At 42.3% G+C, this 230686-nt stretch carries 184 protein-coding genes and 2 tRNA genes; 77 read left to right on the top strand and 109 right to left on the bottom strand.

All coding sequences use genetic code 11. The features are described 5' to 3' along the window. Window positions 1-434: 434 nt before the first annotated feature. The 7 genes from rpiA to M2273_RS21350 form a co-directional block, all read right to left on the bottom strand. On the bottom strand, window positions 435-1142 hold the full coding sequence (gene rpiA, locus M2273_RS21380) for a ribose 5-phosphate isomerase A (RefSeq protein WP_429399807.1): 708 nt from the start codon (window positions 1140-1142) through the stop codon (window positions 435-437). 111 nt (window positions 1143-1253) lie between these two features. Then, entirely contained in the window at window positions 1254-3257 is a 2004-nt protein-coding gene (gene tkt / locus M2273_RS21375) for a transketolase (RefSeq protein WP_429399806.1), read from the bottom strand. Window positions 3258-3303: 46 nt separating this feature from the next. Continuing rightward, window positions 3304-4065 (bottom strand): ROK family protein, encoded by a 762-nt coding sequence (locus M2273_RS21370; RefSeq protein ID WP_429399805.1) that lies wholly within the window; start codon window positions 4063-4065, stop codon window positions 3304-3306. 1113 nt (window positions 4066-5178) lie between these two features. Next, window positions 5179-5928: a 3-keto-disaccharide hydrolase gene (locus tag M2273_RS21365; protein WP_429399804.1), complete on the bottom strand. Its 750-nt coding sequence runs from the start codon at window positions 5926-5928 to the stop codon at window positions 5179-5181. Between the two features lie 27 nt (window positions 5929-5955). Further along, on the bottom strand, window positions 5956-7677 hold the full coding sequence (locus M2273_RS21360; RefSeq protein ID WP_429399803.1) for a GMC oxidoreductase: 1722 nt from the start codon (window positions 7675-7677) through the stop codon (window positions 5956-5958). Window positions 7678-7751: 74 nt separating this feature from the next. After that, window positions 7752-8483: a 6-phosphogluconolactonase gene (locus tag M2273_RS21355; RefSeq protein WP_429399802.1), complete on the bottom strand. Its 732-nt coding sequence runs from the start codon at window positions 8481-8483 to the stop codon at window positions 7752-7754. A gap of 6 nt (window positions 8484-8489) precedes the next feature. Then, window positions 8490-9575, bottom strand: coding sequence for a Gfo/Idh/MocA family protein (locus M2273_RS21350; protein ID WP_429399801.1), 1086 nt, complete (start codon window positions 9573-9575; stop codon window positions 8490-8492). Between the two features lie 359 nt (window positions 9576-9934). Here M2273_RS21350 and M2273_RS21345 point away from each other — a divergent pair, with 359 nt between their 5' ends. The 3 genes from M2273_RS21345 to M2273_RS21335 all read left to right on the top strand — a co-directional run bounded on the left by M2273_RS21345 (window position 9935) and on the right by M2273_RS21335 (window position 16451). Next, on the top strand, window positions 9935-12319 hold the full coding sequence (locus M2273_RS21345) for a glycoside hydrolase family 3 C-terminal domain-containing protein (protein WP_429399800.1): 2385 nt from the start codon (window positions 9935-9937) through the stop codon (window positions 12317-12319). A gap of 219 nt (window positions 12320-12538) precedes the next feature. Then, window positions 12539-14878, top strand: a complete 2340-nt coding sequence (locus tag M2273_RS21340) for a glycoside hydrolase family 3 N-terminal domain-containing protein (protein ID WP_429399799.1) — start codon at window positions 12539-12541, stop codon at window positions 14876-14878. Window positions 14879-14909: 31 nt separating this feature from the next. After that, window positions 14910-16451 carry a carboxylesterase/lipase family protein gene (locus M2273_RS21335; RefSeq protein ID WP_429399798.1) on the top strand — a complete coding sequence of 514 codons (1542 nt, stop codon included), beginning with the start codon at window positions 14910-14912 and terminating at the stop codon, window positions 16449-16451. A gap of 117 nt (window positions 16452-16568) precedes the next feature. Here the strand turns inward: M2273_RS21335 and M2273_RS21330 are convergent, their stop codons facing one another. From M2273_RS21330 to M2273_RS21320, 3 genes are all read right to left on the bottom strand, one after another. Continuing rightward, window positions 16569-16847: a hypothetical protein gene (locus M2273_RS21330; RefSeq protein ID WP_429399797.1), complete on the bottom strand. Its 279-nt coding sequence runs from the start codon at window positions 16845-16847 to the stop codon at window positions 16569-16571. Window positions 16848-16937: 90 nt separating this feature from the next. Continuing rightward, window positions 16938-17240: a winged helix-turn-helix domain-containing protein gene (locus M2273_RS21325; RefSeq protein WP_429399796.1), complete on the bottom strand. Its 303-nt coding sequence runs from the start codon at window positions 17238-17240 to the stop codon at window positions 16938-16940. Then, the gene (locus M2273_RS21320) at window positions 17237-17845 is read right to left on the bottom strand and encodes a hypothetical protein (RefSeq protein ID WP_429399795.1); all 609 of its coding nucleotides are present in this window, start codon (window positions 17843-17845) and stop codon (window positions 17237-17239) included. Before M2273_RS21320 ends, M2273_RS21325 begins: the two co-directional genes overlap by 4 nt. Before the next feature lie 603 nt (window positions 17846-18448). Here M2273_RS21320 and M2273_RS21315 point away from each other — a divergent pair. Then, window positions 18449-19273: a DUF393 domain-containing protein gene (locus M2273_RS21315; RefSeq protein ID WP_429399794.1), complete on the top strand. Its 825-nt coding sequence runs from the start codon at window positions 18449-18451 to the stop codon at window positions 19271-19273. Then, the gene (locus tag M2273_RS21310; protein ID WP_429399793.1) at window positions 19273-20202 is read left to right on the top strand and encodes a TIGR01777 family oxidoreductase; all 930 of its coding nucleotides are present in this window, start codon (window positions 19273-19275) and stop codon (window positions 20200-20202) included. Before M2273_RS21315 ends, M2273_RS21310 begins: the two co-directional genes overlap by 1 nt. Window positions 20203-20819: 617 nt before the next feature. Here the strand turns inward: M2273_RS21310 and M2273_RS21305 are convergent. The 5 genes from M2273_RS21305 to M2273_RS21285 form a co-directional block, all read right to left on the bottom strand. After that, window positions 20820-21134: a hypothetical protein gene (locus M2273_RS21305; protein WP_429399792.1), complete on the bottom strand. Its 315-nt coding sequence runs from the start codon at window positions 21132-21134 to the stop codon at window positions 20820-20822. Between the two features lie 183 nt (window positions 21135-21317). Next, the gene (locus M2273_RS21300; RefSeq protein ID WP_429399791.1) at window positions 21318-21803 is read right to left on the bottom strand and encodes a hypothetical protein; all 486 of its coding nucleotides are present in this window, start codon (window positions 21801-21803) and stop codon (window positions 21318-21320) included. A 108-nt stretch (window positions 21804-21911) separates the two neighbouring features. Next, window positions 21912-23153 (bottom strand): DUF3999 family protein, encoded by a 1242-nt coding sequence (locus M2273_RS21295; protein ID WP_429399790.1) that lies wholly within the window; start codon window positions 23151-23153, stop codon window positions 21912-21914. Beyond that, the gene (locus M2273_RS21290) at window positions 23125-25524 is read right to left on the bottom strand and encodes a DUF2339 domain-containing protein (RefSeq protein WP_429399789.1); all 2400 of its coding nucleotides are present in this window, start codon (window positions 25522-25524) and stop codon (window positions 23125-23127) included. The genes M2273_RS21295 and M2273_RS21290 overlap by 29 nt, the downstream gene beginning before the upstream one ends. 74 nt (window positions 25525-25598) lie before the next feature. Next, a complete protein-coding gene (locus tag M2273_RS21285; RefSeq protein WP_429399788.1) occupies window positions 25599-25871 on the bottom strand; it encodes a hypothetical protein in 273 nt (90 codons plus the stop codon). Between the two features lie 160 nt (window positions 25872-26031). Here M2273_RS21285 and M2273_RS21280 point away from each other — a divergent pair, with 160 nt between their 5' ends. Together M2273_RS21280 and M2273_RS21275 are read left to right on the top strand one after the other, a co-directional pair. Continuing rightward, window positions 26032-28416, top strand: a complete 2385-nt coding sequence (locus M2273_RS21280) for an alpha-L-rhamnosidase C-terminal domain-containing protein (RefSeq protein WP_429399787.1) — start codon at window positions 26032-26034, stop codon at window positions 28414-28416. Window positions 28417-28505: 89 nt separating this feature from the next. Then, complete coding sequence (locus tag M2273_RS21275) at window positions 28506-28895, top strand: cytochrome P460 family protein (RefSeq protein WP_429399786.1); 390 nt, start codon at window positions 28506-28508, stop codon at window positions 28893-28895. Window positions 28896-29022: 127 nt separating this feature from the next. On the opposite strand, the gene M2273_RS21270 is transcribed toward M2273_RS21275, so the two are convergent. The 10 genes from M2273_RS21270 to M2273_RS21225 form a co-directional block, all read right to left on the bottom strand. Beyond that, window positions 29023-29493: a phosphatidylglycerophosphatase A family protein gene (locus M2273_RS21270; protein WP_429399785.1), complete on the bottom strand. Its 471-nt coding sequence runs from the start codon at window positions 29491-29493 to the stop codon at window positions 29023-29025. A gap of 118 nt (window positions 29494-29611) precedes the next feature. After that, the gene (locus M2273_RS21265; RefSeq protein WP_429399784.1) at window positions 29612-30433 is read right to left on the bottom strand and encodes a TerC family protein; all 822 of its coding nucleotides are present in this window, start codon (window positions 30431-30433) and stop codon (window positions 29612-29614) included. A gap of 36 nt (window positions 30434-30469) precedes the next feature. Next, window positions 30470-31390: a hypothetical protein gene (locus tag M2273_RS21260; protein ID WP_429399783.1), complete on the bottom strand. Its 921-nt coding sequence runs from the start codon at window positions 31388-31390 to the stop codon at window positions 30470-30472. A gap of 275 nt (window positions 31391-31665) precedes the next feature. Beyond that, window positions 31666-32808 carry a toxic anion resistance protein gene (locus M2273_RS21255; protein ID WP_429399782.1) on the bottom strand — a complete coding sequence of 381 codons (1143 nt, stop codon included), beginning with the start codon at window positions 32806-32808 and terminating at the stop codon, window positions 31666-31668. A gap of 76 nt (window positions 32809-32884) precedes the next feature. Continuing rightward, entirely contained in the window at window positions 32885-33499 is a 615-nt protein-coding gene (locus M2273_RS21250) for a TerD family protein (protein WP_429399781.1), read from the bottom strand. 4 nt (window positions 33500-33503) lie between these two features. Next, window positions 33504-34058, bottom strand: a complete 555-nt coding sequence (locus tag M2273_RS21245) for a TerD family protein (RefSeq protein WP_429399780.1) — start codon at window positions 34056-34058, stop codon at window positions 33504-33506. Continuing rightward, window positions 34048-34893: a phosphoribosyltransferase family protein gene (locus tag M2273_RS21240; RefSeq protein WP_429399779.1), complete on the bottom strand. Its 846-nt coding sequence runs from the start codon at window positions 34891-34893 to the stop codon at window positions 34048-34050. The genes M2273_RS21245 and M2273_RS21240 overlap by 11 nt, the downstream gene beginning before the upstream one ends. Then, a complete protein-coding gene (locus M2273_RS21235; RefSeq protein WP_429399778.1) occupies window positions 34893-35651 on the bottom strand; it encodes an HAD family hydrolase in 759 nt (252 codons plus the stop codon). Before M2273_RS21235 ends, M2273_RS21240 begins: the two co-directional genes overlap by 1 nt. Window positions 35652-35695: 44 nt before the next feature. Continuing rightward, window positions 35696-36364 (bottom strand): TerD family protein, encoded by a 669-nt coding sequence (locus M2273_RS21230; RefSeq protein ID WP_429399777.1) that lies wholly within the window; start codon window positions 36362-36364, stop codon window positions 35696-35698. A 99-nt stretch (window positions 36365-36463) separates the two neighbouring features. Next, window positions 36464-37039 (bottom strand): TerD family protein, encoded by a 576-nt coding sequence (locus tag M2273_RS21225; RefSeq protein ID WP_429399776.1) that lies wholly within the window; start codon window positions 37037-37039, stop codon window positions 36464-36466. Between the two features lie 348 nt (window positions 37040-37387). On the opposite strand from M2273_RS21225, the gene M2273_RS21220 reads away from it, so the two are divergent. Further along, the gene (locus tag M2273_RS21220; protein WP_429399775.1) at window positions 37388-37798 is read left to right on the top strand and encodes a DUF1801 domain-containing protein; all 411 of its coding nucleotides are present in this window, start codon (window positions 37388-37390) and stop codon (window positions 37796-37798) included. 4 nt (window positions 37799-37802) lie between these two features. Here the strand turns inward: M2273_RS21220 and M2273_RS21215 are convergent, their stop codons facing one another. The 3 genes from M2273_RS21215 to M2273_RS21205 form a co-directional block, all read right to left on the bottom strand. Then, window positions 37803-38279 carry a DUF1801 domain-containing protein gene (locus M2273_RS21215; protein ID WP_429399774.1) on the bottom strand — a complete coding sequence of 159 codons (477 nt, stop codon included), beginning with the start codon at window positions 38277-38279 and terminating at the stop codon, window positions 37803-37805. Window positions 38280-38397: 118 nt separating this feature from the next. Then, window positions 38398-38880 carry a hypothetical protein gene (locus M2273_RS21210; RefSeq protein WP_429399773.1) on the bottom strand — a complete coding sequence of 161 codons (483 nt, stop codon included), beginning with the start codon at window positions 38878-38880 and terminating at the stop codon, window positions 38398-38400. A gap of 101 nt (window positions 38881-38981) precedes the next feature. Then, on the bottom strand, window positions 38982-39389 hold the full coding sequence (locus tag M2273_RS21205; RefSeq protein WP_429399772.1) for a hypothetical protein: 408 nt from the start codon (window positions 39387-39389) through the stop codon (window positions 38982-38984). 117 nt (window positions 39390-39506) lie between these two features. Here M2273_RS21205 and M2273_RS21200 point away from each other — a divergent pair, with 117 nt between their 5' ends. Beyond that, on the top strand, window positions 39507-40499 hold the full coding sequence (locus M2273_RS21200) for a hypothetical protein (RefSeq protein ID WP_429399771.1): 993 nt from the start codon (window positions 39507-39509) through the stop codon (window positions 40497-40499). A gap of 215 nt (window positions 40500-40714) precedes the next feature. Here the strand turns inward: M2273_RS21200 and M2273_RS21195 are convergent, their stop codons facing one another. Beyond that, window positions 40715-42277: a M20/M25/M40 family metallo-hydrolase gene (locus M2273_RS21195; RefSeq protein WP_429399770.1), complete on the bottom strand. Its 1563-nt coding sequence runs from the start codon at window positions 42275-42277 to the stop codon at window positions 40715-40717. Window positions 42278-42476: 199 nt separating this feature from the next. Between M2273_RS21195 and M2273_RS21190 the strand changes: the two genes are divergently transcribed. After that, entirely contained in the window at window positions 42477-43238 is a 762-nt protein-coding gene (locus M2273_RS21190) for a hypothetical protein (protein ID WP_429399769.1), read from the top strand. 13 nt (window positions 43239-43251) lie between these two features. Here M2273_RS21190 and M2273_RS21185 read toward each other — a convergent pair whose 3' ends face one another. From M2273_RS21185 to M2273_RS21175, 3 genes are all read right to left on the bottom strand, one after another. Next, window positions 43252-43824 (bottom strand): cytochrome b/b6 domain-containing protein, encoded by a 573-nt coding sequence (locus M2273_RS21185; protein WP_429399768.1) that lies wholly within the window; start codon window positions 43822-43824, stop codon window positions 43252-43254. 163 nt (window positions 43825-43987) lie between these two features. After that, window positions 43988-45790: a cytochrome-c peroxidase gene (locus M2273_RS21180; protein ID WP_429399767.1), complete on the bottom strand. Its 1803-nt coding sequence runs from the start codon at window positions 45788-45790 to the stop codon at window positions 43988-43990. 136 nt (window positions 45791-45926) lie between these two features. After that, the gene (locus tag M2273_RS21175; RefSeq protein WP_429399766.1) at window positions 45927-47300 is read right to left on the bottom strand and encodes an alkaline phosphatase family protein; all 1374 of its coding nucleotides are present in this window, start codon (window positions 47298-47300) and stop codon (window positions 45927-45929) included. A 658-nt stretch (window positions 47301-47958) separates the two neighbouring features. Between M2273_RS21175 and M2273_RS21170 the strand changes: the two genes are divergently transcribed. The 6 genes from M2273_RS21170 to M2273_RS21145 are packed head-to-tail and all read left to right on the top strand — an operon-like array spanning window position 47959 to window position 57241. Beyond that, window positions 47959-51099 carry a SusC/RagA family TonB-linked outer membrane protein gene (locus M2273_RS21170; protein WP_429399765.1) on the top strand — a complete coding sequence of 1047 codons (3141 nt, stop codon included), beginning with the start codon at window positions 47959-47961 and terminating at the stop codon, window positions 51097-51099. An 11-nt stretch (window positions 51100-51110) separates the two neighbouring features. After that, on the top strand, window positions 51111-52967 hold the full coding sequence (locus M2273_RS21165) for a RagB/SusD family nutrient uptake outer membrane protein (protein ID WP_429399764.1): 1857 nt from the start codon (window positions 51111-51113) through the stop codon (window positions 52965-52967). Between the two features lie 18 nt (window positions 52968-52985). Beyond that, entirely contained in the window at window positions 52986-53690 is a 705-nt protein-coding gene (locus tag M2273_RS21160) for a DUF3823 domain-containing protein (RefSeq protein WP_429399763.1), read from the top strand. Between the two features lie 20 nt (window positions 53691-53710). After that, window positions 53711-54856 (top strand): hypothetical protein, encoded by a 1146-nt coding sequence (locus M2273_RS21155; RefSeq protein WP_429399762.1) that lies wholly within the window; start codon window positions 53711-53713, stop codon window positions 54854-54856. A gap of 60 nt (window positions 54857-54916) precedes the next feature. Further along, window positions 54917-55900, top strand: coding sequence for a family 43 glycosylhydrolase (locus M2273_RS21150; protein WP_429399761.1), 984 nt, complete (start codon window positions 54917-54919; stop codon window positions 55898-55900). Between the two features lie 42 nt (window positions 55901-55942). Further along, a complete protein-coding gene (locus M2273_RS21145; RefSeq protein WP_429399760.1) occupies window positions 55943-57241 on the top strand; it encodes a glycoside hydrolase family 71/99-like protein in 1299 nt (432 codons plus the stop codon). A gap of 616 nt (window positions 57242-57857) precedes the next feature. Here the strand turns inward: M2273_RS21145 and M2273_RS21140 are convergent. The 8 genes from M2273_RS21140 to M2273_RS21105 form a co-directional block, all read right to left on the bottom strand. Beyond that, window positions 57858-60119: a glycoside hydrolase family 3 N-terminal domain-containing protein gene (locus tag M2273_RS21140; RefSeq protein WP_429399759.1), complete on the bottom strand. Its 2262-nt coding sequence runs from the start codon at window positions 60117-60119 to the stop codon at window positions 57858-57860. Between the two features lie 200 nt (window positions 60120-60319). Beyond that, window positions 60320-61642 carry a glycoside hydrolase family 71/99-like protein gene (locus M2273_RS21135; protein ID WP_429399758.1) on the bottom strand — a complete coding sequence of 441 codons (1323 nt, stop codon included), beginning with the start codon at window positions 61640-61642 and terminating at the stop codon, window positions 60320-60322. 119 nt (window positions 61643-61761) lie between these two features. Next, a complete protein-coding gene (locus tag M2273_RS21130) occupies window positions 61762-62877 on the bottom strand; it encodes an acyltransferase family protein (RefSeq protein ID WP_429399757.1) in 1116 nt (371 codons plus the stop codon). Window positions 62878-63076: 199 nt separating this feature from the next. Beyond that, window positions 63077-63733 carry an NAD(P)-dependent oxidoreductase gene (locus M2273_RS21125; RefSeq protein WP_429399756.1) on the bottom strand — a complete coding sequence of 219 codons (657 nt, stop codon included), beginning with the start codon at window positions 63731-63733 and terminating at the stop codon, window positions 63077-63079. Window positions 63734-63869: 136 nt separating this feature from the next. Continuing rightward, on the bottom strand, window positions 63870-66434 hold the full coding sequence (locus M2273_RS21120) for a galactose oxidase (protein ID WP_429399755.1): 2565 nt from the start codon (window positions 66432-66434) through the stop codon (window positions 63870-63872). Between the two features lie 267 nt (window positions 66435-66701). Then, entirely contained in the window at window positions 66702-68096 is a 1395-nt protein-coding gene (locus M2273_RS21115) for a GDSL-type esterase/lipase family protein (protein WP_429399754.1), read from the bottom strand. Window positions 68097-68103: 7 nt separating this feature from the next. Beyond that, window positions 68104-70275, bottom strand: coding sequence for a DUF5703 domain-containing protein (locus tag M2273_RS21110; protein ID WP_429399753.1), 2172 nt, complete (start codon window positions 70273-70275; stop codon window positions 68104-68106). 231 nt (window positions 70276-70506) lie between these two features. Next, the gene (locus tag M2273_RS21105) at window positions 70507-70980 is read right to left on the bottom strand and encodes a hypothetical protein (protein ID WP_429399752.1); all 474 of its coding nucleotides are present in this window, start codon (window positions 70978-70980) and stop codon (window positions 70507-70509) included. A gap of 388 nt (window positions 70981-71368) precedes the next feature. Here M2273_RS21105 and M2273_RS21100 point away from each other — a divergent pair, with 388 nt between their 5' ends. From M2273_RS21100 to M2273_RS21090, 3 genes are all read left to right on the top strand, one after another. After that, the gene (locus M2273_RS21100) at window positions 71369-72253 is read left to right on the top strand and encodes an oxidoreductase (RefSeq protein ID WP_429399751.1); all 885 of its coding nucleotides are present in this window, start codon (window positions 71369-71371) and stop codon (window positions 72251-72253) included. A 285-nt stretch (window positions 72254-72538) separates the two neighbouring features. Further along, the gene (locus M2273_RS21095) at window positions 72539-73345 is read left to right on the top strand and encodes a helix-turn-helix domain-containing protein (protein WP_429399750.1); all 807 of its coding nucleotides are present in this window, start codon (window positions 72539-72541) and stop codon (window positions 73343-73345) included. 106 nt (window positions 73346-73451) lie between these two features. Continuing rightward, the gene (locus M2273_RS21090) at window positions 73452-73862 is read left to right on the top strand and encodes a DUF1348 family protein (RefSeq protein WP_429399749.1); all 411 of its coding nucleotides are present in this window, start codon (window positions 73452-73454) and stop codon (window positions 73860-73862) included. 3 nt (window positions 73863-73865) lie between these two features. Here the strand turns inward: M2273_RS21090 and M2273_RS21085 are convergent, their stop codons facing one another. Then, the gene (locus M2273_RS21085) at window positions 73866-74111 is read right to left on the bottom strand and encodes a hypothetical protein (RefSeq protein ID WP_429399748.1); all 246 of its coding nucleotides are present in this window, start codon (window positions 74109-74111) and stop codon (window positions 73866-73868) included. Between the two features lie 299 nt (window positions 74112-74410). Here M2273_RS21085 and M2273_RS21080 point away from each other — a divergent pair, with 299 nt between their 5' ends. Next, window positions 74411-75814 (top strand): serine hydrolase, encoded by a 1404-nt coding sequence (locus M2273_RS21080; protein WP_429399747.1) that lies wholly within the window; start codon window positions 74411-74413, stop codon window positions 75812-75814. Here M2273_RS21080 and M2273_RS21075 read toward each other — a convergent pair. Further along, window positions 75803-76492 (bottom strand): ArsR/SmtB family transcription factor, encoded by a 690-nt coding sequence (locus tag M2273_RS21075; RefSeq protein WP_429399746.1) that lies wholly within the window; start codon window positions 76490-76492, stop codon window positions 75803-75805. The genes M2273_RS21080 and M2273_RS21075 overlap by 12 nt on opposite strands. A 10-nt stretch (window positions 76493-76502) precedes the next feature. Further along, window positions 76503-76973 (bottom strand): DinB family protein, encoded by a 471-nt coding sequence (locus M2273_RS21070; RefSeq protein WP_429399745.1) that lies wholly within the window; start codon window positions 76971-76973, stop codon window positions 76503-76505. A gap of 166 nt (window positions 76974-77139) precedes the next feature. Here M2273_RS21070 and M2273_RS21065 point away from each other — a divergent pair, with 166 nt between their 5' ends. Then, a complete protein-coding gene (locus M2273_RS21065) occupies window positions 77140-78033 on the top strand; it encodes a helix-turn-helix domain-containing protein (RefSeq protein ID WP_429399744.1) in 894 nt (297 codons plus the stop codon). Window positions 78034-78100: 67 nt separating this feature from the next. Beyond that, window positions 78101-78511, top strand: coding sequence for an ester cyclase (locus M2273_RS21060; RefSeq protein WP_429399743.1), 411 nt, complete (start codon window positions 78101-78103; stop codon window positions 78509-78511). Here M2273_RS21060 and M2273_RS21055 read toward each other — a convergent pair. From M2273_RS21055 to M2273_RS20970, 18 genes are all read right to left on the bottom strand, one after another. After that, on the bottom strand, window positions 78508-78993 hold the full coding sequence (locus tag M2273_RS21055) for a peptide deformylase (protein ID WP_429399742.1): 486 nt from the start codon (window positions 78991-78993) through the stop codon (window positions 78508-78510). The two genes, M2273_RS21060 and M2273_RS21055, sit on opposite strands and share 4 nt — an antisense overlap. A 240-nt stretch (window positions 78994-79233) precedes the next feature. Then, the gene (locus tag M2273_RS21050) at window positions 79234-80556 is read right to left on the bottom strand and encodes a vanadium-dependent haloperoxidase (RefSeq protein WP_429399741.1); all 1323 of its coding nucleotides are present in this window, start codon (window positions 80554-80556) and stop codon (window positions 79234-79236) included. 256 nt (window positions 80557-80812) lie between these two features. Next, a complete protein-coding gene (locus tag M2273_RS21045; protein ID WP_429399740.1) occupies window positions 80813-82846 on the bottom strand; it encodes a glycosyl hydrolase family 95 catalytic domain-containing protein in 2034 nt (677 codons plus the stop codon). Window position 82847: 1 nt separating this feature from the next. Beyond that, window positions 82848-86144: a VCBS repeat-containing protein gene (locus tag M2273_RS21040; protein ID WP_429399739.1), complete on the bottom strand. Its 3297-nt coding sequence runs from the start codon at window positions 86142-86144 to the stop codon at window positions 82848-82850. A 1-nt stretch (window position 86145) separates the two neighbouring features. Then, window positions 86146-87069: a GyrI-like domain-containing protein gene (locus tag M2273_RS21035; protein ID WP_429399738.1), complete on the bottom strand. Its 924-nt coding sequence runs from the start codon at window positions 87067-87069 to the stop codon at window positions 86146-86148. Between the two features lie 126 nt (window positions 87070-87195). Next, window positions 87196-88722, bottom strand: a complete 1527-nt coding sequence (locus M2273_RS21030; RefSeq protein WP_429399737.1) for a RagB/SusD family nutrient uptake outer membrane protein — start codon at window positions 88720-88722, stop codon at window positions 87196-87198. Window positions 88723-88748: 26 nt separating this feature from the next. After that, window positions 88749-91703, bottom strand: coding sequence for a SusC/RagA family TonB-linked outer membrane protein (locus M2273_RS21025; RefSeq protein ID WP_429399736.1), 2955 nt, complete (start codon window positions 91701-91703; stop codon window positions 88749-88751). Window positions 91704-92297: 594 nt separating this feature from the next. Beyond that, a complete protein-coding gene (locus M2273_RS21020) occupies window positions 92298-93920 on the bottom strand; it encodes a DUF6377 domain-containing protein (RefSeq protein ID WP_429399735.1) in 1623 nt (540 codons plus the stop codon). Window positions 93921-94034: 114 nt separating this feature from the next. Continuing rightward, a complete protein-coding gene (gene treF, locus M2273_RS21015) occupies window positions 94035-95600 on the bottom strand; it encodes an alpha,alpha-trehalase TreF (RefSeq protein WP_429399734.1) in 1566 nt (521 codons plus the stop codon). Window positions 95601-96051: 451 nt separating this feature from the next. Next, the gene (locus M2273_RS21010) at window positions 96052-97137 is read right to left on the bottom strand and encodes a bile acid:sodium symporter family protein (RefSeq protein ID WP_429399733.1); all 1086 of its coding nucleotides are present in this window, start codon (window positions 97135-97137) and stop codon (window positions 96052-96054) included. 25 nt (window positions 97138-97162) lie between these two features. After that, complete coding sequence (locus M2273_RS21005; protein ID WP_429399732.1) at window positions 97163-98083, bottom strand: RraA family protein; 921 nt, start codon at window positions 98081-98083, stop codon at window positions 97163-97165. 23 nt (window positions 98084-98106) lie between these two features. After that, window positions 98107-99384: an amidohydrolase/deacetylase family metallohydrolase gene (locus M2273_RS21000; RefSeq protein WP_429399731.1), complete on the bottom strand. Its 1278-nt coding sequence runs from the start codon at window positions 99382-99384 to the stop codon at window positions 98107-98109. A gap of 105 nt (window positions 99385-99489) precedes the next feature. Continuing rightward, window positions 99490-100698 (bottom strand): aminotransferase class V-fold PLP-dependent enzyme, encoded by a 1209-nt coding sequence (locus M2273_RS20995; RefSeq protein ID WP_429399730.1) that lies wholly within the window; start codon window positions 100696-100698, stop codon window positions 99490-99492. 29 nt (window positions 100699-100727) lie between these two features. Beyond that, window positions 100728-101183 (bottom strand): RidA family protein, encoded by a 456-nt coding sequence (locus M2273_RS20990; protein ID WP_429399729.1) that lies wholly within the window; start codon window positions 101181-101183, stop codon window positions 100728-100730. Window positions 101184-101314: 131 nt separating this feature from the next. Then, window positions 101315-102844: a SusD/RagB family nutrient-binding outer membrane lipoprotein gene (locus tag M2273_RS20985; RefSeq protein WP_429399728.1), complete on the bottom strand. Its 1530-nt coding sequence runs from the start codon at window positions 102842-102844 to the stop codon at window positions 101315-101317. A 19-nt stretch (window positions 102845-102863) separates the two neighbouring features. Continuing rightward, window positions 102864-106265 (bottom strand): SusC/RagA family TonB-linked outer membrane protein, encoded by a 3402-nt coding sequence (locus M2273_RS20980; protein ID WP_429399727.1) that lies wholly within the window; start codon window positions 106263-106265, stop codon window positions 102864-102866. A gap of 172 nt (window positions 106266-106437) precedes the next feature. Then, window positions 106438-107403, bottom strand: coding sequence for a FecR family protein (locus tag M2273_RS20975; RefSeq protein ID WP_429399726.1), 966 nt, complete (start codon window positions 107401-107403; stop codon window positions 106438-106440). Window positions 107404-107621: 218 nt separating this feature from the next. Next, window positions 107622-108200 (bottom strand): RNA polymerase sigma factor, encoded by a 579-nt coding sequence (locus M2273_RS20970; protein WP_429399725.1) that lies wholly within the window; start codon window positions 108198-108200, stop codon window positions 107622-107624. 446 nt (window positions 108201-108646) lie between these two features. On the opposite strand from M2273_RS20970, the gene M2273_RS20965 reads away from it, so the two are divergent. After that, the gene (locus M2273_RS20965; protein ID WP_429399724.1) at window positions 108647-115096 is read left to right on the top strand and encodes an alpha-2-macroglobulin family protein; all 6450 of its coding nucleotides are present in this window, start codon (window positions 108647-108649) and stop codon (window positions 115094-115096) included. Window positions 115097-116157: 1061 nt separating this feature from the next. Here the strand turns inward: M2273_RS20965 and M2273_RS20960 are convergent. Then, window positions 116158-117741 carry a TROVE domain-containing protein gene (locus tag M2273_RS20960; RefSeq protein WP_429399723.1) on the bottom strand — a complete coding sequence of 528 codons (1584 nt, stop codon included), beginning with the start codon at window positions 117739-117741 and terminating at the stop codon, window positions 116158-116160. 106 nt (window positions 117742-117847) lie between these two features. Here M2273_RS20960 and M2273_RS20955 point away from each other — a divergent pair, with 106 nt between their 5' ends. Continuing rightward, complete coding sequence (locus tag M2273_RS20955) at window positions 117848-118201, top strand: hypothetical protein (protein ID WP_429399722.1); 354 nt, start codon at window positions 117848-117850, stop codon at window positions 118199-118201. Between the two features lie 40 nt (window positions 118202-118241). Beyond that, a complete protein-coding gene (locus M2273_RS20950; protein ID WP_429399721.1) occupies window positions 118242-118763 on the top strand; it encodes a hypothetical protein in 522 nt (173 codons plus the stop codon). Between the two features lie 47 nt (window positions 118764-118810). Here the strand turns inward: M2273_RS20950 and M2273_RS20945 are convergent, their stop codons facing one another. The 7 genes from M2273_RS20945 to M2273_RS20915 form a co-directional block, all read right to left on the bottom strand. Next, entirely contained in the window at window positions 118811-119968 is a 1158-nt protein-coding gene (locus M2273_RS20945; protein WP_429399720.1) for a DUF1624 domain-containing protein, read from the bottom strand. A 178-nt stretch (window positions 119969-120146) separates the two neighbouring features. Beyond that, entirely contained in the window at window positions 120147-121229 is a 1083-nt protein-coding gene (locus tag M2273_RS20940) for an SBBP repeat-containing protein (protein WP_429399719.1), read from the bottom strand. Between the two features lie 195 nt (window positions 121230-121424). Further along, window positions 121425-121949 (bottom strand): hypothetical protein, encoded by a 525-nt coding sequence (locus M2273_RS20935; protein ID WP_429399718.1) that lies wholly within the window; start codon window positions 121947-121949, stop codon window positions 121425-121427. A gap of 214 nt (window positions 121950-122163) precedes the next feature. Continuing rightward, a complete protein-coding gene (locus M2273_RS20930) occupies window positions 122164-122529 on the bottom strand; it encodes a hypothetical protein (RefSeq protein WP_429399717.1) in 366 nt (121 codons plus the stop codon). Further along, window positions 122529-123428: a hypothetical protein gene (locus M2273_RS20925; RefSeq protein WP_429399716.1), complete on the bottom strand. Its 900-nt coding sequence runs from the start codon at window positions 123426-123428 to the stop codon at window positions 122529-122531. Before M2273_RS20925 ends, M2273_RS20930 begins: the two co-directional genes overlap by 1 nt. Window positions 123429-123559: 131 nt before the next feature. Continuing rightward, window positions 123560-124321: a hypothetical protein gene (locus M2273_RS20920; RefSeq protein ID WP_429399715.1), complete on the bottom strand. Its 762-nt coding sequence runs from the start codon at window positions 124319-124321 to the stop codon at window positions 123560-123562. 360 nt (window positions 124322-124681) lie between these two features. Beyond that, complete coding sequence (locus M2273_RS20915) at window positions 124682-126184, bottom strand: RtcB family protein (protein ID WP_429399714.1); 1503 nt, start codon at window positions 126182-126184, stop codon at window positions 124682-124684. A gap of 111 nt (window positions 126185-126295) precedes the next feature. Between M2273_RS20915 and M2273_RS20910 the strand changes: the two genes are divergently transcribed. Further along, on the top strand, window positions 126296-127900 hold the full coding sequence (locus tag M2273_RS20910) for an RNA 2'-phosphotransferase (protein ID WP_429399713.1): 1605 nt from the start codon (window positions 126296-126298) through the stop codon (window positions 127898-127900). A gap of 212 nt (window positions 127901-128112) precedes the next feature. Further along, the gene (locus tag M2273_RS20905) at window positions 128113-131787 is read left to right on the top strand and encodes an ABC transporter permease (RefSeq protein WP_429399712.1); all 3675 of its coding nucleotides are present in this window, start codon (window positions 128113-128115) and stop codon (window positions 131785-131787) included. A 306-nt stretch (window positions 131788-132093) separates the two neighbouring features. Here the strand turns inward: M2273_RS20905 and M2273_RS20900 are convergent, their stop codons facing one another. Next, window positions 132094-132333, bottom strand: a complete 240-nt coding sequence (locus tag M2273_RS20900; RefSeq protein WP_429399711.1) for a hypothetical protein — start codon at window positions 132331-132333, stop codon at window positions 132094-132096. Between the two features lie 82 nt (window positions 132334-132415). Continuing rightward, window positions 132416-132808 carry a response regulator transcription factor gene (locus tag M2273_RS20895; RefSeq protein WP_429399710.1) on the bottom strand — a complete coding sequence of 131 codons (393 nt, stop codon included), beginning with the start codon at window positions 132806-132808 and terminating at the stop codon, window positions 132416-132418. Between M2273_RS20895 and M2273_RS20890 the strand changes: the two genes are divergently transcribed. The 8 genes from M2273_RS20890 (at window position 132792) to M2273_RS20855 (ending at window position 143733) form a co-directional block, all read left to right on the top strand. Beyond that, window positions 132792-133181 carry a hypothetical protein gene (locus M2273_RS20890; protein WP_429399709.1) on the top strand — a complete coding sequence of 130 codons (390 nt, stop codon included), beginning with the start codon at window positions 132792-132794 and terminating at the stop codon, window positions 133179-133181. The genes M2273_RS20895 and M2273_RS20890 overlap by 17 nt on opposite strands. 390 nt (window positions 133182-133571) lie before the next feature. Further along, window positions 133572-135314: a hypothetical protein gene (locus tag M2273_RS20885; RefSeq protein ID WP_429399708.1), complete on the top strand. Its 1743-nt coding sequence runs from the start codon at window positions 133572-133574 to the stop codon at window positions 135312-135314. 705 nt (window positions 135315-136019) lie between these two features. After that, window positions 136020-136214: a hypothetical protein gene (locus M2273_RS20880; RefSeq protein ID WP_429399707.1), complete on the top strand. Its 195-nt coding sequence runs from the start codon at window positions 136020-136022 to the stop codon at window positions 136212-136214. Between the two features lie 46 nt (window positions 136215-136260). Continuing rightward, window positions 136261-137202: a trypsin-like serine peptidase gene (locus M2273_RS20875; RefSeq protein WP_429399706.1), complete on the top strand. Its 942-nt coding sequence runs from the start codon at window positions 136261-136263 to the stop codon at window positions 137200-137202. Between the two features lie 12 nt (window positions 137203-137214). Further along, window positions 137215-138735: a phospholipase D-like domain-containing protein gene (locus M2273_RS20870; protein WP_429399705.1), complete on the top strand. Its 1521-nt coding sequence runs from the start codon at window positions 137215-137217 to the stop codon at window positions 138733-138735. 5 nt (window positions 138736-138740) lie between these two features. Then, window positions 138741-139922, top strand: a complete 1182-nt coding sequence (locus M2273_RS20865; protein WP_429399704.1) for a hypothetical protein — start codon at window positions 138741-138743, stop codon at window positions 139920-139922. An 11-nt stretch (window positions 139923-139933) separates the two neighbouring features. Beyond that, window positions 139934-142615 carry a hypothetical protein gene (locus M2273_RS20860; RefSeq protein ID WP_429399703.1) on the top strand — a complete coding sequence of 894 codons (2682 nt, stop codon included), beginning with the start codon at window positions 139934-139936 and terminating at the stop codon, window positions 142613-142615. Further along, a complete protein-coding gene (locus tag M2273_RS20855; RefSeq protein ID WP_429399702.1) occupies window positions 142615-143733 on the top strand; it encodes a trypsin-like peptidase domain-containing protein in 1119 nt (372 codons plus the stop codon). Before M2273_RS20860 ends, M2273_RS20855 begins: the two co-directional genes overlap by 1 nt. A gap of 49 nt (window positions 143734-143782) precedes the next feature. On the opposite strand, the gene M2273_RS20850 is transcribed toward M2273_RS20855, so the two are convergent. The 8 genes from M2273_RS20850 to M2273_RS20815 all read right to left on the bottom strand — a co-directional run bounded on the left by M2273_RS20850 (window position 143783) and on the right by M2273_RS20815 (window position 154040). Beyond that, window positions 143783-144091, bottom strand: coding sequence for an RteC domain-containing protein (locus M2273_RS20850; protein ID WP_429399877.1), 309 nt, complete (start codon window positions 144089-144091; stop codon window positions 143783-143785). A gap of 66 nt (window positions 144092-144157) precedes the next feature. Then, window positions 144158-144231: transfer RNA gene (locus M2273_RS20845), tRNA-Asp, on the bottom strand. A gap of 197 nt (window positions 144232-144428) precedes the next feature. Continuing rightward, window positions 144429-146804: a hypothetical protein gene (locus tag M2273_RS20840; protein ID WP_429399701.1), complete on the bottom strand. Its 2376-nt coding sequence runs from the start codon at window positions 146802-146804 to the stop codon at window positions 144429-144431. A gap of 65 nt (window positions 146805-146869) precedes the next feature. Then, window positions 146870-148048 carry a DUF4249 domain-containing protein gene (locus M2273_RS20835; RefSeq protein WP_429399700.1) on the bottom strand — a complete coding sequence of 393 codons (1179 nt, stop codon included), beginning with the start codon at window positions 148046-148048 and terminating at the stop codon, window positions 146870-146872. A 5-nt stretch (window positions 148049-148053) separates the two neighbouring features. Next, the gene (locus tag M2273_RS20830) at window positions 148054-149196 is read right to left on the bottom strand and encodes a DUF4249 domain-containing protein (RefSeq protein ID WP_429399699.1); all 1143 of its coding nucleotides are present in this window, start codon (window positions 149194-149196) and stop codon (window positions 148054-148056) included. A gap of 36 nt (window positions 149197-149232) precedes the next feature. After that, on the bottom strand, window positions 149233-150405 hold the full coding sequence (locus M2273_RS20825; protein WP_429399698.1) for a DUF4249 domain-containing protein: 1173 nt from the start codon (window positions 150403-150405) through the stop codon (window positions 149233-149235). Window positions 150406-150409: 4 nt separating this feature from the next. Further along, window positions 150410-153190, bottom strand: coding sequence for a carboxypeptidase-like regulatory domain-containing protein (locus M2273_RS20820; protein WP_429399697.1), 2781 nt, complete (start codon window positions 153188-153190; stop codon window positions 150410-150412). Between the two features lie 106 nt (window positions 153191-153296). Next, the gene (locus tag M2273_RS20815; protein ID WP_429399696.1) at window positions 153297-154040 is read right to left on the bottom strand and encodes a hypothetical protein; all 744 of its coding nucleotides are present in this window, start codon (window positions 154038-154040) and stop codon (window positions 153297-153299) included. Window positions 154041-154464: 424 nt separating this feature from the next. Here M2273_RS20815 and M2273_RS20810 point away from each other — a divergent pair, with 424 nt between their 5' ends. Further along, window positions 154465-154602, top strand: a complete 138-nt coding sequence (locus M2273_RS20810) for a hypothetical protein (RefSeq protein ID WP_429399695.1) — start codon at window positions 154465-154467, stop codon at window positions 154600-154602. Window positions 154603-154660: 58 nt separating this feature from the next. On the opposite strand, the gene infB is transcribed toward M2273_RS20810, so the two are convergent. The 4 genes from infB to M2273_RS20790 all read right to left on the bottom strand — a co-directional run bounded on the left by infB (window position 154661) and on the right by M2273_RS20790 (window position 160033). Beyond that, window positions 154661-157720 carry a translation initiation factor IF-2 gene (gene infB / locus M2273_RS20805; RefSeq protein ID WP_429399694.1) on the bottom strand — a complete coding sequence of 1020 codons (3060 nt, stop codon included), beginning with the start codon at window positions 157718-157720 and terminating at the stop codon, window positions 154661-154663. A 59-nt stretch (window positions 157721-157779) separates the two neighbouring features. Continuing rightward, entirely contained in the window at window positions 157780-159015 is a 1236-nt protein-coding gene (gene nusA / locus M2273_RS20800; protein ID WP_429399693.1) for a transcription termination factor NusA, read from the bottom strand. A 3-nt stretch (window positions 159016-159018) separates the two neighbouring features. Next, on the bottom strand, window positions 159019-159483 hold the full coding sequence (rimP, locus tag M2273_RS20795; RefSeq protein ID WP_429399692.1) for a ribosome assembly cofactor RimP: 465 nt from the start codon (window positions 159481-159483) through the stop codon (window positions 159019-159021). A 130-nt stretch (window positions 159484-159613) separates the two neighbouring features. Continuing rightward, window positions 159614-160033, bottom strand: coding sequence for a hypothetical protein (locus M2273_RS20790; RefSeq protein ID WP_429399691.1), 420 nt, complete (start codon window positions 160031-160033; stop codon window positions 159614-159616). Between the two features lie 228 nt (window positions 160034-160261). Here M2273_RS20790 and M2273_RS20785 point away from each other — a divergent pair, with 228 nt between their 5' ends. Next, window positions 160262-160717: a hypothetical protein gene (locus M2273_RS20785; protein ID WP_429399690.1), complete on the top strand. Its 456-nt coding sequence runs from the start codon at window positions 160262-160264 to the stop codon at window positions 160715-160717. Between the two features lie 197 nt (window positions 160718-160914). On the opposite strand, the gene M2273_RS20780 is transcribed toward M2273_RS20785, so the two are convergent. Next, window positions 160915-163284: a prolyl oligopeptidase family serine peptidase gene (locus M2273_RS20780; RefSeq protein WP_429399689.1), complete on the bottom strand. Its 2370-nt coding sequence runs from the start codon at window positions 163282-163284 to the stop codon at window positions 160915-160917. Window positions 163285-163374: 90 nt separating this feature from the next. On the opposite strand from M2273_RS20780, the gene M2273_RS20775 reads away from it, so the two are divergent. Further along, window positions 163375-163893, top strand: coding sequence for a GNAT family N-acetyltransferase (locus M2273_RS20775; protein WP_429399688.1), 519 nt, complete (start codon window positions 163375-163377; stop codon window positions 163891-163893). A gap of 110 nt (window positions 163894-164003) precedes the next feature. On the opposite strand, the gene M2273_RS20770 is transcribed toward M2273_RS20775, so the two are convergent. Next, window positions 164004-165830, bottom strand: a complete 1827-nt coding sequence (locus M2273_RS20770) for an FAD-dependent oxidoreductase (RefSeq protein WP_429399687.1) — start codon at window positions 165828-165830, stop codon at window positions 164004-164006. A gap of 87 nt (window positions 165831-165917) precedes the next feature. Between M2273_RS20770 and M2273_RS20765 the strand changes: the two genes are divergently transcribed. Then, the gene (locus M2273_RS20765; RefSeq protein ID WP_429399686.1) at window positions 165918-166454 is read left to right on the top strand and encodes a YfiT family bacillithiol transferase; all 537 of its coding nucleotides are present in this window, start codon (window positions 165918-165920) and stop codon (window positions 166452-166454) included. Window positions 166455-166621: 167 nt separating this feature from the next. On the opposite strand, the gene M2273_RS20760 is transcribed toward M2273_RS20765, so the two are convergent. The 4 genes from M2273_RS20760 to M2273_RS20745 form a co-directional block, all read right to left on the bottom strand. After that, complete coding sequence (locus M2273_RS20760) at window positions 166622-170353, bottom strand: ATP-binding protein (protein ID WP_429399685.1); 3732 nt, start codon at window positions 170351-170353, stop codon at window positions 166622-166624. A gap of 66 nt (window positions 170354-170419) precedes the next feature. After that, window positions 170420-171307: an ACP S-malonyltransferase gene (fabD, locus tag M2273_RS20755; protein WP_429399684.1), complete on the bottom strand. Its 888-nt coding sequence runs from the start codon at window positions 171305-171307 to the stop codon at window positions 170420-170422. A 93-nt stretch (window positions 171308-171400) separates the two neighbouring features. Further along, on the bottom strand, window positions 171401-172045 hold the full coding sequence (gene folE, locus M2273_RS20750) for a GTP cyclohydrolase I FolE (protein WP_429399683.1): 645 nt from the start codon (window positions 172043-172045) through the stop codon (window positions 171401-171403). A 9-nt stretch (window positions 172046-172054) separates the two neighbouring features. Beyond that, window positions 172055-172471 (bottom strand): 6-pyruvoyl trahydropterin synthase family protein, encoded by a 417-nt coding sequence (locus tag M2273_RS20745; RefSeq protein WP_429399876.1) that lies wholly within the window; start codon window positions 172469-172471, stop codon window positions 172055-172057. A gap of 228 nt (window positions 172472-172699) precedes the next feature. Here M2273_RS20745 and mqnB point away from each other — a divergent pair, with 228 nt between their 5' ends. From mqnB to M2273_RS20715, 6 genes are all read left to right on the top strand, one after another. Then, the gene (mqnB, locus tag M2273_RS20740; protein WP_429399682.1) at window positions 172700-173320 is read left to right on the top strand and encodes a futalosine hydrolase; all 621 of its coding nucleotides are present in this window, start codon (window positions 172700-172702) and stop codon (window positions 173318-173320) included. 102 nt (window positions 173321-173422) lie between these two features. Next, window positions 173423-174283 carry a menaquinone biosynthesis family protein gene (locus tag M2273_RS20735; RefSeq protein WP_429399681.1) on the top strand — a complete coding sequence of 287 codons (861 nt, stop codon included), beginning with the start codon at window positions 173423-173425 and terminating at the stop codon, window positions 174281-174283. A gap of 354 nt (window positions 174284-174637) precedes the next feature. Further along, complete coding sequence (locus M2273_RS20730) at window positions 174638-174967, top strand: ArsR/SmtB family transcription factor (protein ID WP_429399680.1); 330 nt, start codon at window positions 174638-174640, stop codon at window positions 174965-174967. A gap of 54 nt (window positions 174968-175021) precedes the next feature. Further along, complete coding sequence (locus M2273_RS20725; RefSeq protein ID WP_429399679.1) at window positions 175022-175429, top strand: VOC family protein; 408 nt, start codon at window positions 175022-175024, stop codon at window positions 175427-175429. A gap of 11 nt (window positions 175430-175440) precedes the next feature. Continuing rightward, window positions 175441-175935 (top strand): SRPBCC family protein, encoded by a 495-nt coding sequence (locus M2273_RS20720; protein ID WP_429399678.1) that lies wholly within the window; start codon window positions 175441-175443, stop codon window positions 175933-175935. 195 nt (window positions 175936-176130) lie between these two features. Next, window positions 176131-177030, top strand: coding sequence for an alpha/beta fold hydrolase (locus M2273_RS20715; RefSeq protein ID WP_429399677.1), 900 nt, complete (start codon window positions 176131-176133; stop codon window positions 177028-177030). Between the two features lie 132 nt (window positions 177031-177162). Here M2273_RS20715 and hflX read toward each other — a convergent pair whose 3' ends face one another. Continuing rightward, window positions 177163-178347 (bottom strand): GTPase HflX, encoded by a 1185-nt coding sequence (gene hflX, locus M2273_RS20710; protein WP_429399676.1) that lies wholly within the window; start codon window positions 178345-178347, stop codon window positions 177163-177165. 261 nt (window positions 178348-178608) lie between these two features. Between hflX and aat the strand changes: the two genes are divergently transcribed. Further along, window positions 178609-179250 (top strand): leucyl/phenylalanyl-tRNA--protein transferase, encoded by a 642-nt coding sequence (aat, locus tag M2273_RS20705; protein ID WP_429399675.1) that lies wholly within the window; start codon window positions 178609-178611, stop codon window positions 179248-179250. A gap of 79 nt (window positions 179251-179329) precedes the next feature. After that, on the top strand, window positions 179330-179911 hold the full coding sequence (gene ruvC, locus M2273_RS20700) for a crossover junction endodeoxyribonuclease RuvC (protein ID WP_429399674.1): 582 nt from the start codon (window positions 179330-179332) through the stop codon (window positions 179909-179911). A gap of 79 nt (window positions 179912-179990) precedes the next feature. Here ruvC and M2273_RS20695 read toward each other — a convergent pair whose 3' ends face one another. The 4 genes from M2273_RS20695 to M2273_RS20680 form a co-directional block, all read right to left on the bottom strand. Continuing rightward, the gene (locus M2273_RS20695) at window positions 179991-180557 is read right to left on the bottom strand and encodes a hypothetical protein (RefSeq protein WP_429399673.1); all 567 of its coding nucleotides are present in this window, start codon (window positions 180555-180557) and stop codon (window positions 179991-179993) included. A 7-nt stretch (window positions 180558-180564) separates the two neighbouring features. Further along, on the bottom strand, window positions 180565-180960 hold the full coding sequence (locus M2273_RS20690; RefSeq protein WP_429399672.1) for an HIT family protein: 396 nt from the start codon (window positions 180958-180960) through the stop codon (window positions 180565-180567). 139 nt (window positions 180961-181099) lie between these two features. Continuing rightward, window positions 181100-181573 (bottom strand): transcription elongation factor GreA, encoded by a 474-nt coding sequence (greA, locus tag M2273_RS20685; RefSeq protein WP_429399671.1) that lies wholly within the window; start codon window positions 181571-181573, stop codon window positions 181100-181102. 414 nt (window positions 181574-181987) lie between these two features. Continuing rightward, complete coding sequence (locus M2273_RS20680) at window positions 181988-182914, bottom strand: NAD(P)-dependent oxidoreductase (RefSeq protein ID WP_429399670.1); 927 nt, start codon at window positions 182912-182914, stop codon at window positions 181988-181990. 186 nt (window positions 182915-183100) lie between these two features. Here M2273_RS20680 and M2273_RS20675 point away from each other — a divergent pair, with 186 nt between their 5' ends. Then, on the top strand, window positions 183101-183661 hold the full coding sequence (locus M2273_RS20675; protein ID WP_429399669.1) for a hypothetical protein: 561 nt from the start codon (window positions 183101-183103) through the stop codon (window positions 183659-183661). Between the two features lie 150 nt (window positions 183662-183811). On the opposite strand, the gene rsmA is transcribed toward M2273_RS20675, so the two are convergent. After that, a complete protein-coding gene (rsmA, locus tag M2273_RS20670) occupies window positions 183812-184591 on the bottom strand; it encodes a 16S rRNA (adenine(1518)-N(6)/adenine(1519)-N(6))-dimethyltransferase RsmA (protein ID WP_429399668.1) in 780 nt (259 codons plus the stop codon). Window positions 184592-184811: 220 nt separating this feature from the next. On the opposite strand from rsmA, the gene pdxA reads away from it, so the two are divergent. From pdxA to M2273_RS20585, 17 genes are all read left to right on the top strand, one after another. Then, the gene (gene pdxA / locus M2273_RS20665) at window positions 184812-185867 is read left to right on the top strand and encodes a 4-hydroxythreonine-4-phosphate dehydrogenase PdxA (RefSeq protein WP_429399667.1); all 1056 of its coding nucleotides are present in this window, start codon (window positions 184812-184814) and stop codon (window positions 185865-185867) included. Window positions 185868-185950: 83 nt separating this feature from the next. Continuing rightward, complete coding sequence (locus M2273_RS20660; protein WP_429399666.1) at window positions 185951-187135, top strand: DUF5009 domain-containing protein; 1185 nt, start codon at window positions 185951-185953, stop codon at window positions 187133-187135. Window positions 187136-187218: 83 nt separating this feature from the next. Beyond that, window positions 187219-188103: a hypothetical protein gene (locus M2273_RS20655; RefSeq protein ID WP_429399665.1), complete on the top strand. Its 885-nt coding sequence runs from the start codon at window positions 187219-187221 to the stop codon at window positions 188101-188103. A gap of 211 nt (window positions 188104-188314) precedes the next feature. After that, entirely contained in the window at window positions 188315-188839 is a 525-nt protein-coding gene (locus tag M2273_RS20650) for a YceD family protein (protein WP_429399664.1), read from the top strand. A gap of 18 nt (window positions 188840-188857) precedes the next feature. Then, a complete protein-coding gene (gene rpmF, locus M2273_RS20645) occupies window positions 188858-189049 on the top strand; it encodes a 50S ribosomal protein L32 (RefSeq protein WP_183568123.1) in 192 nt (63 codons plus the stop codon). Between the two features lie 16 nt (window positions 189050-189065). Further along, window positions 189066-190004, top strand: a complete 939-nt coding sequence (gene plsX, locus M2273_RS20640; RefSeq protein WP_429399663.1) for a phosphate acyltransferase PlsX — start codon at window positions 189066-189068, stop codon at window positions 190002-190004. 11 nt (window positions 190005-190015) lie between these two features. Continuing rightward, complete coding sequence (locus M2273_RS20635; protein WP_429399662.1) at window positions 190016-191005, top strand: beta-ketoacyl-ACP synthase III; 990 nt, start codon at window positions 190016-190018, stop codon at window positions 191003-191005. A 266-nt stretch (window positions 191006-191271) separates the two neighbouring features. Further along, window positions 191272-191742, top strand: a complete 471-nt coding sequence (gene accB, locus M2273_RS20630; protein WP_429399661.1) for an acetyl-CoA carboxylase biotin carboxyl carrier protein — start codon at window positions 191272-191274, stop codon at window positions 191740-191742. Between the two features lie 139 nt (window positions 191743-191881). Continuing rightward, window positions 191882-193216, top strand: coding sequence for an acetyl-CoA carboxylase biotin carboxylase subunit (accC, locus tag M2273_RS20625; RefSeq protein ID WP_429399660.1), 1335 nt, complete (start codon window positions 191882-191884; stop codon window positions 193214-193216). A 76-nt stretch (window positions 193217-193292) separates the two neighbouring features. Next, complete coding sequence (gene tatC, locus M2273_RS20620) at window positions 193293-194159, top strand: twin-arginine translocase subunit TatC (RefSeq protein WP_429399659.1); 867 nt, start codon at window positions 193293-193295, stop codon at window positions 194157-194159. Between the two features lie 297 nt (window positions 194160-194456). Next, entirely contained in the window at window positions 194457-194891 is a 435-nt protein-coding gene (rpiB, locus tag M2273_RS20615) for a ribose 5-phosphate isomerase B (RefSeq protein ID WP_429399658.1), read from the top strand. A 79-nt stretch (window positions 194892-194970) separates the two neighbouring features. After that, a complete protein-coding gene (locus M2273_RS20610; RefSeq protein WP_429399657.1) occupies window positions 194971-196533 on the top strand; it encodes a M28 family peptidase in 1563 nt (520 codons plus the stop codon). A 116-nt stretch (window positions 196534-196649) separates the two neighbouring features. Continuing rightward, a complete protein-coding gene (locus M2273_RS20605) occupies window positions 196650-198038 on the top strand; it encodes a LutB/LldF family L-lactate oxidation iron-sulfur protein (RefSeq protein WP_429399656.1) in 1389 nt (462 codons plus the stop codon). A gap of 26 nt (window positions 198039-198064) precedes the next feature. After that, window positions 198065-198607, top strand: coding sequence for a dihydrofolate reductase family protein (locus M2273_RS20600; RefSeq protein ID WP_429399655.1), 543 nt, complete (start codon window positions 198065-198067; stop codon window positions 198605-198607). 430 nt (window positions 198608-199037) lie between these two features. Further along, window positions 199038-200021 (top strand): pyruvate dehydrogenase complex E1 component subunit beta, encoded by a 984-nt coding sequence (locus M2273_RS20595; protein ID WP_429399654.1) that lies wholly within the window; start codon window positions 199038-199040, stop codon window positions 200019-200021. Between the two features lie 80 nt (window positions 200022-200101). Further along, window positions 200102-200320 carry a zinc ribbon domain-containing protein YjdM gene (locus M2273_RS20590; protein ID WP_429399653.1) on the top strand — a complete coding sequence of 73 codons (219 nt, stop codon included), beginning with the start codon at window positions 200102-200104 and terminating at the stop codon, window positions 200318-200320. Window positions 200321-200429: 109 nt separating this feature from the next. Further along, on the top strand, window positions 200430-200927 hold the full coding sequence (locus tag M2273_RS20585) for a hypothetical protein (RefSeq protein WP_429399652.1): 498 nt from the start codon (window positions 200430-200432) through the stop codon (window positions 200925-200927). A 156-nt stretch (window positions 200928-201083) separates the two neighbouring features. Here M2273_RS20585 and M2273_RS20580 read toward each other — a convergent pair whose 3' ends face one another. The 3 genes from M2273_RS20580 to M2273_RS20570 form a co-directional block, all read right to left on the bottom strand. After that, window positions 201084-201473 (bottom strand): FUSC family protein, encoded by a 390-nt coding sequence (locus M2273_RS20580; RefSeq protein WP_429399651.1) that lies wholly within the window; start codon window positions 201471-201473, stop codon window positions 201084-201086. 3 nt (window positions 201474-201476) lie between these two features. After that, window positions 201477-202172, bottom strand: coding sequence for a molybdopterin-dependent oxidoreductase (locus M2273_RS20575; protein WP_429399650.1), 696 nt, complete (start codon window positions 202170-202172; stop codon window positions 201477-201479). Between the two features lie 280 nt (window positions 202173-202452). Continuing rightward, the gene (locus M2273_RS20570; protein ID WP_429399649.1) at window positions 202453-203106 is read right to left on the bottom strand and encodes a metal-dependent transcriptional regulator; all 654 of its coding nucleotides are present in this window, start codon (window positions 203104-203106) and stop codon (window positions 202453-202455) included. Between the two features lie 124 nt (window positions 203107-203230). Between M2273_RS20570 and M2273_RS20565 the strand changes: the two genes are divergently transcribed. Continuing rightward, window positions 203231-205696: a TonB-dependent receptor gene (locus M2273_RS20565; RefSeq protein ID WP_429399648.1), complete on the top strand. Its 2466-nt coding sequence runs from the start codon at window positions 203231-203233 to the stop codon at window positions 205694-205696. Window positions 205697-206007: 311 nt separating this feature from the next. On the opposite strand, the gene M2273_RS20560 is transcribed toward M2273_RS20565, so the two are convergent. The 4 genes from M2273_RS20560 to M2273_RS20545 form a co-directional block, all read right to left on the bottom strand. Beyond that, window positions 206008-206676: a hypothetical protein gene (locus tag M2273_RS20560; protein WP_429399647.1), complete on the bottom strand. Its 669-nt coding sequence runs from the start codon at window positions 206674-206676 to the stop codon at window positions 206008-206010. Window positions 206677-206894: 218 nt separating this feature from the next. After that, window positions 206895-207428 carry a hypothetical protein gene (locus tag M2273_RS20555; protein WP_429399646.1) on the bottom strand — a complete coding sequence of 178 codons (534 nt, stop codon included), beginning with the start codon at window positions 207426-207428 and terminating at the stop codon, window positions 206895-206897. A gap of 122 nt (window positions 207429-207550) precedes the next feature. After that, on the bottom strand, window positions 207551-209290 hold the full coding sequence (locus tag M2273_RS20550) for a S41 family peptidase (protein WP_429399645.1): 1740 nt from the start codon (window positions 209288-209290) through the stop codon (window positions 207551-207553). Window positions 209291-209359: 69 nt separating this feature from the next. Further along, window positions 209360-209575, bottom strand: coding sequence for a hypothetical protein (locus M2273_RS20545; protein ID WP_429399644.1), 216 nt, complete (start codon window positions 209573-209575; stop codon window positions 209360-209362). A 275-nt stretch (window positions 209576-209850) separates the two neighbouring features. Here M2273_RS20545 and M2273_RS20540 point away from each other — a divergent pair, with 275 nt between their 5' ends. Next, window positions 209851-210423, top strand: a complete 573-nt coding sequence (locus tag M2273_RS20540; RefSeq protein WP_429399643.1) for a porin family protein — start codon at window positions 209851-209853, stop codon at window positions 210421-210423. A 115-nt stretch (window positions 210424-210538) separates the two neighbouring features. Here M2273_RS20540 and M2273_RS20535 read toward each other — a convergent pair whose 3' ends face one another. Next, window positions 210539-213964 (bottom strand): ThuA domain-containing protein, encoded by a 3426-nt coding sequence (locus tag M2273_RS20535; RefSeq protein WP_429399642.1) that lies wholly within the window; start codon window positions 213962-213964, stop codon window positions 210539-210541. 530 nt (window positions 213965-214494) lie between these two features. Next, window positions 214495-214606: transfer RNA gene (locus M2273_RS20530), tRNA-Asp, on the bottom strand. 152 nt (window positions 214607-214758) lie between these two features. Here M2273_RS20530 and M2273_RS20525 point away from each other — a divergent pair. After that, entirely contained in the window at window positions 214759-215235 is a 477-nt protein-coding gene (locus M2273_RS20525; protein ID WP_076373882.1) for an Lrp/AsnC ligand binding domain-containing protein, read from the top strand. Between the two features lie 68 nt (window positions 215236-215303). On the opposite strand, the gene M2273_RS20520 is transcribed toward M2273_RS20525, so the two are convergent. From M2273_RS20520 to M2273_RS20510, 3 genes are all read right to left on the bottom strand, one after another. Next, the gene (locus M2273_RS20520; protein ID WP_429399641.1) at window positions 215304-217568 is read right to left on the bottom strand and encodes a Tex family protein; all 2265 of its coding nucleotides are present in this window, start codon (window positions 217566-217568) and stop codon (window positions 215304-215306) included. 210 nt (window positions 217569-217778) lie between these two features. Next, window positions 217779-218552, bottom strand: a complete 774-nt coding sequence (locus tag M2273_RS20515; protein WP_429399640.1) for a GDSL-type esterase/lipase family protein — start codon at window positions 218550-218552, stop codon at window positions 217779-217781. Between the two features lie 159 nt (window positions 218553-218711). After that, a complete protein-coding gene (locus tag M2273_RS20510) occupies window positions 218712-220832 on the bottom strand; it encodes a prolyl oligopeptidase family serine peptidase (RefSeq protein ID WP_429399639.1) in 2121 nt (706 codons plus the stop codon). 346 nt (window positions 220833-221178) lie between these two features. Here M2273_RS20510 and M2273_RS20505 point away from each other — a divergent pair, with 346 nt between their 5' ends. Then, a complete protein-coding gene (locus M2273_RS20505) occupies window positions 221179-221931 on the top strand; it encodes a hypothetical protein (protein WP_429399638.1) in 753 nt (250 codons plus the stop codon). 76 nt (window positions 221932-222007) lie between these two features. On the opposite strand, the gene M2273_RS20500 is transcribed toward M2273_RS20505, so the two are convergent. Together M2273_RS20500 and M2273_RS20495 are read right to left on the bottom strand one after the other, a co-directional pair. Beyond that, on the bottom strand, window positions 222008-222352 hold the full coding sequence (locus tag M2273_RS20500; protein WP_429399637.1) for a hypothetical protein: 345 nt from the start codon (window positions 222350-222352) through the stop codon (window positions 222008-222010). 169 nt (window positions 222353-222521) lie between these two features. Continuing rightward, on the bottom strand, window positions 222522-222776 hold the full coding sequence (locus M2273_RS20495) for a hypothetical protein (protein WP_429399636.1): 255 nt from the start codon (window positions 222774-222776) through the stop codon (window positions 222522-222524). Between the two features lie 115 nt (window positions 222777-222891). Between M2273_RS20495 and M2273_RS20490 the strand changes: the two genes are divergently transcribed. The 8 genes from M2273_RS20490 (at window position 222892) to M2273_RS20455 (ending at window position 230560) form a co-directional block, all read left to right on the top strand. Next, window positions 222892-223647: a UDP-2,3-diacylglucosamine diphosphatase gene (locus M2273_RS20490; RefSeq protein ID WP_429399635.1), complete on the top strand. Its 756-nt coding sequence runs from the start codon at window positions 222892-222894 to the stop codon at window positions 223645-223647. Between the two features lie 206 nt (window positions 223648-223853). Then, window positions 223854-224927 carry a peptide chain release factor 1 gene (gene prfA, locus M2273_RS20485; protein ID WP_429399634.1) on the top strand — a complete coding sequence of 358 codons (1074 nt, stop codon included), beginning with the start codon at window positions 223854-223856 and terminating at the stop codon, window positions 224925-224927. 320 nt (window positions 224928-225247) lie between these two features. Next, complete coding sequence (locus M2273_RS20480) at window positions 225248-226195, top strand: FAD:protein FMN transferase (RefSeq protein WP_429399633.1); 948 nt, start codon at window positions 225248-225250, stop codon at window positions 226193-226195. A gap of 189 nt (window positions 226196-226384) precedes the next feature. Next, on the top strand, window positions 226385-226729 hold the full coding sequence (locus M2273_RS20475; RefSeq protein ID WP_429399632.1) for a hypothetical protein: 345 nt from the start codon (window positions 226385-226387) through the stop codon (window positions 226727-226729). A gap of 18 nt (window positions 226730-226747) precedes the next feature. After that, window positions 226748-227623, top strand: coding sequence for a hypothetical protein (locus M2273_RS20470; protein WP_429399631.1), 876 nt, complete (start codon window positions 226748-226750; stop codon window positions 227621-227623). Between the two features lie 8 nt (window positions 227624-227631). Next, a complete protein-coding gene (locus tag M2273_RS20465; RefSeq protein ID WP_429399630.1) occupies window positions 227632-228315 on the top strand; it encodes a response regulator transcription factor in 684 nt (227 codons plus the stop codon). Between the two features lie 3 nt (window positions 228316-228318). Further along, a complete protein-coding gene (locus tag M2273_RS20460) occupies window positions 228319-229653 on the top strand; it encodes a sensor histidine kinase (protein ID WP_429399629.1) in 1335 nt (444 codons plus the stop codon). A 226-nt stretch (window positions 229654-229879) separates the two neighbouring features. Beyond that, window positions 229880-230560, top strand: coding sequence for an OmpA family protein (locus tag M2273_RS20455; protein WP_429399628.1), 681 nt, complete (start codon window positions 229880-229882; stop codon window positions 230558-230560). The last annotated feature ends 126 nt before the right edge of the window (window positions 230561-230686 follow it).

Below are 230686 nucleotides of genomic sequence, written 5' to 3'. Positions count from 1 at the left end.
TAAGGTTGTTTTAAAGTTCAATTATTTAATTAACGAGGTAGATGTTTTTTGCAGATGGCGGTTTTACCTCCCAAATCGCCTGCATTTGTTTTGATAAGTTAAAGTTCCTAATTTATATTGTAAATTAGGTAACCTTAGTATCATTGTTTGAATAACTCAGTACCGGGAGACGCAATTTATGCGTCTCTGTATTGTGTTTATGCCTAAATTCCCTCCCAACACCGCCAGTTCAAGCGTCCTTCGCTTGAACTTATACAAAGGTTAGCGTCCACGCTAACACAACAAATAACTATTTAAAGTAAGCGTGGACGCTTACTTTAGGATATTATTCAAGCGTAGACGCTTGAATAGGCGCAGGGAAGGAATCGCACACACCCGCTGCTTTTTTACTCTCTTATGCCGGCGCTCTTCCTGTAACCTTGATCTTTTTATCCCTAATTGTTCGAGGCCATTAAAATGCTCGGATTGTAGCCTATAAAAAGCCCGCTCTCAATCACTCCGGTAATTGCCTTGATGTCCTTTTCCATAGTAATGCCTATTTCCTCAAATTTGCAATCAAGTATCAGGTTACCGTTCTCTGAAATTATTGATCCGTCTTTACCTTTAGCCGGGCGCAAAACAATGCTGGTAGCTCCCAGTTTCTTCAACTCCCTTTCAACGTATAGCAGCGATTGCGGGAACACCTCAATAGGCACCGGGAAATTAGTACCTAATTTGGCTACCATTTTTGATTCATCAACAATAATATACCTCACCGCGCTTGAACTGAGCAATAGCTTTTCTTTGAACATAGCCCCGCCCCTGCCTTTAATTAAACTGTTGTTAGGATCAACCTCATCGGCGCCATCAAAAAGCCAATCGGGTTTATTTTCATACAGGGTAGTTAAAGGAACGCCAAGCTTGCTGCAAAACATAGATAATTCCAGCGAAGTTGGGATAGCTTTTACATTTAGGTTTTCGGCTTTTATACGGTTGGCTATAGCAATTAAAGCCAGGTAAGATGTTGACCCCGAGCCTACGCCCAGTATATCGCCATCTTTTAATTTCGCGGCAATTTCGTCGGCTACCTTTTGCTTGCCGGTTATATTAATGATCTTATCAGACCACTCGAGGTTTTTTATTAAATTGCTTCCCCAGTTCATTTTTTAAGTATCAAGTAGTTAGTATCAAGTATCAAGACTTTGACCCTTTGGATAAGAGCGAGTATCAAATAAGCAAATGATATCTTGCTACCTGATACTCGCTACTTGATACTACAATAATGCTTTTGCTTTTTTAACTACATTATCCACTGTAAAGCCAAAAAACTTGTACAGGTCTTCTGCCGGAGCCGATTCACCAAAGGTGGTCATGCCTAACATATCGCCTTCGTCGGTAGTGTATTTATGCCAGCCCATTGGGGATGCCATTTCAACAGCCAAACGTTTCCTGCTTGCCTTAGGGAATACTTTTTCTTTATAAGCGGCATCCTGTTTCTCAAATAACTCCCATGATGGCATACTTACCACACGAGTTGAAATACCTTCTGCTTCTAATTTTGCCTGAGCCTCCATGATCAATGCCACTTCAGAACCGGTTGCTATCAGGATCAGATCCGGACCTTTGCTGCCTTCAGAAAGGATGTAGGCGCCTTTTTCAAGACCATCGGCTTTACCATATTTATCCTGATCAAGAATTGGCAGGCCCTGACGGGTGAACACCAATACAACCGGACCACCTTTATGCTCAAGCGCAACGCGCCATGCATGTGTGGTTTCGTTGGCATCAGCCGGGCGTATAACCGTAATATTTGGAATAGAACGCAGTGAAGCCAATTGCTCAACAGGCTGGTGGGTAGTACCATCCTCGCCTAAACCAATACTATCATGGGTATAAACAAAAATCGGGCTTATTTTCATAATGGCCGCCAAACGGATAGGCGGGCGCATATATTCTGAGAACATCAGGAAGGTAGCGCCAAAAGGAATAACGCCTTTTGTTAATGCCATACCATTCATTGCCGAACCCATGGCATGCTCACGGATACCAAAGTGGAAGTTACGGCCATTCCTGTTTTCAGAGGTGAATGAATCAAATTCTTTCAGGTTGGTTTCTGTTGATGGGGAAAGATCCGCCGCGCCACCTATCAGGTTGGGCAGGCTTGCTGCAACGGCGTTCAATACTTTACCTGATGCCTGGCGGGTAGCCATTTTAGGATCAGAGCCTTTAAATACCGGCAATTTGTCTTTCCAGCCTTCTGGTAATCCGCCACTGCTGGCCAGTTCGTATTCGGCTGCTAATTCAGGATATTTGGCTTTATAGTCGGCAAATAGTTTATTCCATTTTTCTTCTTTGCCTTCACCTTTCGCGCCTACTCCGTTGTAGTATTTTAATACTTCGGCAGGTACTTCGAATGATTTTTCAGGATCAAAGCCGAAGAATTTTTTAACCAGCTTAATTTCATCAGCACCAAGCGGCGAACCATGTGAACCGGCAGTACCAGATTTATTAGGGCTACCATAAGCTATAAGCGAACGAACACGGATCAGTGATGGTTTTTGAGTTTCGGATTTGGCATTTATTAAAGCCAATTCTAACGCGTGGGTATCGTTAACATCAGCTATTTCCTGTACCTGCCAGCCGTACGAGCGGAAACGCGCGCTTACATCTTCATTAAAAGCAATATCGGTGCTGCCTTCAATAGAAATATGGTTATCATCATACAGATAAATTAAATTACCCAGTTGTAAATGACCAGCCAGTGAAGCTGCTTCAGAAGTAACACCTTCCATCATATCACCATCGCTGGTAATAGCGTAAATATTATAATTGAAAAGCTCGAAACCTGGCTTGTTGTAACGTGCTGCCAAATGTTTTTGCGCAATGGCAAAACCTACACCGTTTGCAAAACCCTGACCCAACGGACCGGTAGTAACATCAATACCGGGAGCCAAACCATACTCAGGGTGACCTGCGGTTTTGCTATGTAACTGGCGGAATTGTTTGATATCATCTAAACTAAGATCATAGCCTGTTAAATACAAAAAGTTGTACTGCAATATACAAGCATGCCCTGCCGAAAGGATAAACCTGTCGCGGTTTACCCAATCAGGGTTTTTAGGGTTGTAGTTTAAAAACTTTGACCATAAAACGTGGCCCATAGGTGCAAGCGCCATCGCGGTGCCGGGGTGACCTGAGTTTGCCTTTTGAACTGCATCTGCCGATAATATCCTTACGGTATCTATTGCTAATTTTTCTATGTCCTGATTATTTTCCATTGTCGTGTCGGTGTTGTATAATTTTATTTAGTTGGTGTTAAATGATTTATTTGGCTGGCGTAGCTTTTGCTCTTTTGGTTTTGCTTTCACCCTCGTTAAGCCATAACCTTGCGCCACCTTTTATGCCGTCGGCATTGGTAACAATTTTCATGTTTTTATCCAGCTTAAAAGTAAGCAGGTCGGAGTTACCACCGCCAATGTATAAAGTATCGTAATTGAATACTGTTTTTAAAATTTTAAAAACTTTTTGCATGCGCTTGTTCCACCTTTCCTTACCATATTTTTCCAATGCCTTTTCGCCAATGTATTTATCATAAGTGGTGTCTGCATCTTTAACTGGATGGTGGGCCAGTTCCAAATGCGGTAGCAAATGACCATTCATTAACAGCGCGGTGCCAAAACCAGTACCCAGTGTAATAACCATTTCCAGGCCTTTGCCCTTTACTACACCCAGGCCCTGCATATCTGCATCATTAACCACCTGCGTTGGTTTGCCTAACGCTTCGGCCAATTTTTTGCTTAAATCAATACCAGCCCAAAGTTTGGTATCTAAATTGGGGGCGGTATCTATTATCCCGTTTTTCACATATCCCGGAAAACCTACAGATATATAATCATATGAAGGAAAATTCTTAACCAATGTTTTGATAGCTTTTATCAAATTTTCGGGACTTGCCGGCGCTGGGGTTACAATTTTATCGTAATCCATTTTGAGTTCGCCTTTTTTATTTAAAATGGTGGCCTTAATGTGTGAGCCGCCGATATCGATGGAAAGAATTTTTACTTGTGATGGCGTATTGTTTTTCATTCGTATAGATTTATACCGGATTTTAGGTGTAATCGGCAATCAATTTGATCACTTAATTTCCCCGGCACGTAAATATCACATTTTTAATAATATCTGATTGTTAAATATGCAATTAATACAAGTGTAACTATTACAATAAGCAATCATCCTTACAAAGGTAAAGTTAGTGTTGCTTTTTACTTTTCAAACAGAAAATCAAAGTTTTTTTACTCAAAAATTGCAAAAACGATGCAAAATGCTCTTTTATTAACACTTTTTCAATAAAACATGACTTTCATTATATTTTTTTACTGATTTATTAAACAATTACGTTGTTTTTATCTGAATTAATCACATAAATACTACCTTATCCAGATAAAAACCCCCGATGTGCTTTAGGCAGGGCAATCTCTATGCGTCATTTGCCTTCGCTACCGCAAGCGCTTGTGGTAAATTGGATAGTTGGGTTTATTTCAAATCATGGTAACCACAAGCGGGACGCTTGCGGCAGCAGGGTGTCATGGTGAGCAGGCCTCTCCTCTGCGTACAAGTCTTCGACAAGACTGACAGGCTTTGCTCTCTTAGCTCCTGTAATTACTAAAAATGAAATTATTTGCTTTTCGGGTATTATGACAGTTAAAGCATTGTTCTTTCGTTGGGTGCAGCGCCTTTGTGGTTACACTATCGCCCATATAAAAACTTCGTAAGTCTGCTTCTAATTTAAGAAAGCAGCGGATAGTGCGATTCCTTCCCTGGGGAAGGGGAGGTAGGGGTTTAGTAAACTTTGCGGTGTATATTGCATGTATAAACCCCCTCTCTGCCACTACACAGTCCTGTCGCACCCCTCCCGAGAGTAATAGCCCATCATATGACAGGGGGGTAGCCCACTACGGGGCACACCAAATTTTTACCATTATTTTCTACAAATATGTAGTCCCTACGGGACATAGAGCAACAATTTAAGCTGCAAATGTGGCTGTATTTCATGTCCCGTAGGGACTACATATTTGTAGGAATAGAACCAAAAGGTTTTTTGCCCCGTTAGGGGCTACACTTCTTGAATTAGTATGGATGCTGTCTTGTCATGGGCTATTACTCTCCGGAGGGAGGGAATTATATGCAGCATCACAACTCTTAAAGCTTCTTGATCTCCACATTCCTGAACCATACGTCGGCGCCATGATCCTGCAGGGCTATGCGGCCGGTTTTAAAAGTGCCAAAGGCTGGCCATTCCTTAAACTTGCTGCCTGCAACCAGTTTTTTCCAGCCATCGTCCCAAAGTGTGGTTGATAATACATGCTCATTATTCATATAAATATCAAGCTTGCCTTTATTAGCCACAATCTCTACCTGGTTCCATTCGCCTGCTGGTTTTACTACATCCTTTGATATCGACATCAGGTCATACAAATCACCTGCGCGGTGTTTGATCAGCTTGCCATCTTCATTTTCTTTATTATCAGCAACCTGACATTCCGGGCCGGTGTACCAGGCATATTGGTATTTAGCAGGATCTTCTTTTACATAAAACATAATACCGCTGTTGCCGGCTTTGGATATTTTCCATTCGGTTTTAAAATCAAAGTTTTCATACTCTTCGTTGCTTACAATATCGCCGCCGTTTTTGGTTTGCCAATCGCCTTTTTGTGAGGCATCCAGGTGCAAAACCCCGTCCTCGGCTTTCCATGCGCTGCCTGCAGTGTCTTTCCCGTAAGTATGCCAGCCCTTGGTGGTTTTGCCGTCAAACAAAGGCGCGAATGCATTGCTGCTGCTATCGGCTACTGTGGCTACGGTATCGACAGCAGTGTTATCTTTTTTTGCCGACGAATTGCAACTGCTTATGGCTGTCGCAACAATTAATAATAAAAATATCCTGTTCATCATGATGGTTTTAGTATTGGTTTACATGGATTATAGGTTCCCTTTTTTGATCTCACTTACGGCATAGGTAGCTGCCCTCGCCGTTAAAGCCATATATAATATGGAAGGACTTTGGTTGCCGGTGGTGGTCATACAGGCGCCATCGGTAACAAAAACATTTTTGCAAAGGTGCAGCTGGTTCCAGTTATTAAGCAGCGATGTTTTAGGGTCTTTACCCATACGCACCCCGCCCATTTCATGAATGTCAAGCCCTGGGGCTTGCTTGTTTTCATGTTTTTCGATGTTTTTACAGCCCGATTTTTCCAGCATTTCGGCGCTTTGCGTTAAAAAATCCTGTATCATACGCTCATCGTTATCATCATATTCAACAGAGGTGATCAATAGCGGGATACCCCATTGGTCCTTTTGGTCTTTACTCAGGCGCACATGATTTGCTTCTTTAGGTATGGTTTCGCCCTGCAGGTACATATATGCTTTCCAGCCACCGGGTTCAGTAAGCGAATCTTTATATGCTCCGCCAACTTGTCCACTCTCGGTCTCCGCCGGTCGCTCGCGATAAGCACCCATGAAGGTGGTGAAGCCGCCTTTATAATCGGTTTCCTGCTGGTGCAGGTTGCGGTAATTGGCCAGGATAAGCTCTGTAGGATTTCTACCGAAATAATACCTGTCCAAAAACCCATCCATGCTTGCAGTTACCGAGGCCCTGTAATTTTGAAAGGCGACGAATTTGCCCAACAAGCCATTGTCGTTACCCAAACCATTGGGGAAACGCGCCGAAGTTGAGTTAAGCAGGATAAGATTAGTGTTCAGTGCCGACGCGTTCATGAAGATGACCTTTGCCTTGTATTCTATCACCTCTTTGGTATTGGTATCAATCACTTTAACACCGGTTGCCTTGCCCAGTTTCTCGTCATAAATAATAGAATGTACTACCGAGAACGGTCTGATGGTAAGATTGCCAGTTTTTTTTGCCCAGGGTATGGTGGAACTTACCGAACTGAAATAACCACCAAACGGGCACCCGCGCATACACAAATTACGCGCCTGGCATTTGGCCCGCCCCTGGTCAAGATGAATTTGGTTGGGCTTGGTAATGTGGGCCCAGCGGGCATGTACCAGATGACGGTCTTTATAGTTTTCACTTATTTTTTTACTGATAACCTCTTGTACTGCGTTCATATCAAACGGAGGCAAAAACTCGCCATCGGGCATGGCTTCAATGCCGTCTTTATTACCGCATACGCCAATAAATTTCTCTACATGCGAGTACCAGGGCGCAACATCATCATAAGTTATGGGCCAGGCAATGCCATAGCCAAAGCGTTCGGGATTAATAAACTCATATTTGCTCCAGCGCTGACAGGCCCGCCCCCAGATCAATGATTTACCCCCAACCTGGTACCCTCGTATCCAGTCGAACGGTTTTTCCTGTATATAGGGGTGATCCTTATCCTTCACAAAAAAATGCGCGTTGTCTTCACCAAAACCAGCTGCTTTAGTAATCAACGGGTTCTCATCTAAAAAAGCTTTGGTCATGGCGCCCCGGTGTTTAAACTGCCAGGGATCAAGGGTAGCCGTAGGATAATCTTTATTATGCTCCACGTTTCTTCCCCGTTCCAAAACCAGGGTTTTTAAACCTTGCTCACACAACTCTTTAGCCGCCCAGCCACCACTGATGCCTGAGCCTATAACAATGGCATCATAGGTTAAATTATCTGCCGGGTGTGAGGCGTTTTTTGAAGGATCTGGCATCGTGTTTTATGATTATATGTAAAAACTATTCAATCTGTATTTTTATATAGATTTTAACTATTATTACTGCGCAGCTATTCGATAAATAGCTTATCTGCAGCATCATTATCTAAAAGTACCTGTGCATTTGGCAGGGTTTGAAAGATGGAAGCAGGTACATCAGTTGTAACCGGTCCTTTCAAAGCCTGTACTATGATGTCGGATTTTTTTATACCGCTCGCAATCAAAACCGGAACTTTTGATTCGGCAAGGTGACCCATACCAAGTGTAATGCCCTCAGTTAGTTGGGTTTGCTGCTTAAAATATTTTTGTGCTACATCTACCGTAACCGGGTCTAACGCCGAATGATGCGCATAGGCTTTAAAATCGGCGCCGGGTTCATTCAGGCCGATATGGCCGTTCATGCCAATGCCAACTATCATCATATCCAAACCGCCAAGTTTACTGATGTACTCATTCATCTTTTTACATTCCGCATCCAGGTCATCAGCAATGGCGTCAAAAAAACGTACCTGTGATGATGATAATTTTAATGGCGAAAAGAAATTGGTATTCAAAAAATAGCTGCAACTGCCCTCATTGTCTTTATCCATGCCTACCCACTCGTCCAACGCTACAAAATGCGTTTTGCTGAAATCAATACAACCTCCCTGAGCATATTGAACAAGGTACTTTAGCATATCCGTTGGCGACTCACCCGATGGGAAACAGATCAGGGAATCCGGTTTTTGCTGTACTTGCCGCACAACAAGCTTAGCCACTGCCTGCGACATTTCATCATAATTTTTATAGGTGTGTATGTTCATCGTCGTTTATTTATGATCCAACCAAAGGTCAATGGGTTTGGCCACCTTAGCCGAAAATGGTAACGTTATCTTTTTACCCGCGCCCGCCGAAGCGTAAGCCGCATATATGATCTCCAACACAGCCCTGCCATCTTCGCCGGTAACCAGCGGGGTTTCATCATTTCGCACACAGTCAATAAAGTGTTTCAGCTCATGCGGATAGCCCTGGTTAAAGGCTTCCTCAAAAATGGTAAAGCTCCAGCCCTTGCTGGTATCAGCCTTTTCCATAGCATAACCATATCCTTCGCGACTATAAGTAACAGCTGCGTTGCCCATGAACAGGTCGGCATAGATCACGCCTCCGGTACCGTATATTTCGCAGCGGTCGTCCATACCGCCATGTTTGGCCCAGCTGTTTTCGGCCACGGCGGTAACGCCATTTTCAAATTCCACTATAATAACCGAGTTGTCCTCGCCTTTTGTGCGATCTTTATGAAATACGGTGCTCATGGTAGCGTAAACATTGGCAACCTTCGTGTTATTGAGCATCCACCTGAACCAGCCTAAAGCATGGCAGCCCATATCCATAATAACACCGCCACCTGCCAGGTTAATATCATAAAACCAATCCGTATGCGGGCCCGAATGTTTCTCGCCCTGTTTCAGCATAAATACATCGCCAACCGCGCCATCTTTTACCAATTGCCTTGCCCGCTCATATTTAGGGGCGAAGCATAGTTCTTCGGCATACATGAGTTTTACGTTGTTGGCTTTGCAAACGGCTATCATTTCATCAGCCTCTTCCAGCGTTACGGCCAGCGGTTTTTCGATAATAATATGTTTGCCGGCTTTGGCCGCTTTGATGGTGGCTTGGGCATGCAGGTAATTGGGCAGGCATATATCCACCACTTCGCAGCCCGATTCGGCTATCAGCTTATCTATATCATCAAACCATTGTGGTACCTGGTATTTTTCGGCAAAAGCCTTTGCCTTATCATAATTGCGGGCATATACGGCAACCACTTCGGCCTCGGGTATAAAGCGATGATATGATTCTATGTGGATGTCGGTAATAAAACCTGCTCCGAGTATAGCCACTTTAGTTCTGTTCATACATTATATTTTACGTAAGCAGCAACAATTAATTACTGCATGTTTATTAGGTATAATTTAAGCGTTGCAATAATTGGAGCAACGTGCTATTGGTTCAAGGGGTATTCAGAAATACTAATTCAAGATTAACGATTTAAATGTTAAATCAAAAAACTAATTGAAGTTTTAAAAAAGGATTTAGCATGGGCTACGGATAATATTTGAACAGTTGGCAGCCGGTAATTGTTTATTTGAGACGTTTAACATTTGCAATTTCAAAAGATAATATATACTATTGTGTATTATTGACACAATGGTGTTGTTTGCTGTTAATAAGCCAGTTATAACCAACAGGATTTTATACCCCTTTAAAATTTAACATGAGAATAAGCTACAAATTAAGTGTTGCTATTGTACTGACGTGGGCCGTCAGCGGTTTTCAATCAACCGTGCAAGCCCAAAACAAGCAACAAGCCCCGCAATTGCGTGCAAACAATGTTAAGCAGATCATAGCTGCTATGACATTAGAAGAAAAATCAAAATTGTCTGTTGGCATGGGCTTTAAAATGCCCGGTATGCCGCCGCCCGAAAAAGGTAAAAAGCCCGAAGCTATTGACATTGGCGGCTTTAAATTACCCCCATCTGATCCTGATGCTTATAATATTCCCGAAAAAGTTCCCGGAGCCGCGGGTCGTACACATGGCATAGCACGTTTGGGTATCCCATCCATGACGGTATCTGACGGTCCTGCCGGGTTAAGGATCGAGCCGATCAGGAACGGCGATAAATCAAAAACATATTATGCCACGGCATTTCCGGTGGCCACCTTGCTGGCTTCAACCTGGGATACCGAACTGGTAAACCGGGTAGGTGTAGCCTTTGGTAACGAGGTACGCGAATATGGCGTGGATATATTGTTAGCGCCGGGTTTAAATATCCACCGCAACCCACTGGGCGGGCGTAATTTTGAATATTATTCAGAAGATCCGCTGGTTGCCGGGAGCATGACCGCGGCCATTGTGCGTGGTGTGGAATCAAACGGGGTGGGTACATCTATAAAACACTATGCCGCCAATAACCAGGAAACTAACCGGAATTCTATCAATACCATAGTAAGTGAACGGGCTATGCGCGAGTTGTATTTACGTGGATTTGAGATCGCCGTAAAAAAATCACAACCGTGGACAGTGATGTCATCCTATAACAAACTGAACGGAACTTTTACTTCGCAAAGGCATGATCTTTTATCAACCATCCTGAAAAAAGAATGGGGCTTTAAAGGCTTTGTGATGACCGACTGGTTTGGTGGTGTTGATGCGGTAGCGCAAATGAAGGCCGGTAATGACCTCATTATGCCGGGCAGCCCAAGCCAGTCAGAAGCTATAGTGGCCGCCGTTAAAAAAGGCACACTGAGCATAGCCCAGCTGAATGCCAATGTTGAGCGGATTTTGAACATCGTTGTTAAATCACCATCATTCACTAAATATAAATATTCTGATAGGCCCGATCTTGTCGCTCATGCCAAAGTTGCCCGTGAGGCAGCCGCGCAGGGTATGGTATTGCTTAAAAACGATGAGCACGCTTTGCCGCTTGCCGCAGCTAAAAGAATCGCGGTATTTGGTAATACATCCTATGATATTATTGCCGGGGGTACTGGTAGTGGCGATGTGAACAAGGCATACACCATATCGCTGATGCAGGGTTTGGGTAATGCCGGCTATAAATTACAGGAAAAACTGTCAAAAAGCTATGCCGATTACCTGGCCGATATGAAGCTAAAACAGCCAAAACCAAAAAACTTTTTTGACCACCCGGCCCCCATCCCCGAAATGGATGTAACCGCGTTATTAGCTGATGAAGCCAATGGCGCCGATGCCGCCCTGATCACCATAGGCAGGAACGCCGGTGAGGGTGCCGACAGGAAACTGGATAACGATTACTACTTATCTGCAGCCGAAAAAGGATTGATCAAGAGTATTGCCGATGCCTTCCATGCCAAAGGTAAAAAGGTAATAGTGGTATTAAACATAGGCGGTGTAATTGAAGTAGCCAGCTGGCGCGACGGAGTAGATGGTATACTGCTGGCCTGGCAGCCCGGTCTTGAAGCAGGCAACGCCATTGCCGATGTGCTGAGCGGCAAAGTAAATCCTTCGGGCAAACTGGCCACCACCTTCCCAATGGGTTATAAGGATGTGCCATCGGCCAATAATTTCCCGGGCACACCGGCCGAAAAACCCGAGCAGGTAGTTTACGAGGAAGGCATTTATGTGGGATACCGTTATTACGATGCGGCAAAAGTTAAACCGGCTTATGAATTTGGGTACGGTTTATCATACACCAATTTTAAATTCAGCAATCTGAAATTGAGCGCATCAAACTTTGTGAAAAGTATTACAGCAACCGTGACTGTTAAAAACACAGGTGATGTTGCCGGTAAAGAGGTAGTACAATTATACCTGGGTGCGCCTAAAAAAGATCTGGATAAACCCGAAGATGAGTTGAAAGCCTTTGGCAAAACCCGCTTGCTTGCTCCCGGCGAATCGCAAACATTAAGCTTTGTGATCAAAGCTGCCGACCTGGCATCGTTCTATACGAACAGGGAAGCCTGGGTAGCTGATGAAGGCAAATACGAGGTTAAAGTAGGTTCCTCATCAAGAACAATAGCCGAAACAGCATCGTTTAAACTGGCAAAAGATATTACCGTTGAAAAGGTGAACAAAGCCCTTGTGCCTCAACAAGCAATCAAGGAATTAAAACTAAAATAAAACAAATAAAATTCCCCTCTTGAGAGGGGGAGCGATGGAATCGAGGATGGCAGGGGTGTGTTTATACATGCGATGAAAAGAACATACCCCTACACCCCTCTCAAGAGGGGAATCGCACAGGCCCTATGCTTTTTAGAATTTGTCTGCCTTGCAATTATTTAAATGTGTTGCAAAGGCATTTATAAATGATCAACTTTATACTAACCAATTATGAACCTTATGGCTAATCGACTTAAAGTTATAGCATTGCTGTCCCTGCTGCCTGCTACTGTAGCTATGGCGCAAACTAAATGGACCGAAAAAAAATCGGGTGATATTGTTTTTGTGACAAATACAGGAGGGCAAAGCCTGGGCTATGCAAGCACATCGGGTGTAAAAATTTTAACCGTTGATGGCCTGGCTTTTAAAGACCTGAACAAAAATGGCAAGCTGGATAAATATGAAGACTGGCGCCTGCTGGTTGATGTAAGAGCAAAGGACCTGGCATCACAAATGAGCGTGGAGCAAATTGCCGGTTTAATGCTGTACAGTAAGCACCAGCCCATCCCCGCTGCACCGGCTGGCCCGTTTGCAGGTACTTATAATGGTAAAAAGTTTGCCGAAAGCGGGGCAAACCCTTATGATCTGTCTGATCAGCAAAAGCAATTTTTAGCTAAGGATAATGTACGGCATGTATTGATCACATCGGTACAAAGCCCGGAGATAGCGGCGCAATGGAATAACAACGCGCAGGCTTTTGTAGAGGGCCTGGGTTTGGGGATCCCGAACAATAACAGCTCCGATCCTCGACATGGCACCGTTGCCACCGCCGAATACAATGCCGGGGCTGGTGGCGCTATATCCATGTGGCCCGGTTCGCTGGGTTTTGCCGCTACTTTTGACCCTAAGGTAGTTGAAGGTTTTGGTCATATTGCAGCCTTAGAGTACAGGGCTTTGGGTATCGCCACCGCTTTATCGCCGCAGGTTGATATTGCAACGGAGCCCCGTTGGGCACGTGTAAGCGGTACTTTTGGCGAAGATCCGCAGCTATCTGCCGATATGGCCCGTGGTTATATTGATGGTTTTCAAACTTCGCAGGGCGATAAGGAAATTACCGGCGGCTGGGGTTATGGCAGCGTGAACGCCATGGTAAAACACTGGCCGGGTGGTGGTGCAGGTGAAGGTGGCCGTGACGCGCATTATGGTTATGGCAAGTACGCGGTTTATCCGGGGAATAATTTTAAACAGCATTTAATTCCGTTTACAGAGGGCGCTTTTAAGCTGAATGGCAAAACAGGTATGGCTGCATCGGTTATGCCGTATTACACCATATCCTTTAACCAGGATACTAAGAACAAGGAGAACGTGGCCAATAACTATAACTCCTATATCATCAATGACCTATTAAGAAAGAAATATAAATACGATGGCGTGGTATGTACCGACTGGCTGGTAACCGGTGATGAAACAGCGGTTGATCAGTTTTTGTCGGGCAAATCATGGGGAGTGGAAGGGCTTTCTATCGTGCAAAGGCATTACAAAGTATTGATGGCCGGGGTTGATCAGTTTGGCGGTAATAACGAGGTTGGCCCGGTAGTGGCAGCCTACCAGATTGGGGTTAAGGAACATGGCGAAGTCTTTATGCGGGCGCGGTTTGAGCAATCGGCAGTAAGGTTGTTGCGGAATATTTTCAGGACCGGTTTATTTGAAAATCCTTACCTGGATGCGACAGCGACAAAAGCGACAGTAGGTAGTCCGGAGTTTATGAACGCGGGATATCAGGCGCAGCTTAAATCTATCGTGATGTTGAAAAACAAGAAAAACATCCTGCCGCTCATCAAAAACAAAACCGTGTATGTGCCAAAGCAATTCACTCCCGCAGGCCGGAATTTCCTGGGAATGGAAACCCCCGAAAAACTGGAATACCCGGTTAACATGGAAACGGTAAAAAAATATTTTAAAGTGACGGAAAACCCTGATGAGGCCGATTATGCTTTGGTGTTCATCAACAGCCCTAACAGCGGAGGTGGTTACAACAGCGCGGATGCCAAAAACGGCGGAACGGGATATGTACCTATCAGTCTGCAATACGGAGCATACACCGCAACTGACGCGCGCGCTACAAGTATCGCCGGAGGTGATCCGTTGGAGAAATTTACCAACCGTACTTATAAAGGTAAATCGGCAACAGCTATCAATGTAACCGACCTGGGTATGGTTACGGATACCTATGCCAAAATGAAAGGCAAACCGGTAATTGTTTCGGTTAATATGGCCAACCCTATGGTGTTCTCTGAATTGGAAAAGGATGCAGATGCCATATTGGTTGATTTTGGTGTACAGGGACAAGCTACTTTGGATATCCTGACCGGCAACAGCGAGCCATCGGCATTGTTACCGCTGCAAATGCCCATCAATATGAAAACCGTGGAAGAGCAGTTTGAAGACGTACCCCATGATATGAAATGTTATGTAGATGAACAAGGCAATACTTACGATTTTGGTTTCGGGCTTAACTGGAAAGGGCTGATCAATGACGCTCGTACCGCTAAATATAAAAAAGGGAGTGTAAAACCATAAATTAGCTCATGGTAAACCTTGAAATTTAAAAATGAGAAACTATTTGTTATTATCTGTAGTGTTGTTGTACTGCACTGTGGTCTGTGCTCAAAATAATGACCTGGCTGTAGTTAAAACCGATGCAGGGCTCGTTTCGGGCAGTACCAATATTACAGGCGAGGTACATATATTTAAGGGGATCCCTTTTGCGGCGCCGCCGGTTGGCGATCTGCGGTGGAAGGAGCCACAGCCGGTAAAACCCTGGGATGGGGTAAAACAGTGTACCGCGTTTTCGTCCAGCCCCATGCAGGGTAAACCCGATGAGTTTGGTGTTTATACTCGTGAATTTTTAATTCCTTACGAACCCATCAGCGAGGATTGCCTTTACCTGAATGTGTGGACAGGCGCCAAATCATCCGCAGAAAAACAACCTGTTTTGGTTTATATATACGGCGGAGGGTTTGGGAGTGGGGGCGCGGCTGTGCCTATTTATGACGGTGAAGCCACCGCCAAAAAAGGAGTTATATTCGTGGTGATCAATTACCGGGTGGGCATATTCGGTTTCTTCGCGCACCCCGAGCTAACCAAAGAATCGGGCCATAACGCTTCGGGTAATTATGGGTTGATGGATCAGTTGGCGGCCTTAAAATGGGTAAAGCAAAATATAGCTGCCTTTGGCGGTGACCCTGATAATGTTACCATCGCAGGGCAATCGGCAGGCTCTATGAGTGTGAATTGCCTGGTAGCTTCGCCGCTTGGGAAAGGGCTGTTTCAAAAAGCCATTGCCGAAAGCGGGGCAAGTTTTATTACCGGCCAATACGGTGGTACAACCTTACAACAGGCCGAGCAGGAAGGAGAAAGGGAGGCCAAAGTTTTAGGGACAAATTCTATTGCCGAAATGAGAAGCAAGCCGGCATCAGAGCTGGTTAACAAATCGCACAGCCGGCCTATTATTGATGGTTATGTATTGCCCAAATCTATAGCACAAATTTTTGACGAAGGAAAAGAGAATGATGTGCCTTTACTTACCGGCTGGAACGAGGATGACGCTTTTGTTGGCAAACTTAAAAACGCAGCAGATTACAAACAGCAAATACTTGCACAATACGGAATTAAAGCCAATACGTTCCTACAACTTTACCCGGCCAGCACAGACGCCGAGGCGGCAACATCACAGATCAGGATAAACCGCGACCAGATATTTGGCGTGCAAAATTATACCTGGGCCAATATCCAAAGTGAAAAAGGACACTCCAAAGTTTATGTTTACCGCTTTACCCACCGCCTGCCAGCCACAGTCGATTTTGTAAAGTACGGCGCATTCCATACCGGTGAGGTAGCCTATGCCTATGATAACCTGAAATTTCTGAACCGCCCCTGGCAACCGGTTGATCATGAGCTGGCCACAACGATATCAACCTACTGGACAAATTTTGCCAAAACAGGTAACCCCAATGGCAAAGGTCTGCCCACATGGCCCGCCTATGATACTCATGATAACCAGATCATGATATTGGGCGAAAAACCAATGGCAAAGCCCCTGCCTGATAAGGCCGCTTTAGATTTTATGTTTGGTGAAATGAGCAGGAAGTAGTGTATTGGGTATTAGTTTTTATGTTCTCACAGAGGGCTCTCACAGAGGACCCTGTGAGGGGCGTGAGTTGGCTGATTGCCCTGTGATCCTACAGAGACAGCATATAATTCTTTATTGTTATGCATCATTTATAGCATAATTATATAACCTTTTTGCTATTTCATTGTGATCTGGAGCATATGTTAATGTCTCAACCCAATCTTCAATAAATTCTTTAGCCAGAAATATTTCAATCAAATAATAATACTTTTTAGTATCTACAACTTTTATACCCCCGTCACCTTCATCTCCGGTTGATAAAATAATATCTGAATTAAAATCTTCCATGTTTTCTTGAAAGATTATTTGTTCTTCATTTATACTTTCTATAATTTTTATAACATCAACTAATTTCATAGCTATAAGTATAATTTATTTGTCACCGCTGTTTGAAATCTCTGACTTTAGAGAGCGGTTGCAAAGGCATTTATTTTATAAAAAGTGCGATTACTTCTTCTGCTGTTTGATCAGGTTTTCAAGCGCCTGCAGGTGCCGTTTAAAGGCGGCCCTGCCTTTTTCGGTTACGGAGTAGCGGGTATTGGGTTTGCGGCCGATAAAGCTTTTTTGAACCTGCATGTACTCCTCTTTTTCGAGGGCTTTTAAATGAGATGCCAGGTTGCCATCGGTCAAATCAAGCAACTCTTTAAGCGAATTAAAGTCGTAGCTTTCATTGGCAACCAGTACGCTCATGATCTGCAGGCGTATGCGGTTTTCAAATGCTTTATCAAACTGGTCTAAAGAAATTTTCACGAATCGTATTTAAAGTGCATCACGGTACCATAAATAATGTGCAGCAGCCCAAAACCTACCGACCAAAAAATTAGTCCGTAGCCTGGTACCAATGCGGCCAGCAAACCTAATAAAATCTCCATAATACCCAAGCCCTTTACATCAGAATAGGTATAATGACTGGCGGCTATCAGCGAAAGTCCATAAAATATAAGCGTTGATGACGCCACAATACCGTAGTGACCGTGAAATATCAGGATAAATGTAAATAAGCCCCCGCTTACCAGTGGGATGGCCATATTAACCACCAACCTTTTACTGATGGATCCCCAAAAGGGCTGCCCGTTTTTTTTTGATTTTTTAAAGGATAACCAGATGGCGGTGCCAATGGAAAGAAAAAGCACGGCAAATGCCACCACAAATAGTTCGGTTATAAGCGTAGTATCATTACTGGTAACGATGCCCCCGTTGGCTTGTTGAAGTAGCTTATAGCCTAAACCTGCGCCAATAAGCGCGTAAATGCCCGCCATGATACCCGAAAGCCCGCTAAGCGAAATGAACTTGGCCGAACGCTCCATCAGATCGCGGATAGAGCTGATCTCGGCGTGAATGTCTTTTTCTTTCATTAAAAGTACTTTGTTTACCAAAGTTATTAAGATAGTTGGAGATTGCAAGGGGAGGGGTGAAAAAAGTTTACGATCAATCGGCGAAGACTCACCCCGACATCGCTGCGCTTGTCACCCCTCTCTTCGCCTGCGGCGGAAAGAGGGTAAAAAATGAGTTTGTCATGCTGAATGCAGTGAAGTGTCTATTATCCGATATGTATGTTGTAGAATAGATCCTTCGTTCCCTACCTATCGGCTACCCATGACGTATTCGATTTTCAAGGTGTAATAGCCTATCAGTCAGCCTGTCGAAGACTCGCGCGTAGGGGGCCTTTACCCACTATGCTTCGACAGGCTCAGCATGACAGCCCTTTTAGCCACGTCATTTCCCCCTCAAAGTCCCCGGATTTTCAGGACGAGAGGAAATAAAAGCCTTGCAAACTCCCTCTTTCCGCCGCAGGCGAAGAGAGGGATGTCGAGCGCAGCGATGACAGGGTGAGTCAATTCTACGGAAGACTAATCAAACCGAAGTTTTAATAAAAACTATATTTTCAGTATTTATTGAAAATATAATATAAACTGTATATTTGTATTGTGCAATCACAAAACACAAATCAAAATACAATGAAAACGTTAAAAGATCATGTGGTGCTTTTCGATGCGGAATGCCCCATGTGCAGTGTGTACACCAAAGCCTTTGTTAAAACCGGAATGCTGGATAACGATGGTCGCTCAGCCTATCAGCATGCTGCTGAAAATACCTGCCCGGTATATGACCGCCAGCGGGCCGTTAACGAAATTGCCCTGATAAACCTTAAAAGTGGCGAGGTAACCTACGGCATAAAAAGTTTGTTTAAAATAATTGGTAATGCATTCCCACTATTTACACCACTGTTTGCATTTAAACCATTTATATGGCTCATGAGCAAAGTTTATGCCTTTATATCATACAACAGGCGGGTTATTATTCCGCCAACAAAAGGGGAGGCCAACTTTACTTACCAGCCTACATTTAAAAGGCATTACCGGATGGCATACCTGCTGTTCACCTGGTTTTTCACAGGGTTTATACTAACCGCTTATGCCCATTTACTTACCGGCTTGGTACCCTTAGGCAATGCCTACCGCGAATACATGATATGCGGCGGACAGATCATTTTTCAGGGAGCAGTGATGAGCTTTTGGGAGCGCCGCCAAACCTGGACCTACCTGGGTAATATGATGACCATTTCTTTCGCTGGCAGCTTGCTGCTTTTAATTCCGCTGGCAATAAACCATTGGTTTAAATTAGGGTCTGAGGTATATGCTTTGTGTTTTATGGGTGTTGCCGGGTTAATGTTCCTGGAGCATATCCGCCGTACTCAACTGTTAAACCTGGGTTGGGTACCTACTATTACATGGGTTGCATATCGTATTATTTTATTGGCATTGATCTTAAACCTGCACTAATGAAAACCTATAAAAAAATTGTACTTGCCGGCGGCAATGGCTACCTGGGCACTGTACTGGCAAAATATTATAAAGACATAGCCGATGAAGTCATCATTCTGGCCCGCAAACAAGCCAAACCTGTTGATAATATACGAACTGTAGTTTGGGATGGTAAAACCGAAAACGGCTGGACGGTACAGCTCACAGGTGCCGATATGCTGATAAACCTTTGCGGTAAAAATGTAAACTGCCGCTATACAGAAAAAAACAAAGCCGAAATTATTACCTCACGCGTTTTACCTACCGAGCTGCTGGGCCATGTGATCCATAAAATGACCAACCCGCCAAAGCTTTGGATCAATGTAACCTCTGCTACCATATACCGCCATGCCGAAGACCATCCGCAGGATGAAGAGACCGGTGAAATTGGCTATGGTTTTTCTATAGATGTATGCAATATATGGGAAACCGTTTTTCTGAACTGCGAAACACCGCGCACCCGTAAAGTAGCCCTGCGCATGGGGATAGTACTTGGCCGCAGCGATAGTGTTTTTCCGCGCCTGCTTAACCTGGTGCGACTGGGCATGGGTGGCAAACAAGGTACCGGACAACAATATATGGCCTGGGTGCATGAGCACGATGTGGCCCGCAGTACCCAATGGCTGCTTGATCACCCGGACATGCAGGGCATATTTAATTGCACCGCGCCCATGGGTGTTAAAAATATCGACATGATGGATACCATACGTAAAAGTTATGGTATGCCGTTTGGATTGTCTGCACCTGAGTGGCTGCTTGATATTGGTGCCGTGGTTATTGGTACCGAACCTGAACTGATATTAAAAAGCCGCTGGGTAAAACCCAAACGACTATTGGATTCCGGCTTTGTATTTCAGTATGAAAATGCCGAACACGCAGTGCATGATATATTGAGTATTAAGGGGTAAATGTCAAGTCCTCAAATTTGTTCGGAAGAATAGAAAAGAAAACGGAGGGAATGTGCGATTCCTTCCTTAGGGAAGGGGAGGTAGGGGTTTTGTAAACACTTGCGAGTCCGGATCGCACGTAGAAACCCCTCCCTGCCATCGCCCTCTACCTACCGCACCCCTCCCAGGGGAGGGAATGTTTATATGAAACGTTATGTACTAACTGCCGCAAGCGGCACGCGTGCGCCAGCGAAGGCAATCCCTTTTACCTTTCGATTACAAAGGCCTTACCCGCAATTGTCTGCTCATTTAAGCCAATCTTCCTGGCAAATTTCATATTCAGTCTTGATGGCCCTGCGGAGCTATGCATTTTTATTTTAGGGTTTGGGCTAATAACAATTTTTCTTAGATCGATATTTATTGTTTTAGATTGATGAGGTTTTAGAAGTATAAATATTTGAGTATCAGAAAGAGGGTGATTTATGTCCAAAATAGAAGTAAACCGCCAGTTTAAGCGTCCTTCGCTTGAACTTATATTCAATGTAAGCGTCCACGCTTACGCAAAGAGTTATTAAAAAAGGTAAGCGTGGACGCTTACTTTAGCAATTATTCAAGCGTAGACGCTTGAATAGGCGGATTCATAATTCAACGTTCTTGTTACGGCGACGTATTATCAATCCAATTAATATAAATGCATTGATGTAGCAAAAAAGCATAAGTATTAATAGATCAAGACTTGCATGTCCAAATTCGATATTCATAATCTTGTTGTTTCTTAAATATTGATGCAACTTGTTAACAGTTTCAAAATAGTAATATAAACCGATCAAATATATTATTAATGAAATAGCCACTACCCATGCTTGCTTCTTTGTAATCAGCACCTTGTATAAACCCCATGATATCAAAGCAAATATTAAATATGCTATTGCCAAAGCTAATTCTTCACTCATGTTTTATAGTTTAGTTTTATTCTGTTCACTTTAATGTTCCTCCATTTGGAATATCCCCCCACTGGCGCAAGTATGCAGCGTTGAATTGTGAGTTGAGTACTTGTGACTTTAACATATTTTTATTGCTTAGGAATCATAAGTACTCCCGGCTCCGGTCATCGCTGCATACTTGCGCCGGCTGGGTTATTCAGTTTCCAGTTGGAGTATCACATTCCTCTCGCCATTATCATAATAGCCAATCCTTACATACAAATTTGATCTAATAACTCCTCCATGTGATGCTGCATTGTTGTACCCACCAATGCCCAGTTGGGCATAATCTGAAAAAGCAAACTTAACACCATTAACTTTAAATGTCTCGTGGGCGTGTCCTTGATACGGCATGGGATGATAGTTCATAACTCTCCCTTCAACGAACAAAAGTTTTTTACTATTGTATATTTCACGGTTCCATACATAGCTTTTTACCGATATCCATAGTATCAGACAAAAAATGCCCCCTGTAAAGACGGTTAAAATAATTACAACGCCTCCATCCTTTCCCTTTTGAAAGAAAATATAGTAAAAAAGAAAAGCAGCAAAAACTCCTCCGAGCAAAACCAACATTAATAAGTTCGGAATCATATCTGTAACACGATAAACCAAATGCAATTGAGTGATCTTTTCCAAATTCATAACTACTTTATATTGCCACTTTTGTTGAAATATAGCTGCCACGCTGTCCAATTCTCTGACTTCGCACTATTATGCCCGTAGTCTTCAGAACTACCTAAAACGCTAATCTTTTTCCTTACCCGCCTTTTTACTCACCTCTTTGGTCATTTTTAAAGTCAAAAAAAGCAACAACCCAAGGGCAACTATTATAGCGATCCAGATAAACACAGTATAATCACGGCCTGCCTTTTTCTGTTTGGTTTGGTAAGCGGTGTTTTTTTGAACTGCCTCATGACTTATCTGCGGGATATCATCGCGAATGCTATCTGCAAAAAATTTGAGATCATATTCGGGTGCTTGTACCGACGCATCGCCTGCAAGGAGCTTGTAGGTTTGTTTACCATCCAGATAGCTGATCAATGATTCGTCGGACTGATATGCTTCGATACCCTTGATAGTTAAAGGCAAATTATCACCATTGCTTATTTGCAGTAACAATTGACCGGCCTTGGCAGCTATGAGCAGATCAGTAGGTTTTGCGGAGTTCAATTCGGCTTCGCCGAGCAGCTGTTTGTCGCGCCCTGTGATCTGATAAACCATCACATCGCGCTTAAAATATTTAGGCGCTGTAATATCGATATGCAACTTGTTTACCTGGTAGTTATCATTCAGTTTTATAGTGACATAGGTGGTTTTATTACTGTCGGTCCGGCTTATTTGCACGGGTGTAATCGGCATATAGGTCAGCGAGGCTGCATATTCTGTATATACCCCGGCCTGTAAAAACTTTATGGGTGCTTTATTTTTATCGTTCACCAAAATTTTAAGGTAACGGTAATTGCTGGTTGGGAAGGCTAATGATTGCATATAAGTTCCCTCGCTGTTTACCACAGCCTCTTGCAGCGGCACATCCTCCTGTATAGCAAACCATTGTTTCAGGTCATCGCTCCCAACTAAATTCACCTTGCGCTGTACGGCTGTGTTTTGCAGTTTTATCCACAGGCGATCCAAAGCCAGGCCGGTTTTATTTTCAACAATAAAAGTGGTTCCGGTATCGGTGCTTAAGCGGGCATCAACCTGGTTAAAAACAACAAAACTCTTCTGGTCTTTTTGAGGCAGGCTTCCCGCTTGTATATAAGGTATGAAATTCCCTTTAGCATCAATGACCCTAATGTCTGACAGATCGGCCTTGGCTTTTGCCACCAAAGCAGGCTGCAGGCTAATGCGGTAAAATCCGGTACTATTGATCTTTTGCAGGGCTGCCTGGTATTTAAAGTTTTTTTGTGCCGATGCAGATAGCATCAACCCACAAAATAATAGGGTAAGGCAAGCTATTTTATTCATCCTTGGCTTTAGTCTTGTCATCAACAATAATTTTTTTAACCTTTTGATACATAAACGATATAATAAGCAGCAGGATCCCCAGGCAAAAGAACGCCGCGATTTTACCCGCCACAGGTATATTAACAATATCGAACAAAAATAATTTAAGCAGCGTTAACGAAAACAGGCTTAATGATACAATACGCATCACCCGGAGCTTATAACGCATCCCCAGCCACATGAGCGCGAAGGATAACAGGCCCCATAATATGGGCAGTCCGGTTTTAACATAAACTGTTTCTATCCTGTCGATAGAATGTATTTTGCTATAGAACAACAGGTTGCTTAACAGGCTTATTTCTAAACTTAAAAACAATACTATAGCCGCGCTGATGAGCCAGGTGAACATGATCTTCATCCCTTCATCCAACGTTTTTTGGCACAGGCGGGTAATACGGTAAAACAACAGTCCGATAAAAATTGCCCCTATCCAGTGCGCGGTGAAATGACTGGTTGAAAGTTTTTGCTGCATGAGCATAATCCGTTGCAGATCGAAGAAAGTGGGGGTTAACGCCAGGTAAACCGTAACGCAAACCATCAAAATGCCCAGCCTTATTTTTTCATTGAAATTAAGGGCCGGTACTTTTAACGAAACCAGGTAATACAGATAAACAAATGCCGGGGTATACAGCATCATGTACAATATATTTAGGGAAGTATTAGGGTAATGATTTAAAAACTGGTGATTGATCTCCAGCAAGCCACTTAAAAACAGGAGGGCGAGTGCCGCGATACTGAAAACACGCCTGTCAACAGCTATACCACGTAAATGGGGATCTGCTTCCCGGCTCACCAAAACTGATAACAGGTATGAACTTATAGCGGCTACCAATGTGGTAATAAAACCTTTATTAGCTATAATAGTTAGGCTTGTTTCGTGATAGGTATATATCTGGTACCAGTCCATAAACAGGCTAAGCAGCATGGCCATCCACAATATTAACGAAGTAAGTTTCATTAACTGGATAGATGATTTTTGGTACAGCCAGTACAACAGCACCGTTTCTGACGCCCAAAAAATAGTGATGCTGTTACCATGCAGCTGGATAGGCGCGGCCAGCGAAATAAATGTAAGTGTAATACCGATGAGCAGGTACAATATATTGGTATCAACCTTACGGTTGCGGAACAATATGAAAGATAACACCAGGTTTACAACGGCCAAACTCACGCAAAACAAACCCCTGTATTCTTCATCTTTCATCACGGTAAGCAGGTATAAGCCGGCGGCAAAATAAAGCGCGGTGTTACTGAGCAATATGGTAAAATCAGAAGCGATGAATTTTTTATTCTCCTTAACATTGTTTGCCACATTGATAATAAAATACAGCACGTAAAAAATGCTGGCATAAACAAAACCAATGTGGTAGGTAGGCGCGGTAAGCGTATATAAAACCGATGCGAAAACAATAACCGTAAAGGCAAATGATACAATATTGAGCACCCGCCAGGCTTTAAAATAAGCGATGATAAGCAGGCCGGTATTGAGTATGAGCAGGTATATAAATAAAGCATCATAATTAGTGGTGCCGGTGCTTACCATAAACGGGCTTGCAAAACCACCAACCAGCGCAATCACGGCCAGTTCCTGCTTGTCATATAACAGCGAAAGCACCACCGCGAAAATGGTGATCACGATAAGGATAATGAACGATGCCATTTGGCTAAACAGGTGAAACTGGTGAAAAGCCAGTGTAATGGTAAAATAAAACACGGCTAAACCACCGCCAACCAGTACCGAACTAAAGGCCTTATAACTGTTGCGTAACCGGTGGGCTATGGCTATTAAAATACCCCCGCAGGCTATGCCTATGCCAACGCGGCCTATTGGGCCAACCCAATCGTTATCAATGGCGAATTTTACAAAGTAGCCAATGGCCAGCACCAGTATGGCGATACCTATTTTATTGATCAGGTTTTCGCCGATGAATTTCTCCAGATCAGGGTGGCGCTCAAAGAAGGATGGTTGAGGTTCTTTTGGTTTGGGCGGATACAGATCCGATGTTTTAACCGGTCGCCTGATGTTGGATAAGCTATCGCTAATCACTTCCCGTTGTTTTTCAACCTGAACAGGTTCATGCTCAGGCTTTATTTCGACAGGAGCAGGCGGTCTTTGCGGACTAACGGGTTCTTCCGGCGGTTTTACCGGCTGGGTTTCGCTAACGGCAGGTTGGGGGGGATCTGTTTTCTTCACCGGTTCTTCAACTGGCCGGGATACCCGTAAATGGTCAATTACCCGCTTTAGCTCCAGTATTTTTAGCTCCAGATCGGCAATTTTATGGTTAATACTGGTCTTATTGTTTATGATCAAAACAACAATTACCAGCAACATAATAATGGTAAAAAATTCCATAACCTTAGGTTTAGCAAAACCTAAAGATAGATGATTTATGAAATAATACGCATTTGTGTATAAATAATGGGTACCTAAGCCTCATCCCAACCCTTCTCCAAAGGAGAAGGGCTAAAAAATAATAAATAATTATTTGCAAGGTAAAGTCCTCTCCTCTGGAGAGGATTAGGTGAGGCCAAACAGAGCGGACTTGCGCCAATCAAGCGAATTTGGCTAAAGCCTTTTCCTTTTTTGCTTTTATCCGCCCCATAAATGGGACGGCAATGAATAGTCTGCTTTTTATGAAGTTTTTCATTGCCGTTGGCTTTAGCCAACGGATACAGAGTAAGCAAATGGGCTTTAGCCAAATTCTTTGTTGCTATGATCTAAGTATAGCGCCGCCTATTTGAATACAAATCAAACTACAATTTGATTTGCATTTTAAAATAACGCATAAGCTAAAGCAATTAATTAACTTAGCTTCATTCATAAATCCCTGCTGCTAACCACAGTACACAAAGCCTAATAATGAAGAAACTTTTTAAGCCTGCCTTATTGATAGCCTGTTTATTAATTATAAAAACGGGCAATTCCCAAACCGTTTCCCCATCACTTTTAAGAGGTCACTGGCACGCTTCCTGGATCACCGTGCCTGATGAACCCACAAAAGATTATGGTGTTTACCATTTCAGGAAAAATATTCAGCTAAATGCTAAACCAACCTCCTTTATAGTACATGTATCGGCCGATAACCGGTATAAGTTATATGTTAACCAAACCCTAATATCATTGGGGCCCGCCCGTGGCGATACCTATTATTGGAACTATGAAACGGTTGATCTGGCGCCTTATTTAAAAGCGGGCAATAACACCATTGCTGCTTTGGTGTGGAACGAAGGCGATTACCGTCCCGAGGCTCAGATCTCCATCCGCACTGCATTTATCATGCAGGGTAACACGGCTAATGAAGAAGTGATCAATACCAATAAAACCTGGAAAGGTATTCGCGATAAAGCTTATCGGCCCCTTACCGGCATTGGTTATCATCCTTATTATGTGGCTGGTCCGGGCGAGTTGGTTGATATGAATGCCTCTGTTAAAGGATGGGATGCTGTTGACTTTGACGACAGCGCCTGGAAAAATGCCATTAGGATTGATGCGGGCAACCCCAAAGGAACTGTAAATGCTTTCGACTGGATGTTGGTGCCATCGCCACTCCCGCAAATGGAATTAAAGTACCAGCGCATAACTTCACTCCGCAAGGCTGATGGCGTTAGCGTTCCTAAATCTTTTCCGGCGGTAAAAGCGGCTGTAACTATACCGGCCAACACAACGGCTACTTTACTGCTCGATCAAACTTATTTAACCAATGCTTTTGTAACGCTCAATTTTAGCAAGGGCAAAAACGCGGCCATAAAACTAACTTATGCCGAAGCCATGTTCACCAGTTTAACCGGACGGGAGGGTACAGTTAAAGGAAACCGTAACGATGTGGAAGGGAAATTATTTGCCGGTCGCAGGGATAGTATTATTGCTGATGGCTCTCCCAATCAAACATTTACAACCCTGGCCTGGCGCACTTACCGCTATATCCAGTTAAAAATTAAAACCGGGAATGAGCCCTTGGTTATTGATGATATCTATGGCACGTTTACCGGCTATCCATTTCAGCTGAATGCCAAACTGGAAACAAGCAATCCCGAAATGCAAAAGATCCTGGATATAGGCTGGCGAACCGCCCGGCTTTGCGCAGGTGAAACGTATACCGACTGCCCATATTATGAGCAACTACAATACGTGGGCGATACCCGCATACAGGCCCTGGTATCTTTTTATAACAGTGGCGACGACCGGCTGGTACGCAACGCCATCGATCAGATGGATCATTCGCGCATAGCCGAAGGGTTGACGCTGAGCCGCCATCCTTCATTTTCGCCTCAAATTATTTCCACCTTTTCTTTATGGTACATCGGCATGCTGCATGATTACTGGATGTACCGGCCCGATAGCGCGTTTATAAAGGATAAGCTATCAGGAGCAAGGGATGTGCTGGCATTTTTCGGCAAATACCAACAGACCGATGGCTCACTAAAAGATACACCCTACTGGACATTTGTTGACTGGGTAAATGATAAAGGCTGGGATTTTGGTCAGGCACCTAAAAGTACCGGTGGAAATTCGGCCATATTGGATATACAACTGATGTGGGCCTATAACCAGGCTGCCGAAATGGAGGCTAAAATGGGTTTGCCTGTTTTTGCCGCACTATATCAGGAAAAGGCAGCGCAATTAAAAGCCACTATTCAAAAAAGATATTGGGATGCAGGCAGGCAATTGTATGCTGATACCGAGGATAAACAACTGTTTTCGCAGCATACCAATACACTGGCGGTTTTAACCGGTATGGTTGCAGATGCTGATGCAACCGCGTTATGCAAAAAATTATTAACCGATACTACGCTTACACAATGTACCATCTACTTTAAATACTACCTGCACCAGGCTTTAATAAAAGGAGGTTTTGGAGATGATTACCCGAAATGGCTTGATATATGGCGGAAAAACATCAACATGGGCCTTACCACCTGGGCCGAGATCTCAGACCTGGAACATAACCGCTCAGATTGCCATGCCTGGGGCGCAAGCCCTAATATTGAGTTTTACAGAACCATATTGGGGATTGACAGTTATGCCCCCGGTTTTAGTAAAATAAAAATAGAGCCACATTTAGGCGATATGAAAAATGTAAGCGGCGAAATACCGCACCCTAATGGAAAGCTATCGGTAAAATACCAGATGGAGAAAAGTAAGTGGATGATGTGGATCAACCTGCCGCCAAATACATCGGGTGTGCTGGTATGGAAGGGTAAAAGTTATTCTATAAAAGCCGGGGAGAATAAATTAAGCATTTGAAAAAACAACCTTTCTACACAGGGTGAAAATTCCAAAATGTTTATTATCAAATATTTGTAGATTTGATAGAGCCAATTAAACCCAAACCAATGAAAAAAATAATTATAGTGAGCTTGCTAAGCCTAATGGTGATCATGATGTATTCATTTAGCCGGGCCGAAAAGAAACAGCCCGAAGGTATTTTAATTCCGGAAGGTTATCGGAATTGGACGCATGTGAAAACGGCTGTCAACAATCCCACTTTTGCATCACATTCAGGGTTTCATCATATATATGCCAATCCAAAAGCTATGGAAGGCTATAAAACGGGTCAGTTTGCCGATGGCGCTATCATCGTGTTTGACGTATTGGAATCCCTCCCTCAAAAAAACGGGGATATTTATGAAGGTAAAAGAAAGCTAATAGATGTAATGGTTAAAAATAGTTCCCAGTTTAACGAAACGGGCGGTTGGGGATATGAGGAGTTTATTTACAGTTAAATCCAACCCGTCATGCTGAACTTTTTTCAGCATCCCACATGTATTAAACACCATACATTATGGGTCATTTTGCCTGTGAGATCCCGAAATAAATTCGGGATGACTTCTTAATTTAGTAAGATTGTTCTTAGTTTTTTACCTTCCAAACTTCCCACACTAAATATCCTACCTGTAATAAAACATTGGAGTAAAAACCGGCCAGTACATCATCCATCATTACACCGGTACCGCTGGGCAGGGCCTCCATTTTACGGATACCCAGGGGTTTTACAATATCAAAAAAACGAAACAGCATCAGGCCTGCCAGTAAAAGATAAATATTGATTGGTACAAACACCATGGCTATCAACATACCCGCAACCTCGTCTATCACCACGCGTGAGCTGTCTTCGCCCCAGTCGGGTTCAACTTTGTTGCTCACATGTACACCCAGCAGGGTTATCACTATAGTAATTGCAAATAAATACCAGGGACTCTGTAATGCGGGATTTTGCCACAACAACCAGATAAATCCGCAGGTTACTATGGCAGCGTATGTACCACCGCCTTTTAAAAACCCTATACCAAATATGGAGGCTATTATTTTATTAAAGTTCATTAGTTTAATAGTTCATTGGAGCTGGTCCTGTTTTATAAACACACCCCTCCACCCCTCTCAACAGGGGAATCGCACGGGCCTGGTTTTACCTTTCGCCTTTTACCTTTCAGTTTTAACCTTATTGTTTATCCAATACATCTTCCGCAGCTTCGGCTACTTCGGGGTTGATGGTGTGCCTTTTGGGAAAGTTAAACAACCAGGAAGTTAATACCGGAATAATGAATAAGGACACCGTAAATATAGAGGTAACTATATCAGTCTTCTCACTCTCCAGCATTTTGGAAACAGGTGCCTCCGGGTAAAAATGCACATATATTGAAGACGATAATTTAATACCTAAAACACCGATCACTACAAAAGCAACAGTCTCTAAAAAGGTAAATTTTTCCATCAGCCTAACAAAGGTCTGGGCTACAAAACGCATGGCCAGTATGCCTATAAATACACCTATGTAAATTAAAACGATATGATCAGTAAAAGCTACTGCCGCGAATACGTTATCGATAGAAAAGGCCAGGTCCATCAGTTCCACCAAAGCAACGGTAGACCAAAAAACACCGAATACCCCTACTGTAGAGCGATAAAGCCAGTTTTTATTCTTGTCAACCGATTCCTCTCCTCCATCGCCATTAGCAGCCTGAATTTTACCTTTAAAATAGTCGAAAGCAAGGTATAGCAGGTATAAGCCCCCAATAGGTTTTAGCCACCATATTTTTACCAGCCAGGCTGCTAAAAACAAACAGACACCACGTAATACATAAGCGCCGATGATACCGTACCTGAGGGCTTTTTTACGTTGATGCGGAGGCAAGTCAAGCACCATGGTGGCCAGCACCGCGGCATTATCAACTGACAATAAACTCTCAATCACTATTAAATTTAAAATAATGAGCACGCCCGCTTTTAAATCGGGCCCTAAAATTGTGTGTAAGAAATCCATATTAACAGGTAAGGAATTAATGTCGGGTTAAATAAACTAAATTAAATCGGTATTGAGCATGCTTTTTAAAATATTGGCTTGCACATCTATATTACTGATATTCTCCAGGAAATTAATGTCAGATATTTTTTTATAATCGTCGGCCAGCAGGTTTTTAATTTCGGGCGGCATAAATGATTTCATGGCCGCGGCATTGCCTTCCAGCTTATCATTCTTATCTTTTAGCTCATGCATCAGCTTTTCCTTTTTCGACAAATTAGTTGAAAAATCGATGTTCGCAATTTTAGCTACATCCAAAAATACAAACAGACTGTCTGATGGAGAGTAAAGAAAATACCGGTCGGCATTCATAAACTTATACACTTCAATAATTTGATTGCCCGATTTTAATCCGCAATAAAACTCGGCTTTAAAATCATATTTACACAGCACGCCCATCAGTTTTCGCTGAATGGTAGCATACTCGTCAGTATAAACATCTTTGTTATTATAAGCGGTGAGTTCGTCCAGCAGCTCCGGTGTTATGGTATAAAAAAAGTCGGCAGCAAACCTGGAGCTAAAAGCGTTGATATTTTTTGAAAGCGGGTTATCCGTTAAATTATCAGATAGTACCTGGAACAATTTACGTAACGAAAGATTGACCTTTAGCGCCTGCCTTTGTTTTTCGAGGTTAAAATTGGCCTCGGTGTAAAATGGGTCATTCAGCTTATCAATCAGTTCCTTATTGATCTGTATTTCATCAAACACCAGGCTAATATTACTCTCGTTGTTCTTTTTAATTTTCCGGAGCAGGTCAATAAGGCTTTGGGTGAACTGCAGGTGAAACAGATCGAGCTTATTTACATCGAGCTCAGGATTTGTTTCAAACAACTTATGGATAACCTGGCTGCGCAGATATATTTTATAAATAACATCGTCGCCAAAAAAAACAGAAAGCAATTGCAGCTTACTGAGCATTCGGTTTGACTGATTTAAAATATTTAACCGGTTTTCATCCATCAACGGGCGACCTCGACTTTTTGATTAAATGCAAATTTACAAAATTATAGGTGATAAATAACAAAGGGGGCTTACCGCCAAGAGCTTGTTGAGGTATGACAGTCTTATTATATGACAACCATATTAAATATGTCATTGCGGAGCACGAAGCCCCCTCTAAATCTCCCCCAAAGGGGGAGACTTTTAAAAAGTGCTTTAAAGCCCTCTCCTTTGGAGAGGGTTGGGTGAGGCCCTTACCCGTTTGTTACCGTCTTTTTCAATTCCACTTCCAGGTTTTGCAGCTCGGTGTTGAGGGTTTTGCGGTTGGCAGTACCTTCATCATGGATGCGTTTTACCTCGGTAAGGGTTTCGATAAGGGATGCGGTTGTTTTTTTCAGGGTATCTAATGATACTACAGTTTTCTCATTTTCGCGAGCAACGTCAATACTGTTTTGTTTCAGCAGCTCGGCGTTCTTTTGCAAAATGGTGTTGGTAGTATCTGATATCTTTTTCTGCATCTCCACATTTTCCTTTTGCCTGTTTAGGGCAACGGCTATGGTCAGCTGGTTTTTCCAAACCGGGATGGTGGTTGATACAATAGACTGCGCTTTTTCGGCAATGGTGGTATTGTTGCTTTGCACTATGCGTATTTGCGCAAGCGACTGCATCATGATAAAACGTACCACTTTTAAATCGGCAAGGCGTTTATCCAGGCGGTTCACAAAATCGCGCAGATCGGCAATTTCATAATCGTTATAAGCTGTTGGGTTGGCATCCATTTGTGCCAGCTGCTCATTAAGCTCATTATATTTTAACTGGCCCGATATGATCAGCTCTTCCATCTGGTGAATGTAGCTTACATTGCTATCAAACATGGTTTGCAATGAGCTGTTATCTTTAAGCGAGTTAACCCGACCGGCCTTTATCTTATTGGTAATTTTATCAATGTTGTTAATTACCGTGTCATACTTTTGAAACAGTTTTTTAGTATCAAATACCAACTTTTTAACAAAAGGTATATGCGATATAAATGAAGTGAACGCGCTTTGGTTCAACTCATCCACATCAATATAATTCAGTTCGGTAAGCAGATCATTGATGAGCAAACCAACCTCGCCAGAGTTGTAAGTACGTACCGATGTCAGGAAATTATTACTGTACTTCTCCATGGAAGCCTGTACATCGGTACCATAGTTCAGGATGGAGTTAACATCCTTAGGGTCGAGGGCCTTAGCTGTTTCGCTGTATTTTTGTACCTCGGCCGATGAAATGTTTGTAAGGTCTACATTGCCTTCCTTGTCCAGCAGTTTTGCCGGAGTATTGGTAGAAGGAGCCGGATTAATATCCAGATTAACCGGTGTTATATTTAGCTCGTTATTGCCTGGTGCGCTTTCCATAATTCAATTATTGAAATACAATTATTATTTTAATGGGCACCGGATAACCATATCCATATCCCGGTGCCTGTTATTATTATAAATAGTTTTGAGTAACAGTTTTAACTGTTTCTTCTAATTTTCTGTCTTTAGTGGGCTCGCCAATGGCATTAAATTTCCATTCGCCATTCTTTTTATAAAATACGCCCATCACCATAGATACATGGCCCGCAAAACCGCTGCTGTTTGCAATATCATAGGTAGCAAATACTTCATTCACCTGTTTAGGCGAGCCCTCATAAATACGAATAGACGCAAACGGGATAGATGCAAAATCCTGCCCGCGGAAGCTGTTAAGCACAAAGGCCACATAACTTATGTTACTTCCAAGACCCGCAAAATCAACCGTGATCACTTCATTATCCAACCCGTCGTCACCAGCCATGTCGCCGGTTAAGTCGTCGCCGCTATGTTTAACAGCACCATCTTTTGATTTCAGGTGACCGAAGTAAACCACATCAATCAGCTGCTTATTATCATCATATAAGGCGCAGCTGGCATCAAGGTCAACAGCTTCTTTAGTAGCGCCAAAACCAAACAGGCCCTTCTTTTCAATAGCGCCCCAGTTTATACCTACGCAAACACTTTGTAATTTACTGCCATTACTTTTTTCGAGACTTATACGTTGTCCCTTTTGAAGATTGATTGCCATAGTTTTATTGGTATTTGGTTAAATAATCCTGCAGGCCGCCTTTCATGCCTACGCCTACTGCTTCAAACTTCCAATTGTTATCTTTTTTGTAGATCCGGCCAAACTCAACAGCCGTTTCTATCGAAAAATCCTCTTCCAGCTCGTATTTTAAAATATCGGTATTGGTAGCCGCATCAAATATCCTGATAAAGGAATTGCGTACCTGGCCAAAATTTTGTTTGCGGGCCTCCGCTTCGTGAATAGTTACCACGATGCATATTTCTGACACCTTTGCATCGGCCTTTGACAAGTCGACTTTTATTTGCTCATCATCGCCATCACCGGCGCCGGTTAGGTTATCGCCGGTATGTTCAACCGCGCCATCAGGCGATTTCAGGTTGTTGTAAAAAACAAAGTTCTCGTCAGATACTAATTTTTTATTATCGCCCAGTATAAAAACAGACGCGTCCAGGTCAAATGCACTGCCTGTTGAAGATGTATTGGTATCCCATCCCAGGCCGATGGTAAATTTAGGAGCATTAATGTTTTCCCGCTGACCTTTTTGCAAGTTAATTGCCATGTTGAATTAATTTATGATTGTTTAAAAATAGGTTTTCTTTTATAAAATTTAGGTTTTGGGTATAAGCCTCAATAGTATGATAACCGTTACCCAGGGCCATATCGTATAACAGGTTGATAAAATCATACGTTTGATCCTGTATAAAAATACAAAAACTATCAAAATCGTAATTTAAAATATACTTTACTATACGTGTATTGATAATAAAGCTACCGCTTTTTATAATGCCATCCAGATCAAAAATTGATTTTACCTGGTGATAATTTAAGTGGTTCTCGATATTTGGATGGATACTTTTATTGGTAAGCTCGGCAAAGTAAAGCATAAATATATCATTACCTAAACCATAGGCATTCACCATTTTCATGATCATACGTTCATGGCTGCCGGTAATTTTTATATCATCCAAAAACACCAGCGTTTTGTTTTGCAGAAAATCCTTATCAATATGAAACGAGTCGTTACCAATCAGATTTATCCTTTGTTCGGCATCCAGTTCGCCATAATCTTCTTTATAGGTTATGGTGCGGTGTACCTTTGTTTCCTGTACAACGGGATAGCTATGCTGGGCCAGCCAGCGGTTAAGCCGGCAAACAAACCAGGTTTTCATGGCAAAGGTAGCCGTAGGGATAAACGAATACGGGCTTGATATCACCACAATTTGCTGTTCAACAGGATTTACACACAAATGTTGATGAATAAAACCATCTGCCAGTTGGGTACCAAATTGTTTTGCAACAGCATCATCGCCAAACTTAAAGCGGCTATAATCATCGGGGTTAAACCCAAATGCCTGCGCGTTATTAATATGATGTAATGACCAGGTAGCGTTCATTAGCTTAATAATGTAAAAATGGATTGGTTGTTTGAGTTGATAAGCAAACTTTTTATGCCTGCCGCGTTTGCACCTTCCACATCAGCCTTAGGGTTATCGCCTATATGAATAATGCTGCTTAAAGTTATATCTTTTTCTTTATTGATCTGTTTAATATATTGAAGCATCAGGTTAAACAAGGCCGGGTTTGGTTTTGACATTCCCACCTCATCAGAGTACAGCTGAAAATCAAAGTATTTTTCCATCTTTAATTCCGCCAGTATCTTTTTTAATGTTGCTCCTTTAATAAAGCCGGTGTTGCTTAATATACTAAACGTACTGCCGCCTTTTTGTTTTAGACGGTCCAGCACCTCAATTGTTACAGGCGAGTATACTACCGGCAGGTAGTTAAACACCAGCGCCTCCATATCTGCATAAAGTTTACCCGCATCAATATCATTCAAATTCAGCTGATTATCATTGATCAAACTGACCACCATCAGGTACATCTCGTCCGCATCGATGTTTTTCCCGGTACTTTCATTAACCGCGTTACACATGAGGTCAACCAGCCTGAAAGCCTTTGCCACCTCCTCTATACTTTTATGAGCGGGATTAAAATCCCGGTGAAATATCCGGGTACGTTCCGCTTTAAAACCCGGGTTAGATTTTATCAGTGTAAGCCAAAGATCAAAGGAATAGTGCAGGTAGGACATGGTTCGTGGTGCGGGTTGCGAGGTTCGAGTTGTGTGGTGCGAGGGTCGGGTTGCGGGGGACATAAAGGCATACCATTTAAGCCCCGCAACCCGCACCACGCCACTACTTAATACTGTTTAAGTATTTCTAAAAAATTATCGGTTGTGTGCGGTTCGCCAAGAGCGCGAAATTTCCAGGTACCCTCTTTTCGGTATACTTCGGCAAATGTCATGGAACACATACCGTTGTAAGTTGAATCGCCCGAAAGACTGAACTTCGCTATTTCCTTGCCCCGGTTATCAACCGCACGGATGAATGCGTTTTCGACCATACCAAAATGCTGGCCATTTTTGCGGCCCTGGTATATTGCAACAATGAAAAGTATCCGGTCGAATTTTGGGTCGAGCGAGTCCAGCTTCACGATGATCTGCTCGTCGTCGCCATCTCCTGCTCCGGTGCGGTTATCGCCGGTAAGCCATATGTGGCCCGACGGGTGTTTCATAGAGTTGAAGTAGATCACATCGCCCTCATATAGACTTACCTTATTGCCATTGGGTTTTTCAAATGTACGCCCCCTATCGGCCACGCGGCCATTTTTATCTAACAAAAAAGCTATGGCATCAAGGTCATACTCAACCTCATCGCCACCGCTAAATAGCTTGCCTAAAAAACCGCCGCCGCCATTTTGTTTTACATCCCAGCCTAAACCAATGGTAACAGACGACAGATCGAAGCTTTCGCCCTGGTCGTTTTTACGAAGGTCAATAGTTTGACCTTTTACTAAATTTATTGCCATTATATTATTATTTAATAAGCCCCCTCTAAACCTCCGCCTGTAGGGGAGACTTTTTTTAAAAGCCCTCCCTTCCGGGGAGGGTTTGGGTGGGGCTTTTGATTATTTAATGATCTGTCCTTTAAAATATTTACTTAAAAAGAAGGCAAGGTCTTCCTTATATCCTACACCCGAAGCCTCAAACTTCCAGGCACCGCTGCGCCTGTATAAACGGCCAAACTCAATAGCGGTTTCAATAGAGAAATCTTCGCCCAATTCATATTTGCACACTTCGCTGCCGGTAAGGTCATCAATAATACGGATGTAAGAATCACGCACCTGGCCAAAGTTTTGCCTGCGCGGCTGTGCCTCATGTATGGTAACTACAAACAGGATCTCCTGAATTTTAGGGTCAACTTTGGTCAAATCAATATTAATGGATTCATCATCACCGCCATCGCTGTTGCCGCCTGAAGGATCATCGCCGGTATGGTGTACCGCGGTATCAGGCGAATCAACATTGTTATAAAAAACGAAGAACTCGTCTTCGGGTACAAACCGGTTGGCATCAATCATGATAGCCGATACATCCAGGTCAAAATCATAACCTGTGCCTTCGTTTGGGTTCCAGCCCAAACCAACTGTCATTTTAGACAGTCCGATATCTATTTTTTGTCCTTTTTGAAGATTAATAGCCATGTTAAAAATGTTTATATAAAGACATGCAAACCGCTATAATGTTACGGAAATACATGTGTATTTGCCTTAATTGCGGCCCGAAATATTAAACTAAGATATATGTTTTTTGATTGCGATATATGAAATAAAAATGAAGGAAGAGCCCCCTCTAAATCTCCCCCAGTAGGGGAGACTTTTTGATTGCTGTTAAGCCTCTCCCTTCCGGCTATCGTATTTACCCGTTTTTTGGATATAAAAGTGTTCTTTACATCTAAATAAAATATGTAGCTTCCGAAGAAGGATTTGGGTAGGACCGCTTTTATTATTACCTGATATTCAACACATTTGTATAAAACCTGCAAATAAATTATGGCAAAGCAATTACCTCAGTCAAATGCCGAACTGGTTACCGGGTACATTCAAAACCTGGATGCCCCGGTTGCCGGAATTGTTGAAGCCATCAGACAGATCATACTGAGCACCGATCCTGAAATTGGCGAGGAAATAAAATGGAACGCGCCAAGCTTTCTGTATACCGGCGAAATGAAACCCTTTAACCCTAAAGAGTACAAAAGGCACATCATTGTGATGAACCTGCACAAACGCATCCTACTGGTTTTCCCGAGCGGCGCTAAGGTTAATGACACGTCGGGCTTATTGGAGGGTGATTATGCAGACGGCCGCCGGCTTATATATATAAAAAGTATGGATGACCTGAAAAGCAAGGGGGCCGGGATAAGGAAGGTTATAAAGGATTGGCTGGCGCTGGTAGAAAAATAAAGCTTTATGCACCTTTTGGTTTCTTTTCCCGTTTTACAGCCGAAACAGATTTGGTAATAGTTTTACCCTGCACAATTTGCCGGGGATCTTTAACCTTTTTAAGGGAGTTGATCCAAGCTTCCTGTACAAGTTGGGTGATATATGCTTTGGGGAAATCGGCTGTATTGTGTACCAGGATATACCTGTACTGGTTACCGTTGCCTATCAGCAATTTTTCGGGATCAGCGAGCTCGGCACCCCAGTAAAACCCGAAATGTACATTGTTACTCGTACGGCCAACGGCAATGGAACAAAAGATATGACCTACTTTTTCTGTAGGCGACCAGCCAAAAGCAACAGCGTTATAATTATCGTAAATGAGCTCATTGGCTTGCGGATACTGATCCCACACAAAATCACGCAGCCATAATGCCATTTCCTGCACATCTGCAGCAAATGGAGCCAGAAATTTTAAAAGATCGGCTTTTTCTTCCTTTGGCATATGAGTACTAAAATTACCAATTTAATATGCGCACAACAAATATCAGGAAGTTAATGTACCAAACTTTATGCAAAACGCTATTGTCGCACATTTCAGAACATCAGGTGGCGGTAAATGGTTACAACTGTACTATTGTTTCGAGCATTGCCCCTAAGGAAGCCAAAATAGATTTGACTACGGTTTTTCCATTCACAATCTGTTTGTAATCATTAACCTTTCTCAGCGAATTGATCCACGCATCTTTTAAAAGCTGGGTGATATAGGCTTTGGGAAAATCATTTATATCCTCAATCTGGATATACCTGTACCGCTTACCATTACCTGTCAACAATTTTTCGGGATCGGCAAGCGCGGCTCCGTCATAAAACCCAAAGTATATGTTGTTATTCGTTCTGTCTAACGCGATGACACAAGAAGCATGCCCTACCTTTTCTGTAGGCGACCATCCTAAAATAATGTTATCATGATTATCAAAGATAAGCTCGTTAGCTTGAGGGTACTGGCTCCATACAAAATCACGCAACCACAGCGCCTTGTTCTGTACTTCGTCAGAAAATGGGGAAATAAGTTTTAACAGGTCCACTCGATCTTCTTTTGCCATACCTATCTGGGTTTAGAATGTGCATAAAGAGGGGAATGTAAACATTTAAAGAAAATAATACTACTAAAAGTTAATAATGTATACTTAAACGGTAAATTATTTCATAGTTTTATCCGCTCATAGTAATATTCCGGCCCGTCTGCTGCAAGGGGTATCGATCCAAAAAGCGTCAGTTTTGAGGAATCGATCCTGAAATATACAATGCCCGATGTGGTATCACCATCATAAATAATGCGGCTTGCAATTTGTTTGTTTGCTGCCGTAGCCTTTATAATAGTATAAGTACCGCTTTTTTCCAATACGCCTTTGGTATAGCGCTTATAGTCACTATTTGTAAAACTTAAAATATTCCCGTTACCTGGTTTGTTGGCACTGGTGTCGGCTGCTGCCACGCAATAGCAGGCGGCGCCCCTATACTCCCAGCTACCATTAAGACCAGCGTTGTTTTCGGCATCTTTTTTACAGCCTATCAAAACGGCCAAAATACTTATGAGTAATAGCTTTTTCATGAACATTAAGGTTTATAAAAATGATACGTTGGTAACTATACAAATGCTACAATATTTTTTTTGCAGAATGCCAGCAAATTGTTATCATCGTACCCACCTAATACTTTAACGCTAACGATGAAATATAACCCATCCGTAACAAAACTGCTTGGCCTTTTACTGGTCATTTTTACTTTACCAAGCTGCGAGCCTGAACAACCGGGGAGCTGGAAGAATGAAAACATAGCCAAAAGCGATCGGGAAAAATTCCACCGGCTTAACGATGAACTGTTTAAACAACTGAAAGTTAATAATGAAAAACAGTTGGAATACATCATGTCGAAAGAGTTTATTGATGAACCAGGCAAAGGGAGGAAAGTTGAACTGGTAAGCAACAGGGTTAAAGCCGCCAGCTATAGCCTGCTTGATGAGTATTATGTAATAAACCGTTATAAAAATAATGATACCATAAAAACAGGCACCAAAGGCATTAACAGCTATACATTAAATTATATCGGTACAACCCACCAAATGTACATGGCATTTTTTATTCCGAAGGAAGGTGCCAATAAAGATATGATCACCGCTATTTACTGCAAATATGATTATGGATGGAAGCTTAGTAACCTTGAGGTAAGCCGATACACTATAAATGGCAAAACCGGTCCTGAACTTCTCGAGCAAGCTAAGGCGTATTATGATAAAGGCTATTTGATAGATGCATTAAACACGGTTGAATCGGCTATATACTGTAACCGCCCAAGCGATGTATGGATCTATGATCATCTCGGTGCGACAAGGGATTTATATGACAAGCTATTGAAGTCAACCATTGAACATTACAAATTCCCGTTAGTTATTACACAGGTTGCCACTCATCCACGCATTATCAGGATATCTAATCAAACCACTCCTGAGGGAGATTTCCCAATGATCTATTACCTGTCGTCCATAAAATTAAAAGATACTACAGCCATAAAGCACGAAAACGAGGCGATCAAAAAAGTAATAGATAAAACTTTGCCGGGAATAGATAAAGACAAAAAATACGTACTATACTCCGCTTTTAACGAAGCCCCAAACGGTATAAAAACAGTTGAACATTTTGATATGACAGCAAAGTTGAAGTAGGGGCCAGTTCAGGTTTCTGCCTGTTCAAGCGTCCTCCGCTTGAATAATTGTTGATGTAAGCGTCCACGCTTACCTTTTTTAATAATTATTTGTGTAAGCGTGGACGCTTACACTGGTATAAGTTCAAGCGAAGGACGCTTGAACTGGCGGTTAGCTAAACGATAAAGCACCTGTAGATGTACAGGGGCTTTATCGTTTATTTAACCGCTCGTTATCTACAACCCATCAAAGGCAAATGTTTCTTTAACCAATGGTTTCCTTGGCAAAAGATCGGGCCTTATGCTTGTTTGATATACAAACGATGCTACAATAATCGCGGCCTGTTTAAGGTCGTCAATTTGCAGGTGGTCATAGCTATCCATATTGCTGTGGTGCGTTCTGGTTTCATAATCAATAGGATCCTGTATGAACTGAAAGCCGGGTATCCCCGCCCAATCAAACGACAGATGATCTGTAGAACCTGTGTTTTTCAGTGTAACCGTACTGGCTCCCAGATCATGGAACGGCGCAAACCATTGCTCAAATATGGGTTTCATGGCTGTATTGTTTTGTGCAAATATCCCCCTGATCTTACCCGTACCGTTATCTAAATTAAAATAAGCCGATACTTTGGCCTGCTCCGCTTTCACGGTACCTTTTTCGGCATCCATAAAATGGTTTTTTGCATAATTGTATGAACCGTAAACACCCTGCTCTTCGCCGCTCCATAAGGCAATGCGTATGGTACGTTTTGGTTTTAAACCCAATGAATCAAGCAAGCGAACTGCTTCCATCATCACAATACAACCTGCAGCGTTGTCGGTAGCGCCGGTAGCGGCCGACCATGAATCCAAATGTCCGCCCAACATTACCAGCTGCGATTTTAATTTACGGTCAGTCCCGGGTATCTCGGCAACAACATTATAGCCTTTGTTATCTTCGGTAGAAAGCTTTCCGTTGATGTTTAGCGCTATCTCTACCGGGTGGCCCGATTCTATCAGTCTTTTTATTTTTAAAGCATCCTCCAATGCCATACTTACCGAAGGCACACTTTCGGGGTTAGTAAGCTTATAACCCGAACGCGCCTGTACAAAAACAGTTCCGTTAATATTGGCCCTGCCCGTATTTATGATCCCGATAGCACCAGACTGTTTAAACAATATACTCACCTTGTTTAACATTTTAAAGGACGCCAAAAATTGCACTATCAGGTCATGGTTAACCATATAAGTGTCCTTCATATCGGCAAGTTCAGCATCTGTGAGGCGTTTGGCCGAGGGTTTAAAGTTGTCGGCAGTGTTTATTGGCCCTCCTGCTACTAAAATAAATTTGCCCTTAAAATCATTCAAATGCTGGCTTATGTAGGTAGTATCCCTTGATTGCGCCTGTGTAAGTAATATCACCGGGGCTTGCTGCAGGCCATTGGTATTGGAACTCCATGGGTCGGGGTAAGCCATTACGGGTTGCGCGTATGGCACTTTCATCATCACGCTAAAATCCTGTATCTCCCAGTTTTTACCAAACTGGCCCCAGGGCTCCAGAGTGGCATTAACCAGTCCCCATTTTTTCATGGTTTCAACCGCCCACTCAGCGGCCCTTTTAAAACCCGGCGAACCGGTAAGTCGTGGCCCCGAAACATCCGTAAGATAATGCGCGATATGGGGTATGTGCGAATCTTTCAGTTCCGCGTTCCTGATCCTGCTGAAAACAGCAGTATCAACAACCTCCTGCTGTGCAAACAGGCTTGTACTGCTTAACATGCACACGGCAAATAATGATTTTAAGGTAAGGTGCTTCATAGTGGTTTAATTAATGCAACAATATTTTTAAAGCTAAATTATTGTTGTGGTAATTACAAGTAATGTTTGGGCTGATGACTATATGGGCCTATTGCAAAACCACAGTAAGCGGGATGTTTGCAGCGCGGAAGGGGCTAATAATAGTTATAGATTATGCTGCTTTCTTGATATATTTAATTATTAATCATTTCCTGCGCCTATGTCATCTTTTATTTTCTACCTTATTGTTTACCCTATATTGCTGTTCAGCAGTATGTTTATAGGCCGACGAACAGCTATCCGGTCGCTGAAAAAGAAGCATCAATGGAAACCTACCGGGCTCGAAAGCGGGCTAATGGGGTTTTATGCGCTATTGATATCCTTTACGCTGGTACAATCGGGCAATCATGCCAGTGAAAGAAATGCCATGATCCATACCATTGCCGACGATATGTCTGAAGTGTTGCGGATATCCACTACCTACGAACCGGGGCTTCATGCAAGGGTTAAGGCACATTATGCCGACCTTTATAAGATCATCAAAACACCGTTTGGATACAGCAGTATAGAGGTTAGTAACAGGATAAGGAAAATAGATAAACTTGACGACTCGCTTGACCGGGAGATGTATCAATACATAGCGCAAAAACCGCAAGCCAGGGAAAGCATCATCAAATTACTGGCCAAAACCGACAGAATGGAGTCCATTTATTATCGCCTGATGCACTCTTATAACGAAACCATACCCCAAATGATCCTGCTGATACTGGTGCTATTCTCCATGTTTATTGGTTTTCTGATAGGCTTTGTCGAAAAGTTTTATGACAACCATGTGCACATTATTCCCATAACCTTTGTAGTGATCAGCGTGATCATCCTTAACGTGATCCATGATCTGGATAACCCCAACATTGGCTTTATAAAACCCAATTTTAATGATATTACAGAAGTGATGCAGAGTTTTAAAATTGAAACTAATTAGATGCTGATTACTGTCAGCTTTTATCGCCGCTTATTATTTTAGAAATAATTCCTCTTTCCGCGCCGGCATCAGCAATCAGCACCCCGCCTATATGTAATATAATGAAGATCACCACATAATAAATCGATTGTACGTGAACAGCGGCCATATTATGTTTCAGGTTTTCAGGACCGTTTTGTACCATAAAACCGGTAAGCAGCGATACGGCAAGCAGCGTATAGAAAACAATATATACCCAACCTTTAAATTTATCTTTAGGGGATGTTTGCTTAGAGAAAGGGTTTTTATAAGCCACACCCTGTATGGCAAGAAGCACTATCCGGAGCACATAGAGGCCAATCATGGTATAACCGGCCCAAACGTGCCAGCGCCACATGGGTTTCCTTACCGCTTTACCTATAAGCGCGGCGTCTTTAGTATTTATCTGGGTACCCGACTTATTTAAGTTTTGCTGGATAATTTCGCCCATATGATCCTTGTTCATCCATCCTATCCGTAAAAAAACAGTAAGCAATATAAATAATACGGTAAATGCAATTGCCCAGTGAATGAGCCGGTGAGCGAGATTGAACCTTTTTTCTCTCATGATTAAATAAAATGTTATTGTGTCTTATCAGCAGGGCCTCTACACCTGATTATCTGTAGATATGACGCTTATTTCATGGTAACCGTTGCCTATCAGATAATATTTTAAAAAAGTGGATTAGTTAGCTGTTTACTGTAAAAGCCCGATACAAGCATAATGATGTTTACTTGCTATCCAAACTTTTGATGAATGCCACAATATCATGACTTTCTTTCGCGGTAAGGTTAAGCTTATCAAAAGGCAGCGTTTGATTCTCCATCTTTATACCCAGGCCAGTACCACCGCCTTTGTTGTAAAAATCCATCACCTGTTCAAGGGTTGTAAACACGCCGTTGTGCATATATGGCGCCGTACGCGAGGCGTTACGAACCGTGGTAACTTTAAAGGCATTTTTAAATGATGGTGTTTGCACAATATCATACCGGCCCCGGTCATCATCAATTACATGTGCCTTTGCATAGGGTGGTACACCTATCACTTCGCTTTCCATTTTAATAAAACGAGGCGGCAAGGTTCCGTTAAACAGGGGCATATAGTGGCAGGTTCCGCATTTGGCCTTCCCCATAAACAGGTTAAACCCGTTCACTTCATCGCGGTTCATGGCCAGCTTATTACCCCGCATATAAGCATCAAACCGGCTGTTTAATGCGGTCAAACTGCGCACGTAAGAACCAAGGGCGTTTCTTACTTCAAGCGTATCAATAGCGGTCCGGTTTTTTGCAGCATAAGCAGCAGCAAATAGTTGTCGGTAGGTTTCATTTTGCCACAATCGTTTGGCGGCATCGGCCAGCGAGCCGTGCATTTCGTCTTTATTTTGCACTACAGTACTTACCTGGTCTTCCAGCGTATTTGCCCTAAGATCATAAAACTGCGAGGGTTGCAGGGCCGCGTTCAATAAGGTAGGGGTATTACGCCTAAGCAGTTGTTTACTGCCGATAATGGTATTTTTGATAAGCCCGTCGGTAAAAGCTTTTTCGGGCTGATGGCAGGAACGGCAGCTCCTTGTACCGGTACCGGACAGCACCGGATCTGAGAACAGCATTTTGCCCAGTTCAATTTTTTTAGGTGTAACGGCGGATGCGGCATCGGGCGTATAGGCATTTACATCAAAAGCATCAGGGTCAAAAAGGGTTTCGGCATCCTGGCGTAATAAGCGGTTATACCTGATCACGTGGATCTTTAAACGCTGCTCCAGTTGGGTAATGCTCCTGGTTATGGGGTTGCCAAACCGGGTGATAAATTCGGCCCGGTTAAAAGCATTAAAACCTGTATTTTTTTTCAGATAACCAATAGCCGCATCCAGTTGCAGCGCCAGGTCCGTTGCCCGGTGGTCATCAGCGCCATAGTGACCCATTACAATTTTAAGGCTTTCCAGGCTCACGGCGCTTTCGGCCATGCTCTTTTGCGTAAGCGGATCATCAAAACCCGCTATACCAAGTGTTAATATCCTGAACACTTCCAGCTTGGCGGCATCAAACACCTGCCAGTCAAAAATATCAATATTGCTAAAATAGGTTTTGTACCTGTTACAACCGTTTTGCAGTATCCTGAGCTGCTGCAACACATCTTTTTTGTGGCCGGCATCATATTTAGGGAACAGGTAGCCTTCTATTACCTGCAAACCCGCGGGTTCAAACACCTGCCTGCTGCCCATTTCTACCTCGGGTACCGGGGCGCCGTTTACCGCCCTTGTGGTTGCCGGATCAAAATACTCGGCCGCCCATTCCAGCTTTTTATAGCGGAGGCGTGCCTGTAAAAACAATTGCTGCAGTTGCTTTTCGTTAGGTTTGCTACTTTCCACAGCCGGCTGTAGCTTATTATTTAAAAACGCCGAAAAATCATTTACCTGTACCAATAAGGTTTGTGCTATCACTTTTTCAGGAGTTTGCCTTTCCTGCCCGTTTGAAAATAACGTGTAACCGGCAATAGATATTAATACGATCAATATAAAAGCAACTTTCCTCATTCAAAATACAGAGGCCTTTTACAAATACAAGGCCGGATAAAAAATACAGGGACAGCTCATAAAAGCTGTCCCTTTGTTTTATATTTTATGGGCAATTATTCCCGCCGGGAACAATGCTGTTTTATTTACTGTAAGCTTAAAAGGCAAACGCGTTCAGCATCGGGTTGGCGTTTTTGTCGCGATCGGTAAGTGGTTGCAGACTCCATCTTTTTTCGATAAACGACAGGATGCTCAGGGTTTCATACTGGGTATGATCAACATATCCCTTTTTAGCAAACGGCGAAATAATAATGGCTGGTACACGTGTGCCCGGACCCCATTTTTTATCAATTACCGGCGGTGCAACATGATCCCAGAAACCACCGTTTTCATCGTAAGTAATAATGATTACAGCATCCTTGCCATTTGGCCCGTTAAGCACATCGTTTATCAGTTCAACCGTATGGCTTTCACCGGTTACCACATCTGAATAACCCGGGTGCTCATTATTGATACCCAGCGGTTTTACAAACGACACACTTGGCAGCGTACCATTTTTGGCGGCCTCTACAAAACTTGTCTCATCTTTTAAGTGATCTTTTTTGGCCTGGGTACCATCGGCATATTTGGCAAAATAAGCAAACGGCTGGTGATGGAACTGGAAGGTTGCTGCAGGGTGCCCGGCAAGGGCATCGTCCCAACCGCCCGAGTACCAGGCCCATGATATGCTTTTATCGCTCAGCCTGTCGCCAATGGTAGGCATGGTTTGGTTAGGTATCAGTGTTGCCGCATCGGCACTTGCGGGGTGCGGCGCGTTAACTGTATAGCTGGTATTTACCACATAGCCATCGGGGGTAACCGCGCCATCGGTAATTACATTGCCAGAGCCATCTAACTTGGCAACCATAGCGGCCGGTGCATTTGGAAACACAGGACTGGCCGCCGCGATAAGCCATTGATGATTTAAAAAAGAACCGCCAAAGGCGCTGTGGAAAAAGTTATCGCACAGGGTATATTTTTGAGCCATAGTTAACAGCAGCAATAAACTGGTTTTATAATAGCCCATAGCCAAACCTTGTGAGGTATTGTATGCGGCAAATTTATCCATCTTGCCACCGTCAATCTGTATCTGCTCCTGGTAATAGCGGTGCAGCACATCAGGGGTTTCATGATCTGAGGGGATATACTGATCTATATTAAAATAATTGTTAGGCAGGTTAGTAGGAAAGGCAGAAGTGCCCGAAATTGCGGGCAAGGTGGCGTAAGTTGTTCCGTTTACATCAACCTGGGTTGTATTGGCAGCGGTAGCGGCCGATAATCCCGCGGCCCCGACAAACTGGCCATACAAATTATCAAAGCTGTGATTTTCCAGATAAATAACCACCACGTGGCCCACCTTATTTATATCACCCTCAGCTACAGGTGTATTTTTATTTTTGCAGCCGATATAGGCAGTGCATAAAAGCAGGATACCCGCAGCGGGTGCCAGTAATACACACGTTTTAAACAAGCGCGATTTGCTTTTTGTCATGATAAAAAGGTTTTTGTTTTTGTGTAGATTTTAACCACAAAAAACAACCTTTGGCATTAATAGGATATTAGATTACGATAATCATTGTGTTAAGGGGGTGGTAAATTGCTTGTCCCCGGTTTCTGTAGTCTCCGCCTGTTCAAGCGTCTACGCTTGAATAATAACTTGGGTAAGCGTCTACGCTTACATTTGCCTAAACCCTAACATAAGCGTGGACGCTTATATTAATATAAGTTCAAGCGTGGACGCTTGAACTGGCGGGGTTATTAATTCCCGGGCTCATTGCAATCGTTCAACTAAGTCCTTCAAATACATGCCTACCCCCGCTAAACTTAATCACCTGATAATGAATTTATTTTCGCCCAACGGCAATAAAAAGCAATCGATTGCGAAAAAGTTTGTGTTTTGACCTTCTTAATGCCTCAAATTAATCAATTATTTATCTTTTATTAATTCTCCGCTATTGTTTTGTATTCAATTATAAACCGATACACTATCTCTTTTCCGCCCATTGGCATTGGTTAGTGTACCAAATCAACCGAGCAAAACCATGTACCATTATCACCCTTACCCTCCGTAGGTATGCTGCTGCAACGCACCTACTATTTACCTAACCAGGTAACCAACTAATTAAACTTAATCATTAAAGAGAAACAGTATGAAAAAACTTAGATACTTACTTATAATAATTTTTCTTTTCCCGCTCAGTTTGCTCGCCCAGCAAACCACCATCGGCGGAAAAGTTATAGACTTAACTGATGGGTCTACACTTCCGGGGGTAAGTGTAAAAATTAAAGGAACCACCACCGGCGCCATTACCGATGTGGCCGGAAAGTTCCAGCTTACCGTACCCGGCCCCAATGCCATTTTACAACTATCATACATTGGCTATGTAACCCAGGAAATTGCCGTTAAAGACATTAAAGATGGTACGATAGCTTTAAAAACCACCAATAAAAGCCTTGATGAGGTAGTGGTTGTAGGTTATGGTGTACAAAAAAGGGCAACCATAACCGGTTCTATATCAACACTTCAAAGTAAGGAAATCACCACAACAAAAAATGAAAGTGTTGTGAACATGCTAACCGGTAAAATACCAGGCGTACGTATAGTTCAAACAACCGCCGAACCGGGATCATACGCTAATAATTTAAATATCAGGGGGTATCAGGGCTCGCCATTAATTGTAATTGATGGTGTAATTGGCGGCGACCAGTCGACCATAGGCCGTATGGACCCGAATGAAATTGAAAGCATTTCAGTGCTGAAAGACGCTGCCGCATCCATATATGGTATGAGGGCCGCCGGTGGTGCTATTTTGATCACCACTAAAAAAGGATCAAAAAACGGAAAGATCAACATCAATTATTCGGTAAACGATGCCATCCAAACTTTTTTAGGGATGCCCCAGGGTGTAAACGCTGTAGATTTTATGATGTTAACAAACGAGAAAGTTAAACGCGATTTCGCCAATAATTTTGTGAACAATATAACCCCGCAGTTTTCATACGCCGATATGAAACCCTGGATTGATGGCACTTACAAATCGGCCGACTGGTCAAGTCTGGTTTTCAAGAAAACAGCAACCCAGATACAGCACAATTTAAATATTGATGGGGGGACTGAGAAAATAAGCTATTTCTTCAACTTTGGTTATCAAAAGCAGGACGGTGTTTTTAAAACCGGAGATTTAAATTATAACAAATATAATTTCCGCTCAAATGTTACTGCTAACATAACAAAAGGATTAAGGGCACAGGTATTAACATCGGCCTGGATGGATGAGAAAAACCAGCCTTTTACCGATGAATGGACCGTTTATAAGTATACCTGGAACCAGATACCTACAAAACAGATATATGCTAATGACAATCCATTATACCCTGCTGTAATGGATGATAACATGAACCCTTCTATCGTAACCGATGCCGACAAAGTAGGCTTCAAGAGGTACAGGAATAAAAACATTACCAGCCAGTTAAATTTACAGTATGATATACCCGGCGTAACGGGATTGAGTGCCAAGGCTTTGTTTAACATTGATTATGGCGTTACCGACAATAACCAGATAAAAAGATCATATACCTTATATACTTACAAGGCCGATGACGATTCGTATATACCAAGTGTGGTAAATTTACCCTCGGGCATAACACGTCAATACTATACCCACTTAAATACCTTAAGCCAGTTAACATTAAATTATGCGCATACATTTTTAGAGAACCATAATATAACGGCTATGGTTACCTATGAGCAAAGCCATGAAACTGCCGATAATTTTAATGCTTACCGGGATACTGAGATTCCTGTAGATTATTTATTCGGGGGCTTGCAAAACTCAAATATGGCGGGCGGTATGGACGCCGGTGCTTTGCAGGATCGTGCGCACAGAAGCATCATAGGCAGGTTCAATTACGATTTTAAAGGCAAATACCTTGCGGAGTTCAGCTTCCGTCGCGACGGTAATAACCTGTATCAGCCGGGGCCCGATCAATGGGGCTTTTTCCCGGGCGGATCAGTAGGCTGGGTTATATCTAAAGAAAGCTTTTTCCGCAACCTGATCTCCGAAAACATCGTGTCTAACTTAAAGCTGAGGGCCTCTTACGGACAAACAGGTGATGAGGCAAATGCACCTGCATTCAATTATGTTAACGGTTATACCTACCCTATAAACAGCTATATTTTTGGCGCCGGAGCGGTAAACGGATCGGCCCCCAAATTGGGTAACCCGGGTTTAACATGGTCTGTAAATACCATCAAGAACATAGCTATGGATTTTAGCTTATTTGGCGGAAAAGTAGATGGTACTATAGAAGTTTTCAGAAACGACAGAACAGGATTACCAGCCCAACCTTCGGTAGCCCTACCTGGAACTGTGGGTGCAGCCGTACCGCAGATCAATTATAACAGCGACAGGGTGCAGGGTTTGGATTTTAGCTTATCGTACAGAAACACCTTTGGCCAGGTTGGTTTAAACCTTACCGGTAACATAGGTACTACCCGCTTAAAAAATCTAAATGTACTTCGCGGCACATCAGGCAACGAATATTCAAACTGGAAAGAGAACCAAACCAACAGGTATCAGAATGTTTGGTGGGGCCCCGAATATGCCGGACAGTTCACCAACTATAACCAGATATACAATTATGGTGTTAACACAGGCGGCGGCAATAACAATGTGGTGCCTGGCGACTATTATTACAAGGACTGGAACAATGACGGTGTTATTGATGGCAAGGATGATCACCCTATCGCGACTACCGATATTCCCTTATACAACTATGGCTTAACTATTGGCTTAAGTTATAAAGGGTTTGATATGAACATGCTTTTACAGGGCGCTGCCGGTGTTTATGTACAATACGGCGAGCAATTTGCAGAACCGCTAATGTATAACAGAAGCGCGTTAACCCGCTTCCTTGACAGCTGGCATACAGCCGATCCTTATGCCAACGTTTTTGACCCCAACACCCAATGGGTACCGGGATTTTACCCTGCCATGGGTTCGCCGATAGCAAAGGGTACAAAAGCTATACAAAATGCGAGCTACCTGCGTGTAAAAACCCTTGAATTAGGTTACACCTTATCTCCGTCAGTTTTGAAAAGCATCGGCGTTAAAAAACTCAGGGTATATGTAAACAGCTACAATCTGTTAACATTCACGGGATTAAAGAATTACGATCCAGAGCACCAGGGCCCTAACCCAAGAGATAACGGTGATTTCGGCAGAGCTTTAGGCGGATACACCTATCCAATGAACAGGACTTTTAATCTGGGAGCTAACGTTTCCTTTTAATCTATTGACAAATGAAAAGTATACATAAATTAATTATAGCGATATCTATAGGTGTAGGGGCCTCGGTAACTTCCTGCCAGAAGTTAAATATTCCTCCAACCAATATAGTTACCCCCGAAGTGATATACAGCAGCGAGGCTGGTGTCAGGTCATTTTTAGCAACCATATACAGAAATTTACCTATCGAGGATTTTAAGTACAGGCCAGATGGCGGTGAGGATGTAAACGTAAATGGTGTTGTTTATAATCACCCAGGTTTTAACCCCGGTAACCCCTGGATGAATTTTTATACCTCGGCCTCTGTTATCGGCGAAGAAGTAGGCCCCTTCGGTGGCATGGATATTGGTAACGGCTTTGGTTACTGGCCTTATGGCGATATCAGGAATGTAAATACGCTGATAGCCGAATTACCTAAGCACGTTGCAGCACTCACCCAGCCAACCGTAAACGCGCTTTTGGGCGAAGCCCATTTTTTAAGGGCATACTATTATTTTGGTTTGGCCAAGCGTTATGGCGGCGTTCCTCTCGTAACCGTTCCGCAAGATCCCGGCGCACCGCTGTCAACACTCCAGGTACACCGCGATAAAGAAGAGGCTACATGGGATTTTATTGGAGCAGAGCTTGATCTGGGTTTCCAAATGATGCCAGAGTCAGGTGATGCCGGCAGGGCTAACAAATACGCTGCAGCCGCTTTAAAATCAAGAGCATTGCTGTATGCAGCGTGTGTTGCTAAATACGGCTCAGTAAACTTTGTTGACGGGCAGGCACGTTCATTAGGTTTAGTAGGTATCCCGGCCAGCAAGGCGGCTACCTATTTCAAGGCTGCATATGATGCCGCCAAATTATTGGAAGGTCATTATTCGCTTTACAATGCCAACTCAGACAAGGTACAGAACTATGCCGACCTGTTTTTAAAGGCCGGAAGCCCTGAAAATATTTTCATCAAACAGTATTCCATTGCTAATAATACCGCCCATAGCTGGGATGCAACCATGTCGCCACGCTACATGACAGCCAATGCGCTCTCACGTGCATACCCAACGCTGGATCTGGTACAACTATGGGGAAATTTGCCTATAACCAATGATGACGGTACGCCAAAACGTTTCAATAACCGCGCAGAAATAATGCAGGGACTTGAACCCAGGCTGCTGGCTACAGTTTATTTCCCCGGTGCAACTTTAAGAGGGCTCACCTTTGATATGCAAAGAGGTATCTATCCTTCTTTTAGCGGCACGGCTGCTGCAGAGGTTGCCAAACAACCAAACTCACGCTCCTACATACTTGCAGGCGATACAAAAACTTTGTACCAGGGCAAACAGGTGATAGGCTTTACAGGTCCATGGACCGGCGGCGACGAGTTAACCCGCACCGGTTTTTATGTACGCAAATATGTCGACTACAATAAACCCCAGGCAAGTGTTGACCTGTACAGAAGCGAGCAGCCATGGATAGATATGCGTTATGGTGAAATATTATTGAACCGTGCAGAAGCTGCTATGGAATTAGGTAACCCGTCTGACGCATTAACTTCCATTAACCAGATCAGGACAAGGGCTGGCGCAACACCTTACGCTTCTATTGATCTGGATAAAGTTCGAAAAGAAAGGCGCATGGAGCTTGCATTTGAAAACCAGTACTACTGGGATTTAAAAAGATGGCGCATTGCTGATGTAGTGTTGGATCGCGCGCATTTTAAAGGGCTGATGCCGTATTACGTGTTTAATGAAAATAAATACATTTTCCTTGCCGAAACCGAGCTGTTTAACAGGGAATATACTTTCCAGAAGCAATTTTATTATGAGGGAATTCCAGGTGGCGAAATTGGAAAGAACCCTAACCTGCTCCCTAATAATCCTAATTATTAAGAATTTAAAATTTAAGTTATGAAAAAATTGATCGGCAGAATTTTGGTGGGCGTAGTTATACTGGCCAGTTCTGCATGCACAAAAACAGACAATTATGACGGACCGAATGCCTCTCTGCAAGGCAATATAATTTCCTCTGAGGGTGGCAATTTACCAACCTCTGGCAATAGCACCCAGATTAGGCTTCAGCAAATAGGCTGGACCGCTCCGCAAACTATCCCAAGTAAATTTGACGGCACATTTGAGGATACCAAGCTGTTTAAAGGGGGCTATAAGGTTGTACCTACGGGAGGCGCTTTTTGGCCTGTTACAGATACGGTAGTGGTAAATATTGATCAGGACAGTAAACATGATTTTACCGTTACACCTTATATCGTCATTAAAAACTTCACCTCAAGTTTAACCGGCACTACCTTAACCTTAAAGTTTGATATTACCGCGCCTGTTGCCGCCGGTTTGCCAACTATTAAGGATGTACAGCCCTATGTAAACACAACCAAACTGGTAGGTACCGGAGCGTCAATAAGAGACTTTTCGGACCTAAATTTAATAGCTATCAATAAACAGTTTACAGACATGACAGCTGCCGAAAAAACGATAACCTTAACTATTCCTAACCTTATTCCCGGCCGCACATTTTTTGTACGAGCCGGAGTACGTTTAAGCGATAGTTTCAACAGTTCCAATTTTTCGGAAATAATACAGGTAGATATTCCTAAATAATTAACCTAATCAAAAGGAAAATGAAATTCATTAAAACAATGATGGTATGTTCCATCTTCATGATAGGCCTGGCAATAACTGCCTGTAAAAAACAAGTATATACCTCACGTGATACTTCGGGCCTTAAACCGCCGCCTGTTGACACTGTTGCCCCGCCGGCTGTTGACCCCACGCTTGTAGTGTTTGACAATGCCGACGCAAAGGATGGATGGCAAACCGTAGGCGATCCTAATATTGCTACAACCGGCCAGAAAGAAGGAACCGGCTATCTCAAAAACACGATAGCTAATGGTTCCGATTTTATGCAGTTCATTAAGGATTTGCCAACACCACTTGATACAAAACTTAATGAAACTAATGGACAGTTTAAGTTCTGGTGGTATATATCGGATGTGTCCCTGCTTAAAGCTGATGGCTCTATCGAGATCACAAGTTCAGGAAAGTCGGATGCCTTTGAGTCGGCCTGGGATGTAGCGCCGTTAATACCAACCTTAAAAAATGGCTGGAACGAGGTATCGCTTAATTTTAGCACAGCCATAAAAACAGGAGATGGCGGGGCAGATTATTCGGCCATAAACCACTTCCGTTTATTTTTCTTTACCAAAACTAAAGATCATGCCGATCTGGTGACCGGAGTAGACGACTTTGTATTCAGGGCCGCACCTGCGCCACCACCGGTTGAGTTTGACAATGCCGACGCAAAGGATGGGTGGCAAACCGTAGGGGATCCTAACATTGCTACAACCGGCCAAAAAGAAGGCGCAGGTTATCTCAAAAACACCATTACAAACGGCAACGATTTTATGCAGTTTATAAAAGATGTGGCTGCACCGGTTAATACATCCTTTACCGAAACTACCGGCAGGTTCCAGTTCTGGTGGTATGTATCGGATGTTTCACAACTTAAAAATGATGGATCTATTGAGATCACCAGCTCTGGAAAATCAGATGATCACGAATCGGCCTGGGATGTGGCCCCGCTTATACCATCCTTGAAAAATGGATGGAATCTGATAACGCTCGATTTTGACAAAGCCAACAAAACAGGCGATGGAGGAGCCGATTATGCAGCGATCAATCACTTCCGCATCTTCTTCTTCACAACCGGGAAAGATCACGCCGATCTTATTACCGGCATTGACGACCTGAAGTTTATATCAAAATAATAACCTTTAATATAATACCGGCGGAGAGAAACACCGCCGGTATTTAAAAACAAATAGTATATGACCATAAAAAAAATGTTAAAAGTATTTGCAGGTAAAGCAGTGCTGGCCGGTTTATTCGCATTGCATATAAGTTGCTCTAAAGCCCAGGAAAAAACTACTGAAAGCCCCGCTCCCGGTAACCCGTTCATCACTTCCATGTACACTGCCGACCCGTCGGCACACGTATGGGCCGATGGCCGGTTGTACGTGTATGCATCGCATGATATTGCCCCCGCACGCGGATGCGACCTGATGGACCAGTACCATGTTTTTTCGACCGATGATATGGTGCACTGGAAAGATCATGGCGAGATACTGCGTGCCAGCCAGGTTTCATGGGGCAGGCCCGAAGGCGGCTTTATGTGGGCGCCTGATTGTGCCTATAAAAACGGCACTTATTACTTTTACTTCCCTCACCCCAGCGATACCAAGTGGAACAGCAGCTGGAAAATTGGCGTGGCCACCAGCAAAAGCCCTGCAAGCGGTTTTACATCACAGGGCTATATAAAAGGCCTGGAACCAATGATTGATCCCTGCGTTTTTGTTGACGATGACGGACAGGCTTATTTTTATTATGGCGGGGGCGGCACCTGCAAAGGCGGTAAGCTTAAAGATAATATGGTGGAAATTGATGGTGAAATGAAACCTATGGAAGGGCTTAAAGACTTTCACGAAGCCAGCTGGGTACACAAAAGGAACGGTATCTATTACCTGTCATATTCAGACAATCATGACGTTGCCGGTAAACATAACCAAATGAATTATGCTACCAGCAAAAGTCCGCTGGGACCGTGGACCTACCAGGGCATTTATATGGACCCAACCGACAGCTTTACCAACCACGGTTCTATTGTGCAGTTTAAAGGCCAATGGTACTCGTTTTATCATACCAGTGCACTTTCGCACGAGGATTGGCTCAGATCAGTTTGTGTGGATAAACTGTATTATAATGCCGATGGCACCATTAAAAAAGTGATACCAACAGAGCGTATTAAAAAGTAAGCAACTCACCATGTTATTATACCCCACATTAAAACCTAAACGATGAGCAAAAATAAATTCGGAGCCTTAAGTTTAATAACCTTATTGGCTATTGTAAGCAGTTGCTCTATAAGCAGCTGCTCAAAAAAGTCGGCAGATAATAATCCTCCCCCACCGGTGGTCGTCCCCCCGCCTAAAAACCCTATTGATATTACCCCTTCGCCCCCGGGCGATGTGGTGGGTAAGGTAGTTGTTGGTTACCAGGGCTGGTTTGCGGCCATAGGCGACGGCTCGCCGATAGACAGGTTTTGGCATTGGTCAAACATATGGGAAAAACCACCTTCACCAACCAATACGGCTATATATGCATGGCCTGATGTACGTGATTATACCACCACCTTTAAAACCGACTATCCTAATCTTAACAATGGTAGTGAAGCGCGGGTATTTTCGTCATATACTGATCAAACAGTTGATGTACAGTTTAAGTGGATGAAGGATTATGGTATTGATGGGGCTGCTTTACAGCGTTTTAATCCCAGCGGTCTGGAAGGTCCCGTGCGCGATGCTATGGCAGCCAAGGTAAAGATCGCCGCCGAAAAAAATGGCGTGAAATTTTACATTATGTATGATGTAAGCGGCTGGACAAACATGGCGACAGAAATGGAGGCCGACTGGACCAACAAGATGTCGGCGCTTACTGCGTCACCTGTTTATGCCAAACAAAACGGCAAACCTGTAGTGTGTATCTGGGGTTTTGGTTTTAATGATGATAACCACAATTTTTCGGCAGCAGCTTGCCTTGATGTGATCAATTGGTTTAAAAGCAAGGGATGTTATGTTATAGGCGGCGTGCCTACCCATTGGCGCAAAGAAGAAAGCGATTCCAGGGCAGGCTTCCTAAACACCTATAAAGCTTTTGATATGCTATCGCCCTGGATGGTAGGCCGTATAGGTAACGTCATCGAATCGGACAATTTTTACAACACCATCAACGTGCCTGATCAGGCTTTTTGTAATGCTAATGGTATTGATTACCAGCCCTGTGTTTTGCCTGGCGATTTAGGTGCACACCAAAGAGCTCATGGCGATTTCATGTGGAGGCAATTTTACAATATGAAAAGGGTTGGTGCACAAGGCATTTATATCTCCATGTTTGATGAATATAATGAAAGCAACCAGATTGCCAAGACTGCGGAAACTCAAGCCTTTGTTCCGGCAGGATCTAACTTTAAATCGCTGGATGAGGATGGCACAGCCTGCTCTGCCGATTATTACCTGAGGTTAACCGGCGACGGGGGCAAGATGTTTAAAGGAACAATCGCCCTCACAACGGTACGTCCAACTGTACCCAAACCTTAATCGCAGCCCTGCTATACCTTGAATTACACAGGCCCCGGATGATTGATCCGGGGCTTTGTGGCTATGTGACTGTTACTTGCACTTGTCGGCAGAGGACAGATGTTGGAATGATTATAATCTCAGCACTAATTCCCCCCCTCGGGCTACCTTGTTTACATATTTTTTTTAATGTCATTTCGATTGAGCCAGAGAAGGGAATGAGGGAGGCGCGAAAGAGAAATCTTCTACACCATACAAGTTCGCATGAAAAGTCGTACAAGATTTCTCACTATCGTTCGAAATGACATGCCGTTTTTGTTCTACAACCGATTGAAATACACTTATAGCGTATAAACCCCTACCTCCCCTTCCCCAAGGAAGGAATCGCACACCCTCCGCTTTCCTTTTTATTTATAAACACCTGTGACAAGCGCAAGATTAATTTAATATAAAATAATGTGCCCGGCTCTCACCCCGGGCACATCGGTTACCATCAGGTAACATCAACTAAATCCCGGATAACGTTTAATTACTCCAGAATATCTTATGTCTGAACCTTGTTTACCTGATTAAAGGATCACAGGATTCGAAACTTCACTCATCTGCACATCTGAAATCTGCACACCTGCACATCTACTTATTTCACCCAAAAACTTCCTCTTTGCCTGATATCTTCAGACGAGCTGCCAACCATCACCTTAAATTCACCGGGCTCAACAACCTGCTTCATTTGCCGATTCCAAAGCATCAGTTCTTCATGATTTAGTTTAAACCGCACTTTGCCGCTTTCGCCGGGTTTCAGGCTGATGCGGTTAAAGCCTTTTAATGATTTTACCGGTGTGGTAACACTGGCTATTACATCACGTATATATAACTGCACCACCTCGGTACCATCCACCTTGCCTGTATTTTTTACGGTAACGCTGACATTAACCGAGCCATTGAGCGGGATGCGCGCGGGTGTAATAGTTAAATTTGAATACTGGAAACTGGTATAGCTTAACCCATGCCCAAAAGGGAACAGTGCCGAGGTATCTTGGTCAACATACACGTGCCTGGAGGTGGGTTTATGATCATAATAATAAGGCAGCTGCCCAACAGATCGCGGGAAGGTGATGGGTAATTTGCCCGAAGGGTTAACTTTGCCCAGCAAAACATCGGCAATGGCCAGTCCGCCGGTTTCACCTAAAAACCATGACTCTACAATAGCGGGGATCTTTTTGGCCACCCAATTTATACATAACGGGCGACCGTTAAAAAGCACAACTACAATGGGCTTGCCTGTTTTTTGAACAGCCTCAATCAACCGCGTTTGTTTTTGATTAAGTTCCAGATCTGATCTGTCCTTACCTTCACCTACCTCTTTAATATCTTCGCCCAGCACTACCACCGCCACATCTGATTGGTTAACCAGGCTTACCGCTTTTTGTAATTCGTCATTTTGTTTTGCTGCCGATGTATCAGCCGAATAGCCGGTTTCATAAGCTATTTTCATATCGTTTCCTGCTTTTTGCCGTAACGCGTCAACAATGGCTACACCTTTACCTTCACTATTGGCATATCCTCCCAAATAAGTACTGGCAGCCAGCGGACCAACAACCGCTACCGAGTGCACACCCGGACCAAGCGGCAACAACGAGTTTTCGTTTTTTAACAGGCTTATCCCCTCCTGTGCGGCTTTAAGGGCAACCTGCCGGCTCTCCTCCGTATGAAATACCTTTTTAAGCAATGATTGATCAATATAAGGATGATCAAACAGTCCCAGCATAAATTTAACCCGTAGTATGTTAGCTACGGCCCGGTCAAGTTCGCTCATGGGCAATTGCTTGCTTTTGAGCGCCTGGGTAATGGCATTCAAAAACACATCATGCGGAAAGTCATAAAACTGCATATCCAATCCGGCGGTAAGCGTTTGTGCCAGCGCATCGGCCGGGTTGGCCGCAACCTTATGTGTTGTTAACGACATCTTTATCGCCCCCAGATCAGACAGTACAAAACCTTTAAAACCCCATTCTTTACGCAGCACATCCTTCAGCAACCATTTATTATCAACACAAGGTATACCATCAAGCTCGCTATAGGCGGCCATCATACCCAGTGCGCCACCCTCTTTAATCGCTTTTTCAAACACGTATAAAAATGAGGAACGCGCTTCCCGCTCGCCCATGTTTACCGGGGCCATATTACTCCCGGCTTCGGGTATACCATGAACGGCAAAGTGTTTAGGTTCGGCCAACACAGCATCAGGGTTGCTTAGTTTGCTGCCCTGCAAACCTTTTACCATGGCAACACCATTTGCGGCAGCCAGGTAAGGGTCTTCGCCATAGGTTTCTTCCACACGGCCCCAGCGTGGGTCGCGGGGGAGGCAAAGCACAGGGCCTAACACCATGGCGACCCCATGCGCCCGCATTTCGGTGGCTATGATACGCCCGGTTTTATGCACCATCGCGGTATCCCAGGCACCAGCCAAAGCCAATGGTATAGGGAACGTAGTGCTGCCAAACCCGGAGTATCCGTGCAGCCCCTCCTCAATAAATAATACGGGTATGCCCAGCCGGGTATGCTCTACGGCATACCGTTGTATCTGGTTACTGATATCAGCTGTTAAAGGGTACAGGTCATGTACCGAACCAATGCCTTCGGTACCGATGCTTATCCTGGCACTGTCTGAATATGACGCTGCCTCATGCCCCTTCATATTGGCCACTTCATGACCACTGTACATATCCAGCTGCCTTATTTTTTCGGCAGTGGTCATACGGCTTAAAAGATCGGCAACGCGCTTTTCAACGGATAGTGAAGCATTCTGATAAGGATATTTGACAGCGGGCTTAGACGATTCAAAAGAGCAAAAAGCAGTTATTAAAATAGCCAGCGCACCGGCGTACTTTTTCTTCATAAAATACGGTATTATTAGGTTTTAAAAATTTCACATCACTTATTTGATGTTAAAGACGAAACTATGCCCGGCAAATAATAAGAAATTAATAAAACATTAACAGCCATGTATAATGATGATAAGTTGCTCAATTTTTTACTAAAATCGTTTTACCAACCGGATTGGCCAGGGCGTTATCAGGGCACAAGATGCCTATCTTTTTATTTTTTGCTGATACGAACAGGCAACGGCACATACTGCTGCAACGGTATTTGTTTTTTGAGCATCCTGGCGGCATAACCTGTTAAATACAAGTAATAATCATTGGGGATATCGTCCTCAAACTTCACAAAATTGCTTAGCCCTACCGGTGGATTTTTGGAGGCCTTAAGTATGGCGGTTCCTTCATCAACCTCATCAAACATGGCTACGTACAGCATTTCGGCACCGCTGTTTATGGCTCCGTACAGTTGTTTCCAGTAAAACTGCCCCCGGTTACGCGGAATTTGATTTTGCGTGCTCCGTGGGTTCATGTTATGCCAGCTAAAGCCCGGAAAAACTACCGGCACATAATCAAGTTTGTTGGCTTTGCACCAGGCAATGTCATCGGCTATACGGTGTTGAAACTGAGGGTACGATGTTTCATTATACCGGCCCACAAACCAGGGATGTATAATATCAGCCTTGCGCAGTACATCATGCAGGTGCGGGTCTTTTTCGGTATCATTCCCAAAATCGCGCCAGTAGGTGGGTACGCCCAGCAAAATGGAACAGCCGCCATAAACAGGATCGTTCTTTAAAAAATCAATGATCTTTTCTGCTTCGTTTAAGCCGTATTTGCGGTTGTCATTAAAACCCACACCCCATATGGCTACAAGGGGTTTACCGTTATGGTATAAATACGTTTGCTTGTTACCCTGGTTTGTTAATTTCAAACTGTCAACCAAATGCTTCCAGTCTTTTATTACCACCGAATCGCCACCGGCCCTCATGCCCGACAGGTCATACATCAGCGCAACAGCCCGGTGATACTTTTGCGATGACCTTAGCACATTACCCAAAACCACATCGTTGTGGGCACGACCGCGCCCTCTTTGCACATCGGCTATAAAACGTTGTACAAATACACCGTCAATACCATATTGCTGCATCCATTTAAAGTGCGTATCGGTTGATGAAGCATCATGCGAACTGTACACGTAGGCATAGCTGCTGTCGGCATGTTTAAAGGTGGTTTTATAGATTTTTTCATATTCGCTTACATCGGGCCACACATCAATATTGGTGCTGCCCGGCTCAAACTTTCCATGCGAATTATAGTGGTTCCAACCCCGGCTGGCGCCATCATCTGGCGCGTTGAACCAGCCCTGGTAACCGGCCATTACCAACCCCTTATAACTTTTAAATACCGACGTTTTACTATGCAGTGATTGGCCATAGCTCACGGCGCATAGCAGGAGCAATAGTAAGGTTAACAGGTGTTTTTGTTTACAATCTCGGCTATAGTGATATGGCCCCGTGGATAACATTAAATTTTCGGACATGGATTTATAATAAATGGTTATAAAATCCAAATTTGCTGCCGGCGCTTAATTAATTCTTAACAAATCATTAATTCAGTAACGTGTTTGGTGATTGAATAAAAAATCAATCAAAAACCATGTCATTTCAACGAGTCATGAGGGATAGATCGTAACACTTGTTTCCTTTTATTGGTTAAATACCTTCGGACAGGAATATCATAAATAACCATGATCAAATAAGCAAAGCCAATCAAAAGAATTACTGACAATATGATAATAAAAGATAGCTGGACTGTTCCGGGTTTGTGACTATTGTAATAATTGGCAAACATCCATATTACTGCATAATGGGTCATATATAATGGATAGGATATCTTCCCGGAAAACACACAAAGTTTTTTAAACCCGGCTGTTAATGTAGCGCCTGCCCCCAATGCAATGAGCAATGGAAAATATACTATTATAACCAGCGGCTCGGTAAGCCAGTTCCATTTTGAAAAGGGCATTATAAATGATAATGCCAGCAATACCGCCAGGCCGATAAAACCCAGCCTTGTTTTAATGATCCAGTTTGAACGATAAATAAGCAATCCTGCTAAAAATGAAAAGGAAATACGGACACTGCCATCCCAAAAGCTATCTCCGCCCCATCCGCCCATTAAATTCCCGGCACGATAGCCAACAAAGCAAAGCGCTGCTGCTGAAAGTATGGTTAATAAAAGCAAATAGCGGCGGCTAATTTTGTACAGAATAAAAGCATATACAATATTGGCAACATACTCCCAGAATAACGACCACGCAGGGGCGTTAAAACTGAACAAATTAAAATAACGCTCTGTCATGGCCGGGTAGGGAATAAGCAGAATGGAGCTCAGAAATATTAAAATAATCTTGCCGGCCCCTAATAATTCCGGGTGACCGCCAAAGGGATCAAAAAGAAAAGTTAATAAGCCTAATACCGAACCCAAAATAACCAATGGATGCAGTCTGATCATCCTTGATTTAAAAAACTCTGCAATCCCCATTTTTCCGATACGGTCGTCATAAGCGTATCCGATAACAAATCCGGATAAGCAGAAGAAAAAGTCGACCGCTAAAAAACCATGCCCGATGAAATCTTTGCTATAATCTGTGTAAGCCACTTCCATGAAATGAAAAACTACGACCGCCAAAGCCGCTACCCCCCTCAATCCATCAAGAATTTCAAAATGCTGTTTAGTTTTTAGAATATCGGGGCTTAGTTTGTTCGTGTTCATGGGTTTCTATTTTATCAGGCTAAAGCTGATAGTACAATAATACGTTGGGGCTACGCACAGCTTCAAGATTACCGAATAATAATAAATCCACCAAATTTTTAAACACATTTGGGTTTTACAAATGCCCGATTAGTGGGAAGCCACGGTAGCAGCCAGGAATGGTTGTTGGAACAAAAGCAGAAGGTTTTGTGTTAAGAAATTAAAGTTCAGAAATAGTTGGCCTTTTGTTGTAATACATTTGGTTATGTATGATGCTAACAATAAATTGCGCAACACCTTGCCTGCTTATAAATAACCCGGGTTTAGGAAATTTATCATAACTAACGGCTACCGGTTTGTCCTTTTTAGAATTGGTTAAGATTGTCGGCCTTACTGCGGTCCAGTTTAAATCTGAACTTTTTAAAAGCTCCTCCTGTGCCTCATGCTCTATATATGCCGGTGATATATTACTATGGTCAATTAGCCATTTGAACCAAAATGGAAGCTCCTTTTTTGTTTCGTAAACTCCCCAGGCTGAAATGGCAATTATGCGGTTAATACTTTGCAGTTGAGCAACAGCAATAATATTTTCCATACTTTCAGACAGTAAGTTATTTGGTGTTCTCAATTTTGCCCAGGGAAAATCGGAGGTCCTGGAAATGTTTAGTGCACTTATAATCGCATGGCAGCCCAGCATTGCTGCTGCTAAATCATCCTGCTTAGTGGGTAATCCTTCAAAAACCGAAATTAATTTTGAATTGAAAGAATGCTTATGCTTATTCCGTAACAACACATGAATATCATAGCCCCGGGCTAATGCCTCCTTAACCACAAGGCAGCCTGTTCTCCCTGTTCCCCCTAAAATAAGTAATTTCATGGTTCTTATTCTTAACAAATCATTAATTCAGCAGCAAATGTTTTCAGTGACTGATATTATTGTACGGCTCTATAATATTCCTTTTAGCCTGCTTATTGTATTTGAAAAATAGACACCAATTATCCTGAATCGCCCACTACTCCAAAATCGAATGAAAATCGCGCTCAAAACCTTCGCCGTAAATCACCTTGTACTCTTTGCTAAAGCTTTCAAAAGTATTTTTGGCCAGGGAGTGCTTACCCAGGTATGAAAGAGCCTTACATTTCAGGATCATGGCATCCTCATTAACAGGGTCAAAGTAAAAAATATCATTGGCCAGTTTTATTAAAAACTCGGCATCATCGGCTACGGCAATGGACCCCGCAAATTGTATATAGGAGTCAATTATTTCGTTGGATACTTCCGACTTAAAAGCATCAAGCCATTCATATTCAATATTTGATAAAAAATTACCCCTTTGTGTAATATGCGTAAGCTGTATTATTTTTTGTTTGTTGAGCTTGCTTTTGTTTGATACAATGTTGAGGTAAGTATGATAATCAACCATGATCTCGTTGTAGTCAATTTCAATTTTCCAATAGCCCGTATCCTTTGATAATTGGCAGTGCCCCATTTTATCAAGCAACGATTTGAGCTTGGCTATATTTACCGAGCGGTTGTTACGGGCGCTCTTTTCTGACTTATCAAACCAAAGTATCTCGTTCAATTTTTCGGAGCTTACTCCCCTGCCCAATTTTACCGAGTAAAGCAAAATAACCAGGAACAACTCTTTTAGCAATGGTGTAAAATACTTGGTGATCTCGTGTCCTTCGGGTGTAAAAAGCTGCAGATCGCCGAATAAAAATATAGCGTTCTTATTGTGATTAACCCGGTTGTCATGATCTGCTTCAACCGGTAGCTCAACTTGCTCCGCATGATCGTTCATAACAGGTTCCGCAGCAGATTTATGCTTATAGGGCTGATGATGCACCGCGTTTTTACGGCGATAAACAATCACTCCCCCTCCTATGCCCAAAGCAACCACAAAGAACCCGCTTATCCATAAAATATAATTAATGTTTTTATCCGATAGCAATTGTGTATCTAAAGGCTCAGGCGGACCTAACAGCGAGTATATTTTAACCTTTGTTTGCTCGTTCTCCTTAAAAAGGGTAACTGTTAAAAACTTGCGGCTGTGCGGGCAATAATATACATCGGCGTAAGCATTTACATCATGAAATAAGTAAGGGATAGTATCTCCTACCAATTGGTAAGCCGGTTTTTCAAGTGAGCCGCGTATCAGTTGCAGGCTGGAGTTAAATTTATGCTGCGGAAAAATAAGGCCATAATACGTTTTGGTCTTTTCATTGATGATAAGTGAGTTGGCAAATACAAAATCTTCGCTTTTAACATCAATAGTAAACAGTTTCTTAAACGTTTTAGTTTTAACGGTAAAACGCATCATATCATACAGGTTCCTGGGGTTCACGATCTGCTGGCCCGAAGCGCTGCCATAACCACCAACTACATAGGCGGTATCGCCGGTTACGTTGGTACCCAGCCCGGCCAAATAGCGTGGGGTAAATGTATCACCTTTACCTTTTATGTTTTGCCAGGTATTAGTATTTACATTAAACCGCTTTATACTGTCTTTATAAATTAACTGCCCATAACCTCCAATGGTATATATGGATGTATCTGTTTTGCAGAAGAATTTATTCAGATGCCCGTTATTGGTTTCGGCAGGCATGTTTTTAACGGTCTTATCCCACTTTTGATCTTTAATGTTATAAGTGGCCATAACTTTTTGGTCGATAAAAAGGTAATACAGTTTATCCTTATTAAACAATGCCTGGTCGCCGGGAATCAGTTGTTGCTTACCTGAACTGTACACGTTACTCTTTAGCTGCGTTGTTCTGCTTAAGGAGTAGGATATTAATGAATCGGCAGTGATGATATAAACAGTTTCGGTAGCCGGATCAAAGGCCAGGCTGGCGGTACCTGCAACCTTAAGCTCCTTTTCCATTTGCCAGTTACGGTGGCGCGATTTTATCCACAACGGGTTGGTAACCGAGCCGTTGTTTTGATTTACCGTTTCGTGAACCACATCGCCCTGGTATTCATTAAGCGGCCACCAGGATAGCAGCTTGTCATTTTGCACCACTTTTACATCGCGCAGCTTAAATGGCGGCAGGTCTGTAGTTTGGTACTGGCGATAAGCATTTGCCCCAAAAAGCAATTTGTAATTTGTGCTTTGCTTTAAATGCACACCCGATTCGCTGTACGCCGTTTTGCCCGCAAATACAGTAAGCTTGTCATTCTTAAAATCAATCAATATCCGGAGCCTGCTCCAGTTATCAAACAATGCTTTATCATCAATATTAAATGAAATTTTGGAAAGCTTTTCGCCAATAATGATCTTAAAATGCTTGGTATTGGCCTGGTTATCATACACCAGGTCGATATTTTGCTTATCATCGCCAACAAGCCTCAGTATATAGCCAAAATATATTTGTTGGTTGGGGATAAAGGAAAGATCAAAGGAAAGGTCAAGATTGTCTTTAGGGGCAACATTATTTACACTCAGATTTAATGTGGTGCGTTTATCCTGTACTACCTCATGGCTATAAAACCCCACTCCATACGATTGCGCATGAACAAGTGGTATCAATAGTATATTTATAAAAATAACCGCAATTATTCCCGATACAAAAAATCTCATGATGATCAGTACACATTAAGTATTAGAACTTAAGTACCCGTGCTGTAATTATAATTTAGGTCAAAAAAATATTAACTTATTCTGATGACGGCAATGGCTAAATTACAATAAAAACAATTTACATTCAAAGACTATGTGATTATATTGAGTATAATTAACACCAGATGATCATGAGGTGATACTACCGCCCGGGTTCAGTTAAAAAACAAACATGATACTTTTTTAACACTATCTGATCAATAAGCATCATGTGTTAATTTTATAGCTTTATTGGCTTGCAATAATTTCATAACCGGTGGCCTTTAAAATAAAATCGACAATAGGTGCCGGATTGGGCATACTATGCGGGTGGTGTTTAAAACCAGGCTTGTGAATAACCGTGATGGAACCCTTTAGCGCCTTTACCTTTTGCTCAAATAAAAGCGTGTTTTTTGAAGGATCAAGGGCTTCGTCATCATCGGCCGAAAGGTGCAGCATCGGGTAACCGCCGCTTACAATTTGAGCTACCTTATCAAGCGGACTTGCTTTTAACGCACCCAACTGGTGTACACTGGTTAAATTGAAATCTTTTTTAAGCAGCGTTGAATCAGACCAGAATTGCAGATCGAGCAGGGCGTTATCGGCATATACACAGGCTACTTTAGTAGGATTTACCGCGGCCCAGTTATAAATATAAATACCGCCGCGGCTCATGCCTTCCAGTACCGCTTTTTGACCCAGACCGCCATTATGCAGTATTTTATAAAAATTGTTCCAGCGGGTAATGGCCTCATCATTACCCAACAGCTCGGCTACATCGCTGTATACCACATGAAAGCCGCGCTCCAACAGGGCAATATCGGTTTGTGGTTCGTGCCCCCAAAAGCGGGCCCGCCATATCCAGGGGTGATCTTTTGCTGCCCATTTGGGTTTTACAACTTTGCGCTCCCTGCCATCAACTGTAAAGGTGGCGCAGGGATAACCGTAAAATGAATCGGTTTTATAGGGTTCTTTAATTGCTTTAAAAATATCAAACCCGGTATCGCGCGGCTGCACTACAACATCATACAACTTTTTGGCGGCAATGGCCGAGCCCTGCACATTGGGGTGTATTTTATCAGGCGTCCAGTCTTCATGGTTTATCAATGGCGAATGCATATCAAGCACTTCCAGCTTTTCATCATAAGCCACCTGCCTGATGCGCGGATTGATCTGGTTAACGATCACCGGATCATAAATGCCTGTAGTGTCTTTTTCGAACGAGGGCATGGCCAGTAGCAACACGATCCGCGGGTGCGATGGCAACTGCCTGAACGAGCTGATGAGCGCGTGATAATCACTTTCAAACTCGTCGTAATGCGCCCGGTTAATGAGCTTACTGTCGTTACCGCCCAGGTCAATAAACACTATATCGGGGTTGCTTTTCAACGCCTGCTGATAAGCCGGGGTATCCCAATAAGGTGAATTACCTTTACGCAGCAGTGTAGTACCGCTCACACCAAAATTACTAACCTGATAGTTTTTGCCCAGCAGTTTTTGCAGCTGGCCCGGGAACGACTGGCTCGCCGGATCAGGCAGGGTAGCGCCATGCGTAATGCTTGCCCCTATGCAGGTAATACGGGTTATGGCCTTTGCCGATGCAGCAATGCACAAGCTTATCAACAGGATAAAAATATTTTTCATCGCTTTTTTATTTTTTGCTCATATCAACCACATCGGCCATACGGCTGGCGGGGGTAACTTTAAGATTAAGGAGTTTACCTTTTACCACTTTACCTTCAACAGTGGTATTATAAGGAGCGTTTAGCTTAAAATCAGCATCCCAGTCGCCGGGCCAGGCGGGTAGCAGGGTGATCTTTTTGCCATCCACCTGCATCAGCATTTGCTGCAGACCGTTCTCGCCATTACCGCCATTATCCTCATCGGGGTGATAATCGTTCCCGCTGGCCCAGAAAGCAGGGAATTTCAAGTCGGGCGATTTGCGGGTAAAGGCAAAACTCACATAATCCTTAGCCACATTGGGCAGGCCAACCATGGCAGCCTGTATGGGATCCTGCACCCAGCAGCCTTTAGCGCGTTGTTTGCGGGCGTTAAAGGTATTTAACGCGAGTTCCAGATCGGGCTTGCCTATACCGTACAGCCTGAATGGATAAATAGCATACAACTCCGGGTTTTCGCTGTTAAATGATTTGGCCGTTTGCGGGCCTGTATAGGGCAAAAGCACCTTTTTATCATAGGCTACCGGCAGTGGCGGCAGCTCGTTGTATAGTTTTTGCCATTGCTGCCGTGTTTTATCATCAACCAAAGCGGCTGGCAATTTGATCATGCGGCTGAGCACCGCATGTAGCCCGGCAATATCAGGCGCAGGGTTATGTACCTTCCAAAACATCTCGATGGAATTGTCGGGGTCGAGCAATAGCTTGCCGGTACTGTCGCGGCCAAAATGCTGATCAAAAAACTGCAACCCGGCGGTGGCCACGGGCAGCAGGGTTTGTTTGGCAAATTGAGTATCGCCGGTATATTCATAATAGTCAAGCATCATCATGCTCAACTCCAATATGGGCGTAAAATAATGGTTGGTATAGTTGGCCTTCACATCAGGCCCCATAAAATCAAGGCCGCCCCAAAAGGGCGCTGTCTCCGCAAAGTATGCGCCGCCATGATTGTAGAACTTTTTCACCTGCGCCTCGTTGGCCGGCAGGATCTTCGCATACATATTAAACAGGGGCAGCATCATATCAAAATCGCCGGCCATGAGCCTGGGCCAGTACATGGCGCGGGTATTTTGAAACCAGTATTGCCCGCCCCAGGCCCTGAAATCGGCATTTTGAGGGTCGGGTTTGCCATCATGTTTCCAATTGGGGTTATCTACCACAAAAATAGACCCATTGAATTTAATAGGACCAGTGCCGCGGCCCGCGCAGGCGGTAACAAAACGCTGTAAAATATAGCCCTGAGTAACCTGGTTAGCCTGTTCATCGCCCTTTAAAAATATATGGCTGCGGTTCCAAAACTGCTGCCACCATTTTTGATGCGCCGTACGGGTTTGCTCCAAAGCCAGCTTTTCTATACCGACCGATTGTTTTTCGAGCTTAGAAAGCCACTCCTTACCATTGCCGGCAACCGCTGTTAGCGGGTAAATGGAGATGAGTTGTGCGGTAACTTTACCCGACTGCAGCGTTGACGCATCCTTACTCACCAAACCTTTACCTTTAACAATAGCGCCAAAAGTAAGGTTAGCCAAATGCGGGTTAGTGGTAGCTGAGTTATGGTGATACCAGGCTATCCGGTTTTTTTGATCAGCAAGAACCGTATCGGTTTGGCCGGCTCGCCAGTTATCCAGTTTTACATTCACGGTTACCGGGCTGCCGCTTTGCGCCTCTACCCTGATCACTGGGTGATTAGCATCAACCCAAACACGCAGCTTAACGGCAGCCTTCCCCTCGCCTTCCTGTACCCAGATCTCGCCGTTATGCAGTTTTAATATTTGTTTAAAGGGGGTGCTTTTTGCCAGCGGGTTAGGGCTTACGGAAACATGTATGGCGCCCAGTTTCATGAGTACTCCACCCTGCTTCATCCAGGGGTCTTTTTGCGCATCGAGCTTACCGCCCCAGGCATCGGTTTTACTGATGTAAAATGCCAGGTCGCCATTTTGCTCCACCCATACATTAAGGCCGATATCGCCATTGCCAAGCGGCATGGATTGTGCCGACGTCGGACCCGGAGTGTCCCACTGTACATTATAGGCATCCAACAGGGTATCAATACCAAATTTAGCTACGGGTTTGGCAAACCCTGCCGACGCCATGATCAGGGCCAGCAAAACAGTGCATGTACAGGTTAAAATTTTGTTCTTCATCATTAATTTATTTTGCGAATAATTGGCTTTTCGCTTGATACAATAGGTTTAGCAAGATAGGTTTTATTGGCTGTAGAACTATCCCATCAAAGCAATGCTTTATAGTTCTGCCATCACCCCCTCTAATTATTATTGCACAAATAAATTACGCCGGCTTAATAAAACATTAAAAAAGCATTAACTCGTAATACCTAATGTTAACAGGCATATTTATGTTACAAAAAGATATGGTGTTCATGAAGTAGTTTCTGTTTTATTGATAGTGCCACGCAGGTAAATCATAAAAACGAGGAGCAATAACGCGATGATATTGATGGCGACATCAACATGATTACCCCCAGTGCTGATAGAAATTTGCCAGGAAGGCCGCCAGCTAAAACTAATATACATTTTTGGCGAATTTGCCGGGTTAAACCCGGCCAGAAATACCAGGCCAGCTATATATTGATACCCATAACCACCAATAGCAAAGCTAATAACCTGTAAAGCATGGTTCATAACAGAAAGATTTAAACCCGCACGATATTTATTTTTAAGCAACAACACACCACAATAAACAGAAAACCCGTGCAACGCCACGGCAGCAAGCATAATGAAAGTAGCCAGGCTAAGAGGCGCCGTGCGAATCAGGAGCAGGACCACTACGAGCATGAGCCCAATTCCAACTAAGCCGCCTGCTATTTGATACCAGGCAATTATGCGAAGCATTAATTTAGATTTCCGGTTTAAAAAAGACTCCATTTTATAGTGTATGACCGGGTCAAAATACTTATTACTTTATAAAAACAAAAATTTGTCAATGTTCGTGAGTGTCCGAACACTACCTCGCCTGCTCAAGCGTCTACGCTTGAATAATGTCCTGGTGTAAGCGTCCATGCTTACTTTTAATTGTTGTTTATGTAAGCGTGGACGCTTACACTTATATAAGTTCAAGCGAAGGACGCTTGAACTGGCGACCGGTTTTTCATCTCACAAAAAACCGAACACCCGAACGCAAAAACAAATGAACGTTTTAACAAAGCAACTTGAGCGTTTTAACAAAGCTGCCGGCTTAAATACTACCGACCTTTGTTATACAAAATTAAAACATAAGACAATGACAAAAATTTGGTTTATAACAGGCAGTTCCCGCGGATTGGGACGCAGCCTTACAGAAGCAGTGCTTGCCAAAGGCGATAAAGTAGCCGCGACAGCACGCAACCCCGAACAATTAAAAGACCTTGCCGATAAATATCCTGATCAGTTATACCCTGTACAATTGGATGTGACCAATAAAGAGCAGATCATAGCAGCAGTTGAAAATACCGTTAAGCATTTTGGCCGTATTGATGTACTGGTGAACAATGCCGGCTTTGGCGTTATTGGCGCTGCCGAAGCTTTTACGGATGAACAGGTACGCAGTCAGCTGGAAACCAACCTGTATGCACCTATTGAAATAACCCGCGTAGTTTTGCCATACATGCGTAAACAGCGTTCAGGCTATATCCTGCAGATCAGTTCGGTAGGCGGTCGTGTTGGCAACCCGGGGTTAAGCATGTACCAGGCGGCCAAATTTGGTTTGGGTGGTTTTACGGAGGCCTTGGCAAAAGAAGTAGCCGATTTAGGCATCCACGTAACAGCTGTGGAACCCGGCGGCTTCCGCACCGATTGGGCCGGCGACTCTATGAGCTATGCCCCATCTGTAGCAGGTTATGAATCTACCGTAGATGCCCGTACAGCGTTTTTTAAAAGTGGAAAATTTGTACCCATGGGCGATCCTGAAAAGGCGGCTAAAGTAATGGTAGATCTGGTTGATGATCCCGAACCTCCCATGCACCTGGTATTAGGTAGCGAAGCCATTGGCTTACTGAAAAATGCCGATGCAGCACGCACTGCCGAAATGGAAAAATGGCTGCCCGTAAGCCTCTCAACCGACCATGACGAAGCCGTAAACTTCCTGGACACCGAGATTGGTAAATCCTTCGTAAACGAGAAAAAGTAATTAGGTGCATTTATTATCCCCACAGGTGTTCGGAAGAATAAAAGAAAGCCTGGGCTTAGTGCGATTCCTTCCTGGGGGAAGGGGGAGGTAGGGGTTTATGGAGCATTACAGGTTTAATCGCACGTATAAACCCCTCCCTGCCACTGCACAATCCACTGCACCCCTCCCGTGGGGAGGGAATATAAACTGGATTACAATCCTCCAAACACTTGTCCTGTTACCCCTAACAGCATTGTTGTACAACCCGTATGGCAATGCTGTTCTAATTTTTTAAATTTGATCAATATGCTTTCAGAAAATCAAATCAGCCCTCAATCAGAAATTCACTATTCCTGCTATTATACCAGGAGTCGCGGGGGTGAGCAGTTTATTCCGGAGCATGCGTTCAGCTACCAGATATCGGGCGATCTTACACTTACCGGTATTGATAAGGTTTATACCTCCGGGCCTGGCGAGTTCCGGTTAAGCAGGCGCAATCAGCTGGTAAAGTTCCTGAAACAGCCGCCTCCCGGCGGTGAGTTCAAATCTGTATCTGTTTTTCTGGACCAGGCAACACTCCGCAATTTTAGCATGGAGTATGGCTATAAGGCTGAAAAGAAACAGGAGGGCGATAGCATCATTAACCTTAAGCCCAACCCGCTGTACAAAAGTTATATGGATTCGCTGCAGCCCTACGAACATATGCAGCAACCCGGCGATAAAAACCTGCTGACCCTGAAACTACGGGAAGCTATCCTGATCTTACTGCAAGGCAACCCGGAGCTTAAAGATGTTTTGTTTGATTTTAGCGAGCCGGGAAAAATTGACCTGGAAGGTTTTATGAACAAAAACTTTCACTTCAATGTGCAGTTAAAAAGATTTGCTTATTTAACCGGGCGCAGTCTGGCTACGTTTAAACGCGATTTTGAAAAGATCTTTCACATAACTCCAAGCCGCTGGTTGCAGCAAAAAAGATTGCAGGAAGCGCATTATCAAATTAAGGAACAAGGCAAAGCCCCATCAGATGTTTACCTTGAACTGGGTTTTGAGGACCTGTCGCATTTTTCGTTTGCCTTTAAGAAAACTTTTGGGGTAGCACCTTCCAGGATCTGATCTTTATAAATCACCATTGCAAGCACAAACATTCAACGATTTATACCATACAATCATTGAATGTTACCATTGATCTTTCAGCAAACCTATCTACCTTTATTCCATCATGGAACAGAAACTACCCTTACCGCCGTTTACCTTCGAAACGGCCACGCAGAAAGTTCAACTGGCAGAAGATGCCTGGAACAGCCAGGATCCCGAAAGAGTATCTTTGGCTTATACTGTTGACAGCGAATGGCGCAACCGCTCCACATTTCTCAATGGCAGGCCCGAGATCGTTAAATTCCTGACCGCCAAGTGGCAACGGGAGCTCGACTATAAATTAAAAAAAGAGCTTTGGGCTTTTACGGATAACAGGATAGCTGTACGTTTTGAATACGAATACCATGACGCCGGCGGACAATGGTACCGGGCATACGGCAATGAGAACTGGGAGTTTGATGAAAACGGTTTAATGCAAAGGCGATTTGCCAGCATTAACGATTTGCCAATAAACGAGGAAGATCGCCGGTTGTAAACCTTAAGATTGGGAATATAATATTGACAACAGTTGCAGGTATACTTGCTGCCATTGCTTAAATTCTTGCCAGGCTTTTTCCGTGTCGATCCCGCTTTCAATTTTTAGCAACTTGCTGATATCCCATATCAGTTTAAAATGTGTAAAATATTTAAGGTTGTGCTCACTGGCAATTATCCATTGATCAATAACCTGCATGTCGGCGAGCTTTGCCTCTCCCTGCATATATTTTACCAATAATTTATCCATCGCCTCCATCCCTAAATACCTTTATAAACTCTGGCTCATCAAACAGATGATGGTTGGTAAATAATCAACCAGCTTAAGCCACAGTGTAATTAATGTTTTATCCATTCATGCCTCCATTTTTGTGGAAATATCCAGGTGATCTGCCATTTCCTATATTTCATTTCCACTAAAACACGCCCCGGTGGATTTACCCTTACCCATGATTGAAATTTATTTAATGAATTGATGTAATATTGAATTCATCTGCAACGAAATGAAAACTGAAGCGTCTGCTATTCAAACCCTTTATTAATCATTACATGAAAAAAATAAGCTGCGCTGTTATTTTACTCCTGGCTTTTATCTCCGCGTTTTCGCAGGAGCAAAAGTTGAAAAAACTCATCGGTGATGAAGGCATTCAGGGGATACAATTGGTTTATGCTAAAAAGGATAAGATAACGGATTACAATATTGGTATGGTGAGCAAAGGCTCTGATAAAAAGGTTACCTCCAATACCATTTTCGAGGCCGCCTCGCTAAGCAAATCTGTTTTTGCATACGCGGCACTTCGCTTGTATGACAGGGGCGTATTTAGCCTGGATACCCCGCTGCTGCATTATATGGGTGGCAGCTATGAACGGTTTGATCCAAAAGATACCCGATACGCGAAAATAACCGCGAGAATGGTATTAAGACATACAACCGGCTTACCAAACTGGGGAGACGACAAAGGCGCTAAACTGCTCTTTACACCCGACAGTTGCTTTTCCTACTCAGGCGAAGGGTATGTGTTTTTTCAAAGAGTGCTTGAAAAGCTAACGAATAAACCATTGAACGATATTATGCGGGAAGAGGTATTTGTGCCGCTTAAAATGACCGGCAGTAGTTATGTGTGGGAAGATAAGTTTGATACTTTGGCCGCCTTTGGTAATAGCACCGAGGCCATAAACCGGCATAAGAACGCGAATGCTGCCTACAGCTTGCTAACCAGCGCACATGACTATACTATTTTTTTGCAGGCACTATTGGCCGGCCAGGGATTAAAACCGGCTACCCGCCAAATGATGTTTGAAAAATCAAGCTCCGGGAATTGGTTTGGTCATCCGGTAACGGAGGCTAACCAGCATATTGACTGGGGGCTTGGCGTGGGCTTGCAGCAAAATGAATTGGGAAAATCAATATGGCATTGGGGCGATAACGGCGATTTTAAAGGATTCTGTATTTCCTTTCCCGATAAACAAGAGATCCTGGTTTACTTTACCCATAATCGCTATGGGTTAAATATTACCCCCGATATACTGACCGAATTTTTTGGCAAACAAACCTGGTGGCAGGCCCAATGGCTGGGGTATGGATTTAAATCGCCTAAAGAAATTAAAGCGCTGCGCACCAAACTGACGAAGGATGGCTACGGTCAGGCTATTGAAATAGTTAAAAAAGAAAAGCAGAAAAATCCGGCTTACCAGTTACCTGAAAATGATTTGAATGAACTGGGATATATGCTGATGTATGAGGACAGAAAAAAAGAAGCTGCCGAAATATTTAAACTCAATGTAAGCTTATATCCAAACAGCGCCAATACTTATGACAGCCTGGCCGAAGCGTATGAAGGTTTGGGAGCAAATGAACTCGCCATTAAAAACTACAAACGTTCGTTTGAACTAAACCCTCAAAATAACAATGCCGCAGAGCATATTAAAAAGCTTGAACTACTACCCCTTTAAATCAATATTTAACCTTTGTTTCAATTCCATTTCACCTTTTGAGGTGATTTGCAGGTTGCGTTTTTGATAAACTCGTCTGAACCATCCTTCCTTCAGAAAGTATTGTAACAGTGCCGCGCCGAGACTGCCGGCCAGGTGCGGTCTTTTCTCTGTCCAGTCGATACATTTTAGCGCCAGCGGTCTTTTGGCTGTTTTAAGCTGTTCTGTATTTATTCCAAGCTCCCCGAACCAGCTTGCACCCTCATGGGTAACAGCAAATTCTTTGATATGATCTGGATGATCCTCCATAAACCCCTTTTTTAGAAGGGCTTCCGTCACGAATACGCCGGCTACCCCGGCCAAATGATCATAACAGCTTCTGGCAGCCCTAACCTCCCGCTGCTCACGGTTAAGTTCTTTAGGAATAGCAAAAACATTCCCCAACGTTTCTACTGCCATTGCTATTTCGGGTTTCGCATACACAAAGTATTTATGTTTCCCTTGTTTGTGTACGGCAAGGATCCCGGCTTGTACCAACTTTTTAAGGTGACTGCTGGCAGATTGTGGGGTAATATTAGCCGCAATTGCCAGTTCGCCGGCTGTAACCGGTTTCCCTTCAAACAGTTCCCATATCATTGCCGCTCTTGCAGGTTCGCCAAACAGGGCAGCCGCTTGTTTAAAACTATCCAGGGTTGTCATTTTCTATCAATTAATCCCATATTTCGGGACGGTTAATATCCATTGTTCTTAAATAGGATAACAGTTGGCCGGTATGTATAGCTTCGTGATAAGCAATTCTAAGCAGGTAATCGCCAAGCTTTCGTTTTTGGTTTAATTGGGGTCTTACTATCTCTATTTCTTCCAGCTGGCTTTCTGAAAAATCATGAACCATTGCCATAAAAGCTGATTGATATGGCAGACTAAACGCTATTTCCTGCTGAATACTCTTATAAGGCTTATCCTGCCAGGGCGTAATAAGTTCCGCAGGGTCACCCCGGTTAATAATGATCTGCTGATAAATATATTGGCTTTCGAGCACATGCCTAACCATTTCCATACAGGTCATGGCACCAGCATCGGGTTTCCAGTAATACTTGTCTTCGGGGATTCCGAGCCATACTTTTATACTCCGGCGTCTTATTTCATTAAAATTTAAACTAATGGTTTCGAGGCTATTCATACCGCATTATTTATACAATAATACGGTTGAAAAATCACTAACACTTCGGTTTCTGTTTAACTATGCTATTATGTTATGCCACAGGTATATTTAACATTTGAACTGACACGCATGTAATGCGTCTCCTAGGCTTTTATTTAATCACGGCTATTGATTAATTTGCATCATGTCGTTATCTGTAAAAGACCATATCATCCCGCAATATTCGTTTCAGGAAATGTTTCCAACCGGCAATAGCATGTTTGAGCTGGTAGAAGCCAAAGGGCAATTCAGCCGGCACAAATCTATGTTCCTTACGCCTCACCGCCGCAACTACTATCAGCTGGCTTTGGTTAATGAGGGCAACAGCCGGCACTGGGTTGATGCCACATTATATAACCTCAGCCCTGATTCTTTTTACTTTTCTACACCCCAGCAGGTACATATCAAAGAACAGGCAAAGCCATTTCTGGGAATAAACATTTGTTTTACACAAGATTTTCTTGACCTGGAAAATAACCCCCTGTTAAAGAACCTACCCATCATCACCAATCCGCATAATGGCCATGAGTTGAAACTGCAGGCGGCTGATCGTGATTTTATAACCCAGATCATTAACCTGATGCTGAAGGAAAAGCATCAACATCAAAACTGGAAAAATGCTGCTTTGCATGCTTATCTGCATAATTTGCTCATCTACCTCAGTCGCTTGTATGAGCAGCAGTTTGCAGCAATTGAGCAAAACAATGACCACCTGCTACTCAGAAAATTCACAGAACTGATCAATGATCATTACCTGCGGCTACATGAAGTAGCGGCTTACGCCCGGTTGCTTCATATTTCGGCCGGGCATTTAACCGCGGTTGTTAAAGCGCAAAGCGGAAAAACACCTATCAGGCATATTCATGAACGGCTGGTGGTTGAAGCCAAGCGACTACTTTTTCATACAGAACTATCAATAAAAGAAATTACTTACGAGCTGGGATTTGAAGACGATGCCTACTTTAACCGATTTTTTAAACGTTTTGAAAAATCAACCCCTACGGCGTATCGTCAAGCTATCCGTGAAATTTACCGTTAATGCTTTGTTTTGTACCGTTTACTTAAAATAATGGCAGATACTTTTGCCAGCACTTAAAGTATTAAAAATGACAGAACAGGAATTAAACAAAACAATAGTAAGGCGCTTTAATCATGAGGTTTTAGAACAGGAAAGCTTTACTGCTTTTCAGGAAATTGTAAGCCGCGGTTTTATTAACCATACGGCACCAGCTGGTGTGGACAATGGGTTTCAGGCTACTTTTGATTTTATTGGACAGGTGATGAAAAAGGCATTTCCAGATCTTAAAGTTGAGATAAAAGATATGGTAGCCGAGGGCAACAAGGTATTTACCTATAAGCTATTCCATGCTACCCATACAGGTGACTTTATGGGAATAAAAGGCAGCGGCAAACAGGTGGTTATGCCGGTAATGGATATAATTTATTTAAAAGGCGGGATGTATACCGACCATTGGAGCATCAGGGATATTCAGGATGTATTGAAAAAGGCGCTTTAAGGTCGCCATTTAAATGACTTATCATCAATTGCCCTGCTGGTACAAAGTATGCCCTCCAAATGATCATATTCATGCTGCAATAGTTCAGACAGATCATTCTCCATGTGCCATTCACGGGGTTGCCAGTTTTCGTCCAGGTATTTGATGGTTAGCTTTTTATGGCGTTTTACTTTTACCAGCAGGTTTGGGAAACTCATGCAGTCGTCCCAAAGCTCAAATAGCTCATCGCTTAAATAAGTAAATTCAGGATTAATGAAAACCTTTGGCTTATCAATGTTCATATAGATAAGCCTTTTCATGATCCCCAATTGCGGTGCAGCTATTGCCCGGCCGAAATTATATTTAGCCCTGATCTCCTTCATCACGTTATCCAGATCAGCAACCCACCCTGCTACCAACGGAAGCTCATCCGGTAAAACCGGCTCGCATTTTTCATACAGCAGGGGGTTACCTAAAAGTAAGAGGTCTTCTAATTTTTTCATTTTATGTTACAACAAATATAATGGTTAAGGGTCATTTGAACCGCCAGGGCCAACCGGGGCTGTGTGGCAGTTTCATTGCCCCGATCCTTTAGGTCGAGGTTAGCTATCAAATCTATTAGTAGCTTTAGCCAAACGTAGCAGTAAAGTTTGTTTAGGCTAAAGCCCGAAGTAAAAACAGCCCTTAACCCCGACCTAAGGATCGGGGTAATGAATTTGAGAATTAATACAGAACCTAATAATCTACCTCTTCATTACCAGCTTTATAGCAACAGAATCGCCTACTATTTTACCATAATGATTTGATACGATGCATGAATTATGGAAGTGGATACCGCCATAAAAACGCGCCCAAACATTTTCATTTGCAGCCGCACGGAATGATTTGTACGACCGGCTTTTTATGCCAAACTCCAACTCGGAGGTATCGGTATAGGCAACGTTATCGCCCAGGGCGCTGGTCAGCGCTTCGGCAGCAGCGGCAGATATGGTACAATGCCCGCAGGTATATTCTGGGAATGGTGGCGTTTGCAAATGCGGGCGCCAACCAGCATCAATATATTTGTTGATCACCGTTTCGGGGCGGGCGGTGTTGTAGGTGTATTTAGCCGTCCATGATTCAATAAACGCGTCAAACAGCGCGATGGCCGTTTTTGCATAAGCATACACCGTTTTATTAAAATCGGCATTTACCTGTTTTGCACCAATGCCGGTTATACTTAACCAATGACCCGGTGGCGAAAACTTTTTGGTAACAAACATCACATGACCCGTTACATTGAGCTTACCGGGATTATCATCCCAAAAATCGGCCATGTGGGCCTGATCATGCGTCAGGCTATCAACCGCGCCTTTTATATACATCACTTCCTGGTAATATTTGCTGTTTTTGTCGGTCACATTAAACTGGGGCGGTTGCGGTACGCTGTATTCTTTGGCATTGTGCATTACCATGGTCCTGATCTCGCCCCAGTGCGGTTCAACCGCTTCGCCATATAGCGGCGGGGTAGGTATCCACCGGCCCGGCGAATCATTAATGGCAAACTTTGTTGCACTGCGGGTTTTAAGGTAATTGTCTTTTTTGCTCCAGGCCATAATAGAGGCTGCCACAGCTTTGGCATAAGCCTCGGAGTTGCTGATCTCGGTTGATGGCATACCATGTTTAACGGCTATATTGTGCAGGCTATCGGTATAGTATTTTAAACTTCCTTCCGGAAAAGTTACAGCCTCACCTACCTTGCAAAAAGCCAGTAGCGCGGCGTATTCATAATCAATAGTTAGGTTTGTTGGTGGTTTGGCGACCGTTTTCAGGCCGTTTAACTGCCCAGCCAGTGAGCGGTATTGCTGTGGATAACCGGCCGCGATAACCTCGTAAGCAGCTACTGTAGCATAAGCATAATTGCGGGAGGCTACTACGGGCGAAAAATTATTGCCCATTACCACCCTGTTTAATTCATGCACCGTGCGGCTGTACAAAGCCGGATCATGTAAAATGCTTTTATAATCTGATTTTTTGCAGGAAGTAAAAAACAGGGCAGCGGCTATAAAAATCAGCAATGGTTTCATATTATATGGTTTGTTCGGCGATTAGAAATTCATCTCCCTTATTTACTTGATATATACTATAAACCATGTCATTTCGACGAACCCTAAGGGCATTGAGCGTTGCGTAAGGAGAAATCTTATATGATATGATTTGCCCGTTTGCTATTTCGCTTGTATAAGATTTCTCCTCGCCCCTGTGCCAGACCCTGCCAGGCTCGTCGAAATGACATGGTTTTTTTTGATTCTTTTATTCAATCACTAAACATATTAGCAGATATCACTTAACAACATATGTTTTTTTATCAGGCCCTATACCGGTTATGGTTAATGATTTCCAGTTTTTGGGCAGCTTGCTTTTGAGCTGTGTTATACCATCGGGGGTTATATCCAAACCACCAAAGCCCATGAGCAGGCTTTGAACAATGCCACCGGCACCGGTTGCAAAATAGGGATTGGTACCACCCTTGGTTTCGGCAATAACACGGAATGGCGGCAATAGATTAGGTTCAAAGGCATCCTTAAAAAAGTGATAAGCCTTATCACCATTACCCAAACGGGCATACAACAGGGTGAATATGCCCTGCGTCATGGCAGGCGTACCTTCATTAGGCACGCGGGTTTCATAATACTCCAGATCTTTTTTGATCTGCGCGGGGTCGGTTATGGTTTTCAGCGGATAGGCCAATAAGTTTACATCGGCCTGTTTAATGCCTTCGCCTTTATAGCTTGCAAACTCTTTGGTAACGCCATCAGGAAATTTCAGGATAGGTATATTTTGTTCCACCTGCTGCCAGTCGGGATCGGCAGTCAGGCCTAATATTTTCGCGGTGGCGATGGCACTTTGCAAATTTGCTTTCGCGGCGGCATTGGTAAAGGCATTATTATCCACATTCTCGGCCCATTCATCGGCTGCTACCACATTCTTAATATCATAGTGGCCATCGCCATTGCGCTCTACCCTGCTTGCCCAAAAATCAGCCGTGGCTGATAGTATAGGCCAACCCTTTTCCAGCAGCCATTGTTTATCCTGGGTAACACAATAGTAGTTCCAGGCAGCTAAGGCCACATCGGCGGTTATATGGTGCTCAAACGGGCCGCTCAAAGCCCAAACCGGAGTTTCTTCTACCCCACTATCGGCACTTTCCCAGGGGAACATGGCGCCTTTGTAGCCGTGCGAAAATGCATTTTGCTTAGCCGCAACCAATCGCTGAAAACGATACTCTACCAGGGATTTCGCAATTTCGGGGTGCAGTACCAGCAAAGCCGGGTACATCCACAAGTCGGCATCCCAAAAAACGTGACCATTATAGCCTAAGCCTGATAAACCCATGGGCGATGGTGAGTAAGCCGTGCCCGCCCTGGAGAACGAATATAAATGATACAGCATACTATGCACATCCTGCTGATCCTGCGCGTCGCCCTCAATTTTAATATCGCTTTTCCATAGCTCGTCCCAGGCTTTTTTATGGAATTGTATCAGGCGATCACGACCTTCGAGCTTGGCAAACATGGTGAGCCGCTCGGCCTGGTTCAGCGGGTCGGCATCATGGGCCGAGGTAATGGATGAGCCGGCAAGCGCGTACTGATAAGTTTGCCCGGCAGCAATGGTTTTGCTGAATTTCATGAGGTGCATGTTATTGTCCCACATTTCGTGGATCACCCGTGGTTCCCGGCCGTGCGCCTCGTTAAACAAAAAGGTGTTGGAGGCGCAAAGCTGCAATTTACCTGTAGGGCTTTTCGCGGTAGAGGTAAGCAGGCTGATGGTTACATGCGGCCTGTCAATCTCATTATAATAATTCTGAACTTCCTTTAAAGCATCCGGCGCTTCCATCACACTCGCGGCGGTAATATTGATGCTTTTTTTAGCCGTTATACTAATATCCATCAATACCGTAAAAGGCAATTGCCTTAGGGAGTAATAAGTATATTTAACCGTGGCGGCATCGCCATAATCAAAGGTGGTAGTAAATGCGGCATGCTGCATATCCAGCTCCTGTTTAAAGTTGCTGATGTTTTTGGCGTCAATGCGCTTGCCGTTTATTTCCATGTACATGTTGAGCAAGTTAAAGCTGTTCAGGAAATTGCTTACCCGGCCGCGGCCATACAGATCATAAGCACCGGCAAGCACTACATTTTTGACCTTAAACGGCTCTGGCGATGATACAATGCCTATCATGCCATTTGCTACCGTGATGCCGTAATAGTTGGCGGGGTCTATCTTATCTGCTTTTATGAGCCATGAATTTTGGGCGCGCAATTTATTGCCGGCCAATAAACACAGGCCAATCAACAACACATGTACTTTATTCATATCAGTTATTTAACTTAAAAAACCTAATTGGTTTGTTATTGAAAGCAACGGCATAAATTATACCTGTCGCGGTTTTAATTGTTTTAATATCCCTTACCTGGCCCCGAAGCAAAAATCCGGATGATAGCGGCGAAATATTTTCAACGTCGCGGTTACCGTCAATAAATAGTACATCGCCGTAGTCTCCATCGTACTTGCCCTCATAGGGTAATACCCCGCTGAAATTGCCACCGGCTAATATCCCTTTCCCATTGCCTGCAGAAAATGCGCTGAGTCCAAAAAGCGGTGAAATTTGTGCCGATGACGGAAATGCTTTGAACTCAAAATTACCCTTCCCTTTATTATAAAAAACACCTGATTGAAAAGATGCGGCCTTTAATGGTTTATTATCATTTAATGAGTCGCCAAATAACTGTTCAACCGTTTTACCGGCAAAATCATGAAAGTATAAAAACTTCTTTTTAATTAAAGGCACCTGTCTTTCAATCTCTCCCTTGCCTAAAAATGTATAATATTTTTGATCAATACCATAAGCCACTATCGGATCAATAGTGCCATTCTTATCCAGGTCGGCCAGGTACAGTTTCAATGGTTCATCAATGGTTGGTTTCAGCTTGGAGTTGCTGCCGTAATTACCAGCCAATATATCAATTTTTCCATCGCCATCAGCATCCGCCAATACCACCTTTTGCCACCAGCCCGATAATTTGTCTATACCGGTTTGATGTTGTTGCGTCAATTTTCCTTTTTTATTGAGGTAAATTTTTACAGGCATCCATTCGCCGGCCGCTACCAGATCTGGCCAGCCATCATTATCCAGATCGGCAAAGGCAGCCGAACGCAGCATACCGGCATGTTTTAATTCATCAGGAATGGCTGCCTGGTGATATACGCCATGGCCATCATTCATTAATAAATACGACTCAGGAATTTTGCCAAACCCAAAGCTATCCGGCGCACCGCCTACAAAAATATCGGGGTAGCCATCATGGTTCACATCGGCAACCGCTACTGCCGATTTATTTAATTTTATTGATGGAATATTTGCCGAACGTATAAAATTACCTTTGCCATCGTTCATATACAGCCGGTCGGCCAGTTCAGGGGCTCCATTGCGTAATTCATTTCCCCCGCTTGCTACATACAGATCGGGAAAGCCATCATGATTGGCATCCAGGAAAACTGCATCCACATCCTCACTTGCCGAATCTGTTACGAAAGCGGGTTGTGGCGATGGTTTAAAATCGCCGTTAGCGGTTTGAATAAACAACGCGCCGGGCTGGTTTCGTGCGCCGCAAACATAAAAATCTTCCAAACCATCATGGTTCACATCGGCAACGGCCATCCGCGGCCCTTCGACCGAAAGCATATGCGGGATAAGGGGTTGCTGGTTAAAATCTACAAAATCATCTTCCTTGTGTTTCCAGTTAACATGGATCGTATTGGTTATTTCTTTAAAAACAGGTTGCTGCGGCGGGAAAAACCGGTTATAATTAAATTTGCCGCTTGCATCTCGCTGATCAATGGTTACCTGCTGATTGGCCTTTATATTTTTCAATAGCTGGCAGGTTTGATTTGGCCAAACAATTAAAATACTATCCGCGCTTTGCTTTTTACCCAAACCAAAATGCAGCCGCGGCTCAACCGACGATTGAAACCCGCGCGTAAGCATCAATTGCTCGTATTGCATTTGCCCCTTGCAAAAAACATAAGCTTTTACACCTATACCAAACTTATTATCCTGCCGCCCGGTAAACCGGAGCGTTAAATACGTTGTTTTGGTTGATGTGTTTTTGTAAATGCCCGCTTCGTGGTTTACGTTATTGGTTATCAGTTCAAGCCGGCCATCATTGTTCAGATCGGCATAGGCCGCGCCGTTGGCCAAACCAGGCTCGCGCATGCCCCAGTCCTGACTTTTATCTTCAAATTTTTCGTTTAAATTCCCTTTAAATAGATAGCTGTGCACTGCTCCCACCGGCATTTTATCCAACACCAGGCTATCATAGCCACGTGTACTTAACATACCCTGAACCTGGTCATTAGAAACATATACTACATAATCCATATCCAGTGCCCGGCGCTTTATACCATTGGCAATAAACAGATCTTTGATGCCATCATTATCAAAATCGGCCAGTAAGGGGCTCCAGCTCCAATCGGTAGCGGCTACACCGTCCATTAATGCAACCTCGCTAAAGGCTTCGCCGTTGCCCATATTTTTCTGAAGCGCGTTACGTGAGTACTGATCCTGAAAACCATTGAGGGTGATCTTTAATTTGTACTGATCATATGACTCATCTGCACCATAGCTTTTAAGTACCGATTCTTCGGCGGGCAGCATATCGGCTGTTATTATATCAAGCTGGCCATCATTATTAAAATCGGCCATATCGTTACCCATGCTAAAACGACTGTAATGGTTAAAATGTTTGGCACCTGATTCTGTAAAAGTGCCATTGTGGTTGTTAACGTAGTAATAATCATTTTCATGAAAATCATTGCCTACGTATATATCCTCCCAGCCATCATTGTTTAAATCGCCAACGGCTACACCAAGTCCATACCCCAGCGCGCTATTATAAATACCCGCCTTTTTAGTTGCATCAGTAAAATGATTATTTATATTGAGGTAGAGTTTGCTGCCAGCCAGTTTATTCTCCGTTTTTCGTGATGAAGTATCGCCATAAACAGCAACAGAATGATCTGACTGATTGAGCAGGAAACAATCGAGCTTGCCATCATGGTTGTAATCAAAAAAAACAGCCTGTGTGGAGTAGCCCGAAAAATCAAGCCCATATTCGGCAGCTCTTTCTGTAAATGTGCCATCGTGATTGTTTATATAAAGTGTATTGTGTCCCTTTAAATTCAACTTACCAGCTACAGCGCACACATAAATATCCAGGTAACCATCATTGTTCACATCGGCCATGGTTACCCCTGTGTTCCAGTCGGCAGTACCGGCAACACCAGCCTTTTGGGTAATGTCTTCAAATTTATAGTTGCCTTTGTTTAAATATAGTTTGTTACCCCCCTTTTGATTGGCGGTAAAAAACAAGTCGGGCAGGCCATCATTATTAATATCGCCAACGGCAACACCCCCACCATTGTAGTAGTACAGGTAATCTAAAATACCGGGACGGTCATTATCGCTGATGCGATTTACAAAATGAATATTGGTTTGTGATGATGGCAACTGCTCAAAAAGAGGCGGTAAGGCCGGTTTCTGTTTGCATGACATCATGCCCAAAACAAGCAGCCATAAAAAAGGAAGGATCCTGTAACGTATAATTTGAGCCATATTAAAGCACCGGATAATTAACCTGCATATTAACCATATCATTGTCGCCTACGGGAACCTTATTATTTAAATATCTTTCAAATGGCAGCACCTGCTTTTTTAAATCATGATCTTGTATATATTTTTCCATAGCTGTATAAAGCTTTTGTCTTTCGCTGTATTTGCCATAATAATCGCCTACTACTACTTTACCACCCGGCATATGCATAAAGGTAATTGCACTCGTTGAATTTACCTGTTTATTTACTGGTATACCTATTAATATTTGCAAAGAATCAGACTGATGTGGATAATAAGATCCTGATAATGAAGATACTGCTTTGATATTGCTTTGGGCAATAAAGCTATTGATATCATTTGCCGCTTTATTAATTTCAGGATATTTATTTTTAGTCAGGATGGTTTCCTTTTTAACGGCGAGGTAAGTTTCGGCTACATTTTTTTCATTAATGGTAAAGCCGTAATAAAGCCTAGGATTTTCCATAAAAGCTTTTAAGCTTAACATCAGATAAGCCGGTTCTGCAGATGGTTCAAACCGCGAAATAAGCCATTTAAATACATTGGTTTTGGCATCAATAACTATGGTGGCATAGCTATTTTTAATTTCGGGCACAACCGTATAAAAACTATGATGTTCAATATGATTTAATGTGTTTACGACATTAAAGGTATTGGCACCAACGTTTTTAATGTTAAAAATCTGACTGGGTGTTCTTATCAAAAAACCGGAGTTAAAGCTTTGGGTGCTTATCTGATGATCCGCATAATTATTTATTTGAGGTTCCCATCTTTTCCAATTACCGGCATGTATTAACTGCTGGCAAACATCAAAATAATTTGATCGTATGCTTACACTGCTATGTTGTTGAAATGGGATAAAGCCTATAACTATTAGAATGACTAATGCAATTATTGCTTTTTTCATGTTATGTGTAACGGCTAAAATTTACAGTATAATATTACCTGTTTTATTACAGATTGAAGCTTTTATTAAAAACAATGGAACAGCATAAAGCTGTTCCATTGTTGTAACTGGTAAATCTTAAATCAATTAATTATAACCCGGATTTTGTTTTAATAAGGGGTTAGTATTAATTTGAGGTTGCGGTATTGGATAAAGAAAAGTGTGGTTATCTGCAGCATCCTGAGACTTCCCGGGTAAACGTGGCCCGGTAAAATATTTGGTGCCGGTTGCTACTTCAAACCTGATCAGATCGTTTCTGCGCCAGCCTTCCCAGGCAAACTCACGACCGCGTTCAGCAAGCAGATCGTCATATGACAAACTGGTAAAACCCGGCATATTTGCCCTTGTTCTTATTTTATTTACATTGATCAAAGCCGTACTCAATTTATTTTGATGCAATTGAGCTTCGGCCGCCATCATATAAGCATCAGCTAACCTGAAACGCACACCATCATTGCTTGTACCATCGCTGCCGGTACCAGGTTGCGGCTGATATTTCACGCTTCGGGCACCTGCATATTTAAAGCTATCGGCAGGGTTACTAAGCTCATTAACATAGGGGCTTAATACTGTGCCCGCTATTGGCGCTCCTGCTGATGTATATTGCTGACCAACCAACCACATTTTTTTACGCACATCGGCATCGCTGAATGAACGGAAAAATTTGGTTGGCGCACAAAACCCGTTATACGGCTGGGCGGTTAAATTAAACGTTAGGTTATTATTGTAATTTAGCGTATACATTTGAATTACGTTACCTTTAATAAGCGGATAATTGAAGGGTATACAAAATATATTTTCAACCGACCCGCGGTTGTTGTAGGTAAAATTGTCAAAAAAGTTAGGCTGCAAACTGTACTTATTTGAATCAATAACCATTTGAGCGGTAGTTTCGGCTTTTTCCCATTGAGCGGTACCGGTGTAAACCTGTGCATTTAAATAGAGCTTGCTTAACAGCATATAACCTGCCCATTTATTCATGTGACCATATATACCGGGGTTCTTGGTAGCATTATCGCCTGATAACAGGGGAACGTTCTTGGTAAGATCGCTTTCCAGGTAAGCATAAATATCAGACCTCTTTACCGGTGCTAAGCTTGCGCTGGAGCTATAGGTGGTTACCAGTGGTATATTACCATAAAGATCCATCATTAAAAACAAGTAATAATCGCGCAGAACGCTGATCTCGGCAATAAGAACCGGCGCATTTGCAGGTTTATTGGCTAAACCATTAATTATGCTGATCACAAAGTTACATTTAGTTATACCGGCACTCAGATCCGTCCAGCCACCATTTATATTTGAATTATCAACAGCGTAGTTATGTGTCCATAATTGGGTATGCGCACCGCCGTCATACCAGTCGTTACCACGTGTTGGTATGATCATTTCGTCAGTTGAGGCTTCATTTAACTGAAATACGTTTTCTGTTTGTAATGGTGTTAAAGCAGTATAAGCCGGGGCCAAACCAGCAGCTATTTGCTGCGGTGTTTGATAAAAATTATCAATAGGTATAACGGTATATGTTTTTTTATCGAGCTTTTGACATGACTGCATAATCAAACTGCCTGCTGCCATGAATGCGATCAGTTGTAATATTTTTTTATTTTTCATCTCTTTAAAATTTGATTTACAAACAGTTATTTAAATGACACAGTTGTACCGAATGTAAAAGTTCTTGTTTTAGGGTAATATGCATAACCACCGTAATCAGCATCTATATAAGCCTGGTTTGTTCCGGCTACAGTAACCTCCGGATCAAGGCCTCTGTATTTAGTTATAACAAACAGGTTGTTAGCTGCTACATATACTCTTAATGAGTTTAAACCTTTAACTTGTTTAAATGTATAGCCTATTGACGCGTTATCCAATCGCAGGTATGATGCATTTTCCAGCCACCTGTCTGATTGGGTTGGGTTACTTGTAATACCGTTGGTTAATGCTGCCCTGGTTGTATTGGTAGTAGGCAAACGGGTAACGGTTTCATAATCTAACAGGGTGTTATTGAATATTTTTTGTCCGTAAACGCCACGTATAAAGAAGCTGAAACTCCAGTCTTTATAATTAAAGCTGTTATTAAGCCCATAATTAAATTTCGGACTTGGATCAATATAGTGTTTAGGTGGATTTTGGCCCGGATAATCAGCAAGGGTTTTGCCATCAAACAGCTCAACACCCTGTGCATTTACACCTGTGCTGTGCGGCAGGTAAAATACGTAAGGAGCATACCCCGGTACAAAGCGGGTAATGGCCGTTGAACTTAAGCCCTGGCCCTGAGCAAAACCAACTTCAAAAAAGCTGGTGTTTACCTTTGTACCATCGGCCAGTGTACCTGACAGATTCGCGATCCTGGTTTTAACAAAGTTTATATTGCCCGATGCTGTCCAGTTAAGGCCCTCGCCTTTTAAAATCTGGCCGGTAAGCGCAAGTTCAATCCCTTTATTAGTTAATGCACCCACGTTTGAAAATGTGGTACCTACAAGGTTTGGAGGAGTTGGCACCGTATTAGCAAAAAGCAGATCCTGGGTCTTATCATTATAATAGTTGATATCGCCTGATAAACGATCATTAAATAAAGAAAAATCAAGTCCTACGTTGCGTCCTATCCTGGTTTCCCATTTCAGGTAAGGGTTAGCATTTTGGTTAGGAGCATAGCTGGATGGATAATAACCGGTTGTACCATCATAAAATTTATTACCCGGTGCAACAAGTGCTAAGCTGCTGTAAGGGCCTATACCATTTGCATTACCTACCCGGCCATAGCCAATGCGTAATTTTAAATCGTTAATCCAGTCAACGTTATTTACTAAATCGCGTTTTAAACGATAAGCCAGGTCAAATGATGGGAAATACCCCACCTGGTAATTGCTACCAAATTTACTCGACTGGTCACGACGTACCGAAGCGGTTGCATAAAAACGACCATCGTAATTGTAGTTTACACGGGCAAGCAACGATTTCAACTCATTATCATCTTTGTAAGAACCGGGAGGAGGGAATATTAAACCGGTACCTAAGGCATTATCCAAACTTCCTTCTGATATTAACTGTTGCGATCCTGCAAAAAAGTAATTGGTAGGGAAAGTGCTTTTTTCAGCTACAGCTACCGCAGAAATATTATGCTTGCCAAAACTCTTGTCAAAATTAAGGTGGATATCTCCTTTGTAAGAGTTAGTGTTCAAGTTACTGTCCACAGCCATGCTGTTACTATTTTGAGCTACAAAACGGGGCACAAAATAATGGGTTTGCACATTGTTGCGTGTGGTGGAACCCGTAACACCTATTTTAAGGCCGGGAAGCAGTGTGTAATTGATACTTGCATTTATATTGGTCAAATATTCATTATGCCTGTTATAGGTATTTGTTAAATACAGAACCGGGTTGTAGGCATTATAACCTGCACCATAGTCATTAAATGATCCGTCGGCATTTTTGATAGGGATAGTTGGCAATGCATTAAATACATAACCAATAGCGTTATAGTTTGTTAAGCTACGGTTAGTGTTAACATTTGATATACCTAATTGAATATCCAATTTATCGTTCAACGCTTTTTGCTCTGCATTAAAGCGTAAACCCAGCTGCTCCTTGTTACTATTGATAATTACCCCCTGCTGGTTCTGATAGTTTAATGATGCCCGATAATTAAAGCCATTTGCACCACCTGATATAGCCACGTTGTTGCTGTGCGTTAAAGCGGTGCGCGTAATGGCACGTTGCCAGTCGGTATTAACATCATCAGATTCGCCTTGTCCTTTTTGAGGGTTGGCTTTTGCCTGAGGTGTAGCCAAGTATTCGGCGGTATTTAGCAGATCCCAATATTTACTTTGTTTAGAAACACCCACGTAGCCGTTATATTCAACCTGGGTTTTACCTGCACTGCCTTTTTTGGTATTCACAATGATAACGCCGTTTGCACCGCGTGAACCGTAAATGGCAGTTGCCGACGCATCCTTTAACACATCGTACGACGCAATATCAGCCGGAGCTATATTCTGAAACTGAGTTGGGTCATCAAGCGGTATACCGTCAACCACAAATAATGGCGATTGGTTACCTGAAATTGATGTTTGCCCCCTTAAACGTATCGAAGCCGATTGGTTAGGGTCACCACCACCCTGGGTAATAACCAAACCTGCTACCTTGCCCTGAACCTGGTCAAGCGGGTTAATGATAGCACCCTGGTTAAAATCCTTAGCCGAAATGTTAGAAACAGCACCGGTTAAATCTTTTTTACGCTGGGAACCGTAACCTACGCTAATGATCTGTACCTCACTTAATGCGGTAGCGCTACCAACCATTGCAACATTTACAATTGTTTTGCCGGTAACATCAACCTCTTGTTTCGCGTAACCCACAAATGATAGTACAATAGTATTTGCCGAGGCTGGCAATGAAAGTTTAAACTCACCATTGGGACCGGAATTAGTACCAATAGTTGAGCCTTTTGCCACAATGGATACACCTGGTAATGGTGAGCCATCATGTGAGTCTGTAACTTTACCGGTTATTACTTTGTTTTGCGCCATTACCGGCACAGCAAAGAAACAAAAAACGGCAAGACAGCTTACTTTAAGTAAATTTTTTAGCTGCATAAATTTAGATTTAATGTTTAAATGGTTTGATTTTAGGTATACCTGGTGATTTATAATATGAAATAACTATTGATGTTATTTTCTTCGTATAAACCTGTATAGTTCATGGTTTATTGGTATTTAATTGTTACGGCGGACTATAGGTATTTGTATATTTACTGTTCATATTGGTTATTTTATAATTCAAAAAAGTTCATTACCGATAAAATGCCAAAAGCAAAGCCATAGCAGTTAATCCACTTAATGCAAAAATTAAATATCCTTTAGCAGGGATAGCAACCCAACAAGGTCACTTACAGGAAAATTTTAATTATATAGGGTTATACTTTGCGTTTGGAAAGGTCATTTATCAGGTGAAATAATTCAGTATTCACCTTGCCTTAAATGAGCGTCACAAAGTAATAGGTAGATTAGTGCATTACCTATTTTTTTTCTTAAAATATAAATATATTTGACCTTTTATAAAGTTAAATATTTAACAATCAAGCGATTGTAAATAACCGAATCTGAAAAAGTATAAATAAAATTTAACTGTTTTAATATGCTTATATCACCAATGTTTAGCTTTTTTGCATAAAACCGGCTGCATTTTGATCAGGGCTTATTTAATACATCAACCGCTTTTATGGCCATTATTTTTTCGTCAAACTGATCTCCCGGAAGTATTGAGCGGGCTTTGATGCGCATTTTATATACATATATTGTATTTACGGAGTACTCCAAAATATTGGCAATAGTTTCGTTATCGTTTATACCCATCCTAATCAATGCAAAAATGCGCAGATCGGTATTTAACACCTCGTGATCTTTAGGCCATATCTGATCTTCCGGTTTAAAAAGTGAATTAAAAACTGTAATAAAATTGGGGAATATTTTCAGGAAGATATGATCGAACGTGTAAAACAGCAGGTCGCGTTCTTTTTTAATATTTATTTCGTTTACAACCAGTTGAATATCATCATATTTCCTTGCGGCAAGCTTCCTGTCAATATTTCTTTTTAATTTTTCAAGCTTTAATATATAGCCCGATATAACGTTAAAAAAGTACCCGATATACTCTTCTTTAATATGTGTATCTTCAATAAGCTTATCATTGGTGCTTTCTAACTGCTGGTTTTTTTCCTCAATGATCTTTTCTTTAACTTTTAAGCGTTTCAGCTGGTTAAATATAATAAAGAAGATCATCAGCACTAATATGGAAACAGCACCTATGGATAAAAGATAAACAAGGAATTTATTTTTTTCTTTCTCCATTAAAACCAGCTTTTCAGCTGCCACTACAGGCAATACGGCACCTATTTTTATTTTTCTGAGCCGGGCGCCATAGTATTCGGCATCATCCATAGCCTGGTTTATAAAGATGTAGGCATCTTTTATATTACCGTTCCTATACAACAGATCGCCTAATTCAAAGCTGGCCAGGGTTTCTTTTGTTGATGATCTGATATCATTAATAACACCAATGATCAAAAGATCAGTACGCTCCCCTATCTGTGAAGGTCCTTTGTAAAAAGCACTGAGGCCGGTAGCCACCATAGCCCGCTGATGAGTAGTTAGGGGAAAGCTGTTTAATAAACGGGTATAATACTCCGATGGCTTTTTTAAATCACCCAATCTTACCTGTTTATTCCCCTGTTGCATCAAATAATCATACGAGTTTGGCTTACAAAGTGCAATGGTTGAATCCAGGTACTTTATAGACAGCTCATTGTTGTGTTGACTATAATAAATATTATTGTCATAATCGGCCAGGTCTGAATGTGCTCTGGCTCTTAATGCATAATACTGAATTTTTAAATCGTTATTTAAAAGATGAACATCAATTCCATTAAAACAATCAAACGCCTCTTTAAACATGCCTGCCGAAAGCAGTATAAAACCCAACTTTAATTTACAATCACTTTGTTTAGGGGCATCCTGAAGTATATTGCTTATGTTTTGCATTTTATTGATATAAACATAGGCCGAATCAAACTGATATACTTTGTACTCTTCGTAAATATTACTGCAAAGCCGATATCGCAAATTGTAATTTGCCGACGGAACAGTTGATAATGATGCTTTCAACTGTTTTACATGCGCTTCTTTTTGATCGTCATAAATTTTCTTCCTTGTCAGCTCACGCTTCAGTTCATTAAGAAGGCTATCTGTTTTGGGTGATGCAAAGGCTGCACATCCAAAAATTACAAGAAATAAAATAGGTAAACAAATTCTCATAGTAAATAGATTAACTTATAGTAGGCCCTGCTAAAAACTTGGGTTAAAATCATTAAAAAAGATTTTAGTTGCATTTTAATTTATTAGCAGCAAGCGGTAATTATTCAAATAGTATTATAACTGATCAACCTGATAGTGGTTCAGCAAGTTTAGTAAAACACCATTTGTCCACCCAAAGCCGTCCTGCAGGGGGTATTCTCCGCCACCAGCTTTTGCATCAGTATCCAATACATTGTATTTTTCCATTAGCTTACCGGTATCGCCAAAAACCCTGATATTGGTACGGATCCATGTTTCAGCAATTGATCTGGCCAAAATGTTTTGATTATATTTATTTAAACCATCAATGGCCATATATTGCAATGGCGCCCAGGCATTAGGACTATCCCACTGCTGCCCTGATCTGTTAAACGTAGTAAGGAGCCCGCCAGATTTAAAAAACTTTATTTTAAGCGCTTTAGCCATTATTTCGGCCTGTTTGGCATTTGCTATTTTAAATTCAAGTGCAAATACGCCAGCCAGGGTTTGATGAGGGGTAATATGATTTAGTTTCCAGTTATAATCCATAAACCAGCCGGTACCTGCGCTCCAGCTATATTTTTGTATGGCCTTTTTACGCTGTGTGGCTTTGGTTAAATAAACACGGTATTCGCTGCCTTTCCCCTGTAATTGGAAAGAACGGGCTATAGATAGCTCCAGATGATAAAGCAGGCAATTGAGATCAACCGGAATAATATTGGTAGTTTGAATGGTTGCCAGCTTACCCGTTGTATCAAACCAGCGTGTGCTAAAATCCCAGCCCGACGCTGCAGCCGCCCGGATGTTCCGGTAAAAATCGCCTGGCTTTTGCAAGGTTGTTTTAGCAGCATCTACATCCTTTTTAAATGATTCTTCCCGTGGTTTGTCAGAGTCGTCCCAGTAACGGTTCAGTAATTCGCCGCCGGGCATCCGTACCACCATACGGTGTGCCTGACCTGGTTTTAGTTTGCCGGCGCCTTCCATCCAATAGGCATATTCTTTTAACAGCTCGGGCTGATATTTAACCAGTACTTTGGGGCCGTTATCTTTAGCCAGCAGATCAAGCATTAATGAAAAAAACGGAGGCTGTGACCGCGTTAAATAATAAGTGCGGGTGCCGTTAGGGATAAATCCATACTTATCAATCAGGTAGGCAAAATTATCGATCATATTTTCAATGACCTTTGTTTTATGGCTCTCCTGCAGGCCAAGCATAGTAAAGTATGAATCCCAGTAATACGTTTCGCGGAAGCGTCCGCCGGGAACTATAAAATCATGGGGCAAAGGCAACAATGATGAATATTTTGAAACCGTATCATGCCTGCGGTAAAGCACCTGCCAAAGGGTATCTATATGTTTGCGTATCCCCATTGATATATCGCTCTTAAAGGCGTCATTGTGCGTACCGGGAATAAAAAAATTATCGTTCACAAACTGTTTCAAATCAAATTCAGGCTTATTTTTTTGTGTTTCATAATCCTTCATGATCAGTTCAGGGCTGCGCTTGGGTGTAGCATCAACAAATATCTTATTATCAGGAAATATGTCAGTAAGCTGTACCGCCTCAAATAAACCCGGAAATAATTGTCTTGGAGTAAGGTTTTGGGCATATGCAATTAAAAAAACAAATAACAGTACTAATGTTAAAAGTGATTTTCTCATGGGTCAGTTAATATAATTGAAGCATGAAGGTAAAGAAAAAGCTTATAATATGTTAAGTCGGGTAAATAATTAACACTTTACCATACAGGTAATCAATTAATAATAGGGTTGATTAAAAAGTGATGTGTATTACTGCAAAAACTGCAAATTTTGAACCTTTTAGTTGATTAAATTTGAGGATCAGCTGCTTAGCTTATGAATTTAGTTTGCCTGTGCGGGTCATATTTCCTTAAAAAATGAATTGCGTTGATCACTGCAACTTTAACATCTTCTTGAAAATACATACATTTTAAAGCGATCATCTTCGGGCGAACGGAAATTTATTACCAGGCGGTGTATGAATGTTGGGGAGAATTTTGTACAAAGCGCCGGGCAGGCATGAGCTACCAAAATAACTCATGCCTGCCGCCGCGCATGTTTGCGGGGAGCTTTACCTGTTGTTTTCCGCGAGCTATTGTTCTTTTATCGGCTTACGATGCCAGTAATTTGCCAGTAAAGAGCCGGTGATGTTCATCAAGGGGCCAAATACGGCCGGGGCTAAACCAACGGTGGCAATTTTACCCATCTCCTTGGCCAAACCCGATGCCAGGCCTCCGTTTTGCATTCCAACTTCTATAGCCATTGTGCGGCAATCACGCTCATTCATTTTAAACAACCTGCCCGACCAATAGCCCAGGGTATAGCCCATCAGGTTATGGATCAATACCAGGAAAATCAGCATAAAACCAATGTTGAGCAAACTGCTTCGCCCGGCTGCGGTAATGATCACGATAATGAATGCAATACCAAACATAGATACCATTGGCATAACGCGCTCCAGCCACTTTGCTCTTTTAAGCAGGTATTTATTAAACAGAATACCTACTCCAATGGGTACTATCACCATTTTGGTAATATCCCACATCATATTCAGCATATCTATTTTAATAAAGGCGCCTCCAAGCAGTTTCATCAATAATGGTGTAAAAATTGGCGCAAGCATGGTTGAAACCGCTGTAATTGTAATAGATAAGGCCAGATTGGCCTTTGCAAGGTATGATATAACATTTGAAGCCATTCCATTTGGCGAACAGCCGACAAGAATTATACCTGCTGCAATTTCTGGTGGAAAACCGCTCAATTTAGCTAATGTAAACCCCAACAATGGCATGATCAGAAAATGGCTGAATACACCAATAAATACCCCTTTAGGCATTTTAATTACACCTGCAAAGTCTTTGATGCTCATAGATGTCCCCATGCCAAACATGATAAGTTGTATAAGTGGTGTAATGAGCACAGCCAGTTTAACTCCGTTTACCTGGATAAAATACTGCGGATAATATAAAGCGGTGGTAACCGCGGCAAAGATGATAAGCGTGTAAGAGAAACCTTTAAGCAGTGTAAATCCCCGAAACGAAATGGCCAGCGTTACAAAAAAAGCGATCAGAAATGGTCCGACCTGTTCTATACTTCCGCGGTAAAAAAAGGTAGCCGAAATAAGCAGGCATATCACTGATAATCCTGCTACTATCTTATAAATATTAAAACTATTCAATTTATTATAATTTAAGATTGTATAACTACCAGGTTCTTTTCTCCATGAAAGCATCTAACTGCGCGCGTGTCATTTTTACTTTGTTTGGATTTTGATCCAGCCATTTCAAAAATGCCTCCCTGATAGTGCTTGTCCACTGACTGTCAATTTCGCCCGTGGTAAACTTACCCGATTTAAGCATAGCTTGTCCAAATTCATCACGGAGGGCGATAAATTCTGCAGTGGCTATAACCTTTTCTGCTAAATGAGCAGGGATAAACAGCACACCCTCTTTTTCGGAAATAACCAGATCGCCGGGCATTACAATAGCATGTCCTATTCTGATGGGTGTATTAAGACCCATCAGTACCATCTCTTCCAAATAGGATGGGTCAAAATCACGAACAAAGGCATTGAAACCCGGAATACTTTTTAATCCCTGCAGATCCCGAGCCGAGCCATCAAAGATCACCCCGTTGCCTGATTTACTGAATATGGAATTGCCCAGGTTGTCGCCTATTAATGTTCCTCCCTTTATTTTACCAAAACCATCGGCCACGTAAACATCACCTTTTTTTAATACATCAATAGGCCATGCATTGGTATTACCTTTTCGGCCTTCCTTTGCGCCCCGTTCCTTTATATTTTTTTCTACATCGGGGCGGCTGGGCATAAACATGGCTGTTACAGCACGGCCAATTACAGGCACATCATCATTCACCATTTTCCAGTTACCCTCAAACTGGTTATTGTAACCTTCGTTTCGTAACACCGTCCAGGCTTCTTCAATGCCGATGTTTTTGGCACGTGCAAGCAGATCATCCGGTATTTTGGGCCTGCCGTCATCAAAACGCTCGCCTTTCCACTCCGACGTGTAAAATATCAGTTGATCTTTTGATATTGTTTGCGCCTGGCTATTTGTATAAAACAGCATGAGCAGCAGGCAAATTTTAAAAATACTTCTCATTTGGTTATATAGGTTAAATTTGGTTATTGAACTCTGGCAATTGACTTCGCGGGTATCCTCGGCGCCATAATCGGCGTGGCAATACCGTTCAAATCATATACTATTTTTCCGGCGCGAATGGTCATTTCGCATTCTAACTTCTTGTCGGCGGCAATTTTGTAGCCGGTATAATCAAACAAGCCAAAAATACCTTTACGAATATTCAAAATGGCAACATCGGCATCTGAACCAACAGAAAGGTTTCCCAACTCTTCATGTTTAATTTCTTTTGCAGGATTTGAGGTACTGGTTTGTATTACTTCAAACAGGCCCATTCCTATATTGAGAAATTTGGACATAGTAGTCAGCATATCTTTCATAGCATTATTCATACTGCCTGTATGGATATCCGTACTGATAGAATTTGGGAAAAAACCATCTTTCGCGGCCGGTATGGCCTGAGAAAAAGCAAAGCTGATACCACCATAACCAACATCAAAGTAAATACCCCGCTTACGTGCTTCCCACACAAAGGGTTTTATTTTTTGGGTATTCAGATCAACAATATACTCCCTGCTGTCAAGCTGCCCAAAACAATGTGTAAAAATATCGCCCGGACGCAAGTGTTTCATAAACAACTCCTCGATAGACAATGGTGGATTACTGCCTCCAAAGTCGATCATAACCGGCAGGCCGCCGGCCATGTTTCCTGCTTGAACGGCATGGTCAACCGCAACCCATTCGTGGCCTTCATAATGTGCAACTTTAAACCCAACTACGTAATTCCGATAACGGCGGGCTATTAACGCGGCCATTTTAGGGTCCATATCGTTTGAGTTTTGTTCATAGCCACCCCGCATGCCTTCGCCCACAATGTTGATGAAAGCCAGCACCCTCGTTTGCGACTGGTCTATTGTTTGTGCCTTAAATGTAGGGAAAGTGCGCCATCCCGAGCTACCTGCATCAACCACTGTGGTAACGCCATTGCGAAATGTAAAACCATCAGGAGGTATGGCCAGGTTACCGTTTTCGTACTGATGATCAGGCTCGGTACCATAAAAATTGTGTGAATGGATATCAATCAGCCCCGGTGTAACATACAAACCCGTAGCATCAACAACCTGCAAGCCCTGCCTGGCGTCAATGCTTTTGGCAACCAGCGCTATCTTACCATCCTTTACCGCTACATCCATTTCAGCATCGATGTTATTTTTGGGGTCAATTACGTGCCCGCCTTTAATCACAATGCTGTAGGTTTGCGCGCTTAAAGCCATAATAGTCAAGCCCATGGCTGCTATTATCAAGGATATTTTTTTTCTCATTTTTAGCTTGTTATAATTTAAATAGTACAGAAAACTTTAGGCAATATTTATCCTGTCAGAGCAGGATTACCCGTTCTGTAAAGCAATGAATCAATGTAAATCAGCTTAAACTACCTGTTGTAAAATGGCCTTGACCTTACTGGCAACTACATCTATCTGGTCGGGCCTTAACAGCACCACGCCAATAATCAGTGTGTCATTATGTCCATTAGCCACTATACTTGGCGTACCGCTTTTTAGGGCCGCCAGCACATCTTTAGGTTTTGTTTTTACTTTGGTTTGATCCCAGGTTACATATAAACTTGGGAAAGCATTAGCCGGTCCGGGGTTGACCACTATTTTGCTTTTTACCGTTGGAATGGTTTCTAATCGGGCACCAATATGTTTTGCCCGTTGCAGCCAGTCATCCCACTCTTTATGATGATCTTTTTCGAGGTATGCTTTTAAGGCGGCGTACATGCCAAACATTTCTTCTTTATTCACCTTCATCGGTCGGCCTATTGGTGCTTCATTAGGGCTGTGATTGAGCCGGGCAGCGGTTATCAGGTCTTTACGACCGAATAGTAAACCAGCACTTTGCGGCCCGTGGATCATTTTACCTCCCGAAAAAGTAACCAGATCAAATCCCATTTTTTGAAATTTAAACAGGTTCTCTACCGGGGGTACGTCTGCTGCCGCGTCAATAAACGTAATGATGCTGTGTTTTTTGGCAATTTGTAAAAACTGCTCATGTGTAATGCTGCTTTTTTCGCCCGCATTAAAAAACAAGGCCATCACTGTATTGCTGTTTATCGCGTTTTCCATACCCTCCGGACCATCTACCTCAATGATCTTCGCGCCTGTAGTGCTTACAGCCTGATCAAACAGATACCGGTGTGTTTTCTGCATAATAACTTCAGGCCTTGGGCCCGGGAGGTTAGGCAGTTGTTTTATTTTATCCTGGTTAGTACCTGTTATGGCTGCTGCGGTCCCTAAAACTATGGCGCATGAGGCTCCGGATGTTACCATGGCTGCTTCAACATGAAGCATTTCGGCAATCCTGGCACCTACTTTATCCTGTAGTTCATACATGTTGGCAAAATCATGCGAGGTTGAGTTAATAGCCTCCAATACCTCAGGCAGCATCAATGAACCCGATAAAAAGGTCATGGTTACCCCTGCATTGATAACCGGGGTAACATCAAGCTCTTTGAAAAAATCGCGTTTAGGCGTGGAAACCGGTATGGGAGTGGTATGTAAAACGGCCGCTTTGCCTATAAATCCGCTGGCTAGCGGTAGTATAGTAAGGCCTTTAATAATATCTCTGCGTTTCATATTAATCTGTATAACTTAATTTGACACTGCTATATATAAGCGATACAATCCATCTCTACCAGTGAGTTTCCCGGAACACCACCCTTAGCTACAGCCACAGTAGTACGTACCGGTGGGTTTTTACCAAACCGGCCTTTGTAAACATCATTCATGCCCTGGTAATCGGCAATATCATTCAGGAACACGGTTACTTTTAATACTTTTTCCATTGATGAGCCTGCTTTTTTAAGCTCGCTTTCAAGCTCTTTCAATACAATTTCGGTATGGGCCTTGATCTCAAACGGCTCAACATGGGCGCCCTTGCCGGCTATAAAAATCATATTACCCAATTTGGTAGAACCGGAAAACAAAGGCACATCCTGGTGTGTGGTAATGTTGTTAACTTCTTTCTCTTCGCTTTTTACAACATCTGCTTTTGCGAAACCGAATATTGAAATCCCGGCTGCCGAAGCCAGCATTTTTTTTAAAATTGATCTTCTTTCCATTGTTATGATATTTTGATTTAGCGTTTAATGTTTATTATAAATAATAGCCAGCGGCATGCTTATCATGTTTTGAAAAAAGCATATCCGGCATGGGCTGGCTATTGTTAATCAACTGTTACTGACCAATATGATCAGGGACGATCCCACCAGATACGGGTCAGGAACTCATCCGGGCCCTGACGGGCTATTACCGCATTATAATTGGCCCTGTTTAAATTTTGCTCGGTTGTAGGATATAACATCCTTCTGAATATCTTGCCGCCTGTAGCGTTACCTACGTAATTGTTAGGGATCAATGCCGGATAGCCGGTACGCCTGTAGCTTGCAAATACTTCCTGCGAATTAGGAAACACACCAACCCAAAACTGGGTGTAGATCTGTTCCATTTGTGCATTGAATGTACCTGTGGTGTTTAGGCGGTGATAGCTCAGATAGGTCTGGATCTGGTTGTTGCTGATGGTAGCCCCAAACAGTGCCCATTGACGCATAGACGCGCTGATACCGTTCTCATACAAGGTACTTGCGCCCGATGCGGTATACCAGCCACGCAATGCAGCTTCGGCCAGCAGGAAATTGGTTTCGGCATTGGTGAGTAACAGGTAAGGGCTGTTCAGCTGTAAAATTGTTCGCGGATTAGGCTCCGAATAGGTTACAAATACAGCATCGGCCGGTTTCGCGCTCAAACTGGATGACATACCCTTTTGGATAGCAGCTGTAGTATCAGCAAGCTTATTTACCCAAACTACCGAAACAGCAGCCAAACGGGGGTCTTTGTTATTTTTTAAATAATCAATAAACACATCCTGGTATTTACCACCTTCGGGGTTAGATGTGCCGTTTGCTCCAATGAAATCAGCGTTAAGCATACCCAATGCAAGCGGGTTTTTATTGATATCCTGACCCGCCGAAACGTAACCGTTTACTTTTGCTATATCGGCATCCGCGGTGATCACACCACCGGCAATTGCTTTTTTTGCCCATGTTTCGGCACCTGCAATATCAACCTTGGTCATACGCATGGCACAACGGAGCATTAATGAATAGGCAAACTTTTTCCACTTGTCTACATCGCCGTTATAAATCAGATCCGCGGCACCAAAAGTTGGTTTTGCCGCATTAAATGATGTCGCGGCCTCATTCAGCTCTTTCAGGATATCAGCATAAATGTTTTTTTGCTCATCATACGCTGGCATATAAACAGCGTCTGTAAACCCTTTACCGGCCTGCGAATACGGGATATCCCCATACAGATCGGTTATCCGGCTAAAACAATAAGCCCGCCATATTCTGGCTGCTGCCAGCAGATTAACCTGGTCTGCATTGCCGGTAACAGAGGTGATTACCTGCGTAACCTCGTTGATCTCCTTTGGATAGGCAATGTCAAATACTCCCCAGGACTGTGAGCTTTGACTAAGCACATACTTTGCGCCAAACCCGGCCACATCATTGTAGCTGGTGGTATATTGCATGGTGCCCTGAAGCAAATCTAACACATCGCCCGCTCCATCTAACTCGGCTTTGGTAAACACGAAGGCAGGTGTAGGGTTGGCAGATGAATTGGGATTGGTATTAATTGCCTCAAAATTTTTGTCGCACCCTTGTAAGCCAATACAAGCCGTTAATAACAAAAGGGTTAATTTGGGAATAAAATATTTTTTCATGTTAATGATTTTTTCGGAATTAAAATTTAACCATCAGATTCAATCCATAGCTTCTTGTTCTTGGTAACCCGAAAGATTCAAACCCCTGACTTGATCCATTTGTAAAGCTCGATTCAGGGTCAAAATTGTCTGTCTGTTTATAGATGGTTAACAGATTACGTGCAACAAACGAGATTGAAGCGTTTTGTACGCTTATGGCTTTCAGTAATTCAGCAGGAATGCTGTAGGAAAATATGACCTGGCGAAGCTTCACAAAACCGGCATCGTGCAAAAACAGCTCTGAGTAAGATTTGTAGTTATCGTAATAGCTACGGAGGTTTGATACGGGCACCGTTCTTGAATATGGATTGCCGGCCTGGTCAACACCGCTTAACTGTAAGCCGCTTTCCCTCCCCGGTAAGGTTGTTTTCATTAAACCTAAACGGGTACCATAAACCTCCATCAATGAAAATATCTTGTTACCGAATTTGCCATCGAGCAGGACATTTAAAGAAAACCTTTTATAACGGAAATCATTAGAGAAACCCATGGTTATCGGAGCAACTCCTTTGCCTAAAGTTTGCAGCCCTGTTGCAACAGGTAAACCCGTGGTAGCATTGAATACTGTTTGCCCATTGGCATTTTTCAGGATACGCGTGCCTACTATTGAACCATAGGATTGGCCTACAATGTTGTTGATGTATGCCCAGCCATTAACAGAGGATGCCATCTGGATTTGGTCGAGCCCGGCAGCCAGTCTTACAACTTCATTTTTGTTATAGGCAAAGTTATAGCTGGTAGTCCAGCCAAAGTTTTTAGATTTAACAGGGGTGCCGTTTAACAATAGCTCAATACCTTTATTGCTTAGTTCCCCAACATTTAAGATCACGTTGTTGTAACCGGTAGTTCCTGATATGGCTGTAGAAACGATATCATTAGTGGTTTTTCGGTCATACAAGGTGACATCAAAACCCAAGCGACTGTTAAATAAACGCGCTTCAATACCAGCTTCAGTGGTGGTTGATGTATAAGGGCGAAGCTTTGAATTGGTAATGGTTGTGCTGGAAACGTTTTGCAATGGCTGGCCCGAACTTGGCACCATAGTAAATGCCTGATTGATTTGATATGGGCTTGGCGCACCGCCGCCTACTTGTGCATACGAGGCCCTGAGCTTGGCATAGCTGATCACCTCAGGCAGTTTAAATGCTTCAGAAAGAACAAAGCTACCACCTACCGAAGGGTAGAAAAGACTGTTGTTTTGAGGGCTTAAAGTAGAGAACCAATCCTGACGGCCGGTAACTGTTAAGTAAGCAAAGTTCTTATAACCAATATCGGCCGAACCCATCAATGAGTTTATAGCCGTTTTGTTATTGGTTGGCGTGGTTGAAATGGTGGAAAGGTTGGTTGAACTATAAAAATAAGGTATAATATAGTTGCTGCCTGTAATATTGCTTTCATTATAAACAGAGCGCTGCTGGTTAGCACCAACAAAGGCTGTTAAAGCAAAATCATTGGTTATTTTACCATTATAGTTAAGCGTTAACAGGCCGTTAGTTTCAGAAGCATCAACTTTCAGTTCGCTATATTGCCCGTTTGGTACATACAATGTGCCGGTTGGCAGTATATATTGATAGTTATAATAATAAAAGTCGCGACTTACAACACCTTTTAATGACAGGTTTTTAATGATCTCGAAAGTAATACCGGCCTGGCCAATGAACCGGTTCTTGTTGTCATTTTCTTTAAACTTATTGGCTACGAAATAACTGTTAGACGCAATAGAAGCATCGTTCCAGGCAATCTCATTACCATTTGCATCATAGCCCGGTTTTAGCCACCTGATATCAGCGGTATTGGCAATCATATACGGTGTCCAGTTGGGGTTACCTAAAGCATCACCGGCTGTGGTTCTGTTATTTGCCGTTTCAATATTATACTGGGCTAAAGCTTCAATATTAATACGTTTACCCAACTTACTGTTAATGCTGAGATTAGCGGTTTTACGGTCGTAAGTTGTATTGGGCAGCACGCTTTTGCTGTTTAGGTCCGCAGCCGAAAAACGGTAGGTAATTGCTTCTGTACCCCCGGTAAAAGCCAATGTATTGGTAAAAGTAGACCCGGTTTGGTAGAAGTTTTTAATGTTATCTTTCTGAGCGCTGTAAGGGTGGGTAAGCCCATCTGCCGCCACATAAGGTGAACCATCAATTTTTGCACCGAAAGACCGGCGGCCTGTCTGGATAGCCTCGCCTTGTGTTGTTGGTTTCACACCATTATCTCCCTGGCCATATTCATACTGCCAGTCAGGAAAAACAGCAGGCTTTTCCATAGTATAAGACGAGTTATAATCAACACCAATACCTTTTTGTGCACGCCCTTTTTTTGTGGTGATCAATATGACGCCATTAGCAGCCCTTGCACCATAAAGTGCCGCTGCCGTACCGCCTTTAAGTACACTGATAGACTCAATATCATCCGGATTAATCCCCGCTATGCCGTCGCCACGGTCAACGTTACCAGCACTGCCATTGGTTGTGGCGCTGCCACCCGGTACTGAGTTTTCAAGCGGCATACCGTTAATTACATACAAGGGCTGATTACCGCCTGATAAAGAGCCGTTACCACGAATAATGACCCGGCTTGATCCGCCCGGACCTGTGGATAAACCAGTGGCATTTACACCGGCAACTTTACCGGTAAGCGCGTTGGCCACATTGTTTTCACGGGCTTGTGTAAACTCATCGCCTTTTACTTCTGTAACAGAATACGCCAAAGCTTTTCGCTGACGCGAAATACCAAGGGCTGTTACCACAACTTCGTTCAGTTTACTGGCTTCTTCTGTTAATTTAACATCGATAACATTGCGGCCGCCAACTACAATTTCCTGGGTTAAATACCCTATGGATGAGAATACAAGTACTGCATTTTCATCAGGTACATTAATGCTGTATCTACCATCGGCGTTAGTGCTGGTTGCCATCTTGCTGCCTTTAACCTTTACTGTGGCACCTGGTAAAGCACCGGTATTATCTGTAACCCTGCCTGTTACTTGCACTGGTACTGCTTTTAGTGGCCCGGCGGGTATTACCTGCTTTTTTTCAATCAGGATCATATTGCCCGACAGTAAGTAATCCATGCCCAATGGATCAAGTATTTTTGATAATACCAAACCCACTTTTTCATTTTTAACCTCAATAGTCACCATTTGATCGGTAACTATTTCGTTACTGAAAACAAAACTCAGCTTGATCTCTTTATTGATTTGTTTTAATACATTTTTAACAGGCATGTTTATCACTTTTAGTGATATGGGAGTATTTAAGTCCTGTGTAATGTGGCCAACGGCGCTTGTTTTGAAGCAGCAAACGTATAAAAGCCCCGTGACAATGACTATCCTGCTTACGGCTTTACGCAGCCGGTTAGAGGACAATGATTTTTTTGTCATATATTTGATGAAAATTTGTGGTGATTAAATGCCCTTACGGGAAAAACTATGAATTGTCAGAGCGTCAGCTCGATAAGGTTGGATGTGCTGGAATCACATTCAACCTTTTTTTATGGTGTCTTTATGATGTCTATAGGCAATCAGTTTTAAAGTTTAACATTCAGTTTATTTATTAAAATAGTGTATATACGTTCTTGCTAATGTTGTACTTAGAATGTGTGAGCCTGGTAATACCATTTAAAATATCAGGCAGTGTTTGGTTCTGAAATATCGCCGTGATACGCTTAGTAGCCATCTGCTGATTTGATATTTTAATGGTTACAGCATATTTATTGCTTAAAGCTGTAGCAACATCTGCCAGTGTAGCGTTCTCGAACATCAGTTTATCATCCAACCAGGCAATAGCATCTTCAGGGTCTGCTATACGGCTTATTGTGAAGGCCCGGTTTATTTGATCAGTGGTAGCACATAATCCGGGGGTAAGTATAGCATGTGCTTTGTTGCTTTGATCAACTACGCCTACTTTACCCGTTAAAACGGTCACTTTTATCGGCTTTTGCTCATTATAGGCGCTAACCGTGAACGATGTGCCTAAAACCTGTGTTTTTAATGTGCCCGAATAGATGATGAATGGTTTCTTATCATTGTGCACTACTTCAAAATAAGCCTCGCCTTTTAAATAAACTTCTCTTTTATTGTCACTAAATTCTTCCGGGTACCGCAAATCGCTATTTGCGTTTAAGGTAACACGGGTGCCGTCAGCTAATGTTATTACCTTGGTTTTAGCTGGCAAAGAATGAGCCGTTAAATATTGGGTATCAATAGCCGCTTTCTTATGTACACTTATAGTACACACAAGGGATATTAAGGCCAAACATGCTGCATACTTAAAAATCCTCCTGATGTTATAACGTTTTTGCGTTTTCTCTTTGATATTTATATAAATATCACTCCAGTTTACGTCATGTTCGCTGGTTGTCCCGGCCGATTTCATCCAATGGCTTTTCAGTACCTTGTCAAAATCAGCATCGTTTGGGGAATTTTTAACCTCAGACATCAACTCATCAAATTCCTCCTGAGTGCAGGCATTGTTGATGTATTGGTCTAACAGATATGATATTCTTTGTTTATGGTCCATTATTACTGTGCAATTACATTAAAGACACAGCAAAGACACAAACGGACTAATGAAAAATAAAAAATTTTAATCTTTTTTTTTAATTCGGTGCTGTTATTAGCAAAAACATCTGTTTTTTCTTAAAAAAAAGCCAAAAACATAGCTAAAATATCGCTAAATGATTATATTTTTCTATAAAATTAAAAAAATTATTAATTTAATCTACAAAAGCGACTGATTTATTGCAAATTATGGAAATTTACAAACATCAGGATAAGGATAATTGTCGGATCGACACCATTTTGGGTAAGGTACCCCCTGATAGAAGCTAATGCTGAAAGCAAATGGTTTTTTACGGTATGTTTCGATAAATTTAATTGAGATGCGATATCATCGTAACTCAAATCGTTGTCCTTACTCATCTCGTAAACCAGCCTGCGCTGCGGGGATAGCTGGCTTACTGCCATATGAATAAGTTTTTTGTATTCAGATACCTGCACTACTGATTCTGTATGATTATAACCGGGTACTGCAACGCTTATTAAATGATTAACAAGCCGAAGATCACTTGCAGCCTTTCTTAAATAATTTAATGAATAATTACGAACAATAGTATATATGTACCCATCCAGGTTTTTTACACTGCTCAGTAATTCGCGATTTTGCCAAATTTTTATAAATATTTCCTGGGTAATTTCCTCTGCTGCATATTGCGATTTTGCAATAGCATAAACCTGCGTATAAACCTGACGTTTATACTCCTCAAATACCCGGCGAAATTCAAACTCTGGCTGTGTTTTCGGGATATCGCTTTTCATTAAATCTCCAACAAGTTCATATTATGTTAATTATAAAATTTTTCATCTAATGTAATGAACGTTTTTCTCATTTTAATAAATCATTGCAAAATAATTAACCCATTGATAATATTTTATTAACGGAGGTAAGAATGGATGTTTCTTTACATCCCGAAATAATTACTGATATTAATGACAAATCTGCGCAGCTACTAATTTATATAATTCACCAGTCTTCAAAAAGCGACCATTCTAAAAGTTCAATATTATGTTGGATGATTTCTTGGGGTAATACCCTAAGATAACTGAGATCGTCACAAACTATAGCCTATCATAAGTTTTGGTCAAGGCTAAAAAATATTCCGACCCATTATGGAAATGAGACTTGATCTGCATCTGATAAATAGTTAAATATTTTTAATGATCATTTATATTAATTTTATAACTATCTATCAAATCTAAATCTTATGCCTTCACAACGTTTTAATGCATTAAAATACCTGCTCATTATCTGCTTTTTAGTGGGTATTAAACCAGCATCTGCTCAAAATAAATACCGGGATATTGGTTTCCGGATTGATTCATTGGCAAATATAGGTCTGCCAAAATCAGTTCTGAAAGAAGTGGATAAGCTTGATGCATTAGCCCATGAAAACAACAACGCTCCACAACAAATACGGGCCGCTATTTACCGCATGACCTTTCAATCTTATTTGGAAGAAAATGCCTTAATTGCTATTATCAGCCGCCTCAAAACAGCTATTGATCAATCGCAGTTCCCGGTAAAACCAGTGTTACAATCCATACTTGCCGAAACCTACTGGAAATATTATCAGCAACACCGCTACCAATTTAGCCAGCGCAGCCTTTTGGAAAAACCTGATAGTGATTTTACCAAATGGGACCTGAACACTATTATCGCTGAAACCAGTCATTTATACCAGCTTTCATTAGCCGAAGCCCAAAAGGAACAAAACACGCCAATTGGCATACTTGACGGCGTTTTAGTGGGCGACCAATCTACCCGTTACCTGCGGCCCACATTATATGACATGTTGGCACAACGTTCCTTTGATTTTTACCTGACGGATGAACCTGGGCTTGTAAAACCTAAATTACCATTCCAGCTGAATGACCCTGCTTTATTTGGCGACAGCCGCGCTTTTTCTGCATTACACTTTAACACTGTTGATACAGCTTCAAGCCATTATCAGGGTATAAAATATTTACAGCAGGCTACTTTATTCCATTTACAAAAAAATGAGCAGGAGGCCCTGGCAGATGTTGATTTGCAACGATTACGATTTTTGTATGCCAAAGCTACAGTGCTGCACAAAGACTCCTTGTACCTCTCAGCATTACAACAAATAGCATCAAGCTTTTCGACAAAGCCTATAAGCAGCGAAGCATTGGTATTATTGGGACAGTTTTACCAGGGGGTGGACAGTTTAAAAACAGCAAACAGTTATTTTAAAAAGGCGGTTGCTGCTTACCCGGAAAGTTTGGGAGGCAAAAACGCTGCTATATTGATCAAACAGATAGAAGCAAAAAACATTGCAGCAACTGTAGAAGAAGTGAACATACCGGGGAAACCTTTATTGGCTTTATTAAATTATAAAAATGTTACATCAGCCAAAATTGCTGTTTATCGTTTATCTGAAGCTCAGTTAAAAGAATATTCAGAGGGGCGCAATCCGCTATACCCGGATAATGAATATTCCAGGTATAAGCTTGATTTTTTAAAGAAACTTAAGCCGGTACAAACCCATGAGTTTAACTGGGCAAACATGGGTGATTACCACAACCACAGTACAGAAATAAAAATTGACCCGTTAACTCCCGGTAATTATGTATTGCTTGTTAAGGATGCGACATCAGATGATGAAGCGTTAACCGGACTGACTAATTTCAGGATCAGTGGTCTGGCTTATACTGCAAGAGGTAACCCTGATAAAAAGATTGAGTTAAGGGTAATGGACAGGGAAACCGGTAAACCATTAAGTGGGGTACATGTTAATTTAAGCGGCAGGTATTGGGGCAATAAAAGTTCGTCTGCTACTCAAACATGGATAGATACCAATGAAACCGGCGTAACCAATAAAGAAGGCTTATATATCGCCAGTAGTCCTTTAAATAATGGCGCATCAATCAATCTGAGAATTAAAAGCGATACCCTGACCGACGGATCAAAATATATAAATGGTGCACAGGATCAGACTAATAACAATGAATACCCCGAAGATAAAACCGTTTTATTTACCGACAGGCAGATCTATCGCCCCGGGCAAACTATTTATTTTAAAGGCTTGCAATTGCAAACCCTAAATGACAAAAGTAAGATCATGCCTGATAAAAATGTGGAGATCTCGTTTTCGGATGTTAACGGCAAACAGGTTTCGTTGTTAAAATTAAGAACCAATGAATTTGGCACGTTTAGCGGCAACTTCATTATTCCGCAAAATATGCTGGGCGGTAACGTGGAATTAAAAACGGAAGACGGATCTATAGAAGTTAAAGTTGAAGAATATAAACGCCCTACCTTCCAGGCGGAGTTTTTACCCGTTAAAGAAAGCTATAAGTTAAATGACTCTGTTTCTGTTAAGGGAAATGTAACGGCCTTCTCTGGTTATGGTTTATCGCAGGCTAAAGTGGCCTATCATATTACACGCTCGCAAAACCGCATCTTTTTTGATAATGTACGCGGACAGGCATTATATGGCTCGCGATATGCTCCATCTGAAACGGCCGAAATAAAAGCAGATACCATTACCACCGATGATCAGGGCAAGTTTACTATAAAGTTTAAGGCTATCCCCGGCGAAACGGATAAAACACATACCGCTAATTATACCTATGCCATCAGTGCTGATGTAACGGATGCCAGCGGCGAAACCCATTCGGCCCAAACAACGGTTATTGTTGGCAATAATGATATTATGATAGATGGCTACATACCGGAAATGCTCTTTGCCAAAGATTCTATAAAGACACTGGTAAAAATTAATAATTTAAATGGTCAGCCACAAAAAGGAACCGTTAATGTGGAAGTTTATGCTTTGCAAAATCCCGACAGAATTTTCAAGAACAGGTTGTGGGCAAAAAGGCCCGATCAATTCATCATCAATAAAGATGATTTCAAAAAAGATTTTCCCGAATATACCTGGCAAAATGAGGATGTGTTTTCAACATGGAAAAAGCTAAAGCAGGTTATCAGTTTAAATATAAAAGTTGACGGCGAAAAACCAGGCATCATTGATCTGGAGCCCTTAAGGAAGGAAACATCAGGAGTTTACCAGGTAATTATCAATGCCCGCAATGAAAAAGGGGATACTACTTCTATTACCAAATATGTTAACCTGGTTGCACAACCACCCAGGCCATTAGGATATAACAATTGGGTTATCCCGGTATTAAATACGGTAAAGCCCGGTGAACAGGCGGAATTTTTGGTTGGCGTGGGGGAAAAGATCAATGTATTGATGGAGCGCTATCACGGAGCCAAATTAATATCATCAAAATGGATCACTATTGAAAAGGACCAGCAAAGTATCAAGATCCCGGTATTGGGTAATGATAAAGATGTAACCGTTCAGTTTATGATGGTGTATCAGAACAGAATATACAGCAGTTATCAAAAAGTATACCTCGCTAACCCGGATGAAACGCTGAAGATCAAGCTTCTTACTTTCCGTAATAAATTGCAACCCGGCGAAAAGGAGCAATGGAAATTACAGGTAAGTAATCAAAACAATGAAAAGCAGGCAGCCGAAATGCTGGCAGGATTATATGATGCCTCATTGGATGATATAAGCCCGGCACAAAGCTGGAAAGATATATTAAACCCGCCCGAAAAATATGAGCCAAACTACTTTGCCTGGAACAGTTATGATTTTATACGGGAAACAGCTACACAACCCATTGCCTATAAACAATTTGAAGCTCAGGTAATACGAAATTATGAAAAGCTAAGCCTGTTTGATTATAACTATTACGGTGGCTATAACCAGGGTTACCGTAATTACCTGGAAAAAGTAAAAGTAAACACCCGCGTAGCACAAAATGACAAGCAATTAGAAGCCGATTATTTAAAAAATGCAGCGCGTGTTAAAAATGGTTATGATATAAGCGGTGTTGTTAAGGATGCCCAAAATGGCTTAACACTTCCCGGTGTAACAGTGGCCATAAAGGGCAGTAATATTATTACCAATACAAACTCCAAAGGATATTTCAAGATCAGGGTGCCGGTTAAGGCTAAGCTTACGTTCATTTACTTAGGATACAAAAGCAAACAGGTTTCAACCACAAAAAGTGAAACGCTGAACATAAAATTAGAATCTGACGGTAAATCGCTAAATGAGGTAGTGGTGGTTGGTTATGCTTCTCAAATGAAAAGAGAAACGACTGGTGCCGTTCAATCTATCATGATACGGGGAAATAGTTCCATTTATGGTTCAAGGGCTGCGGATTCAGCGCTTGAATCACCCCTTGCAGGTATGGCAGCGGGTGTACAAATAACTCAGGGTGCCCCCGGTGCTACCGATAAAGTTGTCATGAGAGAGATTTCACTTAAACCTAAACCAATTGTTATTCGCAAAAACTTTAATGAAACTGCCTTCTTTTACCCACAATTACGTACAGATGATAAAGGTCAGATATTGATTGAGTTTACCATTCCCGAAGCTTTAACCAAATGGCGCTTTAAGGCCCTTGCACATACCAAAGAGCTACATACAGGGTATATCGAAAATGAAGTGGTTACCCAAAAACAACTGAGCATCAGCGCCAATATGCCGCGCTTTTTACGTGAGGGCGATACGCTTACGGTTTCGGCAAGGCTGGCAAATTTAACAACCGGGCAATTAAAAGGGAAAGTTAACCTGCAACTTTTCGATGCGCTGAATATGCAGCCTGTTTCCATATTGCAAAACCCTGCAGATGCCAGTCAGGATTTTGAGGTTGCCGCGGCAACCAATAAAGCGGTGTCATTTAAGCTCATTATACCTCAAGGATTGGATGCCCTCACCTACCGCCTTACCGCCGGGGCCGGCCAATACAACGATGGCGAAGAAAACACAATTCCGGTATTGCCCAATCGTATGCTGGTTACCGAAGCCCTGCCAATGATGGTACGTTCGGGCCAAACCCGTGCTTTCACTTTTGATAAGTTGCTGAACAATAAAAGCACTACGCTCAAAAACAAGACCCTTACGCTTGAATACACGCAGAACCCGGCATGGTATGCGGTACAGGCCTTGCCTTACATGATGGAATTTCAATATGAATGTTCAGAGCAAATCTTTAGTCGATATTATGCCAATAGTCTGGCTACCAGCTTAGTAAATCGCATGCCGGTTATTAAACAGGTGTTTGATCAGTGGAAAAGCAGTAACAGCCCGGAACTATTATCAAATCTCGAAAAAAACCAGGAACTAAAAGCCACTTTACTGGAAGAAACACCCTGGCTGCGCGATGCCACCAGTGAGTCCGAACAAAAAAAGCGCATCGCTCTGCTTTTCGATCTCAATAAAATGAGTAATGAATTGCAGTTGAATCTGGATAAACTCCAGAAAAAACAATTGCCAGATGGCGGCTTCCCATGGTTTGCCGGCAACCAGGCCGACCGTTATATCACCCAGCATGTTTTAGCCGGCATCGGTCAGCTTTATTATTTAAATATTGCTGATGATAAAAATCAAACCCTAAAAACCATAAAAGATAAAGCGATTGGCTATCTGGATGATCAACTGATTGAAGATGATCAAAAAGCTAAAAAATTAAAAGGATATGGAACACAGGGCATCAGCTCAACAGAGGTACATGCCTGGTATGTGCGCAGCTATTATTTAAATAAACCCATGAGTGCAGCTTTGAAAAACAGCTTCAGCAATTACTTAAAACGTGCCGAAAAGCAATGGGTATCACAAAGCATTTATGAGCAGGGCATGATCGCTTTAACCATGCAGCGTAATGGTAAACCTATTGTCGCGAAAGCGATCATCAGATCGTTGATGGAAACCGCGCAGCAATCAGATGATCTGGGTATGTACTGGGGTAAAAACCAAAGCGGGTATTACTGGTACCAATCGCCCGTTGAAACCCAGTGTTTGTTGATAGAGCTATTTACCGAAGCCGGGAATCAGGATAAAGCAGTGGAGGAAATGAAGATATGGCTACTGCGCAATAAACAAACCAGCAACTGGAAAACTACCAAAGCAACAGCAGCAGCCTGCTATGCCTTGTTACTAAAACAAAGCGACTGGTTATCTCCAGGTGCAACATCAGCGATTAAATTAGACGGAACCCCATTGAATGAGGTAAAGCCCGACATCAAAGCTGATGCAGGTACAGGTTATATAAAAACCAATTGGGCTGATGAGCAAGTTAAACCGGGTATGGGCAAAGTGGAGATAAAAAACAATGGAAAATCCATTAGTTGGGGAGCGATGTACTGGCAGTATCTGGAACAGTTGGATAAGATAACACCATCACAAACTGATATTCATTTGGAGCGAAAGTATTTCATTTTAAAACAAACAGACACGGGCCCGGTATCAACAGCTGTTGATGCGACGCATCAACCCAAAACTGGTGATCTGCTCAAGGTAATAGTTTACCTGAAAGCCGGGCGCGATTTTGAATATGTGCAATTAAAAGATATGCGCCCCGCAGGTACCGAGCCGGTTAATGCATTGTCTGAATATAAGTACCAGGATGGTTTATACTATTACCAGGTGACCAAAGATGTGGCTACCAACTTTTTTATCAGCAATTTAAATAAGGGAAATTATGTTTTTGAATACCAGTTACGTGTTGCACAGCCCGGCAATTTTTCAACCGGAATAGCCTCCGTTCAATGCATGTATGCCCCGGAATTTAATGCGCATAGTGAAGGGATAAGAATTAGTTTTAAGCCTTAACCGGAACGTAAAACAGCTTCTTGCTGTTGAAGCAAGAAGCTGTTTTTTTATTTAATGATATAAGGTTACAAAATATAAATGAAAGAGCAACAACCGGTAGGTGCCTTATGGGAGTCGAACCCTGCCGCTTACGCGGTTTCACCAGCGAAGTATCACCCGCCTACGACATCTTTCATTATGCTTTAAAAAGGGCAAAAAGCAACCGGTGAGATTTTTTTAGATTTAGACCACTGCAATTACTTGCAGGCAGAACTCGAATCTGCACCTTTCCCCACAGGGAACATCATACCGAAGTAACACCAGTTTACGGCACCTTTTAAGGTTTAGGTATTCATAAATTAAAAGAAGAGCTACAAGTAACCAGCGTTTGGTTTTTGCGTGACAGGCGAAGTAACACTAATCTACGGCATCTTCTTTATTTCTTAAGGGCGATGGTCAATATGCGCTTTTACCGCTCTACCAACTGAGCTACAATGAATTGCTCCAAAGGCCGGGATCGAACCGGCGACACGAAGTAGCGCATATTTACGGCACCTTAAGCCCCCTGCCCCCATAAAGGGGGTGGTAAGACTAATTTTAATTCCCCCTTTAGGAGGTTAGGCGGTAAAAAGGGTAAAAAGCAACAAGTGACTATTGGTGTGCTGTCCTCTACCAAACTGAGGTACCTTTTTACAGGGCCGGAATCGAACCGGCGACCGCAGCGTTATGAAGTAACACTTGTTTACGACACCTTTTTTATTTTCAATGTCTTTAAAAAGAAGGGCAAAAAACAATAAGCCATTTCATACCCGTCCGTAGTAATGCCCGGCAGCGGGTCCTGGTCGAAGTAAGGCTTATTTACGACACCTTCTTTTATATTTTATAAGGAGCAACAGGCGAACGCGGGACGGGGGACCGCTTTTGGGACTCGAACCCACAGCATAGCTTGCGCCACACTGCCCACCCCCACCAATGGAGCGAAGTAACCCGTTTCTACGGCATCCTTATTTTTTTGTTGAGTTAAAAGCTGAAGGCAGAAAGGTAAAAGCTTTTCGCTTTAGCCTTTCTACTTTCCGCTCAAATTACAGCTGTATGTTATTGATAGCACCTAATGCCGAGCCTCCGTTTTCCAGAGCAGCTAACACCTCAAAAACTTTATCGCTCCAGCCGGCTACCAGGTAAACATCATTGCGTAATATTTGCAATGGCGCTTTTCCGTGACCTTTCAGGTCGAACAGGTAGAGCTTAGCATTTGGCGATACCTCTGCCTTGTAGCGTAACCACAAGGGTTGGATATGGTCGGCAGTATTGTTGCTGTTCCATAACTGGGCATCTGTAAATAGAAACACTTTATCCATTTTTACCTTGCGGGCTAATATATCCCTGATAACCAGATAGCCATTGGTGGAGTAACCCACCTCGCCCTCGCGGCGATAAAACTCCTGTACGTTACCTAAGATGTTATTACGCGGCACGGCTATGGTTTTCCAGGTATCACCAAACATACCCACCTCTACGTTTTTACAGCGCGATTGCAACAACATGGCAAGCATCAAACCCACATCGTACAGCAAGATCTTAGATTTTGCCGATACGGGAGTCTGCATCGATCCCGAAACGTCGCACGCTAACAGCACACGGGTTTCATCGTCAAAACCTTTAATGTTGGCAGCACTTGCCTGTACAGCTTTTTCCAAAGCATCCAGCAACTCGCCGGTGTAGCCTTTGTTTTGGCCCTGCATTAAAGCGGTTAGCTTTTTAACCAGGCTTTGTGCAGGCACTTTGGTAACAACCGGATTGATCAGCTCGCGATAAGCGGCCAAATAACGGAATGGAAACTGTTTTGCCTTGCCTACCTGATCTGCATCAGCCAGCTTTGCGCATACCCTTTGGAAATGAGCGTAACTTACGCCCGCTTCCTGTATGTTGCGCAGGTTACGCAGCAAGGCCATATAACCCAACTTACCGCTGTCTATCAGGTCTTCCCATTTATCGCGAAATGCATGAGCTTTAGTCTCATCGCTGTCAAAATTCAGCTGACCTAATGCCGATAACTCGGTTTCCCAGGTGTAAGGCGTTTGCAGGTTGCCGTTCACTATTTTGTTGAACAGTACTTGCTGCAATTCGTCTTTTGCCTTTGGGTGAACCAAAAACAAGGCATCGCGCAGTTTGATGGCGCCATCGCGGTTGTATTTACCAAACTGGTATTCGTCGAAACGATTGAACGCCGTAGATAAACCTTTTTGCAATTGCTTCGACAAACGGTTTAGCTTTTTAGTGCCTGTACGTTTGTTCAGCAATTCATAGCAAGCCAATAGCTCGGTGATCTCATCGGCACGGCCAATCACGCTATCGGTTACCCGGGCGACCAGATTGTCGCCCGAGTGCAGCTTAGCCAATTCAGTAACCAATACCAGCGGTACCGAACGCATATACATTTTGGTGCGGGCATACACAGCCAGTTTACCAACAAACACAGGGTCGCATGCGGTAATCAGTTTTTGCAGGCGGGCTAAACGTGCCTCGTCTTTTTCGTAAAAGGAATCGTTTAAGCTCCAGGTAACCACCGCGGTATATAGCTCCATTTCTGGAGATAGCGTAAATGCTTTAGCGCCCTCGTGGTTAACGGTCTGGTTTTTTAATTTGCTTAACAGGTTGAATTTCATTGTGAACCTCCTTTATTTCTTATTGTTGATACAAAGAAATAGGGGTACTGCGCAGTGTATTTGCGCAGGTGAAATTATTTTGAATTTATTTTTAGACATTTATAAAATGGCTGCGACTACTGCCGAAAGGGCAAATTATATTATAATACATTATCTGGGTATGCTTACTGAGCACGAAATGGAAGCATTAAAACATCATCGCCATCCTTTAAAGTTACGCGAGCTACCTGATGGTGAGTTACGTACAAAAATATATTTACGTAATCAATGGCTTAGCGATGAGCCAGAGATATTAAAACAATTGGATAAAGGATACGTACAATTTATTCTTAACTGTGCCGAACGAATTCTGAAAGATAATCCCGATAAAGTATATTTCAACCTATGCCCGGTATGCAGAAAGTTAGCCAGAACCCCGGATGCCAAACAATGCAGGTTTTGCGGGCATGACTGGCATTGAATTATAAACGAATTACCTATATTAGTTAAACCTTATTACTATGGGATTGCTAAGCAATTTATTTAGAGTTAGGCCGGAAGAAAAGAAACGCTTCCCGCCAGTACCACAATGGCAGCCAAACACTCCAATAGACATCGACAGGATTCTTAAAACCGCAAGATATTATACCGACGATAAATTGCAGTTAGGTATATTTAAATATGGTACCGTGGCTTTTTTCTCTACACGCATTGATGATATTGAAGAGGGATCAAAAATCTGTCTGGATAAAATCTATAACTTCCATGCCGATTTTAAACCACTTACAATGGACGATGGGAATTATTTGATTGAATATAGCCAACCCGCGTTTACAATTGTATTTAACGATGAGCTGGAAAACCATTGGGACTACATTGAGAAAAATCACCAGCAAGGTGTTTGTACAGACGAGGCTATATTAAATGCGCGAGGACAAGCAAATGTGTTTGATAGGATAGGTAAGATCTGTCTTTTCGGGAGGGCTAAAATGTTCATGGATGCGCAAGACCCAGAAATTGTGAAACCCTTTGATCCGGTATAGATGAACTAACTGTAGAACCACAAGCGGGACGTATGCGGTAGCGGGGCCTATATATACGATAACCACCAGCGGCTGTGTGTTTGCTTATACCGGCCATACCAACGGCAAGGATAATACATCAGCGCGATAACGGCTATCCAGCACAGGTACACCGCCCACAGCGGAATACCGAAACCCGGCGCGGCCCATACTGGTGTAGGTTTCTGAAAATCAAGGGGGATGCCCGCAAGTACAACCCCGGCTACATTTATGACGCGCAGCAGCGCCAAATGCGTAATGAAATAAAAGTAGGGCACATTGCCGTATACGATGCAAAACCGGGTGACGCGGTTGCTGATACCCTCGGTAAACGACAACAATAGTAATACCGGCCCAAGCGTCATCAACATAAACAGGAGCGAGGGCGTTTGCTTACGCGCGTTCAGGAACGACAGCAGGGTATGCGTCGCATTCTGCTGAACGGCCCATGGTGTTGGGTCGCCGTAATGGTTGATGAGCCGCAGGGTAATAAACAGGGCAATCAACGTGCAGCCCGATAGCATTAATATTTTTCGCCGCTTTGCAGCATCGTAGTCCTTTTTGTAAAGCTGGCCAAAAACATAGCCTAACAATAAGGCCCCGGTCCACGGAATGGCAGCATAAATAGCAAAGATAAACCGGTTAGCGCCGATAGGGATCAATGCCCCTACGCCGTTCAATAACACGGTGATCAGGTTGCCCGCCGTGCCGTTTTTAGGCAGATCAACGTTATCCAGTAAATTATGGCCGGCAATGATCAGGACAGCAACCGCAGCTATAACTTGTTTAGGTGCACGGATCAATAAGGCCAAAACGATCATACCAAAGCCGATGGCCCACAAAACCTCCAACACCAGGAAATGGTACTGCACATCAAAGCTAAAGATGAGGCTAATAATTGCCAGGTCAGAAAATATTAGCCAGGCACCCCTTTTTAGTAAGAAGGTGGTCATCTCGCCAGTTGTTCTGCGCTGCCCGGCCAGGCATGCCGATACGCCGCTCAAAAAAACAAACGTTGGCGCGCAAAAATGCGTTATCCAGCGTGTAAAAAACAGTATTACCGTGGTGCGCTGTACATCAAGCGGCGGCGGCCCTGCCAGGTGCAAAAAATCGCGGGTGTGGTCCAGCGTCATGATGATCATAATCAGCCCGCGAACGATATCTATCGACAGTATACGTTCTTTCATCGAATTAAAGATAAAATAAAACGTTAATTATCTCAACAACTGGCATTTCGGCGGGCGTGGCGATGAGAAACCTTGTTCATTATGCAAAGTTTGCCGTCTGTCAATTGAATAAGATTTCTCCTCCTTCGTCGTTCGAAATGACAATTTGTTAGCGGAGTACGCGATCACAAAACCTGGCTTATTTATACTCCAATTTCCGCACCCTGTTATTTCCGTTATCCATAACAAATACAACTCCTGTATTATCAACCGTAATCCCAAAAGGATACTTGAAAAGCGCTTTCGTGTTATCACCATCCGAATAGCCCATTACTCCTTTCCCCGCGATTGTGCTGACCGTACCATCCGGTGTCACCTCCCGTATGGCATGATTGCCACCATCGCTAACCCAGAGATTGCCGGAAGCATCACAGGTCATGCCCAAGATGGTATTAAATTTGGCGAGGTTTCCTTTTCCGTCCTTAAAACCGATACCGCCTGCCCCAGCCAGAATGGTTACGTTGCCGGCGGGATCCACTTTTTTTATAAGGCAGTTCCCATTCCCTGTTACATATATATTGCCCGATGCATCAACCGCTATAGAATACAGATAATGATAATCTGGTAGTCCGTTAGAGGGGAAACCTGTGTTGTCATGCAAAGTTAAAGTGGAGACAACTCCAGCGGGAGTAACCTTGCGCAAACGGAAATTATCGCTCATATCAAAGTCTGGCAGAAAAATATTGTCCTGATTGTCGATGGCCATATTGCCGATAAGGTTGAAAGCGGCATTGGCCCCAGTACCATCCAAATAATTGACGGACAGCGATCCCGAAAAAACAGCGCTATTGGTCGGCGACGTTATTTTCCGGATTAAACTGTATTCAATTGTATAAAAATTGCCCTGGCTATTTCTGACAAGGCTGTAAATATTACCAAAAAGCGGGGTGGGTTTGCCGATATTTTTACCTGCATAGGTAGTGACATGACCAGTGTAAGTGACCTGCCGGATGCTTGCATTTCCCTGATCGCCTACAAACAGATTTCCATGATTGTCTGTGAGGATAGCTTGTGCATTGTTGAAACGCACCTGTGTACTGTCTCCGTCTTTGAACCCAGGAGTGGTTGATCCGGCCACGGTAGAAACAACCCACTTCTTAGAAGGTGTCGGCGGCGGTGTTGGTGTGGGAACTGTGGAATTTTTATTACATGCAGCAAAAAAAAGAACAAGGCTCAGGTATAAAACAGTGTGCCTTACGATAAGGATAGGTTTTTTTATCATGGAGTAATCAATATAGAGCTGAAAATAATAAAAAAAGCCGAAATAAAATATTGACCCGTTTGTGGCGCGGGTATGTAGCGTTGGGCAAAGCCCGGCGTATTTAAACCATCATTATGGCCGCGACACCAATACGCCGATTGCGAGCCTTCGCTGCATAGTTGCGCGAGATGGGTGGGACACAGGTCAAATTTAATATTAATACCCCATTTTTTTCAAAACTATCGTAATAGCCACCGACACGATCACGCCAGCGCCGAACAGTATATAATCCCGATAAGCGTTTCTCTTGTCACCCTTAACCAAGATTCCTTCAAAATACGCTAACGCTTCGATAGGAACCTTTTGTAAAGTTTCAATCTTTGTCTTCATTTCTAATTCCTTATCAGATAGCTCACTAAGTTTCTTTTCCAAAACTGCAATGGTTCCCTGTTTTTCATTCATAATATCATTGAATTCATTGGTCGCTATTGCCATTTCATCGGATGCCTTTCGTAAAGATTCGAGGGTTTTGTTAATACGGTCAGCATATGGAATAATAACAGGATCTTTCAATTCAATTGAAAATATCTTTGCAAGGGCTTCAACTGATGATATTTTTTTTCCTTTAGCATGTAATTTCAACAGATAGGGCTTTAACAAAGCTGATATTATCGGGCGGAAGCTACCCAATAACAAAGAAATGAAACCGGCAATAAGAGGCATGATTAATTCAGTTCCCATAATGTGAAAATTGGTTTAGTATTATTGACTAAATATATCAATAATACATGCTTATTTGCGAAATTTCACTTACCCTAATCTCCTTCCTCAACAACCTCATTACTGTCGCAATCATTTGTCTGCGCTGCATACTCGCGCCATTTAGGGTGAAAACCTTTGATCCGGCATAGATGAACTAACTGTAGATCACAAGTGGGACGTATGGACTAATAGCTTATTTTTTTTTAGGTGGCTCATAATTCCAAAAATCATTTTTATTGAGTGCGCCCAACAATTTCCCGATTTTTCCTATTCCAATCTTATGATGAGTATCATTTTCGCTATAATTTACTGCTTCTGGCCTTGCAATTAGAATAAAACCGCCTTTTTTAAGAATAGAATGCCTGGTAATCATGTCATAGTCACCAAAGGAATAATCATCACTCAAAACAACATAAAGATCGTTGTAATCAAACCTTCTTTTTATATAAAAGATATAGAAATCAGGATCAGATATAATATCAAACGATTTAACTGCTTGATGATTTTCAAAGGCCGACCTGACAAACTTTAGAATAGAGTAATGAAGATCTTTTCCCATTATATTTCATGTTTATATTGGTTACGGTTCAAAAATTCTCTAAATCTTGCACCTTCTTTATTTGTGAATACTTCAATGTGTAAAGGCTTTTTAAAGATTTTTGTAAATGAGCGATTTATTTTGGCTTTTTTCCTTTTAAATTTAAGAATACCTTCTAGTTCTAAAGCACTCAGCATTAATACTATGTCGACATCTTTATTGTATTTTGTCGAGAACATTATGGAGCCAAAAAAATAAGCTTCCGTGACTTGCTTCGTTTTTAAGTTTCTATGTATCCATTTATAAATTTTTAAAAACTCCTTGTCTTCATTAGCGATGTACATGACACATTCATCTTTGATTATTTTTTCGATTTCTTTTGGGAATTGGTATTCTGTATAGTCTAATGTTGGATTTTCAACGTGTTTTTTGAATGCGTAGATATGGGATGTCAGTTTACGGAATACTAGATTATGGCTTTCAGGTATTAAATGTTTATTCTTTTCGATAAGGCAGTTAATTATTTCGTTATTAGGTAGGATATAATCAACTCTCGCATTATGCCACAAGGTCATATCTGTTCTGAGTTCGTTGATTTCATTTGCTGAAGAATTAGGCCCATACGTCTGGAATATATACTTATTGTCATCTATAAAAACGATCAGTAGTTGACACAATTCTATGAACGATTTGACTTCATTACATGATAATTCTTTATGTAATTCAATTTCAGAGAACTCACCGGTATTGCCCCTTTCTGAAAATATTTTTTTGTAAAAAAAATCACAAGCTTTATACAATAAAGTAAAAATTCCAATTACACCAGCTACTGATAAAGGCCAAATAAAATTGTCCCAAAAACCGGAATCGTTTCTCAGTTGGCTTAAACTGTCTATTTGAAGCGTAAATATCTTAAACAAGGCGTTGGTCTATAACTTCATAAAGTTAATTATTTCTAATGGCTTTTAGTGTATACCCAACTGACCGCAAGTCCCGCTTGTGGTCAGTCGGGCAGTATGCGTTGTGGCACTATTATCACCGCACCACAAAATCATCTCTTTCTCTCTATCCACAACTTATAAGCCCATCTAACCATGAAATAAAATCCTAAAAAATAAAGTGAAAAATAGGATGTGGATGAAGTCGTGGCGAGTGACATACAAACTAATAACGTAATACCCAAAACGATCAGCACTGTTAAAATAAGCCTAAGTTTTCGCGTCAGCCTTCGTTTTTTTCCCTTTTTTTGCCAGGCTGCTCTGAAGCCTTCATTAATAATATGGGCCTGAGCTTCTTCTTTTAATGTTTTTTCAACCCCGGTATTTATTTGAGGCCACTCCTCGTAATTTTTAAGATCAAACGCTTCGTAAACAGCGAGAAAGTGAATAAGATCTACCTGCAGTTGGGTTAAGTCGGGCAGATAATATATCTCATAATCATCAAACGCGTATATATTATTCGATTCAAAAGTTGTAAGTATATTAAATGTTTCAATTTTGCTTAGAAATTTCGCCGCTGCTTCTACCGTCATCGCATCATCGTCATCAATGAGTTTTTTATAAAGAAGCGCCATCAATACCCTTTCACAAATAGGATTATAATTTTCTGGCAGGTGTTGGCCAAGCAACTCCACAATGTTGTTTAAATTATTGCAAAGCGATAATTCGATAAAAAAATAGTCGGGTTCTTCTGTATTTATAATGATGTTATCGGCCCAGGAAACAACATCTCGCTTATCATTCAATCCAAGTATCAGCCCCCGTCGAAACACTTCGAGTAATAGTATAAAATCTTCTGGTTTAGATATCTGCATGATCTGATGTTAAAGTAATGAAATATTATTTCCCCCGCTACCGCAAACGCCCCTCGCTTGTGGCCCATAGGACAGGATATCCGCCCTGTCTGCCGGAGATTGCCACGCTATCGCTCACAATGACACAGTGGTTAAGAAGCTGGGGGAAATCAATCCTCCGACCTTTCCTTAGTATCTGTCATCCTTACTACCCTCAAACAGTGTTTTGTTTAAGGCTAAAAATACAAATACCTGATTATCAAGTATTCATTAGTGTTCATGAGCGTTCATGGGTGTACATATGAACACTATGAGGTTAGTCCGTGGTCGATATTATCACCACACCACAAACTAACCCCTCCCCTTTAGGGGGCCGGGGGGCTAATCCTCCGGCTTCTCCCTCGCATCCGCCATGCGTACTATGCGTGGTTCAAACTTAGCCAACACTTCCACCAAATCGTTCTGTGCGGCCATTACGGTATGGATATCCTTGTAGGCCATTGGCGCTTCGTCCATATCGCTGCCCATCAGGGTAATGCGTTTGTCAATCAGGTTAGCGGCAATCACTTCCTTATCCAGCGTTTTAAAGGCGGCGCTTCGGCTCATTAAGCGGCCCGCACCGTGGCTGGCAGAATTGATGCTTGCCGCATCACCCTTACCACGTACTACAAACCCGGGTGTGCTCATGCTGCCAGGGATAATCCCTAATACACCGTCGCCTGCTGGTGTTGCGCCTTTACGGTGCACCATTACTTCCGTACCGTCGGCCAATTGCTCTTTCCAGGCAAAGTTGTGGTGGTTCTCAATCATCGTGATAGGCTTAACCCCTAATGCACGGGCAATTTTATTGTGGATCTCGTGGTGATTGGCGCTGGCATATTCGCCGGCCAGGTTCATGGCAATCCAATATTCCTGTCCTTCGTCCTTATCCAGATCAAGCCAGGCCAAATGCCTGGCTTCGGCAGGGAGTTTGGTTTTGGTCATGGCAATACGGCTATAATGATCGGCCACAGTACCGCCAAAGCCACGTGAGCCAGAGTGTGATAACAAGGCCAAATACCTTCCCGCCGGTATATCAGCCAAAGCACCATCGGCAATAGTCAACTCGCCCCATTCCACAAAGTGGTTGCCAGTTCCGCTGGTACCTAACTGCGCGTAGGCTTTATTCTTCAAGCTGCGGATCACCTTAGTTTCGTTCCACGTTTTGCTATCAAATAACGAACTGTCAAAGTGCGATTTAGTGGTGCAACCCATACCGAAATAGGTGTTATCAACCAATATGTTCTTTAGCTTGTCGGTTTCGGTATCAATGGCTTCGGCCGGCAAATCAAAAATGCTTAAACACATACGGCAGGCAATATCTACCCCAACCGCAAACGGAATAATGGTATTGGCTGTAGTAGCCAGCACTCCGCCGATAGGTAAACCATAACCCTGGTGGGCATCGGGCATAAGCGCGCCGGCAACCGCTATGGGTAATTGTACCGCTGTTTTCATTTGTGCTAAGGCACCCACTTCAATATGCTCCAATCCCCACACCGGGAAATCGGCTATTTCTTCTTTCAATTTAAACGTAGTGCGTTGTTGTTTTATAAACTTACCCTCTTTACGCATGGCAATCACATCTTCGGCCAGGTTCTTGAACTTTCCGCCTTTCTTTAAGGCATAAGGCATGGGGTCGTCAATTAGGGCTTCTATATTGATCAGTATTTCGGGCTTGGCCATTACACCGTGTTTCAGTAAACCATTGGCCACACGACTAAAATTAACCAACACCTCCACATCGTTAATGCCCAATGCCTTTAACTCGTTGTTCCTGATCTTTTCTTTTTGCCCCCCGGCCCCCTGAAGGGGGAGGTTATTAGCATTTAATTCCCTTTTCATGATACAAAGAAATATAGCACCTGCGCAATCTATTTGCGCAGTGAAAAATAATTTAATAAATTCATCAAAAAATAATTCCGAAATCGAACATCCGAAACCCGAAATTAAAGTATGCCTGTTAACCGCAATGCCCTAATCCGCTACCGCACCATTGATCAATGCCTGCAAAACCGCTTTAAGAAATGGACACTGGATGATCTGATCGACGCCTGCAGCGATGCTCTTTACGAATACCAGGGCATTGATACCGGCGTGAGCAGGCGCACCATTCAGGCCGATATGGAGATGATGCGCAGCAATAAACTGGGCTACGAAGCACCGATTGTGGTGGTTGATAAGAAGTATTATACCTATAGCGATAAGAATTATAGTATTACCAATAGTCCACTGAACCAGCAGGATATGCAGGTGCTGAGTGAAGTATCGGGCTTGTTAAAACAGTTTAAAGGTTTTAACCACTTTACCGATCTGAACGAAATGGTGAGTAAACTGGAAGACAAGATCTATTCGCAGAAAACACAAAGCGCACCTGTAATTGACTTTGAAAAGAACGACAATCTGAAAGGTTTGGAATGGATTGAGGTGATCCGCAAGGCTATTGTAGCTAAGAAAACGATCTGTATTACCTATCAATCATTCAAAGCCAGGGAAGCCAGTACCTTTTGCTTTAGCGGATACCTATTGAAGGAGTATCGCAATCGCTGGTTTGTATTAGGGATGCAGCACAAGCGGAATGCCCATATTATGAATTTGGCTTTAGACAGGATACAAACGGTAGAAGAACATGAAGAGTCTTACCGGGAGAACAGAACACTCGACCTGGCAGCGTATTATAACGATTGCATTGGGGTAACAAAATCTCCCGGTCAGCGCGATTGTGAAGTGGTATTTTGGATAGATGCCGCTAATGCGCCTTATGTAATCACCAAGCCTTTGCACCATACTCAAAAGTTGTTGAGCGAGGATGAAACAGGAAAGATATTCAGTATCAGGGTGATATTGAATTTCGAGTTGGAACGGGAATTATTGGGTTTTGGCGCTAAAATGAGAGTGTTGGGGCCAAGGGTACTGGTAAAGCAGATAAAAGCCCAGTTGACTAAAACCATAGAGAATTACGACAGGGGTAGTATAATGCCACCTGGCATTACGCCAATTATAAATGAAACAATGAAAGGAAAAGATATAACAAGCATCAGCAAATTTTTAAGTCTGGTGCTAAGGCACCAGCCGCAACTGATTGGTATTGAACTGAACGGGCAGGGCTGGGTAAATGTAGACGAACTATTAAAACAGGCCAATGCGCATGGCCATAACTTAGACTTAGAGCTACTGAACCACGTAGTTGAATCCAATAGTAAAAAACGTTTTGCTTTTGATGAAAACCGACAAAATATCCGCGCCAGTCAGGGGCACTCGGTTGATGTTGAGTTAGGTTACCAGGCGCAAATGCCGCCAGAAATACTTTTTCACGGAACTGGTGAAAAATCGGTGGCCCCTATTCAGCAAAGTGGTCTCGAAAAACGCAGCCGCCAACATGTGCACTTAAGCCGGGATATTGAAACTGCAATACAAGTAGGAAGCAGGCACGGCAAGCCGGCAGTGTTTAATGTGCTTGCCGGCGAAATGTATAAAAATGGATATGTATTTTACCTGTCTGAAAATAAGGTTTGGCTTACTGAGGCAGTGCCGGTTGAGTTTTTGAGATTGGCAGAATAATTAGCTGCCAATAGTCTCAAGTCTTCGGACTAAACCCGAACCGTTTACGTGCTGATTTGAAAAGTATAGCATTTTTGTTAGCTCCAAAATGCTATTTCAAAACCGAACATACTTCGTTCGGTTTTGGTACATCATTTATTTAACTAATCTATTAACGCGCTATAAATTAACGATTTATAGATTTGGAACAGCGATTGAGGCATTTAGTTCACTTGAATCCATATACATTCCATATCAATCTATATGACCTGTTCTTCCTTGGAACGATATTTATCGGGCTTACTTTTGCCTTGTTGTTATTGTTCACCAAAAGGATCAACCGGACAGCAAACCGTTTTCTTGGCCTGGCCCTGGGCACCATCGCTTTGCAGATGGTTTGGGTGTTGGGTATCGACATCGGGCTGGGCACTTACTTTCCCCGCTGGAGCTGGCTAACGCTACGTTTTTTGCTGACACTTGGCCCCCTGATCTATTTTTATGTGCTTAAAATAACCCGGCCCGCATATCAACTCCGTTGGAAAGATCTGCTGCATTTCAGCCCCTTGTTGCTGGAGCAAGGCATATTTTTATTGGAGGTTAAAGAGAGTATAAAGACTGGTGCGGCTACTTACGATACGCTAACCTTTCAGCAGCTGAACCCGGTATTGCAATCCCTGGCTTTTATTTCGGTTATTACCTACCTATACGGGTGCCATAAGCTCATAGAAAGCTATTATCAACAGCTAAAATTTAATAATGTGAGTGATCGGTACCGGTACAAATTGCGATGGCTGCATCGCTTACTTACAGGTTTCGGTATATTATGGCTATTGTGGGTACCTTATACCGCCGTAGATTATTTTTATTACCATAATCAATTAAGTATATATGCTTATTATCCTTTATACCTCCTTTTCGCAGTCATCTTCACCCGGATTGCAATTGTGGTATACTTAAGGCCGGAGTTTAGCGTGGCGGCCGAAGCGGCTTCGTTTCAAAAACCAATGCTCCCGGCGGAACTGAAGCAAAGAGGGATCTGGCTGAAAAAGACCGTGAAAGCCAACCTGTATTACCAGGATCCGGAACTAACCTTAAGCTCGCTGGCCGAAAAGCTTGTACTGACTACCCATGAATTATCCCGGATCATCAATACAGCGCTCAAAAAAAGCTTCAATGATTTCATCAATGAATATCGCGTTGCGGACGTTGTTCAAAAAATGCAGGACTATGCTTATGATCACATTACCCTGCTGGGTATTGCATATGAATCGGGGTTTAACTCCCAAAGCACCTTTAATCGCACTTTCAGGCAAATGACCGGGAAAAGCCCGGTAGAATATAAAAATGCCCTGAAAAAAGAGTACCCATCTTATAATTTGGGAAGCCACTCCCAATTTGCGCCGGTAATTTTGAATCGTGAAAGCCCTCTTAAGTGGGGTCATGACAAATTAAACCGCAATTATATGTTTAAAAATTATTTGAAAATAGCATGGCGCAGCCTCACGCGCAATAAAAGCTATGCCGCTATTAATGTTACTGGCCTGGCTGTTGGCATTGCCGTTTGTATGGTGATCTTTATCATTATACAATTTCAAACAAGCTTCGATAGTTTTCACTCAAAGAAAGATCGCACCTATCGTGTGTTAACCGAGTTTCATTACGCAGAATCGGGGAATATTTTTTACAAAACAGCTGTCCCTTTTCCAATGCCCGTAGGACTGAAAACGTCTTTCTCGCAAATAGAACAGGTAGCTCCGATTTTTGCCAGCCATGATGATCAGTTACTGATCGTTGATAAGAATGGGAATACGGAAAAAACATTTAAAGAGCAGCGGGGTGTATTTTATATGGAGCCTTCATTCTTTAAAATATTTGATTTTCCGCTGCTTGCAGGCTCGTATGAATCATTAAAAGATCCGAATAACGTATTGCTCACCAAAGAGATCGCGGAAAAATATTTTGGCGACTGGAAAACAGCAATGGGCAAAACCATTAAACTGGAAATGGGCGGCTATATGTTCGAGCACGGCACCGATATATTGAAAGTTTCGGGCATTCTTGCAACCATACCAGCAAATACAGACTTTCAGCTAAAAGTTGTTGTAGCTTATGGAACAGGTTTTACCGGGGATTATTTGGCAAAATCCACCGATTGGGATGGAAATGTAGCTGGTTTTGGTTGCTATATTTTGCTGCCGCCAAACACTTCTGCCGACAATTTTAATCAGCAATTAAGAGCTTACTCTCACAAGGTGGAATCTGCGCACAATAACGATAGTCATATTATACAGCCATTAAACGCGGTACATTATGACACCCAGGTTGGCAATTACAGTAATAAAACCATTAGTCATCAACTGCTTAATGTATTATGGCTTATTGCAGGATTCATCCTGTTAATAGCCTGCGTAAACTTTATTAACCTCTCCACCGCACAAGCTGTTAATCGCGCAAAGGAGGTTGGCGTAAGAAAAGTTTTGGGGAGTAATGAATCTCAATTGCAAATCCAGTTCATCGTTGAAACATTTTTGATAGTTACAAGTGCTGTAATGCTTGCCGCAGTTATTACAATGCTTGCATTGCCTTATATAAGTCAACTTTTAGAACTTTCACTTTCATTCAACATACTGAACAATCCTGCAATTATTTTATTTCTTTTGATCGTAGCAATTGTTGTAACCGCGCTCGCCGGTTTTTATCCTGCTATTATTTTATCACGTTTCAATCCTGTTAATGCTTTGCAGCGTAAACTCACATCAAATAATGCACAGGGAATTTCATTAAGGCGGGGCTTGGTTGTGTTTCAATTCATCATTGCACAGGCACTCATCATCGGGACGCTCATCATTGTAAAGCAAATGGATTACTTTATGAACCAACCACTGGGCTTTGATAAAGATGCCATCATCAATGTTCCTTTCCGTGTAGATAGTCTCCGTATCAGCAGGCTGGGTTATTTAAGGAAACAGCTAATGTCTGTAAACGGTGTGCAGGCGGTAACATACAGTTCCAACACCCCTGTTGAAAATGGCACCGATCTGTGGAGCATCATCAAATATAACCATGCTGTAAAACAAACGGACTTCCAGGTTATTACCAAATTCGCCGACAATGAATATGTGGCCGCTTATAAATTACCGCTGATAGCGGGAAGAAATTTGCTACCATCTGATACTACAAAAGAATTTTTAGTGAACGAATCCTTGTTGAAAAGTTTGGGATTAAAAAATCCTGAAGACATATTGAACAAGCCTATGACCACCTGGCATGATCAGATCAAAGGAACCGTTGTTGGTGTATTAAAGGATTTTAATAACCGGTCTTTCCGCAATGATCTTGCACCATTGCTCATCACCACCGACGTTGCCATGTACAACCAGGTCGGGATAAAACTTGCCACCACAAACATGTCTTCTACCATACAAGCTGTTAAAAAAATATTTGACAAAACATTCCCCGATTTTGTTTATGAATACAAGTTTTTGGATGAGAAGATCGGAAGTTTTTACAAACAGGAAAATCAGTTATCGCAGCTGTACAAAATTTTTGCCGCGATCGCGATATTCCTGAGCTGTCTGGGGTTGTATGGTTTAGCCTCATTTATGGCAGTGCAGCGAATAAAAGAGGTTGGTATTCGTAAAGTACTTGGTGCTACTGCAGGCAATATCGTTTATTTGTTTTCAAAAGAATTTATCATACTCATTGCAATTGCCTTTGCGATTGCTACACCCATTGCATGGTATTACATGCACCAATGGTTGCAAGCTTATGTTTATCGCATCAACATCAGTTGGTGGTTATTTGCTGCAGGCGGACTTGCTGCAATAATTATTGCACTTGCAACGATAAGTTTCCAGGCAATAAAAGCAGCAATAGCAAACCCGGTGAAGAGTTTGAGAAATGAATAATTTAGCAGACCCTCACAAAGAACTTAGATCCATAAACGTGCGATCTGAGGTTTAGTTGAAACACTTATGTGGTGCGTTCCGGGGTGAGATACGGAACGCATTTTTATAGCTGGGCAGGTAGCACCTTTGTCTAAAAATGCGTCCCCGGGTTAGTCCGGATGTGTTATCCGGACTTAAATAATTACAGATTTACAATTTTCGAAGTAAATAAAAACAAAAAAGTCCAAAGACTTTCGACTCAAAGCTTCTGACTTAAACTAAGGTAAGGGAGCAATTTCGCCTGAGTTTCCCAGTTAGCCTACCATTTTATTTTACGCCGTGATTGGCCGCAGCATTAACCACTTTCTTTTTGATTTTGTTTTTTTTGCTGATGACATCCGCTGCGGCATCTTTGGCGAAGGACTTGACTTTCTTTTTCAGACTTTTTCGGGTGTCATTTCCTATTTCGGTCAGGAACAGAAAAGCGATAGCGCCGGCAGCCACCGTGCCTATAACGATAGCACCGATCAGTGCTATGTGGTTATCTTTTTTAAATGGATTTCTCATAAAAGATTAACACCGTTTGCCACTTATTGTTCGCGCTTTGCTTAAGCTGCTGAGGCTTTTAGGTACGAACAGAAAATTTGTTTTAACAGCTCAGCCGTGCCGCTTTGTGCCGGCGCTTTCGGACTGGCGGGACAAACTTTTTCACTACCGCATACAGCTCCTCCAGGTTAAAAGGTTTTTTCAGATAATCGTCAAAAGCGAGCGCGCGATAATCTTCCGCGATGCGGGGATCGGAACTGAAGGCAACCAAAGGCAGCCGGGGGAAATGCGATTTGATCCAGTGGCAAAGTTGGCCTGAATGATTGAGCAGCCAGCAATCCAGTAATACGAGCCCGGGCCGGTGGCGCCTGACCATTTCCAGTGCATTTTCATGCTGATCGCTGAGGCTGTAAACATGATAGCCTTCCATTTCTAATGCGGTGCTGACGATATCCAATATCGCGTCATCGCTTTCCTGTATGAGTATCGTTTCCATAAGCTGTGGGGTTAAGGTAAAAGACAAAACAGGTCGTAAAAATAGCAGTATATATTTAACGCAGCCGGGCAGCCGGTTAGTATGCTATTGCGGGCTTACTTATCCACTAATGTGGATTAAAACGAATATACGCGAGATAGGGCGCCTGTTGCTGCGTATCTTTGAACACCCGGTAGCGCAGGATCTTATTCGCCAGGGGATCATAGGCGACCTCAGCATAAAGTTGCCGATGCTGTACATCTGTACAATGAGGCCGTTTTTCTTCCTGTCAGCCAAGAAATTACCCCGCATAATGGCATCCGCTTTTTCGGGCTCTCTCAGCCCATCATACTGTTCCATGGACATGAAATCTTTAAAGAAGAAACTCTCCTAAGACACTTATCTTACTGAGGGGTAGTATGCATTTTATTCTCCGATTAGATAATAGTTTTATCTTTGTACTGATATGTGAATGCAATTGTTTTCGAGCATAATGCAGCAATTATAGTGCAGGAAATGAAGCATTTAATAATGCTAAAATTTAGTTCTTAAATTCATTATAAATCAGGTCGCGTCTTTCGTGCGTCTTTTTCAAAACACAAATTAAATAGCCATAACAGCTATTTATGAGAAAAATTGCACCCCCGCTCTGAGCACAGATGAAGTTAGGTAGTACCCAACTTTACCATAGGAATTTAAGCCCTCTTTTAATCAGGCAGAGAGGGGTTTTGTCTTATATAAGGTCCAAAGCTGAATCATTATAAATCCTTCAAAAACAATTCAAATGAAATTAAAATATACCATCATTATAAGCTTTGCATTAGTTGCAGTTTTTTTTGTTGCACAATCTTTTTATTCCAGTTATCAGAAGAAAGTTGCGTCATCAAAACAGCTCTGGTTTAAAGGTTCTGGCGGGCGTGTTGCCGTATGTGGTTCAGCTTATAACGCTGCCGACTCCAATTTAGCTATTCCGGCATTAAAAGGCTGGGGTAACTACAAATGGAAAATTACGACAGCGTCTGACAGTGCTCAGTTTTACTTTAACCAGGGAATAAGCATGTATTATGCTTTTCATTCGATAGAGGCAATTGCATCATTTACAAAAGCAACCCAATTTGACCCTCAGTGCGCAATGGCATGGTATGGTAAATCGCTGGCTATGGGTCCAACTATTAATTATCCCAATGGCTATACTCCTCCCACCGGGGCTTACGAAGCATCAGTGAAAGCTAATACTTTCAGTCCTACTTGTTCTCCGCTGGAAAAGGAACTCATTACAGCTATGCAGGAGCGCTACAATAAGGACAGTACCATCAGCGTAAAGCAGTTAAGAATTAATTATGCTAAGGCCATGCAACTGGTATATGCTAAATACCCCAAAAATGCTGATGTAGTAACGCTTTATGCCGATGCCTTGCTATTACTACACCCGTGGGATCTGTACGCACATGATTTTATACCCAAACCATGGACGCCCCAGATACGCTCCTTGTTAGAACATGCACTCGCTATTAATCCAAAACATCCCGGCGCAAATCATTATTATATTCATACCATGGAGGCCTCTGGTACGCCGCAAATGGCTTTAAACAACGCCCATCTGCTGGATACACTGATGCCGCTGGTATCGCATATCACCCACATGCCCTCACACATCTATATCCGCACGGGTGATTATCAGCGGGGAATAAAGGATAATGACGCAGCGATCAGGGGGTATGATCTTTATCTGAAACAATATGCCCCCGTAGTAAACGGCGCTGTACTATATCAGATCCACAACATGCATTTAAAAATCAATTGCGCGCAAATGGGTGGTAATTATAAAACAGCTATCAATGCTTCCGATTCCCTTAAAGCGATCATACCTTCGGCTTATTTATCTTTCCAAGGCGGAGACGGCAATTTTTTTCAATACGTTTATATGCAGCCCGTACTAACATCAGTTCGTTTTGGAAAATGGGATGAAATCCTGAAAATCAAACCGATCGATACCGTTGCGTATGCCTCCATCCTACTGCATTTTTCAAAAGGCTTAGCCTGGTGTGGCAAAAACAACCCCGTCAAGGCTGAACAGGAGTTGCAACTACTAAATGCTAAAATGCACGATGCATCTTTACGGGCGCCTATTGATAATTTCAGTTCGGCTTATGAAGCCTCAGAGGTGGCCCGGCTTATCCTGCAGGGCGTTATTGCCGGGAAACAAAAACGCTATCATGCCGCTGCTGATATTTTAAAAAAGGCTGTAACCGCCGAAGACAAACTCATCTATAATGAGCCTCGTGACTGGCCTATACCTGCAAGGCAATATTTGGGAGAACTATTATTAAAAGCAGGCAGGTACAGCGAAGCAATTACCGTGTTAAATAAAGATTTGATTGTTCATCCTAATAATGGCTGGGCATTAACCGGGCTTAAGCTGGCTTATAAAAACACAGGTGATAACTTAGCTTTGAACAAAGTACAACAGCAATTAAGAACCGCCTGGAAAATAAAAGATGTGACCATTGACAAGCCTGTATTCTAAATGCTAACTAAAGCGCAATTTCTTGCGCCGGTGAAAAACAAATGCCTATTGGTTTATGCTTTCTTTCTTGATGCAAAAGCACCCCAGGTTGAACCTTAATATGAATATTTAAAAGTGTCATCATCATTAAATAATGGAGGATTTGACAAGGGTTGAAGACTTGTCGGAGGACTTGAACTGCTGTCTTTTTGCAGTTAGCAAGAGTTCGTCCGACTCGGAGTGCAACACTTAATCACAAGGATTTTTCGCCATTGCACTTTCCCTCACTTTATTTTGTAAATTTTCAACTGCGGCAGGCATATAATTTGGAAGTTTGGTTATAAAATAGAATGCTATAAGCCTGAATATGAATCAAATATTTTTTATATTGATACCAATTAGTATATTTATACCATAAGATACTTTTGTTTTGAACCTAACAGTTATCTTAATCTTATCGCAATGGGGCAGACTTTACTATGAACCAACCAAAACTTTAAATAATGGGTCAAGACCCGAGTTAGCACCCGCCGATCCTGCAGCGCAGCCTAACAACAATTTCACAGACTATTTGAACAAAGTTTCCAGGTTAATCCCAAGCGAAGTTATTGCGGGTTACCTCACCATGTTTGGACTTGTACACGCAATTAAAAGTGATCAGTTGCAAGACATTTTTTCCTGGATTGTATTTGCAGTGGGTTTATTCTGACACCACTTTATTTAAACATGGTTGCAGATGAAAACAAGCCCAAACGTAACCACCTTATTTTGTCGACAATTGCGTTTATTGTTTGGGCTTACGTAACCACCGGCGAAACCCTGTCTGCAACAATAGCTAAAGATATTTACGACTCGGCCGCAGCTTCTATCATACTCATTATTTTCAGTTTTGCAAGTGCGACCGTGCCTTTAGATAAATAAGCACTCCGCATTCATCTTTATTTTTTGGATTTTTAAATACAGGTTTATGAGCAATGTTATTCTTCCAGATGGGTTGCACTCCGCCATCACTAATATACTTCCTACCGAAAGCACAATTATTCCTATGGAATCGCAGGGCTCTGCGGGTTATGGAGAAGTATGGCCTATTGAAGAAGGCGCACAGTTCGAGTTTATTCCTAAAATTATTGCCGAAAGTCTCTTAGAAGGGGAGGTTAGCTATAAAGTTCCCAACCTGGAAGGTCTTTCCGATATTGGTAAAGCTTCATTTGGGCAAACTCCTATTCGGGAAACTGTTATTGGCACAGATGAGCGTGTTCAAATTGCTGACACCCAAAAATATCCTTTTCGGGTGATCGCATCCCTGCTGATCACGGCTGCTGATAATACCCAATGGATCGGCACAGGCTGGTTTATAAGCCCAACAACCTTAGCAACAGCGGGACATTGTGTGTACATCAAAAACAGTGGCGTCTCCGGCCGTGACGGATGGGTAAAAAAAATACAGGTAATGCCAGGTCGTAATGGCAATACACTCCCTTTTGGAGGTGTCACATCGACCCAGTTCTGGTCTGTAAAGGGCTGGGGAGAAAATGGGTTGGAGAACTACGATTATGGAGCCATCGTTTTACCTGCGGCTTTTGAACAAGACCTTGGCTTTATGTGGTACGGAGTTTATTCGGATGAGGAGCTTTTACAGGCTGTTGCCAATATTGAGGGCTACGCGGGTGATAAACCCCCAGGTACATTATGGTATGATTACCGCAAAATAGGTGCGGTTAGCTCGGACAAGGTTTACTACGCAGCCGATACCGCAGGAGGACAAAGCGGAGGGCCGGTTTACATTTTAAGCGGTAATGAGCGAAAGGCCGTTGCGATACATACCTATGGCGGGAATACGGCCAACTCCGGCACCCGCATATCATCTCAGGTGTTCGCGAACCTCGAAAATTGGAAAACAATCAATTAGCATCATAAAAGTATGGCAACCAAAGAGAATACTATCAATTTATTTAGCCCGGTCATCAGCGTTATCGAAGATCATGAGGAAGAGCTATACGCTTTGCCAAATGTAAAAGCAGTTCATCCGGGCTTTAGTGCCACTGAGGAAGATCTGCCTGTCATCGTTTTAGTTTTGAAGCCAGGCCCTGTTGACGGAACATATCCGGAGCATTTGGGCGGCTATCCTGTTGAAACTGCATTGGCCTCGCCCGTGGAGTTGATTTTTGACGTGCTTCCGCTATCGGCTTGGAAGGGCATTAATATAGAAGCCGCCCCAAATATCCATTACCGGGCACCCGATCCTTCCCGGGTAGCACTGGTAGAGATGGAGGTCGCTGATATCAATTGCCATGTTGGCCCCGATGCCGGCTGGCCTACGTTAAAAAGTTTTATGGAAGCTACGCAACACACACTTACAGTTGCCATGTATGAGTTTTACGCAGACCACATAAAGGATACCGTTAATCAAATTGGCAGACGAGGAGACGTTTCGATCAATATGATACTTCAAGTCGATAAAAATGATAAGGGTGTAGAAGCCATGTTAACACAAAGCTTTGGCGACAAACTAACTTTTGTGAAGGCATCAGTTGCTGGACCAAACCGCATATTCAATAACTCATATCATACTAAAGTGGCCGTGAGGGACTCAACCGCTTTTTGGCTTTCCAGCGGAAACTGGAGTCCTAATAGTCAGCCTTTGATCCCTAATGGCAGTGCACAAGATCTTTATAAATTAGGCAATCGGGAATGGCATGTTGTTATCAACGATACAAATCTTGCACAGATGTATGAAAAATTTATACTGTATGATATGGAACAAGCCCGTACCGTCGCTACACCTGAATTTGAGCAGGTTATGCCGGATCTTTTTATTCCTGAGACTTTGTTGCAAGAAGTAACGCCGTTACAGCCACACCCTTTTAGTGCAAAAACCTTTACGGGTGCTGTAAAAGTAAAGCCATTAATGAGCCCTGATAATTACGCAGTAGAGGTATTAAGACTCATCGAAGCTGCGGAAAAAGCTATCTACCTCCAGTTTTCCTATATCAGGCAGCCATCTGCAGCTACATTTAATAATATAATCGATGCCCTTGCCAAGAAAATGGACTCGGGTTTGGATGTAAGAATCATTGTCGGGCCAAGCCAGGATTCGAAACACTCTGATATACTCATTGGTACACGCAATTGGAAAAAGGAGATGTTTAGGCAGCAAAGCAGTAAACTACATAACAAAGGGATATTGATCGATCATAAAATAGCGGTTGTGGGCAGCAACAACTGGTCATCTGATGGTACGCAGTATAATCGCGATACCAGCCTTGTATTTTATTCCGAAGAGATAGCTGCCTACTATAACGAGGTGTTTATGTTTGACTGGGACAATCTCACCAGGGAAATAAGCAAAAAAATATCAGTAACACCAATAATAGCCCCGGAAGGTGCGCCAACCCCGGAAGGCATGATAAGAGTTTCGTGGCAGGAATGGTACGAAGAATAATAAATATGCTTACAGAAGAAGATAAAAACTACGTTATTCAGATGCTCACCGTTCAGGTAGCTCAGGCCGGAAGCCCAAGGTTGTCATTAGTTACACCGTTTAATGCAACTTCATTTGCCGCGGAGCTTACCGGCGACAGTCCAATTGAATTGGCCAGGGAAGCTGTGCGACTATGCATAATTGATGGCTGGAACCATAATCCTACCTGGATGAGCCGGCTGCTCGATATTTTTCAGTTGACTGTAACCAATAGCAAAATCAAGGAGATTTGGGAACGATCAAAAACACCTCCGCCACCATCTGCCGACCCGCTACAGCTTACGGTAATTAATAACAATACCCTTTTTGTAAACCGGCGCAACCTCCGCTCGGCCCTTGTTTTATTAGCTGCCCCGACCGCAAATGTTCAGCCGATATTGATCGTGAACGGTGGGCCTAAAATGGGCAAATCCTATTCTACGAATTATATCGACCATTTCTCCAACACCAGAAATGCTATAGTACCTTACAGGATAGTGTTTGATCCCGAATTGGGCATGGAAATTGGTCCGCAGGAGTTAGCCAAAGACCTTGTTTATTCAATGGGAAGGCCTGTTGATTCGATGCCCGGTGCTGAAACAAATATGAAGCTTTATGCCAGGCAACTGGCTGTTTGGGTATTAAATCAGGCTGTACAAATCCCGGCACAACATTGGTTCGTGCTTGATAATTTTCAAGGGCAATTTTTACGACCTGATACCAAAAGCTTTTTGATAGAACTTTCTGACCGGGTTACAACAGGTGCCTTTGCCCAAAAATGCCGTCTTATACTCATCGGCTTCGATGCGGGTTTGCTCACCGTTGATCCGGGAAAAGTTTCGTTTGAAAATGTATCGCTCTGTACAACTGCCGATATCCAATGTACAGTAGACGAAATTTTAAAAAGGGCATTACGGCCGGTCAATCTCGAAAACATACTAACGGAAATTTTAGGTGGCCTGCCAGCCGGGGCCGATAAAATGTTTGAGCTAAACCAGCGACTTCGCTGCTTGCTCCACGCGGTAAATGAGTTAAATTTGATGCTTGCTGCTCAGGGGACCGTGGATTTCGAGAGGATGTTGACCGCCATGTTATCAGAACTTCCCAGCGGTGCCGGAGGACTACCGGAATTACGAAACAGATTAGAAAAATTGAAGGAGATCGTTTAACTATTAAGCTTATGAACGATATTACGTCACAATTACTTGAAAAATATACGCTTAAGTTAAACGAGAAGCCAGCCACGGAGAATACGTTTAAACAAGAGCAATTGGATTCTTATCTTAAGGCATGCGCGGTACTCCATTGTTTTGTACCCGAATCATTGTCGCCATTAGAGCCAAAGTATCGGCATACCGAACCGCGTGTGTTATTATATGACCATATCATAAATTTAGCAGGCGGATTGGCCGAAGGGCTTTTTACGCTTAAATTAAGTGTGAGGCAGAAGGCCCTGCAGGAACTTCAGTCGTGGCAGAACATGCAAATTGCCTTAAAAGCTAATCCAAACCATCCGGTGACAGAACTGCAAAAAATGTGGGAAGATTATTTAACCTCACAGATAGTTGGGGATCCCGATAAAATGGGGTTTAAAGACCTGACTAATCTTTCCCAGTTAGCATCCTGGTTTGAAGGCCGAAATAAAGATTTTCCAACGGCGAACCGTCTCGCTATCTTATTAATGGAGAAAAGTATTCTTTCTAATTTTGAGCATTTGCTGATTTCTAATTTTACGGGAAGAGCAAACGAATTGGCGGAATTGAAAAACCACATCGGGTTAGGCAAGGGCTCGGGTTTGGCTGAGGTAGGACAAAAAGTACTGAATTGGATTTTTAAAGAAAAGAAACTAATACTGGCTATCAATGGGCCTGGCGGCATTGGCAAATCAGCACTTGTCGGACACCTGTTATGGGATTGCGCCCAATTAAAAAAAAGTGTCCGGCCGCCATTTGCATATCTTCCATTCGATCAGCCAACCTTACGGATAGAAACGCCATTTACTATTCTTATTGAGATCGCTGCACAGCTAAAGTTACAATTGCCGCAATATGCGAAGGAAACCGACAATTTCAACACCTTTGTCAAAAATTTCAGGGGTGAAAAAGTTGCTTTAAATACAAGATTGACTACTGCTGACACAAGGTCCGAGAGAATCAACCGGTACCATAATGCCGATTCAGAATTATACTACGAATTTGCTAATTTATTACATGTTATCACAGATCACCGCGACGACATGCCGGTGATATTTGTTTTTGATACTTTTGAAGAAGTGCAGTATCGGGACAGAGAAAGCCTGGCAGGTTTTTGGAAAATGCTTGAAATTATCCATAACACTTACCCGCCGTTAAAGGTAATTATTGCGGGCCGCTCTGTGATAGCAGATTCGAGGATTGAAGTGCGGCTAATCAACGAGATGAAATTAGCACAACTAAGTTTAGAAGATAGCGTCTCTTTGCTCGATCGACTTGGTGTTAAGAATCCCGATATTGCAACTGTTGTGGCTAAACAAATAGGTGGTAATCCATTATCTCTTCGACTTGCCGCTAACGTGATAACTGCAGGAGCCGATGACATCGGTAAGAAAGGAATAAAAGACCTAAATACAACGAAGTGGTTGTTTTTTCAGGTAGACGAAGAACTGATACAAGGCCAATTATATCAACGTATCCTAAATCATATTCATAACGAAGATGTTCGAAAACTTGCCCACCCAGGCATGGTGCTCAGAAAAATTAGCCCTGAAATTGTTTTATACATACTGGCACCTATTTGCGGACTGAAAATTACGACAATAGGAGAGGCTATCAATCTATTTGAACAATTAAAACGAGAGCATGCCCTGGTTAGAACCAGTGAGTCGGGTATATTGGAATATCGGCCAGAAATCCGGAGAGCAATGATCAGGCTACTTAAACAGGATAAGTTTGCCGAAGTTAAACGCATAAACGAGGCAGCCATTACGTATTATAGTCATGGCAATAGTCTTATATCCCGCGAGGAAGAAATTTATCACCGGCTGGTTTTGGGCGACGGCGATTATAGTTTATTGGATAACAGATGGCTGCCCGGCATAGAGCGATCTATTATAGAAAACATGGATGAATATTCTGACGAGGCGAAGGTTTGGCTTGCATCCCGGTTTAACCTTGAAGTTTCCAGGGATATTTTCAATAAGGCAAGCATTCTCGACTGGGAACGAAATATCACCAGAAAGGTGAAACGTGCGTTAACCGAATTGGACATAAATGGGGCGCTGCAACTGCTCAGTGAAAGGCAAGAGCGTTCAGAAGCAAGCCCGCTTTATGCCCTGGAAGCCAAAACCTACATATTGATGCGTGACTTAAGCAAGGCGAAGGTTGTGCTTGAACATGGTGTAGAGAATGTTTCGGGTTCTGCAAACAGGGGGCGATTGGCGGAGCTCTTTTGGTTGGAGGCGCAGTTGGCATTAATATCTAAAAATCCTGAATCTGCTGACGAGCGGCTATCGCAAGCCCAGGAAGCCCTGAAAAACGCATCTAACCCCATCGCGGCCATTCATGTAGTATGCCACCGCCTGTTCATTGATAATTTATATCAAAGTAAGGCAGCTAAACGGAAAAAATTATTAGGGCAACTAAATGCACTGTGCGGAAGGTCTAAAGGCTACGAATCGCGCGATGTGAGCTTCATATTTGAACTCGCCGTCTATTTGCTAAAAGATGATTATCCTGTCACCGCATCTACACTTTCATATCGTGAATTAGCGGCAGTTGATGATATATCCAATATGTTACTTACTGAAAATTTGCGCGGCCTGGATGAGTACAGAGCTGATTGGGAAAATGAAGGTGATAATTTATTATTTGAATCCTTGGTCTGATGGCATTATTAACACAACAGGAAATCGGTGAGTTGGTAACGGCTCTTAGTTCGGGGATGGACACAATGGCTAACCGAATGGTTCTTTGGCAGTTTATCGATAGCCGTTACAGGAGTATTGTGCCTTATTTAGCCACCCCTTTAGGGCAATTGATGTCTGATGTCCAAAACATGAACCAAACGGAGCGCCTTGCAAATGGCGAGGTGCCGCTGCAGATTTATTTACAAAACGCACTGCCTTTTCTTTTTGGATCGCCAAAAGATGAGAAGATTGTCCGGATCACACTGGATTTAATCGCAACAAGATCTTCCGGGGCGCCAACATTAGATATTACAGAACTGCCAGAGACTAAGGAGCAGATCATTCATTCGGACGATATGGTGACCTTTGGTTTTATGGAAGCGGGCTTAAAAGCAGCATCCTCTGTTGTAAAACTAAAAGTAAAAAGTTATTCAGCCGGCCAACCACGCACTTTATCGAACGGAAATGACATGATATTTTTAGGGACAGGTTGGGTATTGGCGAACGAACTGATTATTACCAACCATCATGTAATAAACGCCAGGAAGGATAATGAACAGAAGGCATCAGAGGCTGATCTTAAATTACAAGCGAGGAATACAGAGGCAATATTAGACTTCGATTCGGAAGATATGCCCTCTGGTGCAACGGTGATGGCCTTAAAACTCGAAGCCTGGGATGAATCGCTTGATTACGCTATTCTGAGAGTTGCGCCTACAGGACGAACACCTTTAAAACTTAGCTCTACCATTGTAAATTACAGCGGACAACCTTACCCGGTAAATATTATTCAGCATCCCGGGGGAAGAAGCAAGCGCTATGGCATTAGGAATAACCTTGTAAGTGCTTCTACAGCAACTGACCTGCGTTATTTTACCGACACTGAGGGCGGCTCATCTGGCTCACCCGTTTTTAATGACGCCTGGAATGTTATAGCCCTGCATAAATCTTCTCTCTTTGTTACCAATGTACAGTTCCAGGGGAAAGCTACAGCTTATGTGAATGCAGGCACACACATCAATTTAATCGCAGATCACTTGAAACAAAATTTTCCGGAAATTGCAGTAGAAGCAGGAATTAAAACCGCTTCCATATAAAAAGCGTTCTTTGTCAGGCCGATCTTAGCAACCTATTTCTGGCAATGGGTCATTTTAACTTTTTTTGCATTCTCAACATAAATGCTTCCCTCTTTTCGTCAATATAGACCGTAGGACTGGGCCGTCCGCAAAGCCAATCATAAGTATCATAAAAGTTTCTCAAAGAGACATTAAAGCTTTTTTCAATAAACTTGACGATACCCTTCAGGTTCTTTTTACCAAATGCCTCTGTCGCGTGCCAACTGTAAATGAGTTCGATCAGTGCGCATTTCGTCTGCTTCCAGTCAAAGTCCCTGAATTCAGAATCTATAGGAATAATAGCATCCTTTTGATAGATTTTTTGAATAGTATGTTCCAGGTGAGCAAAAAAAAACGCTTAAACCAGATGATTTAAGCGTTTTCAAGGGAATTGAACCCTCTTAAGCGGAATGGACGGGATTCGAACCCGCGACCCCATGCGTGACAGGCATGTATTCTAACCAGCTGAACTACCACTCCGTTTGGGTTGGCAAATATACGCAGCATTTTGTATTACACAAGTGGTTTTTTAAAAAAACTTATTTATAGCGGTTTTATTATCTTTTTTAAAGCAGCAATAGTTCGTTTTGAGGCATTCTACCGTTACATAAACTCCTCAATATCAACAAAAAAATGTCCAAATAGTATATCCGAGGCGGTTTTTTATTTTTTTTTATTTATTTCACTTCAAAGCTAAAATATTGGCTCCCGGTATCACCATCAGGGGTTATTCCCTGTACTAATCCTACATATTTCCCGGTTTGGTCTGAGGTATAAAATGATAATTGGCTTTTGCGACCGGGGTTTGTGTTAACATTGGGTTGCCAGTACAACAGGTTCCTGAAATCGGGCACTCTACTTTTGGCTGCCATATCGGTATCATAAACCGGCGAATAAAATTCCCTTTGCAATTGCAGCCCCTCATAGTCAAGCACCACAGCGTGTGGATCCATTTCGGCTCCCCCCAGGTCACCCTTGTAGGTAGTGTAACTTAATATGCCCTCCTGAACCGATGGGCCGTAATAATACCTGTCTCTAATTACTTCAAGCTTTTTCACCTTTAGCGGGTCGATTCCGATTACTTTATCGATATTAAATACTGGTACATCATCCAGCAGAACTAAAGGGTCGCCATCTAAAAACCCTTCTTCATTTATCACTTTTATATGGTATCTCCTTTGCGATCTTACAACGTTTACTTCTCTTATATACTCTCGCAATACTTCTTCCATAGTGGTGAAGCGTGTATAATTATCTAAAAGATATGTTTTATACGGTTTTCCATAAAAACCGGAGCTATCAACCCCGGGATCATAAAATTGCTTTATTTTGTTGCCGGCATACACATTTTGCACCTGCATGGCCAGGCTGTGTTCTTCTATTGCTTTTTGCATACCAGGTGTTAAATTAAACTTTGGCTCCATATAATTGGCATACTGCTCAGAGAATGGACTTAAAACGTCAATGCGAAAAGTGGTGTCGCGTTCTGAATTTGTTTGAGCTATTATTTCACCCGGACCAAATAGTTGCTTGGTATTAAATATCAACCTCCCTAATGAGTCGCTTTTTGCGGCGTATAGCTGCACTCTTTTTCCCGGAACACTTAGATAAGCCACTACATCTTTTGCGGGCGTCCCTGTTGCTGTACTGGCTATTTTAGCGGTTATAAGATGATCATTATACTCTGGTAAAAAATTAAATACAGCCGCCGTATTGCTCAGTACATTATTCCATTGAAATCTTCTCCACCCCTGCGAAAGCATGAGGTTATCTGTAGCCGCTTCGGTTTCGGCGTTAACATTCTTAAAGTAATAATCAGGCGATTCAATGCTTCCCCGCAGATCAGACTTTAGCAACAGGTAGTTAACAATATCTCCGGCATCTATATACTGTAATGAATCAATACGGTAAACCGACATGGATAAATTGGCAGGTAATGGCTTACCTGATTCGCTTTGGGCCGAAATATTTATACTTACTTTTTTGCGTGCCGCATACTGAGGCTGATCGGCAGTAGCCTCAATTAACAACTGTTGTTTTGCTCGTTTAAAATAAAGCCGCTCGCAAACCGGCTGTTTAGCGCTGTTAAAAATGGTAATTTGTGATATACCTTCGCCAAGTTTGGTTTTATCAATTGTAAAACTTGCTGTTCCTGAATTAATAGTCGCGGTTTCGGCTATCTTAACTATTTGCCTGGTATGTGCAAAAAGATATACCTCTCCGCCTGATATGCCAGTACTGCTTACAGTAACTTCCAACCGCGGGCCACCGCCGTCCTTAAGTTGCATTACGTAACCCCGGTTGTTAATTGCCGGCAGATCTTTAGTAATCGGATTACCGTAACCTGTTTTAATAATTGCTTTGTAGGTATTGTTTGCGGCTGGTGTAAACATAAAACTACCTATACCAAATTTTAATGGCTGAAAACGCACCACAGTATCGTTATGCTGATCAACAATAGCACCTGTGTAGGATGCCAAACCCATACCATTGGAAGCTGTTACCTTAAAGGCCACCTTACTGGCAATACCTGCCACTAAATTTCCCCCTTCCGGAAAAAATTGAGCATCATAACTTATAGCTGTTTCTTTATCCTGCACATCAGGCGATCTTAGTGGATTAACGATAATGACCTTTTTTTCAAAATAGTAATCAGGGCTGAAGTTTTTCATCCAACTGGTATACGCCCTCAATTTATAATTACCATTGCTTACCGATACAGGGATATATAGCGAGCCGCTACCAGTGCCATTTTTCATCGCAATTTTGGCTTGTAATATGGCATTATGGTTATTATCAATTACATCAACATAAACAACTTTACTTAAGTTAAATGGTCTATGAAAACTGGCATCTACGTTATAAACTTTAAACCATAAAATTTCGCCGGGCAAATAGGCACTTTTATCAGTATGAACAAATATTTTTTCCTGTACCATTCCCTGCTGATACTGGTCAAAGCTTTTTGTAATTTGATTTATTGCCTGTGCAAAACCGCTGGTATGCAACTGCAATAAAACCGAAATAGATAAAGCTATAATCTTAACAGTCATTCTAATTTTTTTCATAACCGATACCTGGTTGTTTAGTACTATTTTTTATGTAAAAATACATTTCACTATTTTTTATCTATCCAAAATGATGGCTGCTGGATACGGCCCCTTATTGTACAAACAGCACAGGATTCCGTTGAATAGGTATACCCAACCGCTATGCCTGCTATAAATATTTTAGCTAATGGTATCCCACTGCCATTAATAATATAAGCATCCACCTCATGTATACCACTTTTAGCATTAAAATTAAAGGCCGAGTCGGGCGCTCCGCAATCATAAGGATACTTAGGAAGCCAGTCATTGGGCAATTGTGAGTTATCAATAAATATTCTTTTTGACTGGGTGTTGGTTACGCTAACATAACCAATCACCGGTTCGGCAGCGTTATTAATACTATGAATATTGCCTTGCAGCTGGGTAGGCTGGGCATCAAATATACTACCCAGTTTTTCGGTGTTTTTTCTCAGGTTTTCCCAAAACTGGTAACCGTCTTTGGTTAAGGCGTATTGTTTTACCAGGATGCTATACCTCATCTCCAGCTTTTCTGCATCGCGGGGAATAGCATTGATTGGGCCTTGATATATCACATCCTGTGCAAGCTTTGCCGATGAGCCGATAATAATATTGCTCGACCTGTCATCCGCAAAACAATAATATACTTCCTCCTCTTTTCTACGTCCTCTTACCTCTTTGGCAACTTTATCCGCTATAAAGTCAGCATTATATTTGGCGTGAAATTTCCATGCTTCTGCATACTCCCACCTGTAATAACGGCTGTTGTTTGTGGCATTGTGAGTATTTACATATAGCTGCAAATTGTTATTCTTCAGTACAAAACCAATGCTGTCAATAGGCGGTGTTTGCCTTACTTCTACATAATCTGACGCATATTCCTTGTTATCTGGTGTTGTAATGTGCAAACGATATTTTTTGGCAGCATCAAGATGCATGGGCCCTGTAAAGTATTTTCCACCGTCGCCTGGCTGCAAAGTATAATTGCCACCTTGTTCGCCTTCAACTACAACTTTACAATTGACTACAGGCTGGGTCCTTACATCTTCTGTTACCTTAACTGTTCTGCTTAAGCTGATAAAGGTGGAGTCGTTCCCGCTGTTAATAACTCCTTCAACCACCAGGTAATGGTTATCGTCACTCACCACCTGTGGATTATACGGCTTTTTGCACCCTGCCGTTATTACCAGCAACAATACCAAATACCATATATAGCTACTTCTTATCATGTTTATTATTTCCAAAATAATGGTGGTTGAACCCGTCCTCTTATTGTACAAACCGCACAAGCCTCAGACGAATACGTATAGCCAGCTACACCTCCATCCTTATACATTATTTCTAAGGGGATTCCGCCCCCAACAATAATATATGCCTGTACCTCATATATTTTTGTATTTGGATTATAAAAATAAGCTGAATCGGGAGCCAGACAATCATAAGGATATTTGGGGATCCAATTTTGCGGCAATTGCGAATTATCAATAAATATTCTTTTTGACTGTGTATTGGAAATACTAATATAACCTATAACCGGTTCAGCAGGGTCACTTGTACAATGGATATTACCGGTTAACTGTGTGGGCTGGGCATCAAAAATACTGCCCAGTTGTTCGGTATTCTTTTTCATACTTTCCCAAAACTGGTAACCCTCTTTGGTTAATGCATACTGCTTAAGCAATATACTATACCTTACAGCTATCTTTTCTGCGTTGCTGGGGATGGTAGTGATCAGCCCCTGATAAATAACATCCTGTGCAAGTTTTGCTGATGAGCCTATAATGATATTACTTGAGTTGTCTCCTGTAAAACAGGTGTATACATTCTCTTCGGGAAGCCTCGCCCTAACTTGTTTAGCCATTGCATCAACTATGTAATCAGAATGAAATTCGGGATGAAACTTCCATGTTTCATCGTAATCCCATCGGTAATACCGGGTATTGTTAGTGGCATCATGTGTATTCACATATATCTGCAAGGCGTTGTTTTTGGCAATAAAACCGATACTGTCAATAGGCTGCGTTTGTTTTACCTCAACATAATCTGAGGCATACTCCTTGCCTTCGGGTGTTATGATATGCAAGCGGTATTTTTTTGTGGCATCAAGATGCATGGGCCCGATATCATATTTCCCGTTACCTTCTGATTGCAGGGTATAGCTAACTCCGGCCTGCTCCCGTTCAACAACCACGGTATAGTTGGTTACCGGCTGGGTGCTTACATTTTCTGATAGCTTAACTGTTTTGCTCAGGCTAATAATGGTAGAATCATTACCGCTATTGATCACCCCTTCAACAACAAGATAATGATTGTTACTACTGACCACCGGTGGATTATACGGCTTTTTACAGCCGGCAATTATTACTGCCAGTACCATAAAATACCATATATAGCTACTTTTTATCACGTTAATTTATTTCCAAAATGATGGTGGTTGAACCTGGCCCCTTATTGTACAAACTGTACAAGACTCCGACGAGTAGGTATATCCGTTAGTACCTCCGTCGCTCGTAATTGCAGATATGGGTATTCCACCACCATTAATTATAAATTGTTGCACCTCGCGCAAATTTGATTTGGGATTAAAAAAAAGAGCCGAATCTGGCGCTACACAATCATAGGGATATTTGGGCAGCCAATCCCGCGGTAACTGTGAGTTATCTATAAATATCCTTTTCGACTGCGTATTGGTAATACTCACATAACCTATAACCGGCTCGGCAGGGTCACTTGTACAATGGATATTACCGGTTAATTGTGTGGGCTGCGCATCAAATATACTGCCCAGTTGTTCGGTGTTCTTTCTTAGGTTTTCCCAAAACTGGTAACCGTCTTTGGTTAATGCATATTGCTTAAGTAGTATACTATACCTTACAGATATCTTTTCCGCGTTGCTGGGGATGGTAGTGATCAGCCCCTGATAAATAACATCCTGTGCAAGTTTTGCTGATGAACCAATAATAATATTACTTGAATTACCCCCTGTAAAACAATAATATACGTTCTCGCTCGGGTACCGGGGCCTAATTTGTTTAGTCACCGCGTCAACTATAAAATCCGACTGGAATTTGGTATGAAATCTCCAAGCTTCTGAATAATCCCAGCGGTAATACCGGGTGTTATTGGTGGCATCATGCGTATTTGCATATACTTGCAGCGTATTGTTCTTCGGTACAAAGCCTACGCTGTCAATAGGTGGCGTTTGTTTTACCTCAACATAATCTGATGTATACTCCTTGCCTTCGGGTGTTATGATATGCAAGCGGTATTTTTTTGTGGCATCAAGATGCATGGGCCCGATATCATATTTCCCGTTACCTCGCGACTGCAGGGTATAGCTAACTCCGGCCTGCTCCCGTTCTACAACTACGGTATAGTTGGTTACCGGCTGGGTGCTTACATTTTCTGATAGCTTAACCGTTTTGCTCAGGCTGATTACGGTTGAATCATTCCCACTGTTTATCACCCCCTCTACAACAAGGTAATGATTGTTACTACTGATTACCTGCGGGTTATATGGCTTTTTACAGCCCGCAGCTAAAACAAGCAACAGTAAACAATATATATAATTCCATTTCCTGCTCATTGCTTTAAAACCTGATGTTATAATTAATAAATGGTATTGGCTTAGCAAATATGGATAGCTTAAAGCCACTTATCACCCCGCTTTGCTGGGTGAAATAAGTTGAATAAGCGTTTTGCCGCCCTGTAAGGTTATAAACGCCTATGGTAAACGAATTATGTGTTAACTGGTGTACTTTGTGGTTACCATCAATGTTAACTGAAAAATCAGATCTGAAATAATCCGGTATACGGTAAGCATTCCTGTCTGAATAGTATACCCGCTCAGATCCGCCGTATTCATATTTGGCAATTGGAAGTGTAATAGGGCGGCCGGTACTGTACGTAACATTTAAGGATACGCTAAACCTGTGCGACACCCTGTAGTTACCTATAAAATTAAAATCATGTGGTTTATCAAAATTAGCCGGATAATAAGCCCCCCCATTGATCAGTTCGCCTGCATTTGGATCATTCTGTTTTAAAAATGTGCGCGAGTAGGTATAGCTTATCCATCCATTAGCTTTACCGGTAGCTTTTTTGATCAAAAATTCTATACCATAAGCTTTGCCTTCGGTACCCAGCACATCATTTTCAATGTGGTGGTTTAGTACCAGGTTGGCCCCGCTCCGGTAATCCAAATAATCCCTTAATCTTTTATAATAAACCTCAACCGAAGTTTCAATGGTATTTGATTTCAGGTTACGGTATATCCCCAGGGACACCTGATCGCCATACTGCGGTTTAATGTTCGGATCGCTCAGTTGCCATACATCGGTTGGCGCTATAGCCGTGGTATTTGAAAGCAGGTGTATATATTGCCTTAAAGTATTGTATCCGCCCTTTATAGATGTATTGTCGCCTAAATTGTACCGGGCAGAAAGCCTGAACTCGGGCCCTGAATAGGTTTTAATTACTTTATTTTTAGCGTATGTAGTACTATCAAGCAGGTTTGAACTTGTTTTAGGCAGGTTAGGCGCATAGTTATAAACCGTTTGCGGCCCCAGGTAATTATACAATGAATACCTTACACCCGCACTTAACGAAAGATCATCAGTAATATCATATTTATCGCCTACGTAAGCGCCACTTTCTAAAGCCTGCTGTGTGGGTACTACATCAGGCACCACTAATGACTGAACGTTATTTGGTTGCAGGTTACCCGGGTGCAATTTGTAATAAATGGAGCTTACACCAAAATCAATCGTGTTTTTACGGTTCAGGTAGTAGGTAAAATCAGCTTTAAAATTTGTTTGATTAATATCAAAGTTAAGCTTATAAGCATTTACCGGGTTATCAAAGCTTGCAATTTCATATTGATAATGATCAAGACCTGCTGTAATAACGCTAAACAGTTTATCATTAAAATTATGCTTCCATTTAATATTAGCGTTTTTGTTGCTGTAGCTGTAAGCAGTATCGCTGTTCAGTTTAAATTTATCCTTGCTCAGGTAACCGGTTAGGTAAATATTGTTTTTATCATCAATCTGGTGACTTACATCCAGGTTAAAATCATAAAACGATGCCGAACTATGCTTATACGCCTCGGGCAGTAACCTAAGCAACCAATCAGAATAAGTAGCACGACCACCAAATGAAAAAGAGGTTTTATCTTTAATTATAGGCCCTTCAACGTTAAGTCTGCTGGTTATTAAACCAATACCTGCCGAGCCGGTGAATTTCTTTTTGTTACCCTCACGATTGGTAACATCCAAAACTGATGATAAACGTCCGCCAAATTTTTCGGGGATACTGCTTTTATACAGTTCAATTTCTTTTACAATATCGGGGTTAAACGATGAGAAGAAGCCGAAGAAGTGCGATGGGTTATAAATGGTGGCATCATTCATTAAAATAAGGTTCTGATCTGCCGAACCGCCACGAACATTAAATCCGGTTGTGGCTTCGCCTACCGATTGTACGCCCGGCAACGTTAATACAACCCTTAACACATCGGCCTCACCAAATACGGTAGGCACCTGTTTAATACTTTTGATATCGAGGCGGTTTACACCTAACTGTACATTACGAACATTGGCAACTTTCTCGGCCGATATTTTTACTTCCTTTAAGCTGGTTATCTGTTCCTGCATTTCAATGATCAGCTTACCATCAGAATAAAGTACAATCTGGCGACGGGTATCGCGCATACCAATACCCCTTATGCTTAAAATTTGTCGGCCTTTTGGCAGGGTAATGGTAAAATACCCAAACTGATCAGTAGCTACCCCGGTTTTGGTATTGGTAACATAAATACTGGCACCAACTACTGATTCGCCCGATTTGCCATCGCGTACATAACCCGAAAGGGTAGCCTTGCCCGGCTGAATAGTGTTTGTTTTTATTCCTATTTCGTATAATTTATTTTCTGTGGTAGCCTCAGGAATTTTCTTTTCCTTTTCATCAGTAAAATCAGCAACCGGCGCATTAGTAACTGTATTTACGGTTGGGTTAGCCTCTGGCTTATTTCCGAAAAACCCTGCAGATAGCCTGGTTTGTATTTCGCGCCCCCGGGTAAGGAACACCTGCTGTTGGGCAGTAATGGCATAGTGAAAATTGGTATTTTTGAAAGCCAGGCCCAACACGGTTTCAATTGGTTTGTTATTTACCTGAAGGGTAACTTTCAAACTATCAAACTGAATGGGGTCATAGTAAAACCGATACCCTGTTTTTGCTTCAAGCTCTGTTACAAATTGGCCAATATTGGCCTGTTGAAAGTTTACACTTATTGACGCTGCTGTGTTTTGCTGGGCATAACTCAACTTAAACAGTATCAAGAAACAGAAACTCAGAAAGTAAAATTTTTTCATCGGCACTTTTTATTTTTTTCTGTACGCATACAAGGCAAATTTTTTATATAACAGATCGTTACAGGCACTGCTTAGGTTTTTACTTGTGCTATGATTGTGCAACGCGTTATTTTGATAACTCATCGTATCGGGCAGCTATAGCAACCATAGCCTCTTCGGGAGTTTTATTAAACTTGATCTTATTGGCTTTTATATACTGCTGCAACTCTTTCTTTTTATCTTTTAAAAGGCTCAACAAAGTGCCCTGCCCGCCAATACTATAGTAGCTATTACCCTTTTTTAAATAAAAGCTTTTGCCCGATGTAAAATAGTTTTCAATAGTATTTGTACCTGAGGTACTTTGGATAGCCTTTGACCGTTTAACCAGCACTTCAAGATTGCCATTGTACAACTGATCATAAAAACCCGTACTGATGGAATTTACATTTAATGAATCGGTCCTGATATATGTAAAATGATGGTTTAACAGATCGAAACTTTGAACCCTTTCCTTAAGCAGGGTAAATCTGGAGAATTTATTATACAACATAACCACTACTACATCCTTGTATAAATCATACATCATGGGTACATCCTTATAAATTATACCATCATAAGTAACAGCACCCTGAGTAAAACTATTTATATCGGAAAAATAAGCGTTCCCCTTTATATTAGGATTGTAAAGATCATATTCAGGCCCGTTATATAACCGCGATTGCTGCCCAATAGCCGTATTATAAGTATCTGTAATGCGTGCAAGCGCAATACTTTGAACCGAAGTATCATTAGCGGCAGTTTGCCCCAGAGCGCTTTTATTTACGAGCGCACAAGATATCACAATAAGGTAAAGGAGTAATTTTTTTATCATTTAGGTTTTTTATAAAAGATGGAATTTACACTACTTTTAATTAAAAATCAAACAACCTCGTTGAATATATACCTAAAAGTATCTAATGTATTAATTATGTTACAAACAATATTTTTATATATAAAAGGTGATCACAGCACATTACGTATCACCCAAACTATTTGAAACAGTGTTCATTAAAAATAAATCAATAACTGTAAGTAGTGTGTATGAAAATATCCATGGCCGGCATACAGGCTCAATAACCGATATAATATAATGGTGATTAGTTATGCGTGATACTATTTAAATATAATGCACGCCTGAGTTGGGGAGGTTGGTTATGTTTTCGATCATGTAAATTTAATATTACAAATTAAACCGGCAGTGGCTGCCTTAGTCTACCATAATAACTAAAAATAATTTAATTTATACCAATAGTATTATGAAAACACTAAAAGTATTAGCCGTTGTGTTGTTTGCTACATTTGCCTACACAACTGCCAGCGCGCAAACAGCACATCGTCATCATCGTGCGCACCATCGTCATCACCACCATGTAGTGCATCATCACAAAATGTAAAATAAAAATGGCCCTATTAAGGGCCATTTTTATTTTATTCCATATACCGTAGCGGGTGTTACAACTTGCGTTTAACCTCTACGTTTTCATAAGCTTCAACAATGTCGCCTACTTCAATGTTATTAAAGTTTTGGATATTTAAACCGCACTCATAGCCGGTAGCAACTTCTTTCACATCATCTTTAAAGCGTTTTAGTGATGCCAGCTCACCTGTATGTATAACAACACCATCACGAATGATACGGATTTTACTGTTACGGGTGATCTTACCATCCAGTACCATACAACCTGCAATGGTACCCACCTTACTGATCTTGAAGGTTTCGCGTATCTCTACGTTGGCAACAATCTTCTCTTCAAAGGTTGGTGCAAGCATACCTTCCATCGCGGCTTTGATCTCATTTATCGCATCGTAGATGATAGAGTATAACCTGATATCGATCTGCTCGGCCTCAGCCAGCTTACGGGCACTTCCTGACGGACGAACCTGGAAACCTATAATGATGGCATCAGATGCAGAAGCCAGCAATACATCAGACTCGGATATCTGACCAACTGCCTTGGATATGATGTTAACCTGTATTTGCTCGGTTGATAGTTTAAGCAATGAATCGGACAATGCTTCGATAGATCCATCCACATCACCTTTAACAATAATGTTAAGTTCCTTAAAGTTACCAACTGCCAAACGGCGGCCAATTTCATCAAGGGTGATATGTTTCTGGGTGCGTAAACCTTGCTCACGTTGTAATTGTAAACGTTTGTTAGCAATTTCACGTGCTTCAACTTCACTTTCCAGTACGTTAAACTTATCGCCTGCTGTTGGTGCTCCCTGCATACCCAATACCTGTACCGGTGTTGATGGACCTGCAGATTCAACCCTTTGGCCACGCTCATTGGTTAATGCCTTAACACGGCCGCTATAACAGCCGGCCAGTATAGGGTCACCAACTTTTAACCTGCCTGCCTGTACCAATATGGTAGTTACTATACCGCGGCCTTTATCTAAGGCTGCTTCAATAACAGTACCTACGGCACGTTTATTAGGATTGGCTTTTAATTCAAGCAATTCGGCCTCAAGCAATACTTTTTCTAAAAGCAGCTCAATATTTAAACCTGTTTTGGCCGATATTTCCTGTGTTTGATATTTACCACCCCACTCTTCAACCAAAATGTTCATGGCCGATAATTGCTCACGTATTTTATCAGCGTTAGCACCTGGCCTGTCAATTTTATTGAAGGCGAAGATAATAGGTGCACCTGCAGCTTGCGCATGGTTTATGGCCTCGCGGGTTTGCGGCATCACGCTATCATCAGCGGCTATTACTATAATTACAATATCTGTAACCTGTGCACCCCTTGCACGCATGGCGGTAAACGCCTCGTGACCCGGAGTATCCAGGAATGTTATTTTACCCTTATCGCCCGGCAAGGTTACTTCATAGGCACCAATGTGCTGGGTAATACCTCCGGCTTCGCCACCTATTACGTTTGTTTTACGTATAAAGTCAAGCAATGAGGTTTTACCGTGGTCAACGTGACCCATTATGGTTACAATTGGTGCACGTGGTATCAGATCGGCCGGATCATCTGGCTGATCAAGGTTAGCTTCCTCATCCTGTGGTTTTACAAACTCTATCTGGTAGCCAAACTCATCAGCAACAATGCTCAGTGTTTCGGCATCAAGCCTTTGGTTAATGGATACAAACATACCCAGGCTCATACAGGTTGATATGATCTGCGTTACAGATACATCCATCATCAAAGCCAGCTCATTAGCAGTTACAAACTCTGTAACCTTTAATACTTTTGACTGTAATTCCTGCTCCAGTGCCAATTCTTCGGCTGTAGAGGCTACATCATCACGTTTTTGACGGCGGAACTTAGCACGCTGTGCAAACTTACCTGATTTACCTGCGCCGCTTAAGCGGGCCAGGGTTGCCTTAATTTGATCCTGTATATCTTTTTCTGACGGCTCTTCTTTCGGACCAGTGTTTTGAGGGGCATTACGGTTCCTGAAATCAGGACGATTGCCACCGCCACCACCCTGGTTAGGGCCACCTGCGTTAGGATTATTACCACGGTTCCTGAAATCGGGACGGTTTGGATTGATGGTTCCACCTGCTGGCGGCGGGGTATGCCCCTGCTGCTGCGGCGGGTGATTGCCACCACCACCTTGTTGTCCACCATGTCCCTGTTGCGGGTTTCCCTGGTTATCTTTACGTTTTCTTTTCCGTTTATGATCAGCGCTGTTAGCGTTTGATGACGATGCTATCGGGTTGCGCTTAGGCGCATTAACCGGTAACTGTATTTTACCAATCACGTTAGGACCTGTAAGACGTTCGGCTTTTGCCCTGATCACATCAGGTCCCTGATTATTATCATCAGCAGCAGCGGCCGGAGTTTCGGCAACAGGTGTCTGAACAACGGGTGCAGGTTCTGCTACAGGCGCTTTTGGCTCTTCAACCTTTGGCGTTTCAGCAACAACCGGTTTAGGCTCTTCGGCTTTCGGTGCTTCGGCAACTTTAGGCTCTTCAGCTTTTGGTGCTTCGGCAACTACTTCTTTTGGTATTTCGGCCTTAGGTTCCGGTTTTGGCTCGGGAGCTACAGGTTCGGGCTGTTTAACAACTTCAACAGGCTTTGCCTCCACTGGTTTTTCAACCGGGGGTTGTGGCTTTGCATTTAAGTTATTAAGATCAATTTTACCAACCACCTTAACGCCTGGCAAAACGTCATTGCGCTCATCAGATTTTTCGGGAGCGGGTTCAACCGGTTTTGGTTTTTCTGCCTGCGGCGAAGCATAATGACCGGTGTTCTTGATCAATATCTCTTCGTTCTCAAAATCCCTTGAACGGCGGTTTTCAACCGGTTTTTCAGGAAACGCTGCAGGCTCTTCTTTTCTGATCTTACCGATACTGATCTGCTTGGCTTCCTCCTTAATACTTTTGTCAACAGCAAACTCCTTCAACAATGCGGTATACATGTCGCCATCCAGCTTCGCCATAGGTTGCTTTTCAACTTTATAGCCTTTTGTAGCCAAAAAATCGACAATGGTACCCATACCAATGTTGAGTTCTTTTACTGCTTTAATTAATTTTATTGATTTGTCTTCTGACATTTATTATAATTTCTCTGCTTATTATCGCAAAAATACGATTTTAATTTTGGTTATTATGCTTATTCAAACTCAGCATTCAATATTGATAACACTTCTTTTACAGTTTCTTCTTCCAAATCTGTACGTTTTACCAACTCTCCTACTGTTAAAGCAAGCACCGATTTTGCTGTATCTAAACCTATACGTTTAAATTCATCAATTATCCAGCTATCAATTTCATCTGAAAATTCTTCGATGTCCACATCTTCGTCATGCTCATCGGCTTCACGGTAAACATCAATTTCATAGCCGGTTAATTTACCTGCCAGTTTAATGTTATGTCCGCCACGACCGATAGCTAATGATACCTGATCAGGCTTTAAGTACACTGCAGCTGTCTTTTTATCATCATCTAACTTAATAGAAGTTATTTTGGCTGGTGATAATGCACGCTGAATATACAACTGAATATTGTTGGTGAAGTTGATCACATCAATATTTTCGTTCTTAAGCTCGCGCACTATACCATGTATACGTGATCCTTTCATACCCACACAGGCACCTACCGGGTCAATGCGGTCATCATATGATTCAACAGCCACTTTAGCTCTTTCGCCAGGCTCACGCACTATTTTTTTAATGGTGATCAGTCCGTCGAAAATTTCAGGCACTTCCAGTTCAAACAAACGTTGTAAAAACTCAGGAGCTGTACGCGATATAATGATCTTCGGGTTACTGTTCAGCATATCTACTTTATATACTACCGCTTTTACGCTGTCGCCTTTTTTAAAGTAATCGGCTGGTATCTGCTCGGTTTTTGGAAGCAACAATTCGTTGCCTTCATCATCAAGCACCAGGGTTTCTTTTTTCCAAACCTGGTAAACCTCACCGGTAACAATTTCGCCAACGCGGTCTTTATATTTTTTAAATATCTCGTCTTTTTCCAGTTCCAGAATTTTTGAAACCAGTGTTTGGCGGGCAGCTAAAATAGCACGGCGACCAAAGCTTTCCAGCGTGATCTGCTCAATGTAATCATCGCCAATTTCCAGGTCGGCATCAAGCAATTTTGCTTCGGCCAGTTCAATTTCAAGGTCATCATCTTCACTAAAACCATCCTCCATAACCTTACGGGTACGCCAGATCTCCAAATCCCCGTTATCGGTATTTACAATTACGTCGCAATTCTCATCAGTGCCATATTTTTTCCTGATCATGCTTCTGAAAACGTCTTCCAGAACGCTCATCATGGTTGGGCGGTCAATGTTCTTGAAATCTTTAAATTCCTGAAAAGAATCAATTAAATTAATATTGCTCATTTTCTACTTGAATGATATTAAAACTTTTGTTTCTGTTATTTGATCAATAGGGATAACGCTTTCAACAGTTTCAGCTTTTTTCCCTTTTTCTTTTATTTTTTCTTCAATGATAACGGCATCCTCTGTGATGGCCGTTAACTTACCTTCTCTTTTAGCTCCATCGGTCATTTTTATGGCCAGGTTGCGCCCTATATTCTTGGCATACTGCCTGGTTGACGAAAGCGGGTAATCAATTCCCGGTGATGATACTTCCAGATTATAAGGAGTATCTATTACATTTTCCTCTTCCAGATGAAAGCCTACATGCCTGCTCACCTGCACACAATCATCAATGCCCAGCCCGTTATCACCGTCAATCAGCACAATTAATTTTCCGTTCGAATGCATTTTAACATCCACTAAAAACAAATTCGGCTTATCGGCTATCTTCTCTTCAACCAGCTCTTTTACCCTCTTTTCAATATTCATTACCCTTCGGTATTTTTGACAGATAATTTGATTGATAAAATAAAAGAGGGGACAAATCGCCCCCTCTTTTTTTTAATTAGGTGCAAATATACATAATTATATTTGATTTTCAAGCAATTCACAGCAGTTTTTACTTAATTATCAAATCAGAATAGTGCAAACTACCCGGCCTGTTAGGCCCCATGATAAAATCGCTTACTTTATTGCCGGCGTCAAATTTATAGTATCGAACAAAATAGGTTTGATGGGCCATAAAAGGCGTATCGGGTGTAAAAATAACGGCGTTATCCTTAATCTGGTATGTACCCGGCTGCACCGGCTGATAGTTTTTCAGATCTGTATCTGCCGGCATGCGGTAAACCGGCAACAGGCTTTGCCAGTTACCCCCTGCCGAGTCGCGGTTGATCTCATGCATTACAGCATTATCTAACCCACTGATCCTTACAGCCTGTTTGTTATTTTCAAAGCCTACCTGCACTGCATTATTATTATCCTTATTGACAGTGCAGCCCAAATTAATGAATACAAGTAGCCATAATAACTTTTTCATGATGTTGCCGCGCCTGGGTTTATGTAGCTCATTTCTAATGTAACAAACTTGATTTAATCTTTTTTGGTTATTCCGGATCTTCTACGTAATTACTTACTGCCAAACTTGCATTTTTATAAAATGAACAAAAAGGGTTATGTAATAATGAGAAGAATTATTCAATTAAGACAACATTTGGGCGACTTAAAAGCGTATAATTGCCAATTAAAATTTAAAACCAAACCTTACATGAAAAAAGTAATACCTGCTATTTTGCTTTGCCTGTTTTTATTTGCCTGTAAAAAAGATAAAAACTCTCCTGCAAATGCTTCAATTGTTGGCACCTGGACCGTAAACAGTTCTACGATGTCTTTTTATGATAAAAACGATAAACTTTTAGGATCTGATGATACCGGAGATGACAAGGTAACTTTTACGAGTAAAGGAGTTGTAACCGGTACCTCTACTGATGATATGAGTGGAACTACTACTTATGTTGTGAGCAGTTCAGGTGGTAAAAATTATCTTAAGATCACTACCGACGATGGCCAGCAAAATATTCTTTCCATTACCTACGAGATTATAACCTTAACTGACCATAATCTGGAGTTTAAATCAGATAATTTATATGACCCAGATGTGCCAGATACGTATAATGGTGTGTACTATACCAAAGTTATACTTGATCTTAAAGCAAGCCGGTAAAAACTGATCTTTCATACAATTGATTTACATATATCAATTTGGCTAAAGCCAAGCTGGTTCATTTTACCCGTTGGCTAAAGCCAACGGCAATGACAAATACACTAAATAATTATAAAAATTCATCGCCGTCCCATTTATGGGACGGTTTAAGAAATTGCTAACTGGCTTTAGCCTAATAACCCCGATGGGAAAATTAGTTATTTATTTTTCAGCGTTTGCTCAAATAGCTTAAATATGCGTTTGTATTCGTCCGTCCAGCTGCTGGGTTGTTCAAAGGCATGATCCTCTACCGGGTACGAGGCCAGCTCCCAGTTTTCCTTATGCAGTTCAATTAGTTTTTGTGTGAGCCGGATGATATCCTGGTAATTTACGTTTTGATCAACCATGCCATGCAGCATCAGCAAATTTCCTTTTAAGCCATTGGCAAAGTATATAGGCGAACTTTTACGGTAAGCGTTTTCATCAGTAAATGGCTCATTTAAAATGTTGGCTGTGTACTCGTGGTTATAATGCGCCCAGTCGGTTACTGAACGGATGGCTCCGCCTGCCGCGAAAACATCAGGCTCGGTAAACATAGCCATCAGGGTGATGAAGCCGCCATAAGAGCCACCGTATAAACCTACATGGTTGGGGTTAATACCAAATTTTTCAACCAGGTATTTTACCCCATCAACCTGATCGGTAAGGTCTTTGCCGCCCATGTGGCGATATATACCGGTACGCCAGTCGCGGCCATAGCCCGCGCTTGCTGTATAGTCAATATCGAGTACGGTATAACCATTGTCGGCCAGCATATTATTAAACATAAACTCGCGGAAATAATAGCTCCAGGAATAGGTTACGTTTTGCAGGTAGCCTGCGCCATGTACAAAAATAACGGCTGGTTTTGCCGGGTCAGGGTGCTTAGGCAAATACTGGTGGGCATAAACATCGTTGCCATAACGGTTTTTAAACGTAACGATCTCCGGATCGCGCCATGGGTATGATTGAAACTCCGGTGTAATGGAATTGGTTATCTGCACAGCTTTTGCCCCCGGCTTATTTGGCTGCAGGTACAACTCCCAGGGCTTGTTGGAGTAAGAGTACCGTATAGCCAGCCATTTTTCGTCGGGCGATAGTGTTACATCATTACCGCCCTTCATGCTGGTTATTTTACCCGGCTTGCCGCCGCTTACCGGGATACTATAAAAGTCGGTAACACCTGGATGCTCCATATTCGCGGTAAAATAAAATGTCTTTTTATCGGTAGATAAGCGCAGGGTTTGCACTTCCCATTTACCACTGGTGAGCTGTTTTTTTGTACCGTTAACTACATCAACCAAGTAAATGTGCGAATAACCGCTGGCTTCGCTCTGAAAATAAAAGTGCGTATCGTCAGTAAACCCAATATTACCTGCCGGCGAGTCTTCAATACCCGGTCCGCCTATCCAGGCTTCGTCACGCTGGCGATCAAGCAGGGTTAGCTTACCGGTTACCGGGTCAAGACGCATGATCCACCGGTCCTTATTATCCTGTGCATTTACTACCACCACCGCGTTTTTACCATCAGCGCTCCAAAACGGACCTTCAATATTTACCTTCCTGTCGGCATTAAGCTGTTTCCGCTCTGCCAGTTCCTTTGGGTAATCCTTAATATAGTCGGGCAGGTCTTTTATCCCAGGGATATCTTTAGTGATAACCGGGTAAACCGATTGCCGCCGTGTATCAAAAATAAACGTTTCGGAAGTTGACGAGGGGCGACCAACTTTGGAACGGTTGGGAATATCCTCCGTAAATCCCGACGCGGTTACGTAATTAGGAACTATGGCATTCTTAACACCATCGGCGGCTTTAATGAGTCGATAGGTAACATATTTGCTATCAGGGCTTATCCTCACCGAATTTATCCTGTTTTCGCCAATAACTATTTCTTTTATTTGTTGAGGTTCCAAAGCAGCATTCTTAGCCGAATCTTGCTTTTCCTCCTTCGCTTCCTTCTTTATTACATCAAAAAGCTCAAGCTGTTGCTTTTTAAGCCATAGCTGCTGGTCATTAAGGGTTTCGGGCCCTTTTTTATTTTTTGATGATCGAACAAAATTGGTTAACTGTCTTAACTGCCCGCCGTTTAGTTTCAGTGCAAACAGGTTGTTGTCTTGCTTAAATATCACCTCACTTTCGTCACCGCTAAAAACCGGGGCATTTTCCTCCTGCTCGGTATTGGTTAGCTGAATAATCTTGCTTGTTTTAATATTCTCCAAGAACAGGTCACCATTTTTTTCAAAAACCTTTTGGGTATAATTTTTATTCCAGATGCCACTGGCGCTGGTTAAATTGCGTTGCTCGGCAATGCTTACCTTTTGCGGGGTAATATTGGTCGGGGTAACCGCATACAGTTCGTCGGTTTCGGTTTTAGCAGGATTCCATTTAAAATAGATCTTTTTACTATCATCGCTCCAGCGAATGTCAATGGGTGATACCCCGATCCATTTAGGGTCACGCATGATCTTTTCGATGGTAAGGGTATCCAGCTTTTGAGCAAATGCGCCTGCGGTATTTATGAGTAATATTAAAGTAAATAGTTTTTTCATGGATGTGTGAGCGGCAAAATGCCGTTAAAATGCACGCAATTTAGCAGTTTTGGCAATCATTGTTATTTTTAGGCATTTTATTGTTACAAAATGGAATTAAGGGGCCCAGGATTTATTTTAAGAGGATGGTTTGAAGGCGATGAACGATCATTGCAAAAGCACGCGGATAACCCTAATGTATCGGCTTTTTTAATGGATCGGTTCCCTTATCCCTACACCATGCAAGATGCCTTCAACTGGATAGCCTTTATGCAAAACCAGCAGCCGCTAACCAATTTCGCCATAGTTATTGATGGCCAGGTTTGCGGCGGAATTGCTGTTGATTTAATGGATGACGTGAACCGCAAAACAGCCGAAATTGGTTACTGGCTCGCAGAGCCTTACTGGGGCCAGGGCATAGCAACCGAAGCGGTTAAGATCATAACCGGATACACTTTTAAAAATTTAGATATCATACGCCTGCAAGCCGGCGTATATCATAAAAATACAGCTTCCATGCGGGTGCTGAAAAAGGCCGGATACATTAAAGAAGGTATAATGCGTAATGCGGTTATTAAAAACGGCGTAGTGATGGATAAGCACATGTACGCCATTTTGAAACCCGAATAGTTTATATGATGCATGATTTATGAGCTGACTCCCCCGTCTGCGCTTCGCTGGGTAACGACAGTTTTCTTTGCTCCTTTATCTAATTATCTTTTATCTAATTTTGCCCAACCTTAGTTCACCATTCGCCCTGTTGTGTCAACCGTACGGGCAAAGGGATTTAAGAACTTATTGGCTAAAATGGCAAATTCGCGCCGGGTAATGGGGCGGTTCATATCAAAATCAGATGTGAATTTATATTGTGTTTTCCAGGCCTTTTGTATACTGATCTGCAGGGATTTTGGTTCAGTTAAAGTGATCTCGCTAATGAACGACAGCAGATTGCCCTGCGTAAATTTTTCGGCTGGCTTTTCTTTATTGAACCATAAAAAAGCACGGGCATATATCTCCTTAAAAAAAGGTTCAACCTCGGCGGTATTTACTACAGAATCGGGCATAAAAAGCAATTTCGCGCTATTACCCTTTACTTGTTGAATCCCCTTTAGCAAACCTGTTGCCCCAACCTGCTGCATCGACCTAAAATACGGATCACTTTGTTTTATATCAGTAAAAGGCAATAACCAGGCTTTAAAATCAAGCAGCTCGCCCTGTATTAATCTTACGTTTAGTCTTTTGGTGGTGGTTTTAAAGAACGCGCAAAAAGCGGCTGTTGCACCGGCGCCCTGCCCTATGCTCATTTGCACTGATGGGTACATGCTACTGGCATTTACCAGATGCGATACCGACATTGCTTTTTCAGTAACCAGTAAATTATCCAGATCTTTTAAAACAATAGCACCCAATGGGATGCTGTAAGCTATAAACGGCGGATAATTGGTTTTAGGAGCAGTCCCCTCGCCATAATGCTGACCGGGTGAGGCATCGCCAACGGCAATGGAAGTACGGTATAGTTTAGATTCGCGATCATAAGGTTTGTACACATCATTAAGTGTCATGCGCACCAAACCTTTAGTGCGCTCAGCCTCGCGGATATAAGGGATAAAAGGCAGGTGATCAGGAGTTGGAAACTCATCATCAATGCCTATATTTTTAAAGCCCAGTTCTGTTTGTAAATAGTATATAAGCCCCAACGTATGCAGGCGGGCTTTGGCATAAAATGCATCGCGGTTAGCCGGTTTCAAATCATCGGCCGTGGTAGGATATTGGTTACCGCAGCCCGCCCATTTTATCATATACTTATCATTGGGTAGCCTGCCATCGTTTAGCATTTTACCAATGTCTTTCCCTTTTAAACAGGCGTAATTACCGGCATCGTAGCCTGTGGGTTTAGCAATGGTTTTATCGGCACCCCGGCCAAAATCTTTTAAAATGGCTATCCAGGTAATATCCTGTATGCGTGGCAAAGCGGTTTGTGGCGCTAAGTCCTCACCGGTATCCTGCGCGCTGTCAAAACCCGAAACAAATGCTTCACCGGCCATTGCAGCCACATCGCCGGTTTCGGTGGCATCAACCACCACTTTTGCTTTTACCGTGGTTTTTTTATTGTTTATGGTGATGCTTACCTGCCAGCCTGTGCCATCTTTTTCAATGGCTGTAAATGGAGTATTTAATTTTACGGTGAGGTTTTTTACTGTATCGGTTATTTTTTTGAGGATGGCTGCACCGGTATACGGCTCAAAGCGCAGGGTGGCATTGTAGGTGGTATCATACCCTAACCTGTTTTTATAAAAATCCCTTACATGTTTACGAAACTCGCCCCAAATACCCGATGGCAGATCACGGTTCCCCTCAACTACACACATGCCGCCTGCGGTCATGCTGCCGCCCAGCCATGGTCCCGGCTCAACCAATAAGGTTTTTAATTTGCTGCGTGCACCCTGTATGGCTGCTGCTGTACCGCTTGCCCCGCCGCCAATAACCAGGATGTCGGTTTTGATGGTTTGGGCGTATGTAAATGAACTATTTAAAAGGAACAGTATTAAAAATATCTTTTTAACCATTGGTTTAAGTAATAGGTACTGAACGCTAAATTAGAGCAAAAGCTTGTGGTAGTTTAAAATAATACCTAAATTAATTTTTTTTAGCCCATGACAGACGAACAAATGAAATTCCCGATAGGGAAATTTGCGCCCCCGGCATCATATACCAACGAAGATATACGCCAGTGGATAGATGATTTAAACACCTTACCTGGTAAATTAAGACTTGCTATTGCTGGTTTAAATTATCAGGAACTGGATACACAATATCGTCCCGGCGGCTGGACCCTCAGACAGGTGATACATCACCTGGCCGATAGTCATATGAATACCTTAACCCGCTTCAAACTGGCATTAACCGAAAACAACCCGGTTATAAAACCATATCAGGAGGCCGACTGGGCCCTGCTGCCCGACTATCGCTTACCGGTTGAACCGTCATTAAAAATGCTGGAAGGCATACACCAGCACCTTGTTGCCTTACTTGAAAGTTTTACAGAAAATGAATGGGCCCGCTCCTTTATTCATCCGGAATCAGGTGATCAGATTTCCCTTATACGCGGACTTGCCCTGTATGCATGGCACAGCAATCATCACCTGGCACATGTTACAGAAACAGTTAAGAAATTCCAGATGAAAGCTTAAAGCCAAAAGCCCAAGGGTTTTAATATTGAACACTGAATTTCGAATGCAGATTGATGAAGTAATAAGAAACTGAAACTCAGAATTCCTTGTGCTTGTCATCCTTCGTTATTCGGAATTTTACATTCGATATTCATTATTAAAAGCTTTTTAGCTTTAAGCCTTCAGCTTTATACCGCTGCCGGAAAACTCAGGTAAAAAGCGGTTCCACTGCCCATGGTTGTTTCGAACCAGATTTTACCGTTTGCGTTTTCAATGGAGTTTTTAACAAATGCCAACCCCAAACCTGTTCCTGAGCTTTTGGTGGTAAAGTTGGGTTCAAATATTTTTTCGCGCATGTTTTCGGGGATACCATTACCATTATCCTTTATGGTAAGCAACACATTTTTACTGGTTATCAGGTAATTGATTTCAATTTCACCCTTCCTGCCGGGCGGGGTTGCTTCAATAGCGTTCTTTAATAAGTTATTAAAACAGCGCAACAGTTGGTCACGGTCGGCACTGATAATAAACGGTGTTTCAGGAGATTGATAAGTTATATAGATATTATCCATTTGCTTAAAAATGGTGACCGCCTGACCCAGCATTTCAAAAATATTGATCTGCTCGATACGGGTATCGGGCATTTTGGCGAAGGCCGAAAACTCTGACGCAATAGACGACAAGCTCTCAATCTGTTCTACAAATGACCGACTAAAACGCTCAAACTTTTGATCAAACTTAGGGTCCTTATCTTTCCATGATTTATCAAGCAGCTGCAAGCCAAGCTTTAGTGGTGTTAAAGGATTTTTAATTTCATGGGCTACCTGCTTGGCCATTTCGCGCCAGGCGCTTTCACGCTCTGACTGGGCCAGCCTATGCGCACTATTCTCCAGGGCCGATATCATTTTATTATACTCTTTTATAAGTGCCCCTATCTCATCATTACGGGCCCACTTAATATGCTCGTTCTTTTTACCGTATATGGTTTTACTTAAACTTTCCTGTATAAAATTCAGGGGAGCAGTAATTTGCCTGGCTATAATAACAGCAAACAAGCCAATGGCAATAAACACTATAGCGTATACATTGATCATTACATTGAGCAATGAACTGATGCGCTCCCGGTAATCGGCTTCGTTAGAAAAATAAGGCAGCTGAATGTAGGCTATGATTTTGTTTGAGCTAATGATGGGGGCATAAGCCGCTTTATAACTTAACTCACCAATTTTTTCTTCATTTACAAACTCCGATTTTTTCAGTCTGCTTAAATAAATAAAAGCCTTGGCATTCATCCTTTTAGCCGACAAACCGTGTTCGTAAATTTTGGGCTGCGTGGTTACCAGGGGTACACCATTGGTATCAAACAAGATCAGGTCGGTTGAGTAATTATTGGCCAGTTCGTTAAAGCTTACCTGGCTTTCCTCGTTAACATTGTATATGTATTTGTTAAAAATACCGCTTTCAAATGCCGTAACAATACGGGTTATTTTATCGCGGATCATTTTGTCCTGTTGGGTATGGTACTGGGTACTTATGGATACAAAGGTGATAAAGCCTACCATAACAAGCGTTATCATTACTGCAAATATCATAGAGAACTGTATGCGGGTTCTGTACAAGATCCGGTCAAAATTTATTTTGAAGTGCCACCTCAATCCATTATCATTAATGCTCAATATCCTCACATGCATCCATAACCACCTGATAGTTACAACAATGGCGCTAAAAATCAGCAGCACCACAAAAAAGAAGGTGAGCGAGGTTACCCCGTTATATAACGAGTTTTGCTCTTTGCTCACTACTATTAAATTACGGTTGCTGGGCTTGTATATAAGATGGTTATATGATGTAAAACTATCGTACCACTCTCCGGTATTGTTCCTGGTAGTTTTAACCTGGTATTTTCTAATATCGCCGGTGAACTCTGTATTGTCAAGCGAATAAACATAATTGCCCTTTTGACTCAGCAATTTATTATCAATATAAAACGCGTAAGAATAGTCCTTAAACTCATCTTCGGGTTTTATATGCCCGTCAACCAGTAATTCGGGAAATGAGCCAGAAGGCTGCAACGGTTTTGATTTTAATTCAATTACCAAAGTACCCAATTGTTTACCCCCATAATTAACAGGCAGTATGGCAAAGTAATTTTGAAATCCGAAAGATTCGTTTTCACGATAAAAATAATCTGATACCTTGAATGAACTGTACAACACCAGGTCCTTAAATACATTTAACGAATAATTATCGCTTGTTAATGGTTGGTCCTGGTCATTATACTCATGTACTTTAAATTCATATTTTGACAAATAGCCATCAAAATAAAGTTTCTGAAAACGGGTTTTCAGAAAATCACTATTATGTACGGAGTCTTGTTTAAAATACCCGATTATGGCTGAGTCGGTAATGATCTGGCCCTCTATTCGCTTAAAAATATAATCAGCAGTCGCATCGTCCGGAACTTCCAGCTTTTGAACCAGGGCTTCACGTGTTTGCCTTTCTTTTACACTCTCAAACTGGTTAAGCTTTATAGCCGATATAAGCGAACATATTAATATAATGCCTAAAAAAGTTACTGCATTAAGCCGCCTCTTGTGGTATAAAAAACCATAGGCCCTTATAATGACCAGCATTGACCATAAAATGTAAAACGACGTATATTCCTTAAACCAGGCAAAAGCCACAGTTGTTAAAATAACACCGAGCACTAACAGGAATAATTGATGTGAGCGCGGTATGGTAAGCTTTAAGCAAATGAAAAGTGCAATCTCATTAATAAGGTAAAATATCAGGAAACTAAAACACAGCATTAATACACCAAGCACGCTAAAGCCCGACAGGCTAAGCACATTATTTACATTAAAACTTATTTTTGAGTTGATGACCAGGCCATAAAATAAATTTAAAAGCAAGGTAGACGTTACAATAAGTACCAATATACATGCTACTATAATAACATAACTTGCACCCTTACCGGGTATACCGGTAAATAAACGGTTACGCTGCAAATACAGAAAGGCAACAAACCAAAATATGCATAGCATATTGATGCAAAAATCGCCCAGGGAAGGATATACAACACTGGAGGCATAGTAAGCCGGGTTAAAAACAGCCACCGTATACGCAAAATCGGGCATGTTGTAATGCAGGTTAATATACCTGAAGGTCACTATAAACAAGGCCAAAAAAATTACCGCCAACAGGGCATAATCCTTTGATGCCACATAACAACAAATGTTATGCATTAAAATGCACAACGTTATAACAGTTAGTATCCAAAATGCCAGTTCATAGTAAACAAAGGCATCGTTTACACTGTTTGCTTTTAGTTTTATCGAAAATAAATAATCATTATTGCTGCTGTGTACCTCATATATATTCTGATCAGAAAAATCGGCAATATCAATATTGTTATCCTTAACCAGGTCCTTGTCAAATGTGTTTTGGAGATACTGGTTTTCAAACGCGTAAGTAACTTTTATAGGGATAAAAAAAATGACAGAAAAGTCGCCCTTGGTTTTCCTTATCGTTTCATAATAACCATTGGGCTGTTTAATAAATGAATAACCCTCTTTTATGCCGGCAAAATTATCAGGAATAACTTTTATACCGCTCCAAAACTTTAAGTGATTATCATGCAGCGTAATAAACCAAATATGGTTAAGGTTGGTAAACTCATTAATACAGTTAAGTGCATCCTGCTCATTATTGGGCAGGTTCTTTAATTGTCTGAATTTTAACTTATCGTTTATCTGCGCATTTATATAAGCTTCTTTTTTGTGCAGGCTTTTTTCAAGTGTAAGGCCGGTTTGCACCAGGTTATTTACCGGTGTATATGTTTTTTGAACAATGATAGCCGTTATTAATAAACAAATGCCTATCAAGCTCAGCAACAAGCGTATTTTTCCGGAGGTAGTCAAATTGCCTTATACTTATAAATAATTTACAAATAACGATAAAAGGCACCTTGCAGTGCCTGTAATTAACTATTGTTGTAAAGCCGCGCTACTGGTAGGCACTGCCATATCAACCTTTTTTACCAGGCCCTGCAATACTTTACCAGGGCCTACTTCGGTAAATGAAGTGGCACCGTCTTCCAGCATGTGCTTTACGGTTTGTGTCCATCGTACCGGACCGGTGAGCTGGGCTATTAAATTATGTTTGATCTGGGCCGGGTCGGTATACGGTTTAGCATCAATATTTTGATATATAGGGCAAACCGGCTGGTTAATTGCTGTGGCTACAATAGCCGCTTCCAGTTCAACCCTTGCCGACTCCATAAGCGGGGAATGGAACGCGCCGCCAACTTTAAGCTTTAAAGCTCTTTTAGCACCGGCGGCAAGTAGTTTTTCGCAGGCTTCATCAACCCCGGCAATGCTGCCAGAAATTACCAGCTGCCCCGGGCAGTTATAATTCGCGGTTACCACCACATTGGTTGCCTGCCGGCAAATATCTTCAACAGTAAAATCATCCAGACCCAAAATTGCTGCCATGGTTGATGGCTGCAGCTCGCAGGCTTTTTGCATAGCATTGGCACGTGCTGCCACTAAACGCAAACCATCCTCAAATGATAATGCACCAGCTGCTACTAATGCAGAAAATTCGCCTAATGAATGGCCGGCAGCCATTTCGGGCTTAAAATCATCGCCCAAAACCGCGGCTAAAATAACCGAGTGTAAAAATATGGCTGGCTGTGTAACATTGGTTTGAACAAGATCTTCGGGGGTGCCATCAAACATGACATCGGTAATACGAAAACCTAAAATATCATTGGCTTTTTCAAATAGTTCGCGGGCTTTTTCTGATTGTTCATACAGATCTTTACCCATACCTGGAAACTGGGCTCCCTGCCCCGGAAAAATATATGCTTTCATAGCCCCCTAACCCCCTAAAGGGGGAATTTGTTGTTAATTGTTTATAATTTAGTTTATTATCCCTAACGCTCCCCCTTCAGGGGGCCTGGAGGCTTAGCCTAATTTTGCCGATATCAAATTTAAAAATTCCGTACGGGTTTTTTCCTTTAAAAACTCGCCGGTAAATGCCGACGTGGTAGTTACTGAATTTTGCTTTTGTACACCGCGCATGCTCATGCACAAATGGCGGCACTCAATAACCACACCTACTCCAATGGGGTTTAGTGTATCCTGTATACAATCACGGATCTCATTGGTGAGGCGTTCCTGTACCTGCAGGCGACGGGCGAAAACATCAACTATACGCGGTATTTTGCTTAGACCAACTACATAGCCGTTGGGGATATAGGCAATATGCGCTTTACCAAAAAACGGCAGCATGTGGTGCTCGCACATAGAGTACACTTCAATATCCTTAACTATCACCATCTGGCTGTACTCCTCTTTAAACATAGCCGAGTTCATGATCTCTTTGGCATCAAGATCATAGCCGTGGGTAAGATATAGCATGGCCTTGGCCATACGTTCGGGGGTTTTTAATAAGCCCTCGCGGTTGGGGTTTTCACCAATTTGTTTTAAAACGCCATGATAGTGGTTTGACAGGTTATCGATCAGTTCGGGATTGTACCTGTCAACCTTGGTGTAACCATACATATCATCGTCATCGTCGTCGCGGGCTGGAATGTGGTCGTTGTTCATTTTATAAAATTATCCGCCGAAGTATTCCGCGGAATTGTTTTCAGTTTCATACAGTTTAACCGAGTGTAAAAAAACACCCTCATACGCTTCAATGGGCGCTTTAAGCTGGTTAAATATCTCAATACACAACAGTTCTGTCGATGCCATTTTGCCTTCCATAAAATCAACATCCTTATTGATGTTCTTATGGTCAAGCTTTTCAATAACGTAATCGTTAATGATGATCTTAAGCTCTTTCAGATCAATCAAATAGCCTGTCGCGTGCGTAACTTCGCCTTTAACGGTTACAAACAGGTTGTAGTTATGCCCATGCCAGTTAGGGTTGGCGCATTTGCCAAATACCTCATTGTTTTTTTCAGCGCTCCATTCCTCACGGTACATCCGGTGAGCGGCATTAAAATGTTCTTTGCGCGTTATATGTATCATCATAATAATCGTGGGTGCAAATATACAAAACAAAAATAGGTGAGTTGTTTTATCTTAGCAGTCAAAAAAAAGCAATACTTGGCCTCACCCTGCCCTCTCCTTTGGAGAGGGTTCAAAATTGCGAAGTTAAAATCCTTTCCTTTGGAGAGGATTATTCGCTATTTATATTTATTAGTGCTCATGAAGGCTTCGCTATTTAAGTGAGGCTAAGTATCAAAAAAAAGCAATATGCATATATTAATAGTTGCGGCCACCGCTTTTGAAGTTGAACCTTTAGCCAATAGTTTTGGCAACCAGCTTGATATATTGATAACCGGTGCAGGTATGGTACCTACCGCCTTTGCCCTGGGGCGGCAGTTTAACATGCATAAATACCACCTGGTGATTAACCTGGGCATAGCCGGTAGTTTCGACAGGGAAATTACCCCGGGCTACGTAGTTGAAATAACCGAAGATACTTTTGCTGAAACGGGGGCCGAAGATGACCAGGAATTTATACCTATTACTACGCTTGGCTTTGGCGAAAACACCTTTAAACCCACAACTACGCTTGAGAATATTTGCAATAGCCTTTACCTGTCAAAAGCAAAAGCCATTACCGTAAATACCGTGCACGGCAATGAGGAATCCATTAAAAAAGTACAGGGACGCTTGAACCCGCAAATAGAAACCATGGAAGGCGCCGCCTTTTTTTATGCCTGCCGACAGTTTAATGTGCCATGCATCCAGATCAGGGCAGTGTCAAATTATGTAGAAAAACGTAACCGCGACAACTGGGATATACAGCTGGCCATCAAAAATCTGAATAACTTTGCCATTGAACTGGTTAGCCGGATCATTAATAATTAATTGAGGTTCGTGTTGTGGGGATCGGGGTTCGTGTTGACCGGGAGTATAACATGACAAACAAACCACGCTCCCCGCAACACGAACCCCGCAACACATACACTTATGAAACTAACACTTGGCTTTTCGCCCTGCCCTAATGATACTTTTATTTTCGACGCGCTGATACATCATAAAATTGATACCGAAGGCCTGGAGTTTGAGGTTTTTTATGATGATGTGGAAACCCTTAATCAAAAAGCGTTTCGCGGCGAGCTGGATGTTACCAAACTAAGTTACCATGCCTTTGCCTACGTGGCCCATAAATATGTACTGCTTGACGCGGGCAGCGCCCTGGGGTTTGGTGTGGGTCCGATGCTGATCTGTAAAGACAATCCCGAAAAACTGCTTACGCAACTCGAAACCGGCAACCCGCAACCGCTAATTGGTATCCCCGGTAAATATACAACCGCTAATTTTTTATTGGGCAACGCTTTCCCTAATGCTACCAATAAGGTGGAGCTTGTTTTTTCGGATATTGAAGATGCTGTTCTGGAGGGTCGCGTTGATATTGGTCTGATCATTCACGAAAACCGTTTCACCTACCAGGACAAAGGCCTTAAAAAGATCCTTGACCTGGGCGATTACTGGGAAAAACAAACCGGCTGCGCTATTCCACTGGGCGGTATTGTGGTCAATCGCAGCCTGCCTGTTGATGTTCAGCATAAATTAAACCGGGTGTTACGCAAATCTGTTGAGTTTGCTTTTGCCAACCCTAAATCCGGCCTGGGGTTCATCCGCTCACACGCTCAGGAAATGAGCGAAGAAGTGATGTATAAACATATTGAATTGTATGTAAACAAATACTCTGTTGATTTGGGCGATGAAGGCCGCAAAGCCATTAAGCTGCTTTTTGATACCGCGTTGGCCAATCAAACCATTCCGGCTATAAAAGAAGAGCTGTTTTTAACTTCCCTTGCCCACTAAAGCACATTAATTCCAAATTCTCCGATTGTTCTGAGGAACGAAGGATCTTTACTACCTTACCCATGACGTTTTGTTTTTAGTTTCCCCCTTGAGAGGGGGTGCGTAGGAATCGAGCGGGGCAGGAGTGTGTTTATACGTGTGATAAAAAAGGACACACCACTCCACCCCCTCTCAAGAGGGGAATCGCACAACCCTCCGCTTTCTACATCATTCACCCTTTAGATATCGCTGGTTTTGATAACTCAGAATGACAAGCTTTCTTTCTTAATCTTCCATTCTCAAAAAAATTTTCCAATTAAATTTGCGTAAGCGAATGCTTACATATATATTTGAGTAAGCAAACACTTACACATCATGACCAGCACCAGAAGAGACGCATTCCAGGCCATAGCCGACCCAACACGCAGGCAGATCATTAACCTGATCGCTCACCAGCCTTTAAACCTGAATGCCATTGCCGAAAATTTTGATGTAAGCCGGCCGGCTATATCCCAGCATATTAAAATTTTGATTGAATGTGGCCTTATCAACATCAAAAAAAATGGCCGGGAACGGTACTGTGAGGCCAAATTACAACCACTGAATGAAGTGGCCCAATGGCTTGAACAATACAGAAAAGGCTGGGAAGAAAGATTTGACAAAATGGATGATCTGTTAGAACAATTAAAAAATAAAAACAAATAACAAAAAGCGATAAAACACTGAATAAGAATAGCGCAACAATTAATACATAAAACAATGACAAAACAATTTTGGCTTAATTTACCGGTGAAGAATATTAATCGGTCAAAGGATTTTTTTACCAATCTGGGGTTTTCATTTAAGGAAGGCCCGGGCAACACCGATACTTCGGCTGCACTATCTGTTGGTGGTATTGTGGTCATGCTTTTTGAGGAAGACTTTTTTAAAACCTGCTCCGGCAACGAGCTTACTGATACTAAACAGGGTACAGAGGTTTTAATGTCTGTTGATGCGGAAAGCCGGGAGGAAGTGGACGAACTGGCCAGGAAAGCGGCAGCTGCTGGTGGAATAGTTTTCGGGCAACCGGGTGAGCATCAGGGCTGGATGTATAGCTGCGGCTTTACAGATCCTGATGGTCATCGCTGGAATGTATTACATATGGATATGAGTAAAATGAAACATTAAACAATATAGCCATGTCATTAAAAAATAAAACTACCATCGCCGCCCAACCGGGCAGGCAGGAGATTTTTATCACCCGCGAATTTGAAGCCCCGCGCGAACTTGTTTTTAAGGCTTTTACCGACCCTGAACTGGTAATACAATGGCTGGGGCCACACGAGCTTAAAATGCGGATTGAAAAATTTGACGCCACACCGGGCGGCTCATACCGCTATATTCATACCGACCCTGCTGGAAACGATTATGGCTTTCATGGCGTTTGCCATGAGTGTACAGCCCCGGAGCGAATTATCCAAACATTTGAGTTTGAAGGTTTGCCGGAAAAAGGACACGTAGTATTAGAAACCGCACGATTTGAGCCTTTGCCAAGCGACCGGACAAGAGTAACTATACAATCTGTTTTTCAATCGGTTGCAGACCGCGATGGCATGCTGCAGTCTGGCATGGAAAGAGGAGTTAATGATTCGCACGAACGCCTGGAAGAGTTGCTTGCAAATATTACAGTGTGATCAAAGTTTGCCCTGTCATCCTGAACGGAGTGAAGGATCTACTCGCCGGTATATCTATCGAAAACAGATTTTTCGCTTCGCTCAGCATGCCGGGCTTAGCAGAATAACAATTTGTTAAATAAAGTTAAATACGCATTGACGATCAGCTTATTAGCAAAAACTATGGTATGTTGCGGCAGTTAATCAGCACTTATCATGAAAATATTATTGTATCTGTTAACGGGTATAGTTTTATCAGGAGTCATAGTTTCCTGCAACAACACATCTCAAAGTTCAGCAACAAATACCGGTGCCAAAATCGCGGTGCATAATGATGGTGTCAATATAGCTTATACCGACACCGGCAGAAATGATACTACCCTCTTGTTTGTACATGGCTGGTGCATTAACAAATCATACTGGGCCAACCAGGCTGCTTATTTTGGTAAAAGATACCGGGTTGTGGCTATTGACCTGCCCGGCTTTGGTCAATCGGGTAAAAATCGCAATCAGTGGAACACCCTGGCATTTAGCAGGGATATTGATTCGGTGATCAAGCAATTAAAGCTGAAAAAAGTGATCCTGGTTGGCCACTCCATGTCGGGCGATGTGGTATTGCAAGCTGCTGTTGATAATCCTAAACAGGTGATTGGCCTGGTAGTAGTTGATATTTTTAAAAATGTTGGGAAAGATGAGGTACAAACCGAGCAGGCAAAAAAAGAATATGCAGCCGCGATAGATTCATTAAAACATCACTTCAAAAAAATAGCTTTTGATTATTTTAATCAAGCTCTTTTTTATTCTACAACTACCGCGGCTGTTAAAAAAAGAGTGCTTAATGATGTGACCCATGTTGATACCGTTATTGCTGCAGCCTGTATGGAACCTAATGATGATTTTAACGAGGTGACAAAATTAAAGGCAGCAAAAACTAAATTATACCTCATCAACAGCGATGTGGAACCTACTGATACTACCCATTTAGCAGCAAATAAAATCCCATACAAATTATTGTACATTCATGCCACCGGGCATTTCCCGATGATTGAAAAACCACAACAATTTAATATGCTTTTAGATAACGTAATTGCAGACATCAAAACCCTGAAAAAATAATTCCCCGGGTCATCCTGAACTTGTTTCAGGATCCCTCAGGACAAGTGAGCATCATGGAGTACTGCATGAATGTGGGGTGCCGAAACAAGTTCGGCATGACTTCGATTTTTATATAAAAACAAATGACCCGCCTCAATACAATAACTGGTCATACGGATACCTTTCTGTATGGATGGCCTTTACTTCCTCATACAGCAGATCCCTGAATTCGTCAACATTTTCTCTTTTTGTGGCCGATATAAATATAGCCGGACTATTGTTCTTAGCCATCCAGCTATGTTTAAAATCTTCTAAAGTAAGCGGTTCGGCTTGCTGCTCAAGCTGGTGCTGTTCGGGTTTAAAAGCATCTATCTTATTAAATACGGTGATCATCTTTTTATCAATGGCGCCAATATCTTTCAGGGTTTCATTAACGGTACGTATCTGATCTTCAAAATTAGGGTGCGAAATATCAACCACGTGTACCAGTATATCAGCCTCACGTACCTCGTCCAGGGTCGATTTAAAACACTCCACCAAATGATGGGGCAGTTTGCGGATAAACCCAACCGTGTCTGACAACAGGAAAGGCACATTCTCAATCACTACCTTACGTACCGTGGTATCCAGGGTGGCAAAAAGTTTATTTTCGGCAAAAACATCAGATTTTGATATCATGTTCATGATGGTTGATTTACCAACGTTGGTATAACCTACCAAGGCGGCACGCACCATCTGGGTCCTGTTTTTGCGCTGTGTTTCATTCTGTTTATCAATCAGCTTTAACCTTTCTTTAAGCAGCGCTATTTTATTCAGGATCAAACGCCTGTCTGTCTCAATTTGCGATTCACCCGGGCCACGCATACCAATACCACCCTTCTGGCGCTCTAAGTGGGTCCACAAACGGGTAAGGCGGGGTAATAAGTATTGCAGCTGAGCCAGTTCAACCTGGGTTTTAGCCTGCGCGGTTTGCGCCCGGTTGGCAAAAATATCCAGTATCAGGTTATTGCGGTCAAGTATCTTTACTTGTAGCTCCCGCTCAATATTACGCAGTTGTGATGGCGACAGTTCGTCGTCAAAAACCACCATGTCAATCTCTTCTTCAATTACAAAAGCCTTAATATCTTCCAGCTTACCCGAGCCCACAAAAGTAGCCCTGTCTGGCCGTTGCAGTTTTTGGGTAAAGCTTTTAACGGTTTCGCCACCGGCAGTAGCCACCAAAAACTCCAGCTCCTCTAAATATTCCTTCTCCTGCTCTTCGGTTTCGTGCGGTGTCATTACACCAACCAAAACAGCTTTTTCCTGCTTCACAGCAGTATCATAAAATTTTTGTTTCATTAACTATTCTTTATCAATCAAAGCGCCAGTTTAATAAATGGCATATAATTACACGCCGGCTTTAATTTCGGTGCCAAAGTTACATATAAAGCAATATATAAATTAATATCCTTATTTACGTGGCAAGGTATAAATGATCACAAGCTTTTGTAAAAAACAAAACAGAGTAAAGAAGCAGGCATCACTTGTAAAAGCCCCTGCCATTGCCAAAGCGCAAAATAAAAAACTGGTGATACGCCGCAAAGCGTAAATTTGCCCCTGATGATATTCAGGCTTGATGAACGTTTACTATTTCCAGAGCCCGCTCTGGCCGAACCAGACGGGCTTTTGGCTGTAGGCGGCGACCTGTCAACAGAGCGCTTATTGCTGGCCTATCAAAACGGCATTTTCCCATGGTATAGTGACGATTCGCCTATCCTGTGGTATTCGCCGCATGAGCGTTTTGTGTTGTATCCGCAGGAGCTAAAAATATCAAAATCAATGCGGCAGGTGCTGCGCTCTGGTAAATTCACTATCACTACCGATACCTGTTTTAACGACGTGATCTCTGCCTGCTCCACCGCCCCGCGCGAAGGCCAGGACGGTACTTGGATCACCGATGACATGAAAGCGGCTTACAACAAGCTACATGCCGAAGGACATGCGCACTCAGTTGAAGTATGGCAGAACGGTGAGCTGGTCGGCGGTATTTATGGCGTACAGGTTGGTCATGTTTTTTGTGGTGAAAGTATGTTTAGTCGCGCAAGCAATGCTTCCAAAACCTCACTGATACACTTGTGCCAAAGCGGGCAATTTGAGCTGATAGATTGCCAGGTGCATACAGAGCATTTGGAATCAATGGGCGCACGGATGATTAGCAGGGAACAATACATGACTGTTTTAAAAACCGGTTTAAGCTCCTGAATCCATGCCGGTAAAAATTCATGCAAGCTTTAAGCTTTACGCCTTCGGCTTTTAGCTACTATATAATTACCTTTGAAGCGTGCAGCAAGCAAATACCAAAGAACGTATAATTTTAGGCATCGACCCCGGTACGGCCGTGATGGGTTATGGCCTGGTTAAAGAAACCGGACCAAAAATAGAGCTCATAGCCCTGGGCGTAGTGAAGATGGAGAAGCTGGACGACCATATGCTGAAACTACAGCGCATATTTGAAAAAACCGTTGCCCTTATTGATAATTACCACCCCGATTGCCTGGCCATTGAGGCTCCCTTTTATGGCAAAAACATACAGGTTATGCTTAAGCTGGGCAGGGCGCAGGGTGTGGCCATGGCCGCGGCACTATCGCGCAAGGTGGAAATTACCGAATACGCGCCCCGCAAAATAAAGCAATCCATAACCGGTAATGGTAATGCCACTAAAGAGCAGGTTGCCGCCATGCTGCAAAATTTGCTGAGTTTTAAAGAAACCCCCGACTTTTTAGATGCCACCGACGGCCTGGCCGTAGCCGTTTGCCACTCTTTTCAACGCATAACTACGGGCAGCAAATCCGGCTCCGGCAGTAAAAAATCATACTCAGGCTGGGATACTTTTGTAAAAGATAATGCTAAACGGATTGTTTAGATAGATGTGCGGGTGTGCAGATGAAAAAATCCTGTCAGCCGGTCGAAGAATCGTGCTGAGCAGATTTGCTAAAGATACCTTATTGGATTATATTTCCATCAAAGTCGAGTTTGTACTTTCGGTTTTCCCAATCAGTAGCTAAAATATAATCAGCAGTAACTATAAAATCGCTTTCGCAATTACCCGGGGTCACAAATATATCAGCCCCACTTTGCTGCCAAATTATATCGCCATTTTTACTTAAACGAGTTATTTCCAGCTCGCTATGTACTATATAATCTGATTGATATTTAAAAATTTCAAAGCAGGATGCTCCATCTGCTTTTGTGTTCCAAAGCAACGACAAATTGGGCAAAGACAAACAAAACACCGTATCAGAACAACAAATAACCATGCGGTCTGCTTCAACCACAAATGATGTTTTATGAATAATTGTTCCTCCACCGTTTGCTCTTATTAGTATCCTTTTTAAAAGATCATCCGCTAAAAAGACGGAGACTTCATACATAGAATCAGACTTATATTCCGAACTTTCCCCATAAACAGCACTATAAAGGTTTAAATTATCTGCCGATCCTTCCTCAAAAGCAGGCTTACTATTAAATTTAAGTATGTAAGCACCGGCTGTAACTTCAGAAATAATCATCCGCACATCAATCCTTCAATGCAGCCTTGATCTTATCTCTTGTAGCGCTAAGTTCCTCTGGGGTAAAGCTCAGTTTGGGGCGGGCAAAGTTCAGGTCATTTACCTGGTTCATGGGGATCAGGTGGATGTGGGCATGGGGCACTTCAAGACCTATTACGGCAACACCAACCTTTTTGCACAGAATGGCTTTCTTTATGGCTGTAGCCACGATCTTAGCAAATATCTGCAGACCGGTATACGTTTCATCGTCGAGGTCAAATATATAATCAACCTCCTTTTTAGGTATCACCAGCACATGCCCTTCGGCCAGCGGACTAATATCTAAAAAAGCCAAAAACTCATTACTTTCAGCTACCACATACGCAGGTATTTCGCCTGCTATTATTTTTGAAAAAATGGTCATTTGTTCTGTGTTTTGAGTGACGAGTTGTGAGTTATCGGTTTAAATTGAGTTTAGGTTTTGAATAATAAATCTGAAAAATCCTTTAATCGTGTAAATCAAGGTTCAGACAAACTCATTACTCAAAACCATTCACTAATAACTACCTGCTTATCTCCAGTATTTCAAATTCAATTTTACCGGCAGGTACGGTGATCTCTGTTGTTTCACCAACCTTTTTACCCAGCAAACCTTTCGCAATAGGCGATGCTACTGATATTTTACCAGCTTTCATATCGGCTTCACTTTCTGATACCAGTTGGTAGCTCATGGTGGCGCCGTTTTTAAGGTTTTTTATTTTAACAATAGATAGGGCCAGCACCTTTGATACATCCAGCTTTGATTCATCAAGCAAACGGGCATTGGCAAGGGTTTCCTGCATCTGGGCTATTTTAGCTTCGTGCAAACCCTGTGCTTCTTTTGCCGCATCATATTCTGCATTCTCTGATAAATCACCTTTATCCCGGGCTTCAGCTATCGCTTTTGATATATCTGAGCGTCCGGTTGTTTTTAACCTTTGTAATTCTTCCTTTAATTTTTCTAAACCATCTTTGGTAAAGTATGATACCTCTGCCATAACACTTAATTATTTAAAGTTTATTTCCATTTAGTCATCCAAAAAAAACCGCCCCCCTTGTTTTAAGAAGGACGCAATGACTATAAAAACAAACAAGACTATATGGGCCACGCCTACATAGTCTTGCTTTTGTATTGAACGAAGATAAGTGATTTAAATTTTAATATCCAAATTTTTTGATCGTTGATTTAAATGATTATTATGATTTCGCTGATTTTTTGTCTGAACCGGGATTCGTCTTTTGTCTGAACCGTGATTAACCAGATTAAAGGATTATCATGATTGCTGACCGTTGATTTAAATGATTGGTGTGATTCCGTAGATTTTGTCTGAACCGTGATTAACCAGATTAAAGGATTATCAGGATTTTGACTAAATTGAGTATCATTTTTCAAAACAACTCACTACTCACTACTAAATCACGGAAATCAACTTCTCCGCCATTACCTCGCTTAGTTTACGGTACGAGTCAAATGTCCAGCCGGCCACATGGGGGCTTAATATCACCTTGCCGCTTTGGCGCAGTTCATCAAACCAGGCCTGCTCGCCCAGGGCGGGGAATTTTTCCACCTCCAGTACATCCAATCCGGCGCCTAAAATTTTGCCTTGTTTTATGGCATTCAATACCGCGCTGGTTTTAACGGCCTTACCACGGGCGGTGTTGATCAAAAATATAGGTTTTTTAAAGTGGAACAGGTATTCATCATCAACCAGACCGTTTGTTTCGGGTGTTAGGGGGATGTGCAGGCTCAGTACATCACTGTGCTTTACAATATCTTCCATGCTTACTTCACGGGCATACCTGTCGCTAAAGCCGGTTTTATATTTATCATAAGCAATAACATCAACCTGAAAACCTGATAGTTTGCGGGCAAAGCTATGCCCCATATGGCCATAACCAATTATGCCTACCGTTTTACCTTTAAGCTCATATCCACGGTTGGCCTCTCGCAGCCAACTGCCGTTTCGTATTTCAGCATCACCTTTATTTAAATTGTTCATTAAGGATAATAGTAATCCCACGGCATGTTCGCCAACGGCATCGGAGTTACCTTCAGGCGCGTTGATCAGGCTGATCCCCTTTTCGGCGGCATAGGCTTCATTAATATTATCCATACCGGCACCTGCCCTTGCTACAAAGCGCAAGTTTGTAGCAGCATCCAATACCTGCTTATCAACCTTAAATTTTGAGCGGATAACAAGACCAGCATACCCGCCTATTATTTGCATAGCCTCATCGGCTTTTATAAGAGGCTTATAATCGCAATGATAACCTTTGGCAGCTGCCATTTCCATAAATATGGGGTGGATATCATCAACAATAAGAATATTATTTTTCAATTTAACTTTTTATTAAAGGGCGAATTTACAAAACCGCTGGTTATTAGCAGCTGTGTTACATCATATTGAATAATTTTTACGCTTTAAATATATTTGCCCGATAGCGTCAGCCTTTATAAATTGGCACGGGAATAGCACTGTATAGTTTGCAGGGCTCTGTTCCCTTTGACCAAATAATAGCAGGCAATGAAACTCATAAAATTTAAAAAAATTGGTTCAGATATAAAATTGAGGGCCGAAAAATTGGCCAACAACGGCTTTGAGCAGGTATTTGACCATATAGACCAGCTCAAGATCAAAAAAGGGGTTGATACCATGGGGCTCGATAAATTTATTAACCAGTGCGCTTACATGGCGGCCGGCTCAGGCGTTATATCGGGCAGTGGCGGTATGGTTACCCTGGTTGCGGGTATCCCGTTTGATTTTGTAAACCTGATAACCCAGCAGTTTAGGGTTACCATGGCTATTATGTACTATAACAAGGGCAGTTATTATATAGGCTACGAAGAGTTCATGCTGCTGGTAGCCACCTCGCTTAAAGTAGAGGTTGGCGTGGCTGTATCCAAAACCATGATGGAAGGCATTGCCGAAAAACTGCTCATGCTATTAGGCACACGTACCGCCGAAAGATTGGTACCCGTAGTTGGCGCCGTAATTGGAGGCACCGCCAATTACCTGTTCATTAAACGCATGGCCGATTCGATGAAGGAACTGCATGAAGAGCCTGTGGTGATACAGATAAGTTAATCGCAATTCATTCACGAAAACTCAAGTATGTCATTGCGAGCGATAGCGTGGCAATCTCACGTATACAGAGCGGACATGCATAGTTCGCGATTGCTTCGTTCCTCGCAATGACGTGTTGGTTATATTTACCTGTGTCCTAACGGGTGTCAACTACCTGTTCGCCGTCACTTCATTGGTCAGCCTCACAAAATCATCAACGCTCAGGCGTTCTGCGCGGAGGTCAAGGGTGGCGTTCTCCGTCATTTTTTCTTTGTTAATGAGGGATGATATAGCGTTGCGCAGGGTTTTACGCCTTTGGTTAAAACCGGCTTTTACAATTTGCCAAAACAGTTTTTCGTCACAGTTCAATGTTTCGGCCTGGTTACGGGTAAGCCTGATCACTGCCGAAAGCACCTTGGGAGGTGGATTAAAAACCCCGGCTTTTACCGTAAATAAATATTCTACTTTATAGTAAGCCTGTAAAAAAACACTCAATATGCCATATTCCTTACTGCCCGGTTTGGACGAGCAGCGTTCGGCTACCTCTTTCTGAAACATACCTACCACCTCAACCACCTGCTGCCGGTTATCAAGCACTTTAAAAAGTATTTGTGATGATATATTGTAGGGGAAGTTTCCAATAATAGCGAAAGGGCCGTTAAACACGTCTTTAAAATCCATCTCCAAAAAATCGGCGTTGATCAGGCGGTTGCCCAGCTGCGGATATTTTTTTTGAAGGTACTGGTACGATTCTTCGTCAATATCAATCAGCGAAACCTCGTATTCCTTTTTCTGTAATAAAAAATCAGATAGTATACCCATGCCCGGCCCAACCTCCAGCACATGATGATACCTGTCGGCCGGTTTCAGACTGTCCACAATTTTAGCGGCTATATTTTTATCAGTAAGAAAGTGTTGCCCTAAATGTTTTTTTGCCCTTACCAATGTCATTATTAATCAAATATTTGAGCAAATTAAGGCATATTTGTGCTTTATTCAGGAACTATAAGCTTAAAATCTTTTATTTGCAGTATAAAATCAGGTAAAAACTGAAGGGTTAAAGGCAAAAGGTTAAGCCACACCGTACAGTTTCAAAGTAATCGTTATAAATTTAACCATTGTTTATTATCGGTATAATCACGATATGATCAGTGCAATCATAAGTAATAAAATGAGCGAAAAAATTAAAGTTGGGATAAGCATAGGTGATGTAAATGGTATTGGTTTAGAGATAATCCTTAAAACATTAGCTGATAACCACATTTACGAATATTGTACACCTATTGTTTATGGCCATACCAAAGTGGCCTCGTTTCACCGCCGTGCAACCCATATTAATGAGCTTAATTTTCATGTCATTAACGACCCTTCGCAGGCGCAGCATAAAAAACCCAACATGATCAATTGCTGGGAAGAGGATGTAAAAATTGAACCCGGTATTGTTACCGAAACTGGTGGCAAGTACGCTTTTTTATCATTAGAGCGCGCTACGGCCGATTTAAAGCAAGGCTATATTGATGCGCTGATCACGGCACCTATTAACAAAGACAATATCCAAAGCGATCAGTTTAACTTTCCGGGCCATACCGAATATTTGCAGGAACGCGATGGTGCTGCCGAATCACTGATGTTTTTGGTGAGCGATACTCTGCGCGTTGGCGTGGTTACCGGGCATATCCCTATTGTTAAAGTTGCAGAAAGCATCACGCTCGAAAAAATAGTGGCTAAGCTAAAACTGATGAACTATAGCCTGCAAAATGATTTTTGGATCCGCAAACCCAAAATCGCGGTACTGGGCCTAAACCCCCATGCCAGTGATAACGGTCTTATTGGCAGTGAAGAAAAAGACACCATTATACCCGCTATTGAGGAAGCCCGCAACCATGATATACTGGCTTTTGGCCCTTATCCGGCCGATGGCTTTTTTGCAAACGGAACTTATTTGCAATTTGATGCCGTACTGGCCATGTATCACGACCAGGGACTTATCCCTTTTAAACAAATAGCCTTTGAATCGGGGGTTAACTTTACAGCGGGCCTAAGTTTTGTACGCACCTCACCTGATCATGGAACCGCTTATGACATAGCGGGCAAAAATCTGGCTTCAGAAATATCATTTCGCGAGGCATTATTTACCGCCATTCACATTGTAAAGCACCGTCGCGAAACTTTAGAGCTTAATGAAAACCCTTTGATATTTACCAAGCTGAGCCGCGACCGGGATTAATAATGTGCTCTGTAATAATAATGTTTCAATTTAATTAACGTTAGATTAAAACATTTGCTTAGTATATTGCATTTACAACTTTAATGAATGATTTTTTTAGTCGTGTCCGCTCCATTGATGCTTTTCGCGCTGTAACGATGTTCCTGATGATATTTGTGAATGACCTTGATGGCATTCCAAATACTCCGATCTGGCTTAAACACGCTGGCGAAAACGTTGATGGTTTAGGCCTTGCCGATACCATTTTCCCCGCATTTTTATTTATTGTAGGCTTATCCATACCATTTGCATTTCAAAACAGGTTAAAGAGTGGTAACTATAAATTATTATCGCGCATAGTAAGCCGGTCGTTCGCATTAATTTTCATTGGCTTTTTTCATGCCAATATGGAAACCTACAATGAAGTAACTTCCATTTTGCCCAAACCTGTTTGGGAAAGCCTGGTGACCTTTAGCTTCTTCTTTATATTTTTAGATTATAGTAAAGAAACCACCAACCTTAAACGCTACCTGTTGCAAGGCTTTGGTGTGGTTTTGCTAATTGCTATGTCCATACTATATAAAACCAACGACCCCGGCCATACCTGGCTGCATTTTACCTGGTGGGGCATCCTGGGGCTCATTGGCTGGTCATACCTGGTTTGCGCGCTTATATATTATTATTCAGAAGGCCATTTATGGATCCAGGCCACCGCATGGATATTCTTCATGTTCTTCAATATCGATTTTCACTTTGGTTTTCTTGATTTTTTAAGCGGCCTGCAAAAATATGTATGGATAGCAGGCAACGGTGCCATGCAGGCTTTCACTATGGCCGGGGTATTTGTCTCGGTACTGTACATGCGCCTTAAAGTAAATAATGAGCTTAAATTGCTATGGGCCGCGCTTATATTAATAGCCATCATCATGTTTAACATGGGCTTTATTGTACGCTATTTTAGCGGCGGTATTTCAAAAGCACGCGATACCCCTTCATGGGTGCTTATTTGTACAGGTATAAGCCTAATCATGTACGCCATATTTATTTTTGTGGTCGATTTTAAACATAAATACAACTGGTTCAAGATCATTGAACCTGCGGGTACCAATACTTTTACCTGTTATATTATACCATTTTTGTTTTATCCTATATATGAAATGACCAACATTGGTTATCCTGAATATTTAAGCCAGGGCACCGGCGGACTTATAAAATGTATTGTATTTGCCTTTGTAATGGTTTGGTTAACGGGACTGCTTGATAAAATTAATATCAGGCTCAAGATATAGCCTAAAGCTAAATGCCAAAAGCTTAAAGCAAATAGAAGCTTTGCGCTTTTGGCTTTGTGCCTTTAGCTTTGTAACTTAGATACATGGCCATAACCTTCATCACCAAAAATAAAATAGCCGATTATATTGAGCAGCATCCCGAAGCTCAAACCTCTTTTTTAACCTGGCTTAAAGAATATCCTTATCGGCAAGGCAAAGATATCTTTAAGCAAATTGAAAGCCAACCGATAGAGGGGATACTTACCTGTTGTTCTGGTTTGGGCCGAGGCGATTATCAGATCCAATACAAATTTAATCCATGGCTTAAAACCGGTTATATTACCTGGTTGGGTACCAAAGAGGCTCTTGTTGAATATGAACAAGCGGAGTTTGAAAAGATGAAAATTCAATACCCTGATTTGGAGCGGAAGGTGGTCACAACCACTGTTGTACTCCAGGTTCCGGATATTCCGGGCCGTGCCACAAACCAGGCAGAAGCTAAAGTTGCTGATCTAAGCGAAACCAAAGAAACACTCCAAGTTGCTGTAGGTATACCTGTTGATCTTACGGATGTTCATTTAGGCAAAGCTCCGGAAATACTCCCATCTAAAATTGAGGGCTATATAGTTAGTAAGCTGGATTTCAAAACTAAAACCGAATATGAAAAAGCTTTAAACAAGGCAATCGCCATATTTGATGCACGGCCGGGTACCCCTGAATTTGATGAGCTGGCTTTATTGTTGCCATTGATCAGGCATTACGAAGCCAGTAATATTGAACTGCCGCGGCTCACGCTGTTGGATGTTATTAAACTTAAAATGAAAGAGCTCGAAATGCCCGCTTCTTTCCTCACAAATGTTATTGGCAGCCAAGAATATGTAAATCTGTTTCTTGCAGGTAAAAACTCCCTATCCAATAAAACCCTTCAGGCACTTTGTTATAAGCTTTATATACGCATCCCGCTTAATGATAACAGCCTCATCAAATAAAACATAACGGCGAAGTAAACATATGGGATTAGAAATATATCTTCATATTTGATATATATTTGAGCGTTCATTATTCGAAATTCAAAATTCGGTGTTCAATATTTACCTTTACCCTTTCACCCTTAGCCTTTTACCTCCCTCAAATCAATATTAAAAAAACACTTTTCAATTGTAGTATTTTTCCATACATTTGCGGGCTAATTGTTGCTCATTGAAATCGCTTAGAAAATATTCGATTCCTTATACAGGGCTTAAACTGGGAAAACACCAGTTTGAATTTACTGTAGATGATGCTTTTTTTGACGAGTTTGACTATTCGCTTGTTAAAAAGGCTAACTTGCACTGCCATTTAGAATTGGACAAACAGGAAACAATGCTGATCCTGAATTTCCAAATTAAAGGCACCGTTGATGCTAATTGCGACAGGTGTTTGGCACAATATCCACAACCGCTGGATATAACCGAACAACAGATCGCTAAATTTAGCGACGAAGTTATTGATGAAGATGATGAGATCATCACTCTGAGCAAAAATGATCATGAGATCAATATTGCAGGGTTAATATATGAATACATAAACGTTGCCATGCCATTTATATCGGTATGCAACAATGAGGGTAACACTTCATATTGTGATAAAGAAATGCTTGAAAAGTTAAACAACCTTTCGGCAAATGACGAACAAAGTGAGCATACAGACCCACGGTGGGATGTACTCAAGAAAATAAATAAATAAATAACAAAAAACAGGATCATGCCACATCCAAAACGTAAAATATCCAAATCAAGAAGAGATAAGCGTAGAACACACTACAAAGCTGTAGCGCCATCTTTAACTACTTGCCAAACTACCGGTGCTATCCACTTACCGCACAGAGCTTATACTGTTGATGGTAACGTTTACTACAACGGTAAATTACTGATAGAAAAAGCAGCTGTAGCATAAGTTTAATTTTCTGAAAATGAAGATTGGCTTAGATATTATGGGCGGTGATTTTGCTCCCAAAGCAACCGTTTTAGGGGCAATCGAAGCTTATAAGGCTTTAGCTGCCGACCAAAAACTGGTGCTTATTGGCGATAAAGAACTTACTGCGACTATTCTTCAGGAAAATAATGTGAGCCCCGATCATTTCGAGTTTGTACATACAACCGAGGTGATAGGTATGGGCGAGCACCCTACTAAAGCCATTGTTCAAAAACCCAATTCAAGTATTGCGGTTGGTTTTCAGCTGCTTAAGGAAGGCCATATACAGGCTTTTTCATCGGCCGGTAATACCGGCGCTATGCTGGTTGGTGCCATGTTCAGTGTAAAAACCATTCCGGGTGTTATACGCCCGGCCATGACTACTATTGTACCCAAACTTAAAGGAGGTTTGGGTATTTTGTTGGATGTAGGTGCCAATGCCGATTGCAAACCCGATGTTTTGGTTCAGTTTGGTGTGCTTGGCAGTTTGCTTGCGCAATCAGTATATAATATTGATAACCCGCGTGTTGCGCTCATGAACATTGGTGAGGAGGAAGAAAAGGGCAACATCCTTTGCCAGGCTACTTATCCTTTAATGAAAGAAACATCACTGTTTAACTTTGTGGGTAACGTTGAAGGACGCGACCTGTTTAGCGAAACTGCCGATGTTTATGTATGCGATGGTTTTACTGGCAATGTAATATTAAAGCTTGCCGAGTCGTTCTATGTTATAACATTAAAGAAACAGCTAAAAGACGAATTTTTCGACAGGTTTAATTATGAGCAGTATGGCGGCAGCCCTATTCTGGGCGTAAATGCACCTGTAATTGTAGGTCATGGCATTTCAAGCCCTGAGGCTATCAAAAACATGGTTCTTTTATCAAGAAATATGGTTGAGAGCAACCTCGTTGATAAAATTAAACAAGCTTTTCAGTAAAAAAATAAAAGATGAATAAAATTCATGCCGCTATTACTGCTGTACACGGTTACGTTCCCGACTATATTTTAACTAACCAGGAGCTTGAAACACTGGTTGACACAAATGACGAGTGGATTGTGACCCGCACTGGCATTAAGGAGCGCCGTATATTAAAGGGCGAAGGCTTGGGTACATCTGATATGGCAGTTCAGGCCGTGCAAGGTTTATTAAAAAAACGAGGCATTGGCGCTGATGAACTTGACCTGATCATCTTTTGCACCACCACGCCCGATCTGGTATTTCCGGCTACGGCAAATATCCTGGCCCATAAAATAGGCGCCAAAAACGCCTGGGGTTATGATCTGCAGGCAGCATGTTCAGGCTTTCTGTTTGGGCTTGTAACCGGTTCCCAATTTATTGAAACAGGTAAGCATAAAAAAGTTTTAGTAGTTGGCGGCGATAAAATGTCGTCCATAACCAATTACCATGACCGTGCTACCTGTATTATTTTTGGCGACGGCTGCGGCGCTGTATTGCTTGAGCCCAATACCGAAGGTAATGGTGTTATTGACTCTATACTTAAAAGCGATGGCTCAGGTGTACCCTATTTACACCAAAAGGCAGGTGGTTCTGTAAAACCCGCATCACACGAAACCGTTGATGCCCTTGAGCACTTTGCTTACCAGGAGGGCCCTGCGGTATTTAAATTTGCCGTAACCAATATGGCCGATGTAGCACATGACGTAATGGAACGCAACCACCTTACAGGCGATGATGTTGCATGGCTGGTACCACACCAGGCCAATAAGCGCATTATTGATGCTACAGCCAATCGTACCGGCTTAAGCGCTGATAAAGTGATCATAAATATTGAACGCTATGGGAACACTACCAATGGCACCATACCACTTTGCTTATGGGAGTGGGAAAGTAAATTTAAAAAAGGCGATAACCTTATTTTAGCTGCATTTGGTGGCGGGTTTACCTGGGGTTCCATCTATTTAAAATGGGCCTATTGATATTTGCAGATTTTATTTAATGTGCAAATTTCAAATGTGCAGATTTGCCGATTAGAAAAATAAAACATCTGTTCATTTTAATATGTTACTTACTTAATAGATAAATCATAAAAAAACATTTGCACATTTGCATAGCTGTACATTTGACAACAAACCATTGAAAAACATTTGCACATTTGCGGTATGCACGTTTGCATATTGCCAGTTTGCACATTATCATAAAACTTAGATAATAAACTTTATCCAAAACCAATCAATCCCTAAGTATGGATATTAAACAAATTCAGGACCTTATTCGTTTTGTTTCAAAATCGGGCGTAAACGAAGTGTCAATTGAGCAAAAAGATTTTAAGATCACCATAAAAACCAATGAGGTACAGCCGCAGGTAATTAGTGCAACCATACCCGCGCAAACCGCTCCGGCTGCTTTACCATTACCACTGGCTGCTGCCGCTGCTGCCGAGCCTGTAGTTCCTGCCGGTCCGGATACCTCCAAATATCTTACCATCAAATCGCCAATGATCGGTACTTTTTACCGCTCCGCGAGTCCTGATAAACCTTTGTTTGTAAACGTTGGCGACGAGATAAAAACCGGCTCCGTGGTTTGCATCATTGAAGCCATGAAACTTTTCAATGAAATTGAATCAGAAGTTTCGGGTCGTATAGTAAAAGTACTGGTTGACAATGCATCACCCGTAGAGTACGACCAGCCTTTATTTTTAGTAGAACCTATTTAGTAGATGTGCAGATATGCGGATTTCAGATGTGCAGATGATCGGTTTTAATTCATCTGCACATTTATAATTTTCACATCTGCATATCTGTAATTTATCATCTGCATATTTGCACATTTGTAATCTGCACATTTAAGAAAAGATGTTTAAAAAAATATTAATAGCTAACCGGGGCGAAATAGCCCTGCGAATTATCCGTACCTGCAAAGAGATGGGTATTAAAACCATAGCTGTATATTCAACTGCCGACCGCGATAGCCTTCATGTACGTTTTGCTGATGAAGCTGTTTGTATAGGTCCCCCTCCAAGCCGCGATTCTTACTTAAATATCCCTAACATCATTTCGGCTGCCGAGCTTACCAATGCCGATGCCATACATCCGGGTTACGGCTTTTTGTCTGAAAACGCCAAATTCTCTGCCATCTGCGCCGATTACGGTATCAAGTTCATTGGTGCAACTGCCGATCAGATCAATAAAATGGGTGATAAGGCATCAGCAAAAGAAACCATGAAAAAAGCCGGTGTACCTATTGTTCCGGGTTCAGAAGGCTTACTTACTGATGTTAAACAAGGCATCGCGATAGCTAACAAAATAGGTTATCCTATCATATTAAAAGCTACCGCCGGTGGTGGTGGCCGCGGTATGCGCATTGTTTGGAAGGATGATGAGTTTGAGAACGCCTGGGATTCGGCCCGTGCAGAATCAGGCGCCGCATTTGGCAATGATGGCCTTTACCTGGAGAAATATGTTCAGGATCCGCGCCACATCGAGATCCAGGTGGTAGGCGACCAGTATGGTAAAGTATGCCACCTTTCTGAGCGCGATTGCTCTATACAGCGTCGTCACCAGAAACTGGTTGAAGAATCTCCATCACCTTTCATGACCGAAAAACTCCGTAAAAAAATGGGCGATGCTGCTATAAAAGGCGCAAAAGCCGTTAAATACGAAGGTGCGGGTACTGTAGAGTTTTTGGTTGATAAAGACCGTAACTTCTATTTCATGGAAATGAACACCCGTATCCAGGTGGAGCACCCGGTTACCGAAGAGGTGATCAATTTTGACCTGATCAAGGAGCAAATAAAAGTTGCTGCGGGCATCCCTATTTCAGGCAAAAACTACGAGCCAACCATGCATGCCATTGAGTGCCGTATCAACGCCGAAGACCCTTACAATAATTTCCGCCCTTCACCGGGTAAAATAACCAATTTCCACTCGCCGGGTGGCCATGGCGTGCGTATTGATACCCATGTGTACACGGGTTACGTAATACCACCTAACTATGATTCCATGATAGCCAAGGTGATATGTGTAGCGCAAACCCGCGATGAGGCGCTAAGTACTATGGAACGGGCTCTAAGCGAATTTGTGATAGAAGGTGTAAAAACAACAATACCTTTCCATCTTAAATTACTGCAGGACCCTAACTTCCGCGCCGGTAATTTTACTACCAAGTTTATGGAAACATTTGAATTTTAAATAAAATTCAAACTATCTTCATACAATAAAACGTACTTAGCACAATAGCGTTTATACAGCGGCATTTAAATACACAATGAGCGAAAACAAGATAATTAAAGCCATAAAAGATAAAGGCAAAACGATGGAGGCAGAGATGTCTTTCTTTGACCATTTGGAAGCTTTAAGATGGCATTTGATCAGGGCATCAGTAGCTATTGTAATATTTACATCCGTAGTATTTTATTTTTACGACTGGATCTTTGATACCGTTATCATGGGTCCCAGCAGACCCACTTTCTGGACATATCGCATGCTGTGCGAGCTTGGCGCAATGTTACACCGCTCCGGTTTTTGCATCGATAAAATCAACATACAGCTCATCAATACAGAAATGGCCGGGCAGTTTACCCTACAGATCAACTCGGCGCTTATTATAGGCATTACGCTGGGTATCCCCTACCTCATCTGGGAGATATGGCGCTTTATAAAACCCGCCCTACATGATAAAGAACGCAAGGCGGCTACCGGCTTTGTTTTTTATGCTTGTATACTGTTTTTTATGGGTGTACTTTTCGGCTATTATGTGATCACGCCCATGTCTATCAACTTTTTATCGGGCTATACGGTAAGTACAAAAATTCAAAACTTATTTTCTATTGATTCATACATATCATCAGTGGCTACCTTAACACTGGCAACGGGCGTGGTGTTTGAACTGCCTATTCTGGTGTACATATTATCAAACCTGGGCGTTTTAACCCCTAAGTTTATGCGCGAAACACGCAGGTATGCCGTAGTAATTATATTGATCATAGCGGCCATTGTAACACCAACACCCGATATGCTTACTATGACTGTTGTAAGTATACCGTTGTTTGTACTTTACGAAGTGAGTATTGTAGTGGCCAGCCTGGTTGAAAAAAGAAAACTGAAAAAAGAAGAAGAATTTATGAAATCGTAAAGCAGATGTGCAGATGATTTCAGATGTGCAAATGAAAAACATATAAGTATAACAAGAAAAGCTGCCGGTGGCAGCTTTTCTTGTTATACCCTCTTTACGGCGAAGCCGAAGAGAGGGTCGAAAAGCGCAGCAGTGTCGGCGTGAGTCTTCGCCGATATGTCTAAAGAGATTGCTTTGTGTCTCTCAATGACACGTGGAGAGAATTTAATTACCTGAAATCTAATCACCCACACATTTATTCCCATTTCCAACAAATTCTTTACTTTTAGCCCTTCATTTTAATATTATTTTAGGGCTATGATAAAAGGGCTAAAAATTGCCATTGGTGCCGACCATGCCGGCTTTGATTATAAACAAGTTTTACTGCAAGCTGTGGAGGCATCTGAACTAAAGGATTTTGGAACCTACTCCAATGAATCTGCCGATTACCCTGATTTTGCCCACCCCGTTGCATCGGCAGTTGAAAGTGGCGATTTTGATCTTGGTATCCTGGTTTGCGGCAGCGCTAACGGAGTGGCTATAACCGCCAACAAGCATCAGGATATCCGCGCGGCCATATGCTGGAACGAGGAACTTGCCGAACTGGCCCGCAAGCATAACAACGCCAACATTGTATGTATACCAGCCCGTTTTATCAGTATCGAGGAGGCAAAAAAAATTGTAGCTGTTTTTTTAAATACTGATTTTGAAGGAGGCCGACACGCTACACGTGTTGGCAAAATTGCCTGTTAAAACTGAAAGCTTAAGGCAGAAAGCCTAAAGCGCAGTTTAATCTTCGCCATAAACCATAAACACAATTAACTGATAATAAATGAAAAAAATAACGTTATGGGCATTTTCAACAGCATTTGTATTAAATGCCTGTGCCCAGCAAAATCCAACAGCTGTAAAATACGCGCAGCTCATTAGTGCAGATGATGCCAAAAAACACCTCAGCATTTTAGCATCTGACGCATTTGAGGGTCGCGAAACCGGTAAGCCCGGCGCCGAGAAGGCAGCCAACTACATAGCTGCTGAATTTAAAAGGTTAGGCCTGCAGGCTCCTGTAAATGGCTCCTATTTTTTAAACGTTCCGCTTACCGAAAATGCTTTAAAAGTAACCGCATTCACCGTAAACGGAAAAACGTTTGAGTACGGTCGGGATTTCTTTTTGAATGGCGCCTACCCTGATAATAACATCAATGTAAATGATATTGTGTTTGTAGGTTATGGAACCGACACCGAAATAGGCAACACCGACCTTACCGGAAAAATATTACTTTGGATAAACGAGGATAAGCCCGAAGCAGGTGCAACCCCAAATACCAGCTACCGCTTAACTGCTAACCGTACCAAAACTATTAAATATCTACAAAGTAAAAAACCGGCTGCCATACTTGCTGCTAACCCGGGCATTACAGCCGCACTTAGCCGTTTTGGTAAAAGTGTAACCAGTCCGCGCCTTACTATTAAAGACGCTGCTGCTAAGCCTGCAAATACCAATGCGCCTTTGTTTAATATCACTACCACGCTGGCGGATGAATTAGTAAAACCAAGCGGTAAAACCTATGATCTGTTAAAAACTGCTTCAGCTGCGGCAGTTACACCTGCTTTAAATGTAACAAGTGCTGTAGTGATCAATTACGCAACTACCAGGGGCGATGTAAAAGCAGTTGATGTGCTTGGCTATATGCCCGGTACCGATCTGAAGGACGAAGTACTGATATTCTCAGCTCATTACGACCATATCGGTCTTAATCCCGATGAAAAGGCCAAAGACAAAGTAAATAACGGTGCCGACGACGATGGATCAGGAACAACCGGCATCCTTGAAATTGCACGTGCGTTTGCCCAGGCTAAAAAAGACGGACATGGCCCGCGCCGCAGTATCCTGTTTTTAGGTAATGTAGGCGAAGAAAAAGGTTTGCTGGGTTCTGAGTATTATTCAGAACATCCGGTATTTCCGCTGGCCAACACCATTACCGATCTTAATATTGATATGATAGGTCGTGTAGGATACGAATACATTGGCAAGCCCGATTCTGCAAATTATGTATATGCTATAGGTTCGGCCATGTTGAGCAAGGAGCTGCATAATGTTGGCGAGCAGGCTAACAATACCTACACCAAATTACATCTTGATTATAAATATGATGATCCAAACGACCCTAACCGGTTCTACTATCGCAGTGATCATTATAACTTTGCCAAACATGGTGTGCCCATCATATTTTACTTTAACGGCGTACATGACGATTATCACCAGCCAGGCGATGAAGTAAGTAAAATTAACTTCCCACTGCTGGCCAAACGTGCACAACTGGTATTTTACACCGGCTGGGAACTGGCCAACCGCGATAAGCGCCCGTTAGTTGATGGGAAGGCGAGTGAATAAATAAAGACCTTTAGAGACGCATTATATGCGTCTCTTTTTGTTTGTGGTAATATTTAAGACGCAAATTTGCATTTCTACAAAAACAATCTAAACAAAAAAACCTTATTTTCGCATATATGGGAAGCACTGCGGAAGAGTTTTTGGTTGCCTCGACAGAAAAGGCATTTGATGTTGATCACCGCCGTATTATCAATAACAACATTGATAAATACAGCACCTCGGTAGCGCGCGGCCTTTCCCGCATCATTAACCTTGACAATGCCAAACGCAAAGGGCATGTGATAAAATGGAAGGTGATGGAGAACCTGGATAAGTTTTTACCAGAGTTTGAGGCCAATTTCCAAAAGCGCGGCGGCAAAGTGATATGGGCTAATGATGCCGAAGAGGCCAACCGCGAGATCCTGAACATTATAAAAAAAGCAAACGCTAAAACGGTAGTTAAATCGAAATCAATGGTTACCGAGGAAATTCATTTAAATGAGTTCCTGGAAAGTAACCATGTGGAATCATTAGAAACCGACCTGGGCGAATACATTGTACAGTTGCTGGGCCAAAAGCCATATCATATAGTTACCCCGGCCATGCACCTCAGTAAAGAGGATATTGCCAAACTGTTTCACGAGCGCTTTGGCACCCCTATTGATGCCACTCCCGAGCAGCTTACGCTTAAAGCCCGCGAATTATTGCGTGATAAGTATTTACTGGCCGATATAGGTATAACCGGGGCCAACTTCCTGCTGGCCGATACCGGCAGCATCGCTATCAGCGAAAATGAGGGTAACGCACGCTTATGCACCACGTTCCCCAAAATACATATTGCCATTGTGGGGATCGAAAAGATCATCCCTTCCATTGCAGATCTTGACCTGTTCTGGCCTATGCTGTCCACCCATGGTACCGGCCAAAATCTTACTGTTTATAATACTATTTTAAGCGGCCCGCGTCAGCCTGACGAAACCGATGGGCCCGATGAAATGTATGTGATATTGCTGGATAACGGGCGTACCAACCTGCTGACTCAAAAAGATCAGCGACAGGGCCTGTATTGCATCCGTTGCGGCGCCTGCTTAAACGTATGCCCTATTTATAAGAACGTAGGCGGTCACACCTATAACACTACGTACAGTGGCCCTATTGGCTCTATTATAACCCCGCATACCCGCGGAATGGATGAGTTTAAGCACCTGAGCTATGCATCAAGCTTATGCGGCAGGTGTACCGAGGTTTGCCCGGTAAAAATTGATATCCACAAAATGTTGTTGCTTAACCGCCGCGATGCCGTGAATGAGCACTTAACTACCGCCAAAGAACGCTGGGGCTGGAGTATCTGGAAAAAAGGCATGCTTAAACGCAAGCTTATGGATTTTTTTGGCGGCAAAATGAAAAACTATTTGCTTAAAACTTTCTTTAAGAAGTCGTGGGGCCATTTCAGAGAGATGCCAAACGTAGCCGAAAAATCGTTCAGCAAACAATGGCAGGAAAAAAACCGCGTCACCGAAGAATAACCACATCATATCTATAAAAAATACCTATGCGGAAAGTGATTTTAAACCTGGCCATGAGCCTCGACGGTTATATTGAAGGTCCAAATGGCGAATATGACTGGTGTTTTGCGGATCAGGATTATGGCATGACTGAGTTTTTAAACAGCACTGATGCCATTTTCCTGGGGCGCAAAAGCTATGAAATGCTGATGGCTGCCTATCCAGAAATGTTCGCGGCACTAAAAATGTATGTATTTTCAGATACCCTCACCCATGTAGAAGGGAATAATGAAATCATTACCAGAGGCGATTTTAAGCTACGAGTCTATGAAATCAGGAACCAGTCGGGTGCCAATATCTGGCTGTATGGCGGTGCCGAACTGGTATCGGCATTTATAGCCCATAATCAAATTAATGAGTTATTATTATCCGTGCATCCCACCATTTTAGGCAGCGGCAAGCCATTGTTTATTGATATTAAAGAACGCACCGACCTGGTGCTTCTTGGCTCAGAACAATTCAGCAGCGGATTGGTACAACTCAGGTACACCCTCAAACCAAAATTTGATATGGGGATGCTGGATGGGTAATCGCCCTCAGATGTCATCCTGAATTTATTTCGGCATCTCACATGTGTGTTCACACGCTGGATATCCGTCCAGTGAGATCCTGAAACAAGTTCAGAATGACTTAGCTCTCCAATCAATCCAAATCACTTTTGCTTAATCAGATACATAAACGTAACCGAAGTAACCTCAGGCTTCTTATTCTTTAGCAAGCGGAAATTCATATTGCTGACCTCAAATTTAATTTCAAAATATAACGCCTTATGGTGTTAGCGGCACCTTGGGCAAGGTTTTTTAACGACGGAAATTTCATTAGTATAAGGTTTATACCAGCAATGTACTGTTTTTTGTAAAATATATGCGGTAAAACCTTATCTGCACCGGGTTAGGGATTGCATTTTACACATTAGTGTTTATATTTGCGGTCGCAAAAAACATCATTTTATATAATATAATGAGAGAAATACAATTCAGAGAAGCGCTAAGAGAGGCCATGGTCGAAGAAATGCGCAGCGACGACAAAATATACCTGATGGGTGAAGAGGTTGCCGAATACAATGGCGCCTACAAAGTAAGTCAGGGTATGTTGGATGAGTTTGGTGCCAAACGCGTTATTGATACGCCCATTTCTGAATTAGGCTTTGCCGGTATAGGCATTGGCTCGGCCATGAATGGTTTGCGCCCCATCATTGAGTTCATGACCTTTAACTTTTCGTTAGTGGCCATTGACCAGATCATCAACGGTGCAGCCAAGATCATGTCAATGAGCGGTGGCCAGTTTTCGGTTCCAATCGTTTTCCGCGGCCCAACCGGTAACGCGGGTATGCTTAGCTCGCAACACAGCCAGTGTTTCGAAAACTGGTATGCCAACTGTCCGGGTTTAAAGGTGGTAGTACCATCAAACCCATATGATGCAAAAGGTTTATTAAAATCGGCTATAATTGATCCGGATCCGGTTATTTTCATGGAATCTGAATTAATGTATGGCGATAAAGGCGAAGTACCAGAAGATACCTATTATATTCCTTTAGGAAAAGCAAAAGTTGTTAAAGAAGGTACTGATGTTACTTTAGTTGGCTTTGGTAAGATCATGAAAGTGGTTATTTCTGCCGCTGCCGAACTGGAGAAAGAAGGTATTCACGCCGAAGTGATTGACCTGCGCACCGTTCGCCCTATTGATTACGCAACAGTAATTGAATCGGTTAAAAAAACAAACCGTTTGGTAATCATTGAAGAAAGCTGGCCTTTAGGTTCAATTGCTACCGAGGTTGCCTTTAAAGTACAAAAAGACGCGTTTGATTACCTTGATGCGCCTATATTACGCATTATGGGTGGCGATGTACCATTGCCTTACGCACCAACTTTAATACAGGAATACCTGCCCAACCCTGAAAGGGTAATTAAAGCGGTTAAAGAAGTAATGTACGTTACTAAGTAATTACGCTATACAGCTATTATATAAAGGCCTGCTCTTGTGGCAGGCTTTTTTTTGTTACATCAAATTTAAAAACTTCGGCAATGGAACAATCAAACGTAAAAGACAGCAACGGCAATATCCTTAACGAAGGCGATTCGGTAACCCTGATAAAAAGCTTAAAAGTTAAAGGCGGAGGTGTTACGTTAAAACAAGGTACCCTTGTAAAAAAGATCCGCCTTACCGATAACGACGAGGAGGTTGACTGCAAGATTGATGGTATGAGTATTGTGCTTAAAACCGCATTTTTAAAGAAACGGTAGTTGGCCGATCACCACTCTAATTTCCCTTCATAAATTTTACCGGGATTTTACTTGTACACAAAGGTTGATATTATTTAATTACCTATTTTTAGGCCAATAAAATATCAGTATGCAATACTTCAGCCTTAAAGCAATAAAACCGACACTTTTTGTAATATTAGCCTGCATTTTTTGCAGCAACGCCTTTGCACAAACCCCAACAGCTACAACCACAGTGAAGGCACCTACAGCAGCTATTACCGGGGTAACTACTTATATCGACAAGTTTTTTAAAACCTATGAAAAGGATGGCACTTCAAGGGCCATCATCAATATTTTTAAAACCAATCCATTGGTCGATTCAACCAGCTTAAAGGGTTTGATAGCCAAAATAGATACTACACGTGGCTTAATTGGCATGTATATAGGTAAAGAGCTAATTGTTCAACGTAAGGCTTCAAACAGCCTGGTGTTATACAGCTATCTGGTTAAACATGAAAAGCAACCGGTAAGGTTTACCTTTATGTTTTACAAACCTAAAAGCGACTGGGTGATATACCGCCTGTATTTTGACGATCAGGTTGATAATGAACTGGAAGAATCGGCCAAGATAAACGGTAAGCCATAAAAGCAGAAAGCTGAAGGCTCAAAGCTTTTACTTGTATTCGCTTTTAGGCCTTCCGCTTTAATCTTCTCGCATTTACCTGGATAATTGAGTTACAAAGCATCGTGACCATCAGGGCTACCAGGCAGCCTGCCACGACGCAGGTTACCCGCTCCAACGCTATGTACCAGTGTTTTTCCAGTTCCTCCTGTATGTAACAATAACAAGGGCGGCAAGCGCGCTTCTTAGGGTATGGGTGATCTTAAAAGCAATTCCTATGCCTATGGTCATAACCACACCTACGCATAATATTAATAGGTTAGGCAAATGCAAGGGATACAAACAAAGACCAACGGCACAACCCAGCACATTTGCTTTCATCCGGTCATATGCCTGTTGATTGCTATCATCAGGTGATAAAGCCACCACTACAGAAACAATGGCCCAATAAAAAGGGTATTGAGGGATATACTTATATAATAAGTAACAAATTATAACCCCTATTAAGCATTTTATTAAATAAACAAAATTTGTTGAGTATGCGGTCCTGCTAAGCTCTATTCTTCCCATATATTAGTCACTGTACCGGTCATTACGCCATGGATATGCAGTATTTGAGTAGCCGCGATCTTCCCAAAAGCCTAATTTATTTTCGGTTAAAAACTCTATACGCTTTATCCATTTTGAACCCTTCCAGGCATATAACTGTGGCGTTATCATCCGCACCGGGCCGCCGTGTTCTTTTTGCAGGGGTTGTCCTTCAAAAGTATGTACCAATAACACATCGGGCTTTAATGCTTCCTCAAGCGATAGGTTGGTGCTGTAAGTATCGTAACCATAACACATAATATGTGTGGCATTCTCTTTAGGATGAACCAATGCAGCCAGATCAAGCAGGCTAACACCTTTCCAGGGCATATCGAGCTTTGACCATGTAGTAACGCAATGAAAATCAGAAGTATCTTTGGTTTGCGGCAGATCCATAAATTCCTTCCAGGTAAGCTTTACCGGGTTTTCAACGGCGCCATCAATGGTGAGTCGCCACCGGTCGAGCGGAATAGCAGGCTGATACCCGAGGTCAAGCACCGGCCACTTGTAAGTAACTGTTTGGCCTATGGGCAGGGCCGGCATACCGTGGCGGTTTGTCTTGCCCGATCCGCGCGGTGCATCATCGGCAACCGATGGGGTGAGCTTCATCTTTTCCTCAAACCGGGCCTTTAGCTTCATCCGGGCCTCAATGATGCGGGTAAATTTTTCTGATTCTTCCATGGCGGTGTGTTTACTATTAAAGTTAAGAAGAAAAGTTCATTACCACTATGGCCGCAATAACATATAACAAAGTAAGGCTGTCATGGAGCCTGTCGAAGTATGGTGGGCAGGCCTTTACGCGCAATTCTTTTTTCTGAACTTTGATTAACCGGATTAAAGGATTAACACGATTTTATTTCTTACCCCACTTGTCATGCTGAGCTCAGTGAAGCATCTATTCGCTGTACACATAGTTTGCTAACAGATCCTTCGCTATCGCTCAGGATGACAAACAAGAAAATTAATCTATCAAAATATTCTCGCCAAACTTTTGAGATACTGTAGTATTTTCCTTGCCGCTGATACTGATCACCAGTGAATTATCAAAAGGTATTTTTTCAATCAATTGTATGCGGGTACCTATACCGATGTCCAGCTTTTGCAGGTATTGCAAAAACGAACTGCTGGTATCGCGTACAGCGGCTACCCGGCAGGCGTCGCCCCCTTTTAGGTCGGTTAAGGTTACTGAATATGGTTTGGGTACTTTACCATTGGCCTTGGGTATAGGATCGCCATGCGGGTCATACTCAGGGAAACCCAGGAATTTATCGAGCCTGTCTGCAAGCGTGGCGTTGCTAATGTGTTCCAGCTCCTCGGCAATATCATGGATCTCATCCCAGTGATAGCCCAGCTTTTCCAGCAAAAAAACCTCCCACAAACGATGGCGGCGCACTATCAGCACAGCATCCTTTAAACCTTGCGCGGTTAGCTTTACTCCATTCTTTTTATCATACGCTATCAGCTGTTTTTCGGTGAGCTTACGTATCATATCCACCACCGATGCCGGGTTATTACCCAATGATTCGGCAATTGCAGTAGGCGTTATTTTGAAATTGGTTTGCTGGGCAAGCCTGTAAATGGATTTTAAATAATTCTCTTCTGATAATGTGTACATCCCCAATATGATTACACACAAACATAGGCAAAAACATTGCGTTTATTGTAAAATTAGTCAAGACTAATTTTTTTACTTTAATTAATCAAATAATTTAAATATGTTTGCACGAAATTAAATCACTATGCGCTTTATACTTTTACTTCTTATATTACTTACCAGCAACTATTTATACGCCCAAAATGGAGTTGTAAAAGGCCGAATCACCAGCCATAATGAACCAATATCCTATGCATCGGTAAGTATTAAAGGTATCGGCAAGGGTACCAGTACCAACAGTAAGGGTTATTACGAAATAAAAAATATTCCGGAAGGTACTTATGGCATAATCATTAGCAGCATTGGTTACGAACCCGAGACCATTAATATCACTATCCATAGTAATGAGCCAGTTGTTAATGACATTATACTAAAAGAAAAACCTTCCAAACTCAATGAGGTGGTGGTTACCGGTGTATCTCGTGCTACACAATTACGCAGCAACCCTGTACCTATAGCTGTAATGACCAAAAAAGATATTGAACAACACGTAAATAATAACATTATTGATGCCATTGTAAAAGGAGTGCCGGGTGTAAGTGCTGTTACTACCGGGCCAAATATTTCTAAACCTTTTATCAGGGGCCTTGGCTATAACCGGGTTTTAACGTTATACGATGGTATGCGGCAGGAAGGGCAGCAATGGGGCGATGAACATGGTATCGAGATAGATCAGTATGGCATAGGCCGCGCCGAAGTGATAAAAGGCCCGGCCAGTTTAACGTATGGCTCTGATGCGCTGGCGGGTGTTATTAACATGATACCCTATATCCCTAATGGCGACGATGGTAAATTGAATGGCGATGTAATAACCGATTACCATACTAATAACGGCATGATAGGCACCTCTGTTGGTTTATCATACAAAAAAAACAACTGGAAATATGCCTTTCGTGCTACCGCCAAAACAGCACATGACTACCAGAACAAAGTTGACGGACTGGTTTATAATACGGGCTTCCGTGAATTTAATTTATCGGGCATTGCCCGGGTTGATAAATCATGGGGATACTCGCAAATTGGTGCTACGCTGTATGACAACCGTCAGGAAATACCCGATGGCAGCCGCGATTCGCTCAGCAGGCGGTTTACTAAACAAATATACGAAGGGGGTTTAGATGACATCAAAAACCGCCCCATAGTGCCTGATAATGAGTTACGTTCATATACTATTGCGCCACTGCACCAGCGCATACAGCATTATCGCTTGTATACTACCAACTCTTTTAAAACCGGCGATGGCAGCATCAATACTTCATTGGGTTTTCAACAAAGTATCCGCAGGGAATATAACCACCCTACCGTTCCTGAACAGGCTGGTTTATATGTGGTGCTTAATACAGTTAATTACGATGTACGGTACAACCTGCCATCATTCGGCGGAGTTGAAACTACTGCGGGCATTAACGGCATTTACCAGGCCAACCGCAGTAAAGCCGCTACCGACTTCCCCATACCCGATTATAATTTGTTTGATGCTGGAGGGTTCCTGTTCGCCAAAAAAAGCTTTGCTAAGATTGATATATCCGGTGGGATCCGTTACGATAACCGGCACATCAACTGGAATAATTTTTATGTGGGCACCAATGCGCAAACCGGCTTTGGCCAACAAGCCCGTCTGCCTGATACTGCCGGCGCCAGCCTGCAATTCCCATCATTTAAACATACTTACCAGGGGCTTTCGGGTAGCCTGGGGCTTACCTATAACATCAGCGACCGCTTGTTGCTAAAAGCGAATATCGCGCGGGGCTACCGTGCACCAAATATTACCGAAATAGGCTCAAACGGACTTGACCCTGGGGCGCATATTGTATACCTGGGTAACCGCAGCTTTAATCCCGAATTTAGCTTGCAACAGGACCTTGGCTTTATTGCCTACCTGAGCGATGTGGACCTGATTGCCGAAGTATTTAACAACAATATTGACAACTACATTTATCAGGCTAAAGTTAACGACGCTAATGGAAACCCTGTAGTTATTGTACCGGGCAACAGCACCTACCAATACCAGCAATCAAAGGCAAGGCTTTATGGTGCCGAATTTACCCTGAACCTGCACCCGCAAAGCATTAAATGGCTTGCCCTTGATAATAGTGTGGCCTGGGTAACCGGTATTAACAAAAACCCGCAGCTGATAGCTCAATACGGCAACGCAGCCAAATACCTGCCCTTTATACCGCCGCTACATATCCGGTCGGCATTAAAGGTGAGCTTGCCCGGCACATATGGCCTGTTTACCAAACTAAACGCCCGCGTTGAAGCCGATGGATATGCAAACCAAAACCATTTTTACGCGCTTGACAATACCGAAACTTTTACAAAAGGATACACCCTGTTTAATGCCGGCCTGGGTTTTACTATTAAACCTGCTAAAGCAACCACATCATTCTATGAGTTTTTTATACAGGGGGATAATTTATTTAATACTGCTTATCAAGCTAACTTGAACCGGCTTAAATATTTTGAATATTACAAGTCATCGCCCAACGGGCATACTGGTATTTATAACATGGGCCGCAACATAAGCTTTAAAGCCATTTTGCATTTTTAGGGGAATTAAATTACCCGGCTGGAGCCCACAGGTGTTCGAAAGAATAAAAAGAAAGCTTGGGGTCAGTGCGATTCCTTCCTTGGGGAAGGGGAGGTAGGGGTTTATTGAAGGTTTAATCGCGCGTAGAAACCCCTCCCTACCACTGCACAATCCACCTCACCCCTCCCAAGGGAGGGAATATATACTGCAATCACAATCTTCCGGACACCTGTGGATTGGAGCCGGGCGACGACTTAAGAAGAATTTAATATCAAACAAAACAGGCCTCCTTTTTTAGGAAGCCTGCTCATATAATACCTTAACAATAATAATTAGTTCCTGCCATGGCCACCACCATGACCACCTCCATGGTTCCCGTGACCACCGCCGTGATTCCCATTGCCACCACCGTGGTTCCCATGACCACCGCCATTACCCGGACGCCCGTGACCACCACCCCAGTGATTGCCGCCGCCATGTCCGTAATTGCCCCGGTTATAACCACCTCTGTGGCCATAATTTGGACGTCCATAATGATTACCTCCATAATTGCGGGAATGGCTATAGGCATACCTGCGGCTATAGTTGCCTCTCCAGTGGTTAGCATACCTGGCATCGCGACTGTTACGGATGATCACCTGATCATGGCGCCCCCTGTAACCATAATACCTTGTTCTGTAAACGTCATTCCTTAACCAGGGATCGCGATCATTAATAACCACCTTGTAGCCACCGTACAGGTTGTAGTTACGGTAACGTGACGGTAAATAGGTACGGTGTACCCATATATTATTATCATAATATACATACTGGTGGGTTGGCACATAGTAGTAAGTATCAATATCGGGCATGTAATAATAGTCGGCATGGTCATATCCTACCGGGCCCCAATCGGGCTGGCTGCCAATATTTACGCCTAAGCTTATACCTACCTGGGCGCTGGCTGTTTTGTACGTTAAGCAGCTTAATAATATTGCTGCTGATAAAATGAGCTTTTTCATTAGAAAGTTTTTTTAAGTGTTGATAAAGTTATCATGGTTAATTCCATTGTTTGAATAGCAGGCCATGATCGCTTCATTTTATGGAGGTATGACAATGATTATCGTAAAAAGTTTAAATTTTAATTTTACCTTCCTTTACATAGTCTAAAATTATGCCATAAAAAAACAGGCTCTTCAATTAAGAAGAGCCTGTTTTATATAAAAATTAACAATACAAATTAGTTTCTGTGGCCCTGGCCTGGATTGTCACGATGGTCATCATGCTTATCACGGTTGCCATTATCCTTGTGAACAGTTTTGGTTTTGTGAACAACAACCCTGCGACCTTGTCCGCGGTTATCATTGCCATTCCAGTGATTGCGGTACTTAACATCTTTACTATCGCGAATGATAGTTTGGTTACGCTGTCCTCTGTATGAGCTGTATTTAGTTCTGTAAACATCGTTATGAACCCATGGGGTACGCTCATTTACAACAACTTTATACCCATTATATACATTATAATTACTGTACCTCGGAGGCAATGCGGTAGTATGCACCCATACATTATTATTCAGGTACACATACTGATGGGCATTAACATCATAGTACGAATCAATATCAGGCATATAATAATAGTCTGCATGGTCATATCCTGTTGGGCCCCAATCGGGCTGGCTGCCAATGTTTATGCTTAAGCTTATTTGAGCACTGGCTATTTTTACTGATAAGCAGCTAAAAAATATGGCTGCTGTTAAAATTAACTTTTTCATAGTTTTATCGTGTTACTTTGTATTTAAGACGATAAGCTACGGCAATAGTTTAGCCAGTACCCATAACATACAGGTAACTAATTGGTTACAATTTTTAACACCATGATATACAATATGTTGGCTTATTGATCGTCGTCGGTATCTTTATCGGCATTCTTTTTACCTGCCATAGCCAGCATAGGTTTGCCAATTACCTTATAGTTGCCTTCCCCTTTGAGTATAGATGCCAGCTGAACTTTGTCCTGCATGGTTTTTATGGCCTGGGCCAGTTCTTTATCATACTTAAAGTTGGTTTCGTAACGGCCCCGTTCATAATAATAGCGCGAAGCTATCTCATTTTCAAGCACCTGTTTTATTTCGGGCTTATGTTGTTGCAGATCATTCTTTTTACTGGCCAGCAGCTTTGATTTTAAAATATCATACTCATTTTGGATCTCAGTAAACTGCTTTTCTTTGGTTGCTTCTGTTTTCAGGCTGCCCAGTAATTTTTCAGATGCTGTGGTATAGCTGTAGTTCTTATCGGCCAGGTATTTTACAAAATCATTGTAATCAGCATCTGATAAACTGAATGATTTTGGTTCGGCAATTTTGGGGTGCGCATCACGATAAACGGTAGCATAATCAAATATCAGCAGTTTGCCTACCAGTGCCTGGGTTACATTGGCAAATTTTTCCTGTTTAATAAAAATATCAGGATAAATACCGCTGCCATCATATACTGATCTTCCGTTTTTGGTTTTAAACTCATGTATCAGCGAATCGGCCACTTTTACTACACTACCATCATCCTTGCGGTGGCTATAATCAAGTGCCTGTATGCAACGGCCCGACGGCACATAGTATTTGGCAATGGTTATTTTAACCAAACTGTTATAAGGCAGGTTAAACGTTTGCTGCACCAGCCCTTTGCCATAGCTGCGCTGACCAATAATAATAGCACGGTCAAGGTCCTGCAGAGCGCCCGCAACAATTTCTGATGCCGAGGCTGAGTGGCTGTTAACCAGCACCACTAAAGGTAAATTAGGCTCAAGTGGTGTGCTTATTGTACTATAGGTAAAGTTTTTATCCTTGATCTTTCCTTTTTGCGATACAATCTCTACGTCCTTTTGTACAAAAAGGTTCACAATTTTTACTGCCTCCTGTAATATGCCGCCACCATTGGAGCGCAAATCAAGTATAATACCGCTGGGGTTGCTCTTTTTCAAGGTTGTTAAAGCATTGGTAACTTCGCCTGCAGAGTTTTCCAGAAATTTATCCAGCTTAATATAACCCATATTGCCATCAACCATACCATAGTAGGATACGTTAGGCTGTTTAATTTCATCGCGTATCAGGTTTTTTTCAAATGGCTGCGGCGTATTATCACGTTTAAGGAGCAATTTTATGGCAGCGCCTTTTGAGCCTTTAAGCAACTGGCTTACCTGGTCGTTATTTTTACCGTTAAGGTCAATGTCATTTATTTTAAGGATCTGATCGCCCGGGTGAACGTCGCCTTTTTGAGCCGGAAAGCCTGCAAAAACATCCGAAACGTACACTTTTCCTGTACGCGAGAAAATGCTGGCGCCAATACCGCCATACTGTGTGCTTACATAATGCAGCTTATAATCTTCTATTTCCGATTCAGGAACAAACTCGGTATAAGGATCAAGACCATCAAGCATGGCATCAACACCGGTTTTCACCAGTTTTGAGGAGTTGATGTCATCAACGTAGTTAATATTTACTTCTTTGTATACTGATGCAAACACATCCAGATTTTTTGAGATCTGGAATAAGTCATCATTAAAAGCCATCACTCCGCCGGCCAGCAATGCAATACCAGCAAATAAACCTATCCTTTTGTATCTGTTATTGATCACCATTACCCTATTTCAACATATAAACGTATAAAAATACAAAAAGCATATCGGTTTTTAAAAATTCAGCCTTATTTACAGGCGGTTATTATCAATATTCACCAATGCTTTTCTCAAAGTGAACACCACATATCTCCTGTCGCGGTTTACCAGGTCCATTAATTTGGTTATCAGGCTTTCTTCCTGGCCTTCTGAGTATTGCAATTGCTCATCGGTAAGGTGGTTATATTTACGCTGTACCTTGATTTTTACCCGTTCCCACTGTTTGTTTGTGATACTGATCTCAGCCATGATTAATTATTTTCAGCAAAAATATAAAAAATACAGTGCAGGCAAGGCCTAAAATATCTGTAGCTCATTTAATCGGTAAATATACTGCAGGAGAGGTGATATTGGCATAGTTTCAGTTGAATTTCCATGCAACATTTAAAATTTTGGCTCGTCAATTGATAGGCTACTATACAAGGCTTAAAAATTTGGCCTTGTTTATAAACTAACTAAATTTTAAAAAATGCCGGGTACAATAGTAAATAAGAATGCAACCGGCATAAACTAACATCAAGATTATGAAAAAGTATTTATTAAGTGCAGCGTTACTGATTGCTGTAAGCATCGGCGCTAAGGCACAAGTTTCATTAGGTATTAAGGGAGGTGTTAATTTTTCAAAAATCAGCTCCGACAATTTTAAAGAATCAAACCTTACCGGTTACCAGGCCGGTTTATTTGCCCGCGTGGGTAACAGCTGGTATTTCCAGCCAGAACTTTATTTAAGCGGAACCGGCGGTAAATTTGAATCGAGCGAAAACAACCAGAATTTTAGCGGGAAAGTAAGGTTTACTAACCTGAACGTTCCTTTGCTTATTGGTAAATCATTCGGCGAAAAAGATTTGAATTTCCGTGTTATGGCCGGCCCTATTTATACTTATCAGTTAGATAAAAGCGGTAATTTAGGCGATAACATTAACGGAGCGATTGATAATTTCAACAAAAGCAATATAGGTTACCAGGTCGGTGCCGGTGTTGATATAGGTGCCATCACTGCCGACCTGCGTTATGAAGGCGGCCTGACCAAAATAAGCGATAGCTTTGCCAAACGCCAGAATCTGTGGGCATTGAGCGTAGGCTTCAAAATATTTTAAGGTATGATGTTTGTGAAGACACAAACATCGGCTTATAATAAAAAAATCCCGGCAGGTAACCTGCCGGGATTTTTTTATTATAAGCGCCTCTCTTTCAGGAGAAGATTGGTGAAGCTTATTTAGCGCTAAACTGCACACCGGTTACACCGGCCTGCATGGCTACTGGTTTTACAGGTTTGTAAATAAAGTAAAGCTTATGCAGCTTACCATCAGTAACCGGGTTAATTACCAAATGAGTAATACCCGCTTTTTGATCTTTTGTTGGCACAGGCATGCTTCCTTTACCCACCAGTTTACCATTGGGTGCATCAATGCGGGCTTCAAAATTAAACCCGATGCTTGGTGCGGCTTGCCAGAAGTGTGTCAGGTTTACTGATCGTAAACCGGTAAGATCAATGTTATCCAACTCAAACCAGCTTTCACTTGGTGGCATGATCATGAGGTTGATGCCATTATACTTAAATGCCGTAAAGCCACTAACCTTTTCGCTACCCGAAAACAAGTAATTATTACTGTTTAACGTTGCAATACCGCGACCGGTTAAAGCCTTGATACCCTCGCCACCCTCATCAGTATATTTGGCCGATAAAACCAATGTACTGGCTAGCTTCTTACCTGGATCAGGCATGATTGAACCTGATGGAGGTAAGGATTTCTTTTGTGCATCCTTATTATCAAGCGATAGTACCCAGGTTATGATCTGATCAACATCACCCTTTTTTATGGATGGGTGTGCCGACATCGCAGTTTCGCCCCAAACACCGCTACCGCCTTTAATTACCTTATCAGTAAGTTTTGTCATAGCATCAGGGTCTTTTTTGTACCTGGTGGATACATCTATAAATGATGGCCCTATTGATTTGCCTACCTCTTTATGGCAGCTTTTACAATCCATGGTAAGCATAATAGCTTTTCCGCTGTTTTCGGGTTCGCCTTGTTCCAGTTGCGACGCCGAGACAGCTTTCTTAAAGCCATCAATATAATTAACCTCTACAAATATGCGTTTAGGATCAACCTTTGCTGTATTTACACCATCAGTAACAGTCACCACGTAACTAAGAGGTATACCCGGTAAATAGAATGATTTGTTACCGCCGGTTAGTTTGATAGTTACTTCAGGTTTCTCGTTACCCGCATATACTTTTAACGGCATAGTTTTATCAGCAGCACCCTGGTTATCTTTTGCCTCAAGGATTATTTTATAATCGCCGGGCTTGGTATAGGTATAATCTAACTGTGGTACATCTGTTTGTTTGGTAACACCATTGCCTAAATCCCAGGTATAGGCTATTTTATCGCCCTCAGGATCTTTGGCTTTGGCACTCAGTTTAACTGTAAACGGCAATTGACCTGATGTTTTATCAGCCTTTATAGATGAAATATCCGGCGGCCTGTTACCTGCAATGTAGTCAATACGGAATAAACCAGCGTCAGGATTTAGGGTGAACCAGCCGCTTCCATACTCTAAACCATATAATCTTCCATCGGGGCCAACCTCCATGTCAATCATAGAGTTTACTTTCAGGGTCGGGAAAAACGGTTCCATTTTATCAAAATCGCCGTTAGGCTGCATGGTTACAGCCATTATCCAGCCGCGCATCCAATCATAAGTTAAGAATTTGCCATTGTAATAATCTGGCAAACGGGTTTCTGCCGGGAACATATCGGTATAATATACCGGTCCGGCCATAGCATTACGTCCGCCGGCACCCACCTCCGGAAAATCGGCCGAGGGACCATAAGGGTACCATATAAATGCCGATTGCGCAGGTGGCAGGTCTTTTAAACCGGTATTATTACGCGATTCATTAACCGGATGCTTAGGATCAAAGGCTTTGCCATATGCACCCGTGGTATAATTGTAAACATGGTAAGGCTTATTATCGGCCACAAAATATGGCCAACCAAAATTACCTGCTTTGCGGGCTTGGTTCACTTCGTCATAACCCATTGGGCCGCGGGTATCTAAACTATCGTTATGCGCATCAGGACCAACCTCGCCCCAATACAAATTTCCGTTTTTTTGATCAACGGAGATACGGTAAGGGTTCCTGTCGCCCATTACATAAATTTCGGGACGGGTTTTTGGTGTGCCTTTAGGGAACAGGTTTCCATCGGGAATAGCATAAGTACCATCGTCGTTGATCTTGATACGCATGATCTTACCGCGCAGGTCGTTAGTATTACCGGCCGAACGGCGGGCATCAAACTGCAGGTGACCGGGATCATCATTTAATGGAGCGTATCCACTGGTTACATATTTCTGCTTTTTTTCATCAAACGGGGTAGAGTTGTCACCAGCCGAAAAGAACAACATCTTATCAGGTCCGGGACCAAAGGCTATTGAACCACCCGTATGACAGCATATCTCGCGCTGGGCCTTTACCTCTAAGATCACTTTTTCGGTTGATTTAATCAGGGTATCGTTTTTAAAAGTAAATCTTGATAAACGGTTTACTGAGCTATCGGCAGGGCTGTAATAAATATAAACCCAGTTGTTATTGGCAAAATCAGGGTCTTTAGCCAAACCAAGCATTCCCTCTTCGGCATTTACATTTGGGGTATGCAAAGTTTTATAGTACACATCAAAATAGCCTACCTGTTTTACCTTTTGGGTATCGTGCTTATACAACATAATCCCGCCTCGGCGCTGTAATACTAATATATCCAGGTTAGGTAGAATGGTCATTTCGGTTGGTTCAAAAAACTGACCTGTTGATAGCTGAGTCTTTTTAAACCGGTCCTCTTCAGGCGGCACCTGCGATTTTGCTTTAGCATAATCAAGCTCATTATTACTGCCTATAGCATATTTGATACCGGCCAACAGCATTTTCAGGTAGTTATCTTCCTTATATGATTCTTCGGTATGGCCCATAGCGGTATAAAACGCGCGACCTCCATCAAAATCATGAAACCAGGTTGCCGGATGGTAACCCATACGCTTACCACCTTTATAACTGTTTTCATCCAAAGTGATCAGCACATGAACATCGGGTGCCAATTCTTTTTTAAAGGCGTAAAATTCGTCGGTGCGTTTCCATACTTTAGGCAGGTGCTTGGTGGCGTCATTAGTAGCATCAACCACATTATAAGTACCCGGTTGTACATTTGGGTTTTTATCATGTATGCCCGGATGGTCATAAAACCAGGCTCCTACAAGCCTGCCATACCATCCCCAGTCATATTCGGTATCGGTAGCGGCGTGTACACCTACAAAACCACCACCGGCTTGTATATAACGCTCAAACGCAATTTCCTGGCGATAGTTAAGCACATCGCCTGTGGTACTTAAAAAAATAACGGTTGAATATTTTTTTAAGTTATCCTCATTAAACATACCAGCGTTCTTGGTGGTGTCCACATCAAAACCATTCTCCCTGCCCAATTTTTGAATGGCTGCAATACCCGCATCAATAGATGCATGGTGAAAGCCCATGGTTTTGGAAAAAATAAGTACGCGGGGCTTATCAACGCGTTTTTTACTACAAGATAAACAGATACAGCAACAGGCTGCAAGTACCATCAGTACGATTTTTTTCATATATGCGCTAATTATAGGTTGGTTTTAACTGTTGTTTATTACAATAATAGGGTTTAATCGCAATCGATTGTAATAATTGGCAATGTATCAAATTTATAATTAAATATTGAAGCATCAATACCAATGTGTAAAAATGACACAGTAACATTTTTGATAGGATAAATCAAGAAAGATGAAGGACCTTTGATAAAGGATAAAAGATGGTGCGTAAAAAAATGTGTCTTATGTCTTGATTCTTTTCTTTTGATTTTAAATAAAAACCTTTAGAAACAGCAAAGCCCCTGATGGGCAGGGGCCTTTACTAACCAATTATAAACCTAAATTATGAGAAGAGCTGTAGGAGAAGGGGTCGAACCTTCACGGAGTGGTTATTTTCATTGCTGAAAGTTTCCCAATTTCTCCGCCACCGCGACAAGGAGGTGTGTCTGCCAAAAATTTCACCATCCTACAGAATATAAGTCTTCAGTTCGAAGTATTAAGTCAAAAGTCTTTCATTGACTTCTGACTCAGGGCTTCAGACTTAGAACTTGCTGTTGGGGAAGGATTCGAACCTTCACAGAGTGGTTAGCCCGCTTCGGGTTTTCCAGGATCTCCGCCACCGGGACAAGGAGGTGTGTCTGCCAAAAATTTCACCACCCAACATTGTTTTTTTGTTTAAAGAACGATAAGCAATTGTCATTTGCTTGATACAAATTTAATAGACCTATCAATTCCTTGCAAATATTTCAACAAAAATATTTTATTTTTATTCAAATTTTAATTAAACTTGTATTTCAATATAGATATTCAAATTTATGTCCCACAGAAAAGCTCAAAATTTAGAAATTGATAATCTTGATATTCAGATTTTATCAATATTAATGAAAAATGCTACTACTCCATACACTGAGATAGCTAAAGAGTTAATCGTTTCTGGCGGAACCATACACGTGCGGATGAAAAAGTTGGAGGAGATGGGTGTAATTAAAGGAGCCAGCCTGGAAGTAGATCCTCAGAAATTAGGGTATGACATTACAGCGTTTCTGGGTATTTACCTGGAAAAGGGTTCGCAGTACAATGAGGCGGTTAAGCAGCTGAAAACCATCAAGGAGATCGTTGAGCTGCATTACACCACCGGCGAATGGAGTATTTTTGCCAAAATTGTATGTCATGATACCACCCACCTGCGTGAGGTTTTGAATGAGCAGATCCAGGGCGTTAAAGGCATCCAACGTACCGAAACCTTTATATCGCTTGAAGAAAGCATCAGGAGGCAGATCACTTTGGAATAAACTTTTACGTTAAAAAATAAGATAAGGGGCTGTCATCCCACCTGTTTTCGGGAATGACGGCCCGACCCCTACTTAAACTTATTCTTTAAGGCCGCCAGTTTTATAGCAATATCTGTTTCGGGCTGCTGTTCGGGCTTTTTGTTATAAACAGGTTTGTTACCCACAGGTCTTCTTTCCTCATTTCTTCTTTCTTGCGGAGCGCTTTTATCATTCTCTTTCATTGATAAAGCTATGCGTTTGCGATTCACGTCAACTTCAGTAACGGTAACTTCCACTTTTTGGTGCACTTTCAGCACCTCGTTAGGATCCTTAATGTACCTGTTGGTGATCTGACTCAGGTGTACCAACCCATCCTGGTGAACTCCAATATCAACAAAGGCGCCAAAATTGGTGATGTTGGTAACAATGCCGGGCAGTTTCATACCCACCTTTAAATCGCCAATGGCGTTTACACCATCGGTAAAACTAAACGCTTCAAATTGCTCACGCGGGTCACGACCCGGTTTGGCCAGTTCGGCCATGATATCATTCAGGGTAGGCAGGCCCACCGTTTCTGAAGTATATTTTTGCAGGGGAATGCTTTTGCGCAGCGGCGCGTTACCCATCAGGTCCTTAACCGAACAATTCATATCTTTTGCTATTTGCTCCAGCAGGCTGTAACGCTCAGGGTGTACCGCGCTTGAGTCCAGCGGATTTTCGGCCTGGTGTATGCGTAAAAAACCGGCGGCTTGTTCAAAAGCCTTATCACCTAAACGAGGCACTTTTTTAAGCTGATCGCGGCGTTTAAAGGCGCCATTCTGATCGCGGTACTCCACAATGTTTTGCGCCAGTTGCGGCCCCAGACCTGATACATAGGCCAGTATTTGTTTCGATGCAGTGTTCAGCTCCACACCAACCGCATTTACGCAGCTCATTACGGTATCATCCAGCGAGGTTTGCAGTTTGTTCTGATCCACATCGTGCTGGTATTGCCCTACGCCTATTGATTTGGGGTCGATCTTCACCAACTCGGCCAATGGGTCCATCAACCTGCGGCCAATAGATACCGCGCCCCTTACGGTAATATCCTTATCCGGAAACTCCTCCCTCGCCACGTCAGATGCCGAATAGATAGAAGCACCGCTTTCGTTCACCATTACTATAACCACGCCCAGTAAATTCAGGTTACGCACAAACAGCTCCGTTTCGCGGCCGGCAGTGCCGTTACCTATGGCAATAGCTTCAATATGATATTTTTCAAACAGGTGCTGAACAGTTTTTTCGGCCTCGCGTGCCTGTCCCGCACCCGTATGCGGATAAATAGCGGTGTTCTCCAGTAACTTGCCCTGCTCATCCAAACAAACCAGCTTACAGCCCGTACGGAAACCCGGGTCAATAGCCATCACCCTTTTTTGGCCTAATGGCGCACCTAATAAAAGCTGACGCGCATTCTCCGCGAAAACACGGATAGCTTCTTCATCAGCCTTCTTTTTGGTGAACAGGCGCACCTCGGTTTCCATTGATGGTTTCAGCAATCGTTTATAACCGTCGGCGATGGCCTGTTTTACCTGGTCGGCCGATGTATTATTTGCTTTTACAAAAGTATCTTCCAGTATGGTTACGGCTTCTTCCTCTTCGGGTTTAATATCCAGCCATAAAATTTCTTCCTTTTCGCCGCGGCGCATGGCCAGGATGCGGTGCGATGGTGCAGACTTTACTGCCTCTGTCCAGTCGAAGTAATCTTTATATTTTATCCCTTCCTGCTCCTTGCCAACAATAACTTTTGACTGGAAAGTTCCCTTTTCAATAAACAGCTCACGAATGCGGGTACGCACCTCTGCATTTTCGCTGATGGTTTCGGCAATGATATCCCTTGCCCCGGCCAGCGCTTCCTCTATGCTATTCACCCCTTTTTCGGCATCTATATAAACAGCGGCTTCGGTTTTCAGATCAGTTTTGCGTTGCTCCAATAGCAGGTCGGCCAGTGGTTGCAGACCCTTTTCGCGAGCGGTGGTAGCGCGGGTTTTGCGTTTGGGGCGATATGGCAGGTAAATATCCTCCAGCGTCACCATGGTCTCGGCTTCGTTAATCAGCTTTTCCAGCTCGGGCGTTAGTTTGCCCATATCGGTAAGCGATTTTAGTATGGCCTCGCGGCGTTTATCCAGATCACGCAGCTGCTGTACGCGGTCGCGGATCTCGGTTACCTGCACTTCATCAAGCGTACCGGTAACCTCTTTACGGTAACGGGAAATAAACGGAACGGTAGCGCCCTCGTCAAGTAAGTCAACAGTGGCACTTACCTGCTTTTCGGCTATAGAAAGCTCCTGGGCTATTTTTTTATAATGAGATATCATAGTAAATATTGGACTGCGAAGTTGGCACTCTTTGCGTAAAAAACAAAAAATGGTTTGTAAAAAGAATGGTATTTAAACGTGTTTGAGTATAAAATAAATCAGTCATGCCGAATTTATTTCGGCATCTCATATACTGAACTGTTGAATATGTTGACTAACCCGACTTGTGGGATCCTGAAACAAGTTCAGGATGACATTTTTCTATTATCATTAAAAATTACCCTTTATCACCCGCTCAATCGCCCTGCCCCAAAACTCACCCAGCGTAGCCGCGCCCTTTTTATTAGGATGCAGATAAAAGGTTCCTTGTTTGCCTTTTTCAGGAATCAGCTCTGATGGATGATGTTTTCTGAAATAGCTGAATGCCTTTTTATCGCCCACAAAAACCTTTTTGGGGTTGGTAACAGCATAAGCAGTAACCAGGCTATCGAGCTTAGGTACGTAGCTTTCCAACCGGGATAAGCCTTCCTGCAAATACATGGAACCATTGTAGGTATTATTACTATACCATATAGGGTGCTGAAATATGATGATCGCTTTTGGAAAGCCTGCCAATAGCTTATCAGTAATGGTTTTTACGTTTTTTATATAATCCTGGGGTGATACGGGCGCACCATGCGGACCATGTATGGCACTGTCATTAGTGCCAAGCTTCATCGAAAAGATCAATAGCGCATCTTTATCAGTAAATGCATTGGCGGCCGCTTCAACTTTAGCAAAAGTACCGGTACCTGGTAAAAAATCAAGCGTGGTATAACCGCTGTGACCCTGGTTACTAAATTCAACCGTGCCTAAATTCCTTTGCAGGCGCAGCCAGGCAATGGCAGTAGCCGGCGGTGCCTCTGTAGCCGGATCTTTTAATTGTACACCCTGTGTTATGCTGTTGCCGATGAAAACAACATTGATGTTTTGTTTTTTATTCTGGGCAAAAGAGTGTGAAATACTGAATAACAGTACCGTAATAAAGAAAAAATATTGTTTCATAATTTAGTTTACTGGCTTTCTCTTAAAATTCCCCTCTTGAGAGGGGGCGCGTGGTTTTGTGTAGTGGTAGGGGTGTGTTCTTCACTGTTACCCCCCCTCCACCCCTCTCAAGAGGGGAATCGCACATGCCATGCTTCTTTATTTCATCCCCCCCAACTACTACCACTTCACTCCCATATTCCAAAACATGAATGCCCACTTATCAACCTGCCCGCTTATCACCTGCGCGGTTGACTGGCCTGCGCCATGACCTGCCTTGGTTTCAATGCGGATAATTGTTGGAGCTGTGCCTTTTTGGTATTCCTGCAGGCGCGCACCAAACTTAAACGAGTGTGCCGGTACTACACGGTCGTCATGATCGGCAGTGGTGACCATAGTGGCCGGGTATTGGTTAGGTTTTAATGCGTGATATGGCGAATAATTATACAGGTAATTAAACATTTCTTTCGAATCTTCGGCCGTGCCGTAATCATAACTCCAGCCTGCACCAGCGGTAAATTTATTATAGCGCAGCATATCCATAACACCAACTGCAGGGAAGGCTACTTTAAACAGATCCGGACGCTGGGTAAGCATGGCTCCAATAAGCAGACCACCATTTGAGCCACCCGAAACTGCTAAGTAATCTTTCGACGTGTATTTATTTTTGATAAGGTATTCGGCAGCGGCAATAAAATCGTCAAATACGTTTTGCTTTTTCATTTTAATACCCTTGCGATGCCAGGTTTCGCCATACTCGCCACCGCCGCGTAAATTAGGTACAGCGTAAATGCCTCCATGTTCCAGCAGTATGATGTTCGATGTGCTGAAGGCCGGTGTTAAACTGATGCCAAAACCGCCGTAAGCATACAGCAACGTAGGATTTTCGCCATTAAGCACCGTACCTTTTTTATAGGTGATGATCATGGGGATCTTTGTTTTATCCTTTGAGGTATAAAACACCTGTTTTGACTCGTACTGCTCAGGATCAAACTTTACACCCGATTTTTTATATATGGTTGATTTCCCATTGGCGATATCCAGTTTAAAAATAGTTGGCGGGTATACGTAGCTGGTAAAGGTATAATAGGTTTCTTTTTCTTCCTTCTTGGTACCAAAACCCGCCGCTGTACCAACAGAAGGCAGCATGATGGTGCGCTCCAGCTTTCCATTCATATCATATTGCTGTACAAATGAGGTGGCATCCTTCAGGTATTCGGCAAAAATTTTACCGCCGCCTGTACTTGCGCTTAATACGTTTTTAGTTTCGGGGATCAGGTTTTTCCAGTGTGTTACTGTCGGGCTTGCGGCATCAACTGTAACAATTTTAAAGTTGGGCGAGTAAATATTGGTTAATATATACAGCTTGCTGCCCACATTATCAAGCACGGTATGCTGGTTATCAAAATTATCAATCACGTTAATAATACTGCTGCCGGGTTTGCTCAGGTCTTGTATATAAAGCTCATTACCTGTGGTTGATGTAGCGGCCGTGATCACTAAAAAGCGTTCATCTTCGGTAAGGTAAGCGCCTATATAACGGCGGGGTGTTTTATCGCCTCCAAAAATGAGCTTATCGGTACTTTGAGGTGTACCCAGTTTATGGTAAAATAATTTGTGATACTGTGTCATACCAGATAACTGACTGCCGGCCTTGGGTTTATCATAGCTGCTGTAATAAAAGCCGTCTGTACCTTTCCAGGCAAGGCCGCTAAATTTTATATCGGTAAGGGTATCGCCAACTACGGTTTTATCATCCGTTTTTATCACGATCACCTTGCGCCAGTCTGAGCCTCCTTCTGAGATCTGATAGGCAGCCAGATCGCCATCTTTGGTAAAGTCAATACCCTGTAATGATGTGGTGCCATCGGCCGAGAATTTATTTGGATCTAAAAACATTTCGGGCGTACCGGTATCACCTACCTGCCGGTATAAAACCGACTGGCTTTGCAAACCATCGTTCTTATAAAAGTAAGTGTATTTGCCTTCTTTAAAAGGGGCGCTGTATTTTTCATAGTTCCACAACGTTTCCAGTTGCTTGTGCATTTCCTCACGATATGGAATTTGCCCGAGGTAGTTCTGGGTAACCTTATTTTCTGCTTTTACCCACTCTTTAGTGTCGGCAGCCTGGTCATTTTCCAGCCAGCGATATGGGTCTGGCACCTGGGTTCCAAAATAAGTATCAACGGTATCAATTTTTTTAGTTTGGGGGTAGGGAAGTGTTTTTATAGTCATTTGTTGTGCATGGATATAGCTGCAAAATAAAACAGCCAATGCTAATAAACAGGTAGTTCGTTTCATGTTGATTTAAATTGCAAAGAACTAAAGATAGGAATTTGAGTATGAAGGCGGCAAGTGATTTAGTACATTAAAGGTTAAAAGTTGTTAATTTTACCCGTTGCTGCTGTTTAATTGAGCGGGGCAAGCTATATTAGCCCCCGATTATGAAAAACAAGCATTAGCTGAACCCGGCCGTTAAATAACGCGGGTATTTTAGCGATGGGTGCCAGTGTAATTATTTATTTACAATGGAATTTTTATTATCTGTGCCCATATTGATAATAATGCTTTTTTTTACACGTTTGCTAAACCAAATAAACAGGGTAATTGGCAAAACTTATATAGTTTATTAGTACAATTTTACAACATGAAACAAACCTTTACATTACTTACGGCCGCCCTATTTATGCTGATGGCGTTTAACTCGCGGGCCCAGGATACTAAAAGTGACGATGATGAGCAGGCAAAACTTAAAAGCTACATCAGTATATTTGGTGGTCAGTCAAATCCATTTGGCGACTTTAAAAAGACTGATTACAGCAATGTAAAATCGGGTTTCGCTAAAAAGGGTTTTGTATTTGGTATTGACGGTGCTGTTTATTTTTACAAGCATTTTGCTATAGGTTACACTGTATCGAAACAGGACCAGGGTAATTTAACCTTTGATGATGATCTAAAAATTTCACAAGGGTATACTGATGATTTTAAAGCTGATGGCTCAACGGTTACAGCCGATAAACGTTACAGAAGCTACAACATTTTACTGGGCCCTCAATACACATTTGTATACCACCGCTTTAGTTTTGACCTTAGGGCATCAGCCGGCGTTATAAAAAATACCGCTACGCCCAGTATAGCAGTGGCTATTGACGGGGTTGCAGCGCAAACCGGAACGTTTACACAACAAAGTTCAAAAGGAACAGCATTTGCTTATGGCGGCAGTGCGGCACTTAAGTTTAATATGGGCGCCGGCTGGGGCTTATTGCTTAAAGGAAATTACATTGAATCAAAAGGACCAAGCATTACCACTACCGGCCGTACCAGCAGCATTGGCCGTATAGTTACCAAACAACCTATGACCGAGGGTCAGCTTGTGCTTGGTTTACTTCATGAGTTTTAATCAATAAATACTGCAGGTTTTTACCTGCTGCTTATAAAAAAACAGGCACCCGGTTAAACCAGGTGCCTGTTTTGCGTTAATGTACCTGAAACTGTTCAGGTTGGCTGGCCACCACTTCGGGCTGATCCCTAAACATTTCAAAAATCCCGGTTACACAGATCTGCTTACCCTTAATATGCGGCAGATCAAGCGCTGTTTTGTTGCCTTTTACTGCTATGGTATATTTTTGCCGCGGATAAGCCGCGCCCATATTGAGCAGGGTAAGTGTATCGCTCACAATTTTTAGCGAATAAACGGTATCGCAAAGTGTGCCTGTTTTACCAAGGTTATTTTTAAAATCAGCCGCGTTAAACGTGTGCTGCGCCATTGCCGCGCCCGCAGAGGCTAATGACAAAAGGGTTAGAAATAGTACTTTTTTCATTATTATATTATTGTGAGCTTATTCGTTTCATAAAAGCATAACAAGTTACAGCCGTGTATTAACACCCGGCAATTATCATCAACTTGATTATGTAACCTTAGTTATCATTTTAGTCACGCTAATCTGATGATCGTTCATTAAGCTTTTTAGATACGGATTCAAGCTTTTATCACTGCTTAATATTGTGCTTATCGCTGTCGTTTTTATCGTTCAGCTTATCGGGGGCGGGGGCAAAACCATCCTCAAAATTTAAAGTATATGCAGATTCTGATGCCCGGCTTGCGGCATTGAGCCCAGCCACATCGGGTTCACTATTATCAAGTATTTGATTGCCGGTATCCTTACCTTCGCCTTGTTCAAACTCATTGCCGGGATCTTTATCCTCCTGGGCATCGTCAAGATTTGGATTTTCTGGAATAGCCATAATTTTAGTTTTTAATGTATTTTTTATAACCCTAAAGATACGGTGTTGTTTGACGGTAAGTATGTAACAATCTTTATCTTTTACCTTTGGCGGTTAAAATGTATTTTTGCCCGGTATGTCAACCCGTAACAAACTTTACTTCGCATCTGATTTTCATTTAGGTACTGGTGGCTATGCCGATAGCCGTAAACGCGAAGACAGGATTGTGAGCTGGCTCGACAGTATAAAGACTGACGCCGCCGAACTGTTTTTAATGGGCGATGTTTTTGATTTTTGGTTTGAATATAAAACGGTAATACCCAAAGGTTATATCCGATTTTTGGGTAAACTGGCCGAACTTACCGATGCTGGCGTAAAACTTTATCTTTTTAAAGGCAATCATGACATGTGGATGTTTGACTATTTTAAAAAGGAGCTGGGCGCAACCATCATTAGCGATGAATTAAAGATAGAGCGTAACGGCAAAAAGTTTTTCCTGCACCATGGCGATGGTCTTGGCCCCGGCGATGGTTTTTATAAAGTTTTAAAAAACTTTTTCCGCAGCAAATTTTGTCAGTGGCTTTTTGCAAGGCTGCACCCCAATTTAGGCGTGGGTATTGCCAATTACTGGTCAACAAATAGCCGTATCAGTAACCTGAAAAAAGAAGATCCCAAACCCGGCGAGCAGGAATGGCTGGTAACTTTTTGCCGCGAAGAGTTGAAAACAAATTTTTACGATTACCTTATTTTTGGCCACCGCCATTTACCACTTGATATACAGCTAAATCCCAAAAGCCGCTACATAAACCTGGGCGAGTGGGTAAATTTCAGCAGTTATGCCGAATTTGATGGCACCACACTTGCATTAAAGAGTTTTGAGTTTAAGTATTGAGTTACAAGTAAAGAACTTATATTTTTTAACTTAACGCTCAAGACCCTGCAACTCAGAACTTACAATACACTGAATTATATATGCCCGAAAATGCGTATTTTTGTGCGCTTTTTGCAGTATGCCAGTAAACCGACCGAAACGTAAAGACTTTCATAGCCGGACAATCATTAACCATAGCTTGCTGCGATAGATATTGAAGATAGTATATGTTAGAGAAATTAGAACTGATATTTCAACGCTGGAAAAACGTAGAAGCAGAATTGAGCAATCCCGAAGTAATGCAGGACATGAAACGCTATGCTCAGTTAAACAAAGAATATAAAGACCTTGCCAAGATTGTTGATGAGTATAACATTTACCGCAACATCATGAGCAATATTGATAGCAACAAAGAAATTCTGGCTACCGAAAAGGATGATGAGTTTCGTGAAATGGCCAAAAGCGAACTGGACGAGCTGATTACCCAGCGCGACGAGAAGGAAGAGCAAATACGCCTGATGCTGATCCCTAAAGATCCGGAAGACTCTAAAAACGCCCTTGTGGAAATTCGCGGTGGTACCGGCGGTGATGAGGCTGCCTTATTTGCCGGCGACCTTTACCGCATGTATATGCGCTATTGCGAAAAACGCGGCTGGAAAACTGAACTGGTTGACTATACCGAAGGCACAAGTGGCGGTTACAAGGAAATTGTATTTAACGTAAATGCCGAGGATGCTTACGGTACATTAAAATATGAATCGGGTGTGCACCGTGTACAACGGGTACCTGATACCGAAACACAGGGCAGGGTACACACGTCTGCAGCTTCGGTTGTGGTATTGCCCGAGGTTGATGAGTTTGATATCGACCTGCAGGTAAGCGATATCCGCAAGGATCTTTTTTGTGCATCAGGACCAGGCGGACAATCGGTAAACACTACTTACTCTGCCGTTAGGTTAACCCACATCCCTACCGGTATTGTGGCACAATGTCAGGATCAAAAATCACAGTTAAAAAACTATGATAAGGCTTTGCAGGTATTACGCTCAAGGGTGTATGAAATGGAGCTGCAAAAACACCTGGAAGAAACCTCTAAAAAACGCAAAACCATGGTTTCAACCGGCGATCGCTCGGCCAAGGTACGTACCTACAATTATCCGCAGGGCCGCTTAACCGAACACCGTATTGGGCTTACCATATACAACTTACCCGGTGTATTGAATGGCGATCTGCAGGAAATACTGGAATCACTGCAATTTGCCGAAAATGCTGAAAAGCTTAAAGAAGGCACTGTAGTTTAAGGCACCAAAAGATACAGGGCTATAAAGATTAAGATAACAAGAATCAAGATAGTTTTAATGGGATGCCGATCAGCAAATCGGCATCCTGATATAAAGTTGAAATAAATACCCTCCTCTCTAATCAATTGTAAGTCAATTGTTAAATAATGTAAAAAACGCCGTTTTGCGGCAATTGTAATCCATTTTTCATCTTATTTTCATATAAGTCGGCTATTTTAGTTTTTATAGCGTAGTGATGTAGCACTTTTGCCTGCACTTTCGTATTGACTTTAGCGCATTGCATCACTGTTATTTTTTTGAACAATAACTAAATTTTATTTATGCTGGCTGTAAAAACTTTAACCAATAATTTAACCACTTACAGGCGTACTGTGCGCTTAATGGGTGATAAATTTGAAATTAGTGTAGTTGGGAACGATCCCTTACTGGCCGATGAACAAATTGACATTGCCATCAATGAAATTAACCGGGTTGAAAAACTACTGTCGACCTTTAGCGAAGACAGTAATATTAACCGGATCAACCGCAACGCAGGTATAGAACCGGTAAAAGCCAATGCTGAAATTTTCAGGCTTATTGACAGAGCACTGCAAATATCAGAGCTTACCCACGGGGCTTTTGATGTTACTTATTTTGCGGGAACCGGCTACACTGGTGATGATGCCGCTCTTGCCGAAAATGCAGATGTTAAAATCGCACCTTCGCCGGTAATGCTTACCAATTACAAAAATGTAGTGATCGATGCCGCTAAACAAACCGTTTTTTTAAAGGAAAAAGGAATGCGCATTGGTTTTGGCGCCAATAGTAAGGGTTACGCTGCCGACAGGGCAAAATATGTTTTGCAAATGAATGGTGTAAGCAGTGGTGTTATTAATGCGGGGGGTGATTTGCTTACCTGGGGTAACCAGCCTAACCTGAAACCCTGGACAGTTGCTGCTGCCGACCCTGAGCAAAGGAAACAACCATTTGCACATCTCAATATAAGCAATTTAGCTTTTGCCACCTCGGTTAACGCCGAAACATATGCCAGCTTCAGCAACAAAAAATTTGTGAGCGTGATGACGGCAAAAAAAGGCTTTCCGGTGAGTGAAATTACAAGCGTAAGCATCATTAGCCCAACTGCCGAATTATCTGATGCCATGGCGTCGCCTATAATTAATATAGGTGTTAATGCCGGCTTGTATTTAATACACCAGCTAAACCAAATTGCCTGTATCATCATTGACGATCAGAACCGCATATATACGTCAAAGGATGTTAGTATCTGATATAAGCTTTATATAAACACGTTATAAATACTCCAACAAACCTGCATCTTCAACGTTCATTTACTTTAGTATTTTGAGCACAAAACACTAAAGTAAATGAAATTGATATTAACAGTCCCCCCTCCCCTTAGGTTTAACTGTTTAAATTGACCGATATTTGAAAATAATTTTAAGTTTTTCTTACTCTCAATGATAAAGTGGTTTGCGTATATTGTCCTGATATTAATATTTGCACCAGTTTTATTGTTTGCCGGCGTTAAAAACAGTCGATTTTATCCTGTTTACAACAAAAATAAAATTGAACTGCAGGATAATAAAATATTAAAAGATACTTTATTATCAAAAAACACCAAACAACGCGAGCAGGACGAAAAAAATAAAATTAAAGGAGTAGCGAAGGCAAAAAAGCAGGCAAAGCCCGAAAAGGTTGATGATTCAGGGGTGCCGGTGGTACCCAAACCAAAACCTAAAAGACAACGCAGGCCCGAAGGATTGGAACGCCCGCCTGAAATACCCAGAAGAAATAGCAATTAAACAATTTACCAATTATTGATGAAGTACCTTTGCTTACTTTTTTTTGTTGCCAGTAGTAATGCCTTATATGCTGCAGGTATTGATTGGAAACTTTTTACCGGCCGTGGCCATCAATTAGTTTCTGATACCGATACCATCATCAGGAAACGGTCTGTTTCTGTTGGTGTAAGTTATGGTAGCGATGCACTGTTTTTCGGCCGTACAGGGCCAATTAAATATCCGTTTTTAACCGGCGATGCCATATATAATAGTAAATCGGGTGTGTTTGTTTATGCTTCTGTATTAAAGGTTTTGGGTTATGCCCCGGTTGATGAAGTTGATATAGGCGGAGGGTATTTTTATAAATTTTCAAAAGCATTTTCAGGGGCGGCCAGTTATACCCGGTTTATTTTTAACAAAAATGCTAATGTTATTAAATCGGCATCGTCAAATGATATCAACTTAAAAAACTCGTATGACTGGAAATACCTTAAATCAACGGTTATCCTTGATTATCTCTATGGTAAATCGAACGATTTTTTTATTACCGTAAGCCATTCTAAATACTTTGAAAGCAGCTGGAGTGTTTTTGACGACCAGGATTATTTGTCATTTAACCCATCATTTAACTTTATTATGGGTACACAGAACTTTGTACAGCGATACGAAATAGATCATAATTACCAGCATGTAATATCATCCACTATAGTGAAGCACATTGACCCGGGTGCCGCACGCAGAAACAGGGAGTTCAATATGCTGAACTATAGCTTTAAAGTGCCGGTTGCCTACAACAGGCCGCATTATACGCTGGAGGCATCATGGCGTTACTCCATGCCTGTAAACGTTGAAGGAACACTGGAAAACCGTAGGGAATCATTTTTTAATTTTACATTTTACTATCTTTTTTATTAAGCGGGCTTATGAATGTGTTGATCATCGAAGACGAAAAAGCCCTTGCACAGGAACTTGAAATATTTCTGACCAATTATAATTATATCTGCGAGGTATGTTTTGACGGGACATCCGCCTCAGAAAAAATTGCCACCAATTTATATGATTTTATTTTGATAGATCTTGGCCTGCCTGACTATGATGGGCTCGATCTGTTAAAGGAGGCTAAAAAAATGGATACAGAGGCAGCCTGCATCATACTAACCGCCCGTGCCGAAATTAACGACCGTATAAAAGGTCTTGACCTTGGTGCCGACGACTACTTGCCCAAACCATTTTCATTACTGGAGCTGCAAAGCCGTATGCAAGCCATCATTCGCCGTAAATTTGGGGTAAAAAATAACATTATTGAACTGGGCGGCTTTTTGATCGATCTTACCAACCGCACCATATCCTATTATAACAGTGTGGTAAATACCATCACCAAAAAGGAATTTGACCTGATTGCGTATTTAATTTTACACAAGAACAGAACCCTGACACGTATGCAATTGAGCGAGCACATTTGGGGCAGTGTGGTAAATAATGATTACGACTCCAATTATATTGACGCGCATATAAAAAATATACGAAAAAAATTAAATGCCTTTGCTCCGCCCGATTGGCTGGAGACCGTACGGGGGCTGGGCTATAAAATTAAGATCAACGCTTAAGTATTGAGACTCAGAACCAAACTTACGCTTTTTAACGCCATATCAAAACTGGTGATCGTAGTACTGTTTGTATTGCTGGTACCCGTATTGATCAAGAACATTAGCAGTAACTATGTTGATAGTAAGCTTACCAAACAAAAGAACAAGCTGCTGCAAATAGTAAAAACCCGGGGTATTGAAGCTTATATTGAAAACGGCGAAAGCTACGGCAGTTACCTGCCGCTTAAAGAGGAGTATATAAGTTTAGATGAGGTAGACCCCAATTATTTTTCAGATACCATTAAAAGGGGCAAACGCCTGTTTAGCGAGGGCGACACACTCGAATACCGGATACTAAGTCATACATTTAAGGTTAAAAATAAAAATTATCTGCTCGAGATTGGTAAAAGTGTGGATACACTTGATGAAACCAGCACGCCACTGCAAAATATTGCTTTCCAGGTATTGCTGGGTATGATACTGCTCACTATTCTGGCCGATCAGTTTTACTCAAATTATGTGCTTAAACCATTGCGGCTCATTATAAAAACAAAACTTGTGGGGCAAAAGTTTCCAAACTTTCACTCCTACCGCAAGGTACGCACCACTACTACTGATTTTGAATACCTGGATATCAGTATACACAAAATGATGGAGACCATTGCCGATAAATTCCATAAAGAAAGGGAGTTTATTTCTAATGCTTCGCACGAATTAATGACCCCTATATCTATCCTTCAGTCAAAAATTGAAAACATGTTCGAAGAGGAGGATATTAGTGATGAGCTAAAGGTACGACTGCTTGAAATGCAGAAAATATTGAACCGCCTAAAAAGCATTACCAAAACCCTGCTATTGATATCACAAATTGAAAACGAACAGTTTTTAAAGGAAGATAAAGTTTCTGTTACCGACCTGTTGCAGGATGTGTATGACGAAATTTCTATACGCCTGCAGGAAAAGGACATTAGTTATAATATATCAGTACCTGATAACTGGAATTTTGTAAACATTAATAAATTCCTGCTGTTCAATTTATTTTTTAACCTGATCAACAACGCTATTAAGTACAATCGCGAGGGAGGGCACATTAATATAACCGGAACTGCGGGGCATGACAATTTCATGATCAGCATAGCCGATAATGGTATAGGGATTGACGCCAATGCCATGCCTTTTATATTTAACCGCTTTAAAAAATTCAGGCAATCGTTACAACAGGATAGTTTTGGACTGGGCTTACCCATTGTTAAATCAATAGCCGCGTTTCACGATATCGAAATTGAAGTAGTATCAGAAAAAGATGCCGGCAGCACTTTTAAACTAATTTTACCGGCTACATTGGTTGTTATTGCCTAACACCGCTCCCGCGTTTGTAGCGACAATTTTACATTTCTTGTACTAAAAAGAAGCCAATTTGTAAAACATTGCCAAATCGACCGTTACGGTTTTGAAAATTACTTTCCTAAATATTAAAAAAATATAGCAATAGTGAGCATTTACAGCCTTTAAAACACAATAGGTATTTTTTTTTGTTTTTGGCATTTGCTTTGCAAACAGCCTTATAAAACATATCATAATTAATATGAAAACTCTTAAAATTAAGATAGCCACCTTAAGCCTGGCTTTAGCTACTGCAGGTATTTTAGGCTCCGGCTGTAACTCATTAACCAAAACACAAAAGGGCGCTGCTATTGGTGCTGGTGCTGGTGGTACTGTAGGTGCTTTTATTGGTAAGGCCGCAGGTAACACCGCTTTAGGCGCTATAATTGGCGGTGCTGTAGGTGGTACTGCCGGCGCATTCATTGGCCGTAATATGGATAGGCAAGCTGCCGAAATTAAACAAACAGTACCAGGTGCTACTGTAACCCGTGAAGGCGAAGGCATTTTGGTTAAGTTTGATTCGGGTATACTATTTGATACCGACAAAGCCGATCTTAAACCAGCTGCTCAAACTAACCTGCAAAACCTGGCTGCTTCATTACAAAAAAATGCAAATACCAATATTTTAATTGTTGGTCATACTGATGATACCGGTTCTGATTCACACAATATGGATCTGTCTGTTAGAAGGGCCCAATCCGTAAAATCATATATTGTTGCCGATAATGTTAACGCATCACGTTTAACAACCAGCGGTAAAGGCGAAGCCGAACCAATTGCAGATAATACAACTACTGCTGGTCGTGCACAAAATCGCAGGGTTGAAATAGTTATTGTTGCTAACGATCAAATGAAACAACAGGCTAAACAAGCTGCCCAATAATAACCATATAATAAAAAGATCAAGTTAATTTTAACAAAAAAACCTGACCGCGAGGGTCGGGTTTTTTTGTTGCTATATTTTTTCCTTTCCTCCGGTTATTAAAATACATAAAAACAATTTGTAATC

The organism is Mucilaginibacter lappiensis (genome assembly GCF_050433765.1).
Taxonomy (GTDB): Bacteria; Bacteroidota; Bacteroidia; order Sphingobacteriales; family Sphingobacteriaceae; genus Mucilaginibacter; species Mucilaginibacter lappiensis_A.
The sequence above is the reverse complement of the archived record's forward strand: the minus strand, read 5'-3'. Positions and strand labels throughout refer to the sequence as shown.

Excerpts from the sequence above, each read along its gene's own strand:
- rpiA (WP_429399807.1), bottom strand. The coding sequence starts at position 1,142 with ATGAACTGGGGAAGCAATTTAATAAAAAACCTCGAGTGGTCTGATAAG.
- tkt (WP_429399806.1), bottom strand. The coding sequence starts at position 3,257 with ATGGAAAATAATCAGGACATAGAAAAATTAGCAATAGATACCGTAAGG.
- M2273_RS21370 (WP_429399805.1), bottom strand. The coding sequence starts at position 4,065 with ATGAAAAACAATACGCCATCACAAGTAAAAATTCTTTCCATCGATATC.
- M2273_RS21365 (WP_429399804.1), bottom strand. The coding sequence starts at position 5,928 with ATGATGAACAGGATATTTTTATTATTAATTGTTGCGACAGCCATAAGC.
- M2273_RS21360 (WP_429399803.1), bottom strand. The coding sequence starts at position 7,677 with ATGCCAGATCCTTCAAAAAACGCCTCACACCCGGCAGATAATTTAACC.
- M2273_RS21355 (WP_429399802.1), bottom strand. The coding sequence starts at position 8,483 with ATGAACATACACACCTATAAAAATTATGATGAAATGTCGCAGGCAGTG.
- M2273_RS21350 (WP_429399801.1), bottom strand. The coding sequence starts at position 9,575 with ATGAACAGAACTAAAGTGGCTATACTCGGAGCAGGTTTTATTACCGAC.
- M2273_RS21345 (WP_429399800.1), top strand. The coding sequence starts at position 9,935 with ATGAGAATAAGCTACAAATTAAGTGTTGCTATTGTACTGACGTGGGCC.
- M2273_RS21340 (WP_429399799.1), top strand. The coding sequence starts at position 12,539 with ATGGCTAATCGACTTAAAGTTATAGCATTGCTGTCCCTGCTGCCTGCT.
- M2273_RS21335 (WP_429399798.1), top strand. The coding sequence starts at position 14,910 with ATGAGAAACTATTTGTTATTATCTGTAGTGTTGTTGTACTGCACTGTG.
- M2273_RS21330 (WP_429399797.1), bottom strand. The coding sequence starts at position 16,847 with ATGAAATTAGTTGATGTTATAAAAATTATAGAAAGTATAAATGAAGAA.
- M2273_RS21320 (WP_429399795.1), bottom strand. The coding sequence starts at position 17,845 with ATGAAAGAAAAAGACATTCACGCCGAGATCAGCTCTATCCGCGATCTG.
- M2273_RS21315 (WP_429399794.1), top strand. The coding sequence starts at position 18,449 with ATGAAAACGTTAAAAGATCATGTGGTGCTTTTCGATGCGGAATGCCCC.
- M2273_RS21310 (WP_429399793.1), top strand. The coding sequence starts at position 19,273 with ATGAAAACCTATAAAAAAATTGTACTTGCCGGCGGCAATGGCTACCTG.
- M2273_RS21305 (WP_429399792.1), bottom strand. The coding sequence starts at position 21,134 with ATGAGTGAAGAATTAGCTTTGGCAATAGCATATTTAATATTTGCTTTG.
- M2273_RS21295 (WP_429399790.1), bottom strand. The coding sequence starts at position 23,153 with ATGACAAGACTAAAGCCAAGGATGAATAAAATAGCTTGCCTTACCCTA.
- M2273_RS21290 (WP_429399789.1), bottom strand. The coding sequence starts at position 25,524 with ATGGAATTTTTTACCATTATTATGTTGCTGGTAATTGTTGTTTTGATC.
- M2273_RS21280 (WP_429399787.1), top strand. The coding sequence starts at position 26,032 with ATGAAGAAACTTTTTAAGCCTGCCTTATTGATAGCCTGTTTATTAATT.
- M2273_RS21275 (WP_429399786.1), top strand. The coding sequence starts at position 28,506 with ATGAAAAAAATAATTATAGTGAGCTTGCTAAGCCTAATGGTGATCATG.
- M2273_RS21270 (WP_429399785.1), bottom strand. The coding sequence starts at position 29,493 with ATGAACTTTAATAAAATAATAGCCTCCATATTTGGTATAGGGTTTTTA.
- M2273_RS21265 (WP_429399784.1), bottom strand. The coding sequence starts at position 30,433 with ATGGATTTCTTACACACAATTTTAGGGCCCGATTTAAAAGCGGGCGTG.
- M2273_RS21260 (WP_429399783.1), bottom strand. The coding sequence starts at position 31,390 with ATGCTCAGTAAGCTGCAATTGCTTTCTGTTTTTTTTGGCGACGATGTT.
- M2273_RS21255 (WP_429399782.1), bottom strand. The coding sequence starts at position 32,808 with ATGGAAAGCGCACCAGGCAATAACGAGCTAAATATAACACCGGTTAAT.
- M2273_RS21250 (WP_429399781.1), bottom strand. The coding sequence starts at position 33,499 with ATGGCAATCAATCTTCAAAAGGGACAACGTATAAGTCTCGAAAAAAGT.
- M2273_RS21245 (WP_429399780.1), bottom strand. The coding sequence starts at position 34,058 with ATGGCAATTAACTTGCAAAAAGGTCAGCGGGAAAACATTAATGCTCCT.
- M2273_RS21240 (WP_429399779.1), bottom strand. The coding sequence starts at position 34,893 with ATGAACGCTACCTGGTCATTACATCATATTAATAACGCGCAGGCATTT.
- M2273_RS21235 (WP_429399778.1), bottom strand. The coding sequence starts at position 35,651 with ATGTCCCCCGCAACCCGACCCTCGCACCACACAACTCGAACCTCGCAA.
- M2273_RS21230 (WP_429399777.1), bottom strand. The coding sequence starts at position 36,364 with ATGGCAATAAATTTAGTAAAAGGTCAAACTATTGACCTTCGTAAAAAC.
- M2273_RS21225 (WP_429399776.1), bottom strand. The coding sequence starts at position 37,039 with ATGGCTATTAATCTTCAAAAAGGACAAAAAATAGATATCGGACTGTCT.
- M2273_RS21220 (WP_429399775.1), top strand. The coding sequence starts at position 37,388 with ATGGCAAAGCAATTACCTCAGTCAAATGCCGAACTGGTTACCGGGTAC.
- M2273_RS21215 (WP_429399774.1), bottom strand. The coding sequence starts at position 38,279 with ATGCCAAAGGAAGAAAAAGCCGATCTTTTAAAATTTCTGGCTCCATTT.
- M2273_RS21210 (WP_429399773.1), bottom strand. The coding sequence starts at position 38,880 with ATGGCAAAAGAAGATCGAGTGGACCTGTTAAAACTTATTTCCCCATTT.
- M2273_RS21205 (WP_429399772.1), bottom strand. The coding sequence starts at position 39,389 with ATGAAAAAGCTATTACTCATAAGTATTTTGGCCGTTTTGATAGGCTGT.
- M2273_RS21200 (WP_429399771.1), top strand. The coding sequence starts at position 39,507 with ATGAAATATAACCCATCCGTAACAAAACTGCTTGGCCTTTTACTGGTC.
- M2273_RS21195 (WP_429399770.1), bottom strand. The coding sequence starts at position 42,277 with ATGAAGCACCTTACCTTAAAATCATTATTTGCCGTGTGCATGTTAAGC.
- M2273_RS21190 (WP_429399769.1), top strand. The coding sequence starts at position 42,477 with ATGTCATCTTTTATTTTCTACCTTATTGTTTACCCTATATTGCTGTTC.
- M2273_RS21185 (WP_429399768.1), bottom strand. The coding sequence starts at position 43,824 with ATGAGAGAAAAAAGGTTCAATCTCGCTCACCGGCTCATTCACTGGGCA.
- M2273_RS21180 (WP_429399767.1), bottom strand. The coding sequence starts at position 45,790 with ATGAGGAAAGTTGCTTTTATATTGATCGTATTAATATCTATTGCCGGT.
- M2273_RS21175 (WP_429399766.1), bottom strand. The coding sequence starts at position 47,300 with ATGACAAAAAGCAAATCGCGCTTGTTTAAAACGTGTGTATTACTGGCA.
- M2273_RS21170 (WP_429399765.1), top strand. The coding sequence starts at position 47,959 with ATGAAAAAACTTAGATACTTACTTATAATAATTTTTCTTTTCCCGCTC.
- M2273_RS21165 (WP_429399764.1), top strand. The coding sequence starts at position 51,111 with ATGAAAAGTATACATAAATTAATTATAGCGATATCTATAGGTGTAGGG.
- M2273_RS21160 (WP_429399763.1), top strand. The coding sequence starts at position 52,986 with ATGAAAAAATTGATCGGCAGAATTTTGGTGGGCGTAGTTATACTGGCC.
- M2273_RS21155 (WP_429399762.1), top strand. The coding sequence starts at position 53,711 with ATGAAATTCATTAAAACAATGATGGTATGTTCCATCTTCATGATAGGC.
- M2273_RS21150 (WP_429399761.1), top strand. The coding sequence starts at position 54,917 with ATGACCATAAAAAAAATGTTAAAAGTATTTGCAGGTAAAGCAGTGCTG.
- M2273_RS21145 (WP_429399760.1), top strand. The coding sequence starts at position 55,943 with ATGAGCAAAAATAAATTCGGAGCCTTAAGTTTAATAACCTTATTGGCT.
- M2273_RS21140 (WP_429399759.1), bottom strand. The coding sequence starts at position 60,119 with ATGAAGAAAAAGTACGCCGGTGCGCTGGCTATTTTAATAACTGCTTTT.
- M2273_RS21135 (WP_429399758.1), bottom strand. The coding sequence starts at position 61,642 with ATGTCCGAAAATTTAATGTTATCCACGGGGCCATATCACTATAGCCGA.
- M2273_RS21130 (WP_429399757.1), bottom strand. The coding sequence starts at position 62,877 with ATGAACACGAACAAACTAAGCCCCGATATTCTAAAAACTAAACAGCAT.
- M2273_RS21125 (WP_429399756.1), bottom strand. The coding sequence starts at position 63,733 with ATGAAATTACTTATTTTAGGGGGAACAGGGAGAACAGGCTGCCTTGTG.
- M2273_RS21120 (WP_429399755.1), bottom strand. The coding sequence starts at position 66,434 with ATGAGATTTTTTGTATCGGGAATAATTGCGGTTATTTTTATAAATATA.
- M2273_RS21115 (WP_429399754.1), bottom strand. The coding sequence starts at position 68,096 with ATGAAAAATATTTTTATCCTGTTGATAAGCTTGTGCATTGCTGCATCG.
- M2273_RS21110 (WP_429399753.1), bottom strand. The coding sequence starts at position 70,275 with ATGATGAAGAACAAAATTTTAACCTGTACATGCACTGTTTTGCTGGCC.
- M2273_RS21105 (WP_429399752.1), bottom strand. The coding sequence starts at position 70,980 with ATGCTTCGCATAATTGCCTGGTATCAAATAGCAGGCGGCTTAGTTGGA.
- M2273_RS21100 (WP_429399751.1), top strand. The coding sequence starts at position 71,369 with ATGACAAAAATTTGGTTTATAACAGGCAGTTCCCGCGGATTGGGACGC.
- M2273_RS21095 (WP_429399750.1), top strand. The coding sequence starts at position 72,539 with ATGCTTTCAGAAAATCAAATCAGCCCTCAATCAGAAATTCACTATTCC.
- M2273_RS21090 (WP_429399749.1), top strand. The coding sequence starts at position 73,452 with ATGGAACAGAAACTACCCTTACCGCCGTTTACCTTCGAAACGGCCACG.
- M2273_RS21085 (WP_429399748.1), bottom strand. The coding sequence starts at position 74,111 with ATGGATAAATTATTGGTAAAATATATGCAGGGAGAGGCAAAGCTCGCC.
- M2273_RS21080 (WP_429399747.1), top strand. The coding sequence starts at position 74,411 with ATGAAAAAAATAAGCTGCGCTGTTATTTTACTCCTGGCTTTTATCTCC.
- M2273_RS21075 (WP_429399746.1), bottom strand. The coding sequence starts at position 76,492 with ATGACAACCCTGGATAGTTTTAAACAAGCGGCTGCCCTGTTTGGCGAA.
- M2273_RS21070 (WP_429399745.1), bottom strand. The coding sequence starts at position 76,973 with ATGAATAGCCTCGAAACCATTAGTTTAAATTTTAATGAAATAAGACGC.
- M2273_RS21065 (WP_429399744.1), top strand. The coding sequence starts at position 77,140 with ATGTCGTTATCTGTAAAAGACCATATCATCCCGCAATATTCGTTTCAG.
- M2273_RS21060 (WP_429399743.1), top strand. The coding sequence starts at position 78,101 with ATGACAGAACAGGAATTAAACAAAACAATAGTAAGGCGCTTTAATCAT.
- M2273_RS21055 (WP_429399742.1), bottom strand. The coding sequence starts at position 78,993 with ATGAAAAAATTAGAAGACCTCTTACTTTTAGGTAACCCCCTGCTGTAT.
- M2273_RS21050 (WP_429399741.1), bottom strand. The coding sequence starts at position 80,556 with ATGAAACCATTGCTGATTTTTATAGCCGCTGCCCTGTTTTTTACTTCC.
- M2273_RS21045 (WP_429399740.1), bottom strand. The coding sequence starts at position 82,846 with ATGAATAAAGTACATGTGTTGTTGATTGGCCTGTGTTTATTGGCCGGC.
- M2273_RS21040 (WP_429399739.1), bottom strand. The coding sequence starts at position 86,144 with ATGGCTCAAATTATACGTTACAGGATCCTTCCTTTTTTATGGCTGCTT.
- M2273_RS21035 (WP_429399738.1), bottom strand. The coding sequence starts at position 87,069 with ATGAAAAAAGCAATAATTGCATTAGTCATTCTAATAGTTATAGGCTTT.
- M2273_RS21030 (WP_429399737.1), bottom strand. The coding sequence starts at position 88,722 with ATGAAAAATAAAAAAATATTACAACTGATCGCATTCATGGCAGCAGGC.
- M2273_RS21025 (WP_429399736.1), bottom strand. The coding sequence starts at position 91,703 with ATGCAGCTAAAAAATTTACTTAAAGTAAGCTGTCTTGCCGTTTTTTGT.
- M2273_RS21020 (WP_429399735.1), bottom strand. The coding sequence starts at position 93,920 with ATGAGAATTTGTTTACCTATTTTATTTCTTGTAATTTTTGGATGTGCA.
- treF (WP_429399734.1), bottom strand. The coding sequence starts at position 95,600 with ATGAGAAAATCACTTTTAACATTAGTACTGTTATTTGTTTTTTTAATT.
- M2273_RS21005 (WP_429399732.1), bottom strand. The coding sequence starts at position 98,083 with ATGAGAAGTATTTTTAAAATTTGCCTGCTGCTCATGCTGTTTTATACA.
- M2273_RS21000 (WP_429399731.1), bottom strand. The coding sequence starts at position 99,384 with ATGAGAAAAAAAATATCCTTGATAATAGCAGCCATGGGCTTGACTATT.
- M2273_RS20995 (WP_429399730.1), bottom strand. The coding sequence starts at position 100,698 with ATGAAACGCAGAGATATTATTAAAGGCCTTACTATACTACCGCTAGCC.
- M2273_RS20990 (WP_429399729.1), bottom strand. The coding sequence starts at position 101,183 with ATGGAAAGAAGATCAATTTTAAAAAAAATGCTGGCTTCGGCAGCCGGG.
- M2273_RS20985 (WP_429399728.1), bottom strand. The coding sequence starts at position 102,844 with ATGAAAAAATATTTTATTCCCAAATTAACCCTTTTGTTATTAACGGCT.
- M2273_RS20980 (WP_429399727.1), bottom strand. The coding sequence starts at position 106,265 with ATGACAAAAAAATCATTGTCCTCTAACCGGCTGCGTAAAGCCGTAAGC.
- M2273_RS20975 (WP_429399726.1), bottom strand. The coding sequence starts at position 107,403 with ATGGACCATAAACAAAGAATATCATATCTGTTAGACCAATACATCAAC.
- M2273_RS20970 (WP_429399725.1), bottom strand. The coding sequence starts at position 108,200 with ATGAAAAGCGATATCCCGAAAACACAGCCAGAGTTTGAATTTCGCCGG.
- M2273_RS20965 (WP_429399724.1), top strand. The coding sequence starts at position 108,647 with ATGCCTTCACAACGTTTTAATGCATTAAAATACCTGCTCATTATCTGC.
- M2273_RS20960 (WP_429399723.1), bottom strand. The coding sequence starts at position 117,741 with ATGAAATTCAACCTGTTAAGCAAATTAAAAAACCAGACCGTTAACCAC.
- M2273_RS20955 (WP_429399722.1), top strand. The coding sequence starts at position 117,848 with ATGGCTGCGACTACTGCCGAAAGGGCAAATTATATTATAATACATTAT.
- M2273_RS20950 (WP_429399721.1), top strand. The coding sequence starts at position 118,242 with ATGGGATTGCTAAGCAATTTATTTAGAGTTAGGCCGGAAGAAAAGAAA.
- M2273_RS20945 (WP_429399720.1), bottom strand. The coding sequence starts at position 119,968 with ATGAAAGAACGTATACTGTCGATAGATATCGTTCGCGGGCTGATTATG.
- M2273_RS20940 (WP_429399719.1), bottom strand. The coding sequence starts at position 121,229 with ATGATAAAAAAACCTATCCTTATCGTAAGGCACACTGTTTTATACCTG.
- M2273_RS20935 (WP_429399718.1), bottom strand. The coding sequence starts at position 121,949 with ATGGGAACTGAATTAATCATGCCTCTTATTGCCGGTTTCATTTCTTTG.
- M2273_RS20930 (WP_429399717.1), bottom strand. The coding sequence starts at position 122,529 with ATGGGAAAAGATCTTCATTACTCTATTCTAAAGTTTGTCAGGTCGGCC.
- M2273_RS20920 (WP_429399715.1), bottom strand. The coding sequence starts at position 124,321 with ATGCAGATATCTAAACCAGAAGATTTTATACTATTACTCGAAGTGTTT.
- M2273_RS20915 (WP_429399714.1), bottom strand. The coding sequence starts at position 126,184 with ATGAAAAGGGAATTAAATGCTAATAACCTCCCCCTTCAGGGGGCCGGG.
- M2273_RS20910 (WP_429399713.1), top strand. The coding sequence starts at position 126,296 with ATGCCTGTTAACCGCAATGCCCTAATCCGCTACCGCACCATTGATCAA.
- M2273_RS20900 (WP_429399711.1), bottom strand. The coding sequence starts at position 132,333 with ATGAGAAATCCATTTAAAAAAGATAACCACATAGCACTGATCGGTGCT.
- M2273_RS20890 (WP_429399709.1), top strand. The coding sequence starts at position 132,792 with ATGAGTATCGTTTCCATAAGCTGTGGGGTTAAGGTAAAAGACAAAACA.
- M2273_RS20895 (WP_429399710.1), bottom strand. The coding sequence starts at position 132,808 with ATGGAAACGATACTCATACAGGAAAGCGATGACGCGATATTGGATATC.
- M2273_RS20885 (WP_429399708.1), top strand. The coding sequence starts at position 133,572 with ATGAAATTAAAATATACCATCATTATAAGCTTTGCATTAGTTGCAGTT.
- M2273_RS20880 (WP_429399707.1), top strand. The coding sequence starts at position 136,020 with ATGGTTGCAGATGAAAACAAGCCCAAACGTAACCACCTTATTTTGTCG.
- M2273_RS20875 (WP_429399706.1), top strand. The coding sequence starts at position 136,261 with ATGAGCAATGTTATTCTTCCAGATGGGTTGCACTCCGCCATCACTAAT.
- M2273_RS20870 (WP_429399705.1), top strand. The coding sequence starts at position 137,215 with ATGGCAACCAAAGAGAATACTATCAATTTATTTAGCCCGGTCATCAGC.
- M2273_RS20865 (WP_429399704.1), top strand. The coding sequence starts at position 138,741 with ATGCTTACAGAAGAAGATAAAAACTACGTTATTCAGATGCTCACCGTT.
- M2273_RS20860 (WP_429399703.1), top strand. The coding sequence starts at position 139,934 with ATGAACGATATTACGTCACAATTACTTGAAAAATATACGCTTAAGTTA.
- M2273_RS20855 (WP_429399702.1), top strand. The coding sequence starts at position 142,615 with ATGGCATTATTAACACAACAGGAAATCGGTGAGTTGGTAACGGCTCTT.
- M2273_RS20840 (WP_429399701.1), bottom strand. The coding sequence starts at position 146,804 with ATGACTGTTAAGATTATAGCTTTATCTATTTCGGTTTTATTGCAGTTG.
- M2273_RS20835 (WP_429399700.1), bottom strand. The coding sequence starts at position 148,048 with ATGATAAGAAGTAGCTATATATGGTATTTGGTATTGTTGCTGGTAATA.
- M2273_RS20830 (WP_429399699.1), bottom strand. The coding sequence starts at position 149,196 with ATGGTACTGGCAGTAATAATTGCCGGCTGTAAAAAGCCGTATAATCCA.
- M2273_RS20825 (WP_429399698.1), bottom strand. The coding sequence starts at position 150,405 with ATGAGCAGGAAATGGAATTATATATATTGTTTACTGTTGCTTGTTTTA.
- M2273_RS20820 (WP_429399697.1), bottom strand. The coding sequence starts at position 153,190 with ATGAAAAAATTTTACTTTCTGAGTTTCTGTTTCTTGATACTGTTTAAG.
- M2273_RS20815 (WP_429399696.1), bottom strand. The coding sequence starts at position 154,040 with ATGATAAAAAAATTACTCCTTTACCTTATTGTGATATCTTGTGCGCTC.
- M2273_RS20810 (WP_429399695.1), top strand. The coding sequence starts at position 154,465 with ATGAAAACACTAAAAGTATTAGCCGTTGTGTTGTTTGCTACATTTGCC.
- infB (WP_429399694.1), bottom strand. The coding sequence starts at position 157,720 with ATGTCAGAAGACAAATCAATAAAATTAATTAAAGCAGTAAAAGAACTC.
- nusA (WP_429399693.1), bottom strand. The coding sequence starts at position 159,015 with ATGAGCAATATTAATTTAATTGATTCTTTTCAGGAATTTAAAGATTTC.
- rimP (WP_429399692.1), bottom strand. The coding sequence starts at position 159,483 with ATGAATATTGAAAAGAGGGTAAAAGAGCTGGTTGAAGAGAAGATAGCC.
- M2273_RS20790 (WP_429399691.1), bottom strand. The coding sequence starts at position 160,033 with ATGAAAAAGTTATTATGGCTACTTGTATTCATTAATTTGGGCTGCACT.
- M2273_RS20785 (WP_429399690.1), top strand. The coding sequence starts at position 160,262 with ATGAAAAAAGTAATACCTGCTATTTTGCTTTGCCTGTTTTTATTTGCC.
- M2273_RS20780 (WP_429399689.1), bottom strand. The coding sequence starts at position 163,284 with ATGAAAAAACTATTTACTTTAATATTACTCATAAATACCGCAGGCGCA.
- M2273_RS20775 (WP_429399688.1), top strand. The coding sequence starts at position 163,375 with ATGGAATTAAGGGGCCCAGGATTTATTTTAAGAGGATGGTTTGAAGGC.
- M2273_RS20770 (WP_429399687.1), bottom strand. The coding sequence starts at position 165,830 with ATGGTTAAAAAGATATTTTTAATACTGTTCCTTTTAAATAGTTCATTT.
- M2273_RS20765 (WP_429399686.1), top strand. The coding sequence starts at position 165,918 with ATGACAGACGAACAAATGAAATTCCCGATAGGGAAATTTGCGCCCCCG.
- fabD (WP_429399684.1), bottom strand. The coding sequence starts at position 171,307 with ATGAAAGCATATATTTTTCCGGGGCAGGGAGCCCAGTTTCCAGGTATG.
- folE (WP_429399683.1), bottom strand. The coding sequence starts at position 172,045 with ATGAACAACGACCACATTCCAGCCCGCGACGACGATGACGATGATATG.
- M2273_RS20745 (WP_429399876.1), bottom strand. The coding sequence starts at position 172,471 with ATGATACATATAACGCGCAAAGAACATTTTAATGCCGCTCACCGGATG.
- mqnB (WP_429399682.1), top strand. The coding sequence starts at position 172,700 with ATGCATATATTAATAGTTGCGGCCACCGCTTTTGAAGTTGAACCTTTA.
- M2273_RS20735 (WP_429399681.1), top strand. The coding sequence starts at position 173,423 with ATGAAACTAACACTTGGCTTTTCGCCCTGCCCTAATGATACTTTTATT.
- M2273_RS20730 (WP_429399680.1), top strand. The coding sequence starts at position 174,638 with ATGACCAGCACCAGAAGAGACGCATTCCAGGCCATAGCCGACCCAACA.
- M2273_RS20725 (WP_429399679.1), top strand. The coding sequence starts at position 175,022 with ATGACAAAACAATTTTGGCTTAATTTACCGGTGAAGAATATTAATCGG.
- M2273_RS20720 (WP_429399678.1), top strand. The coding sequence starts at position 175,441 with ATGTCATTAAAAAATAAAACTACCATCGCCGCCCAACCGGGCAGGCAG.
- M2273_RS20715 (WP_429399677.1), top strand. The coding sequence starts at position 176,131 with ATGAAAATATTATTGTATCTGTTAACGGGTATAGTTTTATCAGGAGTC.
- hflX (WP_429399676.1), bottom strand. The coding sequence starts at position 178,347 with ATGAAACAAAAATTTTATGATACTGCTGTGAAGCAGGAAAAAGCTGTT.
- aat (WP_429399675.1), top strand. The coding sequence starts at position 178,609 with ATGATATTCAGGCTTGATGAACGTTTACTATTTCCAGAGCCCGCTCTG.
- M2273_RS20695 (WP_429399673.1), bottom strand. The coding sequence starts at position 180,557 with ATGATTATTTCTGAAGTTACAGCCGGTGCTTACATACTTAAATTTAAT.
- M2273_RS20690 (WP_429399672.1), bottom strand. The coding sequence starts at position 180,960 with ATGACCATTTTTTCAAAAATAATAGCAGGCGAAATACCTGCGTATGTG.
- greA (WP_429399671.1), bottom strand. The coding sequence starts at position 181,573 with ATGGCAGAGGTATCATACTTTACCAAAGATGGTTTAGAAAAATTAAAG.
- M2273_RS20675 (WP_429399669.1), top strand. The coding sequence starts at position 183,101 with ATGAAACTCATAAAATTTAAAAAAATTGGTTCAGATATAAAATTGAGG.
- rsmA (WP_429399668.1), bottom strand. The coding sequence starts at position 184,591 with ATGACATTGGTAAGGGCAAAAAAACATTTAGGGCAACACTTTCTTACT.
- pdxA (WP_429399667.1), top strand. The coding sequence starts at position 184,812 with ATGAGCGAAAAAATTAAAGTTGGGATAAGCATAGGTGATGTAAATGGT.
- M2273_RS20660 (WP_429399666.1), top strand. The coding sequence starts at position 185,951 with ATGAATGATTTTTTTAGTCGTGTCCGCTCCATTGATGCTTTTCGCGCT.
- M2273_RS20655 (WP_429399665.1), top strand. The coding sequence starts at position 187,219 with ATGGCCATAACCTTCATCACCAAAAATAAAATAGCCGATTATATTGAG.
- rpmF (WP_183568123.1), top strand. The coding sequence starts at position 188,858 with ATGCCACATCCAAAACGTAAAATATCCAAATCAAGAAGAGATAAGCGT.
- plsX (WP_429399663.1), top strand. The coding sequence starts at position 189,066 with ATGAAGATTGGCTTAGATATTATGGGCGGTGATTTTGCTCCCAAAGCA.
- M2273_RS20635 (WP_429399662.1), top strand. The coding sequence starts at position 190,016 with ATGAATAAAATTCATGCCGCTATTACTGCTGTACACGGTTACGTTCCC.
- accB (WP_429399661.1), top strand. The coding sequence starts at position 191,272 with ATGGATATTAAACAAATTCAGGACCTTATTCGTTTTGTTTCAAAATCG.
- accC (WP_429399660.1), top strand. The coding sequence starts at position 191,882 with ATGTTTAAAAAAATATTAATAGCTAACCGGGGCGAAATAGCCCTGCGA.
- tatC (WP_429399659.1), top strand. The coding sequence starts at position 193,293 with ATGAGCGAAAACAAGATAATTAAAGCCATAAAAGATAAAGGCAAAACG.
- rpiB (WP_429399658.1), top strand. The coding sequence starts at position 194,457 with ATGATAAAAGGGCTAAAAATTGCCATTGGTGCCGACCATGCCGGCTTT.
- M2273_RS20610 (WP_429399657.1), top strand. The coding sequence starts at position 194,971 with ATGAAAAAAATAACGTTATGGGCATTTTCAACAGCATTTGTATTAAAT.
- M2273_RS20605 (WP_429399656.1), top strand. The coding sequence starts at position 196,650 with ATGGGAAGCACTGCGGAAGAGTTTTTGGTTGCCTCGACAGAAAAGGCA.
- M2273_RS20600 (WP_429399655.1), top strand. The coding sequence starts at position 198,065 with ATGCGGAAAGTGATTTTAAACCTGGCCATGAGCCTCGACGGTTATATT.
- M2273_RS20595 (WP_429399654.1), top strand. The coding sequence starts at position 199,038 with ATGAGAGAAATACAATTCAGAGAAGCGCTAAGAGAGGCCATGGTCGAA.
- M2273_RS20590 (WP_429399653.1), top strand. The coding sequence starts at position 200,102 with ATGGAACAATCAAACGTAAAAGACAGCAACGGCAATATCCTTAACGAA.
- M2273_RS20585 (WP_429399652.1), top strand. The coding sequence starts at position 200,430 with ATGCAATACTTCAGCCTTAAAGCAATAAAACCGACACTTTTTGTAATA.
- M2273_RS20580 (WP_429399651.1), bottom strand. The coding sequence starts at position 201,473 with ATGGGAAGAATAGAGCTTAGCAGGACCGCATACTCAACAAATTTTGTT.
- M2273_RS20575 (WP_429399650.1), bottom strand. The coding sequence starts at position 202,172 with ATGGAAGAATCAGAAAAATTTACCCGCATCATTGAGGCCCGGATGAAG.
- M2273_RS20570 (WP_429399649.1), bottom strand. The coding sequence starts at position 203,106 with ATGTACACATTATCAGAAGAGAATTATTTAAAATCCATTTACAGGCTT.
- M2273_RS20565 (WP_429399648.1), top strand. The coding sequence starts at position 203,231 with ATGCGCTTTATACTTTTACTTCTTATATTACTTACCAGCAACTATTTA.
- M2273_RS20560 (WP_429399647.1), bottom strand. The coding sequence starts at position 206,676 with ATGAAAAAGCTCATTTTATCAGCAGCAATATTATTAAGCTGCTTAACG.
- M2273_RS20555 (WP_429399646.1), bottom strand. The coding sequence starts at position 207,428 with ATGAAAAAGTTAATTTTAACAGCAGCCATATTTTTTAGCTGCTTATCA.
- M2273_RS20550 (WP_429399645.1), bottom strand. The coding sequence starts at position 209,290 with ATGGTGATCAATAACAGATACAAAAGGATAGGTTTATTTGCTGGTATT.
- M2273_RS20545 (WP_429399644.1), bottom strand. The coding sequence starts at position 209,575 with ATGGCTGAGATCAGTATCACAAACAAACAGTGGGAACGGGTAAAAATC.
- M2273_RS20540 (WP_429399643.1), top strand. The coding sequence starts at position 209,851 with ATGAAAAAGTATTTATTAAGTGCAGCGTTACTGATTGCTGTAAGCATC.
- M2273_RS20535 (WP_429399642.1), bottom strand. The coding sequence starts at position 213,964 with ATGAAAAAAATCGTACTGATGGTACTTGCAGCCTGTTGCTGTATCTGT.
- M2273_RS20525 (WP_076373882.1), top strand. The coding sequence starts at position 214,759 with ATGTCCCACAGAAAAGCTCAAAATTTAGAAATTGATAATCTTGATATT.
- M2273_RS20520 (WP_429399641.1), bottom strand. The coding sequence starts at position 217,568 with ATGATATCTCATTATAAAAAAATAGCCCAGGAGCTTTCTATAGCCGAA.
- M2273_RS20515 (WP_429399640.1), bottom strand. The coding sequence starts at position 218,552 with ATGAAACAATATTTTTTCTTTATTACGGTACTGTTATTCAGTATTTCA.
- M2273_RS20510 (WP_429399639.1), bottom strand. The coding sequence starts at position 220,832 with ATGAAACGAACTACCTGTTTATTAGCATTGGCTGTTTTATTTTGCAGC.
- M2273_RS20505 (WP_429399638.1), top strand. The coding sequence starts at position 221,179 with ATGAAACAAACCTTTACATTACTTACGGCCGCCCTATTTATGCTGATG.
- M2273_RS20500 (WP_429399637.1), bottom strand. The coding sequence starts at position 222,352 with ATGAAAAAAGTACTATTTCTAACCCTTTTGTCATTAGCCTCTGCGGGC.
- M2273_RS20495 (WP_429399636.1), bottom strand. The coding sequence starts at position 222,776 with ATGGCTATTCCAGAAAATCCAAATCTTGACGATGCCCAGGAGGATAAA.
- M2273_RS20490 (WP_429399635.1), top strand. The coding sequence starts at position 222,892 with ATGTCAACCCGTAACAAACTTTACTTCGCATCTGATTTTCATTTAGGT.
- prfA (WP_429399634.1), top strand. The coding sequence starts at position 223,854 with ATGTTAGAGAAATTAGAACTGATATTTCAACGCTGGAAAAACGTAGAA.
- M2273_RS20480 (WP_429399633.1), top strand. The coding sequence starts at position 225,248 with ATGCTGGCTGTAAAAACTTTAACCAATAATTTAACCACTTACAGGCGT.
- M2273_RS20475 (WP_429399632.1), top strand. The coding sequence starts at position 226,385 with ATGATAAAGTGGTTTGCGTATATTGTCCTGATATTAATATTTGCACCA.
- M2273_RS20470 (WP_429399631.1), top strand. The coding sequence starts at position 226,748 with ATGAAGTACCTTTGCTTACTTTTTTTTGTTGCCAGTAGTAATGCCTTA.
- M2273_RS20465 (WP_429399630.1), top strand. The coding sequence starts at position 227,632 with ATGAATGTGTTGATCATCGAAGACGAAAAAGCCCTTGCACAGGAACTT.
- M2273_RS20455 (WP_429399628.1), top strand. The coding sequence starts at position 229,880 with ATGAAAACTCTTAAAATTAAGATAGCCACCTTAAGCCTGGCTTTAGCT.